Origin of the sequence: Candidatus Pelagibacter sp. HIMB1509 (genome assembly GCF_052047855.1) — a bacterium.
In the GTDB taxonomy this organism is placed as follows: Bacteria; Pseudomonadota; Alphaproteobacteria; order Pelagibacterales; family Pelagibacteraceae; genus Pelagibacter.
Genome location: NZ_JBNAIU010000001.1, coordinates 230,687 through 460,107 on the forward strand (window position 1 = coordinate 230,687; position 229,421 = coordinate 460,107).

Here is a 229,421-nt window from a genome sequence, read left to right on the forward strand (position 1 = left end):
ATTTGGTTTCAAATTAGTAAATTTTTTCTTATTGCTTGCATTTATAAAAACCTCTTAATATAATGATTGTGATATAAGCGGGCATAGCTCAGTGGTAGAGCGTCTCGTTGCCAACGAGAAGGTCGAGGGTTCGACCCCCTTTGTTTTATTCACTTTCTGATATTTATAAGTTGTTTTGACACACTGATGACACAGAAGGAGATAAACAATGGCTACATTAAGAAGAAGAAAGAATAATTGGCAAGCAATTATAAGACTAAAAAATTATCCAAATATATATAAAAGTTTCAAACATTTAAAGGATGCAAAACGATGGGCATCCGAAACTGAGATAAATATCCAGCGGGAAGATGCTGGTATTTTTTATCATCAATATCCCAGCTTTAAATTTATTTTGAATAAGTATTTGAATGAAGTTTCTGTAAAAAAAAAGACTTATAGAGATGAAAGATACACAATCATAAACTTATTAAAAGAACCTTGGATAAACTATTCAATTAATAGAATTAGTCCCAAGATAATAGCTGAGTATAGAGATTTTTCCCTTAGAAATGTTTCAGGAAATACAGTTAATAGAAGATTAGATGTTATATCTTCTATTTTTACTACTTGTAAAAAGGAGTGGGGTTATCCAGTTTTGAATCCATTAAGCTCTATAAAACGACCTAAACGTGGAGAACCAAGAAATCGAGTATTAAATAAGAATGAAATAGAAAAGATATTATCTGACAATACTCTGGATACAAATTTTAGAAATATCATTTTAATAGCCCTAGAGACAGGCATGAGAAAATCAGAAATACTATCAATTAAAGAAGAACATATGGATGGTGATTTATTAAAGATTCCAGTTGCCAAAGTCAGAGGCAGAATAATTCCACTAACAAAAAAAGCTAAGAGCGTATTACTAATGTCTGAACTTCCTTTTAAAATCAATAAATACACACTTGGTAATAAATGGAGGAAATTAATGAGAAAACATCAAATAAAAGGCGTATGTTTTCATGATTTAAGACACACAGCTCTTACTAATTTATTTTTGAACAAATCTTTGAGTGTGCCTGAGGTTATGCTTATCTCAGGTCATTCAGACCCTAGGATTTTATTAAGAACATACACTAATTTAAAAGCTCAAGATTTAGCAGATAAGATAGGATAGTTTTAATTACATAAAACTAAACATTAGGACACTTTAGATAAATAAGTGCCACTTTAGGGAAAGGTACCCATTTTATAAGAAAAAAAAAATTTATATTTATTCGTCTCATTATCTGTTTTTTTACTCTTGTTACTCGTTTCCGGTAATGGAGGAGAATTAAAAGAAAGAACTAGTGATATTTGCTCCAAGAGGACAAGTACTTCTCATGAATTGAATTACTTGTGTCAATTAGAAGTTCCCAAGTATCTTTACCAGCTATTATATTATGCTTTTTACTTTCACTTAAAACATCAATATTTTTATTAAAATGTTCAGGAAGTAGGGGGCCTGTAGCTTTTACATTAATATTTGCTTTTACAATCTTCTTAAATGAACTTTTCATTTGTGCTTTTAGACTTAGCTCATAACCATAGCGAACTATGAAGCTGTCATGAATAGGCAGTACAACAACACCTTCTCTTAATAAACTAAGCATAACATCTTCTGCTATAACAGAGTCTAAATACATAAGTTCTAAACCTATACCAGTTCCAAAATACTTTGATATTTTGCTGTGGGTTTTATTTACAGCCTCTGTAAGTTGTTGATGTGACATGTTTAAAACCTTTAAGTCATCTTTGGATAACCTGAACCTATTATTTTCATCATTAATAATAGCGTTGACATAGGTTTTAACTAAATCTCTTTGTTGTTTAGAATGCTGATGTCCTAAATTATAAAGGTCAACATCGTCATCAATAATTATATTTTCCTTAGCATACAACAACCTTAGAGACATTGTTGAATAATCACATTCAGAGGTTTTATAACCATCAATAGTTATGTGTGGTCTATACTTACCAGGTAAACTTTGCCACCATCCACCATAGAATCTTCCATGAAGTCTCAAGTTATTTTTAGAGAATATTCTTTTTAGAGTTACATGAGAAAAATTAAGAGAATGATGAACTTGTTCTTTCCAAAAATATTTAGATTTTTCTTTATAGTAACCCTTCTTTAATTCTTCCTCCAAAACTAATAAATCATTGTCTTTAATATCAATGCACACACAATGCTTAAGTAAGCTTTGATTAATCTTATTTAAATTGTCTTGATACTTTTTTACTAACGAATTGTTTGGTGTCTTAACTGTTATCTTTTTATATTTATTATTTATTTTAATTTTATCTCTTAAAATTATTCCATTCTGTTTATCATTTTCATACTTCCTCCACACTAAACCTATACTTTTAAATTTTATTATGAGTTTTTTAGAAGGAAAAATACGTGTTGATTTTCTTTTAATTTCAGTACCTAACTTGACTTTTATATAATCATTTAAATTTAAATAATCGAATATTCTCTTGAAAACTCTATAGCTACTCTTACCAGTGAATGATTTTGCTCTTAAAGAAAAATAAACCCATGATTTTGGTAAAGAATAATAACTTTGATAAAGTGAGTTTATAAGTTGTCCTAAAACCTTTTTTTCAGCTTTAATTGCTGATGGAGTTATTCCTTTTTTACTTTTTCTGTCACTATCAAAATTTTTATAAATTGAAAAAATAATTTCATCTAAAATATTATCTTTAGACTGAAGGAATAAACTTAGGTTTTTATCAAACATAGATTTAACAGAGTAATTTCTCCTCTGTTGTGACAGAGTTGTGACAAGCGAGGTTGTGTGAATGATTTCACAAAGTAAACCAAAGGGTTTCTGTAGGTTTAACACAGGCTCATAAGCCCGAGGTCAGTGGTTCGATTCCACTTCCCGCTACCAAAACCTTTGGTTCCTCAATAAAACAAACCTGTCAGTTCTGTCGGTTCGAACCTAAAGTAGAACATATCATTACTATCATCAATCTATTTGTGACCCTGGTGTGACACATATTTTCTATTTGAAGTGGTAAGGGGGAAATTATTTTGGGTGACTATATGATTGGCCTAAGAGATTTTTGTGTTAAGATGTTTTATGAAAAAAAATTTTTTTTTAATAATTACAATACTTTTAATAAATTTAGATTTTAGTTTTGCTAGCAATCATTATCCTATAACAACAGAGTCTAAAATGATGATTAAAAGAGGTAAAATTTTATATGAACAGAATTGTGCTTCATGTCATATGATTAACTTATCTGGAGCAAAGAATTGGAAAGGTGTAGATGAGGATGGTCACAGAAAAGCACCTCCTTTAAATGGAACTGGACACACATGGCATCATGATGACAAAACTCTACATGCTATTATAAAATATGGTCTTGCAAAATTAGTAAAAAATTATGAAGGAAAAATGATGGGCTTTGGTGACAAATTGTCTGATAAAGAAATTGATAGTGTTTTGGCTTATATCAAATCTTTTTGGTCAAAAGAGAACTATGAATACCAATTAAAACTGAATTAACATATTGAAGTTTTATATAAATTACCTATATCAAATACATGATTAAACACTTATTTATTACTACAATTTCTATAATTCTATCAATCTCAACTGCTTTTGCTGATAAGAGTATGATGATAGGTAAAAAAGGTAAACAAGAGGATGTTACAAGAGTTATCAAAGTATTGATGTATGATAATTACTTTGAACCAAGTTCTTTTCAAGTTCAATCAGGTGAAACTATAAAGTTCGAAGTAGAAAATGTTGGTGAACTAGTTCATGAATTTAACATTGCAAACCCAAAAATGCATATTCAACATCAATCTGAAATGCAAAAAATGGTTGAAATGGAAATTTTATTTGCTGATAGCATTGATAAAGATAAAATGAAAAAAATGTCAAAGATGGACAAATCAATGGCACATAGTCATGCCAATAGTGTTTTATTGGAACCTAAAGGTAGTAAAGATTTGATATGGAAATTTGAAAATGCTTCCAATGTAGAAATTGCCTGCAATGTACCGGGTCATTATGATGTCGGTATGATAGCTAAGGTAGCTATAAATTAAAATTTAAAGTTGGAAAAAACTATATCATTTAATTGGTCTTGTAATCACGCTTGGAAACGAAGCGCTAAGAACACCGCTTGGTGTTTGTTAGGTTGTGCAATTGGAGACTTTGGAACTATTTTATATTTTCAAATAACAGGTATTCCATGGCCAGTTTTAGCTATTATGACTTTAGCAATTATTAATGGTTTAATTACAAGTATTATTTTAGAAACTATAATTTTAATCAAACAAAATTTTAAATTTAAAGATGCTTTAAAAACTGCCTTAGGAATGAGTTTTATCTCAATGGTTAGTATGGAAGTTGCAATGAATTTGACAGATTATCTTTTAACAGGTGGCGCTATGTTAACTTGGTGGGTGGTACCAATAATGCTGACAGTGGGTTTTTTAACTCCATGGCCTTATAATTATTGGAGATTAAAAAAATTTGGAATTGCTTGTCATTAAATATAATAATGAAAAATACTTCAAAAGACAAAAAACCTGTAAGAAGAGATTTTCTATTCACTGCCTCTTACGCTGTTGGAGCAGTTGGAGTTGGAGCTGTAGTTTGGCCTTTAATTGACCAAATGAATCCAGACGCTTCAGTTAAAGCATTAGCGAGTACAGAAGTTGATGTAAGCGCTTTAAAACCTGGTAACACAATTACAGTTTTATGGAGAGGTAAACCAGTTTTTATCAGAAGAAGAACTAAAATAGATATTGAGAGCGCAAGAAAAGTAAATTTAAACGAGCTTAAACACCCAGAAAAAGATGAAGATAGAGTAAAAAAAGATGAATGGCTTGTAATGATTGGAATTTGCACTCACCTTGGTTGTGTTCCTTTAGGTGACAAAGGTGAATATGGAGGATGGTTTTGTCCATGCCATGGTTCACATTATGATACATCAGGAAGAATCAGAAAAGGGCCAGCTCCTACAAACTTAGAAATACCAAAATACGAATTTGTTGGAACTAATGTAATTAGAATTGGTTAAAAATAATTTAACACAAAAATCTCTCAAGGTAATTGTATAGTCATAATAAATATTTTCCCCCTAAGTCATATAATTAAAAATTTGAATGACACACTCTTGGCACAAGAAATAAATATTTTGATGGATTTTGTCTAAAAAGTATGGTTTTCTAATATTGTAAAAGTTAAATAACTTAATAATATCGAGTAAATTTAACAAGCGGGCATAGCTCAGTGGTAGAGCGTCTCGTTGCCAACGAGAAGGTCGAGGGTTCGACCCCCTTTGCCCGCTCCAAATTTTATGAGTGAAGATCTTTTAAGTAAAAAATGTTTACCTTGTGAAGGAGGAGCTATTCCTTTTGATGTATCTGATGTTCATAAATATCAAAAGAAAGTTGATGGCTGGGATATTACAGAAGACGAAAATAAAGTATTTTTTTTACAGAAAAAATTTAAATTTGAAAATTTTATAAAAAGTCAAAATTTTGTTAATGAAGTTGGTAAAATTTCTGAAAAAGAGGGTCATCATCCAGATATAAGTTTCGGTTGGGGTTATGCAGAGATTAAAATTACCACACATGCTATTAAAGGTCTTTCTGAAAATGATTTTATTTTAGCCGCTAAGATAGATAAAGTTACTAATGTCTGAAATGTCTTGTCTTAGAAAAGACCAGAACAGTATCTGTCTCATTTGCAAATTTAATTATTTCTTTATCTTTAATTGATCCAGAAGGCTGAATTACAGCCTGAACCCCTGCTTGAACTAATTTTTCAATTCCATCTACAAATGGAAAGAAAGCATCTGATGCTGCAACCAAATTATTTCCAAATAAATTAAATTTTCTCATTTTATTAATTGCTATCTCACAGCTATCTAATCTACTTGGTTGACCCGATCCAATACCAACAATGGAATCATCTTTTGCAAGAACAATTGCGTTTGATTTGACATATCTACAAACATTAAATGCAAAAATTAGATTTCTAAGTAGCTTAGGGTTTGGTTTTCTTTTGGATACAACTTTAAAATCTTTATTTTTGAATATTTTTAAGTCTTCAGATTGAACTAATATTGCTTCATTTGATGAATTGAACTTTGTAATTTCACTAAGTGAATAATTTGTTGCATCAATTACACGTAAATTTTTTTTAGTTTTAAGTATTTTCAAAGCATTACTATCAAAACCATTAGCAATAATTACCTCTAAAAAAAGTTTATTGAGCTCTACGGCAAGATTTTTTTTTATTTTAAAATTACAAGAGACAATTCCCCCAAAGGCGCTTATGGGATCACATGCTAATGCAGATTTATAGCTATCTATAGGATTTGAATTTATTGATACACCACAAGGGTTTGCGTGTTTTACAATTACAGTGCCTTTTTTTTTTGGTAATGATTTTGAAATAGTCAAGGCAGCAAATATATCGTTATAATTATTGTAGCTTAGTTGCTTTCCATGAATTTGTTTTAAATTAGTTTTTAAATTTTTTGAATAGTACCCGCTGAACTGATGTGGATTTTCTCCATACCTAAGTTTTTCAATTAAATTTGCAGAAAAAACTTTTTTATCTGGCAGGTGTATATTTGCCTTTTTATTGAAATAACTTGAAATTACTGAGTCATAGTAAGCAGTTTCAGTAAAAGCTATGCTTGATAGTTTTTCTCTGAAATTTAATGTTGTAGCTCCATTATTTTTATTCATCTCATTTATTAATTCTTGATATTGATCAGAAGAGGTAATCACCGTTACATCATTATAATTTTTTGCAGCAGACCTAACCATTGTGGGACCCCCCACATCTATATTTTCAATTATTTCTTTATGATTATTTGTAGTTTTTAAAGTTTTTTCAAAGGGATAAAAATTTACAATTACTAGATCAATATTCTCAAAATTATTTTTTTTTAAGTCATTTAAATGTATTTTATTATTTCTTTTATTAAGGATTCCTGCGTGTATTTTTGGATGTAAAGTTTTAACTCTTCCTTCTAAAATTTCAGGAGAATCTGTAAAATCAGATACTTCCAAACAATTAAATTTTAATTTTTTTATTTCTTTATAAGTTCCACCAGAACTAATAATTTTGATGTGATATTTTTTTAAAATTTCTAAAATTGGTTTTAAATTATTTTTATCTGATACAGAAATAAGAGCTGTTTTTATTTTTTTCATTATATTTTACTTATTTCCCATTTAATTATTTGTTCACTTTCATTATTTAGGCCTGAAATAAATATATTTTGGTTTTCTTGATATGAATTTTTATTACCGAAATATAAACCATTATCAATATTTATATCATAGTTATCACATTTAAATTGCCAACCTTCATCTTCTAATTGTATTAATATGAACTTATTATTTTGTGTTTTCATAACTTTAGAGTCGGGATGAAGATGAAACCTAATATCAAATTTAATTTGTTTATCGGGATCTTTTCTTAATATTTTATCATGACCAATAAATTTCAATTGTTCGGGATAAAATTCTATTTCTCTATGATGATCTAATTTAAACTTTTTGAAATAACCATTATGACTAGCTGAAATTTTCCAATAATTTTTTTGAAAAACCACATTTTTATTTTCAATTTTTAAATCTTTTTGTATGAAAAAATTATCACCAGCTTTAATAAAATCACATGAAGAATAATCTTCAATTGAAAGTGTACTTTGTAAAGCAGTACTTTTGGAAAATTTATTAAGTCTGTTTGTTACATCTGGATAATATCCAGAATTTGAAATTAATTTTTTATTATTAGAAAAAATTTCAAAAGACAAAGCACCTGCCTGATAATTTTTGGTGTATATTTTTTCAGGATTTGAACCAATGTCAGCTGCAAGGACAAACTTTTTATTTTGTAATATTGTGTATCCAGCTAATTCATTGATTTGATTTTTAAAAGTATATCCAAATCGTTTTAAATATTGGTCAAATTCATTATGATTAGATGAATAATTTCCATTAAAAAAAATATCTTGTTTTATGTTTTGCCATATAAAAGCATAACTGGATCCTAAATAATATATAGTTTCATCAATATATTCTGGAATTTGATTTTGCGATTCTTTAAACCATTCTCTAATAATGATTAGATATTTAAGATAAAAAACTAAATTTTGAATATTTCTTGATTTGGGAAAACCTTGTTTATCAAGAGAGTGTTTGATTAAATTTTTTAATATATTTAAACCACTGTCTAAATAATTTTTCTCATCTTTATACGCTAAACCTGTTAAAATTATTGCGGCACAGCCAATCAGTTTTTCTTCTGTTTCATCTAAATTTTTGATCTCATTTAATAAATGGTTAGTTTGTTTTTGAAGCATATGATTAAAAAATAATCTATATTCTTCATTACTATCTTCATAAGTTAACTGATGATTGGAAAGCCAAGCAATAATTCTTTTTGCAGTAATATTGAATTCCCAAATATTTTCATCAAATTTTTCATTTTTATTAATCCAATTGAGAATAATTGATTGTGTGGTTTCTTTAGATGATTTTAAATCCAAACTAAAAAACCAAAAAAAATTGTTTAGTTTTTTAAAGTCTTTAGAAGAAATATTGTTTGTCCAGATAGTTTCAGTTACAAAATCTTCAATTTTATATTTTTTTTTCTGATACTTTATAATTGAAGATAAAAGATGAGGGCTTGGTTTATATTCAAAATTGTTATTAAAGGTTTTTGAAATTCTTTTTTCATAAAAATTTGAACTTTTATATAATTTTTTAAATGAAGATTTTAACTTAAAAAATATTCTATTAGAAAGATTTAAGGAATTTTGAGATTGCATTAACTTATTTTGTTTTTAATAAATTAATATTCTTTTTAATATCTCCATCATTGCTTTTAAAAACCGTTGTACCAGATACAAGAATATTAGCACCAGCTTCAATTGCTATTTTACAATTATCAAAATTTATCCCACCGTCTATTTCAATATCAAAGTTAAGTTTTTCTATTTCTCTAATTTTTTTTAATTGTTTAATTTTTTCTAAAACTTCTGGCATGAATTTTTGCCCACCAAACCCAGGATTTACACTCATTATTAAAACTAAATCAATTTTATCTAAAAGATTTTTAATTAAATCTATACTTGTTTCAGGATTGAGAGAAACTCCTACCTTTTTTTTTAGATCTTTTATTTTATTTATTGAATCTTCTAAATTATCAGTTGCTTCTGGATGCACAGTAATTATATCTGCTCCCGCATCGGCATAAGCTTCTATATATTTATGCACTGGAGAAATCATTAAATGAACATCGAATTTTAATGAACAATGCTTTCTAAGAGCTTTAATTACTGGAGGACCGATTGTTAAGTTTGGAACAAAGTGTCCATCCATAACATCTACATGAATCATGTCAGCTCCACCTTCCTCAAGCCTTTTTATTTCAGTACCTAATTGGCTAAAATCAGCTGATAAGATTGATGGAGATATTTGTATATTTTTCATTGATATCTAGACTTACTAGTATCAATTTTTAAAATTTAATTGAATTAAAAAATTGATAAATCTGCCTAGAAATTTCACTTTCAAGAGGGAAGGATAACATTCCCATAACTGAATATCCCAAGATCCAAGGCATCAAATAAAATCTAATCATGAAAAAGAACCAAGCTACGTAAAGTGGTACCAACGGTTGTATAATAAATGATGGTGTGACAACTTTAAAAATTCTCAGTAAGGGATTTGTAAGTTTTACAAAAACTTTCATAAAGAAAAATTCAGAGTCTTCTCTTTGAAAGATATTCATTGCTACTCTTCCAACTAAAGTCCACATTATAATTCCAAGTATATAATCAATTATATAAACTAAAGGATGAAAGTTAGCAGACATTAAAAAATTTATATTTTATCTTAAAAAGAAATAAAAGGGGCGAAATTAATCGCCCCTTAAAAAGATTATTTATTTTTGGCCGCCGATTACAGATGCACCCGCAGGTACCCTAGAATCATCAACCATTTTTTGTGTAGCGGTATCAGGTGCTGAAGTCATTAAACTTACAACAACCATAGCCACTAAGCTAACAGTAGATCCGAAGATACCAAAGGTAGCTTGGGTAATACCTAGGAAGCCTGAACCTCCAGTTTCAACCCAAATTAAATAGCCTAAACCTGATAACAGACCTAAAGCCATACCAGCGCAAGCACCTTCTTTATTAGCTCTCTTCCACCATACACCAAGTACAAGTGGCCAGAACAATCCAGACATCGCAAAGTCAAAAGCCCAGATTACTGAACCTAAGATACCTTGGATCTCCATTGCTGCAATAGTTGCTCCTGCAAAACCAATTACTACAAGTAATACCCTTGCAACAACTAGTCTCTTAGCAGTCTCAGCTTTAGGGTCTACCATTTTGTAGTAAACGTCATGTGAGATTGCATTTGCTATCGCAAGAATCAAACCATCTGCAGTTGACATCGCAGCTGCCAAACCTCCAGCAGCAACTAGACCTGAGATTACATATGGTAATCCAGCAATTTCTGGTGTTGCTAATACAACGGCTTTACCACCCATGAAGAACTCGTTTAATTCAACAGTTCCATTTCCGTTAAAGTCGCTTACAAACATCAGATTTGCTTGGTTCCAGTTTTGATACCAATCGATTGCTTGAACTTCTGCAATTGATTTACCAATAATACCTGTTGGTAAGTTTGGATCAATCAAAGCAAGTTTAGATAGTGTCGCTAACATCGGTGCAGAAGAATATAATAGGAAGATAAAGAATACTGACCAACCTACTGATTTTCTAGCTGCTTTTACACTTGGAGTAGTAAAGAACCTCATCATCACGTGTGGTAATGAAGCTGTTCCCATCATCATTGCTAATGCTAATGAGATGAAAGCCCAAGGTGTTGCGTTTACTTCAGAATGAGCTTTAGTAATACCAGCTAACCCTTTAGGCACTGTAGCTAAATCAGCAGCAGAGTTTTTAACAAAACCAAACTGTTGTTCTAACTCACCAATTCTAGCAACTTCATCAGCTAACATGAAGTGTGGGAAGAAACCCGCACCAATGTTATTACTGATCCAGAATACTGGAAGTAGGTAAGCTATAATTAGTACAATGTATTGCGCAACCTGTGTCCAAGTTACCCCTCTCATACCACCAAGCATTGAACATAATAAAATACTTACTAGTCCAACGTATACCGCGTATTGGAATGGGATATCTAAAGCAACAGCTGCAATAGTACCTGTAGCGTTAATTTGTGCAGTCACATATGTAAATGAAGCAACCGTTAAAACGATTACTGCTAGTAGTCTAGCTGCATTACCACCGTATCTTGTACCTACGAAATCTGGAACTGTGTAACAGCCAAACTTTCTTAAGTATGGTGCTAATAAAGTTGCAACTAACACATAACCACCTGTCCAACCTACAAGCAAAGCCATATATCCGTAACCCCTGAAGTAAATACCACCTGCCATTGCAACGAATGAAGCACCAGACATCCAGTCTGCTGCCGTTGCCATTCCGTTGAACACAGTTGGAACCGTTCTTCCAGCTACGTAATAGTTACTTGCTTGGGCTGTTCGAGATAGCCAACCAATTGCTGCGTAGATGAAAATGGTAAAACCTACAAAGCAAATACCTATTGCTTTTGCAGACATACCCATCTGCTCACCAATCGCCATCAAGATTATGAAACCTATAAATCCACCAGTGTAGATTCCATAAACTTTAGGCAAGTTATCTATAAAATTACCCTTAATCATTAGTCGTCTCCTTTTTCACTAAAGCCGAACTCTTCGTCAATTTTTTCTTGTCTACCTGCAAACCAGAAAATAAGGATTACAAATATCGCAAGAGAACCTTGGCATGTGAACCAATAAGTTAATGGATACCCAAAAGGTCCAGTAACTTCGTTCATTTCAGCTCCGAAAAGGAATATACCCATTGAGAATACAGCCCAGATTGCTAATGTAACAAATAGCAAACCTCTGGTCTTTTCCCAATGCTGTTTAGCGTTTTTCGCCATGTATACCTCTCTTTTTTAGTTATAACTGCTAAAACCTTAACCATTATGAAAGAGAATAAAAGTGTAAAATTAGCCGTATTAGGTTAATTTTTTACTATATTTTCAATAAAATTAACTTTTTATGGATAAAAAAAAATTAAGTTGGAAAGATTTATCTTTGAGTGATTTCAAAGTTTATTTTTTTTCTTTGTTTAAAGCTTTTATTCCTAAAACAAAAATTAAAACTTTAGATGAGTTAGAAGAGTTTATTCAAACAAAATCTGCGTGGGTATCTCAAGTTACACTTTATAGCTATTTAAAAACCAGAATGGGAACAAGATATGTTCTTCATTTTGACAATGATGAATTTATGAAGTCTGTAAATGAAGCGAAATGGAATATTTATTCTGTTGCTCTTCAAGATTTAACTTTCTTCACTTTTTCATATTTAAAAGTTCATTCTAGTTTTAATGAAATAGTCAAAGCTAAAGAAATTTTTTTAAAAATTTTAGATGATGAGACAACAAATAACATGCCTTTAAATATTATCGAAGAAGCAAAAAAAGAATTTGATGAAAGACTAATTAAAATTGATTGGGAGAAGTATCACAATGATCGTCCTTTTAATCCAAGTGCTTTGGCGATGTACAAATGGGCACCAATAGCTGATGAGTTAAAAACTCTTGATCGAAAAATAGTTTTAAATTCTGTTATTTTAAAATGGGACGTTATTAAAAAAGAATTTAAAGATAGAATAAAGTTTTAAATATTTTTTCTGTTTTCAACCAAACTATCAACAACGCTAGGATCGGCTAATGTAGTCGTGTCTCCTAATTGACCATGTTCATTTGCAGCAATTTTTCTTAAAATTCTTCTCATAATTTTACCAGATCTTGTTTTGGGAAGTCCTGGAGTGAAATGAATTAAGTCAGGTGTAGCAAGTGGACCAATTTGTTTTCTAACCCAAAGTTTTAGATCTCTTTCGAGTTCACCAGTTTCTCTTTCACCGGCATTTAATGTTACATAACAATACAATCCATTACCTTTAATATCATGTGGGTAACCTACAACTGCTGCCTCTGCTACCTTTGGATGAGCCACAAATGCACTTTCAATTTCAGCAGTACCCAAGTTGTGTCCTGATACAATAATTACATCATCTACCCGACCTGTAATCCAATAATATCCATCTTTGTCTCTTCGGCATCCGTCACCAGTAAAATATTTACCTTCAAACTGAGAAAAATAAGTGTCTATAAATCTTTGATGATCACCGTATACTGTTCTCATTTGTCCAGGCCATGATTGTGCTATACAAAGCCTTCCTTCTCCAGGTCCTTTTATCTCTCTGCCTGATTTATCAACTAACATAGGCTTTATTCCATAAAATGGTTTTGTTGCAGAGCCAGGTTTTAGAGGAATAGCACCTGTTTGAGGAGCAATTAATATCCCTCCTGTTTCTGTCTGCCACCATGTATCTACAATTGGGCACTTAGAATTTCCAACTGTTTTGTAATACCACATCCAAGCTTCTGGATTTATCGGTTCACCAACAGTTCCAAGTAATTTTAAAGATTTTCTAGATGTTTTTTTGACAGGCTTATCACCTTCTCTCATTAGAGCTCTGATTGCAGTGGGTGCAGTATAAAAAGTATTTACTTTGTATTTGTCTACTATTTGCCACCACCTAGAACTGTCAGGATAGTTTGGTATTCCCTCAAACATTATAGTTGTTGCACCGTTCGAAAGAGGACCATAGATAATATAACTGTGACCTGTTACCCAACCAATATCAGCAGTACACCAATAAATATCTTTTGGTTTGTAATTAAAAATATACTGATGAGTCATTGATGCATACACCATGTATCCACCTGTTGTATGTAAAACTCCCTTTGGTTTTCCAGTTGAACCTGAAGTGTATAAAATAAATAAAGGATCTTCTGCGTTCATTTCTTCTGGCTCACACTGAGAAGGGACATCTTTAATTAAATCATGATACCAAACATCTCTATCATAATTCCAACTAATTGAATTACCTGTACGTTTAACAACGATACATTTTTTTACATTAGGACAGCTCTCTAATGCTTCATCAGTCGTTTCTTTTAATGGAATAGTTTTTCCACCTCTAACACCTTCATCTGCTGTAATTATATATTCTGACTCACAATCATTAACTCTTCCAGAAATAGAGTCTGCAGAAAAACCTCCAAAAATAATTGAGTGGACTGCACCAATTCTAACACATGCTAACATTAAAATAGCAAGCTCAGGTATCATTGTAAGATAAATTGTAACCCGATCTCCCTTTTTAATGCCTAATTTTTTTAAACCATTTGCCGCTTTAGAAACTTTTTGATGAAGCTGTTTGTAGGTAATTTTTTGACTATCTTTTGGATCATCACCAACCCAAATTATTGCTGTTTTATCTTTTTTATCTTTTAGATGTCTATCGATACAGTTTGCAGATGCATTTAGTGTTCCATCTTCAAACCATTTAATTTTTACTTCCTTAGAACTGTATTTAACGTCTTTAATTTTTTTATAAGGTTTAATCCAAGTAATTCTTTTTCCCTCTTTTTTCCAAAATTCGTCGTTATTTTTTATAGATTGAGAATATTTTTGCTCGTATTTACTTTTGTTAGCCAAACTACTTTTGATCCACTCAGGTTTAGTTTTTATAACTAATTCAGGAGCAGTTTTTTCATCTTGTTTTAAAATTTTTTTTGATTTTTTTCTTTTAACTTTAGTTTTTTTTTTAACTGCAGTTTTCTTTCTTACTTTAGTTTTTTTTTTAGATTTAGCTTTTTTCTTTTTTTTTGGCATGGATTATTTTTTTTTAAATTTTACTCATGTTATTTATAATTTTCCAGCTTTTATCATCAATTGGCATTACTGAAAGTCTACTTTGTTTAATGAGCGCTAAATCCCTTAAATCCTTATTTTTTTTGATATTTTCAAGGGTTACTGGTTTGGAGAATTTGCTTTTAAATTGGACTGTTACTGCAACAAATTTTCCATTCTTATCAGTTTTATCTAAATAGTGTTCTTTAATTACTTTTACTATCCCAACCACTTCTTTGCCAATATTAGAGTGATAAAAAAAACATAGATCACCCTTCTTCATACTTTTTAGATTGTTTGCTGCTTGATAATTTCTAACACCATCCCAAGGTGCTCCTTTTTTTCCAGCCTTAATTTGTTGATCAATTGACCAAACATCTGGTTCAGATTTTAATAACCAATAGTTCATTACAGTTGCACTCCTGCACCTTTTAAAAATGCAGCTTTCTCATCTAAAGGCCATCTTGGTTTAGCTGGATAATCCAAAGTATTAAATTCATTTAATTTGTATTTTTCTAGACCTACCATTGCAATCATTGCAGCATTATCTCCACAAAGTTCTATTGATGGAAATATACTTTTATAATTATTAGCTTCACATAAATTAATTAACATAGATCTAATTTTTTTGTTAGCAGCAACTCCCCCAGCAACTACAAAAACTTTTTCTTTTAATTTATTTTCTTTTTCAAATTCTTCAAATGCTATCTTTGTTTTTTTATTAAGAATTTCTTCAACAGTTTTTTGAAAAGAAGCCGCTAAATCAAATTTTTCTTGTTCTGTTTTTATAGATTTTGCAATTTTTAAAATTGCAGTTTTTAATCCTGCAAAAGATAAATTGCATCCACCTTTATTAAAAATTGGTTTGGGTAAATCATATTTCTCAGGATCTCCTTTTTTTGCCAAAACTTCGATTTGTGGTCCACCAGGAAATTCAATTCCCAAAAGTTTAGCTGTTTTATCAAATGCTTCACCTAATGCGTCATCAATAGTTGTTCCTAATCTTTTATATTTTCCAAGACCTTGAACACTTAAATATTGTGAGTGACCTCCTGAAATTAATAATAATAGATATGGATAATTTAAATGGGAATTTAACTTAGGACTTAATGCATGACCCTCAAGATGGTTAACTGCTATAAAAGGTTTATTAATTGCGCTTGCAAAAGCTTTTCCAAAACTTAAACCAACTGACAAACAAACAATTAAACCTGGTCCAGCAGTTGAAGCAACAGCATCAATTTCTTCAATTTTTTTTCCACTATCTGAAATTGCTTTTTCAACAATCCAGTCTATTTTTTCTATATGTGATCTTGCGGCTAGTTCGGGAACTACTCCCCCAAATTCTTTGTGAACATCAACCTGACTAGAAACAATATTGGATAAAACTGTTGGAATTCCTTTGTCATTTTCAGTTATAATAGACGCTGCAGTTTCATCACAGCTAGTCTCTATTCCAAGAATTAAGGGTTTTTTACTCATTCAAATAGTTTTTAATAATTGTACAATCTCAATACAAGTAAGAAATAAATTTTTAATGAATAGAAAAATTATAATAGGCTCAAGAGGAAGTAAATTGGCTTTGCTTTATGCACAAAAAGCTAAAGATAAAATTATTGAAGCTTTGGACTTACCAGATGATCAGATTGTCATTCAAACAATAACCACAAAAGGTGATCAAATTCAGGATCGAAGATTATCAGAGGTCGGTGGCAAGGGTTTATTTTCTAGTACGATTGAAAAAGAACTGAAAGAAAAAAAAATTGATATAGCCGCGCATGCATTGAAAGATATGCCAGCCATTGAAACTGAGGGACTTAGAACAAATTCATTTTTAGAAAGGACAGATCCAAGAGAAATTTTAATAACAAATGATAAGAAAAATATTAAGGAATTAAAACAAAATGCAATAGTAGGAACCTCATCTTATAGAAGGGAATTTCAAATTAAAAAAATAAGACCAGATGTTAACTGTAAATTAATAAGAGGAAATGTAGATACTAGAATCAAAAAGCTAAAGGAAGGTATTTATGATGCAATAGTTTTGTCTTATGCGGGTATAAAATATTTAAATTTAGATAATGAAATTTCTGAAATTTTTTCGACTGATCAAATTATTCCAAGTGCAGGCCAAGGTATTATTGCTTTACAGTGTAGAGATGATGATGATGAAATTATAAAAGTTTTGGAAAAAATAAATCACAAAGATACTTATATGAGAGCTCACATAGAGAGAAACATTTTAAAGGTATTGGAAGGTGACTGTGAAACTGCAATAGGTGCTCACTCAATTATAGAAGGGGATAAAATTACAGTTGAAGCTGAACTATTCTCATTAGATGGTTCCCAAATATTTTATGAAAAAAAATCTGGAAATATTGATATGTTTAAAGAAATTGGAACAGAAGTTGGTAAAACTTTAAAAATTAAATCAAATAATTCATATAAAAAGTAAAATGCATATTTTGTTAACCAGACCTATAGAAGATTGTTCAGAAATGATAGTTAAGTTTCAATCTTTAGATCATAAAGTATCTCACCTACCATTAATAAATATTGAAAAAGTTCAACATGAAGAAATTAACTCTGGTGATTATGGTGGTTTAATTTTTACAAGTTCTAATGCTGTAAAAAATTTAAATGTAGAAAATTTAAATAAAAAATTAATTTGTTTTTGTGTTGGTAGTGCTACAGAAAAAAAAGCTAGAAGTTTGGGATTTCAAAATACAATTGCTGCAGAAGGAAATGTTTCAAACCTTAAAGAATTAATTTTGCAAAATTATGAATTAAAAGAAACTCCACTTCTTTATGTGAGTGGTGAGATCATAACAACTGATTTAGACCAACAATTGTTAAAAGAAGGGTATGCTGTTAAACGTATTATCAATTATAAAGTAAATCATACGGAAAAATTTGATGAAAATTTTGTTAACGAATTAAAGCAGAATATACCAGATATTGTTTATGTTTATTCTCAAAATAGTGCCTCTAGTTTCTTAAATTTTATAAAAATCTATCAAACAGAAAACCTTTGGATGAATACAAACTTGATGTGTATAGGTGAAAAAACCTCGTCAATATTGAATGAAATCAAATGGAAAAAGATATTTCTTTTTAATCCTGGAGAAGAAGAGTTTTTGTTATATAAAATTTAGGTATGGAATTAATAAATAATTTTTCTGAAATATTTTTATCTGTTTGGAAAAAAGGAATACTTGGTGTTGATATTTTTCAAATATTAATCGGAATAGGGATATTCTTACTTTTTTTAGTCTTTAGAGGGTTAATTAGTAAATTAATTATAAAAAAATTAGAAATTATCTCAAAAAGAACAACAAATAAATTAGATGACACTTTTGTTCAGTCATTAATTGGTCCAGCTAGATTTTTACCAATTGTATTAGGTTTCTTTATTGCAAGTTACTACATGACCTTTTCAACAGAGGGTAGAGAAGTAGTTGATACAATTAATAGAACATTAATTACGATTTTAATTTTTTGGGTTATTCATCAAATCATAGAACCAATTTCATATATCTTAAGTGGACTAGATAAACTTTTAACTAGGGAACTTATTGGTTGGATAATTAAATCACTTAAGATTTTAATATTTATTTTAGGATTAGCTGCAGTACTAGAATTATGGGGTATTAAGATAGGACCAATTATTGCTGGTCTCGGTTTGTTCGGAGTTGCTGTTGCACTTGGAGCACAAGATTTATTTAAAAATTTAATTTCTGGAATTTTAGTATTAGTTGAAAAAAGATTTAAAATTGGAGATTGGATTGCAGTTGATGGGATTATTGAAGGTACAGTTGAAAAAATTGGGTTTAGATCAACAACAATAAGAAAGTTTGATAAATCTCTAGCGATTATTCCTAATTTTCAATTTGCAGAAAATGCTGTTGTTAATGTTAGCGAAACATCTAATTGGAGAATTAGATGGGTAATTACATTACAGTACGACTCTACAATTGATCAATTAAAAAAAATAAGAGAGGAAATTGAAAGTTATATAAACAACAGTGAAGACTTTAATCAATCAACTGGGGTTGCTGTTAGAATTGAGAAGTTTTCAGATAGTTCAATAGATTTATTGGTGAGATGTTTTACCAATTCAAATAGTTGGAGTAATTCACTAGAAGTTAAAGAGAGATTAGCAATTGAAATTAAGCAGATTGTAGAAAAAAATAAGGCCTCTTTTGCTTTCCCAAGTCAGTCAATTTATGTTGAGAAAAAATGATAGCAATTTTTTATTTAGTTTTACAGATTTTAAAACTGTATTCCTATGTTGTCATAGCAAATGTAGTTATAAGCTGGTTGATAGCATTTAATGTTTTAAATACTCAAAATAGATTTGTTTACTCAATTTTAGAGCTTACATACAAATTGACTGAGCCAATACTTAATAAAATTAGACGTTTTTTACCCAATTTAGGATCACTAGATATTTCACCAATCATTCTTCTTCTATTGATTTGGTTTATTGAAATGTGTATGAAGCTCTACATTGCACCAATTATATTTTAGAAAGTAAAATGATTTTAATTGACGGAAAAAAAGCTGCAGCTGAATTAAGAGAAGAATTAAAACAAGAAGTATCAGGACTTAAATCCAAATATAATAAAGTTCCTGGTTTAACTGTAATATTAATTGGAGATCTTACTCCAAGCCAAATTTATGTTCGTAATAAAGAAAAATCAGCAAATGAAGTAGGGTTAAAATCAGAAGTAATTAAATATCCAGATAGTGTCGAAGAAAAAACTGTTTTAGAGAAAATTGAAGAATTAAATAAAGATGAAGCAGTATCAGGAATTTTAGTTCAATTGCCATTACCAAAACATATAGATAAGCAAAAAGTTATTGAGGCCATTGATCCTTCTAAAGATGTAGATGGTTTTCATCCAATGAATGTAGGAAATCTTTCATCAGGTTATGAAAGTTCAGTTCCTTGTACACCTCTTGGCTGTTACTTGTTAATTAAAAAAATTGAACCAAATTTAAGTGGAAAAAAAGCAGTAGTAGTTGGTAGATCAAATTTAAATGGAAAACCAATGACGCAATTACTTTTGAAGGAAAATTGTACCGTAACAATTACCCATTCAAAAACTAAAGATCTAAAAGCTGAATGTTTAGAAGCTGATATAATTGTTGCAGCAGTTGGAATACCTGAGCTTGTAAAAGGAGATTGGGTAAAGAAAGATGCAATAGTAATTGATGTTGGTATCAATAAAACTGACAAAGGTATTGTTGGAGATGTTGATTTTGAAGATGTTTCAAAAAATGCAAAAGCTTTAACCCCTGTTCCAGGTGGAGTGGGGCCAATGACTATCGCTTGTTTATTAAAAAACACAATTGAGTGTTTTAAAAGATCACAAAAATAAACACTTTTTATATAAGTTTAATTGTCTCAAGGATATTTAAACTGATTTAATTACTGTTGTATTTGATAAGCTGGTTTTAATGAAAAAACCTAAATACGAATACAGAATTGCAATAATAATGATTTTATTAACTGCAGTTCCAATTGGAGCTACCCAATTAGGTTGGTATTTATATAACAAACAAGTTGGATTTGATTTTGGAATGATCGCTGGAGTTTTTTCTGTTATCTTAGCTGGATATTTGATGTATGAAAAAGGTTGGAGAGATGAGGATGAGGATTAATTAATGGAAAAAATTATTTTTTTTGCTTTAGCAGTGCCAATTTTAGGGTTTGTTTTTTACCTAGGTGGTTCTGCAATCATGAAAGGTTTTAAGGCTAAAGTTGATAATCGACCTATTAAACCTGAGGAAATAGAAACAGATTCTGAAACAGTAACTAGACCCTCAAATAGTAATGATTTAAGTTCTGAAATTTCAAAATTAAATGAGTTGTACAAAAATGGAGCTCTTACCCAAGAAGAGTTTGAAAAAGCTAAAAGTAAATTACTTAATAGCTAAACATAGATATGTTTAAAATTATTCCCAATAAAAAAAATATTGGGGCTGAGATTATTGGTAACGTTAAAAAAATCTCTAAAAAAGATTTTAAATTTTTTTTTAAAGCACTCGAGCTTTATGGTATGATTTTTTTTAGAAGACAAAAATTAAGTTCATCAGATTATATACAGTTTGCTAAACATTTTGGTAAACTAGCTAAATATCCAAGACTAAAAGGATTAAGTAAGAAATATAAACAAATTACTGTTGTTCAAAGGAAAGCAACAGATAAGGGACCTAGCTTTGGAGAACAGTTTCACACAGACTCAATTTACACAAAAAAACCACCTAGATTTACAATGCTTTATTCTAAACTAGTTCCTAAGAAGGGTAGAGCAAACACTGAATTTTCCTCTCAATACTTAGCTTATGATTATTTGCCTAAATCAATTAAAAATAAATTACTCAAAGTGAAGGGAAGGTACTCTTCTGAAGGACCAATTTCAGTTACTACAAGAGAAAGAGTAAAAGAGAAGGGTAGAAAGATTGAAGAATTAAAATCTATTCATAAAATTATAAAAAAGATAAACTCTAAAAATACGATTTATTGCAGTCCTGGACATCTTGTAGGATTTTCTCCAAATATAAAAAATTCTGAAAAAGTTAAAAGACAATTATTTAAGCACCAAGTTAAAAAAAAGTTTCAATACTCATTAGAATGGGAAAAAGATCAGTTAGCTATTTGGGACAATAGATCCATGCTCCACCAAGCTACCCCTTTTAAAGGCAATAGAATTATGCATAGAATAACTATATTATAGTTATAATAATTCGTTTAAGGATTTTACCTCACCAATATTAAATGTAATTGCATCTTCTCTTTTAAATCCATAATTTTCTGCATTATCTTTAAATCGAATTGGTGGTTCCATAATTGGCTCTAAAGATAAAACAAAAGTCCCCCAATGCATTCCTAATACTTTTTTGCTTTTAAGATCTTTTGCTACATTTAAAGCTTCTTCTGGAGTTGTGTGGTAAATAGTTTTGTCAAACATTGGTTTAAAATTATATGCTCCGATGTTGATCATAGTAAGATCAATTGGACCATATTTTTCCCCTAATTCTTTATAAATATTTCCATAACCAGTATCGCATGCAAATAAAATTTTCCTATTTTTATATTCAATTAAAAAATTTCCCCACAAAGTTTTATTTGTGTCTGTTAGGCTTCTTTTTGACCAATGAACTGCTGGTAGCAAGGTTACTTTTAAATCACTATTAATATTTTTATGATCATACCAATCCATTTCATTTACATCTTTGTAATTCTTAAAATATTTTCCAAGGTTAAGTGGAACCAATACTTTTGCATCCTTGTATGGAAAATTTCTGATAGTTGACATATCTTGATGATCATAATGATTATGAGTTAATAAAAATAAATCTGTTTTTGGAATTTCGTTTAGATCTAAAGCAGGTTTAGTAAATCTTTTTGGTCCAAATATTAACGGACCTGCATTTTTTGAAAAAACAGGATCAGTAATAATTGTTGTATTACCTAATTTAATTAAATAAGTAGCGTGCCCAATCCAGGCAATGTAATCATCATTTTTGTATTTTTCTAAATTAGACTTAACTTTTTCTTTTTCGACAACATGCTCTTTTGGAAAATTAAGACTAATATTTTTTCTTAATTTACTGAAAGTTCTATAAGAAAATTTACCTGATCTAGATATTACAACTGGTGAACCTTCAGGATTTCGAAAAGTTCCATCTGATAAGTGGTGGTAAGGTTTCTCTTTCACTTTATTAATTATTTTTTTCCATTAACCACAAATCATCTCCAGCTAAAAAGTAAATTTTCCCATCAACTGGGTGAACTTGTATGTCTCTAATTCTCCCAATTTTATCCTTAAAAATAATTTCCTCTTGGATTTCAGATGTGTTTGAAAATATTAATTTTCTTAAAGATTTATCTTTAAGAGAAGTAATTAATGCGTGACCATTCCATTCCTCAAACTCTTTACCTTTATAAATTGTAATAGCACTTGCAGCGATTGACGGAACCCAATATTGGATGGCTTTTGTAAATCCTGGTTTCCATTTTGGACCAATTTTAGTTCCAGAATAATTTGTTCCTCCCCAGCCTAAAATTTTCCAACCATAATTTTCTCCTTTTTTGGCCTCTCCAAACCAATCACCACCTCTTGCTCCATGATTGCTCATATAAATTTTTCCATCAAATTCTGAAAAAGTTAAACCCTGAGGATTTCTAACTCCTATCTGGTATATCTCTGGAAGCCAATCTGGCTTACCTTCAAATTTAGGGTTATCTTTTGGAATACTTCCATCTAAATTAATTCTAATAATACTGCCCGGATGTTGAGTTGGATCTTGAGCAATCATATTCAAGCCTCTTTCACCTGCAGAAGCAAATAAGTAATTTTCCTTGATAGCAAGTCTCGATCCAAAATGATATCCAGACTCAATTGGTGGATTTGCTTGAAATATATTTTTAAAATTTAAAGAATTTTTATTTAAATCAGCTTTTGCAATTGAGGTGCTAGTTTTCCAGTCTCCTCTATTTTCTGAATATGAAATCCATAATTTTTTATCTTTATAAATAATATCTAAAAGACCACCTTGACCATGAACAAAATAGTTTAAATTATGCTCAACTTCAGAAATATTTTTAGAAATAATATTTATTATTTTAATTTTGCCACCTTTTTCTGTAACAATTAATTCTTCATTATTAATGAAACTTGAACCCCATGGTTCACTAAAAGACCCTAATTTTTCAAAATTATAATTTTTAGAATTTGCTGTTGCAGAAATTAAAATAAAAAAAAATATAAAAATAAATTTTTTCACTTTATGAAAGTTTAGATCTACCGCCATCTACAGCTATAACTTGACCAGTGATCCAAGAACTATCTTCTGTAAGTAAAAATTTAGCAAGTGATGCTGAATCTTTTCCTTCCCCTAATCTTTTTAACGGATGAGCTTTTGCAATACCTTCTGCTAAAGCAGCATTTTTTAACATGGGTTCAGCAATTTTAGATTTTGTTAAGCTTGGTGCCACACAATTTACTCTTATGTTTGGAGCAAATTCTGCAGCCAAAGAAACAGTCAGACCTTCAACAGCTGCCTTTGCTGACGCGATAATTGCATGATTAGTGAAACCTCTTTGTGCGGCAACAGTTGAAAACATTACAATTGAACCTTTATTTTTTTTTAAAGTTTCTTGATATCCCTTGATAGCTTCAACAGCAGAATAAAGATTAAGTTTCATACATTTTTGAAAATCTTGTTCATTAATCATTCTAAGTGGCTTTAAGTCTATGGATCCTACACAGTAGGCCAATCCTTTGATTTCAGGAATATCTGATTTAACTTTTTCTACGAAACCTTCTTCAAGAACATCTGCAATCGTATATGAACACCCAAGCTTTTCTACAATTGGAGCAAGTTCACTTTCATTTCTTGCAACTAAATGAATATCATTTCCTGAATTTTTTAATTGTTCTGCTAAACTAGATCCAATCGAGCCAGTTGCACCAAAAATAAGATATTTTTCTGACATAAAAATTTTTATTAGTTATATTTAAATATGAAGTTATTTTTTATACTTGGCAACCAATTATTTCCAACAAAATACATAGACCGCTTCAAAAAAGACCATCTATTCTTTATGGCTGAAGACAAGGGTTTATGCACCTATGAAAAGCATCATAAACAAAAAATTTTATTATTTTTATCATCAATGCGATCTTATGCTGATGAGTTAAATAAAAATAAATTTAAATTAGACTATGTCAAAATTGAAGACAAAGAGTTTCATGATGATTATTTAAAAAAGTTAAAAAAAATTATTAATCAAAAAAAAATAAAAGAAATTTCTAGTTTCGAAGTAGAGGATAAATTTTTTGAAAAAAAAATTTCTCAATTTTTAAAAAAAGAAAAAATTAATTGGAATGTAATTCAAACACCAATGTTTCTAAATTCTAGAGAAGAATTTAAAAATTATTTATCAAAATCAAAAAAACCTTTTATGGCAATTTTCTATAAGGAGGTTAGAAAAAAATCTGAAATATTGATGGGATCAGATGGTAATCCAATCGGAGGTAAATGGAGTTTTGATGAAGATAACAGAAATAAATTACCAAAAAATATATCAATTCCTAAATTTCCAAAAATTAATGAAACTAGTCACACAAAAAAATTGAAGCCTATTATTGAGAAGGAATTTAAAAACCATCCAGGGAGTACAGAGAATTTTTGGTTTGCTACTGAATATGACGATGTGGTTAAACTTTTAAACTTTTTTATAAAAGAAAAATCTAATCTATTTGGTGATTATGAGGATGCTGTTGATCAAAAAGATAATATTCTTTTTCATAGTGCTTTAAGTCCTTATATAAATTTAGGTATAATAACACCTGAATTTATTATCCAAAAAATTTTAGATTTTCATAAAAAAAATAAAATTAGAATGAATTCTTTAGAGGGTTACATACGTCAGTTAATTGGTTGGAGAGAATTTATGCGTGGAATTTACCAATCTTACTCACAAGAAATGGAAACAGGAAATTTTTTTAAACAGAATAGAAAAATGAAAAGTTCATGGTATGAGGGTACTACTGGTCTTCCACCTTTAGATTATGCGATTAAAAATGCAGTTAATCATGCCTGGTCACATCATATTGAAAGATTAATGATCTTATCCAATATTATGAACCTTTGTGAGATAAAGCCTACAATTGTTTATAAGTGGTTTATGGAGATGTTTGTAGACTCATCAGATTGGGTAATGGTTCCCAATGTATATGGAATGGGATTGTTTAGTGATGGAGGGATTTTCGCAACTAAACCATATATTTGTGGATCTGCATATTTTATGAAAATGATGGACTTTAAGAAAGGTGATTGGTGTAACACCATGGATGGTCTTTATTGGAGATTCATAGATCGGAACAGAAAATTCTTTTTAAAAAATCCAAGACTATCAATGATGGTTAGAATTTTTGATAAAATGAAAGACGAGAGAAAAAAAATGATTTTATCAGAGGCTGATAAATTTATTAAACAAAATACTAACTAAACTATATGTATATTGCCATTACTGGTTTGAAGCCAAAAAATTTTTTTTCAAAACTAAGATTTTGGTTGTTAGCAATCCCATCTTTTAAAGCAGCTCAAAAAGCCGAAGGAAATACATTTTGTGAAACAAAGCCATTTAACGGATACCAACATACTTTAACAGCTTGGAAAGATAGAGAGTTAATGGTTAAATATTTAAATGGAACTGTGCATTCAAAAGCCATGAGAAACTTTAGAGCAATTACAACAGGCTCTACATATGGTTATGAAAGTGATTATATTCCAACTTGGGATGAAGCTTTAGATCTTTGGAATAAAAATTTTAAAGAATATTAAATTGAAAAAACAAAATTTACCTTCGAAGGTTTGTCCTGTATGTAAAAGACCATTTACTTGGCGCAAAAAATGGAAATTAAATTGGGATAAAGTTAAATATTGTTCAAAAAAGTGTTCTTCATCAAAATAGACCTCTTTAAAAATTTAATATTCCAACATAATAATATTGATAATGAATAATAAAATCTTTGAATGGGCAGGGGTTATTACAGCAATATTATATTCTTTATTTGTGGCCTTAAATATAGGTATAGAGTTTTTTGGTTTTTGTTTATTGCTTTTGTCAGCTATTCTAATTGGAATTTGGGCTTATAGGGGTGGACACAAAGGAATTCTCTTACTACAATTTTTTTATGCGACTGCTGGAATTATAGGTATGGTCCGATGGTTTTAATTGAAGGTTGAAACAATTTTGGGAATATAATTTTTAAAATTAAAAAAACCTTTATTACAATATTGCCAAGCTAACTGATCAAGGGTTCTGTACAAAAAATCTACATTTATATTATTTGAATTTAAGTAGTATAAGTTTTCACCGACTGTTGGATACAATCCATAACAATTTTCAATGTTTGTTATTTCACTGATATCAATTAACTGAAAATCAATAGATTGATTTTTTAATCTTAGTCCTTGGTCTTCTATTAATTGAGATTTAAATTTCACTAATTTTTCACTGAGTTTTATAGATCTATTTTCATTTTTGTTAGAAACTAAGTAAATTTTCTTAAAATTTTTTTCTTTAAAGTCAGTGATTTCAAATGAGAGATTATTATCAAAAATTAAAAGATTTTTTTCTTCAATATTTTGTGGATTAGTAAAATCTTGTTTTATTATTTGATAAGATTTTCCTGAGATCTTAGGAGGGGCATTTTCATTTAATTTTATGTTTTGAAATCTATTGTTTGTGAATTTTTTAATATTCCATTCACTAGCAAGATAGTGTTTGCCTTGAGTTTGAACACCTGCAACCCATCGCCATCCCAGAGTATTTGATGCAGCATCTCCATCAAAAAGATTTTGGATGAAAAATTCTGCGCCTAATTGCCAAGGTAGTTCTAAGGTAAAAATCCAAATGCTTGCAAACCACATTCTTGTATGATTGTGCAAGTAATTGTTTTCTTTTAGTTCATTAACCCACTCATTGAAGCATTCAATATCTGTTTTTCCTTCTATTGCTGAGAGGTAATTTTTATTATTTTGAAATTCATTTTTTATTTGATTTAATTCAATAAGATAATCTGTCCAAACATTTGGTCTTAGCTCTAACCAACCTTTCCAATAAGTTCTCCATAAAACTTCTTGAATAAATTTTTCATTTTTTGAAAAAGAAAATTTGCTTAGAGCTTTCTGGACGACCTCTTTTTCGTTTATAATTCCGTGTGTTATGTATGGAGATAAGCAAGATATGTTATTTCTTTTTTCAGGACCAAAATCAAAATTTCTTAATTTAGAGTATTCTGCAAGACTGTTATCGACAAAATTATTTAATTGATTTAAGGCCTTAGCCCTTGAAGGTTCAAACATCATTTTAAATTATTTTGATTTTTTTTTCTTGAGACCCAATTTATCACTATGTCTCAATCTTAAGACAACAATTGCTCCAGCAATTAATAAAATTGCGACCGCTTCATAAACAAGTGCAGTAGGATCCATTTCTTTTCCTTGTAAAATAATAAATCGTGCAAGAGCAGTAATTGCAATAAGCAGCGGAAGGGTAATACTAATTGATTGTTGGTTCCAAAAAACTCTAACCATCGCCAGGACCTCTAGATAAAGAAACATTAGTAGTAGATCAGCTAATGTTACAGATTGATTTAAGAACATATTTTTCATCTCAATTCCCACTGCAATAACTGTGCTGATTAAGATAATAACCATCAATGCTAGTTGTAAGTTTTTTGCTATCTTGTCCATTATTTATCTTTACTAAATGGAAGCCATTTTTCAAAAACTGATTTTGACGGCCCATCATAAGGAATTGAATAAGAACTTGGATTAGGACTAGTTAATACTTCAATACCTTTTGAAAAAACAAATATAAATACTATCACAAAAACAATTACCATAATCTTAAATGGGTCAAAATTTTTAGTTTCAAATACACTGCTAGATCTTTCCTCTGCTTTATGAAATTGTTTAAAAGTCATATACACAGCAAAAATTAATCCTACATGCGCCACATAAAGACCTGCCCAACCAAATGCAAATGTTGTGTATGAGAATACATATAAACTGAAAACCGTAGTCCAAATAAAACTTAGAACTAAAAGAATTTGAAGTCTAACTGTTTTGGGTAGTGCTCTCAGATCATTTTTACTATCATCAAACAAAATGTTTGCTGCATCTTTCATCCAGTTTTTAATTGTGCTCATAATTTTATTCTATAAGTGAAAATACTTATAGCAATTACTAATTTATCTCAAAAAGATAGTTTAATCTTAGCTATTTTATAAATATAAGTTATTTTGATGACTAAAATTTTACCTGATAGTATTTTTTATAAAATGTACCTGTATTACAATTTATATATAAGAAATAAGGCGTACAAAAAAAGAAAAAGTTATTCTCAGGATCAAGAAGATTTATTTATTAATAGTTATTTTAAAAATATTGATAACGGATTTTATCTAGATATTGGCTGTTATCACCCAATAAAATACAGCAATACTGCTTTATTATATAATAGAGGTTGGCGTGGAATTAACATTGATATGAATCAAACTTCTATCGATTTATTTAAAATTTTAAGAAAAAAAGATAAAAATATATGTGCCGCGATATCAAGTACAAATAAAGAAGTGACACAATTTATTGATCACCTATTTAGCCCCATAAATACTATAGATAAAAATTTTTCTCAAATAATCTCAAAGAAATTTAAAATTAAACCTTTTTCTGAAAAAAATATTTTTACAAATACCTTAAATGAGATTTTAGAAAAATATAAAATTCAAATTACAAAAATTGATTTTTTAAATATTGATGTTGAGGGACATGATTATGAGGTTCTTAGGGGCATAAATCTATGTAATTTTAAACCAAAAATTATTTGTATAGAAATTGATAATCATGAAAAAAATCTAAATAAAGAAAATATTCAAATTTATTTAAAAAAGTTAAATTATAAAATTATTAAACGAATTGGTTTTAATGCTTTTTTTGAAAGAAATTGATCTAATTTTTTATTCTTATTTTGTGAAAATTTATAAATCTTTCAACATTAGATTTATTAAATGTTTTGTTTTCTTCAAACGAAACTTTTTTCATAGAGTATGCTGAACTATTTGTAATTCGAGACTCGATTATTACATTTCCTTTATAAAGCTTAAGTTTTACTGAGCCATTAACTTTGTTTCTTTTTAGATCAACAATTTTTTGAAGTTTAAATCTTTCTTTTGAATACCAATAACCATTATAAATAAGTTCAGCATATCTTGGCATGATCCGATCTTTTTTATGCATTGTTTCTTTATCTAAAGTTACGGATTCGATTGCTCTATGCGCATGAATTAATAAAGTTCCACCAGGTGTTTCGTATACACCTCGAGACTTTATTCCAATAAATCTGTTTTCAACTAAATCGACTCTTCCTATTCCATTTTTTCCAGCAATGTTGTTCAATTTTTCTAATAGTTTTGAAGGAGACATTTTTTTTCCATTAATTGCAAAGGGATCTCCATTTTTAAAATTGATGGTAATAAATGAAGGTTTGTTTGGAGCTCTCTCAGGAGAAACTGTTCTTTGGAAAATAAATTCTGGCGCAGAATTTTTTGGATTTTCTAATACTTTCCCCTCAGTTGAAGTATGAAATAAATTGTCATCTACTGAAAAAGGTGGAGCACCTTTTTTATCTTTTGGTATTGGTATGCCGTGTTTTGTTGCATAGTTAATTAAATCAGTTCTTGATCTTAATTTCCAAATTCTCCATGGAGCAATAATTTTTATTTTTGGTCCAAAGTAATGATAGCCTAATTCAAATCTTACTTGGTCGTTTCCTTTTCCTGTAGCACCATGTGAAACTGCATTAGCCTTAAATTTTTTAGCAATTCTTATTTGGTCTTTTGCAATCAGTGGCCTAGCAATAGAAGTTCCTAAAAGATACACCCCTTCATAAATTGCATGTCCTCTGATCATTGGATAAACATAATCTTTTACAAAAACATCTTTTAAATCTTGTATAATAATATTTTTGACACCAAATTTTTTTGCATTCTTAAAAATTTTTTTTCTATCAATTTCTTGGCCAACATCAGCAGTATAACAAATTACTTCAGCGTTATAATTTTCTTGAAGCCATTTTAAAATTATGGATGTATCTAAACCGCCTGAGTAGGCAAGTACAATTTTATTTTTTGATTTCATTTAATTATGTGCAAGCTTTTTTTGATGCATTATAAGCTTTGGTAAATCCAAGCAAAGAATAATGATCAATTGTTTGGGATCCATTTTGATTGTAACCAGTAATCATTATTCTTGATCCCTTCTTCATTCTACTAATCATTTTTACTTCAATTTTGTTATCAGCAATCCATGCAAATCCTTGTTGCATTATATCAAACTTAAATTTGTTCTTTCCAGATGCGGCAATAACAGAATTCTTGTTATTAAATTCATATCCAGGAGTAACACTTACTTCATTTGAAATACTTTCTTCTGGTCTAAAAGTTACAAATAATTTTGCATCTCTTTTGTTTGATTTTGGTGCTTGAAGTACAGGCACTGATTGAGCAAAACATACTTTGCCATCAGGTTCATATGCCACCATTGCCTCCCAATCTTTAAATTTACCGATTTTTTTTACTTCCTGAGCAAATATATGATTTGAACTTAAGATAAATAAAGTTGATAAAAATATTATTTTTTTAATTAAGGACATGGATTTGAGTAAATGGTTTGAACTTGATCGATTTCTTTAATGACATCGCTTGATAGGTTTATATTTACACTCTCTATATTTGATTTCAACTGCTTGATTGTAGTTGCTCCAATTATAACACTTGTCATAAATTCTTGGATTTCACAGAATTTAATAGACATTTGTGTCATATTTAAATTGTGTTTCTCACAAATTTTAAAATAAAGTTCTACTGCGGCCTCCGTGTTTGGTTTTCTATATCTTGTCCAAAAATCAAAATCTCTTTCCATTCTTGATCCTTTGGGAAAATTCTTATTTCTATATTTACCGGTTAAATATCCACTTGCTAGAGGTGAATATGCAAGGCATCCAATTTTTTCTCTAATTGAAACTTCGGCTAATCCTACTTCATAAGATCTATTCAGTAAGCTGTATGGATTTTGAATAGACATCATTCTTGGTAAATTTTTATCTTTCGATAACTGTAGATAATTTAATGCTCCCCAAGGAGTTTCATTTGAAAGACCAACGTATCTAATTTTCCCTGCTTTAATATATTTATCTAATTCCTCAAGAACATCTTCAAATTTATTCCAATCATTTTCTTTATGAACGTAACCAAGTCTTCCAAAATTATTTACATTTCTTTCTGGCCAATGAAGTTGATATAAATCAATATAATCTGTTTTAAGTCTTTTGAGACTGTTGTTTAAAGCCGACTCCAAGTTTGGGCCTTTAAAACTATTTTCTCCATTTCTTAAATAATCTCTAGCTGGACCAGCAACTTTTGTAGCTAGAATAACTTCTTTTCTTTTTTTTGTTTTTTCAAACCAATTACCAATTATTTCTTCAGTATCCCCATAAGTTTCTTTACGAGGAGGAACTGCATACAATTCAGCTGTGTCCCAAAAATTTACTCCATTGCCTAGAGCAAAGTCCATTTGTTCAAATGCTTCTTCCTGAGTATTTTGTTCTCCCCAAGTCATTGTACCGAGACAAATTGTACTCACATCAAGATCGGTATTTCCCAATTTTTTGTAATTCATTAATGTTTTATGTTAACTTTTTATTATTATTTTAAGGTGTCTTGAATAATCATTAAAAGACTATTATATGTAACATATTATGGAATTTGATAAAAATGGAATATTAAATAGAGCTAAAGCAGCGCAACAAACTGCTGCTATAATGGATGAAGGCTTAAGAGCATACATGTTAAAAGTTTACAACTATATGGCAACAGGTGTGTTGCTAACAGGGATCATTGCATTAATAACATTTAAGATGTCGGTATTGACTGATCAATCAGGTGCAATTGTTGGATTAACACAAATGGGTAATGCAATTTATTTATCAGGTCTTAAATGGTTGGTAATGTTAGCTCCATTGGGTATCGTTTTTTATATGAGTTTTGGTATTAATAAGATGAGTGCTTCAAAAGCTCAAACAACATTCTGGGTGTTTGCAGCTTTAATGGGACTATCATTATCTTCAATCTTATTAGTTTATACTGGTTTAAGTGTTACTAGAGTGTTCTTCATAACTTCAGCAACTTTTGGAGCGATGAGTATTTATGGTTATACAACTAAAAGAGATTTAACTAAGTTTGGATCATTTTTAATGATGGGATTGATCGGTATAATTATTGCATCAATCGTTAATATTTTCCTAAAGTCTTCAATGATGTACTTTGTAATTTCAATTTTAGGTGTCTTAATTTTCGTAGGTTTAACTGCTTATGACACTCAAAAAATTAAAAACATGTATGTTGCAAGTGACTCTGGTGAAATCATTGGAAAAAAAGCAGTAATGGGTGCTTTAACATTATACTTAGACTTTATTAATCTGTTTATAATGTTGTTAAGACTTTTTGGTCAAAGACGATAATTTATTTTTGAAGTTTCTTCCAATTAGTATTTTTAAGTAAAGACTTAAGTTCGTAAGAATTTTTTAAAATCTTACCGCTTGTATCTGTGATTAAGTATTTTAAATTTTTATTTTTTGGCTTAAAATTTTTACAAATTTTATAGAGCGCATTCTCTGCCGCATTCCTAAATACACTAAAGCTAACTTGTTTACTTGATATGTTGAGACCATAATCTTTCCAAGAACCCTCGGAAACCATCTTTGCATAGAGATCTAAGATTATTTTAAGCTCATCTTTTTCAAAAAATTGTTTTTCTTCTATTTTATTATGTGGATTGTTTACTACTAATCTTAAGTTATTACGCATCTATTTTATGTTTATTTATCAAAGGTACCTGAAATCCAGTAAACACTATTGTTATTGGAAGCATTCCCCATACTTTAAAATTGACCCAAAATTCTTCAGTTTGTGTTCTCCAAACAAATTCATTTAATAATGCAAGACCAAAGAAAAAAAACATCCATCTTCGATTTAAAATTTCCCATCCGATATCTGACAAAGGTATTGACTTACCCATAACTTTTTTAAGCACTGGTTCTTTCGTAAAGTATTTTCCAAAATATAAAGCCAAAGCAAACATGATATTTATTATTGTTGGTTTTACATAAATAAATATTGGATCATTAAAGTAGATAGTGAGACCTCCAAAAAAAGTTATTAAAATTCCACTTAACAAAGGCATCGGTGGTATTTTTTTTTCAAAAAACCAAACAACTGCCAATGCAATAATAGTTGCAACTATTAAGGGAGGAATTGCTACTGATAAATTTTTTCCACTGTTGTAATAATAGAAAAAAAATATTGCTAGTGGCCCAAAATCAGTAACAAATTTTAAAAAAGATTTATTCACTTAAAAGATATTAACATATTTGCCACATCACAAAACATTAATATTTTTTACATTGATTTTTATTTTTAAATACCCATACTAACTATCATGGCAATCCAAAAAGCTAAATTCTCAATTGGAGATATTGTTAAACACAAGCACTTCGAATTTAGAGGTGTGATTTACGATGTAGATTTTGAGTTTAACAATTCAGAAGAATGGTATCAGTCTATTCCCAAAAACGTTAGACCAAGAAAAGATCAGCCTTTTTACCATTTACTTGCTGAAAATGATGAAATTACTTACGAAGCCTATGTTTCAGAGCAAAATCTTTTGATGGATGACTCAGACGAGCCTATAAAACATCCGTTAATTGAAGAAATTTTTTCAGGTAAAAAAGGCTCAAGTTATTTCAAGCTTTCTAATTAGCCATCATTATTCAAACACATTTATTTCCAATCTAGGCCACACTAATTTTTTATAAAATAGTCATATTCTGATCAAGAGTGTTAAAAGTTAATCTTTATTATCTCCCCCTCTTCATTCTTGATCAGATAAATATTCACAATAGTATTTTTAAAATAAATCTTTAAATTACGGATATGTTTAAATTTTTAGAGCCAAATAAAATTTTTCAAATTACTTCGAAAGCACCAAAATATGTTTTATTTTTATTTGTTGTTGTTCTGTCTGTTGGATTAGTTGAAGCACTTATATTGTCTCCAGAAGATTACAAGCAGAGTGACGCTGTTAGAATTATGTATGTTCATGTTCCTGCCGCATGGATTTCTCTTGGAATTTTCTCTTCGATAACTGTTTTGTCAATTTCAGGATTTATTTTTAAAAACAAAAATTTTTTTTTAATATCTAAAAGTCTAGCACCATCAGGTTTTGTTTTTAACATTATTGCTTTGGTTACGGGTTCTATTTGGGGAAAACCTACTTGGGGTACATGGTGGGCTTGGGATGCGAGGATTACTTCGATGTTAATTTTAGCTCTATTTTATGCTCTTTACCTAATCTCTTGGAGAATTTATGAAAATGATGAAAAAGTATTTAAAATCTCAACCTTTATTACCATTCTTGGAATTATTAATGTGCCAATAATTAAGTACTCTGTTGATTGGTGGAATACACTTCACCAACCTGCCTCAATAAATATCTTGTCTAAAAGCTCAATTCATTCATCAATGCTTTATCCATTATTGATAATGACTGCGGCATTTGCTCTATTTTCGTTGTTAATTTTCTTAATGAAATATAATACAGAACTGATAAAAATTAAAAATAAAGGTTTAGATAGACTATGATTAACGACTTATTATTTATGAATGGATATGCAGTGTATGTATTATCTGCATTTGGTTTTACTTTATTAAGTTTCCTAAGTTTATATTTAGTAACAAAAGTTCAATTTATTAGAGAACAAAATAAATTTGTTGCTAAATTTGGATCACTTAACACTGAACAAGCTAATTCTGCAAAATCACAAAGAATAAATAAAGAAATTTTAGCTGACGCAACAAACAACTAATTTTTGATCGATGTATGGTCGAAAAGTTAAGTTAAGATTTCTATTTGTTTCGACTATTTTATCAATTTTAATATTAACTGTTTTTTTAGTTCTAAAATCTTTAGAAGAAAACGTAGTTTATTTTCAATCTCCTTCAGAGATTAAGTCATTAACTGAGCTGACAAATAATAAAATCAGAGTAGGTGGAATGGTTAAAAAAAATTCTATTAGTATGAATTCTAATGAAGTGAATTTTATTATTACAGACTTTAAAAATGAGATTAATGTTACTTATTCAGGCGCTGTCCCAAATTTATTTGAAGAAGGAAAGGGAGTTGTAGCCGAAGGTGTTTTGAAAGACAGAAATTTCTTTTCAGCAACAAAAATTTTAGCAAAGCATGATGAAAATTATATGCCCCCAGAGGTTAAAGCTGCATTGGAGGAAAATTAATTGATTTATAGCGTTGTTGGATATTACGCACTAATTTTAGGATTAATTAGTGGTTCAATTTTGATTTATTTTTCAGTTCAAAATTTTAGAAATTCAGAAATTTTGGATACTAAAATATTATCATTATCATTTTTACAATTATTTTTTGTTGTTATTAGTTTTTTTGGTTTAGTTTTATCTTTTGTAGTTTCAGATTTTAGTAATGAAACTGTATTTAATAATTCTCATACTACTAAACCTTTATTTTACAAGATTACAGGAACTTGGGGAAACCATGAAGGTAGTTTGTTATTATGGTTGTTGGTTTTAACATTATTTATTTTTATTTTTTTATTAAGAACAAATAATCAATCAATAAAATACAAAACTCTAACAACAATATTTCAGCAGATTATAATTATTGGTTTTTTTATATTTTTATTAAAAACTTCTAATCCATTTAATTACTTGTTCCCAATTCCTGAAGAAGGTTTAGGTTTAAATCCAATCTTACAAGATCCCGCATTAGCAATTCATCCACCTGTTTTATATTTAGGCTATGTTGGTTCATCAATAATATTTTCCTCTGCACTAGCAGCCACAACTTTAAAAATGATTTCAGGAAGCTGGGCAACTCATATAAAAAAATGGACTTTAGTTTCTTGGATATTTTTGACATTGGGAATTTTACTAGGTTCTATTTGGGCTTATTATGAGCTTGGATGGGGAGGATTTTGGTTTTGGGATCCAGTGGAAAATGTATCTCTTATGCCTTGGTTAGCACTAACCACATTATTACATTGTATATTAGTTCTGGAGAAAAAATCGATTTTAACTTCTTGGGTTATAATTTTATCTATAGCTACATTTACACTCAGTATGTGTGGAACTTTCTTAGTTAGATCAGGTATCCTTAATTCAGTTCATACTTTCGCTAACGATCCTGAAAGAGGTTTATTTATATTAATATTTTTGTTTGTTCTAATTTTTATTTCTTTATTTATTTTTTTCTTTTTTCATAAAGAGGATCAAAAGAATTCAATAAATCTTTTTTGGTTAAGTAAAGAAAGTGCAATTATATTGAATAATTGGTTCATGATGTATTTTTTATCTGTGGTTTTAATAGGTACAGTGTATCCAATTTTTTTAGATGTAATTTCTTCTGAAAAAATATCAGTCGGCCCTCCATTTTATCATAAACTTATTATCCCTTTCCTAATTCCATTTTTAATCGCTATGGCAATCGGACCCCAATTGAAATGGATTAAATCTAACTTAGAAAGTAAAAAAATCCTTGTATTTTTATTATTTATATCGATTTTAATATCTTATTTAATTGTTAAGAATTTTGATAAGAATTTACTAGTAAACACTATTTTAATCTCAAGCGCATTCTATTTGTTCTTTATTACTGTAAGGGATTTTTTTACAAAAAAATTTAAAAACATTTCTCAAAATATTGCTCACTTTGGATTTAGTTTATTTATTTTAAGTATTTTATTTAATAATTTACTTTCTAGCGAAGTAATAACAAATCTTAAAATTGGTGAAAGTTATGAAAATTCAAAAATTAAAATTACACTTGAAAATGTAAACCAGAAAAGTAAAAAAAATTACATCTCAGTAGTAGCAAATTTTAAAATAATTTCTTCAGATGGAAAAATTAACAAAATGTCTCCAGAGTTAAGAATTTATAATCAGCCAAATATAGTAACTAGTGAAGCTGATATCAAAACTACTCTGATGAAAGATAAATTTATTGTCATAAACTTGGTACAAAATCAGGAATATTTTAATGTTAGATATCAAGACAAACCTTTCATGCTTTGGATATGGGTATCAGTTTTATTATTAAGTATGGGAGGAATATTAAGTTTGTTTAGAAAGAGAATATGAAAGATAAATTAATACCTTCAATAATAATAATTTTTTTTTTAATTATTTTTCTAATATTTTATAAAGGTTTACAGGAAACAAACATCTATACCCCTAAGTCAGAAATAAAAAAAGATATTCCAATTTTTTCTAGTATTTATTTTGATAGCAAAGAAAATGTTAACTCATCAGAAATATTTAATTCAAATAAATTTTATTTATTAAACATATGGGCCTCTTGGTGTGTACCCTGCAGACAAGAACATTCTTATTTAATGAGATTAAGTGAAAACAATAAAGTAACTTTAATTGGATTAAATTATAAAGATAATTTTAACAATGCTCGAAATTTTCTAACAAAATTGGGAAATCCATACGAAACAATATTATTAGATGAAGATGGTACAATTTCAATTGAGTGGGGAGCATATGGTGTGCCAGAAACTTTTTTAATTTATAAAAATAAAATAGTTGCAAAATACATTGGACCATTAAATGAAAAATTAATTAACGAAATTAACTCAATAATAAAATGAGAATTTTAAAAATTATTTTAGTTATTTTATTATTAATTCCAAATTTATCATTTGCTGATGATCTGATTGAAAGAAATAAAATTACCAAAAATTTAAGATGTCTAATTTGTCAGGGTCAATCTGTGTATGATTCAGATTCTGATTTTGCTAATAGTATGAAAATTTTAGTTGATAAAAAACTCGAGGAAGGATTGTCTGAAAACCAAATTTATGATTTTTTTAAAGAAAAATATGGTGAATGGATTTTTTATGATCCTGGTTTAAATAAAAATACTTATATTCTTTGGTTATTGCCAATATTGATATTTTTACTTGGAGGTGCAATAATCTTTAAAAAACTAAAATTTAAAAATTAATCCAAAATGTATTTAAAAAAAATTCTAACTTTGTTTACATTTATAGCATTTACATTTTCATCAAATGCAGAGGAGACTAAACAAAGAGATCTAAATACAGAATTTAATGTTTACACAGGAATGTTTGATTTTAGTGATGATGGAAAAAAATCAACTTTAATAGGTTTTCAGCATCAAAATGAAAACCTAAACAGAGATACTTTTCTGGGAAATTTATCGCCAATAACTGGCGCTCTTATTACAGCAGATAATGCAGCTTATGTTTATACAGGAGTAGAGGCACAATATAAAATAGGGTCTTTAAATTTTAACCCAAGTTTTGCTCCTGGGTTATATCATGAGGGCGATGGAAAAGATTTAGGCCATGTTTTAGAATTTAAATCTGAGTTACAAATTTCTTTAGATTTGTCCGAGAGTAGTCAATTTGGTTTTTCATACAACCACTTATCTAATGCTAGTCTAGGAAGTAAAAATCCTGGGGCAAATAGTTATATGTTTAATTTCTTTAAAAGCTTCTAATACACTTTTATGAATTTGAATGATTGCTATAATTTTGATGACTTTAGAAAATTAGCCAAGAAGAAACTACCAGCACCAATATTTCATTACATTGATGGAGGCGCTGATGATGAAATAACTTTAAACAGAAATACAGATTCGTTTAACGACTGTGATTTGGTTCCTAATATTTTAAATAGTGTTGGAGAGCCAGATTTATCCACGACAGTTTTTGGAAGAAAAATAGATATGCCACTATTTTTGTCTCCTACAGCAATGCAAAGCTTGTATGATCCGGAAGGTGATAAAGCTTCTGCAAGAGCAGCAGAAAAATTTAATACGATTTATAGCATGTCAACAATGGCATCATTTTCTATAGAAGAAGTTGCAAATATTTCTAGTGGTCCAAAACTTTTTCAGCTTTATATCCATAAGGATAAATCAATTACTGATGATTTAATTGATAGATGTAGCAGAGCAAATTTTGACGGTATGTGTATTACTGTTGATACTTTAGTTGCTGGTAACAGAGAAAGAGATCATAGAACTGGTTTTACTACTCCACCTAAATTTACATTAGATAGTTTATTAAGTTTTGCTATGAGACCTGGTTGGGTTTTTAAATATTTTACTAATAAAAAATTTGAATTAGCAAATATTAAAAACAAAACCGACAAAGGAACAAACATAGCCAAATCAGTAATGGATTATATTAATGAGCAATATGATCCTGCTATGAATTGGAAAGATGCAGAATACTGTATTAAAAAATGGAATAAGCCTATGGCTTTAAAAGGTGTGATGTCTGTTGAAGATGCAAAGAGAGCAATTGACATAGGTTGTACGGCGATAATGATTTCTAATCATGGTGGAAGACAATTGGATGGATCTAGGTCACCTTTTGATCAAGTTAAAGCAATTTCAGATGCAGTAGGTGACAAGTTAGAAATTATTCTTGATGGTGGAGTAAGAAGAGGAACACATGTTCTAAAAGCTCTTGCTGCTGGTGCAACTGCTTGTAGTTTTGGAAAAGCTTTTCTTTTTAGTTTAGGTGCTGGAGGACAAAAAGGTGTTGAAAGATTACTAGAGAACATGCAAAAAGAAATTAGAAGAAATATGATTTTGATGGGCTGTAAATCCGTAAAAGATCTTGATGCATCAAAAATAATCTACAGAAATTAAGATAAAATAAGGAAATTCAAATTTTATCTTAATAGACAATCAACTTAATTTATGTATATTTTCCAACTTTATTATGAAACTAGCAGCATCACTTAATAGACTTGGAACAGAGAGTGCTTTTTCAGTTTTAGCAGAAGCTAAAAAATTAGAGGCACAAGGAAACCCAATGATACATCTTGGGTTGGGTCAGCCAGATTTTAAAACACCCAAACATGTAGTTGAAGCTGCAAAGAAAGCTTTAGACGATGGTCATCATGGATACGTTCTTTCGAACGGAATTTTAGAGTGCAGACAAGCGGTTACTAGATGGATCAAAAAAAGATATAATACTGAAGTAGATCCAGAAAGAATTATTATAATGCCAGGTGGTAAACCTACAATGCATTATGCAATACAGTGTTTTGGTGAGCCAGGAGCTGAAATTATTCATCCAACACCAGCTTTTCCTATTTATGAGTCTATGATTAATTATACAGGCTCTACTGCTGTACCTTACGATTTAACAGAAGATAAAGATTTAAAATTTAGTGCAGATAAAATTTTATCTTTAATCACTGAAAAGACTAGATTGTTAATTTTAATTAACCCTAACAACCCAACTGGAAGTTTTGTTGAGAAGTCTGAAATTGATAAATTAGCAGAGGGTTTAAAAAAACATCCGCATGTTACAATCCTAAGTGATGAAATTTACAGTAGACAAATATTTGACAATAAAGAAATGCCAACATTCTTTAATTATCCAGAGTTAAGAGACAGACTAATTGTTTTAGAAGGTTGGAGTAAAGCTTACTCAATGACAGGATGGAGACTTGGTTGGAGTTTTTGGCCAGAGCAATTAATTGAACATATAAATAAACTATTAATCAATAGTGTATCTTGTGTTAATGCTGCAGCTCAATTTGCAGGAATAGCAGCACTTGATGGACCAGACGATTCAATTGATTTGATGATGGAAAAATTCACACAAAGAAGAAAACTAATTCATGAAGGATTAAATAGTTTACCTGGAGTAGAATGCAGTTTGCCAGGGGGAGCATTTTACGCATTTCCAAAAGTTATAGGAACTGGAATGGATGGTTCAGAGTTTTGTAAAAGAGCTATGCATGAAGCGGGTGTTGCTATTGTCCCAGGCACAGCATTTGGAAAAACATGCAAAGATTACGTAAGATTTAGCTTTGCTGCATCTCAGGATAACATTTCTAACGCATTGGAAAATATCAAAAAAATGCTAGGTTAAGCTATGTCTGAGATAGCTTTACCAAAAGTTGATAGGTCAATAGTAAGCAAAAAAAAAACTATTGTATCAAATCTAAAAAAATTCACTTTAAAAGAAAATGTTTTAAGTGAATTGGATGAGATTAAACCTTATGAAACAGACGCATTAGCAGCATATAAGAATCTGCCTTTAGCAGTAGTGCTTCCTGAAAACACAGAGGAAGTTAGTGAAATTTTAAAATATTGTCATCAAGAAAATATAAAAGTTATTCCAAGAGGAGCAGGCACTGGTCTTTCTGGTGGAGCCTTACCATTAAATGATGCCATTATATTAGGTTTAGGAAAATTTAATAAAATTTTAGATATCGATTTTGAAAATAAATGTGTTGTTACGCAACCGGGTGTCACTAACTTGTCTATAACTCATGCAGTTAAACATAAAGGATATTATTATGCACCAGACCCTTCAAGCCAGCTAGCTTGTTCTATAGGTGGGAATGTTGCTGAAAATTCAGGTGGTGTCCATTCACTTAAATATGGAACAACAACAAATAATATACTTGGTGTTGAAATGGTCATGATGGATGGGACCATTTGTAGATTAGGTGGAAAAACTTTAGATCAAGAAGGATATGATTTATTAGGATTAATATGTGGTTCAGAAGGATTGCTAGGGGTAATTACTGAAGTAACTGTAAAAATTTTGAAAAATCCACAAACTGTAAAAGCAGCTTTAATTGGTTTTCCAACAATTGAAGATGGAGGAAATTGCGTAACAGATATTATTTCTTACGGTATTGTGCCTGCTGGAATGGAAATTATGGACAAAGCATTAATAGATGCAACAGAAAAATTTGTTCATGCTGGATATCCAATGAATGCAGAAGTGCTAATGATTGTTGAGTTAGACGGAACAAAGTCTGAAGTAGATGAACTATTTAAAAAAATAAAAGAAATTGCTGAAAAAAATAAATCGAACAGTTTTAAATTAAGTAAATCAGAAAAAGAAAGATTAGGATTTTGGTCTGGAAGAAAAGCTGCATTCCCAGCTTGTGGTGCAATGGCACCAGATTACTATTGTATGGATGGAACAATTCCTAGAGGAAAGTTATCTGTCATACTTAAAGAAATAAGCAGATTATCAAAAAAATATAATTTAGGAGTTGCTAATGGTTTTCATGCAGGAGATGGGAATCTCCATCCATTAATTCTATTTGATGGAAGTGACAAAGAGCAATTGAGGAGAACAGAAGAATTTGGTGCTGAAATTTTAAAAGCTTGTGTAAGAATGGGAGGTGCACTCTCTGGTGAGCACGGAATTGGAATAGAAAAAAGAGAATTAATGTGTGAGGCTTTTAATGATATTGATATCCAGCAACAGCTCAATATTAAAAAATGTTTAGATGAAAAAAATCTTTTAAATCCTGGAAAAGTTTACCCAATTTTAAGAAAATGTGCTGAGGAGGGAAGGGTCCATGTTCACCGAGGTGAAGAAAAATTCCCAGATCTTCCAAGATTCTAATCACTTGTTACCAAAAAGTGAACTTGAAGTTTCAAATATAATTAAAGAAGCTTATAAAAAGAAATTTCCAATTGATATTCACGGATCAAATTCAAAAAAATTTATAGGTTACAATGTTCAGGCTGCTAAAAGTTTAGATCTATCAAGTTTAAATGGAATAATTGAGTATTTACCAGAAGAACTTTATATTAAAGTAAAACCAGGAACTTTACTGGAAGACGTTGAAAATGCTTTAGAAAAAAACAACCAAGAGCTTTCTTTTGAACCAACTGATTTTGGATATATAAAAAATGGAAAATCAAATAAAGGAACTGTAGGTGGTTGTGTTGCTTGTAATTTTGCAGGATCAAGAAGATTTAAATCAGGCAGTGTCAGAGATTTTGTTTTAGGATTTAGAGGTGTTAATGGAAAAGGAGATATTATAAAATCTGGTGGAACGGTTGTTAAAAATGTTACTGGTTATGATTTATCAAAATTAGTTAGTGGATCTTTTGGAACATTAGTTGCATTGACAGAAATAACTTTGAAGATTTCTGCAAAGAAACCTTCACAAAATACAATTGTTATCTATGAAAATAATCCAAAAGTTATTTCTAAATTATTTCAAAAAGTACTTAGTTCTAGTAATGAAATTTCAGGTGCTGTTTATATTCCAGATGAACCACAAAATAAAAAATTTGATTTAAATAAAAATAAAGCATTTAAGTTTAATGATTTAGATCAAGAGGGTTCATTTTTTGCTTTAAGAGTTGAAGGTGACAAAAATTCAATAAAAGAGAGAATAAAAGATATTACAAATGAATTAGATTTAAAAAATTATAAAACATCTAACTTAGACCCTCATCAATCCCCCCTTTTTTGGAAGAGTGTAAATAGTTTGCAATTATTTTCTGAAACAAAAAATAATTTACTAAGAGCAGTGGTACCTCCAGCAAATTGTGAACAAGTTATGAATAATTTAAAAAATAAATTTAAATATTTTATAGATTGGTCTGGTTCATTATTTTGGATAGAGGTTGCAACTAAAGAAGATGAGAAATTAAGAGAAATCAAAAAAATCATTCTTCAAAATAATGGTTATTTAACAATAATAAAGAAATCTGAGGATTTTGATTTTTCAGAAAAAATATTCACTATCGATGAAACTAAATTAATGATTTCCAAGAAAATTAAAGAAAGTTTTGATCCAAAAGGATTATTTAATCCTGGTAAAATGTATAAGGATTTTTAATGCAAACAAATTTTTCAGAAACACAGCTCAAAGATAAAGACAATCAGTCTTCAGAAAAAATATTTAAAAAATGTGTTCATTGCGGAATGTGCAATGCAACATGTCCGACTTATGGAATTTTAGGAGATGAATTAGATGGTCCAAGAGGAAGAATTTACCTTATTAAAGATATGTTGGAAAATAATAAGAAACCAACTGAAAAAGTGGTTAAACATATTGATAGATGTCTTTCTTGTTACAGCTGTATGACCACATGTCCAGCTGGTGTAAATTATATGCATTTAATTGACCATGGAAAAAAATATATTGAAAAAAATTATGAGAGATCTTTTTTTGATAAATCAATAAGATATTTTTTATCTATTACATTGCCAAATACAAAAGTATTTCGGCTTTCAAGTTTATTAGTTAAATTATCAAAACCATTTAAATTTTTAATGCCATCAAAATTGAAGGACATGATGGAATTAATGCCTGTCAGTTTTCCAAAAAAAACTTTACCTAATAAAGAAATTTATAAAGCTACAGGAAAGAAAAAAATCGCCAGAGTTGCGTTATTAACTGGATGTGTTCAAAAAGAAATTTCGCCACAAATTAATGAAGCCACAATAAGATTGCTAAATCGACATGGAGTTGAGGTTGTGGTGCCAAAAAAAATTCGTTGCTGTGGATCTTTAAACCATCATCTTGGAAAAGAGGAAGATGCCCACCAAGATTTCAAAAATAATATAAATACTTGGTATGAAGAACATCAAAAGGGAAATTTAGACGCAATTTTATCTAATACATCGGGTTGTGGTACTACCATGAAGGATTATGGTTTTATTTTTAGAAATGACAAAGAATTTAGTAAAAAAGCTAAAGTCATATCAGGTCTCACCAGAGATATTTCAGAATATATTTTTGAAAGTTTAAAACTAAATATAAAATCAAAAGGAAAGAAATATAAAGTTGCTTATCATTCTGCATGTTCAATGCAGCATGGTCAAAAAGTTCATTCACAACCAATTGAATTACTTGAAAAAACAAATAATGAAATAATGGAAATTCCTGAAGGACATATTTGTTGTGGATCAGCTGGAACTTATAATATTTTACAATCAAAAATTGCAAAACAACTATTAAAAAATAAGGTAAATAATATAGAAAGTTTAAATCCTGACTTTATTTCAACAGGAAATATTGGTTGTATTACCCAAATTTCTCATGGTACTAAAGTCCCAATTTTACATACAATTGAAGTTTTGGATTGGTACACAGGCGGTCCCAAACCTGAAATTTTAAAATAGGGGTTTTATGAAAAAAATTTTAATTACTAGAAGACTGATCCGAGAGAGCGAAGATAAAGCATCAAAATTATTTGAAGCTAAATTTAATTCAAATGATGAACTTTATTCACAATCAAAGATTATTGAAATGAGTGAAGGATGCGATGGAATTTTATCATCTTTAACTGAAAAATTAGATGCTGATACAATAAATAAACTTCCAGATAGTATTAAAATAATTTCAAATTTTGCAGTTGGATTTGGAAACATTGATTTAGATGCTGCTAAAAAAAGAGGTATTGCTGTCACTAATACACCAGAGGTTTTATCAGATGCTACAGCTGAAATAGGAATATTACTTATATTAGGAGCTTGTCGAAGAGCATCAGAAGGAATCGAGTCTGCTCGTGAGGGTGGATGGAAATGGTCTGCAGATTATTTAATTGGAAAACAGTTAACAGGAACCAGATTAGGAATTCTAGGTATGGGTCGTATCGGTCAAAAGATTGCGAATATTGCTAAATCTTTAGGCATGGTTATTCATTATCATAATCGTTCAAAGTTAAGTGAGGATAAAGAGCAGGGTGCAATTTATCATGATAGTATAAAAAGTCTTTTTTCAGTTTCAGATGTTTTATCTATCTGTTGTCCAGCTACAAAGGAAACAGAAAACCTAATAAATAAAGAGACAGTTGAGTATTTCCCTAAAGGTGCTGTGATAACAAATGTTGCTCGAGGTGATATAGTTGATGATGAAGCTTTGATTGATGCATTGAATAGAAGAAAAATTTATGCTGCAGGATTAGATGTTTATAAAAATGAACCAAACTTAAATCCTGGTTATTTAAAAATCCCGAGTGTTTTTGTTTTGCCTCATTTAGGAAGCGCTACAAAAGATACTAGAATTGCAATGGGAAATTTAGCAATAGACAATATAGAAGAATTTTTTAGAACTGGTAATTGCGTTAATAAAGTTAACTAAATTTTAATGAATAAACCTGTTCTAGCTAAATCGAAAGCTATTATAATTTTTTTAGTTTTTGCTTTAGGATATTTTATTTCTACTCTCTTAAGAGCAATAACTGCAACAATTTCACCTGAATTAGTAAATGAATTTAATCTTTCTGCAGGAGAGCTTGGATTATTAGGTGGCGGATATTTTCTAGGATTCGCAAGTGTACAAATCCCTTTAGGCTATATGCTAGACATGAGAGGTCCAAGAAAAATTGTTTCATACTTTTTGTCATTAACCATTGTTGGTTTATTAATATTTGCTTTCGCTCAGAATTTTTTAACTCTTTTAGTATCTAGAATAATTATAGGAGTTGGTGTTGGAGCTTGTTTAATGGGGCCTTTGACAGCTTATCGGATTTGGTATCAAGATGAAACCCAACAACGTGCAAACTCATGGATGTTAATGGTTGGTGCAATTGGTATGTTGTCATCAAGTTTACCAGTTCAATTTTTCTTACCTATAATTGGTTGGAGAAATATATTTTTGCTTTTAGCTTTCATAACTTTGGTTTGTATAATTTTGATAATTATTTTTATCCCTCAGTGGACTTCAAAAGGTAATCAGAAAAACGATGATGCAAAATTGAGTATAGTTTGGCAAAATCAATTCTTCAGAAGTGTTATTCCAATGGGTTTTTTTAGCACTGGAGGATTATTTGCTATCCAAACACTATGGGCTGGTCCTTGGATGGTAAAAGTATCTGGGTATACACCAGAGGAAAGTGCAAAAGGGTTATTTTTAATTTATTTTTTTATGCTGCTATCATTTTTAATATGGGGATATTTTGTTCCAAAATTTTCAAAGAACGTTAATGGTGCAATCAGATTGTTGAAATATGGTTCACCATTAAGTTTATTGGTATTGGGTGTAATTATTTATCTAGGTCCAAATACAGAGTCAATTCATTGGGCATTATTTATAGTTTCAGCTGTATTTTTGTCCTTAATCCAGCCAGCTGTTGGAATGGCTTTTTCTGTTTCTAATGCAGGTAAAGCTTTAACTTCTTATAATCTATTGATATTTACAGGTGCCTTCTTTCTGCAATGGATAATTGGGCTTATTATAGATTTAGGATTAAGTTTAAACTACTCTGAAATTGTTTCATTTCAATTAGCAATGACTTTTGTACTAATTACGTCATTAACTTCTTATTTATATTTTTTATTAAAAAATAATTAATTTAGATGTTTATAAATTGTAGTTCTAGATACACCCAATTTTCTTGATGCTGCAGAAATATTATTAGTCTCAGTAAAAGTTGATCTAATTAAGATACATTTTTCTCTTTTAATTTTTGTATCCTCACAATTTTTACAAGCGTAAGTTTTGTTTTGTTTGCCAGTTTCTATAAATTTACTTTCTTTAAAATTTTGACTTTTGACCACAAAAACAGATGAACCTAAATGATCTGTTATCTTTAGAGTTTTATTATTTAAGATATCTGATGCAATTGATGAAAATGAAGTTGTAAAAATTTTATTAAAATTTTCATTTTTCAAGTCAACTAGTCCGTTAAGCATAATTTTTGCATTGTTGTTTGCACCCACAATTAATCCATCCCCATTTATTGCCAGCATCCCAACACTAGTTGTAGTTAGATATTCTTGTCTTGGGTGAAAAGAAATAATTAATTCGTTTTCAAATTTTTTAATAAACAATTTGGTTTCGATACTTCTAGTTGCAAGTCTTACTAAAGCTAGCGTATGTTGTTCTCTGGACATCGAATCTGTTGAGGCATCAATAATACCAATAATTTTACCGTCATAATTTATTATTGGACTTGCAAAGCACGAAATATTTTCATGAGCAGTAAAAAAGTGTTCTTTACCTGAAACGATAGTTGGTTTTTTTAGTTCAACAGATAATCCAAGACCGTTTGTTCCACAAATTTTTTCTGCCCAAATTGAACCTGGTATTACTGTTTTACCAACGTCAGTTTGTAAACAAGATTTGTCATAAATTGTATCCAAGACTAATCCTTTCTCATCTGAGTAAGCCACCATAAAATTTGTTCCTGCTATTTGGGAATATAAAAGTTCTAGTTCAGGAATAATTATTCTTCTGATAGTTTCATTTTGCTCTTTTATTTCTTTTAGTTCTATTGATGAAATTACACTTTGTTTAGGATCATTAAACGGATCAAGGCCTTCACTGATACATCTCAACCAACTTTCATTAATATCTTTTCCCATTTCATAAGAGCTCATATTCCTTTTGCGTAGGATATTTCTAAGTTCGCTGTTTGAGTGACTTAAGTTTGACATTTTAAAAGTTTATTTGTTTTTCTAGATACAACAACCAACCACAGGTTGTAATTGTTAACTTTTTGTACACATAAAGATGCCGTTGACTCCATTCTATATCAGAATTTTAATAGTGTTACTTAAATATTAAAGGAGAGATAATAATGAAAGCACAGGTTTTGCATAAATATGACCCTGAAATGAAAGAAAAGGTCTGGGTCACAGGTGAGGAGATGCCAGATCCTAAAATTGAAAAGGCGTCAGACGTTATAGTTAAAATTGGTGCTGCGGGAGTTTGCAGAACTGATTTACATATTATTGAAGGAGTATGGAAACACATCCAAGATCCAGATGGAAAATTATTACCATGTGTAATGGGACATGAAAATGCTGGTTGGGTAGAGGATGTAGGTTCAGACGTTACTGAATTTAAAAAGGGTGATCCTGTAATATTACACCCACTTATTTCTGGAACAGGAGGAACTTGTTTAGATTGTAGAAGAGGTAATGATATGCATGCTGAAGCAGGCGCATTTCCTGGATTAAGTATTAAAGAAGGTGGCTACGCTGAACTATTAAAAACTAGCGTTAGAAATCTAATTAAACTTCCAAAAGTATTAGCGCCTAAAGATGTTGCACCTTTTTCAGATGCAGGTCTTACAGCTTATAGAGTGGTAAAAAAAGCAACAAGACATTTGCTACCTGGTCAGAGCTGTACAATTATTGGTGCAGGAGGTTTAGGTCACATCGCTATTCAATGTTTAAAAGCTATGTGTGCAGCAGATATTATTATTGTTGAAAAATCTGAAACAGCATTGAAACATGCAATGGAACTTGGTGGTGACCACGGAGTTTTAATTGATGGAAACGAAATTGAAAAAGTTCAAGAACTAACAAAAGGAAAAGGTTCTGAAGCTGTAATTGATTTCGTAGGTGAAAAAGGATCTACTGCCATGGGAATTCAAATGACTTCTAATGGTGGTTTTTACTACATAGTTGGATATGGAGAAGAAATTAAATCACTTGCAGTTGATTTAATTATTTCTGAGAAAACAATTGTAGGTAATTTAGTGGGAACGTGGTCTGAATTATATGAATTAATGGAGTTAGCTGACAGAGGTAAAGTTAAGCTCTCTATGCAGGAGTATAGTTTAGACGATGCTAATAAAGCGCTTCATGATCTTAACGACGGTAAGGTTAAGGGACGAGCTGTTTTAGTTCCGTAAAAAAAAAAGAGAGGTGATAATGAAAATAATAAAAACCTGCTTAACGGCTGTAATATCAAGCATGATGATATTTAGCCCTATGGCATATGCTGATAAGTGGAGTGATCAATTCCCACATATCAAGGCAACAGGAGATATTCCAGGTGATTGTTCTTATGAAGAGATGTCTAAGAAAAATTATAAAGGAAAAACTCTTAAAATAAATACTCACGCAATTCCAGTAATGGGAGAGCCAACAGCTCTTCATGCTGAACAGTTTGAAAAATTAACTGGAGCTAAAGTTGAAGTTACTCATACACCAGCAGGTGATTTGTATTCTAAAGCAATGGTTCCTTTTCAAGCTGGACAAGCACCTTACGATATTGTGTTTGGATTTTCTAACTTTATCAATGACTGGAAAAGATATTTAGCACCAGTTCCTAAGAAGTATATGAACTCAACAGAGATGAAAGACGTAACCAAATCTCATATGGGTGTATCATCTTGGGATGGAACTATGTACCAGTATCCAGTTGATGGTGATAGACACTATCTAAAATATAGAAAAGACGTCATTGACAATCCTGAAATGCAAAAAAAATATAAAGCAGAAACAGGAAAAGATCTAAAAGTTCCAACAACTTGGAAAGAATATGCTGAGATGGCAAAATTCTTTAATGGTTGGGACTGGGACGGAGATGGTGAGTTAGAATATGGTTCAGCAGAAGTTATGAAAAAAGATGACTTAATGTTCGCAGCTTTTTTCAGCAGATCAGTTGCATATGCTAAAAATCCAAGAACTCCAGGTGGTTTCTTTTTTGATTTAGAAACTATGAAACCAAACATTAATAATCCAGGTTTCGTTGAAGCTTTAACTGATTGGGTTGAAGCTACTAAATATGTTCCTCCAGGGGGAACTAACTTTGGTCTAGGTGACGAAATCGGATCATTTGGTGGTGGACAAACTTTATTTAGTTTTTCATGGGATGATGCATTTATTGCAGCGATGCAGGATGATAGCCCTATTAAAAACAAAGTAGGTGCAGCTCCTCTTCCAGGTGCTAACAAAGTTTGGAACAGAGTTTCAAATAGCTGGGAAAACCAATACAACCAAGCTCCATATATTGTTTGGGGTTGGGCAGTTGGTGTTGCTAAGAAAAGTAAAGTAAAAGATATGGCGTTTGATTATCTTTGCTTTTTCTCAAACGGAGCAAACCACCAAGCTGACTTAGCAATTGGTAGATTTGGTGTTAACCCTTTCAAAAACTCTGACTTTGACCCTAATATTTATATTAATAGTATGGGTTGGGATCCAGAGATCGCTAACAGTTACACTCAAACACTTTTAGATATGGAGAAAAGTCAAAATAGAGTTTTCCCTCTAAGAGTTCCAGGTGTATTTGAGTTTACAAGTGCTGTTGCTACAGGAACTTCTAAAGCTTTAGCAGGACAATTGTCTCCTCAAGAAGCATTAGACGAAGTTGCTAAAGAGTGGGAAGCAATTGTAAGCAGAGTAGGTAAAAAAGCAGTAAGAGATGCCTACGCTGTTGGTGTTAAAATGGAAGACAACCAACTATAATAATACTTAATTTATGTGGCCATTTATTAAAATGGCCACATATAAAAAAAATAATATAATCCAACTTTATAAATGAACTTTAAGCATAAATATTTCTTTCTGTTTCCAGGTCTATTTGTGCTTATTGGAATTTTAATTTTTCCAATAATTTTTGTAGTTCGATTAAGTTTATCTGGATGGAATAGTTATAATCCAGGTTTAGATTTTATAGGTATAGAAAACTATATACGACTTTTTACTGATGACCCAAGATTTTGGGAATCTTTTTTTAGATTAAGTTTTTTGTCTGTTACAACAGTAATTCTCCAGTATGTCATTGGATTTGCTCTTGCACATATGGTTTGGAAAGACATTAAATTTAAAAGATTTTTTAGAGTTTTATTTTTAGTACCAATGATGACAACTCCTGTTATCATGACTGTTATTTGGAGAACTTTTTTTCATGAATCTTTAGGACCAGTTAATGATATCTTATCTAATTTTGGTTTATCTCCGAAATGGTTAACAGATCCAGCCTTAGCTAAATTTACAGTAATTATAGTTGAGGTTTGGCAGTGGACACCGTTTATGTTTCTACTTTTATTAGCGGGTTTATTGTCATTACCTAAAGAACCATTTTTAGCTGCTGCAATTGATGGAGCTAGTCCAGTAAGAAAATTTATTTATGTAACTTTTCCACTAATGGCGCCTATATCAATTGGCGCAATAATTATTAGATTAATTGAGGCATCAAAAATTATGGATACTGTTTATGTCCTAACATCAGGAGGGCCAGGCACCTCTACAGAAACGTCAAGTTTTTATATTTTTATAAAAGGGTTAAGAGAGTTTCAAATGGGATATGCAGCCTCGATGTCTTTCACTTATCTAATTATTATGATCATAAGTTTAACAATTATTGCAAAGGTTTTAACTAAATTACTTTTAAAAGAATAAATTATGAGCAAGCTTTATACATTTTTAAAATATTTTTTTATTGTCTTTTGGGCAGTCTTTGTTGTTGCACCTTTTCTTTGGGCGTTAACTACATCGTTTAAAGATTTTCAATCTGTAAATGGGGGAGTTACTTATATACCATGGGTAGATTTTGAACCTAATTTAGAGGGTTGGAAAGTTTTGATAAAATCTCCAGCTAAAGGTGGAGTTGATATAGTAGAACCTTATTTCAATAGTTTATTTGTAACCTGTACTGCAAGTTTAATTAGTATAATTCTTGGCACATTGTCAGCTTATGCTTTATCCAGATACACCTTTAAAGCAGGTTTTGTAAAAAATAATGACATTACATTTTTCTTTATTTCTCAAAGAATTATGCCGCCAATTGTTTTATCAATTCCATTTTTCTTATTTCTAAGTTCAATTAATTTATTAGATAGCCTCGTAGGATTGATTGTAGTTTATATTGTTTTACTGATGCCTATTGCAGTTTGGATTATGGTTGATTTTTTTAATAAAGTTCCAAGAGAAATTGATGAAACAGCTTTGATTGATGGATGTAATCCTTATCAAGCTTTCTTAAAAGTGGTGCTACCTAACTCAATACCAGGATTAATTGTTGCTGGTATGTTTTGTATTATTTTTGGATGGATAGATTTTTTCTTTGCGTTCATTTTAACTTTCACTGAGGTACAGTTGTTACCAGTTAAAATTGTTGCTCTGAACTCATCCGTTACTCCATGGTGGAGTTTGTCAGCATCTGCTCTAGTTTCTGTTGCACCATTAATTATAGTGGCGTTTATAGTCGAGAGATATTTATCTAAAGGAAATCTATCAGGAGCAATTAAATAATGAACTTAATTGCTAATAACTTAACCTATAAACCAAGTGAAGAGTATCATCTAAACGAAGTGTCCTTTAATTTTAAAGAGGGGAATTTATACACAATTCTTGGAAGAACTTTATCAGGTAAAACAACTTTATTAAAAACTATAGCTGGACTTTTAACTCCAGATAGTGGTGCTATTCAATTTGATGGTAAGGATTTTTTAAAGGTTCCAGTTTGGCAAAGAAATGTAGCTATGGTGTATCAACAATTTATTAATTATCCTCATTTAAATGTATTTGAAAATATTGCTTTTCCACTGAGACAAAGAAAAATTGATAATGAAGAAATCAAAAATAAAGTCATGGAATCTCTAAAATCAGTTGGGTTAGTTGGCTATGAAAACAGAAAAATTCAGGAGCTATCTGGTGGTCAGCAACAACGTGTTTCTTTAGCAAGATCATTAGTTAAAAATGCAAAAATATTATTGTTAGATGAGCCTTTAGTTAATTTAGATTACAAATTGAGAGAACAGCTTAGAGAAGAATTTAAGAATTTATTTTCAAAGGGTTTAGCTGATGAAACTATTTTAATTTATTCTACTACAGATCCAAGAGAAACTATGGAATTAAATGGCGAGGTAATTGTTTTAGATGAAGGTAAAGTCTTACAAGTAGGCCCAGCAAAAGAAATATTTGAGAACCCAAGCTCATTAAAGGTTGCTGAAATTTCTAACGACCCACCTATGAATATAATAGAAGCAGAGATATCTAATGATCAAATAAGATTTGAAGGTATTGAAATTAATGCACCTAATCATTTATCAAAGTTAACTGAGAGTGGACTAAAAATTGGTTTAAGATCTTCGGATATTGAACTTAATGAAAATGGCCATGAATTTGAGGTTGAGCTAGCTGAAATTAGTGGTTCTGAAACTTTACTCCATTTAAAAAGAGGAAGTATAAAAATTATTATTTCTATAGAAGAAGTTTTGAACTTTAAAATTCATGACAAGATTAAAATAGATTTTAAAATAGATAGAGCTTATGCATTTGGTGCTGATGGCAAATTAGTATCCTCACCATTTGGAGGAAACAATGGCTAAGATTGATTTAAGTAATATCTCACATTCCTATAACCCTAATGATCCAAATCCAGTTTATGCATTAAATCCATTTTCGATGACTTGGGAGAATGGTAATAGATATGCAATCCTAGGTCCTTCTGGATGTGGAAAAACAACAATGTTAAATATTGTTTCTGGATTAGTAAGACCATCAGCTGGAAAGATATTGTTTGATGATAAGGATGTTACAGATTTAAAAACAGAAGAAAGAAATATTGCTCAAGTTTTTCAGTTTCCAGTAATTTATAACACCATGACAGTTTTTGAAAATCTTGCTTTTCCCCTAAAGTGTAGAGATTTTTCAAAAGCCAAAATAGATGAAAGAGTTAATTCTGTTGCAGAAACTTTAAATTTAAAATCTTTTTTAAACTCTCCTGCACGAAAATTAACAGCAGATCAAAAACAATTGATATCTTTAGGAAGAGGTTTGGTTAGAGAAGATGTTGCAGCGGTTTTAATGGACGAGCCTTTGACTGTTATTGATCCTGATTTAAAATTTAGATTGAGAAGAAATCTAAAAGAAATAAACGAACAATATAAAACTACTTTAGTTTATGTAACACATGATCAAAACGAAGCCATGACATTTGCAGATAATATAATTGTGATGAGTGAAGGAGAAGTTGTGCAAACAGGTTCGCCTAAAGAATTATTTGAAAGACCTAATACAACTTTTGTTGGTTACTTTATTGGTTCACCTGCTATGAATTTATTTGATAGTGAAGCAACTTCGGAAAATACTGTTAAAATAAATAACACGATTATTAAGACGAATACAAATTTGTCTAACTTAAAAAGTAAAAATATAAAATTAGGAATTAGATCTGAGTTTATTAAAATTGCAAAAAATCAAAGTGAAAATCTTGTTGATGTTAATATTCAAAAGGTTGAAGATTTTGGTAATTATAAATTGATTACTGCAAGAATGGATAATTTTGAAATTAAATCTAAAGTTAATAGAGAAACTGAAATTTCAGGTGAAAAAATTAAACTTCATATACCAGCAGAAAAATGCTGTATTTATGAAAACAACAAGTTGATTTAACTTATAGTTATATTTCCTAGTCATTTAATATTTATTAAAGAAATTAAAAAATTCTTTCAATAAACCAATACAATCCAATAAAAGCTATTATTAGTGATAGAGTTTTCGTTATTACTTTATTGTACCAATTTTGTTTTTTAAACGGTAACGCTAGGATTAAATAAGCAATTAAAATTACAGCAATTTGTCCCAATTCCACTCCAATATTAAAAGATATCAAACTTGTTAAAAAAAGATATTCGGGCACTCCTATTTCTGCCAGAACTCCCGCAAAACCTAAGCCATGTAGAAGACCAAATATAAAAATTACAAATGGTCTTGCTTTGTTAATCTTGTTAGTAAATAAATTTTCAAAAGCTACATATGATATTGAAATAGCAATTATCGGCTCAACAACACTTGGTGAAATATTTACGATACCCAGCACACCAAGAATTAATGTTATTGAGTGAGCTATTGTAAAAATTGTAACTTGAAGAATTAGTGGTTTAAATTTTGTGGATAATAAAAATAAAGCTAAAACAAAAAGTATATGGTCTAAGCCTTTAGGCAGAATATGTTCAAATCCAATAATAACATAGTCTGTAATAGTTTTAAAAACACTTGATTGATTTTTATTAATATTAAAGGTTGAAGAAAGATTGCTCTCAATTATTTCAGTATGTAGCTCACCCTGATCAATTGAATTAACACGAAGTATTAGTGACCCAAAGTTTTTATTCCAATGGATTTGATATTTTTCGTCTTGCAAATTCTTAAAATTTATTTCAATGATGCTATCTCTTATAACTTCCAAATCTCCAATGGGAGGAATTGTTATTTTTTCAACTGTTCCAAAATATTTGTTTAAGTCTTTAATTAAATAAATTTCGTTATTGAAATTATCAAATTTTTCATAAAATTTTTCTAATAATTTTTCAGGATTTAATTTTCGATATTCGTCGTATTTTTCAGATTGATTAGAGTCTTTTGTATTTGAATGTCCAGGGTCAATTCCTGCAATAATAGCTTCAAGATTAACTTTTAAATTAAGTATTGCGTAAGTTGTTTTTTCATTTTTTGTTATATCTAAATTTGCTATGTTGGGTCTAAGCTCATGTGCGAAAATAAAACTTATAAACGAAAAATAAATGATAATTCCTTTTAAAAATATATTTTTTAGAGAAGGCATAATATTTTTTTTTCTTATTATTTTTTTTATTTTATTATCAAATAAAGAACTACTAGCACATGAGTCATGGCTAGAAAAGAATTCAAATACAGGTGATAAAACTTTGATAGATATTATGGTGGGTCAAAATTTTAATGGAACACCTTTTGGGTTTTACAGTAAAGAAAAAGAAAAATTATATTTAGACAATAACAATATAATTAAAAATATTGAGCAAAGAGATGGTGATTTTCCAGCTATACAATTAAAACTTGATAACAATTTTTTTAACGTAATTAATTATGAGACAAAATATATTTTTTTAAAATATGATAATATTGAAAAGTTTGAAAACTTTGTTAAAGAACAAGATTTTCTTGATATTTTATCTAGCTACAATGCAAACAAGTTGCCAACAGAAAATTATAAAAGATTTTCAAAAATTTTAATCTCCAATTCTAATGATTTTTTTCAGCAAAGTTCAAAATTAGATTTTGAATTAATCGCACTAAACTCACCCTTTGATAAAAGAAATGAGTTTTTTAAATTTAAACTGCTAAATAATGGAAAACCTCTTGGAAATTTTCAGATAAAAATTTTTACAAAAAATAAGGAAATTTTTAATCAAGAAATTATAAAAACGAAGCCAAATGGCGAAGGACAAATAAGAATTGTGCGTGATAGAGTTTATTTGTTGAGTGCTGTTAATATTTTTAAATCAAACTTTATTCAAAATTTAAAGCTAAAGTCTGATTGGGTATCACATTGGGCAACTTTAGCTTTTTTCCCATCATACAATTATTAATTGAATTATTTATTTAATTATTTCTTTTTTTCGCGAGAATTCTAGGTTTTTTAATTTTAATAGGTTTAGACTCTTTAGAATGATTATGATTAGATGCGCGACGGTTAATTAACTAAAAATAAATAGGAGAAATAATGATTAAAGAAAAAAAATCATTGAAGAATAAAATTTCTTCAAGACGTAAGTTCTTTAAGGCCGCTGCTACAGCTGGTGCTGCAGCTGCAGCTACAGTTGCAATGCCGAATATCGCAACTGCAGGTGGTCACGCTACAGTATTAAAGATGCAAGCTGCATGGCCATCAGGTGCTAACATCTTTTTTGAAATGGCAACAGACTATGCGAAAATGGTTAGCGATATGTCAGGTGGCTCACTAAAAATTGATGTGCAACCAGTTGGAGCAGTTGTAAAAACTTCTGAAATTGGTCAAGCAGTTAGTTCTGGAGTAGTAGATATGGGTCACTGGGTGACTGCATACTGGTATGGAAAAAACCCTGCTGCATCACTTTTTGGAACAGGTCCTTCATACGGAATGTCATCTCAAGAAGTAATGGGATGGATGGAGTATGGTGGAGGTAGAGCATTATATGAAGAAGCTGTAAAAAGCGTAGGATTTGACTACACTGGTTTCTTCCATATGCCTATGCCTGCTCAGCCTTTTGGTTGGTTCAAAAAGAATGTAACTAAAGTATCTGATGTTAAAGGTATGAAGTATAGAACAGTTGGTCTTGCGACTAACGTTTTAACTGCTATGGGAATGGTTGTAAGACAGTTACCAGGTGGTGAAATCCAACCAGCGATGAAAACTGGTTTGATTGATGCTGCAGAGTTTAACAACCCTACATCAGACTCACAGTTTGGAATGCAAGATGTCTCTAAACACTATCACTTAGGAAGTTTCCATCAATCTCAGGAAATGTTCGAAGTGCCGATTAATACTAAGAGACTAAATAGCCTTTCACCTGAACATCAAGCTATCTTGAGAAATGCTGCATATGCTGCAAACTCAGATAACTACTTTAAAGCATTGGTTAGATATTCAAGTGACCTTGCTAAGTTGATGAATGAGCATAAGGTTAATGTTTACCAAACGTCTGATGCTATCCTAGCTGAACAATTAAAAGGTTGGGACAAAGTTGTTGGAGAGTTTTCTGCTAAAGATGCTTTCTTCAAAAAAGTAGTAGACTCACAAAAAGCATACGCTAAGAGAACAATGAAGTATCTGTTGATGAATCAACCGAACTACAAATTAGCTTATGAAAATGAGTTTGGTCCAATTGAAAAAGTTAAAATCTAATTAACTTTTAAATAAATTTAAAGGGGGTTGAAAAACCCCCTTTTTTTTACACGTATTTTAATATATTTCTTTTATATGAAGTCATTTATTCAATTTGCAGATACTCTTAGCACATCGATGGGAAAAGCTTTTTCTTGGTGCATCGTAGTTTTGATGGGGGGAACTGTTTATGAAGTAGTAATGGCTTATGTTTTTAATTCTCCCACACTTTGGAATTTTGATTTTAGTATGCAGATGTATGGTGCAATTCTAATGATGTCAGGAGCTTATTGTTTAGCAACTGAATCACATGTAAGAGGAGATGTTATTTATAGATTGTTTAGTCAAAGAACTCAGGCTTGGATTGATTTAGTTTTATACTTTATTTTCTTTTTCCCTGGAGTGATTGCGTTAGCCTTTTACGGATATGAGTATGCAGCGCTTGCTTGGAAAATAAAAGAGACTAGTTGGAGTAGTCCAGCTCAAATCCAAATTTATATGGTTAAATCGATGATACCTGCTGCAGGTATTTTATTAATTATTCAAGGTATTAGTGAAGTATTTAGATCTATTATTTGTATTCAAACAGGACAATGGCCAGCAAGAATGGTTGTTGCTGAAGAAACAGAACAAGTTTTAATGAGAACAGCTCAGGAAGAGGACGAAAAAAATGTTATTTAGTTTAACAAATCCAGAAATTGCAATTTTGATGATGGGTATGTTTTTATTTGCAGTTCTCTTAGGTTTCCCGATTGCTTTCACTCTAATGGCTATGGGAATTGGGTTTGGATATTTTGCTTATTACGATGCAACAATGATGGAGCACATTTTTGATAATCGTATATTCCAACTGTTTGTTCAAAACACTTACACAGTAATGGATAACAATGTTCTTACTGCTGTACCTTTATTTTTATTCATGGGCTACCTTGTTGAAAGAGCAGGAATTGTAGCAAAATTATTTTTTGCAATTAGATTGGCTGCACACAGGCTTCCGGCTTCAATGGCGGTAGCTGCATTAATTACTTGTACATTATTTTCTACAGCAACAGGAATTATTGGTGCCGTTGTAACTTTGATGGGTCTGTTAGCTTGGCCAGCTATGGTTAAGGCAGGATATGATAAAAAATTTGCATCAGGAATTATTTGTGCTGGTGGATGTTTAGGAATTTTAATTCCACCGAGTATTATGCTTATTGTTTATTCGGTAATAGCCCAACTATCGCCCTTAAGACTTTTTGCAGCAGCAATATTTCCAGGTTTACTTTTAGCAGGGCTTTATATTGCATATGCAGTATTTAGAGCATGGTTAAATCCATCAATTGCTCCTAGACCTCCTAAAGAAGATATTCCTCCAACTGGTGAAATTCTAAAAGAAGTTTTAGTTTCTTTCGTTCCACTTTTTGGTTTAATTATGCTTGTTTTAGGAACTATTTTAGCAGGTATTGCAACTCCAGCAGAAGCTGCAGCAGCAGGAGCTTTTGGAGCAATTCTTTTATCTTGGTTTTATAAAACACTTAAATGGCAAAACTTTAAAGAGTCTGTGTTTTTAACTGCTAAGACAACTGCAATGATCATGTGGTTGTTTATTGGTTCCTGGACTTTTTCATCAGTATTTTCTTATTTAGGCGGTCACGAAGTATTTGAACATTTCTTTACTTCTATAAATATTACTACATGGCAGTTTTTAATTATCACTCAAATAATTATTTTCCTTTTAGGATGGCCTTTAGAATGGACTGAAATTTTGATTATTTTTGTTCCAATATTCTTGCCATTGTTAGAGGTATTTGGTGTTAATCCATATTTCTTTGCAATGTTAATTGCTTTAAATTTGCAAACTTCTTTCTTAACTCCACCAATGGCGATGTCAGCCTATTATTTAAAAGGAGTTCAAAAATCTAATGTAGAACTCTTGGATATATTTAGAGGAATAATGCCTTTCTTAGCAATTGTAATTTTTGCAATGTTTTTAATGTATATGTTCCCAGGAATAGCACTTTGGTTACCTGAAACTTTATTTGCACAATAAAAAAAAATGACAGATGTTTTTTCATTAAAAGTTGAAGAACTTGCTGTAAAAATTAAAGATGCTCAAATTACTTCTGTAGAATTGTGCCAAATTTATATTGATAGAGTAAATAAATTTGAAAAAGATGTAAAAGCGTGGGCACACTTTGATAAAAAACTTTTATTAGAAAAAGCAGCTGAGGCTGACGAGTATAGAAAGTCAGGCAAACCTCTTGGACCACTTCATGGAATTCCTGTTGCAGTAAAAGATATTGTCGGAACTGTTGATATGCCAACAGAATGTGGGACATCAATTAGAAAAGGTAAATCATATTCTCAAAATGCTGAAATAGTTGATTTATTAATTTCTGCTGGTGCAATTGTGATGGGCAAAACAGCAACATCTGAGTTGGCATTTTTAGGTCCTTCAAAAACTACAAATCCACATGATTATTCTAGAACTCCAGGTGGCTCATCTAGTGGATCTGCTGCTGCTGTAGCTTCTTTTATGGCTCCACTTGCAATTGGATCTCAAACAGGTGGTTCAGTTATAAGACCAGCATCATATTGTGGGGTTGTTGGCTATAAACCTTCTTATGGATTGATTAGTAGAAATGGTGTTCTAAAAACTTCTGAAAAATTAGATCACATTGGTGTTTTTGGAAGATCAGTGGAAGATGTAGCTCTTCTTGCTAAAATTTTAATCAAAAAAGATAATTATGATAAAGCAACAATTCATTATTCTAGTGATGAAATGTTAGCAGAAACAAAAAAAGGACCTTTGTTTGATCCTAAATTTATTTTTTACAAAACTGATCATTGGAAACTTCTAGGAAAAAAATCAAGAGAAGCTTTTGAATATTTTATAAAATCATTCAAAAAAAATATTGAAGTTTTTGATACACCTTCTTATTTTAAAGATATCCATAAATACCATCAAATAATTCATGAGACAGATTTAGCTAATAATTTTTCCCTTTATTACAAAAAGTATAAGAAAAAATTATCTAAGTATATGCAAGATGCAATTTCAAAAGGTAATAAACATTCGGCAAAAGAATATGCAGAAGCTATAGATTTTATGAAAAGAAGTTATGAATCTTATAAGGAAGTTTTTGAGGATTATCATGGAGTTTTATCTCCATCTAGTCCCGGAGTAGCACTGAAAGGTTTAAAAAGCACAGGAACAGCAGAATTTAACAAGGTCTGGTCTTATTTAGGTACACCTTGTATATCATTACCTATACTTCAAGGTGAAAACAATTTACCTTTAGGTGTACAATTAATTGGTGCAAAATATGATGATCAAAGATTTTTAGGTGTTGCTAATTGGTTAGAAAAGGAATGTAATAATTAAATGCAAAAATTTACAACATTTTTAGGTTCTCTTCTTGCAATTGCTTTTTTAGTAGGACTTGCAACAACGTTGACTAGATCATCTATGATTGGATTTTTTGATGTTCTTCCTGTTTATATTTTGATGGGTGGAGCAATCTTTATGATGGTTTACGAAGCGTTTTTCGATAAAAAATAATTTTTCTTAATATACAATTGTCTAATCAAAATAAAAATTTATTAGCTTTATCTCTTTTATTTATTCAACCAATATTTATGGCATCTAATTTAATTGTTGCTAGAGGTGGTGTTGAGTTTGTGCCCCCAATTTCATTAGCTTTTTGGAGGTGGACGTTTGTATTTTTAATTCTCTTACCTTTCACATATTCATCATTAAAAAAAAATTTCAAAGTTATTAAAAATGAATACTCAAAATTATTTTTTCTAGGAGCAATGGGATGTGGAGTTTGTGGGGCTTTTCCTTTTTTAGCAGGTAAAACGACAACTGTTACAAATATGGGAATTATTTATACCTCATCTCCTATTTTTATAATTATGATTTCTGCAATATTTTTTAAAGAGAAAATTAATTTATTAAAAATTATTGGTTTGATTTCATGTTTAGTTGGAGTTTTAGCAATTATTATTAAAGGAGATTTAAATTTACTTTTAAATTTAAATTTCACCATTGGAGATTTATGGATGTTGGCAGCTGCGATTGGCTGGGCCTTGTATTCGATTTATTTATTTTACTGGAAATCTCAATTATCGATTTTTACTAGATTTTCCATGATATCTTTTTTTGGTGCAGTAAGTTTATTTCCATTTTATTTGGCAGAAGAAATTTATTTTGAACAAACTATATTTAATTCTGATTTTTTATTGTGGACTATATTTGCAGCGGTTTCACCAGGAATTATAGCATTTACTTTATATACTAAAGCTCAAGAAAGCTTAGGAGCTTCACTTACTGGTTTTACTTTGTATGTATTTACTATCTATGCTGCAATATACGGATTTATATTGTTTGATGAAAATTTAGAAACATTTCATTATATTGGTACTGCTCTTGTTTTTGTTGGAGTTTACTTAGCAAAGAAAAATTATGATACCAAAACCTAGGAAGTTAATTTTGCAAATTATAATTTGGATCTTCGTTATATATCTTATTTTACTAGCTTATCTTTTTATATTTCAAAGAAATCTAATGTATCATCCCCAGGAAAATAATTATTCAGGGGATAAAATAGAAGTAGAAATAGAAAAAGTTCAAATTCAAACAGCAGATAACATTAGCCTTTTAGGATGGTTTCATAAAAAAGATTTGAATAAATTTAAGACCATTGTTTATTTTCACGGAAATGCAGGAAGCCTAGAAAATAGAATTCATAAATTAAATCATTTTAAAAATATGGATGTAAATTTTTTAATTATCGCTTGGCGTGGATTTAGTGGAAATTTAGGAAAACCATCTGAAAATGCTTTATATGAGGATGGAAAAAGCGCAATTAACTGGCTTAAAAATAAAGGTTTGAGTGACAGTGATTTAATCATTTATGGAGAGTCACTTGGCACAGGAATTGCAACTGAGGTTTCTCAAAATAAAAAATATGCTGGTTTAATTTTAGAAACACCTTTCACTTCAATGATTGCTGCAGCTAAGAATTTTTATCCATACATTCCTGTCTCTCTAATATTGAAAGATAAATATAAAAATGATGAAAAAATAAAAAATATTAATATTCCAGTTTTAGTTATGCATGGCGAAAAAGATCAAATTGTTCCTTTTTCAATGGGAAAGAAGATGTTTGATTTAGCAAATGATCCAAAGTCCTCTTATTTTACCAAACATGACGATCATATGATGGAATTTGATAATAATATGGTTTTCCAACTAGGTTCATTTATAAAAAGTTTAAATTAAGCCACAATCAAAACAATTTTATTCCAAAAATTCTAATTAATTTCTAACCATGAAAAAATTATTCATTTATATTTTTTTGACTTTTCTTATTTCAGGAACTTCTTTTTCTAAAGAAAATTTGTCTTCAATTGAAAATTTATTTTTTATTGATCAAATGAACTCGCATGATGAAAATTTTGCTTTGTATTTTAAACCAAGAGAAAAGGCTATATTAGCAAAAGGGGAAGTAAGTAATTACATCAATGATTACCCTAAAGATCTCTATATATATGATTATAAAACAGAAGTATCATCACCATTGATTTCTTATGAATGGTTTCCAAGAAAAGCAAAAAATTTTTTAAAGGAATATAATTTTCCAGTTTTTCCAGATGATTTTGCTTATTATCTATTAAAGGATAACAAAACATTGGTCATGATTAGTGCTGTTAAAAGTTTAAAAGTAAATTTCAAATATGATATTGTTGAAAAGAAATTAGATTTATATCCAACTAATGGAAAATTTGATTTCATTATTTCCTCTATTGCAAAAGATTGTGGACACTACAAATTTAAAGATAATTATAGATGTAGTTTCTATAAACCTTTAATATCAAGTACTTTAATTAAGTAATTTGTGTAAACGCATCAGCAAATTTTTCAGCCTCAAAAATTTGCAGATCATCTTCTTTTTCCCCTAAACCAAGTGCAATAATTGGTATTTTATACTTTTTGGCTACAGCCAGAAGTATTCCTCCCTTAGCCGTTCCATCTAATTTTGTCATAACTAGACCTGTAATTGGGATAATTTTATTAAATTCTTCAACTTGATTTAAAACGTTTTGACCTGAAGTTGCATCTAAAACTAAAATCACATCATGAGGTGCACTTTCATCTATTTTTTTTGTAACGTTTGCTATTTTTTTATATTCTTCCATTAGGTTTTTTTTATTTTGTAGTCTTCCGGCAGTATCAATTAAAACTTGATTAAAATTGTTTGATATAGAAGTTTCTATTGCCTTATAGGCTACAGATGCAGGATCGGATCCTTGTGAAGATTTTGTAATTTCAACATTAATTTTTTTTGCCCAATTTTCTAATTGCTCTATAGCAGCAGCTCTAAATGTATCTGATGCTGCCAACATAACCTTATTTCCATTTTCTTTTAATATTTTACTAATTTTCCCAATAGTTGTTGTTTTACCAACACCGTTAACTCCAGATACTAAAATGGCATTAAGTTTTTCTTTATTTTTAAAAAATTCATTATTTTCTAAAGGTTTCATAACTGAGATAATGTAGTCTTTAAGAATATTATTTATCTCAGCAGTTAAATCTTTGTTTGGATCTATTTTTGTTTTTGAGATTATTTCTCTAATTTCTGAAGCAGAAGCCACTCCAACGTCTGACTGAATTAAATAATCTTCAATTCTGTCTAAAGTTTTGTCATCAATTTCTTTTTTGACAACTATATCTCTTAAGCCTGATGTAAAAGCTGAAGCACTTTTTTTAAATCCTGATTTAAATTTTTCAAAAATTCCCATTAAATTTCTATATCGATTTCTTTTATATCAGAAACAGGACCTTTCATGTGTATACTATTGTTTTTATCTATGGATATCGTTAATCTTCCAGTAGAAAATTCGATATTAACCTTATCGCTAACAAGTCCTGCTTTCTTAGCAGCATAGGCAGTAGCACAAGCTGCAGTTCCACATGCTTTTGTCAAACCAGCTCCTCTTTCCCAAACTTTTACTTTTATTAACTCTTTGTTTACTATTGTAGCTATTGTGACATTACATTTTTCTGGAAATAGTTTGTGGTTTTCTATTTCTGGGCCAATTTTTTCTATTTCGAATTGTTCGTTGTCTTCCACAAAAAAAATTATATGAGGATTTCCCACATTAACAGCCGTTCCTCCAAAAAATTCGTTATTATTTGAATCAACAATTTTAATATTTAAGTTTTTAGTTTCTAATTTTTCAGATAATGGAATTTCATTCCATTTAGTTCTGCCCAAACCAATTTCAGTAGATACTAATTTTTCTCCTAAAATTTGAGATTTTAAATGGCCAGATAAAGTCGTTAATATAATGGTGTCTTTATTTTTTTCTTTTCCTAATAGCTCAGCAACGCACCTTGTACCATTTCCACATGCACCAGAAACCCCACCATCAGAATTAAAAAATTCTATTGAAGCATCGAAATTTTGGTCTTTATTAATTAATATAAGTTGATCGCATCCTACAAAGTTTCTGTCACAAATTTTAATTATTTGGTCTTTGGTAAGATTTGTAATTTTTTCTCTATTATCAATAATTACAAAATCATTGCCTAAACCGTCCATTTTAAATGCTTTAATATTCATAATTAGATATTTAACTTATTTATTGACTTTTTGAACCTCTATTATAGGTTGTTGCCGTTTCCGCAAAAACATTAACTTTGCGGTGTCTTTGGAAACAAAGAGATCGACACTAGTCAGCGAGAGTTCGCCCACTAGTGCGTTACTGCTATGCGTAACAAAAAAATATATGTTTGAAAATTTAACAAATAAATTTGAAGAAATCTTTTCTTCTTTAAAAAAAGCACCCTCTCTGAATGAAGCTCAGGTAGATGAGGGTTTGAGAAGCATTAGGCAGGCATTGCTTGAGGCAGATGTTTCTTTAGATGTTGCAAAAGAATTTATTGAAAACGTAAAACCTAAAGCTTTAGGACAAGAAATCATAAGATCAACTTCTCCTGGAGATATGGTTGTAAAAATTGTCTACGATGAGCTAGTAAACCTACTAGGTTCTAGCAATGCAGACATAAATTTAAATGCTGTACCACCAGTTCCTATGATGATGGTTGGTTTGCAGGGTTCGGGTAAGACAACTTCTACTGCAAAATTAGCTAAATATTTAGAGGATAATAAAAAGAAAAAAGTGATGATGGTCAGTTTGGACATTTATAGGCCAGCAGCACAAGAACAGCTTAGATCTTTAGGTGAACAGAATAATATTTTGACACTTCCAATTATTGAAGGTCAGCAACCAACTGATATTTGCCAAAGAGCCATGAGTGCAGCAAATCTAAATGGAGCAGATATAATTTTGTTTGATACAGCTGGAAGAACTCAAATTGATTTACAAATGATGAGCGAGATTAAACAAATTGAGAGCATAATTAATCCAGCAGAAACTTTTCTAGTAGCAGACTCTCTTACAGGTCAAGTTGCTGCTTCAGTTGCAAAAGAGTTCAAAAACACAGTTAACTTATCTGGAATAATATTAACTAGAGCTGATGGTGATGCGAGAGGTGGAGCTGCCGTGAGTATGAAATATGTATCAAATGTTCCAATAAAATTTTTGGGTATAGGTGAAAAAATAGAAAATTTTGAGGTATTTCATCCAGATAGAATAGCTAATAGAATTTTAGGAATGGGAGACATTGTTTCTCTTGTAGAAAAAGCTGCTCAAGATTTAGGTGAAGAGAACATTAAAAAAGCTGAAGAAAATTTAAAAAAGGGTCAATTCTCTATGGAAGATTACCTTTCTCAATTAAGACAGATGAAAAAAATGGGAGGCATTGAGGGGATCATGTCTTTTATGCCAGGGGTATCTAAAATTAAATCTCAAATGGATTCAGCAGGGATTGACGAAAGTATTATAACAAAAAACGAAGCTATCATTTTATCAATGACAAAAAAAGAGAGAGAGAATCCAAAAGTAATTGATGGTTCAAGAAAAAAAAGAATTGCTAATGGCTCTGGCACAGATCCAGCCACTATCAATAAATTGCTTAAGCAATTTAAAATGATGTCTGAAATGATGAAAAAGATGTCAAAAGGAAATCTGAAAGGTATGTCTGATCAAGGGATACCACCAGAGCTATTTAATAAACTAAAATAATAAAATAAGGAGAACAAATGTTAAAACTTAGATTATCAAGGGGAGGCTCTAAAAAGAGACCAGTTTACAAAGTTGTTGTAGCTGACAGTCGTTTCCCAAGAGATGGAAGATTTATAGAAAAAGTTGGTTTTTTTAACCCATTACTTCCTAAAGATAAAAAAGAGAGAGTAGGTCTTGAAGCTGAAAGAATTAAATATTGGCTAGGTCAAGGCGCTAAACCAACAACAAGAGTTGCAAGAATTTTAGGTGAAAATGATTTAATCCCTATGCCAGCAGCTGGAAATAATCCAAATAAAGCTGTTCCTAAAAAAGAAAGAAATAAAAAAGAGGAAGATGGTGCAGAAGCACCTAAAGCAGAAGCAGCTCCAGCAGCAGAGGCTCCAAAGGAAGAAGCACCTAAAGCAGAAGCAGCTCCAGCAGCAGAGGCTCCAAAGGAAGAAGCACCTAAAGCAGAAGCAGCTCCAGCAGCAGAGGCTCCTAAAGAGGAAGCTCCAGCTGAGGAAAAAAAATAAATTAAGTATAATTTATGTGGCAAGCTCAAGTGTTTACACTTTATCCAGATATTTTTCCTGGTCCTTTGTCTAAAGGTCTATATGGAAAAGCAATGTCTAAAAATATTTGGAATTTAAAAGTAGTAAACATTAGAGATGCTGCTGATGATAAACACAAAACTGTAGATGATACTCCTTATGGAGGTGGTTCAGGTATGTTGATGAAAGCTGATGTATTAGCAAAATCATTAGATCAAAATAAAAATGAGGGAGAAAAAATATTATATTTATCTCCAAGAGGAAAAAAATTTGATCAAAATTATGCCAAAGAACTATCAAAGGAAAAATCGGTTTCGATAATTTGTGGACACTTCGAAGGAGTTGATGAAAGAGTGTTAAGCACGCGAAATATAGAAGAAGTTAGTATTGGAGACTTTATTTTATCAGGAGGAGAGTCAGCAGCATTTGTGGTGATTGATAGTATTTTGAGACTTTTACCCGGTGTTCTGGGAAATGAGAATTCTACGGTAAACGAAAGTTTTGAAAATGGATTATTAGAGTATCCTCAGTTCACAAAACCTCAAATTTGGGAGGAAAAAGCGGTTCCAGAAGTACTTTTGTCAGGAGATCACAGTAAAATTAAACACTGGCGTTTATCTCAATCTGAGGCTATAACACGCGTCCGAAGACCAGATTTATGGGAAAAATATAAGAAGAATTAATTTGATAAATATAACTATGAAAACAATTGAAGAGATAAATCAACATAACGTTAAAAAAATACTTTCAGAAAAAAAGATACCTGAATTCTACCCTGGAGATGTAGTTAAAGTAGGTGTTAGAATTACAGAGGGAAAAAAAGAGAGAATTCAATATTTTGAAGGCGTTTGTATTGCAAAAAAAAGCAGAGATTTAAACTCGTCTTTCACAGTTAGAAAAATTTCTTTTGGTGAAGGTGTTGAAAGAACATTTCCACTTTATGGAACTCTAATTGACTCAATTAAAGTTATTAGATCAGGAAAAGTAAGAAGAGCAAAATTATACTATCTAAGAGATAGAACAGGTAAATCAGCAAGGATTGCAGAAAAAATCAGAAAAAAAATTGGTATTGATGTTGATGCAAAACCTGAAACAGTTACTGAAGAAAATGTAGCACCACCAACAGAAGCTCCAAAGGAAGAGGCTCCTAAAGTAGAAGCAGCACCAGCTGCAGAAGCTCCAAAAGAAGAAGCCCCTAAGACAGAAGAAGCTACTGCCGAACAATCAACAGAAAGTACTTCAGAAAAAAAATAATTTTTTTTTCAATGTCCACTACTCTTTACGATAAAATTTGGAATGATCATTTAGTAGATCAGCAAGAAGATGGAACAGCTTTATTGTTTGTCGATAGACACTTAATTCATGAAGTTACTAGTCCACAAGCTTTTGAAGGTTTAAGAAATTCAAATAGAAAAGTTCGTCATCCTAATTTAACTTTAGCTGTTGCTGATCATAATGTTCCAACGACAGATAGAACCAAAGGGATAGCAGATCAGGAATCTAAAATACAAGTCGATACATTAGAATCAAATTGTAAGGAATTTGGTGTACAGCTTTTTGGTATGGATGATAAACGACAAGGAATTGTTCATATTATTGGACCAGAACAAGGTTTTACTCAACCAGGAACAGTTATTGTATGTGGAGATAGTCATACCGCAACTCATGGTGCTTTTGGATCATTAGCTTTTGGTATCGGAACATCTGAAGTTGAACATGTTTTAGCAACGCAAACACTCGTTCAAAAGAAAGCAAAAAATTTTAGAATTAATGTTAATGGAGCACTTCCTTTAGGAGTAACATCTAAAGATGTAATACTTCAAATCATTGGCAAGATTGGTACTGCAGGAGGAACAGGTTGTGTAGTTGAATATGCTGGAGATTTAATAAGATCTTTGAGTGTTGAACAGAGAATGACTATTTGCAATATGACCATTGAGGGTGGTGCAAGAGCTGGATTAATTGCTCCAGATGAAAAAATATTTGAATATTTAAAAGGTAAACCCATGTCTCCAAAAGGAGAAAATTGGGAAAAGGCATTGGAATATTGGAACAGTTTGAAAACAGATGCTGATGCAAGTTTTGATAAAGAAATAAATCTTAATGCAAATGATATTTTACCAATGATTACTTGGGGGACTTCACCTCAAGATGTAATTACAATCGATGGAAAAGTACCAAATCCTCAAAATGAAAAAGATGAGGATAAAAAGAACTCAATTGAAAGAGCACTAAAATATATGGGATTAACACCTGATATGGCAGCAACTGATATCAAGATAGATAAAGTATTTATTGGAAGCTGTACAAACGGAAGAATTGAAGATTTAAGGGAAGCTGCCAAAATCTTAAAGGACAAAAAAATATCATCTCATGTAAATGCTATTGTAGTTCCCGGGTCAGGATTAGTTAAAGAACAAGCTGAGCAAGAAGGTTTAGATAAAATATTTCTAAATTCAGGATTTGAATGGAGAGAGCCAGGCTGTTCTATGTGTTTAGCAATGAATGCAGATAAATTAAAACCAGAGGAAAGATGTGCATCTACTTCAAACAGAAACTTTGAAGGAAGACAGGGAAGAGGCGGCAGAACCCATCTAGTAAGCCCTGGGATGGCAGCTGCAGCTGCAATCTCTGGTAATTTAGATGATGTAAGAAAGTATCAAAATTAAATGCAAAAATTTAATACATTAAAAAGTATTCCAGCTTATTTACCAATCGTAAATATCGATACAGATATGATTATTCCTAAGCAATTTTTAAAAACAATAAAAAGAACTGGACTTGGAAAAAATTTGTTTTTTGAAATGAGATATGACGATAATGGAAAAGAAATTAATGATTTTGTATTAAATCAGGAACCATTTAATAACTCAAAAATTTTAATTGCAGGAAACAATTTTGGATGTGGTTCATCAAGAGAGCATGCTCCATGGGCATTGTTAGATTTTGGAATTACTTGTGTGATTAGTTCAAGTTATGCTGATATTTTTTATAGTAATTGTTTTAAAAATGGAATTTTACCAATAATTCTCGAAGAAGAAAAAATAAAAGAACTTTCTGAATACGCAAATAGAAAAGAGGAAATTTCTGTAGACTTAAATGATCAAAAAATTATTTATGGAAACAATGAAATTAAATTTGAAATCGATCCATTTAAGAAAAAATGTTTGTTAGAAGGATTAGATGACATTGCTCTTTCTTTAAAAAAATCTGACAAAATTCAAAATTTTGAAAATCAATTAAAAGATAAAAAACCTTGGATTTTTAATGATTAAAGTTAAAAAAAGAAAAATTCTATTATTACCAGGAGATGGTATTGGACCTGAAGTAATTGGAGAAGTTAAAAAAATAATTAACTGGTTCAATGATAAAAAATCCTTAGACTTTGAAATAGATGAAGATCTTGCTGGTGGATGTTCTTACGATAAACACGGTACTCCAATAACAGATGAAGTTTTTTATAAAGCTTTAGAGAGTGAAGTTGTTATGCTTGGTGCAGTGGGAGGACCCAAGTGGGATAATATTGAGTTTTCAAAAAAACCTGAGAGAGCTTTATTAAAATTAAGAAAAGAATTAAAATTATTTGCAAATTTGAGACCTGCAATATGTTTTGAACAATTAGTTGGCGCATCAACACTTAAACCAGAGGTGGTTTCTGGTTTAGATATAATGATTGTAAGAGAATTAACAGGTGGAATTTATTTTGGTGAACCAAGAGGTATTAAACCAATAGAAAATGGTGAAAGAAAAGGAATAAACACTCATACTTACACTACTAGTGAAATTACTAGAGTTGCAAGAGTTGCTTTTGATCTTGCTAGAAAAAGATCAAACAAAGTTACCTCTTGTGAGAAATCTAATGTAATGGAAGCTGGACAACTATGGAAAGAAGAAGTTCAGGAACTTCATGAAAAAGAATACAAAGATGTTGAGTTAAGCCATATGCTTGCAGATAACTGTGCAATGCAATTACTTAGAAATCCAAAACAATTTGACGTAATTGTTACTGATAATTTATTTGGTGATATGCTTTCAGATCAAGCTTCAATGTTAACAGGATCTTTAGGATTATTACCTTCTGCATCTTTAGGTGCAAAAAATAAAGATGGTGAAATGAGAGCAATGTATGAACCCATACATGGTTCAGCTCCTGATATTGCAGGAAAAGGGCTAGCAAATCCAATTGCAACAGTATTAAGTTTTGCAATGGCTTTAAGATATTCTTTAGATCTTGATAATGAAGCTGATGCTTTAGAAAATGCAGTACAAGCTGTGTTAAATGATGGTCTAAGAACGAAAGATATCCTTTCTGAGGGTATGAAAGAAGTATCTACTTCGCAAATGGGCGACGCGATAATTTCAAAATTGCAATAAACCTTTAAGTATTCTAAGCTTTTCAAATGCCAAGTTATTCTGCACCTGTTAAAGATATGATGTTTCTCTATGAAAAATTAAGAGATAATAAAAATTATAATGATCTTGAAAGATATAATGAAGTTAGCTCAGATTTGGTTAAAGATATTTTAGAAGAAGCAGCTAAAATCAATCAAAATTTAATTTTACCACTTGCTAAAGCAGGCGATGAAAATCCGGCAGTTTTAGAAAATGGTGTAGTTAGAACACCACCAGGATACAAAGAAGCTTATCAGAAATATATTGAGGATGGATGGACTTCATTGTCATGCGATCCAAAATATGGTGGTCAAGGAATGCCAAAAACAGTTAGTGCTTTTTTTGACGAAATGCTGTCTTCAGCTAGTTTATCTTTTAAACTTTATAGTGAATTAAGTATTGGAGCATACAATTGTATTAATCATCACGCTACTGATGAAATAAAAGATAAATATTTACCTAAAATTGTAGAAGGTAAATGGAGTGGCACGATGTGCTTAACAGAACCTGTTTGTGGTACCGATTTAGGTTTACTTAAAACAAAAGCAGTTAGTCAATCCGATGGAACTTATAAAATAACTGGCCAAAAAATTTTTATCACATCAGGTGATCATGACTTAACAGAAAACATTGTTCATTTAGTCTTAGCAAGATCTACCGACTCTCCTCCTGGAACAAAAGGAATAAGTTTATTTTTAGTACCCAAATTTTTAGTAAATCAAGATGGATCGGTTGGACAAAGAAATGGTATTTCAACAGGATCTATTGAAACAAAAATGGGAATTAAAGGTTCGGCAACTTGTGTCTTAAACTTTGATGATGCAACAGGATACATGATTGGTCCTAAGGACAAAGGTTTAAATGCAATGTTTACCATGATGAATCTTGAGAGAATTGTAGTCGGTATTCAGGGATTGGGTATTTCAGAAATTGCTTACCAAAATTCACTTGCTTATGCAAAAGAGAGAAAACAAGGAAAAACAAATAATTCTAAATCTACAAATGGTGCAGATTTTATTATTGACCATGCAGACATAAGAAGAACTTTATTAAACATGAAATCAATAATTGAGGGAGAAAGAGCTTTATGCTTTTGGCTGTCTCAACAAACTGAAGTTAGTCTTCATCATCCAGATGAAAAAATTAAACAGGAAGCTTCTGATTATGTTTCTTTGATGACACCTGTAGTTAAATCTTTATTTACTGATTTAGCCATGGAGATTACGAGCGATGCTATGCAGATTCATGGAGGGTACGGCTATACTAAAGACCAAGGTATTGAACAGTTATATAGAGATAATAGAATTACACCGATATATGAAGGAACCAATTCAGTTCAAGCTGCTGATTTAGTATTTAGAAAATTAATAAATAGAAATGGTGATGTAATTTCTAAATTTTTAGAAATGATAAAATCTGAATGTGAAAACAAACATGAAAAGGTAAAATCTTTTACAAAAGATCTTACATATTATCTTGATATTTTATCAAAGTTCACTGGTTGGATTGTAGACAAAAGTAAAATAGAAAAAGATGATGTTTCTGCAGCTGCAAATGACTATTTAAAAACACTTGGTTATATTTCGCTTGCTTTTTCATGGATAAAAATCTTAGAAATCAGTTTTAAAGATTATGAGGAAAATAAAGAGTTTTATTCAGATAAAATTAATACAGCCACATTCTACTTTGAAAAAGTTTTACCAAGAGCAGAATATCATTATAAATCTGCAGTTTCAGGTAGTTCAAATATAATGAAATTTAAATTTAATTAGTAATGAACCACTACGATATTAATCTTGATAAAAATAATGCAAATTATGTTCCATTAACACCACTAACATTTTTGCAAAGAGCTAAAGATGTTTATCCTGATTATGAGGCTATAGTATATGAAGATAGAAGTTATACTTGGAATGAAGTTTATAAAAGAGCAGTGAAATTTGCTAGCGCACTTTCTAAAATTGGTATTCAAAAAGGAGATACAGTATCTTTTTTAGCTTTTAATACTCCTGAAATTTTTGAGGCACACTACTCAGTTCCAATGATAGGAGCTGTTTTAAACACAATAAATATAAGATTAGATGCTAATACAATTAATTATATTTTAAATCACAGTGATGCGAAGGTATTGGTTGTAGATAGACAATTACATGTAGAAGTAAAAAAAGCTTTAAAAAATTTAAATAAAAAAATCACTGTTATAGATATTAACGACAAACATGCTGATCAATCGAAATTGGAAAAAATTGGAGATTTAGAATACGAAAGTTTTTTAAATACTGGAGATGAGAATTTTGATTGGAAAATGCCTGATGATGAATGGCAGGCAATATCTTTAAGTTATACTTCAGGTACAACTGGCAATCCTAAAGGTGTTGTTTACCATCATAGAGGTGCGTATTTAATGTCCACGGGAAGTACTGTTGCCTGGAACATGCCAAATCGTTTAAACTTTTTAACAGTTGTGCCTATGTTTCATTGTAATGGCTGGTGCTATCCATGGACAGTTCCAATGTTAAATGGAAGAACAATTTGCTTAAGAAATATTGATGTTAAGAAAATTTTTGAGCTTATTGATAAATATGACATTACTCATTTTGGAGGAGCACCAATAGTTTTAAATATGATAACTGGAGCTCCCGAAAGTGATAGAAAAAAATTAAAGCATAAAGTTTATGTCTTAACTGCTGGAGCACCTCCCCCAAGTATTATTTTTAAAAAAATGAAATCTCTTGGATTTGAAGTTATGCATGTTTACGGTCTTACAGAAACATATGGTCATGTTACACAATGTGCGTGGAATGATGGATGGAATGATTTAGATGAAGATAAACAAAATGAGATTAAAGCAAGACAAGGAGTAAGGTATCCTAATACAGAAGGAGTAACAGTTTTAGATCCAGAAACAATGAAAGAAGTTCCTAAAGATGGAAAAACTATCGGAGAGATCATGATTAGAGGAAACGTAGTAATGAAAGGTTACTTTAAAGACAAAGAAGCTACCGATAAAGCAATGAAAGATGGATGGTTTCATAGTGGCGACTTGGCAGTTATGTTTCCTGATGGATATGTAAAAATTCAAGATAGATCTAAGGATATTATTATCTCAGGGGGAGAAAATATTTCATCAATAGAAATTGAAAATACCTTATCTAAACATCCTTCAGTTTCAATAGCAGCAGTAGTTGCTAAACCAGATGAAAAATGGGGAGAAGTACCTTGTGCTTTCATCGAGATGGTTCAAGATAAGCCTGTTACTGAAAAAGAATTAATTGATTTTTGTAAAGAAACTTTGGCTGGATTTAAAGTTCCCAAAAAGGTCGTTTTTTGCGAACTACCTAAGACATCAACTGGAAAAATACAGAAGTTTGAACTGAGAAAAAAAGTTTAGGAATCTAATTGATATTTGAAATCGAAAATAAAAGTATTTTTGCTTCAGACAATGGCAGAGGTATAGATAAAAACAGAGATACCATTGTTTTTCTTCATGGAAGTGGCTTATCCCATATTGTTTGGTCATTAAGTGAGCAATTTTTTTCAAATAATAATTTCAATGTATTATCTATTGATTTACCAGGACATGGAAATTCTGAGGGGCCATGTTTAAAAACTATTGAGGAAATAGCAGAATGGTTGGAACTTGTATTTGATGCCTTAGATCTTCAAAATTTAATTTTAATTGGTCATTCACAAGGATGTTTAGAAATACTTGAGTATTCCCATAGATACAAAGATAGACTAAAAAAAATAGTCTTTGTAGGTGGATCTAACAAAATGCCTGTTCATCCTGATTTGATTGAACTTGCGGAAAATGGAGATTCTGATGCAGTAAAGTTAATGATGAAGTGGGGATATGAAGGCTCAAAAAAATTTATAGGTGGAAATCCAGTTGAAAGAATTATTCAATCTCCAAAAGATATTAGTGAAATACTTGCTGTAGATCTTATAGCTTGTAATAATTACAAAAATGGCTCAACCGCAGCTGGGTCAATTGAGGTTCCATCAATGTTTGTTTTTGGTTCTTTAGATAAAATGGTTAATTTAGAATCTGGAAAAAAATTCTCTCAATTGATTAAAAATTCAACTATTCATGTAATCGAAGGATGTGGGCATATGATTATGATTGAAAAAGCATTTGAAATGCGGGACAAGGTTTTAGAATTTTTAAATAAATGAAAAATTATTCAATAGCAAAATCTAGAAGACTTAGAAGTACACCATATACTTCAAGAATAGAAAAACAAGGTGTAACAGCTTATACAATCTATAATCATATGTTGCTTCCAGCAGCGTTTGGATCTGTAGAAGATTCTTATCATCACTTAAAAGAGCATGTTCAAATTTGGGATGTCGCAGCAGAGAGGCAAGTTGAAATTTCAGGAAAAGACTCAGCTAAATTAGTTCAATTAATGACTTGTAGAGACTTATCTAAATCTAAAGATGGTAGATGTTATTATTGTCCTATTATAGATGACCAGGGTGGATTAATTAATGATCCTGTTGTGCTGAGATTAAGTCAGGAGAAATGGTGGATATCTATTGCAGACTCTGATGTAATTTTATTTGCAAAAGGATTAGCAATTGGAAATAAATTTGATGTTAAAATCTTTGAACCAAATGTAGACATTATGGCTGTTCAAGGTCCAAAATCATTTAAGTTAATGGAAAAAGTATTTGGTGAAAAAATAACTAAATTGAAATTTTTTGGATTTGATTATTTTAATTTTGAAGGAGTTGACCATTTAATTGCACAATCAGGTTGGTCTAAGCAAGGTGGCTATGAAATTTATGTTCAGAATACTGAGTCTGGTCAAAAATTATATGATCATTTATTTGAAGCTGGTAAAGAATTTAATGTTAAGCCTGGATGCCCTAATTTAATAGAGAGAATTGAAAGTGCTCTTTTATCATTTGGAAACGATATGGATAACAATGATAACCCGTTTGAGTGTGGTTTTGATAAGTATGTTAACTTAGATAGTGATGCAAAGTTTTTGGCTAAGGAAAAATTAATAAAAATAAAAGAAGAAGGAATTACCAAAAAATTGATGGGTATAAAAATTGATATTAATGAAATCAGTGTAACAGGCTCTCTAGATTTGACAGATGAAAACAACAACCATATTGGAGAATTAAGATCTGCTTGCTATTCACCTCACTTCAAAAAAGTAATTGGTATAGCTATGATGCAAAAAGGATACTGGAATCCTGAGCAAAATGTAAAAGTTGTTGTAAATGGACATAATTGCGCTGGAAAAGTTTGCGATTTACCTTTCATTTAGTATAACAACTCCATCATGAATATAGCTATAGTCGGAGCCACGGGCAATGTTGGAAGAAAAGTACTAGAAGTGCTTGAAAGGAAAAATCTGCCTATTTCAGAAATTTTTTTAGTTGCATCTCAAAGAAGTGCTGGTTCAAAAATTAATTTTAAAGGTAAAGACATAGAAGTTGAAAATTTAAAGACTTTTGATTTTTCAAAAGCAAAAATTACTTTTTTTGCAGCAGGTGGAAAAATTTCAGAAGCTTATGCCTCAAAAGCAGCAAGCCATAGCATTGTAATAGATAATTCTAGTTTTTATAGAATGGACCCTGATGTTCCTTTAATTGTACCTCAAGTAAATGCGGATGACTTAAAAAATATAAAAAAAAATATTATTGCTAATCCTAATTGCTCAACTGCACAATTAGTCTTACCATTAAAACCAATCCATGATTTATTTAAAATAAAAAGAGTAGTTGTAGCTACGTATCAATCAGTATCTGGTGGTGGTAAAGCACCAATGGATGAATTAGTAGAACAGACTAAGCTAGCACTAGAAAACAAAGCAATTGAATCAAAAAATTTTACAAAACAAATTTCATTTAATTTAATTCCACATATCGATGTATTTGCTGATGACGGATATACAAAAGAGGAATTAAAAATGACCAATGAGACTAAAAAAATTCTAGATCAAAATATTGAATTATCAGCAACTTGTGTAAGAGTACCAGTTTTAGTTTCTCATTCTGAAGCAGTAAATTTAGAATTAGAAAAAGATTTTACAATTGATCAAATTAAAGAATGTCTTGAGAAAATGGAAGGCTGTAAAGTTATTGATGAGAGACAAGATGGTGGATATTCAACACCGCTTGAAGCTGCTGGAAAAGATGAGACATTCATTTCAAGAATTAGAGAAGATAAGACTAAAAAGAATTGCTTAAATATGTGGATTGTCTCAGATAATTTACTTAGAGGTGCAGCCTTAAATGCAGTTGAAATTGCTGAAACATTAATAAAAAATAATTTTTATGGAAAGTAAAAGACCTCTTTCTCCTCATATACAAATTTATAGATGGCACATATCATCATTAGTATCTATTTCTCACAGAATTACTGGAATAATAAATATCTTAGCAATAACTTTAGTTTGTGTCTGGGTTTCTTGGCTAATTTTAGGAGAACCAAAATATGATTTGATAAACTTTTTTTTTAATTCGTTTATTGGAAAATTTGTTGCAATAGGGTTAGCTTGGTCTTTTAGTTTTCAAATACTTAGTGAAATCAGACATTTAATAATGGATATGGGTTATGGCTATGAACTGAAGACTACTCGTATAACAGGTTTGATGGTGATCTTTGGTTCATTAATTTTAACTATTTTATTTTACTTAATTGGAAAAAACTTTTTTTAATATGAATTTAGCTACAAAAAAATGGGTGTTTTTAAAATTATCATCAATAATTTTAGTCCCTTTAATGTTTTGGTTTATAATTAATTTCATATCAGTTTATGATGGAGATTATTCTGAAGTGATTAGTTTTTTTTCAAACAAAACAAATAAGTTTTTATTTAGTATATTTTTAATTTTTGCTTATTTTTTTTCTGCCTTAAGTATTAGTGAGGTTTTTGAGGACTATATTTCTAATGAAAAAACCAAATATGTCGCAAACAGACTTCTCTATATTTCTGCTATAATCATTCCATTATTAACAATAATAATTTTACTTAATCTAAAATAATGAGCACTTATAATATTATAGATCATGAATATGATGTAGTTGTCTTAGGAGCTGGTGGATCTGGCTTGAGAGCTGCTGTTGGGTTAAGCGAAGCTGGATTGAAAACAGCTTGTATTTCAAAAGTATTTCCAACTAGAAGCCACACATCTGCTGCACAAGGAGGTATCTCAGCTGCACTTGGAAACATGGGAGAAGATGACTGGAGATGGCACATGTATGACACGGTTAAAGGTGCAGACTGGTTAGGAGATCAAGATAGTATTGAGTATTTATGTAAAGAAGCTCCAAAAGCTGTTTTAGAATTAGAAAAATATGGAGTTCCATTTAGTAGAACTGAAGAGGGAAAAATTTATCAAAGACCTTTTGGTGGAATGACAAAAAATTATGGAAATGGAATTGTACAAAGAACATGTGCTGCTGCAGATAGAACTGGTCATGCAATTCTTCATACGCTTTATGGACAAGCCTTAAAACATAACACTGAGTTTTTTATAGAATATTTTGCATTAGATCTTTTAATGAAAGATGGAGCATGCAAAGGGTTAATTGCATGGAATTTAAATGATGGAACAATCCATAGATTTAGAGCACACACTGTAATTATAGCTACAGGTGGATATGGGAAAGTCTATTATTCAGCTACCTCTGCACATACTTGTACTGGAGACGGAAATGCAATGGTATTAAGAGCTGGATTGCCTCTTCAAGATATGGAGTTTGTTCAATTTCATCCAACAGGAATTTATGGTCATGGAACCTTAATAACAGAAGGTGCTAGAGGTGAGGGTGGTTATCTAACTAACTCTAAGGGCGAAAGATTTATGGAAAGATATGCTCCAAATGCAAAAGATTTAGCGTCAAGAGATGTTGTTAGTAGATCAATGTCTATTGAAATAAATGAAGGAAGAGGAGTTGGAAAAGATCAAGATCATGTTCATTTAAACTTAAGTCATTTAGATAAAGATATTATTGAAAGTAGACTTCCAGGAATTACTGATGCTGCAAGATTATTTGCAAATGTAGATGTAACTAAAGAGCCCATACCTGTTGTCCCAACAGTTCATTATAATATGGGTGGTATTCCAACAAATTACAAAGCAGAAGTTTTAACTGTTAATGGTTCAGAAAAAACTGTTCCAGGTCTGATGGCTATAGGAGAAGCAGCATGTGTATCTGTTCATGGTGCGAATAGACTTGGCTCTAATTCATTAATTGATTTAGTAGTGTTCGGAAGAGCAGCAGCAAAAAGAGCAGCAGAATTAGTTAAACCCGGAACTCCTCATGAAGAGTTACCTGAGTCTGAGACACAAAAATGTTTAGATAGATTTGATAAGTTAAGAAATGCAGATGGTAATAATAGTACCGCAGAACTTAGACTTTCAATGCAAAAAACAATGCAATCTAAATGTGCAGTATTTAGAACAGAAAAAAATTTAAAAGAAGGCGTTGATGATATTAGAAAAACTTATGATGGAATGGACTCTATTTCTGTTAAAGATAGATCTTTAGTATTTAATACTGATTTAGTTGAAACTTTAGAATTTGATAATTTAATTAGACAAGCAGTAACAACAGTAGAATCTGCATATCACAGAAAAGAAAGCAGAGGAGCTCATGCAAGAGATGATTATCCAAAAAGAGATGATGATAAATTTATGCAACATACTCTTGCTTGGTGTGATGGAAAAAATACAAAAATTAGTTATAGACCAGTCCACAAGTCAACTTTGACTAATGAAGTTCAATATTTTCCACCACAAGAGCGGGTATACTAATGGTACAATTGAATTTACCAAAAAATTCTGAAGTCAAAAAAGGTAAATATTTTAAAGATAAAACAGGCTCTAAAAATCTTAGAAGAGTAAATGTTTATAGATGGGACCCTTCTACTGAAGAAAATCCAAGAATTGATACTTATGAAGTTGATATGGATAATTGTCCTTCAAAAGTTTTAGATATTTTAAATAAAATTAAAAACGAAATTGACCCAACATTAGCTTATAGAAGATCTTGTGCTCATGGAGTTTGTGGTTCTTGTGCTATGAACATGGGTGGCAAAAATGGTTTAGCGTGCACAACTCCGCATTCGGAAATTGATGGAGATATAGATATATATCCGCTACCGCACCTGAAAGTTAAAAGAGATTTAATTGGAGATTTGGATGGTTTGTATAAACAGTATCAATCTATTGAACCTTGGTTAAAAAATAATTCAAAAAAAGAAACAACAGAAATTTATCAATCTCAAGAAGATAGAGCAAAACTTGATGGCGCTTATGAATGTATTATGTGTGCATGTTGTTCAACATCTTGCCCAAGTTATTGGTGGAATGGAGATAAATACTTAGGTCCAGCAGTCCTTCTACAAGCTTACAGATGGATCGTTGATAGTAGAGATGAAGAAAGAAAAGCAAGATTAAAAAAAGTTGCTGATGAATTAAAACTTTACAGATGTCATACTATTTTAAATTGTACAAATGCTTGTCCCAAAGGCCTAAATCCAGCAAAAGCAATTGCAGAAATTAAAAAAATGTTAGCTACAGCCAATGTTTAAATAGACTATTAAGTTTTTTTGATTTAAAAGACCGTATTCATGAAATTAATAGAACACTTCGTTAATGGAAAAATAATTCCAGGTTCATCTGATAGAAAAGGAAAAGTATTTAATCCTGCAACAGGAGAACAAGAGTCTGAGGTAAGACTTGCAAGTAAATCTGATTTAGATCAAGCTGTAGAAGCAGCCAAAAAAGCATTTGAAACTTGGTCTGCAAAACCTCCTTTACAAAGAGCACGGATAATATTTAAATTTAAAGAATTAATAGAAAAAAACTCTGATGAGTTAACAAAGCTAATAGTATCAGAACATGGAAAAGTTTTTGAGGATGCTAGAGGATCTTTAACAAGAGGGCTTGAGGTAGTTGAGTTTGCTTGTGGAATTCCTCATTTGTTAAAAGGCGAATATTCAGAAAACGTAGGAACAAATGTTGATAGTTGGTCAATGAGACAACCTTTGGGGGTAGTAGCTGGAATTACTCCATTTAATTTTCCAGCAATGGTGCCAATGTGGATGTTTCCAATAGCAATTGCTTGTGGAAATACATTTATATTAAAACCTTCAGAAAAAGATCCTTCATGTCCACTTAGATTAGCAGAGTTACTTAGTGAAGCTGGATTGCCTGAGGGAGTATTTAACGTAGTTAATGGCGACAAAGAAGCTGTTGATGCAATTTTAGAAAATAAAGATATTAAAGCTGTAAGCTTTGTTGGATCCACTCCAATTGCAAAATATATCTACGAAAATTCAGCTAAAAATGAAAAAAGAGTACAAGCACTTGGAGGTGCAAAAAATCACTTAGTAGTCATGCCAGATTGTGATTTGGATGGTGCAGTAAATGGATTGATGGGTGCAGCTTACGGATCTGCAGGTGAGAGATGTATGGCTCAATCTGTTGCTGTTGCTGTTGGAGATATTGGTGATGAACTAGTTTCAAGACTTTCAAAAAAAGCAGAGGCCTTAAAAGTAGGACCTGGTATGGATAAAACTTCAGAGATGGGACCTCTGGTTACAAAAGAGCATTTAGAAAAAGTAAAAAGTTATGTTGATTTAGGAGTTGAAGAAGGTGCTAAATTAGTTGTCGATGGAAGAAATTTAAAACTTCAAGGTTATGAAAACGGATTTTATATAGGTGGTTGTTTATTTGATCACGTTAATAAAGACATGAGAATTTATAAAGAAGAAATTTTTGGTCCAGTTCTATCTGTAGTTAGAGTTAAAACTTTTGAAGAGGCTGCAAAACTAATCAATGATCATGAATACGGAAACGGAGTAAGTATTTATACTAGAGATGGTGATGCAGGCAGAACATTTGCTAGTAAAATTCAAGTAGGAATGGTTGGTATCAATGTTCCAATTCCAGTTCCTATGGCCTTTCATAGTTTTGGTGGTTGGAAAAGATCATTATTTGGAGATAGTGGCATGCATGGCATGGAAGGAATAAAATTCTATACTAAACTTAAAACTGTAACATCACGATGGCCTTCAAGTGTGCGTACAAACGCAGAATTTGTAATGCCAACAATGAAATAAGAGGAAATAAATGAAAAAAATATCTTTAATTGGCGCAGGCCAAATAGGTGGAACACTAGCACATTTAATTGGAATAAAGGAGCTTGTTGATGAAGTTGTTTTATTTGACGTTGCAAGTGGAATAGCTAAAGGAAAGGCTTTAGATATAGCTCAATCATCATCAGTTGATGGATTTAATGTAAAATTATCAGGTACAGATGATTATAAAGATATTAAAGATTCTGATGTTATTATAATTACAGCAGGAGTTCCTAGAAAGCCAGGAATGAGTAGAGATGACCTTCTTGGTATAAATTTAAAAATTATTAAACAGGTAGCTCAAGGCGTAAAAGAAAACGCACCGAACGCCTTCGTAATTTGTATCACCAACCCTTTAGATGTGATGGTTATGGCGTTTCAAAAGTTTTCAGGTTTGCCTGCAAATAAAGTTGTCGGCATGGCAGGAATTTTAGATAGCTCAAGATTTAAACTGTTTTTATCATTGGAGTTTGGTGTGCCTGTAAGAGAGATTGAAGCAATGGTTATGGGTGGTCATGGAGATACTATGGTTCCAATGCCAAGATTTACAAAAGTATCTGGCAAACCTTTATTGGATCTTGTGAAAGAGGGAAAGATTTCTCAAGAGAGAGTTGAAGAAATTAATCAAAGAACTAGAGACGGTGGAGCAGAAATCGTCAAGTATTTAGAAAAAGGTTCTGCTTTTTATGCACCTGCAGCATCGGGAGTTCAAATGGCTGAATCATATTTAAAAGATGAAAAAAAATTATTACCTTGCGCAGTGCAGTTAAATGGTGAGTACGGAGTAGAAAATGTTTATGCTGGAGTACCAGTTGTAATTGGTAAAGACGGAGTTGAGAAAATTGAAGTAGTGGATTTAGATGAAAAAGAAAATAAAGAGTTTATGCACTCTATTGATGCTGTAAAAGCTCTTTGGGAAGCTGCCTCTAAAATAGATCCAGATCTTTCAAAATAATAATGAACATTCACGAGCACCAAGCAAAAGAAATTTTAAAGAAATATGGAGCAATAGTTCCAGCAGGATTTTTTTCAACAAGTGTTGATGACTTGATTGAAAAAGCAAAAAATTTAAAAACTAAAAAGTATGTTTTAAAGGCTCAAATTCACGCTGGTGGTAGAGGTAAAGCTGGAGGAGTTAAAATTCTTAATACACTTGAGGAATTAAAAAATTCAGCAAATGAGTTGCTTGGAAAAACACTTGTAACTCATCAAACTGGACCAGAAGGAAGAGAAGTTAAGCGATTATATGTTGAAGAATCCTCTAATATAGAAAAAGAATTCTATTTATCATGTTTAGTTGATAGAGCGAGCTCAAAGATTGCATTTATTTCAAGTGATCAAGGTGGAATGGATATTGAAGAAGTAGCAAGCTCAAATCCAGAAAAAATTATTACAACTAAAGTTGATATAGCTGAAGAAATATCAGATGCAGATTGTGAGTCAGTAATTAAAATTTTTGATTTAAAGAGTGATGCAAAAGATCAAGCAATTTCATTAATCAAATCGATTTATAAAATGTTTATTAGTACAGATGCAAATATGGTTGAGGTAAATCCTTTAATTTTAACAAAAGAGGGAAAAATTGTTTGTTTAGATGCGAAAGTTAATTTCGACTCTAACGCATTATTTAGACACCCTGAAATACTAGAATTAAGAGATCTGAATGAAGAAGATCCAACTGAGATTGAAGCCAGCAAACATGATTTAGCTTATATTAAGTTAGATGGAAGTATTGGATGTATGGTTAATGGTGCAGGTCTAGCAATGGCAACTATGGATATCATCAAATTATATGGTAAAGAGCCAGCTAATTTCTTAGATGTAGGAGGTGGAGCCTCAAAAGAAAAAGTTTCTGCAGCATTTAAAATTATTCTTTCAGATAAAAATGTTAAGGGAATTTTGATAAATATTTTTGGGGGAATAATGAGATGTGATGTGCTTGCACAAGGAGTAGTGGACGCTGCAAAAGAAATTAATATTAGTGTACCTTTGGTAGTTCGACTCGCAGGGACAAATTTTAAAGAGGGAAAAGAAATTTTAGATAATTCGGGTTTAAAATTAATTTCAGCAGAGAATTTAGATGATGCTGCTAAGAAAATTGTTGAGGCTATTAAATAAATGTCAGTTTTAGTTAACAAAGAAACTAAAGTAATTTGTCAGGGTTTTACAGGTGCACATGGAACTTTCCATTCAGAGCAAGCAATAAAATATGGAACAAATTTAGTAGGAGGTGTTACTCCTAAAAAGGGAGGTCAAAAGCATTTAGATAGACCCGTATTTAATTCTGTAGCTGAAGCTAAAGATGCAGTTGGGGCAGATGCCACTATGATTTATGTGCCTGCAAAATTTGCTGCGGCAGCAATAATAGAAGCTATCGATGCATCTGTTGAATTAATTGTTTGCATTACTGAAGGTATTCCAATTCAAGATATGCTTAAGGTTAGAAAAAAATTAGATGGGTCTAATAGCAGACTTATAGGTCCAAATTGTCCAGGAATTATAACTCCTGATGAATGTAAAATTGGAATTATGCCTGGTAATATTCATAAAAGAGGTTCAGTTGGAATTGTATCTAGATCTGGAACTTTAACCTACGAAGCAGTTGCTCAAACAACTGAAAATGGATTAGGGCAATCAACATGTATTGGAATTGGAGGAGATCCTATAAATGGTACAAATTTTATAGATTGTTTAGATCTGTTTTTAAATGATGAAGAGACACAATCAATTTTAATGATTGGAGAGATAGGAGGTTCTGCTGAAGAGGAAGCTGCAGAATTTTTGAAAAACCATAAGATTAAAAAACCAACAGTTGGATTTATAGCTGGAATTACCGCGCCACCAGGGAGAAGAATGGGGCATGCAGGTGCAATTATTTCTGGAGGTAAAGGTGGTGCAGAGGATAAAATAAAAAAAATGGAAGAATGTGGAATTACAGTCGCAAAATCACCATCAATAATTGGTAAAACTTTATTTGATAAACTGTCTAATTGAAAAATATTTTTTAGAGGGATATATTAAATAAATAAGATGTCATCATCAAAAAATCTCGATTTCGAAAAAAATTCATTTTTACATAAATCAAATAGTGCATTCATTGAGCAAATGTACTTAAAATTTATTAACAAAGATAAAGATCTCCCTGAAAGTTGGTTAAATTATTTTGAAGGAATCGGTGATGAAATAAAAGTAATTGCTAATGAAATAAATGGACCGTCATGGGGACCAGAAAAGACCAAAATAAATATTGATGAGCTTCAAAAGAAAATAGATGAAAATGAAATTACTAATTTAAATAATGAAAAAATAGATACTTCAGAAAAATTTAATTTTCAATTACTTGCAGATTCTAACAAAGATTCAATAAGTGCAGTTGCGTTAATCAGAGCTTACAGATTAAGGGGGCATTTGTTAGCTGATCTTGATCCTTTGGGAATGAGAGAGTCCGAATATTTAGATGAACTTCATCCGGAGTTTTATGGTTTTAAGAAAGAAAACTATGAAAGAAAAATTTTCTTAAACGGCGTGATAAATAAAAAGTATGCCAATATTAAAGAAATTTTAAAATTTATGAAAAAAACCTATTGTGGAAAAATAGGTTATGAGTTTATGCACATTTCTAATCCTGATGAAAGAAAATGGTTTAGAGATAGAATTGAGCAAGATGATAAAGCTCTTCAGTTTACTAAAAATGGTAAGGAAGCAATTCTAAATAAATTAGTTCAAGCAGAAGGTTTTGAAAAATTTTTAGCAACTAAGTATGTTGGTACAAAAAGATTTGGATTAGATGGAGGAGAAAGTTTAATTCCTGCACTTGAGCAAATAATTAAAATTGGTGGTCAACAACAAATTAAAGAGGTTAAAATTGGAATGTCTCATAGAGGCAGACTAAATGTTTTGGCTAACGTTTTACAAAAATCTTATAAAAGAATATTTAATGAATTTGCTGGTGAATATAGTGATGACTCTGAGGATAGTGCTGGAGATGTAAAATATCATCTTGGTGCATCTTCTGACAGACAATTTGATGGAAATTCTGTTCATGTTAGTTTGACAGATAATCCATCTCACCTTGAAGCAGTAAATCCTGTCGTTTTAGGACAAACTAGAGCAAAACAATTTTTTCATAAAGACAAAGAGAGAAACAAAGTTATCCCAATACTAATTCATGGTGATGCTGCATTTGCTGGTCAGGGTGTGGTAGCAGAATGTTTTGCTATGTCAGGTCTACCAGGACATAACACTGGTGGAACTATTCATATAATTGTAAATAATCAAATTGGTTTTACAACGAGTCCTCGATTTGCAAGATCGTCACCTTATCCTTCTGATGTTGCAAAAATGGTTGAGGCTCCAATTTTACATGTTAATGGAGACGATCCAGAGGCAGTTGTTTATGCTACCAGAATAGCTACAGAATTCAGATTAAAATTTAATAGAGACGTTGTAGTAGATTTAATTTGTTACAGAAGGTTTGGTCATAATGAGGGAGATGAGCCATCATTTACTCAGCCATTGATGTATCAAAAAATTAAATCTCACCCAAGTGTATATAAAATTTATGGGAATAAACTGGTTAATGAAAAATCAATTACTCAAGAATTATTAAACCAAAATGTTAAATCATTTAAAGATTTATTAGATGATCAATATAAAAGTGCAAAAGACTACAAGCCTAAAATAGAATGGTTTGAGGGTACATGGTCAAGATATAAACCTGAGAAAGGAAAAGATAAAAGAGGAATATCAGGTTTTGATGAGGAGAAATTAAAAATAATTTCAAAAAAAATAAATACAGTACCATCAGAAAAAAATATTCATAAAACTATTAGTAAAATATTAAATGCGAGAAGAGACTCGATTGAAAAAGGAGTGGGAATTGATTGGTCTTCAGCAGAAGCTCTTGCGTTTGGATCTTTGTTAGTTGAAGGATATCCAGTTCGTTTAGTTGGACAAGACTCTGGTAGAGGAACTTTTAGTCAAAGACATTCTGTACTAAGAAATCAAATTGATAATTCGAGATATATTCCATTAAATAATATTGTCAAAGGTCAAAAACAATTTGAAGTAGTAGATAGTTTTTTATCTGAACTTGCAGTTTTAGGTTTCGAATATGGTTACAGTTTAGTTGAACCAAACACTCTAACAATTTGGGAAGCTCAATTTGGAGATTTTGCAAATGGAGCTCAAGTTGTGATTGATCAGTTTATAGCATCAGGTGAGAGAAAATGGAATAGAGCATCAGGCCTTGTAATGTTGTTACCTCATGGATACGAAGGTCAAGGTCCTGAACATTCATCTGCTAGATTAGAAAGATTTTTACAGTTATGTTCAAACGACAATATGCAAGTTATGAATTGTACAACTCCAGCCAATTATTATCATGCATTAAGACGTCAAATGCATAGAGATTTTAGAAAACCACTAATTATAATGACTCCAAAGTCATTACTCAGAAATAAATACTGTGTTTCTAACTTAGAGGATTTTAACAAACAAAATACTTTCCATAGAGTTTTGTGGGATCATGCGATCGATCCAAAATCAAATGGTTTTATTAAACTTAAAGAAAGCTCTGAGATTAAAAAAGTTATTTTGTGCTCAGGCAAAGTTTACTTTGACTTACTTGACGCTAGAGAAAAATTAAAAAGAGATGATGTAATTATGTTTAGAATAGAACAACTTTATCCTTTCCCAGCAAAAGCTTTAGTAAACGAACTTAAACCTTATGCCAAAAATGCTAAATTCTTTTGGTGTCAAGAAGAGCCAAAGAATATGGGAGCATGGTTTTCAGTGAGAGATTATATTCAATGGACATTAGATACTTTAAAGGCTAAATATAATGAAATTTCTTATATAGGAAGAAGCCCTGATGCAACTCCAGCAACTGGATATGCAAAGAGGCATAATTCTCAGCAACAAGAAATAATTAATAAGGTGTTTGATTAAATTATAATGAGTGAAAAAATAGTAGTTCCAGTACTTGGTGAGAGTATTACAGAAGCAACGGTTGCAAAATGGTTAAAAAAAACTGGAGATGCAGTTGAAGCTGATGAACCAATTGTAGAACTTGAAACTGACAAAGTTAATTTAGAAGTCCCATCACCAATAACTGGTGTTTTAACAGAAATTAATTCACAAGATGGCTCCACAGTGGAAGTTGGAGCTTTATTAGGTTCTGTTTCAGAAAATGGTTCAGCAAAAGTGATACCAACTGAAAAAAAAGAGGAACCCAAACAAGTTGAAGAAGCTCCTCCTGAAAACAATGTAATAAAATTAGATACAAATAAAAAAGAACCAGAAATTTTTGAAGATAAAAAAACAGAAATTCAAAAACCTAAGCCCTTAGTTTTGACTGAGGAAGTAGCACCAAAACCAGCGCCAGTAATAGATAATAAAAATGATACTTTGTCTCCTGCTGTCAGAAAAATTGTTACTGAAAATAATATTGATGTTAATTCAGTTCAAGGTTCAGGAAAAAATGGTCAGGTTTTAAAAGGAGATTTAATTGGTCTAATGGGAGCAAATCCAAAACCATCAGAGAGAAAAATTCAATATGGTCAAGAAGAACGAATTAAAATGACCAGACTAAGACAGACAATTGCTAAGAGATTAAAACAAGCTCAAGAAAATGCTGCATTACTTACAACTTTTAACGAAGTTGACATGACAAATATAATGGAAATGAGAAAAGAAAATCAACAAGACTTTCAAAGTAGATATGGAATTAAATTAGGCTTCATGTCATTCTTTGTTAAAGCATGTGTAGTGGCCTTGAAACATTTCCCTGCTGTTAATGCTGAAATTGATGGCGATGAAATTATATATAAAAACTATTATAATATTAGTTTTGCTGTAGGTACGGATAAAGGTTTAGTTGTTCCAGTTTTAAGAAATGCAGATGAGCTTTCATTTGCAGATATTGAAAAAAATATCAAAGATATTTCTGAAAAAGCTAGAGATGGAAAATTAACAATTGAAGATTTACAAGGAGGAACATTTACTATCAGTAATGGTGGTGTGTATGGATCAATGTTATCAACTCCAATTCTAAACTTACCTCAATCAGGTGTTCTAGGTATGCACAACATTGTAGAGCGCCCTGTGGTAGTAGAAGGTGAAATAAAAATAAGACCTATCATGTATTTAGCTCTTTCTTATGATCACAGAATTATTGATGGCAAAGAATCTGTTTCTTTCTTAAAAATGATTAAAGAAAATCTAGAAGATCCTAGAAGATTATTTTTGGATATTTAAATGTCGGAAAAATTTCAAGCTGTAGTTATTGGAGGAGGGCCTGGTGGTTATGTTTGTGCAATTAGGCTTGCACAATTAGGTTTGAAAACAGCATGCATAGAGTCTAGAGGTTCACTAGGTGGAACTTGCTTAAATGTTGGCTGTATACCATCAAAAAGTTTATTAAATCTCTCTGAAGAATTTCATAAAGTAAAAAATTTATCCAATAAGGGTATCGAGATAGGTGAGGTGAAACTTAATCTTGAAAAGATGATGAAAAGTAAAGATAAAGCTGTAACAATATTGACCAAAGGTGTTGAATTTCTTTTAAAAAAAAACAAAGTTACTTATTTTAAGGGTCACGGAAGCTTTAAATCAAAAAATCAAATCTTAATTAAAGATGATAAGAATAATGAGACAATTATTGAATCAGAAAAAACAGTAATAGCAACCGGATCTGTACCAGTTTCATTACCTGGAATTGATATTGATGAAAAAGTAATTGTTTCCTCTACAGGGGCCTTAAAATTAGAAAAAGTACCAAATAAAATGGTCGTGGTTGGAGGTGGCTACATTGGTTTAGAGATGGGTTCAGTTTGGTCAAGATTAGGTTCGGAAGTTCAGGTTGTAGAATTCTTAGATCATATTACACCTGGAATGGATAAAGAAATTTCGTCTGAGTTTATGAAAATTTTAAAAAAACAAGGTATTAAATTTAATATGCAAAACAAAGTTGAAACAATTCAGAAAAATAACAACGGAGCAGTTGTTTCAACAGTAGATAAAGATGGCAATAAAAATAATTTTGAATGTGATGTGGTATTAATTTCTGTTGGAAGAAAGCCAAATACGGATGGACTAAATTTAGATGCAGTAGGAATTGATTTAGATGAAAGAAAAAGAATAAAAACTGACAAAACTTTTAAAACAAATGTCGAAAATATTTTTGCTATTGGCGATGTAATAGTAGGACCAATGCTTGCTCATAAAGCTGAAGATGAAGGAATTGCAGTTGCAGAAAATATTGCAGGACAATCTGGACATGTTAATTATGATACAATACCTGGTGTTGTGTATACTACTCCAGAAGTTGCATCTATAGGAAAAACAGAAGAACAATTAAAAGAACTTAATCAAAAGTATAAAGTTGGTAAATTTTCATTTATGGCAAATTCTAGAGCTAAAGCAATTGATGATGCTGAGGGATTTGTAAAAATATTAGCAGATGAGCAAACAGACAAAGTATTAGGAGCTCATATTATAGGTCCTCATGCAGGAGAGTTAATCGCTGAAATAGGTGTAGCTATGGAATTTGGTGCAAGTTCAGAAGATATAGCAAGAACATGTCATGCCCACCCAACTTTTTCAGAAGCAGTTAAAGAAGCTGCATTATCAGTAGATAAAAGAGCAATACACTCTTAATTTTTTTTCATATTATAAAAATATGAAATTTCCGATTCTTTTACCTAATATTTTTGATCATCCATTTACTTATGAAAGTAGTATTGATCTCGAATTGGGAGACTATGTGGAAGTTCCTTTTGGTAAATCAAAAATTACAGGTGTAGTTTGGGATGAATTTGAAAAAAATAGCAACAAAACGTTTAAAATAAAAAAAGTTTTGAGGAAGTTAGATGTGACTCCTCTAAAAAAAAATACTATTAAATTTTTAAACTGGTTTTCAGAGTACAATATTATTCCAAAAGGAATGGCTCTAAAGCTTATTTTATTAAGTAGTCATGCAATAGAAAATAAGGAGCTAAGTTCTTATAATAATTTTAAAAGTGAGATTAAAAATACATCTATAAAATTAACCAAAGATCAAATCAAAGCATATGAGGAAATGGTAAGCACTAACCAAAATTTTAGAGTACATGTGTTACAAGGAACAACAGGATCAGGTAAAACTCTTGTGTATTTTGAAGCTTTAAAAAACCTTATAAAACAAGGATATCAGGGGTTAATTTTGTTACCTGAAATAGGTTTAACAGGTCAATTTGAAAAAAAATTTAATGAATATTTTGGTTTTAATGCGGCTGTGTGGCACTCAGGAGTTTCAAAAAAAAAGAAAGAATTAATTTGGAGTGGAATATCAAATGGAGAAGTTAAAGTAATTATAGGAGCAAGATCATCATTATTTTTACCTTTTAAAAATCTAGGTATGATAATTGTAGATGAAGAGCATGATCAATCATTTAAACAAGATGAAGGTGTAACTTATAACGCACGAGATATGGCAATTTCTAGAGCTTCATTTGAAAATATACCAGTTAATTTAGTAACAGCTGTTCCATCAATTGAAACTTTTGAAAATATTCAAAAAGGAAAATATTCTTTATCAAGACTTACAGAGAGGTATAAAAATGCTTCATTACCAAATTATGAAATTATAGATCTTAATAAAACTAAACTTGAAAAACAATCTTGGTTATCAGATAAAATAATTGAAAAAGTAAATTTTCACCTTGAGAGAAAAGATCAGGTTTTATTTTTTTTAAATAGAAGAGGTTTTTCACCTCATGCGTTGTGCAAAAATTGTTTAACTAGCTATTCTTGTCCAAATTGTACTATCAACCTTGTTTATCATAAAAATAAAAATAATTTATTATGTCACTATTGTGGTTTTAAAACTGATTTAAAAAGAGATTGCTCAAAAGAGGGTGAATGTAATTTTGTCTTTAGTGGACCTGGTGTAGAGAGGATATCTGAGGAAGTTAAAAAAAAATTTCCTAATAAGGAAGTTGAAATTTTTTCAAGTGATACAATGAATAAAAAAGACTCATCAAGCAAATTAGAAAGAATTATAAATAATCAAACCGAGATATTAGTTGGTACACAATTAATTTCTAAAGGATTTCACTTTCCAAGTTTAAATTGCATTGTTGTTGTTGATATTGATTTATCAGCTAACGGAAATGATTTAAGAGGAGCTGAAAAAAATTTGCAGTTATATCATCAGTTATCAGGAAGAGCTGGAAGAACAGGAAAACCTGCAACAGTATATTTTCAAACCTATAACAATAATAAAAATATGATTTTAGAAATTACAAATAAAAATCCTGATATATTTTTAAAAAGAGAACTGGAAATTAGAAAAAAAAATAAACTTCCACCTTATCAAAGATTTATTTCTCTGATTATGACTGGTGAAAATCAAAAAAAATTAGAAAAAGAGGCTTATGACTTTAAAAATTATTTAGAAAACAATATCGAGGGGAATATATTAGGTCCAGTTGAAGCTCCTATATTTAGACTAAAAAGAAATTTTAGAGTCAGATTTTTAATTAGAGGCTCAAAATCTATGAAACTGCAAAATGCTATTGCAAAATCAGTTCCAAAATACAAATTTCCAAAAGGAATAAAACTTTCAGTTGATGTTGATCCAATTAACTTCAATTAGGCCCAAAAAAGAGGACTTTTTCGTCAATCAGTCACTTGAAGACATAAAGGTCATATGCTAATTAGAGCGTGATTTTTAAATAATCTTCAACATTTTAGAGGTATCAAGTTGAGCAAAGACACAGGATTTTCAATTACTTCAGCAGAAAGGTATTCACTTGCGCTTTATGAATTATCTACTGAAAGCAATGTTACATCCCAGATAGAAGAGCAGTCACTCTCAGTTCTAAAATTGCTAGAACAAAGCCAAGATTTTTCAAATTTAATAAAAGATCCAACTACAAGCCAAGATGATTTATTAAAAGTAGTTAATACAATCTCAGAAAATTATAAATTTGATCAATTGTTAAAAAATTTTTTAAGTTTTTTAATTCAAAAGAGAAGGTTCTTTTTTGTAGAAAGAATTCTTAAAAGTTTCATCGAGATCTGTTCAGAAAAAAGGGGAGAACTAAAAGCCGAATTAAGATCTGCTAAACAATTATCTAATGAAGAAATTAAACAAATTACGGAAGAATTAACTAAAAACTTTAGTTCAAAAATAAAATTAAACTACAAACATGATGAAAGTTTAATAGGAGGTTTAGTAGTACAGGTAGGGAGTACTATGGTTGACACCTCAATTAAAAGTAAATTACAACAAATCGAAAATAGAATGATAGAGGCATAAATGGAAATAAATCCTTCAGAAGTTACAAAAATATTAAAAGAACAAATAAAAAATTTTGGAGATAAAGCAGAGGTTACTGAGGTAGGTCAGGTTTTATCAGTTGGTGATGGTATCGCTAGAATTTACGGTCTTGACAATGTTCAGGCTGGAGAGATGGTTGAATTTTCTGATGGCTCTAAAGGTATGGCCCTAAACTTAGAGAGCGAAAACGTTGGTGTTGTAATTTTTGGTGATGACAGAAATGTTAAAGAAGGTGATGTTGTAAAAAGAACTGGAAAAATTGTTGATACGCCAGTTGGAAAAGAGTTACTAGGTAGAGTAGTAGATGGTTTAGGAAATCCAATTGATGGCAAGGGTGCATTAGATAAAAGTGTACAAAAGAGCAGAGTAGAGGTTAAGGCTCCTGGAATTATCCCTAGACAATCAGTTAATGAACCAATGCAAACAGGTTTAAAATCAATTGATAGTTTGGTTCCAATCGGAAGAGGACAAAGGGAATTAATCATTGGTGATAGACAAACAGGAAAAACTGCTGTTGCAGTTGATGCAATCATAAACCAAAAAAAGATCAATGAATCAGGCGATGAAAAACAAAAATTATATTGTATTTATGTTGCTGTAGGTCAGAAAAGATCAACTGTTAGACAAATTCAAAAAACTTTAGAGGAAGCTGGTGCAATGGAATACACAACAATTGTTGCTGCAACAGCATCAGACTCGGCACCACTTCAGTTTTTAGCTCCATATACTGGTTGTGCTATGGGTGAATATTTCAGAGATAATGGAATGCACGCGTTGATTATTTATGATGATTTATCAAAACAAGCAGTTGCTTACAGACAAATGTCACTTTTACTTAGAAGACCTCCAGGACGTGAGGCTTATCCAGGAGATGTATTCTATTTACACAGTAGATTATTAGAAAGAGCTGCAAAATTGAGTGATGAACATGGCGGAGGATCTTTAACAGCACTTCCAATTATTGAAACTCAAGGTGGAGACGTATCTGCATTTATTCCAACAAATGTAATTTCAATTACGGATGGTCAGATTTTCTTAGAAACTGAATTATTCAACCAAGGAATAAGACCTGCAATTAACGTTGGTTTATCAGTTTCAAGGGTAGGCTCATCTGCACAAACTAAAGCGATGAAAAAAGTTTCAGGATCCATGAAACTTGAGCTTGCTCAATATAGAGAGATGGCAGCATTTGCTCAATTTGGTTCAGATTTAGATGCTTCTACTCAGCAGTTATTGAATAGAGGATCAAAATTAACTGAGCTTTTAAAACAAAAGCAATATTCTCCAATGACAGTTGCTGAACAAGTAATTTCAGTTTTCTGTGGTGTTAAAGGATATCTTGATGATATCGATTTAAAAGATGTTGCAGGTTTTGAAAGTAAGATCATTGAGAAATGTAAATCAGAAAAACCTGAGATTATTGAGTCGATACAAAGTTCAGGAAAACTTGAAGAGGATAAAGAAAAGTTATTAGTTGAACTGATTACTCAATTAAAGGAAACCCTTAAATCTTAATTTGATATGGCAAGTTTAGACGACCTAAAAAAAAGAATAGCTAGTGTAAAATCTACACAAAAGATTACTAAGGCTATGAAAATGGTTGCAGCTGCAAAATTAAGAAAAGCACAAGAAAGTGCTGAAAAAGGACGACCTTATTCAGAAAAAATGAACAATGTAATTTTAAACCTTTCTAGTGGAATTTCAGATAAAGAAAATGCACCAAAGTTATTAGCTGGTACAGGACAAGACAAAGTTCATCTTTGTGTTGTTATGACATCAGATAGAGGTCTATGTGGTGGGTTTAATTCCAACATAATTAAGAAAGCAAAAAGTTACTTTTCTAAAATTTTAGATGAGAATAAAGAGCTTAAAATTATCACTGTAGGTTCAAAAGGCAATGACCAGCTTAAGAGAATTTATGGTGATAAAATAATTGAAAATATTTCATTTAAAGAGTCGAAAAATGCAAATTATTTTGATGCAGATAAGGTAGGAAAAATTATTATTGAAAAATTTGAAGCAGGTGAATTTGATGTTTGTACAATTTTTTACAATAAATTTAAAAATGTAATTACACAAATCCCACAGGCTCAACAAATAATTCCTTTAAATGATGAGGAAAGTGAAAATAGTTCAGATGAAAGTTACGAATTTGAACCAGATGAAGATGAAATTTTAAGCAATTTGTTGCCAAAAAATATTTCAACGCAAATATTTAAGGCAATGTTAGAGAATTCAGCTAGCGAACAAGGATCCAGAATGAGTGCAATGGATAATGCAACCCGAAACGCAGGTGAAATGGTTGACAAACTTACTATCGAATATAATAGAAGTCGTCAGGCAGCAATTACTAAAGAACTAATAGAAATCATATCAGGAGCAGAAAGTTTATAATTATGAGCAAAGGAATAATCACACAAGTTATTGGAGCGGTAGTAGACGTAAAATTTGAGGGAGAATTACCGGAAATTTTAACAGCATTAGAATGTAAAAATGGTGACAATAGATTGGTTTTAGAGGTTGCTCAGCACTTAGGAGAAACTACTGTAAGAACTATCGCAATGGATGCTACTGAAGGATTGAAAAGAGGAGATGAAGTTGTAAATACGAATGCTCCTATCCAGGTACCTGTTGGACCAGAAACACTAGGTAGAATTATTAATGTAATTGGTGAGCCAATTGACGAAAGAGGTGAGGTTAAAACTAAAGAAAGCTGGCCTATTCACAGAGCTGCGCCTGAATTTAATGATCAATCAACTGAAACTGAAATATTAGTTACTGGTATTAAAGTTATCGACTTATTAGCGCCATATGCCAAAGGAGGAAAAATTGGACTATTCGGAGGTGCTGGTGTTGGTAAGACAGTTTTGATTATGGAATTGATTAACAATGTTGCAAAAGCACATGGTGGATTTTCAGTTTTTGCTGGAGTTGGAGAAAGAACTAGAGAAGGAAATGATCTTTACCATGAGATGATGGAATCTGGAGTAATTAAGCAAGATGGCCCTGGTTCTAAAGCTGCACTGGTTTATGGACAAATGAATGAACCCCCAGGAGCAAGAGCAAGAGTTGCTTTAACTGGATTAACAGTTGCAGAATATTTTAGAGATCAAGAAGGACAAGACGTTTTATTCTTCGTTGATAATATTTTTAGATTTACTCAAGCTGGTTCAGAGGTATCTGCTTTATTAGGTAGAATTCCTTCAGCTGTAGGATATCAGCCTACATTAGCCACTGATATGGGTAATCTTCAAGAAAGAATTACAACAACAAACAAAGGATCAATTACTTCTGTGCAAGCGATTTATGTTCCAGCTGATGACTTGACTGATCCAGCGCCTGCAACATCATTTGCTCACTTGGATGCTACTACTGTACTTTCAAGACAAATAGCTGAAATTGGTATTTATCCTGCAGTAGACCCATTAGATTCTACTTCAAGAATTTTAGATCCAAGAATAGTTGGTGATGAGCACTATAGAGTTGCGAGAGATGTACAAAGGATTTTACAATCTTATAAATCACTTCAGGATATTATTGCTATCCTTGGTATGGATGAATTATCTGAGGAAGATAAATTAGTTGTAGCAAGAGCAAGAAAGATTCAAAGATTTTTATCTCAACCATTCTTTGTTGCGGAAGTATTTACAGGTTCACCAGGAAAATTAGTTGATCTTGAATCTACAATCAAAGGATTTGATGCAATCTGTAAGGGTGAATATGATCACTTACCAGAAGCAGCTTTTTACATGGTCGGTACAATTGAAGAGGCTATTGAAAAAGCTCAAAAAATGGAAAAAGAAGCTGCAGCTTAATGAGCGAAGAATTTAAAATTGAGATAGTAAATCCTGAAAAATCTTTTTTGGTCAAAGAAGATGTATCGGAAGTAGTAGTACCTGCTTTTGAGGGAGAAATGGGGATATTAAAAGATCATATTTCAATTATCTCATTTTTAAAACCAGGTATTATCAAAGTAAGTTCAAAATCTGGTGATGAAAATTATTATGTTGAGGATGGTATAGTAGAGTTTAAAAATAATAATTTATCTATTCTAACTAGCTCAATTTATAATTTGTCTGATATGGATAAATCTGTTCAACAGGATTTACTGAAAAAAGCTGAACAAGAGGCTGGAAAGTCAGATATTAATGATCAAGCTAAATATTTAGTAGATCAAAAAATTGAAGTTTTAAAAACTCTTAATTAAGAATTTTTTTTACTTTATCTTTAACTTCTTTGTACACGTGTAGTTTAAAATCAACCACTAAATCTGTAATTTTATCTAGCTCTACCCATTTCCACTCTAAAAACTCAGGGTGTTTAGTTTTGATATTTATTTCACTATCTGACCCAACAAATCTCATTAAAAACCATTTTTGTTTTTGACCTCTGTACTTTCCTTTCCAAATCAAACCAAGCAATCTATCTGGAAGTTCATAAGTTATAGTCCCGTCTAATTCTTTAATCAATTCGACACTCTTAATACTAGTTTCCTCTTCTAATTCCCTGTAAGCAGCTTTTAAAAAATCCTCACCTTCATCCACACCGCCTTGGGGCATTTGCCAAAAATTTTTGGGGTTATCTATTCTTTTGGCAACAAATACTTTGTTATCATTATTTAACACAACAATTCCAACTCCACTTCTTAGTGGAAGATTATACAAATCTTTTTTCATTTTATCCGTTGAGTAATTTAATTGCGTAATTTAATTGATTATCAGTTTCAGTTCTTATTTTAAAATTATCACCTTCTTCATTCACTTCAATGTCTGGACGTACACCAACCTCAGATATAGATTTTCCAGATGGAAGATAATATTTTGCAACAGTTAATCGTATTGCGCCTCTATTTTTAAGAGGAATAATAGATTGAACTGAACCTTTGCCATAACTGTTTTCACCTACAACAATTGCTCTTTTGTGATCTTTTAAAGCTCCTGCAACAATTTCTGATGCTGAAGCTGATCCATAATTTATCAGTACTAATAATGTTTTTCCGTCAGTTATGTCTCCTTTTTTTGCAAACCATTTTCTATTATCAGATTTTTTTCTACTTTTAGTGGAGACAATTTCACCATTTTCTAAAAAGAAATCAGATATTCTTATTGCTTGGTTTAGTAATCCACCTGGATTATTTCTTAAATCCAAAATAAATGAATTAAGATTTTTATTTTTTTTTAATTTCTTTATTTGTTTTTCTATTTGATCACTACTGTTTTCATTAAATGAAGTTAATCTAATATAGCCGATATTTTCTTCTAATAACTCTGACTTAACTGATTGAATTTCAATTATCTCTCTAGTGATATTAAATGTTAGTGCTTTTTTTTCTCCTCTTCGTCTAACTGTTAATTCTATACTTGAACCTACTGGGCCTCGCATTAAATCAACAGCCTCACTTAGAGATTTCCCTTGAACTTGGGTATCATTAATTTTCACAATGTAATCACCAGCTTTTAATCCAGCTTTTGACGCTGGTGTGTCATCAATAGGTGAAATAACTTTAACAACTCCTGCTTCCATACTTACCTCAATTCCTAGGCCACCAAATTCACCGCTAGTTTCAGTTTGCATTTCCTCCAGAATTTCAGGAGACATATAAGAGGAATAAGGGTCTAAAGATTGAAGTAAGCCATTGATAGCAGAGTCCATGCTTTCAGATTGATTGATCTCATCAATATATTCTCTATTTATTTTTTCTAAAACCTCGCCAAATAAATCTATCTTTTTGTAAATATCTACTTCAGAAGAGTTTGCTGAACTTAAATAAAAAAATGATAAAAAAATAATTGAGCAATATTTGATTATTTTCATATCATTACTTTTTCTTTAGGAATAAATTCTGACCAGATTTTTTCTAATTCATAAAATTTTCTTTTCTCTGGATGAAAAATATGAACGATTAGATCTATACCGTCTACCAATTTCCATTCACCACTTTCTTTACCTTCAATTTTAGAGTCTTTAATTCCATTATCTTTAAGCTTTTCTAACACTTGTTCAGATAAAGACTGTATATGTCTAGATGATGTACCGCTTGCTATTATCATATAATCTGCCATCGAACTTTTATCTTTTAGATCAATAGTTACTATGTCTTCAGCTTTGTTAAGATCTAATGTGGTGATTACAATTTCTTTGAGATCTGAAATTTTATCCATTAATTAAATTTAGACTATCAAATTTTTCTTAATTGAGAAGATGAAATGTTGACTTTATTAAACTCTATGAATTTGAGGGTGGTATTACCGAGAGCCCTAAATGTCTTTGATTTTAATGAGTTTTTTTTATAGCCATGTCTATCGAAAACTAAAATATTACATTTTTGTGAAATAGATTTTGATTTATACCATTTGTGAAAATTTATTAAGTTATCTGCTCCCATTAAAAAATAGATTTCAATATTTTTATTTTTTTTCAAATGATTAATTAAATCGATTGTTTTATTTGAATTAATTTTATTTTCGTAAAATCTCACTTTTATAAATGAATTTTTACCAATAATTTTTTTACAGAATTTTATTCTTTCAGTAACTGAGGTTTTGCTCTCGTTTTTAAATGGATTTTTTTTTGTGATTGCCCAAATAATGTTTTTAAGCTCAAATCTTTTTTTTGCTTCTTTTGAAATTGCTAGATGACCTTTATGAGCAGGATCAAATGATCCTCCTAAAATTCCTATTTTTGTCTTATTTGATTTCAAATTAATTTCTTATTTTACCGTTACTTGTAATTTGATACTTGTATGAAACAAGTTGATTAAGTCCTACAGGCCCTCTCGGTGGTAGTACATTGGTAGAAATTCCAACTTCTCCTCCAAACCCAAATTCACCTCCATCTGCAAATTGAGTTGAAGTGTTATGCATAGCAATAGAGCTTTTGACCTCTTTTAGAAATTGATTAGCTGTTTTTTTGTTTTTTGTAATTATTGAGTCTGTATGCATTGTTCCATACTTATTAATATGATTTATAGCTTCACTGAGGTTGTTTACTATTTTAACGGAAACTGCTGAGCTTAAATATTCTGTAGACCAATCTTTTTCAGTAGCTTTAAAAATTTTACCTTTATAAAATTTAGCCAAAGTCTTTTCTCCATAAATTTTACAACCATTTTTTTCTAAATTACTCAGGATTGTATTGCTAAATTTTTTAACAATATTTTTATGTAGAATAATGGTTTCGGTCGCCCCACATATGCTGGTGTTTCTTAATTTTGCGTTAGTAACAACTCTATTTGCCATCTTTAATTCAGCATCTTTGTCGACATATGTATGACAAATACCCTCAAGATGACCAATTATAGGAACCTTAGAAAGTTCTTGAACTTTTCTTACAAGATTTTTTCCACCACGTGGGATTATAACATCAATATATTCTTTCATTTTGGAAAGCATTACATCAACCATCTTTCTGTTTTTAGATTCTATAAATTGTATAAAGTTTTCATCTACTTTATTTTTTTTGAGCGCTTTTCTAAATAGTTTTGATAAAATTTTATTTGAATTGATTGCCTCAGAACCTCCTCTTAAGATTACTGCATTACCTGATTTGAAACATAAACCCGCAACATCTGATGTAACATTTGGCCTACTTTCATAAATTACACCAATAACTCCTATTGGAATTGATACTCTACTAATATTTAATCCATTAGGTCTTTTCCACTTTTCTAGAACATGATTAATGGGATCTTTAAATTTAATAATACTAATAATAGAATTTCTGATGTCGTTTATTTTTTTCTCATTTAAATGAAGTCTATTAATTAAATTTTCTTTTAATCCTATTTTTTTTGCGTAATTAATATCTTTAGTATTTTCTTTAATTATTAAACCTTTGTTTTCGTTAAGCATTTTGGCATAGGAGGCTAAAACACTATTTTTAACTTTTGTGTCTATTTTATATTGACTTGCTTTTCTTGCTCTTTTACCGATTAAATTCATATAATTATTCATTTATACTTCTACCATATCATCTTTATGAATAACTTCAGATTTTGCAACATACCCAAGTAATTTTTGAATTTCATTCGAATGGTGTCCCATAATTTTTTTTACTTCATCAGAAGAAAAAGAACTTAAACCCCTAGCACATTCATTATTTTTTTTATCTAAAACCTTTATATGATCACCTTTGTTAAATCTTCCTGATACATTTTTAATACCTGCAGCTAGTAAACTTTTTCCAAGCTTTAACGCTTTTTTGGCTCCATCATCAATTACAATATTTCCTTTAGGTGCAATTGAGCTAATTATCCATTTTTTTCTAGCATGAAGTTTAGAGACCTTTGGGCTGAACCATGTACAATTATTTTTTTCAATAATTTTTGAAATAGGATTTGAATACAGTCCGTTTGCAATAATCATACTGCTGCCAGCTAATTGACAAATTTTAGCAGCTTCAATTTTTGTTTGCATTCCTCCACTTCCATATTCATTAATTCCTTTGATATTAATTTCTTTTAAGTCTTTGTTTATATCATTTACTATTTTTATTAGTTTAGCGTCTTTATTTACTTTTGGATTTTTTGTAAAAAGGCCATCTACATCTGAAAGTAAAATTAATGTATCAGCGTTTGTAATTTGAGCTACTCTAGATGCCAATCTATCATTATCTCCATATTTTATTTCAGTTGTTGCAATTGTATCATTCTCATTAACAACTGGGATAAATCCAAGTTCGAATAAATTTTCGAATGTTCTTTTGGCATTTAAGGATCTTCTTCGCTTCTCTGTATCTTCTAGAGTTAGCAAAATTTGTGAAATATTTAATTTGAATTTTGAGAAGGTCTGAGAGAATAAATTCATTAGTTCAATTTGGCCAATAGAGGCAATTGCTTGACTTTTATCTAACTTAATATTTTTTTTGTTAAAATTCATTTTTTTACATCCAAGAGCGATAGCACCTGAACTAACAATGACTATTTTTTGATTTTTATCTTTTAGTTTTTTGATGTCCCTCGCAAAGCTTGAAAGCCATTTTTTTCTAATTTTTTTATTTTCATCAACTAATAAAGATGAACCAATTTTAATAACAATAATTTTGGAGTTTTTAAGATACATAGGATAATAATTTTGCCTTAATTTTTGAAACCGACTCTTTATTTAAAGTTGTCATAGTCATTATCTCACAATTTTTATCTTTAGAGAAATCATCAATTACATCTTTAGCTGTGTCTTCATCAATTAAATCTATTTTGTTAAACACAATTAACTCTCTCTTTTCAAGCATTTTAGAACTGTAATTTTTAAGTTCATTTTTAACCTGATCATAAGATTCCTTAAGATCAAGATTGGTAATATCAATTAAATGTAATAAAGATTTGCATCTTTCTATATGTTTTAAAAATTGTATCCCAAGTCCAACACCTTCATGGGCACCTTCTACTAATCCTGGTATATCGGCTATTGTGATTTCTTTATCATCATAGCTAGCAACACCTAAGTTAGGATTAAGTGTTGTAAATTTATAATTAGCAATTTTAGGATTTGCGTTTGTAAGTGCTGCCAACAAACTTGATTTTCCTGCGTTAGGTAATCCAATAATTCCGATATCAGCTATTGTTTTAAGTTGTAACCAAATTGTAAACTCTTCTCCCAAAGTTCCTTTCGTAAATTTTCTTGGAGCTCTGTTTGTAGAACTTTTAAATCTAGTATTTCCCAAACCACCTTTGCCACCATTAGCTGCAATGTACTCTTCTCCTTTTTTGTTAAAATCAAATAATAGAGTTTTGTTATCTTCTTCAAATACCTGGGTTCCAAGAGGAACTTTTAAAACCAAATCATCACCACTTTTACCTGTTCGATTTTGACCAGAACCATTCTCTCCACGCTGAGCTTTATGATGTTGTTGATATCTGTAATCAATTAAAGTGTTTAAGTTTTCTTCTGATTTTAAAATGATAGAACCACCCCTGCCTCCATCACCTCCATCAGGTCCCCCAAACTCAACATACTTTTCTCTTCTAAAACTTGGTGAACCGTCACCGCCGTTTCCAGCCTTAATATAAATTTTAACTTGATCGAGAAATTTCATAATACAACATTTTCTTGGTTGTACTATTAATTGGGTTTTACTGAAACGTAAGTTCTATCTAATTTAGATTTTTTGAATACAACTTTACCTTTGATAACAGAAAAAATTGAATGATCTTTTCCCATTCCAACATTTTCGCCAGGAAAAATTTTTGTTCCTCTTTGTCTAACAATTATATTTCCAGGTATTACAGTTTCTCCACCGTATTTTTTAACACCAAGTCTTCGACCGGCACTATCTCGTCCGTTTCTCGATGATCCACCTGCTTTTTTTGTTGCCATAATTTACCTAATAACTATTTACTTGCAGCTTCCTTAACTTCTTCTTTTTTGGGAGCTGGTTTAATTTTTTCAGCTTCAGATAATACTTTACCATCTTTTGAAAAAATTTTGTTAATTCTTATCAAAGAAAATTGTTGTCTGTGTCCATTTTTTCTTCTTGAATTTTGTCTTCTTCTTTTTTTGAAAATTAGAATTGTTCTATTTTTACTATTTTTAATTAAATCTGCCTCTACCTTAGCACCTTCAACATTAGGAGTTCCAACCTCAATATTTTTATCATCCCCATATGCTAGGATTTCATTAAATTCTATCTTAGTCTCAGGCTTTGAATCTGGTAATTTTTCAATTTTTAATATCTCACCAGATTTAACTTTGTACTGTTTACCACCTGTTTTTATTACTGCGTATGACATAGTATGAATATTAAATTTAAGTAACCGCAATATAGTTACCGGAAGCTTATAGTCAAGCTGAATTAGTTAGAAATTATCCTTTAAATCCCTTAATTTTGAAAAGGATTTTAGGTCATTAGCTCTTAAAAAAATATTACAATCAATTTCATCTTGTAAGGTTGATGGAATAGTAGGTAAATTATTATTTCTTTGTTGTTTTATAAATTCTATTTTCTTTAACAAAGAAGAGTTTTCAGAATCATGTTTCAAGCAGAATTTTGAATTATTTAAAGTATATTCATGGCCACAATAGATTTTTGTTTCTTTAGGTAAAGATTTTAATTTACTTAAAGAGTTATACATTTGTTCATATGTACCCTCAAAAATTCTACCACATCCAAGTGAGAAGAGAGTATCTCCGGTGAATAGTAAGTTTTCTTCAAAAAAATAAAAACAAATATGTCCTGTTGTGTGTCCAGGGATATGAATAATTTTAGCTTTAAAATTTCCACTATTCCAAATTTCATTATCTTTTAACAAGATATCAATCTCTGGTATCCTTTTTGCATCTCCATTAAATCCTAAAACAACAGATCCAAATTTTTTTTTTAATTCAGTATTACCCCCAACATGATCATAATGATGATGAGTATTTAAGATATATTTTAATTTAATATTTTTATCTTTTAAGTAATTGATTATTGGTTTAGCTTCACTTGGATCAACAACACATGCTTCCTGTTTTTCATTATCAATAATTAAATAACTATAATTATCTTGTAGGCACGGTATAATTTCAACTTTCATTTATTTTTCTATTAAAAATATTCCAAGATCAGCAAATAAATTTTTAGTTCCTAAATTACTATTTGATATATTTGAAGTGTTGTTACTATTTAAAGCTAAAGTTTTTATCATTTTAATTTCTTTAAATTTTATAAAATTTACAAAATCTTTAATTGTGCACATATGTAAATTAGGTGTACTGTGCCATTGTTCCGGTAAAGATTTTGTTATTGGCATTGTGCCCTTAAATAATAGATGCAATCTAACTTGCCAATTACCAAAATTTGGTATCGTTACAATTGCTTTTTTTCCAACTCTTAAAAGTTCATCTAAAACAATTTCAGGGCTTAAAAATGCTTGGAGTGTTTGACTCAATACTACATAGTCAAACGATTTATCAGGAAATTGTTTTAAGTCTTTCTCTGCGTTACCTTCTATTACAGTTAATCCTTTTGCAATACATTCTTGTACTTTTTCCTTAGAAATTTCTAGCCCTCTTACATTTATATTTTTATGTTTTTTTAAAAATTGCATCAAAGTTCCATCTGCACAACCTACATCTAAAACTTTTTTATTATCCTCAATTAAATCTGATATTACTTTAAATTCATTTTTCATTTTTTAATTCTATATAAGATTTGTCTAAGAAATTCTTCAGAGCATTTAAAAAATCAGGTACATCTAATAAAAAAGAGTCGTGACCTTTATCAGATACAATTTCTACAAAACCAACATCTGCTCCAATAGAATTTAAAGCTATAACAATATCTTTATTTTCTTGGGTTGGATAAAGCCAATCAGAAGTAAAAGAAATAACAAAAAATTTAGCTTTTGTATTTTTAAATGCATCAGACAAATTTCCATTAAATTGTTTAACTAAATCAAAATAATCCATAGCCCTAGTTATGTAGAGGTAACTGTTTGCATCAAATCTATCTACAAACACAGATCCTTGGTATCTCAAATAACTCTCAATTTGAAAATCTGCATCAAAACCAAATTTCAAATCTTCTCTTTCTTGCAATTTTCTCCCAAACTTTTCCTGCAAACCTTTTTTTGAGAGATAAGTTATATGAGCTGCCATTCTTGCAACAGCAAGCCCTTTGCCTGGGTTGGTGTTATTAGCTTCATAATTTCCATCTTTCCAATCGCTGTCAGCAGTGATTGCTTGTCTTCCTAGTTCATTAAAAGCAATATTTTGTGCTGAATGACTTGAGGTTGTAGCAATGGGTATAACAGTTTTAGCTTTATCAGGAAAGTTGGTGATAAATTGAAGAACTTGCATACCTCCCATGGAACCTCCGGTAATTGCAAATAGTTTATCAATTCCAAAGTGTTCAAGTAAATTATATTGTGCATTCACCATGTCATTAATTGTAATAACTGGAAAATCAGTTCCAAAAGTTTTCTGTGTTTCAGGATCTTTATGGCTTGGTCCATAAGATCCCATACATCCACCAATTACATTTGAACAAATAACAAAATATTTATTGGTATCTATTGCTTTGTCTGGACCTACAGCAAAACTCCACCAACCGTCTTTTTTAGTAACAGGATTTAAACCAGTTACAAATTGATCTCCAGTTAGTGCATGAAATACTAATATAGCATTGTCTTTATTCTCATTTAAAGACCCATAAGTTTCGAATGCAATTGGAAAATTGTTTATAGTTTTACCACAATCCAATTTAAGAGGTTTCTTTATAATTAATGTCTTAATATTTTTTTCTGTATTCATTTTAAAGCCTTTAGATGAATTGTGAGAAAAAAAACTATTTTAGCGGTTTTTTTTAAGCGCTCGCAATTCAGTTAAATCAGCGCATAAATTTTGTACAAGAACTTGTAATTTATGTCAATTTTTTAAAATAAGATCATATTCTCTATAAATATTTGTTTTTTTATCTATAAAGAGCTCATAAAAATAAAAAAAATGAGTACACCTAAATTTAAAAAATTTAACATAGAAGCTTATAAGCCTGGCAAATCTAAAATTAACAAAATTAAAAAGGTCATTAAATTATCAGCTAACGAGTCTGCTCTAGGGATGAGCCCGTTAGCAAAGAAAGCAATATCTCAAAAAAATTTAGTATTAGATAAATATCCAGATGGAAAATCTACCAATCTTAAAATGGCAATATCCAAAGCATACAAGTGTAATTTTGATAAAATTGTATGTGGAGCAGGTTCTGACGAGGTAATTCAAATGTTATGTCAATTATATCTACATCCAAAGGATGAGGTGATTGTTCCTCAATATAGTTTTTTAATGTACAGGATTTATGCAAAAATTGTTGGTGCAAAAGTTGTATTTGCAAAAGAAAATAATTTTAAAGTTTCAATTGAAGAAATATTGAAAAAAGTATCTGAGAAAACCAAAATAGTTTTTATTGCAAATCCAAATAATCCAACAGGAACATATTTAACTAAAAAAGAGACATTAGAACTTAGAAGAAAGTTGAATAGAAATATTTTATTAGTAATTGATGATGCTTACTCAGAATATATGAAAAATGATGATTACAGCTCTGGTTTAGAATTATTTAAAAATAAAGACAATGTATTTATATTGAGAACATTTTCTAAAATGTTTGGTTTGGCATCATTAAGAATTGGTTGGGGATATGGATCGAAACAAATAATTAGAGCGTTAAATGTTATTAAACCACCTTTTAATGTAAATGGTTTGGCTCAAGTTGCGGCCGCAGAGTCTTTGAAGGATAAGCAATTCATTCAAAAATCTATTAGACATAATTTAAATTATGCAAATAAATTAAAAAAATTTCTCGAAAAATATAACATTTTTTCAAACGCTGTATCAGCAAATTTTTTACTATTAAATTTTGATGACTGTAAACATTCAGCAAATTTTCTTTACCAAAAATTAAAAAATAAAGGAATTATATTAAGATCTACTGAAGATGGTTATCATATTAAAAACAAATTGAGATTAACTATTGGCTCATCTAGAGAAAATTTAATATTCATGAATGCAGTGAGAAAGATTTTTAGTTAAATGAAAAATATTTTAATCATAGGGTGTGGTTTACTTGGATCTTCAGTTTTAAGATCTATACACAAAAATAAATTGGCAGATAAGGTATATATTTATGAAAAGTCAAAAAAGAATATATCAAGAATTAAAAATCTTAAATTACCTGGAAAAGTAGTTAGTTCATTAAAAGAAGCTGTAACAAAATCTAATTTTATTATTTTTTGTACACCTATGAGTGAATACAAAAATATTATTATGAAAATAAATAATTATATTTCTCCTAAAACATTAATTACTGATGTTGGTTCTTCAAAAGTTGAATCATCAAAAATAATAAAAAAATTTTTAAAAAAAGGAATTGCATGGACTTCCAGTCACCCAATTGCTGGTTCTGAAGTAAGTGGACCACAGCACGGAAAGAGTAACATGTTCGAAGACAGATGGTGTATTTTAATTAAAGAAAAAAATACAATTAAAAAAAATTTAAATTTTCTGAAAAAATTTTGGGAGAAGATTGGATCAAAAGTAACAATCATGTCACCAGAAAAACATGACAAAATTTTTTCAATAACTAGTCATTTGCCTCACTTAATTGCATATAATTTAGTTAAGTCAGCTCAAGATTTTGAGAAAAAACAAAGATATGATTTAATCAAATATAGTGCAGGAGGACTAAGAGATTTCTCAAGAATAGCAGCTTCTAATGAGATTATGTGGCGAGATATTTTTTTCAATAACAATAAAAATATTTCAAATGCTATTGATTTATTTATTAAAAATTTAAAATCATTTAAATCTGATATTAATTCAAAAAATAATAAATCTATTATTAACAAGCTTACTGAAACTAAAAAAGTCAGATCAAAAATAATCAAACTCAAACAAGATATTAATAAGCCAGATTTTGGAAGAAGCTAAATTTTAATTTTAGCTATTTTTTTAACTTTAAGTTTTGCTGTATTTTCAATTCTTCTAATTGTCTTAATTATAGGCATGATCAATACTTTCTTTTCAGGTCCATATGCATGTATTAATTGTTTGGAATTTAAACACATTGCGACATGCCCTTTCCAAAAAATGATATCTCCCTTTTGATAATTTCTTTTTATGTTTCCTTTAAAATATTTAATTTGATCTTTGGTATCTCGAGGAAAAAACTTATTATTATAATAGTAAAATATTTGTAATAGGGCTGAGCAATCTATTCCCGCGTAACTTTTTCCACCCCAGATGTATTTTATGTTCAAAAATTGTTTAAAGATTTTAATAAAATTGTTTTCTTTATAATTTATTTTTTTTATATCTTTTTTTTTAATCCATTTATTTTTATCAATTCTGGCAAAATTTTTGTTAGTTTCTTTAACTGACAACTTTGATCCAAAAGACAGAAAAGTATTAGTTTTTAAATTTGGTTTTTTATAAATATTTGCTTTTAAACTACTTACCTTATAATTAGCTTTAAATTCTTTTGAATAATTTTTATTTTGAATGTACCCAGTATAATTATCAAAACTAGATTTTATTTTGATCCAATTTTTAGTTTTAGATAAAATTTTAAATTTTTCTCCATACAATATTTGTGAGGTTACTTCTGAAAATTTAGAGGATTTCTTATAAATATTAGAAAAACTACCTGTAAAATAAAATTTATTTTGCACCAATTTTAATTTTATTTTTTATCATCCATAGGCATATTAGTGAAGGAATAACCATAATAGTTGTTAAGACAAAAAATGTTCCCCAATCTCCGTTTAACCAATCTACTAAAGCTCCTGATGATGATGCTAAAGTTGTCCTCCCAGCAGTCCCTATAGACGCAAGTAATGCGTATTGTGTTGCTGTATATGTTCGATCAACCAGTAAAGATATAAATGCTACAAATGCAACAGTTGCAAAAGCTGCAGTAATATCGTCAGCAATAACTGCTATTGCAAATAATAGTTCAGATTTACCAGTCCATGCTAAGACAGCAAATAACAGATTTGTAACCGCCATCAAACCTCCTGCAAAGAACATAGTTTTTATAGTTCCAGCCCTCATGGCCATTACGCCACCAATTAAAGTAAATACGACAGTTGTGATCCAACCCAATCCTTTTGAATAGATTGCTATTTGTCCTTTTGAAAAGCCTATTTCTTTATAAAATACAATCGACATTCTACCCATGAATGCTTCTCCAATTTTAAACAAAAAGACAAACCCTAAAATTCCTGCAGCTATGGCAAAACCATTTTTTTTAAAGAAGCTAATAATGGGCCCACCAATTGTTCCAGTTATATAAGCAACAAAAGTTGTGATAATATTGTTAGATCCTAGTTTACCTTTAATTAAATTATCAGTTTCCTTTTGCTTTGATTGTCTGTCAGTTTTTACTGGCTCATGAACAACCATCAGAGCAATATTCATTAAAATAATTAAAATACCTAATATTAAAAAAGTTGCTTGCCAGTAATCTTGGATACCAATATTTTCAAAAAACTCTGCAGTAAATAAAGCAACTACACCACCTAATTTGTAACCTGTCCACCAACCAACTACAGCCATTGCAGCACCTGCTGCCATTGATTTTCCCTCATTTTCATTAATTTGTTCAATTCTTAATGCATCTACAGTTATATCTTGAGTTGCTGATGCTATAGCGATGATTAATCCAACTGTAATTATCAACGCTAAATTTTCTGTAGGATTTATAATACTCCAAACTAGTAAACTTAATAGAATTACTAATTGCATTAAAACAATCCAACCTCTTCGGTGACCTAATTTTTTAGTTAGGAAAGGAATTTGAATTCTATCTATAATTGGTGCCCAAAGATAATTAAAAGCATAAACCCCAAAAATAAGTCCTGCCCATCCAATAGTAGATCTACTTAATCCTTCTTCTTTTAACCAAAGACTTAAACTACTAGCAATCAAGACCCATGGAAATCCACTGATTGCACCAAGTAATAAAATTCTTAACATCCGAATATCTTTGTAAACTGAAATCGATTCTAACCAGGATGTTTTATTTATTTCAGACATAATTAATTTTTCCAAAATGATGGTAAAAATAATACTAATATTGCAAATAGCTCAAGTCTACCCAAAATCATACCAACTGTTAAAATCCATTTAGAAAGATCTGGTAATGAAGAAAAATCTCCATTGGGGCCAATTATTGGACCAAGACCAGGTCCAACATTTGAAATAGATGTAGCGGCACCCGAGATAGCTGTAATAAAATCTAAACCAGTTAATGATAACAATGCAGTAAGAATAAAAAATATTACGATATAAAAATAAATAAATGAAATAATTGAAGCTATAAACTTTTCATCAACTGCACTTTGATCATACTTAATTACAAATATCCCTTTAGGATAAATTATTTTTTTTAATTGGTTTAGAATAAATAGATAAAGAATTTGAATTCTAAATATTTTTACACCACAAGCTGTAGAACCCGCGCATCCACCTATAAACATCAGTGCAAGAAACAGGGTTATAGGAAAACTGCCCCATTTATCAAATTCTGCGTTTACATAACCAGTACCACTCAGGATTGATATAGTATTAAAAAATATTGATCTTAAACCAAAGTTTTCTTGGTTAGAAAATAATAAGTAAATAGATAAAATTATAACAGTGAATATTATAATTTTTAAAAAGGTTTTGATTTGAATATCATTTAAAAAAATTTTTTTGTTTCCACTTATAAATTTAATATAAGCAATAAAAGGAATACTTCCCAATATAATAAAAAACATTGATGAAATCTCAATTGGTAAACTATTAAAGTATCCAATTGACTCGTTGTAGTTAGAAAAGCCTCCAGTAGCAATTGTAGTCATTGAGTGGGTTAAGCTGTCAAATTTACCCATACCAAATATCCAATAAGTGATTGCACAAAGGCCTGTTAATCCTGAGTAAATATAAATTAATCTAAGTGCTATTTCTTTTGACTTAGGGAGTATTTTTTCTGAAGAGTCGTTACTTGAAATTTTAAATAATTGCATACCTCCAACATTCATTATAGGCATTAAAGTAATCGCCATTACAATTATTCCAATTCCACCTAGCCATTGTAAAATAGCTCTCCATAAAAGAAGACCCTTTGGTGCGTTCTCTAAATCTGAGATTATTGTAGATCCAGTTGTAGTAATTCCTGACATACTTTCAAAAAAAGAGTCTGTAATTGAAAGTTCAATACTAGAGAATACAAACGGTAAAGATCCAAATACTGCAATACTAATCCAAGATAGGGCAGTTAATAAGAAAGCTTGTTGTAGATTAAGTTTTTTATCGTGATCTAAATTTGATAAAAAAAATAAAGTTCCAAAGATTATGGTTACAATAGATGAGCCAAAGAAAGATGAGTCTATCTCTGAGTAAAAGAATTGTACTATAATTGGGATGAACATTGATACACCCAATATTATTTGCAGAATTCCAAGCGTAAAAAAAACAGTTTTGTAATTAGACATTTTGAAAGAACAATATTTTATGGTAAATAAATTTCAACTCTATAAGAATTAATATAATCACTAGTTTAAGGTTAAAAAGAGCAATTCATGATTAAAAAAGATGTTCTAGAAAAGACAAGTGCTTGGCCTTTTGTTGAAGCTAAAAAAATGCTTCGTGAAAGAAAAGCTTTTATTGAAAAGAAAGGTAAGATTACTCTCCAAACAGGATATGGTCCAAGTGGATTACCTCATATAGGAACTTTCGGAGAAGTTGCACGAACTTCAATGATGGTTAATGCACTTAATCAACTCACAGATTTACCAACAGAAATTATTACATTTTCAGATGACATGGATGGCTTAAGAAAAGTTCCAGATAATGTTCCTAATCAAGAATTGTTGCAACAAAACCTTCACAAACCTTTAACGCAAGTACCTGATCCTTTCCAAAAATTTAATAGTTTTGGAGAACATAATAATGAAATGCTAAAGGATTTTTTAAACAGTTTTAATTTTAAATATAATTTTAAAAGCTCCACATCTTTGTACAAGGCAGGTTTTTTTAATCCTACTTTGAAAATAATTTTAGAAAATTATGAAGGAATAATGAATATTATTTTACCAACACTTGGGAAAGAAAGACAAAAAACATACAGTCCTTTTTTACCAGTATGTCCTGACACAGGTCATGTTTTGGAGATACCTGTTATAGAAATTGATCAGTCTAATTCTAAAATAATATTCGATAATAAAGGTAAAAAATTAGAGAGCAGTATTTTAGACGGGAATTGTAAATTACAGTGGAAAGTAGATTGGGCAATGAGATGGTTTGCTTTAGATATTGATTTTGAAATGTATGGCAAGGATTTGATTGAAAGTGCAATTTTATCTACAAAAATCATTAATTTGTTAGGTAAAAAGAATCCATCAGGATTTGCATATGAACTTTTTTTAGATGAAAAAGGTGAGAAAATTTCAAAATCTAAAGGTAATGGAATAACTATTGATCAATGGTTGAAGTATGCTTCACCAGAAAGTTTATCTCTATATATGTATCAAAATCCAAAAAGAGCTAAAAAACTTTATAAAGAAATAGTTCCGAAAGCAGTAGATGAATATTTGGATAACATTGAAAAATCTAAAAAACAGACTGAGCAGCAATTAGTAATGAATCCAGTGTGGCATGTTCACAATGGGAGCATTCCAAAAGAAGACATGATTATGAGTTTTTCAATGTTATTAAATTTAGTCGAAACAAGTAATGCAGATAGTAAAGATTTATTATGGAAATTTGTAAAAAAATACAAACCCAATATTCAAGAAACTAATTTTCCTATTTTTGATGGATTAGTAGGTTACGCAATTAAATATTTTAATGATGTAATTAAGTCTCAAAAAAAATACAAAACACCTTCTGAAGATGAAAAAAAAGCTCTTGAAGCTTTAATTTCAACTTTAGCAAAATGCAATGATCAGATGTCACCAGAGGAAATTCAAACTTTGATTTATTCTACTGGAAAAGAAAATGGTTATGCTGAAAATTTAAGAGATTGGTTTAAACTTATTTATGAGGTGGTTTTTGGTGATGAAAATGGACCAAGAATGGGATTTTTTATAAGTTTTTTTGGTGTTAATGAAACAAAAGACCTTATAATGAGTAAACTCAAATAATGTATTCAAATTTAAGATCTTTAATTTTCAAATTAGATCCAGAAAAAGCGCATACTCTAGCAATTCAATCTTTAAAATTTAATTTAGTATCAAATGTATTTGATGAAAATAAAAATGATCCTATTTTTAGAACACAAATATTTGGCAAAGATTTAAGCAATCCAATAGGAATAGCTGCTGGTTTTGACAAAAATGCAGAAGTTTACAATCCTTTGTTTAAATTAGGATTTGGTTTTGTTGAAGTTGGAACCATTACTCCTTTAAAACAATATGGTAACGAAAAGCCAAGAGTATTTAGATTAGTTGAAGATCAAGCGTTAATTAATAGATTGGGATTCAACAATCAAGGATCTGAAACTATTTTAAATAGAATAAAATCAAATAAAAAAAATGGAATACTAGGAGTAAATGTTGGACCAAATAAAGACTCTGATAATCGATTAAATGATTATTTAATTGGATTAGAAAAATTTCATGAAGTTGCTGATTATATTACAATTAATATTTCTTCTCCGAATACTGAAAATTTAAGAAATTTTCATGATGAAAATAAATTAAATGAATTACTAAAATCAATCAAAGATAAAAAAAATGAACTGAAAATAAATATTCCAATCGTAGTTAAAATTTCTCCAGATATTGATTTAAAGCAAATAGAATTAATATCAGAGATTCTTTTAGAAAATGATATATCTGCAATAATTATTTCAAATACATCAGAAAGTACTAGAGATGATTTAAAAAATATTCAACGACACCAAAAAGGAGGTTTGTCAGGAAAGCCAATTGAACAAAAATCAAATTTACTTATTAATCAATTCTTTAAATTGTTAAATGGTAGAATTAAAATAATTGGGGTGGGAGGTATTGACTCTGGGAAGTCTGCACATGATAAATTTTTGTCAGGGGCAGACTATATTCAGCTATATACCGGTATGGTATTTCAGGGACCCAACATTGCTGCAAACATTAAAAAAGAGCTAAAAGAATTACTTCTTAGAGATGGAGTGAAAAATATTTCAGAAATCGTTGGAAATAAAACTCTTTCTTAATTTTAATAAACTTGACGCCCTTAATATCTCCCCTTATATAGGCACTAAAATTATGTCAAAAAAATGCGAACTAACTGGTAAAATTCCTATGAAGGGTCATAATGTTAGTCATGCTAACAATAAGACTAAAAGAAGATTTTTACCCAATTTAAAAAAAGTAAAATTTACAAGTGAGCTTGCTGGAAGAAGTTTAAAACTAACAGTTAGTAATTCAGGAGTAAGATCAGTTGATAAAAAAGGAAGTTTTGACGAATTCTTAAAAACTGTAAAAAATAAAAATATATCACCAAGATTAAAAAAACTTAAAAAAGTTATTTTATTAAAATCACCATATAAAAAAAAGCCAGTAGCTAAATCTGCTTAATGAATAAATTTTTTATCAGCCTATCTTTAATGATGGGTGTGGTTGTTTTATCCTCAAACTATCTTGTTCAATTTCCAATAAATTATTATGGATTAAATGAAATTCTTACTTATGGAGCTTTTAGTTATCCAGTAGCTTTTTTGATAACTGATTTAGCAAATAGATCTTATGGAAAGATAATTGCGAGAAAAATAGTTTATTTTGGTTTTTTTATAGGAATTATTTTTACTTTATTTTTTTCAACAAACTTCGATGATTTAATATCCATTAGAATTGCAGTTGGATCTGGAGTTGCTTTCCTTATAGCCCAATTGCTAGATATTCAAATATTTGATCGTTTAAGAAAAAAACAGTGGTTTGTTGCACCTCTAACTTCATCATTAATTGGTTCAACTATTGATACTTTTTTATTTTTCTCAATATCATTTTATGGAACAGGAGTTCCTTGGGTAACTTTGTCTTTAGGTGATTTAGCTGTTAAGTTGCTAGTAGCACTAATAATGTTAATACCATTTAGAATGTTATTAAAAATATTTAAGCCAATTAAAGTCTAATATAAAAATTTATAAGATAAAATTTTATAAGCTAATTTAGCAACAAGAAAATTATAGGAGTTGAATCCTTTAATTGGAGAAAGTTCATTAATGTCAGCTCCAACTATATTTGAATTTTTTGCTGCAATTCTAATTATCTCTAATGTCTCGTCCCACAACAATCCACCTGGTTCAGGTGTTCCGGTAGCAGGCATAATACTTGAATCTAATCCGTCGACATCAAACGTTAAGTAAATAGTCTTATTTTTTATTAATTTTTTAAATTTATTTAAATTCCATTTCTTTTTATCTTTTGCCCAGAAGATATCTATTCTATTTGAATTTTTTTTTAAAAATGGAATCTCACTTTCTGATATATTTCTAATTCCAAAAGAAATTAAAGATACATTTTTATAATCTAAACATCTTCTTATTGCTGATGCATGTGAAAATTTTTCACCATTATAACTTTCACGTAAATCTGCGTGCGCATCGAAATGTAAAAGACAAATATTTTTATATTTTTTTGTAAAAGGAACAATGCATCCTGGTGTAATTGAATGTTCACCACCAAAAGTCATTGGAAATAGTTTTTTATCTAAAATTTCCCCATTGATTTTAGAAATTTTATTTAATGCTACTTTGATATTTTTATCAATTTTGAATGGTTTTAATGTCTTGATACCTATTTTTTTGTAAGGTTCACAATTTAGTTCCTCATCATATAGTTCAACTTGGTGAGAAGCTTTGATAATTTCTTTTGGTCCATTTTTTGTTCCACCGCCATAACTAACTGTTTTTTCAAGTCCAAATGGAACGACTACTACTTTTTCTTTGAAGTTGAATGTATTATCAATTCCTAAGAAACCATGTTTGTTTGATAAGTATTTCAATTTTATATAAATATTTTTGAGAAGTTTTTTCGTTCTCTATTTTTCCACTCACCTTTATGGTAAGCATCGCTAGCTATTAATGGCAATACACTTGTTGCTTCAGCAAATACCATTTGTTCTTTAGTGATATCCACTTTACCCCAAGAACTTGCTTCTTTTAAAGTAGAACTACTACACGCACCATCTCTACTATCAGCAACTGTAATTTGTACAGCATACTTATGCATATCTACATTTTTACCAAGAAGCTCAGCACAAATAACAGTGTCTTGAATAAAATTTTTAGGAACTCCTCCACCAATCATAAATAAACCAGAACCTTTTGATTTGATTTTAATTTCCGTTAGTTCTCTAAATTCTCTAACTGAGTCTATAGTCATATGTTTTTTAGGATTTTTTTCTTGATGCATTACAAGACCGAAACCTGCACTTGAGTCTGTGAAAGCTGGACAAAAAATTGGAACATTATTATCGTAAGCTGTTTCAATTAAAGAGTCTTTCTTTTTTGAATTTTTTTTTAAATATTTTCCCATTTCTAAAATAAACTCTCTCGAAGTATAACTTCTTGGTTCTAAAGTATCTGCAATTTCACAAATAATTTTATCACACATTTGAAGCTCTTCTTCGTCGATATACGTGTCGTAAATTCTATCAATATAGTTGTCTCTTAATTCTGTATCATCTTGAAATTGAGATCCCTGATAATGTTTAAATCCAAGAGCTTCAAAAAAATCCATATCTACAATTGATGCCCCTGTTGCTACAATTGCATCAACCATATTGTATTTAACAAGATCTTTATAAATATTCATACATCCTGCTGCAGATGTTGACCCTGCTAAAGTAAGAAAAATTGTACACTCCTTATCTTTAAGCATTTCGTTGTAAATGTTTGCTGCATTTGCAGTCTCTCTAGATACAAATGACATTTTCTCCATTGAAGAAATAATTGTTCTAGAGTCAAACGAAGTAATATCTATATGTTCGACAGGATTTTTTAAAAAATCTCTTTTACTATTATGTCCTGGATTTTTTTGGTCTGACATTAAGCAACCATATGAGCGCTGTTAACGTCTTTTTCATACATTGACATTATTGGTTTATCTTCAACTTCATAAATTTCATCTGAATAGTAACCATTGAATTGTGTTCTAAAAGTTAATCCATATGCTCCAAGTTGACCAAGCTCTATGTAATCATTTTCTTTAATATTATTTGGTAATAAAAAAGGCCCTTTCATATAATCCATGCTATCGCAAGTAGGACCAAAGAAATCAAAAGCAGTCAATTTTTTTGAAATTATTTTATTTGAATTTTCTTTAATCATTTTAGATGGATAAACTATGTTAGGTGTTCCTGCATCAAATAGGGTTCCATATGTTCCATCGTTTATATAAAGTTTTTGTTTTTTTCTTAAATTAACTTTAACAATTGTTGAACCACTTTCTGCAACCAATGCTCTTCCTGGTTCACAAATTATCTCTGGCAACTTCTCTAATTTTAAATTAGACAAACTTTTTTTAATTTCATTGAAGTATTCATCTAATGATTGCGGAATTAAATCTGGATAAATTGTTGGAAATCCTCCACCAACATTTATTGTATCAGGGATTATTTTTGTTTTTTTAATTATATTTCCAATCTCATTTATACCTTTAGCATATGAAATTGGATGCATACACTGCGATCCAACATGGAAACTTAATCCAATTTTTTTTGCATATTGTTTTACTAATCTTAGTAATCCTACAGCTTCAGATGTTAGTGCTCCAAATTTTTTAGATAAATCAATTTCAGCATGTTCATTTGAAACAGCAACTCTTACAAATAATTCTAAATCTTTTGCATTATTTGTACTTTCAATAATTTTGATTAACTCTTCTTTTGTGTCTAATGAGAAAGTTTTTACACCATAATTAAAATAGGCCTCTTTGATACTTTCTCTACTTTTTACAGTATGCATATAAGAACATTTTGCATTTTGAGTAAGTTTTCTTATAGCTTTAATTTCTTCAATTGAGGCAACATCAAATTGGTTTACACCTGTGTTTAAAATTGTTTGAATAACTTCGGGATGTGGGTTTGTTTTAACTGCATATAAAATTTTTCCAGGAAACCTATCTAAGAAAAATTTAACCGAAGTCTCTATGGATTTCTTCCTAATACAATAAACAGGCTTTTCAGGTTTCAGTTGATTTATAAGTTCTTCAACTGACTTAAATTTTTGCATTTCATATGCCTCCAAAAAAAATTTAATAAAAAAAAGTTTTTAAAAAACTTTAATAATTTGAGCCATATAATGTAAACACAGGCAATGTAAAGCAAATAATTCAAGGCTGATTTGCGCAATTTTCATATATTGTAATATTAGATTTTGACCCCATATATGGTTGATGAAAAACGAAGCCAAATTACAAAATCTAAGCGATTTCGAAAATAAGTCGCTTTTAATAGTAGATGATGACAATCCTTTTAGAGAAAGATTGGCAAGAGCTATGGAAAAAAAAGGTTTTGAAGTTTTTCAAGCTGAGAGTGTACAAAAGGGAGTTGAATCCGTTAAAAGTAAAAAACCAGGTTTCGCAGTTGTGGACTTAAGACTTGGAGACGGTAATGGCCTTGAGGTCGTTAAGGAGATTCAATCTTCTAATAATGATAGTAGAATTATAATGCTCACAGGTTATGGAAATATTCCCACTGCAGTTGCAGCTATTAAAGAAGGTGCAATTGATTACTTAGCAAAACCAGCAGATGCAGAAGATGTAGAAAAAGCATTGTTGGCAGATCCAGCTAAAAAGGCTGCACCACCAGAAAATCCAATGTCAGCAGATAGAGTTAAATGGGAACATATTCATAGAGTATTTGAATTATGTAATAGGAATGTTTCTGAAACAGCTCGAAGATTGAAGATGCACAGAAGAACTCTTCAAAGAATTCTATCTAAAAGATCCCCTAGATAATATTTCTTATTTTAATTATTTGTTTAGCGGCTAAAGCTAAAATAATAATTTTAAATAGTTCTGCTAATAAAAATGGTTTTGCACCAAGTGAAAATATCGGTTTATCCCAACCAATCAGAGTACCCAGCCATATTAAACCCAAGATATAGATTGTAGATGTTGCAATAACTAATTTAGTTAGAATAATTATAAAACTATCTTTAGTATTAATTTTTGAGGCTAAATAACAAGCAGTTAAAAAACCAATTAAATAGCCCATCGTTGGGCCAGTAAAATAGACTATACCAATTCCTTTTTCTGGAGAGTTTGAAAATACAGGTAATCCCGCAATCCCCTCTAATAAATATAAACCTACAGAAGCTAATCCAATTTTATAACCTAGGCTTACACCTAAGAATAAAACAACAAATGTCTGCATTGTCATTGGAACTGGATAAAATGGAATTTTAATTTTTGCAGAGATAGTTAAAGCAATTGAACCCAGAATCACAGCTAACAAAGATTTTATGATTTTTGTTTGTGTTAAGTTTTTTGTAAGTTCCATAGTAAAATAATACTCAAAATATAAAAAATAATCTAGCTATATTAGCTTAAAGGTTTAAATTTATTTTTTTATATACAGAAATTGTTAGCAATGTAATATTTGTTAATCTTCATGAATAAAATACAAAAAACAGATCATTTTTATTTAATTGATGGCTCTGGTTATATTTTTAGAGCTTATTATGCTTTACCACCATTGACTAGAAAAAGTGATGGACTACCCACAGGTGCTGTAAGTGGATTTTGTAGCATGTTGTTTAAATTATTAGAGGATTCAAAATCTGATCAAAATTTACAAAAACCAACACATTTTGCTGTAATTTTTGATTCTGCTAGAAAGACTTTCAGAAATGAAATTTATAGTGATTATAAAGCTAATCGATCAGAAGCCCCAGATGATCTAGCACCTCAGTTTGAGTATATTAGAAAATCAGTTTTAGCGTTTAATTTACCTTCTGTAGATTTGCCAAACTATGAAGCTGACGATCTCATAGCCACATATGTTGATCAAATACTCAAAAAAGGGGCTAAAGTTACAATCGTTTCATCAGATAAAGATTTAATGCAACTTTATAAAAAAGGTGTTCGAATTTTTGACCCTATGAAAAATAAATTTATTACAGAGGACGATGTGATTAAAAAGTTTGGTGTTGATGCTTCAAAAGTTATAGATGTTCAATCTTTAGCAGGCGATAGTAGTGACAACGTACCTGGTGTTCCAGGAATAGGAGTTAAAACAGCCGCAGAATTAATTAATAAATATGGTACTCTAGAAAAATTATTAGACTCTGCCCATGAAATTAAACAGAACAAAAGAAGAGAAACTTTAATAGAGAATAAAGATAAAGCTTTAATTAGTAAAAAACTTGTAACTCTAGATAATAAGTCTCCAGTAAATAAAAACTTAACAGAATTTAAACTCAAAGAGGTTGATAAAGATAAACTTTATAAATTTTTAAGAGAAATGGAATTTAATAGATTGTTAAGTTCTGCAATTTCAGCTTATGGGGAACCAAAGTTATCTGGATCTGAAAATAATTTAAAATCTACTGAAAAACAAAAACCAATAAGCAATAAAGATTATCATCTAATTACAGATATTAATGAAATTGATGAGTGGATAGAAGAAGCTGAGGAATCAGGGGAAGTTGCTGTCGATACAGAGACAAGTTCGTTGGACCCCCATCAGGCTGATTTAGTTGGAATTTCACTTTGTTCAAAAATTGGAAAAGCTTGTTACATCCCAGTTGGTCATAAATCTAAGGATTGTTTAAATAAAAATAGCGTTATCAATAAATTAAAAAATTTATTAGAGGACCCAAGTGTTAAAAAAATTGGTCAAAATATTAAATTTGATTTTATAGTTTTCTACAAACTTGGCATTTCACTTTCGTCAATGGAAGATACTATGCTTATGTCTTATGTATTAGATGCTGGAAAGAACAGACATAACATGGACACCCTTTCGGATATCCATCTTGGACATAAAACAATTTCATTTAAAGAAATTGTTGGTACTGGCAAAAAAGAAATAAATTTTAGTGAGGTAGAATTAGAAACAGCAAAAAATTACGCAGCAGAAGATGCAGACGTTACTTTCAGGTTATATAAAAAATTTATCAAAAGTTTAAAATCTGAAAAATTATTTAATATCTATGAGATTTTTGAAAAACCACTAATTAAAATACTTGCATTTATGGAAATCGAAGGTGTTGAAGTAGATAGTAAATTTTTAAATTCTCTTTCCTCTAAATTTGATAAAAAAATTAAAAAAATTGAAAAAGAAGTTTTCAAGATTTCTAAGAAAGAATTTAACATTGCTTCACCAAAACAATTAGGAGAAATTATTTATAATGATCTTAAGATTGCAGGGACAAAAAAAACAAAAAAGGGAAGTTTTGCAACAAGTGCAAGTGTTTTAGAAGATTTAGCCTTCAAAGGTCATGAATTTCCAAAATTAGTATTAGATTGGAGACAGGTTTCAAAATTAAAAAATACTTACTCCGACGCTTTGCCAGAGCATATTAATCCAAATACAAAGAGGGTTCACACATCTTTTTTATTGGCAGCAACAACAACAGGCAGATTAGCTTCAAGTGATCCAAATTTGCAAAATATTCCAATTAAATCTGAAGATGGAAAAGATATAAGAAAAGCTTTTAAGGCTAAAAAAGATCATCTATTAATATCCGCGGATTATAATCAAATTGAGATGAGAATTTTAGCAGATCTTGCAGATGTTAAAGAACTTAAAAAAGCTTTTAACAATAACGAGGATATTCACTCATTAACAGCTAGCCAAATATTTAATATTGATATCAAAAAGGTAAATCAAGACCACAGAAGGAAGGCTAAAGCAATAAACTTTGGAATAATTTATGGAATTTCTCAATATGGTTTAGCCAAACAAATAAATGTTTCTAATTATGAAGCAGAAGAATTTCTTAATGCTTATTTTGCTAAATTTCCTGAAATTAAAGTTTATATGGATAGCACAATTAAGTTTTGTAGAAAAAGTGGCTATGTAAATAACATATTCGGAAGAAGATCTCATTTTAATGGAATAAATGATAAAAATTTTAATGTAAGAAATTTTCAAGAGAGAGCAGCAATTAATGCTCCAATACAAGGGTCAGCATCTGAAGTTATGAGGTTAGCAATGATCAGATTATACAAAAAATTGAATGAAGAAAAAAATTTGAAATCAAAAATACTTCTTCAAATACACGACGAGCTTATTTTTGAAGTCCCAAAAAAAGAGGAAAAGGCAATGGTTAAGTTAATACAGAATGAGATGACCAGTGTTACTCAAAGTGATTATCATTCCTTTTCTACTCCTTTAACAGTTGATGTAAATGTTGGTGATAATTGGGGAATGCTTCACTAATTGTATTCAATTGCCTAATTTAGAACAATTTAATATTTTTAAATGTAAAAATAAAAATGCAAACACAAACTATAGCTCTAATTGATGATGACAGAAACATACTAACTAGTCTTAGTATTGCCTTAGAAAAAGAGGGTTTCAAAGTTCAAACATATATTGATGGAGAGAGTGCATTAATCGGTCTTACAAGAATGCCACCTGACTTAGCAGTTATTGATATTAAAATGCCTAAAATGGATGGCGAAGAATTGCTTAAAAAATTAAGAAAAAAAACTTCTCTTCCAGTAATATTTTTAACATCCAAAGATGATGAAATTGATGAGTTGCTAGGATTAAAATTAGGTGCAGATGATTTTGTAAAAAAATCTGGAGGATTCTCAATTAAAGTTTTGATTGAAAGAATAAGAGTTCAATTAAGAAAAAAAGACTCAAACAATACATTAGAAGAAAATAAAAACTTAATTTCACATGGTAGATTAAAACTTGACCCATCTCAGCTTGAATGTGAATGGAATGGCAAACAGTTACCAGATAAATTGACAACTACTGAGTTTTTGATTGTTAAAGAATTGGCAAAAAGACCTGGAATAATTAAAGAAAGAGCTCAACTAATGGATATTGCTTACAGAGAAGATACAGATATTGAAGACAGAACTATTGATAGTCACGTCAAAAGAATAAGAAAAAAATTCAAAAAAGTAGATCCTGATTTTTCAGCTATTGAAACTAGATATGGTAGTGGATATAGATGGAATGTTAGCTGATGTTTAGTAAATACTTAAAGACACTTTCTATTCTTAAAAAATTTCTATTTATAAACTTTGTAATATTTACAATTATTGGTTTATTTACACTTATTTATCTTACTAATATTGAACCAAGTTTATTAAAAAAAAAATCTGAAGATCACATTAATATTATTAATAATACGACTGATAATATTAAAAGATTGAATATAAAATTTCAGGAAAATGATATTAGAAAATTTTTATTTTCTACAAGATTTATTTTTCAAAATTTAGACAGAGTTATTTTCTTTGACAATAAATTAGAATTAATTGGTGATACTGATACTTTAGATCTTGATCCACGATCTTTTTCAGCACGATTAGATAGAATTGAATTTGAAAGTTTGAGTGAAGAAGTTAATGAAGATGAAAACAAAGAAAATAATTCTTCTCAAAATAATGAAAATAAGGCTTCATTTAAAGATTTATTAGAAAGGTATAATAATTCAGGTAGCTATGGAAATTATTATACTTTTACAGAAGATAATTTAAATCAATTTAAAGTTACAACAGTTAAAAATGTAAAAAGTGATGAAAATAATTTAGGCTTTATAGTTATCTCAGAGAACGCCAATGAGATTAAGACAGCCATAGATGAGAGAAGAGCATTTGTAATTAGAACAGCTATATCAGTTGGTTTTGTAATTTTAATTTTTTCTTTTGTACTTAGTAGGTATTTTATTAAACCAATTCAAAACTTAGTCGGATATACAATCAAAGTAAAAGAAAAAAATCCTGGCAAAACAGGAATTGAAAATTTGAAGAATAGAAATGATGAATTAGGATTATTATCAAATTCAATGGAGGATATGACCAATGAATTACAAAAACGAATTTCTCATGCAGAAAATTTCTCAACAGATTTAGTGCATGAAATAAGAAATCCACTAGCATCTTTAAAAAGTGCATCAGAAATTTTAAAAGATACAAAAGATATAAATCAACAGAATAAGCTTTTAGATATTCTTACCCACGATGTACAAAGAATTGAAAGATTAATCACAGATTATTCACAAATGTTGAAAGATGAAGTTGCTCTTAGTAAAGAGCAAATGAAAAAATTAGATATACAACCAATTATCCAATCTGTTGTTGATGATTATAACAACATTTATAAATTCAAGAAAAATATAAGTATAAACTATCAAAATGATGGAAAGTCAGAGTATCTAATTAATGGAATAGAAAATAGAATTGAACAAATCGTTGCTAATTTATTGGATAATTCTATTTCATTTAGTGAAGATGGTAGTGAGGTAATTGTGAATGTTTCAAATGGATTAGAAAAAAAAGTTATAGTTAAAATTTTAGATGAAGGACAAGGATTTAAAGAAAAAGATACTTCAAAAATTTTTAACCGTTTTTACAGTAATAGACCAGAAAATTTTGGTGAGCATTCAGGATTAGGTTTGAATATTGTAAAAAATCTAGTTGATCTTCATGATGGAAAAATTGAAGCATCCAATAGGCTAGATAAGCAAGGAGCATTGATAGAAATACAATTTCCTAGTTTATAATCTTTAGTTGATAAAATAGAACTTAACTGTATAAAGCTCGCTATGGATGATTTTAAAGTAAAAGATATTTCTCAAGCTGAATTTGGAAGAAAAGAAATTTCTATCGCAGAAAGCGAAATGCCAGGTTTAATGGCATTAAGAGAAGAGTATTCAACAGAAAAACCTTTAAAAGGTGCTAGAATTATTGGATGTCTTCATATGACTATTCAAACGGCAGTCCTAATTGAGACATTAGTGGATCTTGGAGCGGAAGTAAGATGGTCATCTTGTAATATATTTTCTACACAAGACCATGCAGCAGCAGCAATAGCAAAAGCTGGAATTCCTGTTTATGCATGGAAAGGTGAAACTGAAGAAGAGTACTTGTGGTGTATTAAACAAACAATAGTTGGAAAACCTGATTGGAAACCCAACATGTTATTAGATGATGGGGGAGATTTAACTGCCATCATGCACAATGAATACAAAGATTTAATGAAGGATATAAAAGGCGTTTCTGAGGAGACTACAACTGGAATTAAAGCATTAAATAAAATGGAGAAAGATAATTCTCTATTAGTTCCTGCAATAAACGTTAATGACTCTGTAACAAAATCTAAATTTGATAATCTATATGGATGTAGAGAAAGTTTAGTTGACGGTATCAGAAGAGCTACTGATGTTATGATGTCGGGTAAAATTGCAATAGTTGCGGGTTTTGGCGACGTTGGAAAAGGAAGTGCTGCATCTTTAAGACAAAGTGGTGCTAGAGTTCTTGTTACCGAAGCAGATCCTATATGTGCACTTCAGGCAGCTATGGAAGGTTATGAAGTAGTTTTAATGGAAGAAGCAATTAGTAGAGCGGACATAGTTGTTACAGCAACTGGAAATAAAGATATCGTTACAGCTGATCATATGAGAGATATGAAAGATAGAGCAATCTTATGTAATATTGGACACTTTGATAATGAAATTCAAGTTGAGGCTTTAAGAAATTATAAATGGACAGAAGTTAAGCCCCAAGTACACGAAATCGAATTACCAAGTGGAAAGAGAATTATCCTTTTAGCCGAGGGAAGATTAGTTAATTTAGGTTGTGCTACTGGACATCCAAGTTTCGTAATGAGCGCATCTTTTACCAATCAAGTAATTGCTCAAATAGAACTTTGGCATAACTATAAAAATTATGAAAACAAAGTTTATGTTTTACCAAAACATTTGGATGAAAAAGTAGCCACATTACATTTAAAAAAAGTTGGGGCTAAATTAACAAAATTATCAAAAGAACAAGCTGATTATATAAGTGTTGGAACAGAAGGCCCATTCAAACCAGATGCCTATCGCTATTAAAAATAGCAAGATCGATATAAGTTCAGAAGAAACAACAAAAGTTTTAGCAGAAAGTTTTAAAAATTTTTTACAAGGTGGAGAAATTATATTTTTATACGGTGAAATGGGTGTGGGTAAAACTACATTTATAAAATATTTGGTTAATGAATTTCAAAAAAGTTCAGATCTTCCTATTACAGAAGTTTCAAGTCCAACATTCAATTTATTAAATGAATATCAAGTAGGTTCTAAGAAGATAAAACATTACGATTTATTTAGGATTAAAAATAAAAGAGATACTAATGATCTAAACATATTTGAAAAAAATGATAATTTAATTACTTTTATTGAGTGGCCAGATTTAGTTAAAGATATTCAGGAAAAAGTTATTGTATTAAGATTTAACTATGAAAATGAGCTAAATAATAGAAGTGTTGAAATCACAGGCATCGATTAAGAATATAATAGAATGAAAAATTCAAAAGATTTGCAAAAAATTAAAGGAGATGCATCATTTAGAACTTTTTATAGAAGTAAAAAAAATAACTCTATAGTTGTTTATGCAAAAAAAGAAAAAAAGAAAAATTTATTAATTTATGATGCGGTCAACAAAATTTTAATAAAAAATAGAATTTCTGCACCAAATCTGATCAGCCATGATTATAAAAAAAACTTCATTGAAATTCAGGATTTTGGAAATGTTTCGTTATTTAAAATTTTAAAAAATAAAAAAAGAAATAAGTATTTATTTTTTAAAAATATTATTCACATACTTAATAAATTACAAAGTATAAAAACTAAAAAAATAAAAAACTTTTTAAATCAAAATTACAAACTTGAATTATATAAAAATAAAATTTTATATAATGAAGCAAAACTTTTTAGCGACTGGTATGTCGAAAAAAAATTAAATAAAAATAAATCTTTATTCAAAAAAAAATTTAAAAACGAGATAAATAAATTATTATCTAAACTTAACAATAAAAACGTTACTTTTGTACATAGGGATTTTCATGTTTCAAATTTAATGTATTTTAAAAATCAAATTAGCTTAATTGACAATCAAGACGCTCTTATTGGAAATAAAGCTTATGATTTAGCATCATTGATAGATGATGTTAGATTAAAAACTAATAATAAATTAAAAAAAAAGATTTTTGATTATTACATAAAAACCAATAAAAAAATTAATTTAATTAAATTTAAACAAGACTTTGAAATACTATCAGTTCTAAGAAATTTAAAAATCATTGGAATTTTCACAAGGCTTGCTTATAGAGATAATAAAAAAAAATATATTCAATTAATCCCTTATGCATGGGAAATGATAAATTACAGATTAAAACATAATAAGATTTTTAAGGATTTAAAACTATTATTAAAAAATAATTTTCCAGAATTTATTAATTAAATTATGAAAATAAATACAGCTTTAATATTATGTGCAGGATATGGAAAAAGATTAAACCCAATAACATTAGATACACCTAAACCTTTATTAGAGTTAAACAATGTAACAATGTTAGAAAAATGCATCCAATTGATTAAAAGTTTGGGAATTAAAAAAATTTTAATAAATTCATTTTATTTAAAAGATCATTTTCCAAAATTTTTTAAAGATAACAATTTTGATATTGATATCGAAATTATAGAGGATGGAAATGAAATTCTAGATACTGGGGGTGGTATTTTAAATTTAATCAAGCATTCTAATGAAGATGATTTTATCGTTTTTAATCCTGATACTGTTTGGACAAAAGAGTATTTTGATGAAATTAATAAAATGGAAGAGTTTTATTTTAGTGAAAAACTAAAAAATATTCTTCTATTAGTAAACAAAAATTTAAGTTTTGATAAAAATTTAAAGGGCGATTTCAATTTAGAAAATAATATTATCACTAAGGAATTAGATAAAAATTATATTTACATCGGCTGTCAGATATTAAGTAAAAAATTGTTTAAAAATGAAACTAATGAAAAGTTTTCAATTTCTAAAATTTGGAACAAATTGATTGATACCAAAGATTTAAATGGATATGAAAGCAAACAAAATTTTTATCATTTAACTAACTTGGAAATCTTCAAAAAACTAAAAGATCTTTAGCTCTACCAGAGTCTAAATATTTAGCGCTTAAAACTTTTCTATCTCCATTTACTTCAATGAGCAAAGGATTACCTGTTGGTATTTCTAATTTTGAAATTACATTATTATCCAAATTAAATAGGTACTTACAAAGAGCTCTAATTGAATTTCCATGTGCAGATATTAAAATATTTTTATCATTTATGATTTCAATTTTCTTTTTGTAAAAATCTATTACTCTCTCATAAGTGTCTTTTAGAGACTCTGTACTAGGTATTTTATTTTCAGGAATATTTTTATAGATTTCTATATTACATGGATGATATGGATTTTGTTTTTCTAGAGGATCAGGTCTTAAATCCCAAGACCTTCTAAACTGATGTACCTTATCTTCCCCCAATTTTATCTTCATTTCGTCTTTATTAAGACCAGTAAGTGCACCATAATGTCTTTCGTTTAGTTCCCATGCTTGAGTAGGATTTTTATCATCCTTTAATTCATTTTGGATAATTTTAAGCGTATTTTTGGCTCTTAATTGAACAGAAGAGAAATAAAGATCTATTTTTAGATTATTTTTATTAATTAATTCACCCGCTTTTTTTGCTTCTGATTTACCATTATCTGTTAAATCAACATCTACCCAACCAGTGAATTTTTTTTCCAGATTCCAAACACTTTGACCGTGTCTTACTAAGATTAAATAACTCATTTGTTTAACTTTTAGATTTATTTGATAATAAAACTTTTACATCAATGATTAATATATTTTCAAGATATAAGTTCATTTTTTATTTTTTTAACTTTGTAATAATTTTTCTGTATTTATTTCCTGGAAGTTTTTTAGGATGTTTTTTATATGATAATTGTCTAAAACAACCACAAATTACCCCAGATTTTTTGATTTCAACAAACCATTTGTATGCTTTTTTAATACTTTCTGTAGTGGGATTTTTTACTTTTAATAAAATAAAACAATTTAAAATAATAAGTATTTATTTGATTTTACTTTCTATAATTTTAGAATTTCTACATTTAGTAATTCCGGAAAGAAGTTTTCAATTTTCTGATTTATTTGGAAATTTAATTGGTGTTGTTATAGTTGTAATCATAAGCTTTTTTTTAAAAAAAAATGAAAAATATTAAAAGTATTTATATATTTATATTTATTTTATTTTTAAGTGGCTGTTCTTCTGTACCAAAAAATGTATCTGATGGTTGCTCAATATTTAATGAAAGATATTTGTGGTATAAGCACGCTAAAAAAACAGAAGCAAAGTGGGGTACACCAGTGTATTTACAACTAGCTATCATTAAGATGGAATCCAGCTTTGATTGGTTGGCAAAACCTCCAAGACAAAAAATATTTAAAGTTATCCCTTACAAAAGACCTTCCAGTTCTTTTGGATATTCGCAAGCAGTTAAAGGTACTTGGAAACAATATAAAGAAGAAACAGGAAATAAATTTGCAACAAGAACAAGATTTAAAGACAGTGTAGATTTTATTGGTTGGTATACAAACAAAACTGAGAAAATTTTAAAAGTTTCAAAGAAAGATGCTTTTAGACAATATGTTGCATACCATGAGGGGTGGGGGAATTACAAAAATTATAAAAAAAATAACAAGGTTATCAAATTAGCTAAAAGAGTTGAGAAACAGTCTGATATTTATAAAAAACAATTATCAGATTGTAAAAATAAATTAACTACAAGTAAGTATATTATTTTTTAATTTAATTGTTTTTTTAGCTCTATATCTACTGCATCAATACGCTTAGTATTTTTTGCTAATGCTAAATACATTGTAGGGGTAACATATAGAGTAAAGAATGTTGATATAATCATTCCACCTAAAATAGTTGCGCCAACCGCTAATCTCGATCCTTCTCCAGCACCAGGACCTATATTTCCGATAACCAAAGGTATCATAGCAATCATAGTACTTAGTGATGTCATTATAATAGGTCTAATTCTTAGCTTACAGGCTTTCAACACTGCTTCTTGAATTTTAACACCTGTTGTTCTTATTTGGTTTGCGTAATCAACAATTAAAATACTATTCTTCGTAGAAATACCAATAAGAATAATCAGGGCAATTTGTGAGAATATATTTACTGAACTATTTAAAAATAGAATAAATACTAAACCACCAAACACAGCCAAAGGAACTGTCAAAATAATTATGAAAGGGTGTACAAAAGAGTTAAATGTTGCTGCCATTACTAAATAAGCAGTTAACAAAGCTAAAGCAAAAATTAAATAAATTTCGTTTGTAGTTTCTTTCAATTCTTCTGATTTTCCTTTCCAAGTAATTTGGTTTTGAGGGGCAACTTTTATCATTACATCTTCTAGATATTTAACAGCTTCAGTTAGTGTGTAATTTTCTGATAGTGCAGCTGAAATTGTAACAGCTCTTTGTCGATTATATCTTGGTAATGCCTCTGCAGTTCCTTTTTCCTCAAATTCCACAAGACTAGCTACAGAAACTAATTTTCCAGTTGTTTCAGATCTTACAAATATTTTTGATAAACCGTCTTGGTCACGTCTATCTGCTAAATATTGTTGTAAGATAATTGGGTATTCTCTTCCTTCTTTACTAAAAGAAGTAACTCTTTTTCCTCCGTAAAGTGTTTCAAGAGTTCTTCCTATATTTTCTGTAGACACTCCCAAATCATTGGCTCGATTTTTGTTAGTGATTAATTTAACTTCAGGTTTGTTTTTTGTATAATCACTTTCAATTCTGAACATATTTCTATTTTTTCTTAATTCTCTTAGAACACTATTTTGAATATCCTCTAATTCCTCATAACTTGAACCATAAATAACCATCTGTACTGGTTTGTTGTAGCTTGAAACTCTTATTCCTTGTGGTGATATTGGAAAAGCAAAAGTTTCTGGAACCGAAACCACTTGTCCAATAGCTTCTCTTAATACAGTTTGACTATTTTTTTCTCTATTTTTCCATTCATCAAGTAAAGCAATTATTATAAAAGTGTTATAAGATGTTGCGGATCTTCCAAATCCAGGAACTCTCATGATTAGTCTTTCATATGGGCTATCTTCTGCTTGCAATAATCTTAATATTCTTCCTTCAATTATCTGAGCCTTTTCTTGAGTATATTCAAATGAACTACCTTCATCTGTCGAACCTATTATTAAATAAGAACCTCTATCCTCCGTAGGCAGTAATTCTTTTTTTGAGAAATTAAAAAGATAAGCAGATGCTGCAATAATAAAAATTATAAATATTGAAATAGTTTTCTGTCTGTTTATCCAGTACTTAAGTGAATCAATATAAAATTCAGTAAAAGATTTGAATTTATTATTAAATTTTTTAACTAAGAAATTAACTTTTTCTTTTTTATTTAAAAACTTACTTCCAAGCATTGGAGACAGAGTTAATGCAACAAAGGATGATACTACAATTGAAAAAGACAATGCTATTGCGGTTTCTTTAAACAATGTTCCAGATATTCCTTTAATAAATATAAGGGGTAAGAACACTGCAATTAAAATTAAAGTAGTTGCAATAATAGCAAAAGTAATTTGCTTAGAACCTTTATAAGCAGCAACTAGCGGTGTTTCACCGTTTTCTATTCTGGTATAAATAGCATCTGTCATAATTACAGAGTCATCAGTAATTATTCCTATTGCTAAAATAAAACTTAATAATACAAAAATATTTATAGAAAGATCAAAAATGTACAATCCAAGAAATGATCCAATTAAACTAACAGGAAGAGCTACAGCTGGTACAATTACTGCTTTAAGATTTCCAAGAAAAAGATAAATGATTAAAACAACTAGAACAAAAGCAATAATTAAACTTTTATAAACTTCTTCGATTGCAGCACCAATATATGTTGCTCTATTAAATGCTATCTCTAAACTTAGACCATCTGGAAGTGATTTATTTAGTTCTTTTATTTTAGCTTTAATTTGGTTTGATAACTCTACTGTTGAAGCGCCACTTTTAGCGTATATGCCAATTCCTACAGTTTTTAAGTTGAGTGCATTTTTACTTTGTGCTTTGAATAAAGTTTTCTCTGAAACAGGTCCAAATTCTATATTAGCAACATCAGAAAGTATTACTACTTTGTCTTTATTTTTTCTAAGAGGAAGTTGCTTTATAGTATCTATGTTTGAATAAGACTTATCTATATTTAAAGTTAAATCTTTATTATTTGCTTCTAATGTACCAGCAGGAATATTAAGATTTTCATTTCTTAAAGCTCTTTCAACCTCTTGAATTGTAAGGTTATTGGCTGCTAATTTGATAGGGTCTATCCAAACTCTTACACTGAGCTCTCTTAGTCCACCAACTAAAATCCTCCCAACATTTGGAACACTTGAAAAAGCATCTATCAGATATCTTTCAGCATAATCTCCAAGATCAAGATCATCCCATGTAGGAGATGTTAGTGCTACCCACATTGTAGTTGTGAAACCTGCTGCTTGTTTTAGAATTTGGGGCGGATTAGACTCGCTAGGTAAATTGTCAACAACACGAGCAACTCTTTCTCTAATATCATTCGCTGCATCGTCTAAATCAATATCTGTATTAAATTGTATATTAATTCTGCTTCGTCCATTTAAAGAACTAGAGTCGATGTTTTTAATACCTTCTGCACCACCTATAACATCTTCAAGTTTTTGAGTTATTTCTTCATCAACAATTTCTGCTGACGCTGATTTATAATCTGTTTGAACTTGAACTACTGGAGGCTGTATTCCATCTGGAAGTTCTCGGACTGGTAGCTCTGCAAAAACAAATATTCCAAAAATAATTAGAATTAAAGACATCACCCATGCAACAACAGGTCGTTTAATACTAACTTCGGTTATATACATTTAATTATTTTTTTCTTTTTCAGATTTTTTAAAAATATTTTTTAGCCAATCAAATTTACCTTTTTTTTCCTCGGCTTTTTTGGATTCCTTTTTTTTACCCCAACCAGAATTTCCTTGTTTTTTCTTTGCACCTTTTTCTATAGGTCTTATAGTTAAATTTGGTCTAACTTTTTTTGTACCTTCAGCAACAATTTTATCTCCTTTATTTAATCCATCTAAAATTTCTACAAATCCTAAATATCTATCACCTACAGTTACGTTTGTTTTCATTACTTTATTTTTCTCATCCACTTTATATATAAAAATATTTTCACCTTCGACTATTGTGCTTGTATCGGGTGCACTTAAACCATCTCTAACATTGTATTTAATTGAAATTTCCAAAAATGAACCTGGTAAAATTTCTCCAGATTTATTATCCATTTTTATTCTTGTGGCTAATGATCTAGTGTCTTGACTTATTCTGCTTGCAAAAGAGTCAACTTCACCTTTGTAAATTTTATTTTTGTATCCTGAAAACTTTATATCAACAGGTAAACCAACTTTTATAAATGGAACAAAAATTTCTGGTATATCCACATCACAATATAGTGAGCTAGTATCTTCTAAATTAATTAATAGAGAAGATTTTGATACCTCTAAATCTTCAGAAAATTCTCTTTTCCCAATAACCCCATCAAATTGAGCAATAATTTTTCTATTCTTAAGATTAGCAACAACATCGCCTTTTTTAACTTTTTTATTAAAATCTATTGGCTTTAATATCTCATACTTTTCAACCTTAAATGACTGGGTTTTAACTGGTGCTGCTGTTCCATATGTACTTATAACATTTTCAAAAGTTCTCTCTTGTGTTGTGGTTACTATTATTCCAGGAGGAGGTCTTTTACTAAATTTTTTCTTAAAATGATTTCCAATCATTGTTCTACCAATAATTACTATGGCAATAATTAAAAAGAAGATGACGATTATACTTGTGATTTTAGTTGATGTTTTCATAATTTAAATTTTTCCATATTCTGACCAAGATCCGTCATAAATGGTTGGGAGATATTTAGTATTAACTAAAGAATATGCAAGCGCTAAAACACATGCAGTAACACCAGATCCACACGAAAAAACTAAATTTTCCTCAAAATTCTTTGATATTTCTTGAAATAATTTATTTAAATCCTCTTTATTTTTAAAAGTCTTATTTTCATTTATTACCTCTACAAAAGGTAAACATACCGAATTTGGAATAGAACCACTTCTTACATTTTTTCTTGGATCTGGGGCTTTACCTTCAAATCTTTCTCTGCTTCGCGCATCTACTACTTTGAATTCTTTTTTAGAAATATTTTGATCAATTAGGACTTTATTTTTTACAAGTTTAGATAATTCATTACCCTCATAATTAGATTTATTTAAATTAGCTGAAATATTTGATGTCTTTTTATTTTCACTTTTCCATTTTTTAAAACCACCATCAAGAACATTAACCAATTTTGGATCATGACCAAAATAAATGAAATTATACCAACCTCTGCATGAACTTATGACATTTGAATTATCATAAATTACAATTTGATCATCATTTGAAATTCCTAAGTCTGAAATTATTTCATTCCAAGCCACTAAGTTTGGAAGCATATGAGGAAGGTCCGTGTCTTGTTTTGAATTTTTGTCTAAATCAAAAAAAATAGCATTTGGGATATGCTCTTTATCAAATTCATCTTGAGCATTTCTATTTTCTGCAGGCATATGCCAAGAACAATCAATTATCTTCACTTTGTCGAGATTTTTCTCTAGCCAATCTGTATCAACCAATGACATACTATCTTTTTTCTAGATACTTTTGGTGATACTCTTCTGCTGCACAATAGTTTTTAGTTGATGAAATTTTTGTTACTACTTTGCCAGATAGTTTAATATTTTCTTTTTCTACCATCTTTTCCGCAATAGTTTTTTGATTATCGTTTGTATAAAAAATTTCACTTCTATACTGAGTACCAAAGTCAGGTCCTTGAGAATTTAATGTAGTGGGGTCATGAAATTTAAAAAAATATTCAAGAATATTTTCGTAAGAAATTTTATTTGGATCAAATTCTAACTTAACTACTTCAGCGTGATTGGTTGTACCAGAGCATACTTCTTTATAATTTGTTTTGTCAGAGTTACCTCCACAATATCCAACTTCTGTTTTTATAATACCATCAAGTTTGCTAAACTTTATTTCCGGTCCCCAAAAACATCCTAAACCTAAAATTGCTATTTCCATTGATAAATACCTTAATTAATCTAAGTTAATCATATGTTGTCAAAAAATCAATTGGGCTTTTTTTATATGTTTATATCTGTATGCGCTTTCTCGCTAATGGATTTAATTGTTAAATGGTCTGATGATTATCCAGTAGGGCAAGTTTTGTTTTTTAGAGGCTTTTGTGGAATAATCCCAATTTTATTTCTTATCCCTAAAGATCGGTATTTTGATTTCTATAAAACAACGCGACCTGTGCTTCATTTTAAAAGATGCTTAGCGGGACTTATAGCTTTAGTTTCTATATTTGTTGCACTTAGAAATTTACCTTTGGCAACTGTTGTAAGTATTTCATTTGCTGCACCAATTTTTATTACAATTTTTTCAATTTTTTTATTAGATGAAAAAGTTGGTTTATATAGATGGATGGCAGTATTAGTTGGATTTTTAGGAATAATATTTATTACAGAGCCAGGATTTAGTGCTTTAAATTTGTATTATATTTACCCAATTATTTTTTGTTTAGGTCTTTCCTATGTAGCAATTGCTATTAGAAAATTATCTACAACTGAACCACCATGGTTAATAAGTTTTTTCTTTTCATTTTCAATTATGCTTTTAAGTTTTCTTTCGTTTTATCAGGGCTGGATACTACCTAGCTTAATCGACCTTTTTTTATTGTCCATGATTGGAATTCTTGGAGGCCTTGCTAATTTATGGTTATCACAATCTTATAAATATTCAGAGGTAAGTTTAGTTTCTCCATTAAAATATCTAGCTTTAGTCTTTGCCATTATTTTTGGGTATCTTATTTGGAACGAAATACCATCAGTTAAAACTTTATTAGGAGCTTTATTAGTAATTATCTCCTCAATTGTAATATTTAGAAGAGAAATGTATTTAAAAAAAAAATTATCTGTTTCACGGCATGAGTAAAACACCATTATATTGGAATAAGGCAAAAAAGTATTTATCAAAAAAAGATAAAACTATGTCTTCTTTAATTAAAAAATACAAGTCACCATCAGAAACTGTTCTTACATCAAGGCGTGATGTTTTTTTCTCTCTTTGTAAAAGTATAATTGGTCAACAAATTAGTGTAGCTGCTGCTAACTCGGTTTTTCTAAAGTTTAAAAAAAAATGTAATAACAAAATTAATGCAAAAACAGTGAATAAATTATCAAGCTCTCAATTAAAGAGCTGTGGATTAAGCAGACAAAAAGTTAAGGGTATAAAAAGTTTAGCAGAACAAGTATTAAACAAAACATTTAATCCTAAAGTTATTCCAGGCATGTCTGACGAAGAAGCAATTATTTATTTATCTAAACTAAGACAAATAGGAAGATGGTCAGCTGAAATGATTTTATTATTTACTTATAATCGCCCTAATATATGGCCTGTACAAGATATAGGACTTCTAAGAGCTATTTCAAAAAATTATAATAAAAAATATCTTCCACCAGAAAGCTATGTAAACTTATTGCATAAAAGATTTTCCCCATATTGTTCTGTAGCCACATGGTATCTTTGGAGAAGTATAGATCCTGAGCCTATTCAATATTAAAAGCCTCAACAATTTGTAGATTTCTTAATGTCGTATGTTTCGCTAAATTCCATCCATTTTGATATTCTTTTGAATCGTGACATTCTACTGCTTTCTCGAAACTAGGAAATTCCCAAATAACTGTTCTAGAATATTCTTCACCCTCTAGATTCAGAAATTTACCTCCCCTGACAATTGGTTTGCCACCAAATTTTTTGATTATTGGTGTTACTGTCTCAGAATATTTTTTTAAATGATTAATATTTCCAATTTTTTTGTAAACAGCTATCCAATATGCTTTCATAGATTAATCTAGCCAACCTTTGTATTTATTTAAATTATTAGTTATGTATTTAGGCAATTTATTTATATCAAAATTTTTTAATATAACCCCATTACCAACTTTATTTACTTTTTTATCCACTCTAAGATCGTAAATAGCCTGTTTTTTTAACATTAAGTTATTTATTTCCTCAACAGTAAGTGAAACAAGATCAAATTCTCTGTGATGTAAATATGACTTTAATTTATGCTCAATTAATTTAGGACTTTTCATGTTAGAAAAATGCCAACCACCATCATTAATTATTTTTATACTTGTATATTTTTTTTTTGAAAAAAATGTATCAAATCTATAAAAAGGATATTTCTTATCTTTGACATTACGTAGCCATTGAGGTGATATAAAATGCTTTTTTTTAACAGCTTTTGTTCCAGACCATTTAAAATTAGGTATATGTAAATTATATTTATAATAAAACATATCTTGCTTAAATATCAAAATTTCATTTTTAATATTATTTAACAATCGAATATTTAACTTAGGAATTTCATCTACATCAGAAATTAAAATTAAATCTTCACTACTAGCATTTTTTAAACCTTGATTGATAAAATTTCTTTGAGAATTTTCTCGGTAAAGAGCATTCATTATATATTTATTATCTTTGGTTTTTTTATCATCATCATCATTTACGAGCTGAACGTTGCTAGGAATCTGATCATAAATTAAATAAATTATTTTATCTTGAAACTTTTTAAATTTTGTTGAACTAAACAATAATTCTCTACTTTCTCCTTTATGATTATAAGTACTTTCAACTATTACAAAAAAGTCTACAAAATCATTGAGTATGTTTAATCTAAGATCTAATATCTGCTCTTCATCAAAATACATAAAGCAGTCGAAGATTTTCATAATTTTTTAATCTTTCTTAATTTTTTATATATGATAAGAAATTTAATGGCAGATAAATTAAATATCACATTTGATCAATATACTAAAATAGTTGAAAAATTAGCAATACAAATTCACAAAAATTATAGCCCGACAGTTTTAATTGGAATTATGAGGGGTGCAGCACCTATATTGGATATCCTTTCTAGAATTCTAAAGCTCCCAATTGCTTATATTGTTATTCAAAGCTACTCCGGCAAAGGTATGGAAGACAAGCAAGGAGAACTCATGTTTGCAAGAGAAATAAGCTCTTTAGCAAATAATAAAGATTTCAGAAAAGTATTGTTAATTGATGATCTTTCTGACACTGGCTTAACACTTAATAAAAGTATTGAATGGCTTAAAAATTATCCACAAACTAAAAATTATATTCAAGAAGTTAAAACAGCTTGTCTGTGGAAAAAAAAATCATCAACTTTCGAACCAGATTTCTGTCCTGTAAGACTAGATTCTGACCCTTGGATTGTTCAGCCAACCGAACATTATGAAGAATTATCTATTGAAGAATTAATTAAAAGAAATTAGTTAACAGGGCTAGTAAACTAGCCCTGTTAAAATCTTATTTAACTTACAGCAAAACTTACAACACTAAGTATTGCAACTACCCATATTGCTGGCGAAGTGCTTGAAAACTTTCCAGTAAATATTTTAATTAATGCGTAAGAAACAAATGCTAGGGCAATTCCATTACTAATACTGTAGGTCAATGGCATTGCTATCATTGCAAGTATTGCAGGAGCAGATTCAGAAATATCGTTCCACTCAATATCTGTAATATTTCTTACAAAAAGAACAGACACAAAAAGTAGAGCTGCACCATCAATTTGTTTAGGTAAACTAGTTGCTAAAGGAGCAAAAAAGATACATGCTAAAAACAAAATACCTATTACAAGAGATGTCATTCCTGTTTTACCACCTGCTTTTACACCAGCACCAGACTCAACATAACTTGTTACAGTAGTAGTTCCCATCATTGCACCTGCAACTGTTCCAACACTATCAGATAACATTGCTTTATTGATATCTTGAACTTTTCCGTCTTTACCGACTTTACCTGCAACGTTTGCAACAGAAGTTAAAGTTCCAGCCGTATCAAAGAAGTCTATAAACAATAAAGTAAAGATTACTGTAGACATACCAGCAGTCATTGCGGCAGACAGATCAAACTCAAAAAGATATGTCATTGGAGGAGGTGAGCTAGCTAATCCATTAAATTTAGCAAGGCCAGTAGCCCAAGCAATGATACTAAATACCAATATCCCTATGATGATGTTACCTTTTACATTCATTTTTTCTAAAACAATGATTGCTATAAAAGTTGCACATCCTAAAAGAACTAATGGATCTCCAAGATTACCTAATTTAACTAAGGTAACAGGATCATCTACAACTACTTCCATAATTTGTAATCCAATAATCGCTAAAAATAATCCAATACCTGCACCAATTCCTAACTTTAAACTTTTTGGAATTGAGTTAATTAGCCATGCTCTTATTGGCGTTAAAGATATTATTAAGAATAATACACCTGCTACCAATACAGCACCAAGTGCTTCTTGAGGCGTGTATCCCATTCCAGCACATACTCCAAATGCAACGAATGCGTTAATACCCATTCCGGGTGCAAGTCCTATTGGCCAAGTCTTTCCATAAAAAGCCATAATAAAACATGCTAAAGCTGTGGCTAAAATCGTAGCTGTATATACTGCACCGAAATCAAAGAAACCTTTTTCGGGTCCGGCGAATTCTCCCGATAAGATGAATGGATTTAAAAACATTATATAAGCCATTGTCAAGAACGTTGTAGTTCCCGCTATGACTTCTGTTTTAAAATCTGTTTTATGTTTTTTATAATTAAAATAATTATCAAGCATTTGTCCTCCTAATTTCAGATAATTATTTGATTCTTTTGAATAATACTTTGAATAAGTCACTTTTATTCACAAAATTCAACTCACAAGTTTATATTTATGCCATATTTGTAATGATAGTGTTGTTATATGAAAGATTTGAAAATTTTATTTATTACATTTGTTATCTTTTTATTTGTTTCTGGTTGTCAAACAGTTAAGCAAAAAACAGATGCTGCTATTGAAAAAGAAAATAAAAAGTTGAGTGAATTTATTGGTCAATCAGCTAGTAAACTACAAATGGAACTTGGAAGACCTGATGAAGATTTTGAAAATGAAAAAGGTAATTTTATCTTTGTCTACAACACTAAGAAGTATGGATTTCCATGTGAAAGAAGATTTGAAATTGATCCAGATAAAATTGTAATTGGATTTGCTTCTAATGGATGTTTTTAGGTTTTACCTGCGAGGATAAATCCTCGCAAGTAAGGGTAAACTTATTTAATTTCTATAAGTTTTTTCTTTTTATGTTCTGGGATAATTCTTTCACAAGATATTGTTAAAAGACCATCTTTAAGTTCAGCACCGTTAACTTTTACATCATCAGCTATAGTGAATGATCTTGCAAATTGTCTTTGAGAAATACCTTTGTGAATTATTTCTCCATTAAAATCACTCTTTTCTGATTTATCAACTTGTTTTGTTCTTACCGTTAATAAATTATCTTCAAACTCAACCTCAACATCATTTTTATTAAAACCAGCCAATGCAACTTCAATTGCATAATTATCCTTACCAGTTTTTCTGATGTTGTATGGCGGGTAGTTTGATTGCATTGTCAAACTTCCGTTACCCAACATGTTTTCAAATTGATCAAACATGTCGTCAAAACCAATTGAAAAAGGTCTTAGTGAGTTAAATATAGATAGATCCTTACTTGTCATAATATCCTCCTTTTTTTAAGCAAGTTTATTTTATGCAAGTCCCATAAGGCGACTTACATTGTATATTTAGGTATGATTAAAAAGATTTCAATATCTGAAAAATTAAATTTTTTCTGAAATTTTTAATGCAAATGCATAGTCGAGTGCAATTTCTTCTATTGCTCCGTCTCTTCCAGATTTACCTCCATGACCTGCATTCATTTCTGTTTTGAGAAGTAATAAATTATTATCAGTTTTATAGTCTCTAAGTTTAGCTGTAAATTTTGCAGGTTCATCAAACAAAACCCTGTTATCACTTAAACTAGTTGTTATTAGCATATGAGGATAATCCATTTTTTTTATATTATTATATGGAGCATATGAAAATATATAATCAAAGTGCTCTTTGTTTTCTTTAGCATTACCAAATTCATCAAATTCACCAACTGTGAGAGGTAAAGAATGATCAAGATTTGTAGTTAATGAATCAACAAAAGGAACAGCCATAATTATACCTAAAAATAATTCAGGAGCCTGATTAACAACAGCTCCCATTAATAAACCACCAGCAGATCCACCCATTCCGATTATTTTTCCTTTTGAGGTGTAGTTGTTTTCTATCAAATATTTTGCAGCATAAATATAATCTTCAAACGTATTTTTTTTATTAGTTAACTTTCCTTCTTTCCACCATTTCATTCCTTTTTCCATTCCACCTCTAATGTGTGCAGTAGCCCAAATAATATCTCTATTTATTAAGCTCAGTCTTGTTGAGGAAAAACCTGGACTCATCGAACTACCATAAGATCCGTAACCGTATAGTAACAAATTTGCTGTTCCGTCTATTTTTGTATTTTTGTGTCTTGTAATCGTAAGTGGAACCATTCTTCCATCATGGGATTTAAACTCTATTCTCTCAACTATGTAATCATCTGTATTATGGCCTGAGGGTATTTCTTGTTCTTTTACAAGTGTTTTAGATTTAGTTTTTAAATTGTATTTGTAAACTCTTGAAGGTGTTTTGGGTGAAGAGTATGAAACGTAAACCTCATCTGTGTCTCTATTTCTTTGTGTTAATGAAACACCAGGAACACATACTTTCTCGTCAGAAAAAATTAATTCCTCTTCGTTGTTTGTTAAAACGTCAATAACAAACAGTTTATCCAAGGCTTCTGATGTTTCGGATCTAATTATCCAGTCATTTAAAAATGTAAGTCCACCAATTAAAACTTCTTTTTTTGCAGGAATAAATGTCTCCCAATTCTGATTTTCTAAAGTTTCTGAAATATCAATTTTAAAATCCTCTGCATCTTTATTTGTATGATTATAAAATTTTCCATTCCATGAATTTACAGAGTAAAGGATTCCCTTTTCGCGTTTAATTATTAATTTTGGATTTGGTTTTACTTCATTCACATGAAAGTAATATTGCTCTGAAGTATTGTGATCTGAAGTATTTATGAAATAATATTTCTCATCAGAACTTAACCCAATACTAACAGTGAAAGCTTCACTTTTTTCATCGAAGATTAATTCATCTTCACTTTCAAAATCTCCAATTTTATGTCTAAAAATTTTTCTAGCTCTATGATTTTCATCTAACTTTGAATAAAAAAGATACTTATCATCTAAACTAAAAATTATACTTCCTGATGTTTCTTTTATTTCTTTTGAAATTATTTTGTTATTTTTAATATTTCTTACATAAATTGTATAATACTCTGAACCTTTGGTATCTAGTGAGTACCCAAGATATTCATCATTGTTACTAACTTCTAAATCTCCAACACCGAAATATTCAACATTTAATTTTTCTTTTTCTTTATCTCCATTCCAAATTTCTTCAATTTCTGATGAACCAATTTTTTTTCTTAATTTTATAGAGTAATTTCCTTTGGCAGTAGTCTTTGTCCAATACTCATATGAATGATCTTTAAAAGATAAGCTTTCATCATCTAATTTTATTCTACCTTTAATTTCATCAAATAATACTTTTTGAGCATTTTTAGTATTTTTTAGATGATACTCAGTATATTTATTTTCATCTTCTAAATATTCTTTTACCTCTGGAAGAAGCTTAGTCTTGTCTTGCAAGACTTCCAAAATATTTTCTTGATGGATCCAGCTATAGTTATCTTCCCACTCTATATTGTGACAAGATTTTAGCTCTGGTTTTTTTTTTAGATATGGTACTTTCATTTTAACTGGAAATATATGAATTTTATAATTTATACATTATTAATTGTAGTTGGTTTATATTTTTTATTAAGACTTTTTACTCAAGTTGCGTCAAAAAAAATATCAAAAGGTTTAAGAGTATTCTTATTCATAGTTTTAATCATCTTTGCAGTTTTGTTTGCAATCGGAGGTAAATTTTTACTTACTTTACCATTTACTCTCGCGAGTCTTGCTCTTTTAAAATTGAAAGGTATGTCAATTTTTCAGTTAATTTCGTTGTACAGATTAATACAAACTTTAAGAAATTCAGGGAGATTTTCATTTAATAACACTGCATCAAATTTAAATACAATGTCTACTGAAGAAGCGTATCGTATACTTAATTTAAATCCTTCAAAAAGTTTGACTAAAGAGGATGTAAATAAAGCTTACATTAAAATACAAAAAAAAATTCATCCAGATATTTCACCTGAGACTTCTAGGTTATCTACTTTAGTAAATGAAGCTAAAGAGATAGTGCTAAATGATATCAGTTAAGATACTATTGAATTTAATTTATAAAGTATTTTTTGTGGATTAATTTTATCTTTTCCTAAAGTTCCATGAGTTACTTCGTTAACATCATCAGGTAATACAGGGTGCATTTTAGAACTATAATTTCCATAAATTAGGGGGGTATCTGCCATTAAAGTTATCGTTTCTACTCCAAGCGCTGAAGAAAGATGACTGAAGCTTGAGTCATTACATATTGATACATTACAATTTTTAATAATCGGCAAACATTCTTTTATAGATAAATTATCTAAAGGATGGCAGTAATTTTTAAGATTTGAGTTTTTAATTTCATTTAAAATTTTTTGTTCTTCGTCATTTTTACCGGTTGCTAAAAAAAATTTACATTTTTTTTGCTTAGAAATTTCTTTCATTACTTTTAAAAAAGTTTTTGTTGGAATTCTTTTCGTAGGTCCTGACCCACCTATACCTAAAAGTATATTTAAATCTTTTTTAGAAAAATTATATTTTTTTTCAGCTTCTAAAACACTTGACTCATTAATATGAATATTTGGATTATTTTTTACTTGGATACCAATTGTATCATAAATTAATTTGTTCGAGGCTTTTATCATATTTTGTTCTTTTTTTTGAAATAAAGGAAATTGATGAATTTTGTTAATACCAGATAATTTTGCAATTAAATTGTATCGAAGTGAAGAGTTAAAAATGAAAACTTTATTAAATTTATATTTCCTTAATTCATTAGCTAATCTCAAACTTCCAAAAAATCTGTTATGTTCTGAGTTTTTAACTTTATTATTTCTCTTCAGAATGATTATTTCATCAATGTAGTTTGTTTGATTTAAATACTCCCTGCATTTTGAGCTTTCTTGAACAAGTAAACTTACAGGAGTATTAAATTTGTTAGATATCGCCTCTACAAAAGGTAAAAACATAATACTATCACCAATTCCCATTCTGTTTTGAATTGCTAAAATTTTCATATTTTTATTTATAAACTTTACTAATTATAATTTTTATATAAATTTTTAATATGAGTAAAATAAATGGAGTTTATGCTGCTACTTTGTCATTATTAAATGAAGATCTTACTCTTAATGTTGACAAAACGATAGCACATGTAGAATTGACTATTGATAATGGTTGTCATGGAGCTGCAATATTTGGTAGTACTGGGCAAGCCCAATTAATTTCTATTGCAGAAAAAATCAATTTTCTAAATAAATTATCAATTAATAAATATAAAGAAAAATGCATTATTGGAACTGGATTGAACTCTTTAGGTGAAACAATAAATTTAATGAGAGTTGCAATATCATTAAATTTTGAGAAATTTCTTATTATGCCGCCAGCATTTTACAAATATAATGATGAGGACGTATTTAATTTTTATTCTAAAATAGTAGAATCTGTGCCAAAAGCACAAATTATTTTATATAATTTTGAAAAACTTTCTGGATATAAATTCAGTGTTGAGTGTGTAGAAAAGCTTGTTAAAAATTTTCCAGACCAAATAGTTGGAGTTAAAGATAGTTCATACAATCTTTTTGAAAATTTAAAATTAGATAATTTTTCAGTTATGCCAGGTTCTGAAACTAAATTATTGAAGGGACTTGAGTTAGGTTGTTCAGGAATAATCACTGCTACATGCAACGCAACATCTCAAATGGCAAGAAAAGTATATGATGATTTTAAAAATGGGAAAGAACAAGAAATAAATTCTAAACTTTGCGATGTAAGAGGCACATTTGAAAAATATAATTTAATTTCTGGTTTGCATACTTTTTTTAAGAATAAAGATAGTATTTATGAAAATTTACTTCCTCCTCTAAGAATCCTTAATAAAGAGGAAGAAATTGATCTTTTAAATAATTTAGAGAAATTAGATTTTTCGTTTAAATCATCAATGGCAGCTTAATATGCAATTAGCAAGGTTCTTAAATGGTGTTTTTAAGAAAGATGGTTTTATTTTAGTCGACGCAAACTCAAAAAATTATATCATTGGAAATCCTGAAAGAGAAAATCCTATAAAAGTTAAAATACTTAATAAAAATCTTCATTATAAACTTTTACTTCATCCAGATCTTTATTTTGGAGAAGCTTACACAGATGGAGAAATAGTAATTGAAAATGGAAGCCTCACAGATTTTTTAGATTTATCTTTGATGAATTTTGGAAGAGGTGAATTAAATTTTTTTAGCTATTTAATTAATAGGTTAAGAGGATCATATAGATATCTAACAAATTTCAATTTTATCAAAAAATCCAAAATGAATGTCTCACATCACTATGATATCAAAGATGATCTTTATGATTTATTTTTAGACCCTAAAAGACAATACTCATGTGCTTATTTCAAAAATGAAAATGATACTTTAGAAGATGCCCAAAATAATAAAATTCAACATATAATTAAGAAATTAAATGTAAAACCAAATCAAAAAGTATTAGATATTGGATGTGGATGGGGTTCTTTAGCTATTGATATTGCAAAATCAGCGAACTGTGAAGTAACTGGAATCACATTATCAGAAAATCAATTAAAATATTGCAAACAAAAAGCCAAAGAACTTAATTTAGAAAATCAATTAACATTTAAATTAATGGATTACAGGGAACTTAATGAAAAATTTGACAGGGTTGTAAGTGTTGGTATGTTTGAACATGTGGGAAGAAAATTTTATAAAAAATTTTTCTCGCAAGTTGAAAAACTTCTTAAAAATGATGGAGTTTCATTAATTCATACTATTGGATCAGTAAATCCTCCAAGAGACCCTCATCCATGGATTACAAAATATATATTTCCAGGTGGCTATACTCCAAGTTTAAGTGAAGTAATCACTCCAATTGAAAAAGCTGGCTTAATTGTGGCTGATATTGAGGTACTAAGGATGCATTATTCTCACACGTTAAAGCATTGGAAGCAAAATTGTATAAATAATAAAGATAAAATTATTAACATGTTTGATGAGCGTTTTTTTAGAATGTGGGAATTTTATTTAGCAGGTTGTGAAATGGCATTTAAATGGGGAGACCAAGTTGTATATCAGTTTCAGCTTACTAAAAATTATACTTCCACACCAGTTACAAGAGACTATATTTATCAATAATTTATTGGTAAATAATAATTTCAGTTAAATGAAAAAAATAAAAAAAAAACAAATTAAATCTGTTAAAAAAAGTAAAAAAAAATCTCAGTTAAAATCTAAAAAATCTAAAAAAATTTCTAAAGTTAAAAAAACAAAATCTAAGATTAACAAAAGTAATAAAAGAAAAACTAAAAAAAAAAATAATTTAATAGTTAAAACAAAAAAAATAGTTATTAGAAAAACTAAAAAAAAAAGTTTTTTATTAAAAATAATTAATTTTCAAAATTCACTTAAACCTGAATTCAAATTTAAAATAAATATTAATATAGAAAAATATATCCAAGCATTTTTTGATAAAATTTCTGAAACAATCAGTAATTATAAGGATCTTAAAAAAGAAGAGCAGAGAAGAATAAAACTTGAAAAACTGGAAAAAGAAAGACAGGAAAAATTAGCCATACAGCAAGAGAAGCAAAAAGAGCAAGAATTAAAGCTAAAACTAAATGAACAAGTATTAAAAGAAGAAATTAGACTAGAGAAACAAAGAACAAAAGAAATTAAGTTATTTCTAAGAAAAGAACAGGCTTTATTAAGAATTGAACAAGCTGAAAAGCAGAAAAAATTTTTACAACAATTAAAATTAGAAAAACAGATTGAAAAATTTAGAGTAAGAGAAGTTAAAGAATTAGAAAAATTAGAAAAAATATCACTAAAAGAAAAAAGAGAAGATTATGCAGGACTTCAACAGAGAATTGAAAAGTTAAAAGAGAAATATCGAATAATCAGGGATCAAAAAATAAGAGAGAGAGTAGAGGCCTTAGGAGTTAAAATTCAAGGTGACGAAGATAGAGAAACATTATTAAGGAAAGAAAAAGAATATACTTTAGCAAGGCAAAAAATCGAGTTTGCTCTTGAAAGCTTTTATAGAAGTGCAAGCAGTTTAGTTTTCCAATTAAATAAAAGACACATCACAAGACACATGTCTATTTTTCGATGTATCGATAGAAGATTTGAAACAGGTGAAATATTTGTTAAATGGGATGAAGCCCCTGATGAGGAATGGTTATTATTAATTTATATTAAAAATAATTCTCCTGACGAAGGTATAGTCATTGAAGATAAAACTAATCCTGAGAAAAATATCTCTCATGAATTCAAAAATAATGAAATATTTAAAGCTTCAGATACGATGGTGGATTCTTTAACTCAATTAATTGCAAGAAAAAGAGCCAAAAATAACAATTAATTATTACGTTTAATTTAAGTATTATTAGTTATGTTTTATGGAATAATTGCGATGGCGATTTTATATACTCTGTTAAGTTATATCCTTGCTTGGATCAGATATTTTAATAGTCAAGATGAAAGGCTAGGACAATCAACTTGGAGATGGAGTTATGATTATGAAGTTGATGGAGAAAGGGACATATCAGATTTAGATGATAAAAATTTTGTAAGACTAAGAAGAAAAAGAAATAAAATTATTACTCTTATGTATTCTGTAGTTTTAGTTATGTTTATTCTCTCAATGTCTTTATTGAGTCAAATTTTGATATTTTTTCTTAATTAATTTTTTAATTGTTTTTTATTTTTCAAATATAAAAAATACGCAACTATTTCATATCCATATTTAAAAATAGTAAAAATGATAGGAAGTTTAAAAAAATTATATAAGAATTTATATTTTGGTATTCTCTTCCATACATAAAGAAAAGCTTCTGCACCTTCAATTACCCGGTCATTTTCTTTAATGTGCAATCTTCTTAAAAGCTCTTTGTCATTTTTGGAAGTTTCTTTTTCTGCATCTCTGTTATCGGTAATATCTATCCAATCAATATCTTTAATATTTTCTTTTTTATACATATTGATTTCTGATCTACAGATTTTGCAAGAGTTATTAAAATAAACTTTCATATAAAATTATATTAACTTTAAAATTAAGCATGTAAATGCGCCAAATGATTAGTTGAAAATTAACAATAAAGCACTATCTAAGGTATGTGAGTAATTTTTTTGACAAATCTGATTTAACAAAAAAAGATGCTGATGCAATAGTATCTGATACATTACAAAATTGTGATGATGGTGAGCTATATTTGGAGGATACAAAATCCGAATCCATATTACTAGATGATAATAAAATTAAAAGCTCAAGCTATAGTTCAGATTTAGGTTTTGGATTTAGAGCAATCACAGGAGAGGTTGTTGCATATTCTCACTCTAATGAAATATCAAAAGATTCATTAAAAAAATCTTCTGAAAATTTAAAATCTACACTTAAGTCTATGAAAGGTACCTACAATCAAGATATTTCAAGATCTAATAGAAAATTTTATCAGGATATTAATCCCATAGAGCAAAAAACATTAAATTCTAAATTAGAAGTATTAAATAAAGTAAATGAGTATCTAAGGAAAAAAGATCAATCAGTAAAACAAGTTACTACGAGTTTTGCAGGTGAACAAAAATCTATTGAGATTATAAGATTAGGTGGTGAAGTATTAACAGATGTCCGACCATTAATTAGATTTAATGTATCTGTGATGTTAGAAAAAAATGGAAGAAAAGAAACTGGCGTTTACGGAATAGGTGGAAGACAATCTTATGATGAATATCTAAAAGATGACAATTGGAAAACTGTATGTGAGGAAGCTTTTAGAATTGCCTCAGTAAATTTAGAGAGCAAACCTGCTCCAGCAGGAGAAATGAAGGTTGTTTTAGGACCAGGATGGCCAGCGATTTTAATCCATGAAGCTATTGGACATGGTTTGGAGGGAGACTTTAATAGAAAAAAAACTTCTGCATTTCATGATCTTATGGGCCAAAAAGTTGCCAGTGAGGGAGTTACGATTGTTGATGATGGAACAATTGATAATAGAAGAGGTAGCTTAACTATTGATGATGAAGGGACACCAACAGAAAAAACAGTATTGATTGAAAATGGGATATTAAAGAATTTTATGCAAGATAGATTAAATGCTAGATTGATGAATACCAAATCGACTGGGTCAGGAAGAAGAGAAAATTATAGACACGTTGTTTTGCCAAGAATGAGAAATACAATGATGTTGAGCGGAAACCAAACTCAAGAAGAAATGATTAAATCAGTAGACAAAGGAATTTTTGCAGTAAGTTTTGGAGGAGGACAGGTTGACATTACATCTGGAAAATTTGTATTCAATTGCACTGAGGCATATGAAATTAATAATGGAAAGATCGGTTCACCAATAAAAGGGGCAACATTAATTGGAGATGGTCCGTCAATTCTAAAAGAAGTTTCCATGGTTGGTAATGATATGATGTTGGATCCTGGTATCGGAACTTGTGGTAAAGCTGGACAAGGTGTACCTGTTGGAGTAGCTCAACCTTCAATCTTAATCGATAAGATGACAGTAGGTGGGACTAAACTTTAAATTATGGTTAAGGATCAAGAATATTTAAGATCAAAAGCATCATATTGCTTAGATTTAGCTAAAAAATTAGGTGCAACTGGATCAAGTGTAACAGTAGGTCATTCTATCTCTGAAACTGTAAATTTTAGAAATAATACTTTAGACGAGTCTAATAGATCTGATGGATTGGCAATAAGCATTGAGACTTATTTGGGAAAAAAAAGATCCTCAATTTCTTCATCAAACTTATTAGATGATAATATTAAAACATTAATAGAAAAATGTTTTGAAACAACCAAAAATACTCCTGAAGATGAATTTAATTCTTTACCAGATAAAGATCTTTTAGCTAAAGAAATTAAAAATTTAAATTTATATGATGAAACACACTTTGATAATGAAAAAAAAATTGAATATTTGAAAGAACTTGAGAGTGTTGCATCTTCAGAAGAAAAAATCATAAATACAGAATCTAGTTTTACTGAAAATAAATCTAATTTTATTTTAGCAAATACTGATGGATTTTGTGATGGATACAAATCATCTTCATTTAGTGCATCATGCGTTACTGTTGCTAAAGATGAAAATAGCATGGAAAGAGACTATGAATTTACAAGCAAACGCCACCTATCAGACATTAAGGGTGCAAAAGAACTTGGTCAAAAAGCTTCTGAGCAAACCATAAGAAAATTAAGCCCCAACAAAATTGGAAGTGAAAAAATAAGCATTATATTTGATAAAAGGATAGCTAAAGGAATGTTAGGAGCTTTTGCTGGAGCCATATCATCATCTGCGATTTCTAGAGGAACATCTTTTCTTAAAGATAAAATTAATGAACAAATATTTACAGAAACAATAAACGTAATTGATAAACCAGATATAAATAAAGGTGTTGGATCTCAAATTTTTGATTCAGAGGGGGTAAAATCAGATACTTTAAATCTTGTACAAAACGGTATCTTAAAAAATTATCTAGTCGATACGTACAATGGAAAAAAACTTAACTTAAAATCAAATGGAAGATCTGGTGGTACAACAAATTTGTATTTTGATAATGGGAATGTTAGTTTCGAAGACTTATTAAAAAGTAACTCAAAACACATTTATGTAACAGAAACAATTGGTCATGGAAGTAATTTGGTTACAGGAGATTATTCAGTAGGTGCAACAGGTTTTTTAATTGAAAATGGTGAATTTAAATTTCCAGTAAATGAGATAACAATTGCAGGAAATTTTAAAGATATGTTCAAAAATATAACTTTAGCTAGTGATTTAGATTTTGAATATTCTATCAACTCACCAACTATGATGATAGAGGGAATGACAGTTGCAGGTAAATGAGCACTTACTGCGTAATTGGGTCAGGAATATCTGGTGCTACAATTTCAAATTTATTAAATAAAAAACATTCTGTAGATCTCTATGATAAAGCAAGAGGTCCTGGTGGGAGATCATCATTTAAAAGGCTAGATAAAAAAATAGGCTTTGATCATGGCGTTCAATATATTTCCCCTAAGAGTACTGAGTTTAAAAAATTTACGACAAAACTCATAGCAAAAAAAATATTAAAAAATTGGAAGGGTCAGCATATTTTTCAAAATAAAAAAATAAAAGAAAATAAAAATCATCAAAAAATAATTGGTAGGCAAGGTAATAATGATATTAGCAAGTATTTATTAAAAAAAATTAATTGCAATTTTCAAAAAGAATTAAAAAAAATTGATTATAATAAAAACCAATGGAAACTTACCTTTGCTGATGGTGATATTAAATTTTATGACAATCTCATTTTAACGTGCCCACATCCTCAATTACTTAAATTAGCAAAAAAATTTATTAATCATTCATTTATTAAAAAAAAATTAAAAATGGATGCAAATATTACAGTCATGATAAAAATAAAAAAAACAAAAAAAAATATAAGTAGTTTTTTGTTTGATGATCAAATTTTAGGTTGGGCTGCTAGAGAAAATAGTAAATTAAGATTTAAAAGTATTAATGAATTTTGGACACTTCAAAGTACGGCAATGTGGGCAAATAAAAAAATTTTGAAAAATAAAGAAAATAAAGATTTGAATTCTAAAATATTAATTAATAAATTTTTTAATCTTACTGGTATTAAAAAAAGCAACATCCTTTTTTCTTTAAATCATGGATGGATGTATTCATCAAATTCAAAACCTTTAAAAATTAAAAGTTATTGGAACTCAAAAATTAATTTAGGAGTTTGTGCTGATTGGTTTGTTGGACCTAGGCTAGAAGCGGGATGGATAAGTGCCAATGATCTTTTCAAGAAAATAAGCAGATAAAATTACTCAATATTTTTAATTCTATACTCCCAACTTCCCATTCTTTCATAGGTAACTTTAACTATCACTGAAGTTTTTTTATCAAGCCATATATCAAAATTTAATCTTTTATCTTCTGGAAGTGTCATATCTTTAGAAGTGAGTTTAAAATGATCAGTATCAAATTCCTTCCCATTGATTGTGATTTTTTCTTTACCAATAAATGTAACCAGTTGTTCTTTTATACTTCCGGAAATAGGGCTAATTTGGCTTTCTGCCTGTAACAATTTATGGCTCCACCAATTTCCAATTGTATTTTTCAAAGAAGCTTCACCAGAAAAAGAAGATCCTTGAATATCAAATTTATTAGTTTGATTATTTAATATTAAATTTACAAATTTTTCTTTTTTATTCTGACGTGTTTTGGATTTAAAGGAAATTAAATTATCTCCTAAATATTTTTCTTCTCCAAAACCTTCTACTTCAAAAATAGTTGCTCCAAGTAGTTTTACTGTAAATTTATATTTATTATTTACGGTTGTTTTATTGTCTTTCCTAGAAAAAGAATAATTATTATATCCTATAACTTCATTATTTCTTAAGATTTCAAGTTCAATTTTTTTGAAGTTATTATAATGACCAACATGTGCGTTTGAGTTAAAAGTAAATAAAAAAAATATAATAATAGTATAAAATTTTTTCATGATAATAATATAAATAAAAATTAATCTAAAAGTATCAATATTTAATGTTCCTATCTATAAAAAATATTCCAAAAGTAAATTGGAGCTCAAACGAAAGTTTGAACTTCAAGCCAAAATTTTCAACATCATTTTTTTTAATTTTTGGTTTAACAATTTTTGGTTTTGGAGAAGGTTTATTAATTTTATCAACAACTGGAAACTCACCCTGGTCAGTATTAGCTGAAGGAATTTCACTTAACTCGAATTTATCAATTGGTGCAGCAACTTTTTTTGTAAGTGTAGGAGTACTTTTTTTATGGATTTTTTTAAAACAAAAACCAGGTCTTGGAACAATATTTAATATCATCGTGATTGCAGCCATGATTGATTTCACTCTAAATTATTTTCAACCACCTTCATCTCTTTTTACAAAATACTTATTAGCAGTTCTTTCAGTAATTTTAGTAGGACTTGGTAGTGGTATTTATTTAGTAGCTAATCTTGGTCCAGGTCCACGAGATGGTTTAATGACAGGACTAACAAAAACAACAAATTTACCTTTAGCCTTGGTAAGAGCTTTCTTAGAAATTACAGTTGTAATTATTGGTTGGTATTTAGGTGGGACCGTTGGAGTGGGCACACTTATATTTGCTTTTGGAATTGGCCCCTGTGTAGCTTTAGGATTATTTTTAGTTGGAAAAATATTTAACTAAGCAGCTGCGCTAGTTTTCTCACTTCTTTTTCTTTCATGAGGATCAAGAATTGCTTTTCTCAATCTACAAGACACAGGTGTAATCTCTAATGCTTCATCACTGTTAAGCATACTTAGTTGTTCAGCTATTGACATTTTTCTAACAGGAGTAAGAACGACGTTTTCGTCTGTTCCTTGTGTTCTCATATTTGTTAATTTTTTTCCTTTCATGACATTTATAATCATGTCGCCTGGTTTTGGTGATAATCCAACAATCATTCCTGGATAAACAGGATCATTATGAGTAACAAACATTTCTCCTCTCGCTTGAAGGTTAAAGATTGCAAAAGCTACTGCTTTTCCTTGTTCCATTGCAATTAATGCACCATTTCTTCTACCTTCCATTTCACCTTCAAAAGGACCGTAGTCATGGAAAATTCTATTAATTACACCTTCCCCTTTAGTAAGAGTTAGAAATCTACTTGTGTATCCCATCAAACCTCTCGTAGGTGCATGAAATATCAATCTTTTCTTATTTGTACCAGTATCTTTTAGTTCAATTAATTTACCTTTTCTTCTATTCATTGAGTCGATTACCTTTGAAGAGTGTTCTTCATCTAAATCCATAGTAATTTCTTCAATTGGTTCAAGTTTGTTTCCTTGATTATCAGTTTTATATAAAACTTTTGGTGGACTTACCGTCATTTCAAAACCTTCTCTTCTCATTTGAGTAAGAAGTATTTCTAACATTAATTCACCTCGTCCACTTACAACGAATGAATCTTTTCCATCATTTTCTGAAAAAGTAATTCCTACATTGTTTTGTGCTTCTTGAACTAATCTTTCTCTAATTTGAGTACTTGTAAGTTTTTTACCTTCTGTACCTGCCAAAGGAGAAGTATTAACAGTTATTGTAATCGACATTGTTGGGGGATCAATCGGAGTCGCTGGTATAGGATCATTAACTTCCAAATTACAAATTGTATCAGCAACATTTGCTTTTTCTAATCCTGCTACAACGACAATGTCTCCTGCTTCTCCAACATCAATTGGAACTTTTTTAGTTCCTTCATATCTAAATATCTTTGTTAATTTTCCTTCATCAACTTTTTCACCATTTAAATTAATAGCTTTGATTGGTTGATTTGCTTTTGCTGTCCCTTGTGTAATTCTACCTACTAGACTTCTACCTAAAAAACTGTCTGAATAAAGTAATGTTGATAACATTGCAAAAGGTTTGGTTTTATCTAATTCGGCTGGTTTAACGTGCTCCACAATTAAGTCTAATAAAGGATTTAAATTTTCTCTTGGCCCATCTACCTCATGATCAGCCCATCCAGATCTTCCACTTGCATATAAAACAGGAAAATCTAATTGTTCTTCATTTGCATCTAAACTTACAAATAAATCAAAAGTTTCATCTAAGACCTCATTAGCTCTTTGATCTGCTTTATCCAATTTATTAATAACTACAATTGGTTTTAAACCTTGTTTTAATGCTTTCGATAAAACAAATTTTGTTTGAGGCATAACTCCTTCTGCAGAGTCAATTAATAAAAGAGCTCCATCAGCCATGCTCAAAACTCTTTCAACTTCTGCTGCAAAATCTCTGTGGCCAGGCGTATCGATAATATTTATTCTTGAGTCATTCCAGTTAATAGATGCAGGTTTTGCAAGAATTGTAATTCCTCTTTCTTTTTCTAGTTCCCCAGAGTCCATTAATCTTTCATCAACAACTTCATTTTCTCTAAATGATCCACTTTGTTTCATTAAATTATCAATCAAAGTAGTTTTGCCATGGTCGACATGGGCTATGATTGTGATGTTTCTTATATTGTTGCTCATAAATTGTGGCTCTTATACATATTTAATTTGATATTAAAACTTAAAAAAACTCATTACTGGCTTGATTAATTTAAATAACTTGTGATTAATTAGGCTTTTTTTGTTTATCTTTTTTAAGTTTCCTTTTTTCTTTAAAACTTAATTTGGGTTTCTTTTTTACACTCGAATCCTTAAATGACTTTCCGCTGTATCTTTTTGACATAATTTAATTTTGCATAAAAAAAAGGCCATCATGTGATGGCCTTTTAAATTTTAGTTTTAGAGTAGTGGGATTACATTCCCATTCCACCCATTCCACCCATGCCGCCCATACCACCAGGCATACCACCAGGCATTCCACCACCAGCAGCATCTTTTTCCTCAGGTTTGTCAGCAATCATCGCTTCTGTAGTTACTAATAATCCAGATATTGAAGCAGCATCTTGTAGAGCAGTTCTTACAACTTTAACAGGATCTATAATTCCTTTAGCGAACATATCGCAATATTCTTCGCTTTGTGCATCATATCCATGTGTTTTTTTATTTTGCTCTAACAATTTACCAACAACTACTGAACCATCTACACCAGCATTTTTAGTAATTTGTCTGATTGGAGCTTCAAGTGCTTTTCTAACAAGCTCTACTCCAGCTTTTTGATCATCACCTTTTGCTTTAACCTTATTAAGGTCTTGAGCAGCGTAAAGTAATGCACAACCACCGCCAGTTACAATACCTTCTTCAACTGCGGCTCTTGTTGCGTTCAAAGCATCTTCAACTCTATCTTTTCTTTCTTTAACTTCAACTTCAGTTGCACCACCAACTTTTATTACAGCAACTCCGCCAGCTAGTTTTGCAAGTCTTTCTTGAAGCTTCTCTCTGTCATAGTCAGAAGTTGTTTCATCAATTTGTTGTTTAATTGAAGCACATCTTCCTTCGATATCAGATTTTTTACCACTTCCATTAACAATGGTACTGTTATCTTTATCTACTTTAACTTTCTTACATGAACCTAGGTCATCAAGTTTAACATTTTCAAGTTTAATTCCTAAATCTTCAGAAATAACCTGACCTCCTGTTAAAATAGCAATATCTTCAAGCATTGCTTTTCTTCTGTCACCAAAACCAGGTGCTTTTACAGCAACAACTTTTAGACCACCTCTTAACTTGTTTACAACTAAAGTTGCTAAAGCTTCTCCTTCAACATCTTCAGAAATAATCATTAATGGTCTACCTGCTTGAACAACAGCCTCTAAAAGAGGAACCATTGGTTGTAGGTTTGTTAATTTTTTTTCATGTAAAAGAATGAAAGGATTATCTAATTCAGTAGTCATTTTATCACTATTAGTAATAAAGTATGGTGATAAATAACCTCTGTCGAATTGCATACCTTCAACAACGTCTAGTTCAGTTTCAATTCCTTTATTTTCTTCAACTGTTATAACACCTTCGTTTCCAACTTTTTGCATTGCTTTTGCAATCATAGTTCCAATTTCTTTATCACCATTTGCAGAAATAGTTCCAACTTGTGCAATTTCATCACTGTCTTTTACTTTTTTAGCCGATGCTACTAAGTTTTCTTTTACAACTTCAACCGCTGCATCAATTCCTCTCTTAACATCCATAGGATTCATGCCAGCAGTTACGTATTTTACACCTTCTCTAACAATTGCTTGGGCAAGAATAGTTGCAGTTGTTGTACCATCACCAGCTTCATCATTTGTTTTGCTAGCAACTTCTTTAACCATCTGCGCACCCATGTTTTCAAACTTATCTTCAAGATCAATTTCTTTAGCAACAGAAACACCATCTTTAGTAATTCTAGGCGCACCATAAGATTTATCCATTACAACGTTTCTTCCTTTAGGACCCAAAGTTACTTTAACAGTATCAGCTAAGATATTTACTCCTCTAATCATAGCTGCTCTTGCTTCAGCATCAAATTTAACAACTTTTGCCATTTTGTTTTCTCCTTTAAATTAAATTACTTACTTGAAATACCCATAATGTCAGACTCTTTCATTATGCTATATTCTTTGCCATCTATTTTGACTTCAGTCCCTGACCATTTGCCAAATAAAACTTTGTCACCAACTTTAACATCCATTGGAATTGTTTTTCCATCTTCTGTTTTAGCTCCACCACCAACAGCAATAACTTTTCCCTCTTGAGGCTTTTCTTGAGCTGTATCTGGTATAATTATTCCGCCAGCAGTTTTTTCACTACTGTCTAAAACTTCGATTAGTACTCTGTCATGTAACGGTTTAAACTTCATAAATCTCCTTTATAATTCTATATAAATATGAGCCTCATATAGATATTTCGTAGCCTATTTCAAGATTAGAGAATCTTTTTAGAGTAATTATGCTAGGAAAATCTAAATATTATGGTTTATAGGTAAAATAATGACTAAAAATTTAGACCGAGACGGCCTTCAGTCAATTGTTGATAATTATGACTTATTTTATATTGATTTATGGGGGGTTATTCATAATGGTGTCAAATTACATAACTCAGCAATATCAACTCTAAATGAATTAAAGAAAAAAAATAAAAGTTTTGTTCTTTTAACTAATGCTCCAAGACCAAACACTACAGTGAATAAATTTTTAGAAAAAATGGGAATGAGTAAAGATTTGACAAAGCATGTTTATACGTCGGGCGAGGCAGCTTTAAATTTTTTAAAAACATCTTTCAAATCTAAGAATTTTTTTCATATAGGTCCCCCAAGAGATTTTGATTTGTTCAATGAATTTAAAAATAATAAATCAACTGAACTAAATGATAGTGAATATTTACTTTGTACAGGTTTATTCGATGACCATGAAGATGATTTAAGTTATTATAAAAACCTACTTGAAAAACACACAACAAAAAAAATGATTTGTACTAACCCTGATTTAATTGTTGATCGAGGAAATATTAGAGAATTGTGCGCAGGTTCAGTTGCTATGGTTTTTGAAAAAATGGGTGGAGAAGTAATTTATTTTGGTAAACCTCATGCGGAGGTTTATAACCAGTCCATAGACAATATTGGTAAGAAAGTTTTGGCAATTGGTGATAATTTAAATACAGATATAAAGGGTGCTAACTTATTAAATTATCATTCCTTGTTGGTTTGTAACGGAATTCATAAAGAAGAGATACAAAATAAAGGAGTTACTGAAGTTTCAAAGGAGTATGAAGCTATCGTTAATTTTACTCAAACAGAATTAAAATGGTAAAGTTATATAAAAATTTCAATATTAATAATCACCATAAAAATTCAATTATATTAATTGGAAATTTTGATGGTCTTCATTTAGGACATCAAAAATTATTTAAATTAGCTCTATCATATAAAAAAAAATATAATTCAAAAATTGGTGTGATTAATTTTGATCCAATGCCCAAGATGTATTTTAACAATTCATTGAAGAATTTTAAAATTTCGTCTGTAAATCAAAAATTAGAATTACTTAAAGAATTAAACGTAGATTTTATAATTACAAAAAAATTTGATAAAAATTTTTCTAAAATAAAATCAACTAAATTTATAAAGGAAATTTTATATAAAAAACTCAATTGTAAGTTTATATTTGTAAGTAATAATTTTAGATTTGGAAATAAAAGAGAAGGTGATGTTAAATTACTTATACAAAATGAAAAAAATTATAATTATAAAGTAATCAAACCAAAGCCACTTTTAAAAAGTAAAAAAATAGTATCTTCAACGATAATAAGAAATTTATTAGAAACAGGCAATTTAAATCAAGCTAATAAATTTTTAGGAAGAGAATGGACCATTGATGGAATGGTTCAAAAGGGAAGACAAGTTGGAAAAAAAATTGGTTTTCCAACATGTAATATAGATATTAAGGATTATGTCTTAGCACAGCCAGGAGTTTATGCAGTAAGAGTACTAAGGAAAAAAAATCAAAAAAAATTGAATGGCATAGCAAATCTTGGCTATAGACCCACATTTAATCAAAAAAAAATCTTACTTGAGGTGCATTTGTTTAATTTTTCTGGAAATCTTTATAATAAGCTTTTATCAGTGCAGTTTTTAAAGTTTATTAGAAAAGAAAAAAAATTTAAGAATGTTGTTCAACTTAAAAGACAAATTAAATCTGATTTAAATATTGCAAAAAAAACTAAATGAGTAAATCTAATATAAATTTACCTAAAACAGCTTTCTCTATGAAGGCCAATTTACCTATCAGAGAGCCTGAGATTCTGGATTATTGGCAAAAAATAAATCTTTATGATCAATTGAGAAAATCTAGTAAAGGCAAAGAAAAATTTATTTTACACGATGGCCCTCCCTATGCAAACGGCAATATTCATATGGGCACAGCATTAAATAAAATTTTAAAAGATATAATTGTAAAATTTCATCAAATGGATGGAAAAGACTCAATTTATGTCCCTGGATGGGATTGTCATGGTTTGCCCATTGAATGGAAAATAGAAGAAGAATACAAAAAAAATAAGAAAAATAAAAATGATGTTCCTATAGTTGAGTTCAGAAAAGAGTGTAGATCTTTTGCAGAAAAATGGATTGAGATTCACAAAGGTCAATTTAAAAGATTAGGCGTAGTTGGTGATTGGGAAAATTATTATTCTACAATGAGCTTTGATGCGGAGGCTCAAATAGTAAGAGAGCTAGGAAAATTTCTTAAAGAAGGAAGTTTATATCGAGGTTATAAACCAGTTTTATGGTCAACTGTTGAAAAAACTGCACTTGCTGATGCAGAAGTAGAATACCAAGATCATAAGTCAGATACTATATATACATCTTTTCCAGTAAGGTCGTCTAAGATCAAAGAATTAGAAAACAGTGAAATTGTAATTTGGACCACAACACCATGGACGATTCCTGCAAACAAAGCTTTAGCTTATAATGAAGCATTAGAATACGTTTTATTACAAGTTAATGATGAGGGAGATTTTCAAAACAGAAAAATAGTTGTCGCACAAGCTTTACTTGAGTCAGTCATAAATGAATGCGGCATTAAAAATTATAAAGAGATTAAAAAGTTTAAAGGAAAAGAGTTTAAAGATACTGTTTGTAACCATCCTTTTTTAAACTTAGGTTATGAAACTGAAATCCCAATGTTAGAAGCAAGATTCGTGACGACAGAGCAGGGTACAGGAATAGTTCATTGTGCGCCAAGTCATGGACCAGATGATTTTAATTTATGTTTAAATAATGGAATAAAAGCAATAGAGACAGTTGATGGTGATGGGAAATATACAAATAATGTAAAATTATTTGAAGGTATTCATATTTTTAAAGCTAACCCAATAGTAATTGAAAAACTTAAAGAGCAAAAAAATTTATTATCAAATGGTGAACTAGTTCATTCTTATCCTCATTCTTGGAGATCAAAAGCACCATTGGTTCATAGAGCAACACCACAGTGGTTCATCTCCATGGAAAGTCATAAATTAAGAGATAAAGCATTAAAAGCCATTGATGACACAACATTTTATCCAAGTAAGGGAAAAGAAAGATTAAAATCTATGATCGAAACTAGACCTGATTGGTGTGTTTCTAGACAAAGAGTATGGGGTGTGCCTTTACCAATTTTTATTAACAAAAAAACCAAAGAAATTTTAGTTGATGACGAAGTTAATGAAAATATTGCATCGATTTATGAAAAAGAGGGATCAGATTGTTGGTTTTCAGACGATCCACAAAGATTTTTAGGAGATAAGTATAAAGCTAAAGATTTTGATAAATTAACTGATATTGTTGAAGTTTGGTTTGATAGTGGCTCAACTCACTCATTTGTACTAGAGAAAAGAAATGACCTTAAATGGCCAGCATCAATGTATTTAGAAGGTTCAGATCAACATAGAGGATGGTTTCATTCATCATTATTAGAAGCATGTGGAACCAGAGGTAGAGCTCCATTCGAATCAATTCTATCTCATGGTTTTGTCGTGGATGGCAAAGGTCTAAAGATGTCTAAATCGCTTGGAAATGTGATTGCACCAGAAGATATCTTAAAAAAATATGGAGCAGATATTTTGAGAATTTGGGTAGCATCATCGAATTATGCAGAAGATTTAAGAATAGATTATTTAATTTTAGATCAACATGCAGACTCTTATAGAAAAATTAGAAATACATTTAGATATTTACTTGGAAATATAAACGATAACTTTGAAACAGTTGATTTTGATCAACTTAAAGTTGATGAGTTGCCTGAATTAGAGCAACTAATGTTACACAAAATTTTTGTTCTAAACGAAAAGTTTAAGCAATATTTTAATAATTATGATTTTCATAATTTATATAAAGAATTATTAAATTTTTGTACGATAGATTTATCTGCATTTTATTTTGATATTAGAAAAGATAATCTTTATTGTGATCCAAAAGATTCAAAAAATAGAAAATCAACAATAATACTACTAAATATTATAGTTAATTCTTTATTGAAGTGGTTTGCGCCAATTTTATCTTTTACAACAGAGGAAATTTTCAGGTTACTATTTAATGATAAAAAAAGTATTCATTTAGAAAAATTTTTAGAATTTCCTATAAAATTTAAGAATAATAAACTGAGTGAAAAATGGTTAGAATTAATTAAAATTAGAAATATCTGTAATATCAGTATAGAGGAAAAAAGAGCTAACAAAGAAATAGGTTCAAGTTTAGAAGCTGATTTGAAAATAATGCTTAATCAAAAACTTAAAAACATTGCAAATAATGTTGATTTCTCTGAAATTTGTATCACATCAAAAGCTGAAGTTGTTTATAAAGATGACGTAGATATAACCGTAACTACAACTAAAGCAAAGGGATCAAAGTGCTCAACTTGTTGGAAAATTAAAGATGAGCCGTGTCAAAGAACTAGTTGTTCTATGAATTTAAAATGATTTTAAAAAAATTAGGAAATTTTTTTTTTATTAATTTGTTTTTAGTTTCGTTAATTTTTTTAATTGATAGATTATCTAAAATTTATGTAATTTATTTAAACAATAAATCTTTTGAAAATGATATTTTTATTTCAAAATTTTTGAACATCACTTTAGTATGGAATCAAGGCATTGCATTTGGACTTTTTGCTTTAAGAGAAAATTTATATAATATTTTAACAAGTATAATTTTTCTTATAATTTTAATAATTGTATACATATTGTTTAAATCAAAAGGATTTAAAAGATATTCACTTATATTTATTTTAGGTGGAGCCACCGGTAATCTCTTTGATCGAATTTATTATAAAGCAGTTCCTGATTTTATTGATTTTCATGTTGGTGAATTTCATTGGTTTATTTTTAATGTTGCTGACATATTTATTACAGTAGGAATAATTTTTATGATATTTATAGAAATTATAGAAAATCAAAATTCAAAAATTTATGAAAAATAAAATTCTTTTACTATTAAGTTTAATCTTATTACTTTCATCTTGTGGAACTGCAAAAAAAGCATTTTCTAATCAAAAAAAAAATAGTAGTGATGAATTTTTAATTGAAAAAAAAGCACCACTTGTAATGCCACCAAATTACGGTGATTTGCCAATACCCGAAAATAGCGAAGTGACCAAAAAACAAAATATTAACGAAATACAAAAATTAATTAAAAGTGATGAAAAAGAAAAAATAGATAATTCAAATTCTTCGTTAGAGGAAAATCTATTAGATAAAATTAAAAAAAAATAATGTTTACAAGTAGAATTAATTTTGAAAACTTTAAATTAAAAAAAAATAAAACTTTAATAAATAAAAATTTAAAAATTCTGTTAAACGAAAATAATGAAATTTTGAGATCTTTAAGTATAAATTATAAAAATTCTTATAATAAAGAAATTTTAAAAAAATTTAAAAAAAATTCAAATTTTAGAATATTTGGAATGGGTGGTTCTATTCTAGGAACTCAAACTATTTATGAATTTTTAAAAAAAAAAATTAAAAAAAATTTTACATTTATTGATAATTTGCAAATAAATGAAAATAGATTTCAAAATAAAAAATTTACAAATATTGTTGTTTCTAAATCAGGTAATACAATCGAAACTATTGTTAATTCGAACGTTTATATAAAAAAAAAAGATAATAATATATTTATCACAGAAGATAAAAAAAATTATTTATCTTTGATAGCAAAAAAATTAAAAGCCGAAATTATTCATCATAATAATTTTATAGGAGGTCGTTATGCTGTTTTGTCAGAAGTAGGAATGTTACCTGCGGAACTAATGGGGTTAAATCCAAAATATTTTAAACAATTTAATTCGTTAATTAAAAATAAAAATTTTTTAAATGAACTTACTGCTAGTGTTGCATCAATTCTTCATTTTATAAAAAATAAAAAATATAATTCGGTTATCATAAACTATGATGAAAAATCTGAAAATTTATTTAAATGGTATCAACAATTAGTTGCTGAAAGTTTAGGAAAAGAAAAAAAGGGTATTTTACCAATAATTTCTAACATGCCTAAGGATAATCATAGTGTTATGCAACTTTATCTAGATGGATTTCAAAATAATTTTTTTACTTTTTTTTATGTAAATGAAAAGAAATCTCAAAAAATAAATAATAAGCAGCTATTAAAAAATTATGAATTTTTGAAAAATAAAAATATTTCTAATGTAATCTATGCTCAAAAGAAAGCCACAGAAAATGTTTTTAAAAAAAAAAAAATTCCTTTTAGAAGTTTTGAAATTATAAAACGAGATGAAAAATCCTTAGGTGAATTATTTTGCTTCTTTATGTTGGAAACAATTTTGCTTGGAAAGTGCCTAAATTTAAATCCATATAATCAACCTGCAGTAGAATTAATAAAAAAAGAGACAAAAAAAATTTTAATTTAATATTTTAAAAATATAATCTTTGAAATTCCGTATGTTTTTTCCTCAATAATTTTAAAATTTGAGGGAAACATATCATTTGAATTTTTATGTCTGTGCAAAATGATAATACCATTTTCGTTAAGTAATTTTTCAGTTTCAATATTTTTCAAAATTGTATCTATATTTTTATCTTTATATGGTGGGTCCAAAAAAATTACATCAAATCGATAATTAAGTTTGCCTATTGTTTTTCTATCATAAGCGTCTTTTTCTATAACAGAATAATTGTCAATTGATTTTAAATTAGATAAGTTTTTTTTTAATATTGATAAAACTTGCTTATAGTTCTCAATAAAAATAACTCGATCCGCACCTCTTGATAAACATTCTAAACCAAATGAACCAATTCCTGAAAATATATCTAAAATAATTGGTCTATTAGTCAAAATCTTAAATTTATTCGAATGGTTTAATATATTAAAAATAGACTCTTTTGTTAAATCTTTTAAAGGTCTTGTATTTAAATCTTTTGGCTCAAGTAATTTTTTTCCTTTAAATTCACCAGAAATAATTCGCATCAGTCTATTACTTTATAACCGATGTCTTTTCTAAAAAATCCGGAATTCCAATCTAGCTTATAAATGTTATCAATTATTTGGTTTTTAGCATCTGCAAAATTATTAGATAAGGAAACAAAATTAAATACTCTTCCACCAATTGCATATATTTTTTTATTTTCTATTTTGGTACCTGCATGAAATAAAAAATTATCACTATTTAATTTAATTTTATCTAAATTATTTATCTCAATATTCTTTTTATATGACTCAGGATATCCTTTCGAGCAAATAACTATACAGAGACTTTTTTTACTAAACCATTCTATATTAATTTCATTTAGCCTTTGTTTGCAGCAAGAAATAAAAATATCACAAATATCTGTTTTAAGTTTTGGTAGTATTGTTTGACATTCTGGGTCACCCATTCTTACATTGTATTCAATTAAATAAGGTTCATTATCAACTATCATAAGCCCTGAATATAAAAATCCTTTATATTCAGTTCCCATCTCAGATAAGCCTTTCAAAGTAGGTTGAATAATTTTGTCTATAATTTTTTTTTCTAAATTTTTATTTATAAGCCTTGATGGTGAATAAGCACCCATGCCACCAGTATTTTTACCCTTATCGCCCTCTAAAACTCTCTTGTGATCTTGAGCTGTATCAAAATTTTTAAATGTTTTACCATCATGTATTGTAAAAAAACTCATCTCCTCACCTTCTAAAAATTCTTCAATAAGTAAGTTGTCAGTAGCACCAAATTTTCCATCAAATATTTCTTTTACTGCTATAAAAGCTTGATCTATATTTTCACAGATATAAACCCCTTTACCAGAAGCTAAATTGTCTGCTTTTATTACTAATGGGTATTTTGCTTTTTCTAAAAATTTATTTGATTCATTTATATTTTTAAATATTCCAAATTTTGCTGTTGGAATATTATACTTCTCACATAATTGCTTTGTAAAAATTTTAGAGCCCTCTAATTGTGAAGCTTTTTTATTTGGTCCAAAGACTTTAATTTTAAATTCTTCCAGATAATCAACCAAACCTTCAACTAATGGTTTTTCAGGCCCAATGACTATTAAATCTATTTTATTATCTAATATGTATTCTTTAATTTCATGAAAATTTTCTAAGTCTATATTTATATTTTTTGCTAAAGAAGCAGTCCCTGCATTTCCGGGAAAACAAAATATCTCATCAACTTTGTATGATTTGCTTAAGCTTTGGCATAAAGCATGTTCTCTTCCACCACTTCCTATTATTCCAACTTTCATATAAAACTATATAAACTATAAATGATAAAAAAATTAGCAAAATTAAAATATTTGCCTAATAATTTCCATATTATAGAAAATGGAGATTATGTTATATGTGCAGTTTCTGGAAAAAAAATATATTTAGAAAAATTAACTTATTGGAATGTCGAATTGCAAGAACCTTATTTTTCTTATCATGAAGCTTTTCTAAAAAGAGAACAATTAAACAAAAAATAAATTTATTTCCATCGATTGTGCGACCAAATCCACTGCTCTGGTTTTTTTAATATCAATTTTTCAAGTTCAAGATTTAGCTCATCTGTAATATTTTCTATACTTTTTTCCTTGTGAAAGAAAATAGGATTTTTAATAGTTATTTTAAAAGTAATGTCTTTAATCCTCTCGATATAAACAGGAACAACGGGTGCATTAAATTTTTTAACAAGTTGAGCAGGTATTGTTGTTGTGAAAGCTTTTTGTTTAAAAAAAGGAGATAAAATTCCTTCCGAAACCCTTTGATCGATCATTAATGCTGTTGAAAAATTTTGTTTTTTATACTTTATTAAATCCCTTATTCCTCCAATACCTTTTTTGATTTGATACTTACAAATATATTTTCGTCTTATTTTTTCCATAATTGGATTTAGAAACAGATTATTTAATGGTCGATATATTGCTAATAAATTAATCCCATTTTTTTCTAGAAACATTGCCATTAATTCAAAATTACTTAAATGCCCAGATACAAAAACAACTTGTTGATTATTTTTTTTTATTTCTTCAAGAACTTCTTTTCCTTCAATTTCAACATTTGAGGAAAATTTGCCAATTCTAAAATCTCTTAAAAAAATATATTCTGCAAAAGTTCTTCCATAATTATTCCACATTAACTTAGTCATTGTTTCTAAATTTTCATAATTTAAATCAGGTAATGCTCTTTTTATATTTTTATGAATTATTTTTTTTGACCTAAATAGTGGACCAATTTTTTCAAATATTTTCCCTCCTATTAATGAAGACTTTTTCAATCCGCATATTTTAAAAAGAGTAAACGCAGTTATTACAAATATAAATTGGATAAAATAATTTAAATATTTCATTTTTATATTAAATATTTTATTAACTTTTCTTCATCAATAATTTTTAATTCTGACTTTAAAAATTTTAATTTATTTTTATTAGGATAATCTATTCTTATGAAATCTTTTTCAGTAGTTAATATTTCACAATTTAATTCATTAGCTTTATCTATGATTTTACTTATATCTTTTTCCGAATATTTGTAATGGTCAGGAAATTCTATATCTGTTTTAATATTTAATCCATAATTTTTAAGCATTTCAACAAAAGTTTTGTGATTTCCTATTCCAGAAAAAATCAAGTACTTATCATCTGATTTAAATTCATTTAAATTGGTAGGCTCATATTTTCCTAAATGAATATTAATGTTAGGGTTAATTTTATTTATCTCATAACTAATTTTTTCTATATTCTCGAGATTTCCATTTAAAAAAACATGTTCATACTTATTTAAATTATTCAACCTTTCTCTTAATGGTCCAGCTGGTAAAGTCAAACCGTTGCCTACCCAGTTTATTGTATTGAAACACACAAATTTTAAATCGTAATCTACAGATTTATCTTGAAGTCCATCATCACAAATAGCCACTTCAAAATTTTCTTTTTCAGCTTGAGAGATAGCGTTAATTCTCATTTTGTTTACGTAAAGTTTTCCTTCATTTTTAAGTATTTTTTGTTCATCTATTTGATCCTTATATTTTTTTTTTATAAAGCAGGTACGTATTTGTCTTTGTTTTAAAATTTTATTTATTTTTATACTTAGAGAAGTTTTTCCAGTCCCACCTAGATAAAAGTTTCCAACACAAACAGTCTTTATTTTTAAATTATTTTTTTTTGCAATTTTAGAATTAAAATAATTAAAAATTCTAATTAAATAAGAAATTGGTAATAATAAATATGCAAGTAGATTTGGTTTTTTGTAATCCCAAAATTTAGGTTTTTTTAAATTCATTGATAATTAGATTGTCCAATTCTTTTATAGTTTTTTTTAAAATTTTATCTCCAATTTTTTTTACTTTAAGACCTATTTTTTTTTTCTTTGTAAAAATTATAGAAGATGCTAACTGATCAGGTGTATTAATTAGTTTTGAAATATTCATAGTTTTTAGCAATTTATAAACATCTTTAAAATTATCTGTGTTTGATCCATGTAAAATTTTTGCACCATAACGAGCAGCTTCAAGTGGATTTTGACCCCCTCTATTTATTATTGAACCTCCTAAAAAAACAGTAGATGAAATTTTGTGAAATTTTTTAGTTTCCCCAAAAGTATCAACCAAATATATGTCAGTATTTTTTAAATCTTTTTTATTTGAGCTGTGTATTTTTACTTTAAGACCAAGATTTTCAATACTTTTTTTAATTTTCACACATCTATGTACATGTCGTGGAATAATTATTGTTATTAAATTCTTAATCCTTTTTTTTAACTTTATATGGGTTTTAGCACAAAAAATTTCTTCATTTTCATGTGTGCTTGAAGCAACCCAAATTTTTTTTTTTTTTAATTCAGAATTAAGTTGGGTATTAATTTTTTCTTTTACTTTTTCGTTGTTTTCTACAAATTTAATATTTCCTATGAATTTCGCTCTATTGAACTTTATTTTATTTAAAAATTTTTTTGTTTCAAGATTTTGTGGATAGACAATTTTAATATTATTTAAAACTAATTTAAAAAATCTCTTAATTTTCATCCATCTATAAAAAGTATTTTTTGTAAATCTAGCATTTAATAGAATTAATGGAATTTTTTTTGAATTTAAATTTTGAAACATACAAGGCCAAATTTCAGACTCTATAAAAATAGCCATGTCGGGTTTCCAATATTTTAAAAATTTATTTGTAAAAAATATATGATCAATTGGATAGAACTGATGAATTGTTTTTTTTAAGTTATATTTATCAAGAACTTTTGCAGAACTTAGTGTGCTTGATGTAATAAGTATTTGATCTATTAATCTATTTTTTTCATAATTCTTAATCAGTGGAATAACACTTAATATTTCTCCAATACTTGCGCCGTGAAACCAAATTAATTTTCCATTTCTCCGTCTTTTAGAAGAAAAGCTAAATTTTTCTATAAATCTTTTTTTATCTTCCTTGTTTTTAAGAATTCTTAAAAATATTATTACTGGAGATATAATTAGTCCAAATGTTAAAACAATCTGATAAGTTAAAAACATATTTATTTTTGTATTTGTTTCTCATAAAAGTTTTTGTATAAAGTTGATTTTAACAATAAGTCTTGATGTGTCCCACTATCAATAACTTTACCTGAATCAATCAAATATATATTATTAGAATTTAAAATTGTTGAGAGTCTGTGAGCTATAACTATAGTTGTTTTATTTTCAGTCAATATTTTAAGAGCATCTTGTATTTTTTTTTCTGTCTCCGAATCTAGTGATGATGTTGCTTCATCTAATAAGATAATTTTACTTTTTTTTATCATAGCCCTTGCTATAGATATTCGTTGTTTCTCACCACCTGATAATCTCACTCCATTTTCGCCAATCAGAGTTTTATACTTGTTTGGTAATTTTTCTATAAAATCATGAGCGTTTGATAATTTTGCAACCTCATATATTTCTTCATCAGATGCATTCTCATTTGCGTATCTTATGTTATTTATAATTGTATCATCAAACAAAGTTGTTTCTTGACTTACTAACGAAATATTAGTCCTTAATGAACTAATTTTCACATCATAAATTGATTGATTATCAATTAATAAATCACCAGATACTGGTTTATAAAATCTTGGAATCAGATTTAGTATAGTGGATTTACCTGATCCACTGTGACCAACTAGAGCAGTCATTTTTCCACCTGCAAAATTTAATGTTATATTTTTAAGGACTTCCTTTTCATTTACATCGTATCTAAAATTGATATTTTCTATCTTAATATTTCCCTCTTTTATTTCTAAATCTTTTGCATTTATTTTATCATAAATTAAATTTTCAGTATCAATTATCGGAAGTATTCTTGATGCTGCTGAAAAACCTTGATTAACTAACATGTTGAGAGTTGATAATGACCTTACTGGTTGATAAGCTAACATCATAGCAGCTAGAAAAGAGAAGAAATTATTAACTTCGATCTCATTTTTCATAATTAACTTACCTGAGTAATAGATTAATATAGCAATCATTATTCCTGTTAAAACTTCCATTATTGGAGACATCCTTACTAAAACAGTAGAAATTTTTTTACTTTTGTTTTTTAATTGGTCTAGATGATTGTCTGCTTTATCAGTTTCAAAATCTTCTTTTTGAAATATTTTTATTAGTTTATGATTTTTAAATAATTCAACTAAGTAAGTAGTTAAAAATCCTGATTTTTCTTGGGCTTCAGTAACAACTTTTCCCATTCTTTTACCCAAAGTTCTAGCCGCCACACTTGCCAGGGGTATCATAATAATTGAAATTAGTGATAATTTCCAATTTTGAACAAACATTACTATCAACAAACCAATTAAAGTTAGACTATCTTTAAACAAATTAAGTATTGCAACACTAAGTATATTAGTTATGTGAGTTACGTCATAAATCAAATTTGAAATAAATTTACCTGAATGTTTTTTATCAATAAATTGAGTATCTGCTCTTATTAAAGATCTCAACATATCATACTGTAGTTTTTTTTTTACTTCTTCACCAACATTTATCATCATTACTTTCGCGATATATAGAGAAATACCTTTAGTCGCGAATGCCACGATTATAAGTAAAGGAATGATAAAAATTAGTTTTTGATCTTTATCAATAAATATTTTTTTTATTGCGGGATCTAATAGCCAAGCAATCGAAGAAGTACTACCAGCTACAAGTATTGAAAACAAAGCAGATATAATTATTTTGTTTAAATGTTTCTTTGTATAATCTTTATACAACCTTTTAAAGGTATCTATTTTTCTCATATAAAATTTTTAGCAGCCAAAATATTAAAAAAAATTATTAATCCTAATAGGTTATTATTTTTAAATGCATTTAAGCAACTTGTAGAATCCCTCAAATTAATAGTTTTCAATTGATAAAAAAATAAATAAAAAAAAGTAATTAACATCAAGACAAAATAAATATAATTAAACTTCATATAATATCCTCCCATAAGAAAAAAAATAATTAAAAATGAGTAACATGAGAATATAAATTTTTTTGCATTTCCTTTAAATTTAATTGAAGTAGATTTTAAACCAATTATTTCATCATCTTTAATATCTTGAAATCCGTAGATGGTATCATAGCCCAGTGTCCAAAATATGGCTCCTAAGTAGAATAAAATAATAACGAAATTTAATTCATCTGTAATTGCGGTCCAACCAAGAATTAAACCATAATTAAAAGTAATTCCTAAAAATAATTGAGGCCAATATGTATACCTTTTCATAAGTGGGTAAGTGAATGCAAGAGGCATAGATGTCATCGCCAAAATAACAGTGAATAAATTAAAATTTATTAAAACTAATAATGCCAAGAAACACAAAACTGTTGCGTAAAAGATACCAAGCCAAATAGATACTTTTCCAGAGGCAATAGGACGATTTTTAGTTCGAAATACTTTTGCATCAAATTCTTTATCCAAAATATCATTAACAATGCATCCTGCTGATCTCATTAAAACAGATCCTAAGAAGAATAAAATTAAATAAAAAAAATAATTATTTAAATTTAAAGAAAAATCATAAGCTAAAGTTAAACCCCATGCACAAGGCCAAAATAACAACATAAAGCCGATTGGTTTTTGTAGCCTAGTTAAATCAATAAAAAGTTTTAATTGGTTCATAATATTTTACTTGTAAATAACAAAGGGTAGTTTCATAATCAAATTGATTCGTATGAACATAGACTACACAGTTACTGCTTTAATGTTTCCAGCTATTCCGTTACTTATGAGTGTTTATAGCAACAGATTTCACTCTCTAAGTATCTTAATTCGTCAGCTTCATGATGAGCATGTTTATGAAAAGCATATTCCTCCTGAATGGAAGAAGCAGTTTATTAATTTAAGTGGAAGGATAACACTTCTTAGATGGACAATTTTATTTGCTTCATTTGGCTTCCTATTTAATATGCTTACAGTATTTGCACTCTATTTAGATGAAGTATTTGCAGCTAGAGTAATTTTTGGCTCATGTTGTTTATCCATGATTATATCAATTATTTTTTTTATAAGAGAAATTCAAATTTCAACTAATGCACTTAAACTCCATATGTCTGATATGGATGTAGATGTGAACTAGGGAAGTATAACTGCTGGACCAGTAAGAACTCTAGATTCTAAATCTTTGTGCGCTTGTACAATATCTTTTAGAGAATATTTTTTTGAAATTTTTACTTTTACTTTTCCACTTGAGGCCATTTCAAAAACTTTATTCGCAGCTTCATCAAGCTCTTCTCTTGTTGTAGTGTACTGCATAATACTTGGTCTTGTTAAATATAGTCCTTTTGGTTGAATTGATTTTGCAACATTAACTGGATCTAGAGGACCCGATGCATTACCAAAAGAAACCAACATTCCTCTTAATTTTAAACATTCAATTGAACCATCAAAAGTATTTTTTCCAACTCCATCATATACAACAGACAATCCTTTGCCTTCAGTAATCTCTTTTACTCTTTCAGCAAAATTATCTTTGTTATAATTAATCACATGGTCGTAGCCATTTTGTTTTGCATTTTCTATTTTTTCATCTGAACCGACAGTACCAATAACATTGCATCCTAGACTTTTAGCCCATTGTCCAAATATTTGACCAACACCACCAGCTGCTGCATGGAATAAAATATCTTCACCTGATTTTACAGGATAAGTTTTATGTAAAAGATAAAAGGTAGTTATTCCTTTTGTCATCAAAGTTGCTGCTGTTTCTAAATCAACACTATCAGGAACTTTTACCAAGTTTTTAGTTGGGTAATTTCTATGAGTTGAATAGGCACCAAGAGGAGCTGCACAGTATGCAACTTTATCTCCAACTTTAAAATCTTTTACATCTGAGCCAACTTTAGTTATTTCTCCAGCTCCCTCTAGACCTATTGGAGAGGGTAGAGTTAATGGATAAAGTCCTGATCGATGATAAGTATCAATATAATTTAAACCAATTGCATGGTTTTTAATCGTTACTTCATCAGATTTTGGTTCCTCAAGCTTAAGTTCTTTGTATTCTAAAACTTCTGGTCCACCTGCTTTTGATATTATAACTGAATTCATAATTTATTTTACAAATGTACCATTATGATAATCTTGAACAGCTTGCAAGATTTCTGCTTTAGTATTCATCACAAAAGGACCACCTCTTGCAATTTCTTCATTTATCGGTTTTCCAGATATTACAAGAAATTTAGCATCTGTTTTTGCTTTAACTTTAAGCTCTTCACCTTTTGTTAATAATATTAAAGTACTATCTTTAACTTCATCATGCTTTTCATTGCCAATTTCAATTTCACCATTAATTAGATAAATAAATGTATTGTGAGTTGGTGGAATGCTAAAATTAAATTCTTTATCTTTTTTTAACTCTACATCAAAATAAACTGGTTCTACATTGTGACCTTTTACAGGTCCTTCAGCGTTTTCAAATTTACCTGCAATAACTTTTACTTGTTTCTCATTATCTTTATGAACACTCATTTTATCAGCATCTATATAAATGTATTCAGGCTTACTCATTTTCAATTTAGCAGGCATGTTAATCCATAGTTGAAAGCCATGAAGTCTTCCTTCTTTCATAGCTGGCATCTCTGAATGAATAATACCACTTCCTGTTTTCATCCACTGAACATCACCTGCGGTCATTCTTCCTTCACCACCAGTGCTATCTTTATGTTCAAAATCTCCAGCGAGCATATATGTAACGGTTTCAATGCCTCGATGTGGGTGAGGAGGAAAACCAGCAATATAATCTTCGCTATTTTCAGATCCAAATTCATCTAGCATTAAGAAAGGATCAAAGTAATTTGGTTCAACACCAATACTTCTTTTTAATTTTACTCCTGCACCATCTGACGCTGGAATAGGATCTATAATTTTACTTACTTCAATTTTTGACATTTATTTTGCTAATTTCCTTTCTAAACTAAACTCTTTTGTCTCATTTATCACCAAAAATAAAAATCCACCAGCTAATGCTATATTTTTCATAAATGATACAAATTGCATTTGATTACTAAAATCTGTGTGAAAAATAATTGCAGTTGCTATGCAAAATAAACTTAAGAGAGCAGCAGAAATTTTTACTTTATATCCAATTATTATTAATATTGGAGCACCTATCTCAAGAATTATTGCTGGAATTAAAAAAATACCTGGCATTCCCAAAGACTCCATCCAACCAATGGTTCCTTCATAATTTCCAATTTTATTAATTCCACTTAACAAAAACACTAAAGAGATAAATATTCTCCCAACTAAATCTAAAATATTTGTCATGGTCTATTTGTTGTGTGAACCATCACAAAATGGCTGATTGTTAGTTTGTTTACAATTACAGAAATAAATAGTTTTATTTTCTTCAGCTACAAATTTAACTGGTTTAAATTCTGTTCCTCTATGTGACATATCACAAAATGGTTGGCTCTTACTTTGTCCACAAGAACACCATAAGTAATTTTTTCCTTTTTCAACATCAATAGAAATAGGTTGATCTCCTGCTTTTATTCCTTTGCTCATAAATCTCCTTTGCTAATATTTAATCTAAATAATGATCTGGTTAAATTCTGCAAGAACGCAATATTTTCATACTAGTATGTATAATCATACCTTGAAAAATAAAACAAGGTATTTAAATAGGTATTATGAAAAACAATATTGAATGCCCAGCGGAAAGAGCAATTTATTTTCTTGGTGGAAAATGGAAAATCAGAATTTTATTTTATTTATTTAACAATAGAATAGTGAGATTTAATAAACTTAAAAAAGAGTTAAAAACAATCACACAACAAATGTTATCAAAACAACTCAAGGAATTAGAGATTGATGGAATTATAAATAGAAAAGTTCATCAAGTAGTGCCTCCTAAAGTTGAGTATTCTCTTACTGAATTTGGACTTTCTGTTATTCCAATTTTAAAGTCATTTTCTGATTGGAATAAAAAAAATACCAAAACAATATCCTTAAAACTCAACAAAAACTTTGAAGAAAGTAGAATTAGATAAGCCAAATTCTTTTGACTTTTTATTAATTGTATGGTGATATTGGTTAAGCGCTGATTTAAGTTAAATTGCGGGCGCTTTACAAATCCAGCTAAAGCGACGTCTCAACCACCGCTTCAGCTGGTGGTTTTTTTTTGAGCTCCTCAAAATTGAACCGGGTATTTGAACCGTATTGTGCACCCAGCATTTTGCTAAAGCACTAAAAAGGAGAAGAGAGTTTTTATTCTAACCCTCTTAGCTAGTTTAAGCTCTTTTCTCCGATTAATTTTGGAGAAAAAAATGACAAATATTTTAAAAGAAAGATTAGATAAAGGACCAGTAATTTGTGCTGAGGGTTTTTTGTTTGAAATAGAAAGAAGAGGCTATATGGCTTCAGGAGAATTTGTACCAATGGTATCTCTTGATCATCCTGAAGTTTTAGAAAATTTACACAGAGAATTTCAACATGCAGGATCTGATATTGTAGAAGCATTTACCTATAATGGTCATAGAGAAAAAATGAGAGTAATTGGTAAAGAGGAATTGCTTGAACCCTTAAATAGATCAGCTCTTAAAATTGCAAAAAAAGTTGCCTTAGATACACCAGAGGGATCACAACCAAATTTAATGGCCGGGAATATATCCAACTCCAATATTTGGAAAGAGGATGACAAGCAAGCTCAAAAAGAAGTTGAAGCTATGTTTACAGAAATGATTGGTTGGGCAGTAGATGAAGGGGCCGATATGTTGATTGGCGAAACTTTTTATTATGCTGAAGAGGCGTTTAAAGCGCTTGAGGTAATGAAAAAAGCTAACTTACCAACAGTGTTAACCATTTCTCCAATGGGTGAAAATATTATGAGGGATGGAAAATCTGTTGTTGATACATGTAAAGAGTTAGAACAAAGAGGAGCTGATGTAGTAGGATTAAATTGTTTTAGAGGGCCAGCAACAATGATGCCTTTTCTAAAGGAGATTAGAAAAGCTGTGAAATGTCATGTTGGAGCATTACCAATCCCATATAGAACTAATGAAAAATATCCAACTTTTTTTAACTTACCAGACAGAGATGATTGTTCTTGCCCATCACCACACGGAAGAACTTTTCCAACAGCACTAGATCCTCATTTTTGTAATAGATATGAAATAGGTCAATTTGCAAAATGGGCAAATATTTTAGGTGTACATTATCTTGGTGTCTGTTGTGGTGCTAACCCAATGTTAATCAGAGAAGTATGTGAGTCTGTTGGATTAAAGGTACCAGCAAGTAAGTATAGAGAAAACATGGAAAATCATTTCATGTATGGAAAAAATAAAAGAATTCCAAAACACATGACTGATTATGGAGATAAAGCTTAGTATTATTTAGTATCTATTTTGGGTAGCAGATCAATTAAGTTTTTGATTTCTAATTTTGGTTGGTAATCAAGTTTATCAAAAATATTATTGCTTCTGTTTACCCAAATAGAATTGTATCCATAGTTCCCTCCCCCAGATACATCCCAAGTATTCGCACTTAAAAAAGCAACTTCATTTTTTTCAATTTTGTATTTTTTTACTGGTATATCATAAACTTTAGAATCAGGCTTAAATACACCAACTTCTTCAATTGAAAAAATATCATCAAATAAATTATTTAAATTATTACTACTTACTAATTCATTTAATAAAGAAGGTGTCCCATTGGAAAGTATTGCTAGTTTAAAATTTTTTTCTTTTAAAGATTTTAATACTTTTGGAACTTCTTCAAAAGGTGAGAGAATTTTGTAAAGGTCTAATAATTCATCTCTCATTGAATTATCTATTTTAAATACACTCATTGATTTATCCAAACTGTCTTCAGTGATTTGCCAAAAATCTTTATGTCTTTTCATTAAACTTCTAAGCCAAGTGTATTCTAATTGTGTGGTTCTCCAATAATTTGCAAAAGTTTCCCACTTATTACCAATTTTATCTTTGCATTTTTCTGCTGCTGAATTTACATCGAATAAAGTGCCGTAAGCGTCAAAAATTATTGCTTTAATATTTTTCATAAACTAATTTAATAATATGAGTAACATTAGATTATATTTTTCTAAAAGTTTATCTAATAATTTAACTGATACGCTTGATAAATCTCAATCGCATTACGTAAACAAAGTAATGAGAGTTAAAGAAAATGAAATTTTTTCTTTATTTAACAGTAGTGGTGAGTGGGAAGCAAAAATTTTAAACATCTCAAAAGGTATTGTTAAATTTAATGTTACAAAACAATTAAGACAAAAAGAAAATTCTAAAGAATTATGGCTTGCGTTTTCTCCAATTAAATCAAATTACTTTAATTTTATGATTCAAAAAGCAACTGAGTTAGGAGTTACAAAATTTATTCCAATTATATTTGATAGAACGATTGTTCGTAAGATTAATAAAGAACGATTAGAGAAAGTAATTATTGAAGCATCAGAGCAATCGAATAGAATTAATGTTCCAGATATTGAGGACCCAAGATCATTAGATAGTTTTTTAAATAGTAATGAAATGGATTTAATTTTTACTGATCTAAATTCTGAAAATACCAAAATAGATTTAAAGAAGATTACAGATAAACCTACATGTGTAATTATAGGTCCAGAAGGAGATTTTTCTGAAGAGGAAAGGGCAAAGATTCTAAAATTTAGCCGAGTTCAACCACTGAAAATTAATGAGAATATATTGAGATCTGAAACAGCTGTAATTTCAGCTATATCGATCATAAAATACGCCATAAATTGATATTTTGTCGCGAAAACTAAAGTGTAATTTTTTTGAAGACGTTCTATATAGGGTTAAAAAAATGAAAAAAATTTTATTAACAATTCTTTCAATTTTAACTCCTGCAGTTGCGTTTGCTAACCAGCCGAAAGATTGGCAATTAGGTTTTCAAAAAGCAGCATCAGAGTCTATGAGAGATATCGTTAATTTTCATGATAAATTGTTATTACCAATCATAATTGCGATAAGTGTTTTCGTTTTATTTTTGATGGTATATGCATGTATCAGATTTAGAGCATCAGCAAATCCAGTTCCTTCTAAAAGAACTCACAATGTTGCAGTAGAAGTTTTATGGACATTAATTCCATGTTTAATTTTAATTGTGATGGCAGTTCCATCGTTTAAGATTTTATATAAACAAGACTCAATACCAAAAGCAGATGTAACAGTTAAGGCAATTGGTTATCAATGGTACTGGGGATATGAGTATCCAGATGAAAATATTATTTTCGACTCTTACATGATTGAAGATAAAGATTTAAAAGAAAATCAGCCTAGATTGTTAGCTGTAGATAATGAATTAGTTGTTCCAGTAAATAAAGTAGTTAAAGTTTTAATTACTGCAAATGATGTTTTACACGCTTGGGCTTTACCATCTTTTGGAGTTAAAAGAGATGCAGTTCCTGGAAGAATAAATGAAACATGGTTTAAAGCAGAAGAAGTTGGAACTTATTATGGACAGTGTTCTGAGCTTTGTGGAATTAAACATGCTTTTATGCCGATTACAGTAAGAGTAGTTCCTGAAGAAGAATATCAAGAATGGCTTACTGGAGCTAAAATAAAATTTGCAAAAGAAATTAATGAAGAAGATCAATTTAAAAAACTAGCGAGTAAATAATATGTATACACAAACTGCATCACACGACGATCATCATACACCAACTGGTTGGAAACGTTGGGCGTATTCAACTAATCACAAAGATATCGGTACAATGTACCTTATATTTGCAATTGTTGCAGGTGTAATCGGAACTGCATTCTCAGTTTTAATGAGAATGGAATTGATGCATCCAGGTGATGGAATTTTGGGTGGAAACTATCATTTATACAATGTTTTAGTAACAGGTCATGGTTTAATCATGATCTTCTTTATGGTTATGCCAGCAATGATTGGTGGTTTTGGAAATTGGTTTGTACCAATCATGATTGGTGCACCTGATATGGCATTCCCAAGAATGAATAATATTTCATTTTGGTTACTACCAACTTCATTCATTTTATTAATCATGTCTATATTTATGGATGGCCCCCCAGGTCAAACTGGAGTTGGTGGTGGATGGACAATCTATCCTCCTTTATCATCTACAGCAGGACAGCCTGGTCCAGCAATGGACTTTGCTATTTTAAGTTTACACTTAGCAGGAGCGTCTTCAATTTTAGGAGCAGTAAATTTTATAACTACAATTTTAAACATGAGAACTCCAGGTATGACATTGCATAAAATGCCTTTATTTGCTTGGTCAATTTTAGTTACAGCGTTCTTATTACTTTTATCACTTCCAGTGTTAGCAGGTGCAATCACAATGCTATTAACAGATAGAAATTTCGGAACTGCATTCTTTGATGCTCAAACAGGTGGAGATCCAGTATTATTCCAACACTTATTCTGGTTCTTTGGTCACCCTGAAGTTTACATTTTAATTTTACCAGGTTTTGGAATGATCAGTCATATTGTTTCAACATTCTCAAGAAAACCAGTATTTGGATATTTAGGTATGGCATATGCAATGGTAGCAATTGGAATAGTTGGTTTCGTTGTATGGGCTCACCATATGTATACAGTTGGTTTAAGCACAGATACTAAAGCTTATTTCTTAGCAGCGACGATGATCATTGCTGTTCCGACGGGAATTAAAATATTTTCTTGGATAGCAACTATGTGGGGTGGTTCAATATCATTTAAGACACCTATGGTTTGGGCTCTAGGATTTATATTTTTATTTACAGTCGGTGGAGTTACAGGTGTTGTTCTTGCAAATGCAGGTGTAGATACAGCAATGCATGATACTTACTATGTAGTAGCTCACTTCCATTATGTATTATCTTTAGGTGCGGTGTTTGCAATCTTTGCAGGCTTTTATTATTGGTTTGGAAAAATGAGTGGTTATGAGTATTCAGAATGGTTAGGTCAATTACACTTCTGGTTAACATTTATTGGTGTAAACTTAATTTTCTTCCCTCAACACTTCTTAGGTTTAGCGGGGATGCCTAGAAGATATGCAGATTATCCAGATGCATTTGCTGGTTGGAATTATATATCTTCAATTGGATCATATATTTCTGTAATTGGTTTAGGAGTATTTTTCGCAAATCTAATTTATGCATTTTATAAGAAAAAAGCTGCTGCTCAAAACCCTTGGGGTGAAGGAGCAACAACTTTAGAGTGGACAGTACCGTCTCCTCCAAATTTTCATACTTTTGATGAATTACCAAAGTTTGAAGATGAAGAGAGTGCAGAAAAATCTACTACTTAAAAAGTATTTAGATTTTTTGTCTAAAATTAAATGATTAAGTCTAAGTTAAAAAATAGAAATTTAAGTCAAGAAGACGTTTTCAATTTCTCAGAGTTGTTTAAACTTATGAAGCCAAGAGTAATGTCTCTTGTAATTTTTACTTGTGCAGTTGGATTGTTAATGGCGCCAAATATTATTCCAACAAAAGATGCAATAATTGGAATTATTTTAGTTTCTATAGGAGCTGGTGCCGCTGGAGCTTTAAACATGTGGTACGAGTCTGATTTAGATGCATTAATGACAAGGACTTGTTTAAGACCTATACCAACTGGGAAGGTAAATAAAAACCAAGCTTTGATTTTTGGTATTGCTTTATCAATATTTTCTGTTGTTGCTTTAGATTATTTTGCAAATACAGTTTCATCAGCTTTATTGTTATTTACAATTTTGTTTTATGTGTTGGTTTATACTGTTTGGCTTAAAAGAAAAACGCCTCAAAATATAGTAATTGGCGGCGCTGCGGGAGCATTACCTCCTGTAATTGGTTGGACTATAGCTGCCAACTCACTTTCACTTGAGCCATTAACTTTCTTTCTAATTATCTTTTTTTGGACACCATCACATTTCTGGGCACTAAGTTTATATAAATCTGATGATTATAAAAAAGCAAATATACCAATGCTTCCATTGACTAATGGTGTTGAAAGCACAAAATTAAATATATTTGTTTATTCGTTAATAATGTTGCCAGTTATTGTTTTCCCATATGCAATTAGTTTTGTTGGTCTAGTATTTTTAATTCCATCATTAATTTTGACAATTTATTATAATTACTTATGTTTTGAACTTTACAAATTTAAGAAGAACAAGTTTGATGCAAAAAAAGCAAAAACAATTTTTGGATACTCGATATTATATTTGTTTTTAGTTTTTGTATTTTTCTTAATAGATAAAATTTTATGATAACACCTGATAAAAAAACAAAGAAAAAAAATATTATTACTGCTTTAGCAATTTTAGCTTTTATGGTTTTTTTGTTTGTTTTTACATTATATAACGTTGGCGTATTTGATAGGCAGATATGATTAAGAGCAAAACATTAACTCCATTACTTCTAGCAGGTATTTTTTGTTTAATGTTAGGTTTATCTTTTGCAGCAGTGCCCTTATATGATCTTTTTTGTCGTGTAACTGGCTTTGGAGGAACAACCCAAGTATCTAAAGAAGCCCCGAAAATAGTTTTAGATAAAGTTGTAAGTGTAAGATTTGATACGAATGTAAACAATCTTACTTGGGATTTTAAGGCTAAATCAAATGTCATTGATGTTAAGGTTGGTCAGGTAAATAGAATTGAGTTTGAGGTTGAGAACTATGGAGACGAAACAACTTATGGAGTTGCTAGTTTCAATGTTTCGCCGGCAAGTTTTGGTAAATATTATAGTAAATTAGGCTGTTTTTGCTTCGAAAAACAAGAACTTAAGGCAGGTGAGAAGGCAACTTATATTATGACTTTTTATTTGGACCCAGAACTGGTAAATGATCCAACAGTTAAAAACTTACAGGATGTAACTATGTCGTATACTTTTTTCTCGACAGATTATTATAAACAATCATAATCAAAAAAATATGTCAGCTGAAAAAAAACATGATTATCACTTAGTAGACCCAAGTCCTTGGCCTATATTTACATCTTTCGCATGCTTAGTACTAGCTATTGGAGCAATTTTTTATATGCACAATGATGTATCTTGGGGAATGTATTTGGGATTAGCTCTTGTAATTTATGCAGCTTATATGTGGTTCAGAGATGTTGTGATTGAAGCTGAACATCAAGGTCATCATACTCCTGTTGTTCAAATTCATCATAGATATGGAATGACGTTATTTATTGCTTCTGAAGTTATGTTTTTCGTTGCATGGTTTTGGGCATATTTTGATATAAGTTTGTTCCCAAATGAGTTTGTTGGAAATGTTTGGCCTCCACAAGACATAGAAACTTTTGATCCATGGGACATTCCATTAATCAATACACTAGTTTTATTATTATCTGGTACTACAGTAACTTGGGCTCACCACTCTTTATTAGAAGATGATAGAAAGGGATTTATTCAAGGATTAACAGCAACTGTTGCACTAGGCTTCTTTTTTACTTTATTACAGGCTTACGAATATCATCATGCTACATTTGATTATTCAGGACATATTTATGGTGCAGTATTTTATATGGCAACAGGTTTTCACGGTTTCCACGTAATTGTTGGAACAATTTTTCTTGCTGTTTGTTTATGGAGAGGAAGATTGGGTCACTTTACTAAAGAACACCACTTTGGTTTTGAGGCAGCTGCTTGGTACTGGCACTTTGTTGATGTTGTTTGGTTATTCTTGTTTGCAGCTATCTACGTTTGGGGAAGTTAATATTTAATCCTTGAAGAATAAGCTTCTATTTTCAGTTTTCGTTTATTTTATAATTTTAGTTTTATTGTCATTAGGCTTTTGGCAATTGTATAGATTGAGTTGGAAATTAGATTTAATCAATCAAATTGAAAATTCTTTAAAGATTGATCCAGTTGAACTTCAAAATGTAGAAAAAAAAAATTATTTAAGAATAAAAACATCTGGACAAATTGATTTTGAAAAACAAATTTATCTCTATAATCTTAACGAAACTGGCAAACCTGGATTTGAAGTTATTAACCCAATTAAAGTTGGAAATGAAGATTATTTAATTAATAGAGGCTGGATATCTTTTGACCAAAAAAACAAACCAGAGATTAACGTGGTTGATCAAAAAAATATTATTGGTACTTTAATGCTTCAATCAAAATCAAGCTCATTCAAACCTAAGAATGAAGTAGATAAAAATTATTGGTTTACACTAGATAGAGAAGATATTTTAAAATTTACAGGAAAAAACTTTTCAAAATATATTATTTATTTAAACGGTAACTATGAAAACCCTAGGCCGAAAGTGATCACTGCTAAAATTTCAAACAATCACAAAAAGTACGCAATTACTTGGTTTTCGATGGCGATTTCAATCCTTTTAATATATCTATATTTTAGAAAAAAAAATTATTAAATGAGATACGTCAGCACTAGAGATACTTCAAAAACATATGAATTTAAGGATGTTTTTATCAAAGGTCTTGCTGATGATGGGGGATTGTTTATTCCTAGCTCACTTCCAGACTATAGTGAAAAAGAAATTCAAGAATTAAAATCACTTAATTATTCAGATTTAGCAAAAAAAATTATTTTTCCTTTTATAGGAAATTTTATGGATAAAGATGAATTGTCTAAAATAATTGATAAATCTTATTCTGTTTTTAGGAGAGAAAATGTAATTGATTTCATAAAAATAGGAGATCGATCAGTCTTAGAGTTATTTCATGGACCAACACTAGCCTTTAAGGATGTTGCTATGCAACTTCTTGGAAATTTTTATGAATTTTATTTAAGCAAGCAAAAAGAAAAAATTAATATTGTAGTTGCCACATCTGGAGATACAGGGGCAGCAGCTATAGATGCAATAAAAGGAAAAGAAAATTTAAATATTTTTGTATTACATCCTGATAATCGAGTTTCTTCTGTTCAGCGAAAAATCATGACTACTGGAAAACATGAAAATGTATTTAATATTGCTATTAAAGGAAATTTTGATGATTGCCAAAACTTAGTTAAATCAATGTTTTCTGATACAAAATTTTCAAAAGATATTAATATGTCAGCTGTAAATTCAATCAACTGGGCAAGAATTATTGCTCAGTGTGTTTATTATTTTTACAGCTATCATTTAATTGAAGATCACACTAAACCCACTAACTTTTCAGTTCCCACAGGGAATTTTGGAGATGTATACGCAGGTTATTTAGCCAAAAAAATGGGTTTACCCATTAATAAATTGATTGTTGCAACAAATCAAAATGACATTCTCCATAGAGCTATTTCAAACGGTAATTACGAGGCTGAAACTGTTTCCGAAACTATTTCTCCTAGTATGGATATACAGATTGCAAGTAACTTTGAGAGACTTATTTTTGATTTGAATGATAAGAATTCAGAACAAACATCAAAAGACATGATGAAAATTAAAGAAGAAGGAAAATATTCAATTGATAAAGAAAAGTTAAATTTAATTAATCAAGATTTCTTATCAGCAAGAATGAGCGAGACCGAAACACTTGATATTATTAAGTCTGTTTATCAAGAATTTAATATGGTTTTGGACCCTCATACTGCAATTGGTTATGGAGCTTTTGATAAACACAATCTCAATGGTAATAATATTGTGCTAGCGACAGCTCATCCATGTAAGTTTCCTGATGCAATTCAAAGTGCTATAAATATTAAAGCTGAGTTACCAAATGAACTTCAATTTATATTAAATGAGAAAGAAAATTATGATATTCTTGAAAATGATGTTGAAAAAGTAAAAGAACATATTAAAGATAGATCCAAATGAAAATAAAAGAAAACGATAGCCTACCAAATTCAGAAATTTTTGTTCTTCAAGATGGAGAGCCTGTAAAAAAAAATATAGAAGATTTTTTTAAAGACAAAAAAGTTATAATATTTGGACTACCTGGGGCATATACCTCTGTATGTTCTGCTAAACATTTGCCAGGATATATTAAGATGTATGATGAATACAAAGAAAAAGGTATTGATCATATAATTTGTATTTCAGTAAATGATCCCTTTGTGATGAATGCTTGGGGTAAACAAAATGATGTAGGTGAAAAAATTGTTATGATGGGTGACCCATTTCTTAATTTTACAAAAGAAATTGGAGCAGATGTTGATAAAAGTGGCAGAGGTTTAGGAATTAGATCTAATAGATACACGATGTTAGTTGATAACATGAAGGTTATTAAACTTCAGGAAGAAGCAGATACAGGATCTTGTGAGATCTCAGCAGCAGAAAATTTCTATAAATTAATCTAGACTTGCAGCTTTTTTAGCTAATAAATCAACTTCTTCATTTAGTGGATTTCCAGCATGAGCTTTAACCCAGTTCCACTTAATTTTAGAATTATTATTCAAATCATGCAATTGAACCCATAAATCTTTATTTTTAACATCTTCTTTATTAGATGTTTTCCAATTATTTTTAATCCAATTGTGGATCCAATCAGTAATTCCATTTTTAACATATTTAGAATCTGTGTAGATTTCTATCAAATCTTCAGAATTTACTTCTTTTAATGCATTGATTGTCGCCATTAATTCCATTCTATTATTTGTTGTATCTTTTTCACTTCCACTTATTTTTTTCACTTCATTATCAGTACATATTATTGCTGCCCATCCACCATTTCCTGGATTTTTTAAACATGAGCCATCAGTATAAATTTTAATCATTAAATCAGATAATCTTTAAAACTATTCAAATTGTTATGGGTAATAAGTTTTTGATAATATTCGTTTGGATCCTTAATTTTGATTAATGCTGTTTTTGGAGTATTTGTATAATCATATAGTCTAGTTAACAGATATCTAAGAGCAGCACCTCTACATAAAATATTTAAATTATTTTTTTCATTTAATTTAATTTTTTTAATGCTGTTGTATCCCTTGATCAATTTATCAACTTTCTTCTTATTAATTACAAATTTTTTATTTTTTTCATCAAAACATAGTGCATTAATACAGATTGCTATTTCATACATGTAGTAATCGTTAGCAGCAAAGTAAAAGTCTATAATTCCCGACAGCTTATTTTTATTAAAAAAAATATTATCTACGAATAAATCACCATGAATAATCCCAGAAGGAAGTTTTTTTGGCCAAATTTTTTTAATATCATTAAAATTATTAAATAAAAATTTTTTCAAATTTGATCCTTTATTTGATTTAAATTTAATACTCTGGAGTAAAGGTTTTAAATATTTTACACCCATTGAATTTTTTCTAGTAAATTGTATCTTCTTAGTAACCAGATGCATTTTAGCTATTGCTTTTCCAATAGCATAGCAGTCACTTTCGTTAACTTTCTTTTTATCTTTTCCATTCAAGAAAGTGACAATACAAGCTGTTTTATTTTTTAGTTTAATTAAATAATTTTTGTCTTTAGTTTTAAGTGGTCTTGGGCAAATAATTTTTGAATCATTTAAATGATCCATTAATTTCATAAAAAAAGGTATCTCTTTTTTAAGAACTCTCTTCTCAAAAATTGTGAGAATAAACTTTTTATTTTTGGATTTTAAAACGTAATTTGTATTTTCAATTCCTTTAGTAATTCCTTGGAAACTTAAAATTTTTTCAATATTAAACTTGTTGTTTATTATATCGATATCACTCTGATTTATTTTTGTATATACAGCCATTTAATTTAATTTGTTAGGAACTTTAAAGACCACATTTTCTTTTATAATTTCTACTTCCTCAACATTTATAGAAAATTTTTTTTTTAATTCATTAATAAAATCTTCTACAAGAATTTCAGGTGCTGATGCTCCTGATGATATACCAATAGTATTTGAATTCTGTATTTGATCAAAAGGGATTTCACTTTCAGAATGAAAAAGTTGTGAATTTTGACAACCTGATTTTTTTGCTACTTCAACAAGTCTAACTGAATTTGAAGAGTTTCTACTACCTATTACAAAAAATATATCACACTCTTTTGCAATATTTTTTACTGCCATTTGTCTATTAGTTGTTGCATAACAAATATCCTCTTTTGCTGGCTCTTTAATGTTTGTAAATCTATCTTTCAAAATCTTTATTATTTCTTTAGTGTCATCAACGGATAGTGTTGTTTGAGTTATATAAGCCAATTTTTCTTTATGAGTGGTTTTATACTCCATTGCTTCAGCTTCATTTTGAACCAAATCAATAGATCCTTTAGGTAATTGGCCCATAGTGCCTATTACTTCTGGATGGTTCTCATGTCCAATCAAAATAATATGATAACCAGCTTTATTTAAGTTTTCCGCTTCTCTATGAACTTTAGAAACTAGTGGACAAGTAGCATCTACATAAGTCATTTTATAATTTTCAGCATCTTCTGGTATTTTTTTTGGAACACCGTGCGCAGAAAAAATAACAGGTCTAGATTTGTCATTAATTTCCTCTAATTCTTCAACAAAGATAGCACCTTTGTTTTTTAAATTATCAACAACATGCTTGTTATGAACGATTTCGTGTCTAACATAAACTGGCGATCCATATTTTTGAATAGATTTTTCTACAATCTCTATAGCTCTCTCAACACCAGCACAAAAACCTCTTGGAGCAGAAAGTAAAATTTTAATTTGTTTGTTTTTCATTTTTCTCTAAAAAATATTCCAGCAATATATGTGGAAAGGTTAAAGACGCCAAACCAATAAAAATTAGTTTTAAGATTGCATCATCTATATAATTAACCTCATTTAATGATAATAATACAATTATTGAAACCAAGATTGTTAAAAGTGTAAGTGGTAAAGCCTTTAAAATAAATAATTTTAGTCCATTTTGGAGATTGTTTTCATCAAGGTCTATCGCAAGTGAAATAGAGTGCCTCACAGAATGTAAAAAACAAAAATAAATTGTAAAAGCTACTAAAGGAGTAAAGTAGTAATTTAAAATTATAATTGAGAAATAATCAAAAAAAATAGTGAATTTTTTTAATTCAAACTTATCAATAAATAAAAATATACTTGATAATGAACTCAAAATAATTGATATCTCGATTATCTTTTTTTCTTCTAAAAATTCTAAGAATAAATAAAAATTTTCATTAACAACAAGTAATGATTTGAATATTTTCACAGTATCATCAAAATGAAAAAAAAGTGGGGCAAGAATTATGAGTGATCCTTTTAAAAGGTATAATATTTGAATTAAGTAAGATTTTTTGTTTATTAAAAATTGTGTATCTTCTTTACCAAAATGAAATGATGCCACTATAAGAAAAACTAACAGTGTGGTTGCAGGTAAGAGTGACCAAATAATAATGACACAAACTGCTATAAAAATATAGAAAATATAGAAAATATATATTCTTTCAAAATTAAATAATTTAAGAAGTTTTTTACCTTTAATATTATCTAATGCACCGTGTGAAACTCCAATAGTTAAAATTAAAAATAAGCAAATTGATGATGAAATATCTAAATAATTTAATCTAAACATCACAACAGAAAATAGATTAATTAACAAAAAAAATATAAATGAATGATTAAGGTTAATTTTTTTAATTAATTGATTAGTCATTTAAAATAATTCTTTTAAAAATTTCCATTTAGGCATTTTTAAAATTATTTCTAAATCTTCAAAAAAATTACTTTTATTAGATAAGAAATTAATAGCAGCCTTAGGTGAACTATTGAACATTTTAAAGAAAATTTCCCCCATATCTGAAGAGTTATTTCTTAAAACTTTCAAAAAAATATTGTCCAAAAAATCATATTTTTTTTTAATTTTAAACAATTTAGCTTTAGAAATATTATCAATGTTTTCTGCTATATATTTGCTGTGTTCCTGAATATTTAAAAAAGTATAACCCGTGCTTAATCTTGTCATATCACCGGCTGATCCAATATATATTTCATTTAATTTTTTTAGATTTTTATTTCTAAATAAAGGTATAGAGCCTTCTTCTTTAAAATTTATTTTATAATTTCTGATATTTAAGTGGTTTTTTAAGTATTGATCTATTTGATTATCATAATCTTTTATATTTTCATTACTTAAATTTGATATCCAGGTAGTCTCCACAAGTGCACTTTTTTTTGAAAAAGGTAAAGTGTAAAAAAAATGAACCTCATTTTTTTGATCACATGCAAAATCCATTAAGTTAAATATTTGGTCATCAAAAAAATCTTTTTCAGTTTCAATTTCTACACCACAAAAATGTTGCCACAAATTATTTGGCTTATTTTCAAAATTTGGAACGCTGTTAAAAATTATTGAATTTGATAATTCAATATCATTAATATTCTTAAAAAATTTTATATTTTCATTTAATTTAAGTTTTGAAAGAATTTTGTCATAAAATTTTCCAGTATCTATAGATTGGTAAGGTGTTAGTTTACAATCAATAAACTTTGTATCATTAGGAATGTTTATAGAAAAATTATCCCAACTTTTTTTTACACAATCATCAAAATTATGTGGAAATACTTTCCAAAATGACCAAGTTTTATCTCTTTTGTATTCATCCCTAGGCTCAATCATAGCCAAAGATTTATTTTTTAATTTATCAGAAATTTCAAGTTCATAAGCCAAAGACAAACCTGCACAACCGCCACCGATAATTATGTAATCAAAATCTTTCATTTAAATTTATCTCTTCATTAATTAATGAATGATCATGTTCAATGCTATTATCATTTTTATTTGTAAATGTTAAAATTATTAAATCAAAAATTGATAAAAAAGTTTCAATAATTTTTTCAATTTTTGTTACATAAATTTTTCCAGAATTTTTATAATTTTCTAAATTATTTTTATTAATTATTTTGTGTCCAATTTTTCTGTAGATTCGTCTTGCAACTAAAATAGAGAATCTGAAACTTAAAGGTATTTCTTTAATTGAGTAAAAAGAATTTTCATAAAATTTTTCAGATAAAGAAATGGTAGATTTGATATCTTTGAAATTTTCATTGATATAAATTCTTTTATTATTTTTATCTTCAATTACGTCTCTTGAAATATTGGTAAGCTGCATTGCTATTCCAAGATCGATTGCTGATTTCAAGGAATTTGTCTTATTAACTTTTAAAACTTTTGCCATCATTAAACCAACTGTGCCTGCTACTCTATAAGAGTAAATTAATAACTCCTTTTTTGATTTTAATTCCACTCTTTCTTTAATATCTGAATTAATCCCATCAAATAAATCATTAATTACTTTTGTTGAAATACTAAATTCATCTATAAGTGCCCAAATATTTTTAATAACAATGTTTTGAAAGTTTTTATTTAAAAAATCTTTCTTAAATTTTTCAAATTTAATTATTTTGTCTTCTAATTTTCCTGGATCATCTGCAATATTATCTACTTCTCTACAAAAATCATAAAGCGCAGAACATTTATCATAAGTTTTTTTTGGTAAAAAAAAACCAGCCCAATTAAATGATTTTGCATATGTTGCTAAATAATTTTTAGTTAACATTTTAGATCAATTTATCTAATACTTTTGCTGATGAAAGTACTCCTGGTACTCCCGCACCTGGGTGAGTTCCAGCACCAACAAAATATAAACCATCATAAATCTCTGATTTATTATGAAATCTAAAATAAGCTGATTGAGTGAATTTAGGCTGAATTGAAAAACCTGATCCATATTTTGTATTTAGTTCTTTCTCAAAGTAATCAGGTGTAAGATAAAAGTCTGATACGATATTATCTCTAAGATTTGGCATTAAATCATTTTCCATTTTATCAACCACAAGATTTTTCATTTTTTCACCTTCTATTTGCCAATCTATATTTGATTGATTATTTGGAACTGGCACCAATACATAAAAACAATCACTACCCTCGGGAGCCATGCTCTTATCTGTTGCAGAAGGTCTATGTAGATAATAGCTAATATCGTTATTTAATTTTTTATAATCAAAAATATCATCCAGATGTTCTTTATATTTGTTCCCAAATTTAATTGTATGATGCTCAACGTTTTCATAGACTTTTTTGGTTCCAAAATAATAAACAAATAAACCCATTGAGTAATCCATCCTCTTTTGTTTCCAATCAAACAGCATTGAATTTTTTAGGTTTTTACTAGTCATCTTTTCATAAAAAGCAGGAGGGTCTGCATTACAAATAACATTATCAGCTTCGATAATCTCTTCATTGTCAACTACAACACCAGTAATTTTATTATTCTTAGTAATAATTTCTTTTACCTCAGTATTTTTTATTATTTCGATTTCTATTTCCTCCATTAACTTTTCAAATCCTTTAATTATATTTCCCGTACCACCCATTGAATAATGAATACCCCATTTTTTTTCTAAATAAAGAATTAGCCCATAAATTGATGTAGTTGTGAACGGATTACCACCAACCAAAAGTGGATGCATACTAAACATCCTTCTTAATTTTTCATTTTTTACATAAGACGATACTAATGAATAAACTGATTTATAACTCTTAAGTTTTAATAATGCTGGCAGCTGTTTCATCATAAAAATAGGTTTATCAAATGGAACATCTGCAAGCTCTAAAAATCCCTTCTCAAAAATTTTTTTGGTAAAATTTACTAAATCTTCATACCCCTTAACATCTTCTTGATTTAAATTTTCAATTTGTTTTTTCATTTCTATTTCATCACCTGAGTAATTAAATTTAGTTTGGTCCTCAAAAACAAATTGATACCAAATTTTAAGTGGGGTTAGTTTTATGTAGTCCTCAGGATTTTTATTAAACAAACTGAATAGTTCGTTAATTAAATATGGAGCTGTTATTACTGTTGGCCCAGCATCATAGGTAAAACCATCTTTTTTGAAAACTCTAGCTCTTCCACCTAGGTCTGAATGTTTTTCTATTAATTTTACTTTGTGTCCTTTGGCTCTTAGTCTTATTGCTGCAGCAATACCACCAAATCCAGATCCAATAACTATAGAATTCATTGCTGTAATTTATAGCTTTTTCAGGAAATTGTAACCGTATTATGAGTTTATTTTTTTTAGCTGTTCTTTAGTTTCTTCTAAATTTTTTTGAAATACAGCATCCAGTTTAGATTTATCAACTGAAGTAGTTATGATTTTTTTTACTGAGTCTACCGCTATTTTGATGGAAGCATCTTTTATTTCTTTCAATGCAGCCTCTTTCATTTGGCTAATTTTATTTTCAGCCAAACTTTTTTTAATTTCTGATGATTTATGAAATTTATCATTTAAATCTATTATTAACTTATCCGACTCTTTTTTTGCATTTTCCAAAATTTCATTACTTACAGAACTAGCTGTATCTAATTTTTTTTGAGCATTATCGAGTAAAGTTTTTGCTTCTGTTCTCAATTTTTCACTTTCATCTATCTCATTTTTGATGTCAGAAATCATACCATCAAGCATTTGAGAAACTTTTTGTGGAATTTTAAAGTAAACTAAAACCCCGATGAAGATTACAAATGAAATTGCTACCCAGAAAGTTGCATCAATTGCCATAGTATTTATCTCCGTTTCTTCTAGATAGATCGTCAACAATTGCTGATATACTGCTATTATTTACATCAGCACCAATCAGTTTCTGAAGTAACTCAGATGACGTTTCGATAGCAATTTTATTTATTTTGTCAGGCGCATTATCTCTTAAAGCTTGGATTTCTTTTTCCACTTTAGCTATTTCGTCATCTATTTGTTTATCAAGAACGTCTCTTTTAGCGTTTATATCTTTAACTGCCTTTTCTCTTGCTTGATTAAACATAGCATTAGCTTCAGTTTTGCTTTTTAAAATTATTTGATCATATTCTTTAAGTTTGGTCTCACTATCTTCTCTTTGTTTTTCAGCTGCCTCAATATTTTCTAGAATTTGAGATTTTCTAGACTCTAAGTTGTTACTAATTTTTGGAAGAATTAATTTAGATAAAACCAAATACATTATCCCAAAAGTAAGTACTAACCAGAAAATCTGAGAAACCCAAAACTCTGGATTTAATTGAGGCATACCTCCACTTTCAGCGGCAAAAGCTTCTTTAATAAAAAAGAAGCTTAAAAATATTAGATGAAGATATATTTTTTTGACCATTAACTTAAAATGCAAATAAAATAATCAATGCAACAACTAATCCAAATAATCCTGTTGCTTCTGCAAGTGCAAAACCTAAAAGTAGGTTAGGAAATTGTTTCTGAGCTGCTGATGGGTTTCTCATAGCACCTGATAAATAATTTCCAAAAATTATTCCAATACCAACACCGGCACCAGCTAAAGCTATTGCTGCTAAACCTGCTCCGATCATTTTTGCTGCTTCTAATTCCATTATATCCTCCTCTGTTATTAATGGTGTAAATTTAATGCATCATTTAAATAGATGCAGGTTAAAATTGCAAAAACATATGCTTGAAGAAAAGCAACTAATATCTCCAAACCAGTTAATGCAACCGAAAAACTTAGTGGAAGCCATCCACCAACTATTCCAAGACTAATTACAAAGCCTCCGAAAACTTTCATCATTGTATGACCAGCCATCATATTTGCAAATAATCTAACTGATAGACTTATTGGTCTACTTAAATAAGAAATAATTTCAATAACTACTATTAAAGGAAGTAATACCGCTGGTACTCCACTTGGTACAAACAATTTTAAATATCCAAAACCATGTTTAATAAATCCAATTACCGTTACGCCAATAAAGATAAATGCAGCAAGAACAAATGTAACGATAATATGACTAGTTACAGTGAATGTGTACGGTATCATTCCAAACATGTTGCAAAATAAAACAAACATGAACAATGAAAAAATAAATGCAAAATATGGTTTTGCTTTAGAACCAGCTGTATCACTAATCATTTTAGCAACAAAGGTGTAGCTAAGTTCTGCTAATAATTGAATTTTATTTGGTAAGATTGAATTTTTCTTAGATCCTAAATTAAAAATTAATAAAATAGAAACTGTACTTATAATCATAAACAAACTTGCGTTTGTAAAAGATATATCAAATACTCCAACTTTTATTTCAGGTCCAATTCTATAAACATCGAATTGGGACATCGGGTTTGCTGCCATAGTACTAACTTATTTTTGCATCTTTTTTGCTGATCTAATCACGTTTGTTATTCCAGCGATCACCCCAACAAAAAAAAATATTAATATAAACCAGGGTTTAGTACCAAAGGTCTTGTCAAAAATAAACCCAATAATTGTCCCGACAGCCACTGCAGAAACAAGTTCTGTGCTCAATTTGAATGCAGTTCCAATAGGCGAGGGATTATCCTTCTTGTTATAAAGATTTTTCTTGGAAATCTTGCTTTTTGCAATCTCTAAGCGAGTTTTAAAAGGGTCTTTTGCCATTTATTTTGGTTAAGCAACCATACTTTCTGCTTTTTGAAGGTCTACAGCTACCAGTTGGCTTATCCCTTTTTGTGGCATAGTTACTCCATATAGCCTGTTCATTTTAGACATTGTTAAGGCGTGGTGAGTAACAATTATAAATTTAGTGTTAGTAATTTTAATTAACTCCTCAAGCAAGCTACAAAATCTTGTAACGTTAGCATCATCAAGAGGAGCATCCACCTCATCTAAAACACAAATTGGAGAAGGGTTAGTTAAAAATACTGCAAATATTAAAGATAGGGCAGTTAGTGCTTGCTCACCACCAGATAATAAAGTTATAGATTGAAGCCTTTTTCCTGGTGGACTGACCAACATTTCTAAACCGGCTTCTAATGGATCATCAGAGTCTACTAATTCAAGCTTGGCATTTCCTCCATTAAAAAGTTTTGTATAAACCTCATTAAATTTTCTGTTAACTTTTTCAAATGCCTCAACAAGTCTTTCCCTTCCTTTTTGATTTAGCTCATCAATACTATCTTTTAATTTAACAATTGCGGTAACTAGGTCACTACGATCTTGTTCCATTTTTTTTATTTCTTCTTCATACTTACTAGTTTCCTCATCTGCTTTTAAATTTACAGAGCCTAATTGATCTCTTTGTTGTTTTTTTTTATCTAATGCATCTTCTTGATCAACATGGTTTGGAAGTTCTTCAACTCCAAATAAATTTGAATTTTCTAAAATATTTTCTTCTGTTAAATTTAATTCTGTATTAACTCTATCAAGCAAATCGTTTTTTCTTTTTTGTAAACCTTCTATGGTTGCACCTGAGCTAGCTTTTCGCTCTCTAATTTGAATTGATTGCTCTTGTATTTCATTTAGTTGAGCTCTTAAAGTTTCAATTTTTTTATCAGTTTCTTCTATAATTTTTTCGTTCTCTATTTTTTCTTCATCAGAAATTCTTAAATTTTCTGTAATTTGACCTTTTCTTTCTGCTTGCACTCTTGGCTGATTTTCTAAATCATTTAATTGTTTAGATAATTTATTTTTTCTTTCAGTTAATTCATTTACCATCTTTTCTGAATTAGATAAAAGATTTTTCCAGCTTTCTATTTCAGTCTCTATTGTTTTTATTCTTTCATTTCTTTTTACTGATTCATTCTTTATTGACTGATTTTTACTATATGCATCAGCATATTTTTCTTGAAGTATTTTTATATTTTGAGATTTCTCATTTACACTTAATAGCTCTGTTCTTGATTTTTCATTTTTTAAATCATTAATAAAATTGTCTAATTCCATATTACATCTATCTAGTAATGTAACTGCTTGATTTATCTCATTACTATCAATTAATTCTTTTGCTCTAGTAATTGAATTTTTTACATTCTTTATAGGACCAATGCTTATTTTAATTGTATCATCAGCTAAATTATTAACAACTTCGTCAACTTCTTTTTGCTCTCTTTCAAGTTCATTTTTTGCATTTTCTAGATCTTCGTTTGATAACTTTTCTGTTTCAAAATATTTTGAATCTACTTCAATTAAGTCTGACTTTTCTTCCTTTAATCTTTTTTCATTAGAGTTAGCATCAATAATAATTCCATTTTCTCTTGATATGTCTTCGTCTAAAGTCTTTATTGATTTCTTAATTATTTCAATTTCATCTTGAATTCTAGTATTTTCCTCATCTAGGTTCTGTAGTTCCAAATTAAGTCTCTGTATTCTTGATAAATTCTCAATATTTTTTTCTCTAAGTGGAGCAACTTTATCGGTTGAAGTTTTTATTAAGTTTTCAAGTTCAGATATCTGATTGTTGAAACTTTCAACTTCACCTCCTGCCTCTGTATTAATTTCATTTTCTATTCTAATCTCCTTATCGATATCCAATAATCTTAGATAATATAGACCAGCCTCTATTTTTTTTATTTCTTCTGAAATTAATTTGTATTTTGTAGCTTCCTCAGCTTGTTTTTGAAGATTTGCTAGTTGTTTTTCTTGTTGCCTTCGTAATTCATCAGCTCTTTTTAAATTATTTTCAGCCGCACCGAGTCTAAGTTCAGCTTCATGTCTTCTTACATGTAAACCAGAAATTCCAGCTGCCTCCTCAAGTATTGCTCTTCTGTCAGTAGGTTTTGCTGTCACTAAAGCTCCAATTCTTCCTTGGCTAATCATAGAAGGGGAATGTGCGCCCGTTGAAAGATCTGCAAAAAACATTTGAGCATCTCTTGCTCTTACTTCTTTGTCATTAATATAAAATTTAGAACCCTTATCTTTTTCAATTTTTCGTCTAACTTGAATGTTTTCTAATTCACGATACTGAATGGGACCTTCTTTTTCTTTGTTCTCTACTTCTATGGAAACTTCAGCAATATTTTTTGATGCTTTATTAGATGTGCCTGAAAAAATTACATCTTCCATTCCTGAACCTCTCATACTTTTTGCAGAGGTCTCTCCCATTACCCATCTCAAAGATTCAACTATGTTAGACTTTCCACAGCCGTTAGGACCAACTATTCCAGTAAGGCCTTCCTCTATTAAGAAATTTGTTTTTTCAGCAAATGATTTAAATCCATTTAATTGGATTTTTTTAAACTCCATGCACTAACTTATATCATTTTTTCTAGTGCTTTTTTCAAATTTTTATAATTAAGTTTTTTTTCGAATTTTTCGTTGTTTATTATTATCGTAGGGGTTGCGTTTACTTTGAAATTTTTTGCACCCTCTATTCGGTCATTTAACACAAAATCCTCAATATTTTTGTTATTCACACAAGATTCAAAATCGATAGAGAAACCTTCATTTTTTAAAAATATTTGAAGATTTTTATTTGCTTCTTCAATAGAGCTTCCCTTTACCCATTTTTGTTGGTTAGCATATAAACTTTCCAAAATATCAGCATTACCATCATTTTTACATTGAGCAACTTTTGAAGCGTTGAAGGCGGCAATATCTAAAGGAAAATGTCTAAATTCTATTTTAGCAAGACCTGTGTCCAGATATTCTTTTTTAAGTTCTGGATAAACGTTTTTATGAAAATTAGCACAATGGCTGCAAGTTAGTGACTCAAACGCAATTATAGTTATTTTTGCGTCTTTATTTCCAACAATAATTCTTTTTATTTCTTCAGCATTTAAATTTGAAAAGCTTCCCAAAACAATTATGGCAATTAAAATAATTTTTCTCATTTTTCTTTATAAACTTTTGTTAATTCTGTTAATGATTTTTTAATTTTTTCGTTTTTAACATCTTTGATTTTATCTCGATATTTACTAATTGCCACATTATTAGAATTAATTTCATTCAAACTGCTAGTTTTTTGTTCGTCATCAAAGCTAATAAATTTAAGCTTTTCAACAACATCGTAGCCGAAAAAATTATTCATTTTATCTAAAATATTTTTTTTTGAATATTCTACATCTACCTCATGGCCTCTTTTAACCATTACAACTAAAGTACTCACACCATATCGATTTGAGTTTTTGAATGTTTTTGGGAAACAGACTTTAAACAATTCATTTCCAACTAAATATTTCCAATTACTCAGTGTTTCTGAATATATATGACCTTTTTTATTAATAATTTTTTTTAGATTTTTTGGCAAAGTGTCTTTGAAAGATCTTAACCCTTGAATGCTATTATTTCTCTGCTTAGTATTATTTTTAAATTGCATATGAAAGATCTAATAATAACAAATAAAATTCTCAATTGGTACGATATAAATAAGAGGTCTTTACCTTGGAGAAATAAGGTTTCACAAGAAAAGAAACAATACTTTACATTGGTAAGCGAGTTCATGTTGCAACAAACTCAGGTTGCTACTGTGATTCCTTATTTTAATAGATTTATTAAAAATATCCCTAATATTGAAAAGTTATCAAAATATAATGATAGAAAATTAACCAAACTTTGGGAAGGTCTTGGATATTATTCAAGAGTAAGAAATTTAAAAAAAACTGCTCAAATAATTGTTAAAAAATTCAATAAAAAAATACCTAGAGATTTTTATGAATTAAAATCATTACCAGGTATTGGCGATTATACAGCGAGTGCAATTTCAGCAATCGCATTTAACAAACCAATAATTCCTTTGGATGGAAACATTGAAAGAGTATTAAAAAGATACTTATATTTAAAGAAACAAAGTCAAATTAAAAAAGAATTTTTACAAGATCAAAAAAAAATTTTTGGCACATCAACAAAAAGATCAAGCGATTATGCGCAAGCTTTGATGGAACTCGGTGCATTAATTTGTAAACCTACAAACCCTTCATGCGATAAATGTCCATTATCTTATAATTGCAAAGCATTTAAAAATAAAAATTTTGATTTAGTGAAATTTAAGAAAATTAACAAGGAAACATATTATAAATTAAATGTTTATAAAAAAAATAATCAATATTTATTAATCAAAAATAATAAATTTAATTTTTTGAAAAATTTAAATATTTTTCCAATGGATCAATTAAATAATCCTAAAAATTTTGATAAAGATTTAAATTTTAAAATATCTAATATGAATATGAATATTAAAATTGAATATAAAAAGAAGCATAACTTTGACAAAAATATTAATTGGATAAATCCTGCAAAGCTTGAAAATTATGTGCTTCCAGCATTTACGAAAAAGATAATAAAATTTTTAGAAAGTCAAAAATGAAAAAAATAGCAATTATTGGCGCAGGTATTTCCGGTCTGTTTATAGCTAATTTATTTAAAGGAAATAAAGATTATCAGGTCACAATTTATGAAAAAAAAACTTCATTAGAAATAGAAGAAGGTTATGGTATTCAATTATCTGTTAATAGCGTAAAGTTATTAAACAAATTAGGCTTCTCTTCCTTGTCGGACAAAGAGAAATTTAATCCAAAAAAAATTGATTTTTATGAAATTAAAAATTCAAAGAAAATTTGCGATTTAGATATTTCAGAATTTAATTCTGATGATTATAAGTACACAACATTAAAAAGATCAAAATTACTTCAGTTTCTAATAAATGGACTGGATAAAAATATAATCCAGTTTAACTGCAGTTTAGACAAGATAGAATCCAGTAATGATTCAATAAATTTAACTTTTGATAAAGAAAAAATAACTTGTGATCATTTAATTATTTCAGATGGTGTATTTTCAAAAGGAAAGTCATTAATTTCAAATAATAATTCAGAACCAATTTACAATAACACTATCGCTGTTAGAGCCAGTGTATCCAAAGAAAGTCTTGATAATATAAACGAGGAGAATGTTTCTTTATTTTTAGGATCAGATTTTCACTATGTATTATATCCACTTAATAATGATAAAAATTTTAATTTTATTGGGATATTGAAGAATAAGTTAAATTCTGATCAGCAAAAAAACCATAATCTTTGCAATGAAAGTACATTTATTGAAGGCATTAAACAAAAATTATCTGAAAAAATTTCATCAAAAGTATTTCAGAGTCTTGAAGATATTAAATTGTTTCCAGTATTTGTAAGTAAAAATCCATTTATTCCTCCCAAAAATATTTATTTAGTTGGAGATGCTTTTTTTGCATTCTCTCCTTCTTTTGCTCAGGGAGCCTCACAATCAATAGAAGGAGCCGATCAATTACATGAAATTATAATTAATCAAAAAAATGATTTTTATAATTCTAGATTAGAGCGAGTAAAAATGATTAATAGAAGATCTGATTTTAATCAATTTGCTTTTCATTTATCAAATCCGATTATGATCTTTTTTAGAAATATTTTTTTAAAGCTTTTGACAAAAAATAAAAAATTTCTGCAAAGTTATTTAGGTAAAATTTATAAAGATTAATTTTTAGAAATTAATCTTTGTCTCAAGTAATCGATTGGGTAGGTTCGTCCATTAATATCACAATGCCAAAATGTCCAACCATTACAGCTTTCAGCTCCTAATATAGTAGCTGCAACTTTATGAATAGAACCTTCCGCTTGGTTGTGCTTTATGCTACCATCAGCCATTATTCTTGCTGTTATTTTTTTCTTATTATCAAAAATATTTGTTCCAGGCTTAATTATTCCAAGCTCTACCAACGATCCAAATGGAATTCTTGGTTTTGATCTATTATTTTTAAGTGTATCTAATAAATCATCTTCAATTGGTTTGGTAGCCTTTAAACGTTCCTCAGCAGCTTTAAAATAATTCTTTTCTTTTTCTATACCAAAATAATTTCTCCCTAGTTTTTTTGCAACTGCAGCAGAAGTTCCAGAACCTAAAAAAGGATCAAGAACTAGATCATTTTTATTTGATGTAGCTAGTAAAATTCTATGTAAAAGTGATTCTGGTTTTTGAGTAGAGTGAATTTTTTTTCCATTTTTTTTAAGTCGTTCAGAACCACTACAAATAGGAAGACTCCAATTAGATCTCATCTGAAGATCATCATTTAAACATTTCAAAGATTGATAATTGAATGTGTATTTTGATTTTTCACTCTTCGAAGCCCAAATTAAAGTCTCATGAGCATTTGTAAATCTTGTGCCTCTAAAGTTAGGCATTGGATTATTTTTATTCCAGATGACATCATTTAGTATCCAGAAACCTAAATTTTGTATTGCGGTTCCTACTCTAAAAATATTATGGTAACTACCTATAACCCAAATAGCTCCATCTTTTTTCAAAATCCTTTTGCATTCATTAAGCCATTCATACGTGAATTCATCGTATTTTTTAAAATTTTCAAATTGATCCCACTTATCGTTTACAGCGCTGACTTTAGATCTATCTGGTCTAGTCAATTCACCTTTCAATTGTAAATTATATGGAGGGTCAGCAAAAATTAAATCAAAGGTTTCACTTGGAATTTTTTTTAATTCTTCGAGACTGTCTCCGTTAATTATTTTATTTTTAAAATCAGATTTCATTTGTAAAAATTAATTAGACTCTAAATGGATTCTTCGGTCAACCTGTGATTGAAAAAATTGGATTCGATTTGTGTATCGAATTTTAATGACAACTAGATGTAGTATTAAGTTAATCTAGATATAGGAGAGAAAGTTTTTCTATGATGTTTGGTTATGCCTAGTTTTTTTAATGATTGTAAGTGTTGTTTGGTGCCATAACCAAAATTTTTATCCCAATGATAACCTTTATTTTTTTTTGATAGTGTAGTAACAAATCTATCTCTAGATACCTTTGCTATTATAGAGGCTGCTGAAATTGAAGGAATTTTTCTATCACCCTTTATGATCGATTTTAATTTATAATTTTTTAAATTTGGAATTTTGTTTCCATCTATCAATACAAGAGTTGGTTTTTTTGTTAATTTTAATATAGCTCTTTTCATAGCAAGTAAACTTGCATTTAGTATATTGAGTTTTTCAATCTCGTTAACAGAAGCTTTGCCTAATGACCAAATTGAATTTTTTTTAATATAATTAAAAAGGTATTCTCTCTTTTTTTTACTCAACACTTTCGAGTCTTTTAAAATTTTTGGATCCACAGATTTTTTTAGAATGACAGCAGCAGCATAAACAGGACCTATTAAACTACCTCTACCGACCTCATCAACACCAGCTATTAATTTCATTAAATTGTTAATTTTAACTCTTTAACTTTTTCTCTTATTTTTTTTAAATCTTCCCAAGAATATTTTTTGTTATCTGGATATCTAATTAAATAAGAAGGGTTAAAAGTTATCATTAAAGGATAAGTATTATTATTTAAAATTATTTCCTTCCATTTACCTCTCTCTGAAGATATTTTTTCATTAATCCCAGTAACAGCTTCCATAGCTGTGCTACCCATTAAAATTATAATTTTGGGATCAATAATAGATATATGTTCTTTTAAAAAGTTTGAGTAACGTTTAATTTCTTGTGAAGTTGGTTTTCTATCCTCTGGTGGTCTAAAATTTATTGCATAACTTGTATAAATATTTTCTCTTTTAATATTTATTGCTATTAACATTTTGTCTAAAAGCTCTCCACTTTCTCCTTTAAAAGGGTTTCCAACTTTGTCTTCAATTTCACCTGGAGCTTCTCCGATTAACATTATAGGACTATCAATATTTCCTTGTCCAAGAACAATATTTTTGGAATAATTTCTTAGTTTACAATTTTCAATTGAATTTAATTGTTTCTTTAGATTTTCTAATAAATCTTGTTTATTTCTTTGATTGATATCACTTTCTTTTTTGACTTCAGAAAACCTATTAATAGGTTTTTTATCAAATACAAAATTGGCTTCTATTGTATTTATTAATTCTTTGTTTAATTTGTCGTTTTGATTTATCAATTTTTTCACCTTACAAGGATTAAATGATATCTAAAATATTTAAAATCATATTATTATTAGTGTTACTCTATCAGACGCCCGTTTATTCTAAAAGTACAAGTTTTAATGATTTCAACTCAAGAGATTTATCTAATTATTTTTCAGGTATTATAGCTTATGAAAATAGAGATAATTCAGAAGCTCTAAAATATTTCAATTTAAGTAAAGTTTTACTAAACAGCCATGACAATTATTTAAAAAGATACGTTAATTCTCTTGTATTGGAAAACAAAGTAGCGCAAGCAATAAATGTTATAAAAAATAACTCAAAAAAAAGTAACTCTGATTTTTTTGATGCATATGTTTTATTAATAATTGATAGTTTGAAAAAAAATGATTTTGATAAAGCTGATATTTACTTAGATCAAAGTTTAAGATTTCAGGAAGAAAATAGAATTAATCTAGTAATTTTTGAGACTTTAAAGCAGTACATTTACACTTTTAAAAATAAAAAACTTTTACCTAATAAGAAAAATTTTGGAAACTTATCATTAATAGCTGAGGCATTTCAAAGATGTCATTATAATGATCAAAGAACCAGCTCTTTCTTTTTAAATTTAATCAACAGTCAACAAGGTGATTATTCAAGATATATATTTTTTTATATAAATTATCTTATTCAGAATAAGAAGTTTGATCAGGCAAAGTCAGTAATTGATCAAATTGATTATATTGGCTCAACACTTTTGTTAACTCAAACCAAAAGCTGGATAGATAATAATAAATTTAAAAGTTTTGAAAAAATTTTCTCATGTGGAAACCACAATGATATAATTAGTGAATTTTTATTTTTGATATCAAATCTTTATTCATCACAAGATAATTTTGAAAAATCAAATTTTTATTTAAATTTATCAATATACTTAAATCCTAAATTTGAATTTAATTTATCCCTTGTTGCAGAAAATTTCTTTGCAGATGGTGAATACAACAAGGTAAAAAAAATAGTAAGAAAATTTAAAGAGACTGATGAGTTTTATTATTGGTTTAGAGTTAAAAAAGAAGCGCAAATAATAGTGAAAGAACAAAATTATGAAAAGGGCACAAGCTATATCGAGTCTAAATTTAAAAATATTGAAAAACCTAATCCAAAGATGATTTTTGATTTAGCGAATTTTTACAAAAACTCTAAAAATTATGAACTTGCAATTGATAATTATTCAAGATTAATCTCCTCACTAGAGGATACATCTGTAATTAAATCAGATATTTTATATCGAAGAGGTGGGAGTTACGAAAGATTAGGTAATTATGAGAAGTCAGATGAAGATTTACTTCATGCATTAAGAATAAGACCTAATGATGCATATGTCCTAAATTATCTTGCTTATTCTTGGTTAGAACGTGATTACAAAATAGATGAAGCGATGGAAATGTTAAAAATAGCATATGATTTAAAAAGTAATGATCCCTATATTATTGACTCAATTGGTTGGGCATATTTCTTGATAGAAGAATATAAAGAAGCAGAAAAATATTTAAAAAGAGCTGTAGAATTAATGCCTGATGACCCAATAGTAAATGACCATTACGGAGATATATTGTGGAAGCTAGATCAAAAAATTCAGGCAAGATATTTTTGGAATAGTGTGTTGAGCTTTGATGATACTGAAGATGATATGAGAGAAAATATAAACAAAAAATTGATTACTGGCTTAAAATCTATTCAATGAAATTAAATTTAAAGTCTCATGCTAAAATCAACTTAGCTCTCAATGTAACAGGAAAAAATAAATCATTACATAAAATTGAAAGTATCATTAGTTTTATCGATTTGTATGATGTTATTTCAATAAAAAAAACAGGAGGTGAAAAACATAATATTTCTTTTCAAGGGAAATTTGCGAAAGGTATTGGAAAAAAAAATACTGTTCAAAAACTCTTTAAAATATTAGGTCGAGAAAAGTTATTACTAAATCAAAAATTTAGAGTTTCTATAACAAAAAATATTCCTCAAAAAGCAGGACTTGGTGGCGGTTCTGTAAATGCTGCGAGTATTTTAAATTTTTTAAATCAAAAAAAGGTAATTAAAATTAATGAAAAGAAAATTTTGGAGGTTTGCTCTGAAATAGGGTCTGATGTTATTTTAGGTATAAACCCGTCTAGTTCAGTTTTACTTTCAAACGATAAAATTAAAAAATTTTTTAATTGTCCGACTTTAAATATGCTTTTAATAAAGCCCAATTTTGGTTGTGCGACAAAAAAAATTTATTCTAACGTTAAAAATTTTACAAAACCAAAATTTAATAATCCAAAAAAAAATATGTTTGGTTATAAATTTTTAAAAAATCAAAGTAATACTTTAGAAGATGTTGCAATTTCAAAATACCCACTAATAAAAAAGATTAAGTTATTTTTAGAAAAGACTAATAATCCTGAGTTTGTAAGAATGACTGGGTCTGGATCTACAGTAATTGCATACTATAAATCAGTCAAAGACTGCAATTCAGCAAAAGTTCAATTTAAGAGGAAATTTAAAAATTGTTGGTTGTATGTATCAAAAACTATATAAATTTATTTTTTTTGTGTTATAGGAACTATAATATTGGGGCGTAGCCAAGCGGTAAGGCACGGGTTTTTGGTACCTGCATCCTAGGTTCGAATCCTAGCGCCCCAGCCATATATATGGATAAATTTTTAGATAAAATTTTTTTTAGGTCCAAAAATCTTAGTTATATAAGCAAAAATATAAAAAACATATCCCAGAACACTCCTGCAAAAAAAATTTTTGAAGCAATTAACAATTATTCTGAAAATAGTGAATTAAGATTTGTTGGAGGTTGTATTAGAAAAATTATAAATCGAGAAGAAGTAGATGACATTGATTTAGCAACCAACATTAATCCAGATGAAGTTTGTGATGCACTAAATAAACACCAAATTAAATTTTTTGAGTCAGGTAAAGAACACGGCACGATAACTGCAGTAATAAATGAAAAAAACTATGAAATTACTTCACTTAGAAAAGACGTTGCTACAGATGGAAGACATGCAAAAGTTGAATTTACTTCTGATTGGAAAGAAGATTCAAAAAGAAGAGATTTTACAATTAATGCTATTTATTCTGATAGTTTAGGAAATTTATTTGATCCACAAAATGGTAAGCTAGATTTAAATAAAGGTGTTTTAAAATTTATTGGAGATCCAGAAAAAAGAATTCAAGAGGATTATTTAAGAATATTAAGATATTTCCGTTTTCATATTAATTACTCAACTGAAAATCATAAAACAGAGTTAATTAAAATATTTAAAAAAAATATCAAAGGTATTTCGAACTTATCTGCTGAGAGATTATTAGATGAATTTAAAAAGACAGTTAAATCAAAAAATTTTCTTAAATTATTTGAAGATCAACAAAGTTTAGAAATATTAGAAATAATATTTCCACAATTTAAAAATATTAATCATTTTAAGAAGCTGAATTCATTTAGTTCCAAAGTTATTAGCAACTTTGACTTTATTTTTGTAATTGCATTGTTGATTATTGATGAAACAGACAATACTGACTATTTCATTTATAAATTTAAAATCTCAAAAAAAGATCAAAAGAGGCTTAAATTAATTCATTATTTTTTTAAAGAAAAGGTGAGTATTAAAAGTTTTACAGAAAAAAACTTTAATAAAATATTTTACTATAACGGTAGACAAACTGTAATTGATATAATTAATTTTAAATTGTTCTATTCAAGTAAGGTGGAGAATAAATTATTAAAACTACTTAAAATTTACGAAAATAAAATATTGCCTGAATTAAAAATTGGAGCAAATATTTTAATGTCTAAGTATAAAATTCCTGAGGGTAAAATTTTAGGTAATAAGTTAAAACTTATAGAAGAAACCTGGGTTCAAAATGGATTTCAAATTTCAGATAAACAGGTTGAAAAAATTGCAAAGAGTTAAATATATTTAACGTCTTTAATTTCAAAATTCTTTATCCCAGAAGGGGTACTTATTTCTACAAGATCACTTTTATTTTTACCTATTAATCCTTTTCCAATTGGGGACTGAAAGAAAATTAATTTTTGTTTTAAGTCAGCTTCATCTTTTCCAACAATTTTATAATTTATTTTTTCCCCACTATCTAAGTCTTCTAGATATACAGTTGATCCAAAAATTACTTTACCCTCATTATTTAATTTAGTTACATCAATTACGTTAGCTCTGGCTATTATGTCGTTTATTTCAGTAATCCTACCTTCATTATGAGATTGTTCTTCCTTTGCAGCATGATATTCGGCATTTTCTTTTAGATCTCCATGCGATCTTGCTTCAGCAATTGCGGCAACTATCTCAGGTCTTTTCTTTTCTTTTAAAAAAATAAGTTCTTCCTCTAATTTTTTTAAACCATTTAAAGTAATAGGTTCCTTTTCCATTTTTTTATTTCCACTTAGCTAAAGGAGGTAACGACATTAAAATTCCTTCTACATTACCACCAGTTTGTAATCCAAATTTAGTTCCTCTGTCATACAGTAAATTAAATTCTACGTAACGACCTCTTTTAATATACTGCTTCTCTTTTTCTTTTAAAGACCATTTTTTCTTAATTTTTTTTCTAATAATTTCATTAAAAATCATTTGAAAAGTAATACCAACATCTCTTACAAATTTAAAATCTTTTTCGAAATTATCATCTTTATAATCAAAAAAAATTCCCCCAATTCCTCTAGCTTCTTTTCTGTGGGGTAAATAAAAATATTCATCGCACCATTTTTTATATTTTTTATAATAATTTTTATTATGTTGATCACACATTAACTTTAAAGTTTTATGAAATTTATTTTTTTCATTATCATCTTTGATGGCCGGGGTTACATCCATTCCCCCTCCAAACCAATTTTTTTGAGTGCTGATATATCTTGTATTAAAATGCATAGCTGGAATGTGTGGATTTTGCATATGCATAACTATTGAAATTCCCGAAGCCCAAAATCTAGGATCTTTCTCAGCTCCTGGTATATTTTTTTGAAATTTTTTAGGAAATTTTCCATATACCTTTGAGAAATTTACTCCTACTTTTTCAAAAATTTTTCCATTTTTTAAAATTCTATATTCACCACCTCCTTCATCTTTTTTAGAGTTTCTTTTCCAAGAAGTTGATACAAATTTTATTTTGTTGCTTTCTAATTCAAGTATGTCATTACAAATTGCATTTTGTAATAATTTGAACCAATTGCTAGCTAGGTCTTTTTTAATCGAATTGTCCATATTACATTAAATCATTTTGCCTTAAACTTTCAGCCAAAACTATTGCAACTGAGGATGCTATATTTAGAGATCTCACATTTTCATTCATTGGAATTTTTAGACGATCACCAATCAGCTTATGAACCTTATCTGGAACACCAGCGCTCTCTCTTCCAAATAATATTGTATCATCAGCTTTAAAATTAAATTTAGTATAATTTATAGAACCCTTTGTTGTCATTAAAACAATTCTTTGATTCTTTTTTTCTTCAAAAAAATGTTCTGCACTTTGGTAGAATTTAATTTTACTATAGTCCATGTAGTCCATGACAACTCTTTTAAACCTTTTGTCAGATAATAAAAATCCACAAGGCTCAATAATTTCTAATTCCGCCCCTAAACAGGCACACGTTCGTATAATTGCAGCTGTATTCTGTGGAATATCTGGCTCGTATAGTGAAATTTTAGGTCTAGGTTTCATCCGTAATGTGTCATTCTTTCAGTAGAAAAATTACTGTTATCTTATAAGAAATCGTATATTAAATTAATTTTTTAACAAAAAACTATTTAAAATGTCAGATAAAAAGCCAAAAAAAAGAAGAGATTTTTTATTTACAGCGACCACAGCTGTAGGTGCAGTTGGAGCTGCAGCAGTAGTGTGGCCCATGGTAGATCAAATGAACCCAGATGCTTCAGTTAAAGCATTAGCAAGTACCGAGGTAGATGTAAGTTCAGTCAAACCTGGAAACACAATTACAGTTCTATGGAGAGGAAAACCAGTTTTCATCAGAAGAAGAACACAAGAAGAGATCGACGAAGCAAGATCTGTTAAAATGGAAGAATTAATTCATCCAGAAAAAGATGAGGATAGAGCAAAAAATCCTGAATGGTTAGTCATGCTTGGAGTTTGTACTCATTTAGGATGCGTTCCTTTGAATGACAAAGGTGATTATAATGGATGGTTTTGTCCTTGTCACGGTTCTCACTATGATACGTCTGGAAGAATTAGAAAAGGACCAGCTCCTTGGAATATGGAAGTTCCAAAATATGAATTCGTAAACGCAAACACAATTAAAATAGGATAGTACAGTTGTTATGAGTAATCACGATTATCAACCTAAATCAAAAGTTGGTCAATGGTTTAATGATAGATTACCGTTACTAACTCTTGCAAATCATTTAACGGATTATCCTACTCCAAAAAATTTAAATTACTGGTGGACATTTGGAGGAATCTTAACTTTTTGCTTAATCACACAAATTATAACAGGATTAACTTTGGCAATGCATTACATTGCTCATGCTGACATGGCATTCGAAAGTGTTGAGCATATAATGAGAGATGTTAACTACGGATGGTTAATTAGATACATACATGCAAATGGTGCATCGATGTTTTTTCTTGCTGTGTATATTCATATCTTTAGATCGTTATTTTATGGTTCTTACAAAGCACCAAGAGAAATAATTTGGATTATTGGTATAGTAATTTACTTGTTAATGATGGCAGCTGCATTCATGGGCTACGTCTTACCTTGGGGACAAATGAGTTTCTGGGGAGCAACTGTTATTACAAATTTATTTAGTGCAATCCCGTTAGTAGGTGAGGGAATTGTAACATGGTTATGGGGTGGATACTCAGTTGATAATCCAACTTTAACAAGATTTTTTACTCTACATTATTTAATCCCGTTCTTAATAGCAGGACTTGTAATTTTACATATATGGGCTCTGCATGTACCTGGAAATAATAATCCAGTTGGTATTGATATCAAAAAACCATCTAAGGATACTGTCCCATTCCATCCATACATTGTTATTAAAGATGGTTTTGCATTATTAATGTTTATGATTGTTTTTGCATTTTTTGTTTTTTATACGCCTAATATTTTGGGTCACGCAGATAATTACATAGAGGCAAATCCTATGGTAACTCCAGCTCATATAGTTCCAGAATGGTATTTGTTACCCTTTTACGCAATACTAAGATCGGTACCGGATAAACTACTTGGAGTAATTGCAATGCTATCTGCTATTTTAATACTTGCAGCTTTACCTTGGCTAGATACTTCAAAAATTAGATCAGCAGTATTTAGACCTTTGTATAAACAGTTTTACTGGATTTTAGTAGCAGACGTTTTAATTCTTGGTTATATGGGAGCAATGCCTGCAGAAGGTCTTTATTTATTAATTGCAAGAGTAGCCACTGCCTATTATTTCTTACATTTCTTGGTTATTCTCCCCGTGCTTGGATTTAAAGAGAGAACATTACCTGTTCCACTAAGTATAACAGAGCCTATTTTAGGTGGATCACCAAACTTAGCAGCTGCAAAACACAGAGAAAGTAAAATAAAATAAAGTGAAAAAGTTATTTAAACTAATTTTAATACTTTCGTTTTTTTCTCTAAATAGTGTCCAAACATTTGCTGCAGAAAAAGTAGATTATCTTAAAACAGATTGGAGTTTTAAAGGTCTTTTTGGAAAATTTGATAGAGCAGCTCTTCAAAGAGGATATCAAGTTTATACGGAAGTTTGTGCTTCTTGCCATTCAATGAAATACTTGAGCTATAGAAATTTATCAGAAGAGGGTGGACCAGAGTTTTCAGAGGCAGCCGCAAAAGCAATCGCTGCTTCTTTTGAAGTTACAGATGGACCAAACGCTGATGGTGAAATGTTTATTAGACCTGGAAAACTTTCAGATAAATTTGTGATGCCATACGACAATGTAAAAGCCGCTCAAGCAGCTAACGGAGGAGCTTATCCACCAGATATGTCTGTTTTAGTTAAGGCTAGAGGTGGTGGAGTTGATTATATTTATTCTTTACTTCAAGGTTATGAAGATCCACCAAGTGGAGTAACTTTGGATGATGGAGTTTATTATAACAAATATATGTATGGTAATAAGATCAGAATGGCAGCGCCATTATCAGATGGAATAGTAGAGTACGGTGATGGCACTAATGCATCAGTTGAACAGATGTCAAAAGATGTAACAACATTTTTAATGTGGGCTGCGGAGCCTCACTTGGAAGCAAGACACCAAATGGGATTTAAAGCTATAGTATATTTAATTATTTTAACTATTTTAGTTTACTTTAGTATGAAGAAAATCTGGTCACGTGTTGAATCTGAAGTTTAACACATCTCCATCTTTAACAATATAATCTTTTCCTTCTAATCTCATTTTCCCATTTGCTTTAGAATTTACCCAGCCATCATTTGCTATAAAATCTTCATAAGAAATAGTTTCAGCTCGTATAAAGCCTTTTTCAAAATCAGTATGTATTTCGCCTGCTGCTTTAGGAGCTGTACAATTTTTTTTAATTGTCCATGCTCTTGTTTCTTCAGGACCAGATGTAAAATAAGTGTCTAGTTCTAGTATATTGTAACCTTTTTGAATTAACATATTTAATCCAGTTTCTTTTAAACCTATCATTTCCATATAATTTTTTTTCTCTTCAGCAGGTAATTCATTAATTTGATTTTCAATATCAGCGGATACAATTAGTGTATTTTCATTCCCAAATTTTTCTATGAAATCATTCGTATATTTATTACCGTTCTGAACACTTTGTTCATCAACATTACAGACATATATTTTTGGTTTAATTGATAATAAACCGCTTTGATTTAATTGCTTGGTATCAAATTGTGTTTTTAGAACCGAAATATCTTTGTCATTATTTATGCAATCAAGAGCAATTTCTAAAATTTTAAGTTGTTCCTCATCTACACTTTTCTTGTTATTTTTTTCCAATCTTTTTTGAATACTTTCAAGATCTGCAAGCATCATTTCAGTTTCAATAATTTCCAAATCTCTCACTGGGTTTACATCAGGATTAACATTTTGGATATCATCTGAATCAAAACATCTAATCATATGAATTACAGCATCAACTTCTCTGATATGAGAAAGAAATTTATTTCCTAATCCTTCTCCTTTTGAAGCTCCTTTTACAAGACCAGCAATATCAACGAATGAAATTGTGGTATTAATTACCTTTTTAGAGTTAGAGACTTTTGATAATTTAGACAATCTTTCATCTGGTACGGGAACTACACCAACATTTGGATCAATTGTACAAAATGGAAAGTTAGCTGCTTGTGCTTTACTAGAATTTGTTAGTGCATTAAAAAGCGTAGACTTACCAACATTTGGTAAACCAACAATTCCACATTTAAAACTCATTATTTATTATTAACTGTACTTGAAAATAGATCTAATTTTTTTTCAATTAATATTGAAATTGACTCAGTAATATTATTTGTAATTTTTTCTAATCCAGCCATTTCATCTTCATCAAAGTTTTGAAGTACAAAATCACTTACTTCCATATTGTCTTTTGGTTTTCCAATACCAATTCTTACTCTAGAATAATCTTTACCAATAAATTTATCTATTGAAGCTATACCATTATGACCTGCACTAGATCCACCAAACTTAGCTTTTATTTTTCCAAATTCCACATCCAAATCATCATGAAAAACTATGACATCCTCGGCATCAATTTTAAAATATTCTATTAATTCTCTTATACAAATTCCTGAATTATTCATGAAAGTTAAAGGTTTAATTGCATATATTTTTTTGTCTCCAACATTTCCTGTTGTAAGCAAACCTTTAAATTTTGGTTTCTGTTTTGATAGACCAAATTTTTTATTTATTGAGTCTATAATTTTAAAACCAACATTATGTCTATTATTTTCACTATCGGGCGTTGGGTTACCTAGTCCTACAAATAAAAGCATAAAAATTTTTTAATGGAAAACAAACTTCAGTCTAAATAATTTATTTTTTTTCTTCAGCAGGCTTCTCTTCGCCTTCAGCAGCTGGTTTATCGCCTTCAGCTGGTGCAGCAGCCTCGGCACCCGCTTCACCCTCTGCAGCTTCAGCTTCAGCTGGTTTTTCTGGCTCTTTCATTACAGTTGGAGCCGCAAGTGTTGCAATAACGAAATCCCTACCCTGAATAGTTGGTACAACTTCAGGGTCTAGATTAATTGATGAAATTTTAAAACTTTCTCCAATATCAATACCATCTAAATCAATTAAAAGATTGTCAGGTATTTTTTCACTTGGACATTTTAATTCAACTTTTCTTCTTACAATATTTAATACTCCACCTTTTTTTAATCCAGGTGATTTTTCATGATTAATAAATTTAACTGGAACCTCAATTCTAATTTTTAGACCAGGCACAACTCTTAAAAAATCAACATGTATAGGTTCGTCTGACAAAATGTGATATTTTACTTCTCTTGGAAGTACATTTTGTGGTTTACCGTTTACATTTAATGTAAGAATTGTAGATAAAAAATTTGAGTCTTCTAACATCGACTTTAGCAGTTTCTTAGATATAGAAACTTTTTCGTTTTGAGCTTCACCGCCGTAAATTATTGCCGGAACTTCTCCATTATCTCTTAGTGAGTTCAGCTCGCCTTTTGTTTTAGTATCTCTGATGTTAGCTTCTAAAGTATTCATAAAAACAAGGGTTTTTAGCTCAAGATCCTTAATAACACAAGGTAATTATTTAAATAAATCAGATACAGAAGTAGAATTTGATATTCTTTTAATTGCTTCACCCATTAGCCCTGAAATAGATAAAACTTCAATGTTTTTTGCACCTTTTATTTTGTCACTATTATCAATTGTGTCTGTAATTACTAAATTTTTGATAACAGAATTTTTAATTTTTTTGACCGCCTCGCCACTAAGTACACCGTGAGTAATATAAACGTAAACTTCTTTTGCGCCTCTATCTTTTAGAGCTTTAGCTGCATTTACAATTGTTCCACCAGAGTCGATGATATCGTCTACAATTATACATGTCTTACCTTTTACATCCCCAATTACATTCATAACCTGAGATTGTCCTGGCTTAGGTCTTCTTTTATCTACTATAGCTAGACCAATATTTAAAAGTTTTCCAAGAGATCTTGCTCGCTCAGTACCACCCACATCTGGAGCAACACAAATCATATTTTTACTTTTAATTTTTTTCTTAACGTGTCTTGCAAAAATAGGAGTAGCAAACAAGTTATCTACTGGAATATCAAAAAATCCTTGAATTTGTCCTGCGTGCAAATCTACTGTTACAACACGATCTGCTCCTGCTTTTGTAATCAGGTTAGATACTAGTTTTGCTGAAATTGAAGTTCTTGGGACAACTTTTCTATCTTGTCTTGCATAACCAAAATATGGAATTACAGCAGTTATATTTTTGGCAGATGATCTTTTTAAAGCATCTATGCATAATAAAAGTTCCATTAAATTATCATTAGCTGGTGAAGAAACAGATTGAATAATAAAAATACTATTTCCTCTTATGTTTTCATTAATCTCAACATAAATCTCACCATCAGAAAAATTTCTAATACTTGAATTGACTAATTTAGATTTTAAATATTTAGCAATATTCTTACTAAGAGGTTTATTGCTATTTCCTGATAATAATTTCATGAAAAAACCTAATTAAGCATAATTATTGAAATATTTCTACCATAATCAGCATGATTTAAACTTTTTGATCTTCTAGCACTAAAAAATTTATTTTTAGCATCGAATGTATCAACGTCAATTTTTTCTATTTTTTTCACACTAGACTGAAGAATTAATGATTTAACATAACTAGATAAGTTAAAATATAACTTTTCTTTACCCATTTTAAAAAATTTATGATTAGCTTTGTCTTTTCTTATAAATTTTTTATAAAAATCTTTTTGAACTTCATAATTTTTGACTGATATTGATGGACCTATAACTGCTGTAATATTTTTTGTTTTAGACCCTCTCTTAACCATAAATTTAATCACTTTTGATATAATTCCCTTAAAGGCACCTTTCCATCCTGAATGAATTGCAGCTATCATTTTTCTCTGATTGTCAAAAATAAGTATTGGTACACAATCTGCAGTCAAAACTGCAATAGGTAAATTTACTTGGTCAGTAATAATTGCATCAGCCTTAGGTTTTGTTTTTGATTTATACTTTTTGTCAATAAACACCAATTTATTACTATGAATTTGATTAAGTAAAAAAATATTTTTTGAGTTCTTAGAAATTTTTTTCCTTACAATATTTAAATTTTTTTTTACACTTGCACTATTGTCATTTGAACCTGGACCACAATTTAAACTTTTATAAATATTTTTTGATACACCACCGATGCTATTAAAAAAACCATGTTTAATAGCTTTATTTTTTGAAAGCTTTTTAGATTTAATCAATTTGAAAACCTGTTTTAAATTTATTGTTTTTAATTTTAATCAACATTACCTTAAATAACTCTCCCATTTGTTTCTCATCAATTAAACGTCTAATTCTATAAAATAGATCTGTTTTTTGTGAGAAGGCTATATTATTACTTACAATCTCTGCTCTCTGCAAAATTCCCATACTTGTTAAGAATTTTTTTTGATTAGTAATTAGATTATCTAGTTTTTCAAATTGATTAATATAATTAGCATATAAATTAAAATTTAAATTGTATGTAATATCAGAGTCGCCAATATCTTCTAATATGTTTGAAAATTTATGATCTTTTATTGCTTGAATAGTATTTTTTATTTTCAGATCTAAATATCCATAATCAATTATTAAAAGTCCACCATCTCTGTTCTCAATAATTTTACAAATTTTCTCTAGATATTTAAACGCTTCGGGAGAGTATTCAATAACATCTTGGTCCTTTGATATTTCAAATTTAAGTTCTTGCTCTATTGTTTTAATATCAACTTCTTTATCATTGAACTCAGCCTTTTTGTAAGTTTTTAAATTAACATACCTTTCAAACCAATTATTCTTCTTTTTAAAAAATTGCTTTATTGGAAGTGCATCAAAAAATTCGTTTGCAAGATAAATGCAAGGAAATGTGTTATCGATTTCAACTTTATTTACCCAGATTATTTTTTCAGAATTTAAATTTTTTTTTTGTTCATCAATTAAATATGAGCTTTTTTCATGAATCATTAAATTACAGGAGTTAAAACAATCTGGAAAATTCTTTAATGTTTCAGATACAACTTTCATCATCTCTCCATTACCAGCGCCAAGTTCAATTAAGTTAAATTTTTTAGGTGAACCGATGCTTTTCCAAAAAGTTATTACCCATATTGCAATTATTTCTGAAAATAGTCTTGTGATGTTGGGAGACGTAATAAAATCACCTTCTTTTCCAAAGGGATTTTTTTTCATATAATAACCATTTTCTTTATCGTAAAGAGCGTGATTGATAAATTGATCTAGAGGTAAATTAGTCGACTTGTTCATTTTTTTTCAAAAAGAAAATAATTAATCCAATTATCAAAAAGATAAAACTTATTAACTGACCCATAGTTAAATTGAATATTAGGTATCCCAATTGATCATCTGGAACTCTAAAAAATTCAACAATAAATCTAAAGATTGAATAGAAAATTAAAAATAATCCAGAAATTAATCCAGCTTTTTCAAAATTTCCTCTACTTCTAAAATAAACTAAAATTAAAAATAAAATTAAACCTTCTAATAATGCCTCATAAATTTGTGAGGGATGTCGTGGTTGATTATCTATTTGTATGAAAGTAACTGCCCAAGGTAAATTAGTTATAGTTCCATAAAGTTCAGAATTTATAAAATTTGCAATTCTTCCAAAAAATATTCCAATAGGTGCAACTAGAGCAACGACGTCTAAATATAAAAACGGATTTTGATTATTTTTTTTGGCAAACAATATAGTTGCTATAACAATACCAACTACTCCTCCGTGAAAAGACATGCCGCCTTCCCATACTTTTAAAATATTTAATAGATTATTGACATAGAATTCAAAATTATAAAATAATACATATCCAATTCTTCCACCTAAAATAATTCCGATGATTAAGTACGTTATATAATCATCAAAGTTTTTATTTATTTCAGAATTCTTTAAAAATAGTTTTTTTGCTATTAACCATCCAAATAAAATACCAGCAATATAAGCTAGCGAATACCATCTAATTTCTAAAGAAAATATTTCGATTGCAACTGGGTCAAAATTATTGATGAACATTTTAAATTATAACTATATTGTATATCTCAAATATGAAAAATTCTAAATTTATAATTGATAAATTTGCAAAACTACTAGAGCAGGGATTAATAACTTCAAAAGATTTATCATCTGAAATCTTAAATATATTTAAATCAAAGAGAGATGAATTTGTTTTTAAAATGAAACTTACTAGCAAGGATGAGTTTGATATTCTTTCAAAGAGAGTAGAAAATTTAGAAAATAAAATTTCAAAATTAGAAACAAAAAAAAAGAAGAAAACTAGACCGGCAAAAAGATCTTAACTCTTAGTCCATTAAATTTTGATTTTTCCAGCATAATGTTTCCACCATGGGATTTGATAATATCAGAAGCAATTGACAGTCCTAGACCAACACTTGATTTTGAGTCATTTCTGCTTTTGTCCATCTTATAAAAAGGTTTAAATACGTTTTCATACTCTTTTTTGGGTATCCCAGGGCCGTCATCATCAATAATTATAAATAGATTTGTATTTTTTTTGTTTAGGTTTATTTCAACTTTGTTTGCATATTTTAATCCGTTATCAATCAAGTTATTTAAAGATCTATTGATAAGGTTCTTTCTGCCATTAATGTAAATTCTAGGAATTAAATTATGAGAAATGTTTTTATTATTATATTTTTTTATAATTTCCTCTATTAGTTCTGAAAGATTAAACATTTCGTCTTTTTCAACATATGACAAGCTTGTAAATTGCAGATATTCATTAAGCATTTTTTCCATTTCGTTAATATCATCTGTTAACTTATCAACTGCATCTTTATCTTTAAGAAAAGCTAATTGTAGCTTCATTCTTGTTAAAGGAGTTCTTAAATCATGACTAATGCCTGATAACATTTCAGTTCTCTGATTAAGATGTCTTTCAATTCTCTTTCTCATTTTGTCAAATTCATGACCTGCTTGACGTATCTCAAGTGCTCCTGAGGGTTTAAATTCTTCTATGTCTTCTCCTTTTCCAAATCTCTCAGCAGCGCGTGCTAAATTTGTAATTGGTCTTGTTTGGTTTTTTAAAAATATTACTGAAATAATAACCATTATAATTGCAGGAACTGTAATCCACAGTGCAAATATTCTTGCGGAGGTACTAGTGACTCGATCTTTTGGAACTAAAAATTTAAAATATCCATCTTCATATTTTATTCTTAAATCAACTAGTTCTTTATAGTTTGTAGTATTAAACCAGAAGATCTCAGGAGAAAATTTAGATTTCAATTCTCTTCTTAAAGTTCGATCAATTGGACTAAACCATCTTTCTTTATTTTGATCACTTAATTTTTCATTAACAACTAATTCAATATTTAAATCTAGAAATAATGAAAATAAGTTTGTCACTTCTTGTTTATCATTTTCCTCATTTCGATAAGCTTCTACAAAAGCACTAATTTCATTTACCAGAGTTCTGGTCATACCTTTATTTGTTTTAATCCATAAACTATCAAAAAAAACAATAGTGATTATTAATTGGATAGTAATTACAGGGACAGCAACAATTAAAAGTGCTCTATAAAATAATCTTTTTGGTAAAACTTTTTTTAAATAATTACTCAATCCAGAGAACATATCCTGCACCTCTAATTGTTTGCAAAAACTTAGGACTTTTTTGATCTATTTCAATTTTTTTTCTCAATCTAGTAATAATAACATCGATAGATCTTTCTTTATCTAGATTAATCAATTTTCCTATATCTTCTCTTGAAAATGTTTTTCCAGGACTATTAATCATTTTTTCTAAAATTGTCTTTTCAGTATTATTAATTTTAAATTCTTTTTCATCTCTAATAATTAAAAGTTTATTTAAGTCGATTTTGACATTTTCAAATTCAATAATTCTTTTTTGCTCAGTTTTTTGTGTTTTATCTAAGATGTTTTTTATTCTTAGAATTAATTCTTTAGGTTCAAATGGTTTGGGTAAATAATCATCTGCACCAACTTCAAGACCTTCTATTCTTTCCTTAGCCTCTCCTTTAGCGGTAAGAAGTATTATCGGAGTATCTAGATTTTTTTTGTTTTCTTCTATAAATTCTAATCCATTCTTTCCAGGCATCATTATATCGAGCACAATTAAATCAAACTTTATTATTTTTATTTTCTCTGAGGCATCTTCAGCACTGTCAGCTGTAGTTACTAAATAATTATTTTCGTTTAAAAATTTTTTGACCAACGATCTAATACCATCGTCGTCATCAACTACTAAAATATGAGCTAAAAAATTATCCATTAATTATTTTATTTAATACATTGTCAAAATTAACAACTTCTTCTGAAGTTGAATTTAAAAGAGCAGAATAAATTCTTTTTTTTTGTAAATTAAAAATTTCTTCAAATATTTTCTTTCCTTTTTCGTTTAAAAACACATGTTTAACCCTTGTATCCTGATCATTCTTCTTAAATATGACGATGTCTAACTTTATTAAATCTTTTAAAACTCTGTTAAGGCTCTGCTTAGTTACTTTTAATTTTTTAAGAAGATCTGAGATAGAGATACCTTCGTAAGATGAAATTAGGTGAATAACCTTATGGTGGGCCACACCAATTGAATATTTATCTAAAATTTTTTTAGAGTCAGAAAATGTCTCTCTGTAACTAACAAATAATTTTTCAATTAAACCCTTAAGTTGATCGTCTTTAAGATATAAAAGTTCTTTCATAATGGGTAAGTTATATTGACATATCAAAGATACAAAGATATTTTTCACTGATATTTTAAAATATTTTCACTAATGATACCGTACGATAAAAGATCTGGAAAAATTTGGTACAACGATGAAATTGTTGATTGGGGAGATGTAAAACTCCATGTGTTAAGTCATGGTTTACATTATGCGAGTTGTGTTTTTGAAGGTGAAAGAGTTTATGATGGTTCTATTTTTAAATTAGAGGAACATACCTCAAGATTTTTTCATTCCGCTAGAAGAATGGGTTTTGAAATTCCTTATACTGAAGAGCAAATAAATACCGCTTCAAATAAAATTATTGCAACTCAAAATATAGAAAACGGATATGTAAGACCGGTAGCTTGGCGAGGCACTGAAATGATGGCTATCTCAGCACAACAAACAAAAATTCATGTTGCGATTGCAACTTGGGAGTGGGGATCTTACTTTGATCCAAAACTAAAAGTTGAAGGTATTAAATTAAATATTTCAAACTGGAGAAGACCAGCTCCTAATACTATACCTTGGGATACTAAAGCATCAGGTTTGTATATGATTTGCACATTATCAAAACATGAAGCTGAAAAACAAGGTTACACAGATTCTTTAATGTTGGATCACGAAGGAAATATTGCTGAAGCAACAGGGGCCAATGTATTTTTTAAAGATAATAATGGAGAAATTCACACACCAATCCCAGATTCATTCTTAGATGGAATTACAAGAAGAACTGTAATTGGAATTGCAAAATCAAAAAATATAAAAGTACATGAAAGAAAAATTAGTCCAACAGAACTTCCTAACTTTGTAGGGTGCTTTTTAACAGGAACTGCTGCTGAAGTTACACCTGTATCTTGTATAGCAGAAAATCAATTCAAAGTTTGCGAAACTATTATTGATCTTAATGAAAGCTATCAAGCACTGGTAAGAAAGAAAAAAGCAGCTTAATCTTTGTTATCTTCTGATATTGCGTGATCAATACCCTTTCGTAAATAATCATAACCTGTAAATAAAGTAAGCGCAGCTGATAACCATAAAAGAATAATCCCAATAGTTTGAGCATTATAATTTTCAAAGTTGATTATTTTATTTCCAGTATCTCCTGAAAGCAGTAGACCAATAGCAACCATTTGTAACACTGTTTTGAGTTTAGCAAGATTTGAAACTGGAAGTTTAATCTGACCTTTTGCTAAAAATTCTCGTAATCCTGAAATTAAAATTTCTCTAGTTAAGATTATTATGGCTGCAATAACTTCGTAATTTCTGATTGTTCCATCCATCACCAATAAAATTAGAGCTGTAGCGACTATAATTTTATCTGCAATAGGATCTAGTAGTTCTCCCAATTTAGATTCTTGGCCTAACATTCTAGCTAACATGCCATCTAAGAAATCTGTAAATGAAGCAATTATAAATAAAATTAAAGCAGTTAAATCACCATAAAAACCTGGAAGATAAAATGCTAAAACAAAGAAGGGTACAATTATTATTCTCCCTATTGTCAGAATATTTGGAATTTTTTTTAACATAATTATTCGTGAAAGAAGTTATATATCTTTTTTGCTACTTTTTCTTCAACACCTTCAACAGATTTAATTTCATCCAAACTAGCAGACTCAACAGATCTCGCTGACCCAAAATGGTTTAGTAGCGCTCTTTTTCTAATTGCTCCAATACCTTCAATTTGGTCCAATAAAGATTTACTAATTCCTTTTTTTCTCTTTGCTCTGTGGGCACTGATTGCAAATCTGTGTGATTCATCTCTTATCCTTTGAAGGAAGAATAGAGTAGGATCATTTTTTGAGAATTTATATTCTTTTCCATTGTGAAAAAATGTTTCATTTCCACTATTACGAAATTTACCCTTTGCTATTGCAATAATTGGAATGTCGTGAAGCCCCAATTCATTTAAACTTTCTCTAGCTACTGAATATTGTCCTTTTCCTCCATCTACTAATACTAAATCAGGAAAAGTGAGATAATTATCTTTTTCTTGAACAGCACGTTTAAATCTTCTGTTTAATACTTCTCTCATCATCCCATAATCATCTTGCTCATTTTTTTTGTGCTTGATATTGAACTTTCGATATCTTTTTTTAATAAATCCCTCATCACCATAAGCAATTAATGCGCCAACACTATTGGTACCTTGGATATGGCTGTTATCATAAACCTCAATTAAATTTATATTTGTTTCAAGATTGAATTTTTTTGCAACTTCATCAAAAAGTTCTCGATTATTCTGACTTTCATAAAGTTTTCTATTCAAACTGTCTTTTGCATTTTTTATTGCTTGATTAATTACTTTTAGTTTTGAACCTTTTTTAGCAACACTAATGTTAATTTGTTTTCCCTCTTTTTGAGTTAAAGTTTTTTCAATTAAGACTTTTTCTTTTATTTCCTCAGACAAAATTATTGCAGAAGGCACACTTTTATTTTCATAAAATTGTGAAACAAATGAATTTAAAATATCTCCTAATTTTTCATCTGGGTCATGTTTTGGAAAAAAAGCTTGGTTACCCCAATTTTGCTTTGAACGATAAAAAAATACTTGAATACAAGTTTTTCCAGACTCTTTGTATCCAGCTATAACATCTGCCTCTACTAAGTTTGCCTCATTAATTCTTTGAGAAGATTGAATAATATTTAAAGCTTTAATTCTATCTCTTAAAATTACTGCTTTTTCAAAATCTAATTCTTCACTTGCTCTTTCCATTTGACTGGAGAGATTTTTTTGAATTTTCCTTGATTTCCCTGACACAAACTCAATGGCATCATCAACTGTTTGTTGATAATCATTTTTTTCAACATAACCAACACATGGTCCAGAACATCTTTTTATTTGATAAAGGATACAAGGTCTTTCTCTATTTTTAAAAACAGTATCGTCACAAACTCTTAGATGAAAAATTTTTTGGATCATCTTAATTGTCCAGTTAGCTGAACCAGCTGACGCAAAAGGTCCGAAATAAAATCCTTCTTTTGTCTTTTTTCCCCTATGTCTTTTGATTTGTGGCCATTTATCCTTGTTACCAATAAAGATGAATGGAAAAGACTTATCATCCCTTAATAAAATATTGAACTTTGGTTTAAATTTTTTAATTAGGTTTGCTTCTAGAAGTAGTGCTTCACTTTCATTTGAAGTAGTTGTTATCTCTAATTTTCTAGTTTGAGACAACATTCTCTCTGTTCTTATTATATGATTTTTTTCAGATACATAACTTTTAAGTCTATTAGGAAGATTTTTTGCTTTTCCCACATAAAGGATTTCATTTTTTTCATTTAGCATCCTGTAGACACCAGGAAGTTTTGGGACCAGTGAGAGCTCTTTTTTAATTACCTCTTTTCCTATTTCAGAGCTTATCATGACTTCTTTTTTTGGTAATTTGAATACCAACAGATGAACATTGTTTAAGAATTTCTAATTTTTCAATTTTCAACATTATTTTAGCAATCCTTTTATCTTTGAATAATTCATCAAATACAGCTTCAGCTAATGTTTCAAGAAAATTGTAATGTTTTTTTTTAACAAGTTTTGTGATCAATTTTACAATTGTTCCATAATTAACAATCGATTTTATATCTTTGTCACTTGATGGCTTTTTATCCTCGTAATCAATTTCTAGGCTAAATTTAACTTTTTGAGGCTTTTTCTTTTCAAAGTCATAATAGCCAAGTTTTAAATTTAAAATTAGTTCATTAATTAGAATTTTCTTTTCGTAATTAAAAAGACTTTTGTTTTTATCTATTTTTACAATCTTAAAATTACTTCTTTTCATTCTTTGCCCATTATATCTGGTGTTTGCCAATTTAAATTTTGCCCACTATCTATTGCTAAAACTTGACCTGTAATAGATATATTTTTTATAAAAAAGTCAACAGCATTACATATTTGTTCAACATCAACTTGTCTTTTTAGCGGGGTTGCTAAATACTGTTTTCTAAAATGTTTTTCAGATTGTCTTTGATTTTTAATAGTTGGGCCAGGTGCAATACCGTTTACTCTAATCTTTGGAGCTAAACTCATAGCGCTAGTTTTAGTTAAAGTATAAAGTCCAGTTTTACTAATTGTGTACGAAAAAAAATATGGAGTTAGCTTAAATACTCTTTGATCAATTATATTAATTATATTGTTATTTGTTCCTTTAACATTTTTTGCAAATTCTTTTGATAGTAATGCAGGTGTTCTTAAATTCGTCCTTAAATGTTGCCCCCAACTATCTGTTGTAAAGTTTTCTAATTTATCATTTTCAAATAAAGAGGCATTATTAATGAGACAATCAAAGTATTTAAGTTTTGATTTTGCATATTTTACAATTTTATTTACATCATTTTCTTTACTCAAATCACCTTTAACCAAGTAAACTTTAGTACCATTATTTGATAGTTCTTTTTTTAACTTCTCAGCTTTTAATTTTGATTTATTGAAATGAATTAAAATTTCTTTATTGGGACCAGATAATTTTTTTGCAATTGCAGCACCAATTCTTGTTGCACCACCAGTTATAATTATTTTCCGTGCTTCCATTTTTTATCTCTTTTTTTTGTAACTTTTGTTCCAGGCATCCCCATTGTTGATCGACCTTTTGGATAAAGTTTATTTTTTACATCATACTGCCTTATTTTTGGATTTAATGTAATTTCTAATTCACTGCTTTCTAATTTTCTTATTTCATCTCTAATTTTAGCAGCTTCTTCAAATTCAAGATTAGATGCAGCTTCTTTCATCTTTTTATCTAGTGCTTTAAGATGTTTCTTTAAGTTGCCACCAACATTAGAACCTTCACTTATTTTTACATAATCTTTTTCATAAACACTCTCTAAAATGTCACTTATTTCTTTTTTAACTGATGTAGCGCTAATTTTATGTTTTTTATTGTACGCTAATTGAATATTTCTTCTTCTATCTGTTTCAGCAATTGCCTTTTTTATACTTTTAGTTTCTTTATCAGCATACAAAATAACTTTTCCATCTACGTTTCTTGCAGCTCTTCCTATTGTTTGAATAAGTGATGTTTCTGATCTTAAAAATCCTTCTTTATCTGCGTCTAAAATTCCAACTAATGCGCATTCAGGTATATCAAGACCTTCTCTTAGTAAGTTAATACCAACTAAAACATCGAATACACCCATCCGCAAATCTCTCATTATTTCAATTCTCTCCAAAGTATCGATATCTGAATGAAGATATCTAACTTTAATTCCATTTTCATGTAGATATTCAGTTAAGTCTTCTGCCATTTTCTTGGTTAGAGTTGTGACTAAAACACGATGATTGTTTTCAATCACTCTTTTGCATTCATGCATCAAATCATCTACCTGATTTTTTGCAGGTCTAATTTCAACTACAGGATCAATTAGTCCAGTTGGTCTGATAACTTGATCAATAAATTTACCTTTTGTTTGCTCTAGTTCCCATGGTCCTGGTGTTGCAGATACAAATACAGTTTGAGTTCTCATTAAATCCCACTCTTCAAACTTTAATGGTCTATTATCCATACACGATGGTAGTCTAAATCCATATTCTGCAAGAGTACTTTTTCTTGATCTATCTCCTTTGTACATTCCATTTAGTTGTGGAACAGTTACATGGCATTCATCAACAAATATTAAAGTGTTATCAGGGAAATATTCAAATAGGGTAGGAGGGGGTTCTCCTGGTTTTCTTCCAGATAAAAATCTTGAATAGTTTTCAATCCCCGCACAAGAACCAGTTGCTTCAATCATTTCTAAATCAAACTTCGTTCTTTCTTCTAACCTTTGAGCCTCTAATAATTTATTTTCAGCTCGATGTTTTTTTAAAGTTATTTCTAATTCTTTTTTAATATTAATAACTGCCTGTTCGATTGTAGGTTTAGGAGTTATGTAATGACTATTCGCATAGACTTTTACTAAACTTAGTTCTCTAACTTTATCTCCAGTTAAAGGATCAAACTCTTCAATTTGCTCTAATTTATCTCCAAATAGACAAAGCCTCCAAGCTCTATCTTCTAGGTGGGAAGGAAATATTTCTAAATATTCTCCTCTTGCTCTAAATGTTCCTCTATAAAAATTTTGATCATTTCTTTTGTATTGTAAAGCAACTAAAGATTTAATTATTTCTTCTCTGTTGTAATCATAATTTTTTTGAAGAGTTAGTGTCATTTTACTGTACGCTTCAACAGAACCTAATCCATAAATACATGAAACACTTGCTACAATTAAAACATCATCTCTTTCTAAAAGAGATCTGGTTGCTGAGTGTCTCATTCGATCAATTTGTTCATTAATTGATGCCTCTTTTTCTATGTAAGTGTCAGATCTTGGCACGTACGCTTCTGGAGTGTAATAGTCATAATAAGAAACAAAGTATTCAACTGCATTATCTGGGAAAAATGTTTTCATTTCTCCATAGAGTTGTGCTGCTAGCGTTTTATTTGGAGCAAGTATCAATGCAGGTCTATTAGTGGCCTCGATAACTTTTGCCATTGTAAAAGTTTTTCCAGATCCTGTAACTCCAAGTAATACTTGATTAAATTGATCTTTATTTGCACCATTTACTAATTTTTTAATAGCTTCTGGTTGATCACCTGCAGGTTTAAAATCAGATTTAATTTTGAATTTTTTTCCACCTTCGAGTTTTCCACCAATTTTTGGATTTTTACTCTGAATATCTGTAATTAAATCTTGATAAGTATTTTCCATATATTAAACAGCGTATTAGAATTTATTTATATTTCAATGAGCATAATATCAGACAGTTTAAAACGAATTAAACCATCACCAACTATTGCAGTTACTCAAAAAGCAAGAGAACTTAGAGCTGCAGGAAAAGATGTAATTGGACTTGGGGCTGGAGAACCAGATTTCGATACACCAGATAATATTAAAAATGCTGCAATTAAAGCTATCAAAAGTGGAGACACAAAATATACAGCAGTAGATGGAACACCTGCTTTAAAAAAAGCAATCGTAGATAAGTTTAAAAGAGAAAATAAAATTAATTACACCACAGATCAAATCACTGTTGGAACTGGTGGAAAACAAGTTCTTTATAATGCTTTCATGGCAACTTTGAATAAAGGTGATGAAGTAATTATTCCTGCACCTTTCTGGGTTTCTTATCCTGATATGGTTTTATTAGCGGGCGGTAAACCAAAGATAGTAAAGTGTACAGAAGAAGAAGGATTTAAACTAACGCCAAGTAAATTAAAAAAAGCTATTACTAAAAAAACAAAATGGGTGATTTTAAATTCACCTTCAAATCCAACTGGAGCAGGTTAT

At 29.4% G+C, this 229,421-nt stretch carries 248 protein-coding genes, 3 tRNA genes and 1 riboswitch (1 of these 252 cut by a window edge); of the genes, 143 read left to right on the top strand and 108 right to left on the bottom strand.

Annotated elements, in window-relative coordinates:
* The first annotated feature begins 79 nt into the window (after positions 1-79).
* A tRNA-Gly gene (locus tag ACTTBO_RS01165) sits at positions 80-152 on the top strand.
* A 56-nt stretch (positions 153-208) separates the two neighbouring features.
* Positions 209-1,159: a tyrosine-type recombinase/integrase gene (locus tag ACTTBO_RS01170; protein WP_438304772.1), complete on the top strand. Its 951-nt coding sequence runs from the start codon at positions 209-211 to the stop codon at positions 1,157-1,159.
* A 169-nt stretch (positions 1,160-1,328) separates the two neighbouring features.
* On the opposite strand, the gene ACTTBO_RS01175 is transcribed toward ACTTBO_RS01170, so the two are convergent.
* Positions 1,329-2,765: a hypothetical protein gene (locus ACTTBO_RS01175; protein ID WP_438304774.1), complete on the bottom strand. Its 1,437-nt coding sequence runs from the start codon at positions 2,763-2,765 to the stop codon at positions 1,329-1,331.
* A gap of 345 nt (positions 2,766-3,110) precedes the next feature.
* Between ACTTBO_RS01175 and ACTTBO_RS01180 the strand changes: the two genes are divergently transcribed.
* From ACTTBO_RS01180 to ACTTBO_RS01205, 6 genes are all read left to right on the top strand, one after another.
* The gene (locus ACTTBO_RS01180) at positions 3,111-3,539 is read left to right on the top strand and encodes a c-type cytochrome (protein ID WP_438304776.1); all 429 of its coding nucleotides are present in this window, start codon (positions 3,111-3,113) and stop codon (positions 3,537-3,539) included.
* Between the two features lie 38 nt (positions 3,540-3,577).
* The gene (locus tag ACTTBO_RS01185; RefSeq protein WP_438304777.1) at positions 3,578-4,087 is read left to right on the top strand and encodes a cupredoxin domain-containing protein; all 510 of its coding nucleotides are present in this window, start codon (positions 3,578-3,580) and stop codon (positions 4,085-4,087) included.
* A 21-nt stretch (positions 4,088-4,108) separates the two neighbouring features.
* On the top strand, positions 4,109-4,537 hold the full coding sequence (locus tag ACTTBO_RS01190) for a DUF4396 domain-containing protein (protein ID WP_438306242.1): 429 nt from the start codon (positions 4,109-4,111) through the stop codon (positions 4,535-4,537).
* A gap of 8 nt (positions 4,538-4,545) precedes the next feature.
* Positions 4,546-5,067, top strand: coding sequence for a ubiquinol-cytochrome c reductase iron-sulfur subunit (gene petA, locus ACTTBO_RS01195; RefSeq protein ID WP_440632908.1), 522 nt, complete (start codon positions 4,546-4,548; stop codon positions 5,065-5,067).
* Between the two features lie 198 nt (positions 5,068-5,265).
* A tRNA-Gly gene (locus ACTTBO_RS01200) sits at positions 5,266-5,340 on the top strand.
* Positions 5,341-5,346: 6 nt separating this feature from the next.
* Positions 5,347-5,694, top strand: a complete 348-nt coding sequence (locus ACTTBO_RS01205; RefSeq protein ID WP_440655848.1) for a 4a-hydroxytetrahydrobiopterin dehydratase — start codon at positions 5,347-5,349, stop codon at positions 5,692-5,694.
* Here ACTTBO_RS01205 and purH read toward each other — a convergent pair.
* The 6 genes from purH to ACTTBO_RS01235 form a co-directional block, all read right to left on the bottom strand.
* Positions 5,684-7,219 carry a bifunctional phosphoribosylaminoimidazolecarboxamide formyltransferase/IMP cyclohydrolase gene (gene purH / locus ACTTBO_RS01210; RefSeq protein WP_440655849.1) on the bottom strand — a complete coding sequence of 512 codons (1,536 nt, stop codon included), beginning with the start codon at positions 7,217-7,219 and terminating at the stop codon, positions 5,684-5,686. The two genes, ACTTBO_RS01205 and purH, sit on opposite strands and share 11 nt — an antisense overlap.
* A complete protein-coding gene (locus tag ACTTBO_RS01215; protein WP_440655850.1) occupies positions 7,219-8,844 on the bottom strand; it encodes a heparinase II/III domain-containing protein in 1,626 nt (541 codons plus the stop codon). Before ACTTBO_RS01215 ends, purH begins: the two co-directional genes overlap by 1 nt.
* Positions 8,845-8,848: 4 nt before the next feature.
* Positions 8,849-9,508, bottom strand: a complete 660-nt coding sequence (gene rpe / locus ACTTBO_RS01220) for a ribulose-phosphate 3-epimerase (protein ID WP_440655851.1) — start codon at positions 9,506-9,508, stop codon at positions 8,849-8,851.
* A 28-nt stretch (positions 9,509-9,536) separates the two neighbouring features.
* On the bottom strand, positions 9,537-9,893 hold the full coding sequence (locus ACTTBO_RS01225) for a hypothetical protein (protein WP_440655852.1): 357 nt from the start codon (positions 9,891-9,893) through the stop codon (positions 9,537-9,539).
* A 69-nt stretch (positions 9,894-9,962) separates the two neighbouring features.
* Complete coding sequence (locus tag ACTTBO_RS01230; protein ID WP_440655853.1) at positions 9,963-11,777, bottom strand: sodium:solute symporter family protein; 1,815 nt, start codon at positions 11,775-11,777, stop codon at positions 9,963-9,965.
* Positions 11,777-12,040, bottom strand: coding sequence for a DUF4212 domain-containing protein (locus tag ACTTBO_RS01235; RefSeq protein WP_440655855.1), 264 nt, complete (start codon positions 12,038-12,040; stop codon positions 11,777-11,779). Before ACTTBO_RS01235 ends, ACTTBO_RS01230 begins: the two co-directional genes overlap by 1 nt.
* Positions 12,041-12,161: 121 nt before the next feature.
* Between ACTTBO_RS01235 and ACTTBO_RS01240 the strand changes: the two genes are divergently transcribed.
* On the top strand, positions 12,162-12,785 hold the full coding sequence (locus ACTTBO_RS01240; RefSeq protein WP_440655856.1) for an esterase: 624 nt from the start codon (positions 12,162-12,164) through the stop codon (positions 12,783-12,785).
* Here the strand turns inward: ACTTBO_RS01240 and acs are convergent.
* From acs to tsaD, 3 genes are read right to left on the bottom strand one after another with little or no spacing between them, the layout of a single operon-like run.
* A complete protein-coding gene (gene acs, locus ACTTBO_RS01245) occupies positions 12,782-14,848 on the bottom strand; it encodes an acetate--CoA ligase (protein WP_440655857.1) in 2,067 nt (688 codons plus the stop codon). The genes ACTTBO_RS01240 and acs overlap by 4 nt on opposite strands.
* Before the next feature lie 13 nt (positions 14,849-14,861).
* Positions 14,862-15,275: an EVE domain-containing protein gene (locus ACTTBO_RS01250; protein WP_440655859.1), complete on the bottom strand. Its 414-nt coding sequence runs from the start codon at positions 15,273-15,275 to the stop codon at positions 14,862-14,864.
* Positions 15,275-16,348 (bottom strand): tRNA (adenosine(37)-N6)-threonylcarbamoyltransferase complex transferase subunit TsaD, encoded by a 1,074-nt coding sequence (gene tsaD / locus ACTTBO_RS01255; RefSeq protein WP_440655860.1) that lies wholly within the window; start codon positions 16,346-16,348, stop codon positions 15,275-15,277. The genes ACTTBO_RS01250 and tsaD overlap by 1 nt, the downstream gene beginning before the upstream one ends.
* A 55-nt stretch (positions 16,349-16,403) precedes the next feature.
* Between tsaD and hemC the strand changes: the two genes are divergently transcribed.
* From hemC to ACTTBO_RS01295, 8 genes are all read left to right on the top strand, one after another.
* The gene (gene hemC / locus ACTTBO_RS01260; protein ID WP_440655861.1) at positions 16,404-17,321 is read left to right on the top strand and encodes a hydroxymethylbilane synthase; all 918 of its coding nucleotides are present in this window, start codon (positions 16,404-16,406) and stop codon (positions 17,319-17,321) included.
* A 1-nt stretch (position 17,322) separates the two neighbouring features.
* Positions 17,323-18,021: a uroporphyrinogen-III synthase gene (locus tag ACTTBO_RS01265; protein ID WP_440655863.1), complete on the top strand. Its 699-nt coding sequence runs from the start codon at positions 17,323-17,325 to the stop codon at positions 18,019-18,021.
* 2 nt (positions 18,022-18,023) lie between these two features.
* Positions 18,024-19,109 carry a mechanosensitive ion channel family protein gene (locus ACTTBO_RS01270; RefSeq protein ID WP_440655864.1) on the top strand — a complete coding sequence of 362 codons (1,086 nt, stop codon included), beginning with the start codon at positions 18,024-18,026 and terminating at the stop codon, positions 19,107-19,109.
* Positions 19,106-19,396 carry a YggT family protein gene (locus tag ACTTBO_RS01275; RefSeq protein ID WP_262589968.1) on the top strand — a complete coding sequence of 97 codons (291 nt, stop codon included), beginning with the start codon at positions 19,106-19,108 and terminating at the stop codon, positions 19,394-19,396. The genes ACTTBO_RS01270 and ACTTBO_RS01275 overlap by 4 nt, the downstream gene beginning before the upstream one ends.
* 8 nt (positions 19,397-19,404) lie before the next feature.
* Positions 19,405-20,250, top strand: a complete 846-nt coding sequence (locus tag ACTTBO_RS01280) for a bifunctional 5,10-methylenetetrahydrofolate dehydrogenase/5,10-methenyltetrahydrofolate cyclohydrolase (protein WP_440655866.1) — start codon at positions 19,405-19,407, stop codon at positions 20,248-20,250.
* Positions 20,251-20,329: 79 nt separating this feature from the next.
* Positions 20,330-20,533, top strand: coding sequence for a hypothetical protein (locus ACTTBO_RS01285; RefSeq protein WP_262589965.1), 204 nt, complete (start codon positions 20,330-20,332; stop codon positions 20,531-20,533).
* A gap of 3 nt (positions 20,534-20,536) precedes the next feature.
* Positions 20,537-20,809, top strand: a complete 273-nt coding sequence (locus tag ACTTBO_RS01290) for an SHOCT domain-containing protein (RefSeq protein ID WP_440655037.1) — start codon at positions 20,537-20,539, stop codon at positions 20,807-20,809.
* An 8-nt stretch (positions 20,810-20,817) separates the two neighbouring features.
* Positions 20,818-21,609 (top strand): TauD/TfdA dioxygenase family protein, encoded by a 792-nt coding sequence (locus tag ACTTBO_RS01295; RefSeq protein ID WP_440655867.1) that lies wholly within the window; start codon positions 20,818-20,820, stop codon positions 21,607-21,609.
* On the opposite strand, the gene ACTTBO_RS01300 is transcribed toward ACTTBO_RS01295, so the two are convergent.
* From ACTTBO_RS01300 to ACTTBO_RS01310, 3 genes are read right to left on the bottom strand one after another with little or no spacing between them, the layout of a single operon-like run.
* On the bottom strand, positions 21,610-22,593 hold the full coding sequence (locus ACTTBO_RS01300) for an MBL fold metallo-hydrolase (RefSeq protein ID WP_440655869.1): 984 nt from the start codon (positions 22,591-22,593) through the stop codon (positions 21,610-21,612).
* Between the two features lie 4 nt (positions 22,594-22,597).
* Positions 22,598-23,689: a PQQ-dependent sugar dehydrogenase gene (locus ACTTBO_RS01305; protein WP_440655871.1), complete on the bottom strand. Its 1,092-nt coding sequence runs from the start codon at positions 23,687-23,689 to the stop codon at positions 22,598-22,600.
* On the bottom strand, positions 23,664-24,374 hold the full coding sequence (locus tag ACTTBO_RS01310) for an SDR family NAD(P)-dependent oxidoreductase (RefSeq protein WP_440655873.1): 711 nt from the start codon (positions 24,372-24,374) through the stop codon (positions 23,664-23,666). The genes ACTTBO_RS01305 and ACTTBO_RS01310 overlap by 26 nt, the downstream gene beginning before the upstream one ends.
* Before the next feature lie 27 nt (positions 24,375-24,401).
* Here ACTTBO_RS01310 and ACTTBO_RS01315 point away from each other — a divergent pair, with 27 nt between their 5' ends.
* From ACTTBO_RS01315 to ACTTBO_RS01330, 4 genes are read left to right on the top strand one after another with little or no spacing between them, the layout of a single operon-like run.
* On the top strand, positions 24,402-25,892 hold the full coding sequence (locus ACTTBO_RS01315; RefSeq protein WP_440655875.1) for a cryptochrome/photolyase family protein: 1,491 nt from the start codon (positions 24,402-24,404) through the stop codon (positions 25,890-25,892).
* Positions 25,893-25,897: 5 nt separating this feature from the next.
* Complete coding sequence (locus tag ACTTBO_RS01320) at positions 25,898-26,227, top strand: hypothetical protein (RefSeq protein ID WP_440655877.1); 330 nt, start codon at positions 25,898-25,900, stop codon at positions 26,225-26,227.
* 1 nt (position 26,228) lies between these two features.
* A complete protein-coding gene (locus ACTTBO_RS01325; RefSeq protein WP_075506097.1) occupies positions 26,229-26,357 on the top strand; it encodes a DUF2256 domain-containing protein in 129 nt (42 codons plus the stop codon).
* A gap of 42 nt (positions 26,358-26,399) precedes the next feature.
* Positions 26,400-26,621 (top strand): hypothetical protein, encoded by a 222-nt coding sequence (locus tag ACTTBO_RS01330; RefSeq protein WP_023854586.1) that lies wholly within the window; start codon positions 26,400-26,402, stop codon positions 26,619-26,621.
* Here ACTTBO_RS01330 and ACTTBO_RS01335 read toward each other — a convergent pair.
* From ACTTBO_RS01335 to ACTTBO_RS01345, 3 genes are read right to left on the bottom strand one after another with little or no spacing between them, the layout of a single operon-like run.
* On the bottom strand, positions 26,618-27,757 hold the full coding sequence (locus ACTTBO_RS01335; protein ID WP_440655879.1) for an FAD-binding domain-containing protein: 1,140 nt from the start codon (positions 27,755-27,757) through the stop codon (positions 26,618-26,620). The two genes, ACTTBO_RS01330 and ACTTBO_RS01335, sit on opposite strands and share 4 nt — an antisense overlap.
* 6 nt (positions 27,758-27,763) lie before the next feature.
* Entirely contained in the window at positions 27,764-28,144 is a 381-nt protein-coding gene (locus tag ACTTBO_RS01340; protein WP_075504930.1) for a phosphate-starvation-inducible PsiE family protein, read from the bottom strand.
* Entirely contained in the window at positions 28,144-28,602 is a 459-nt protein-coding gene (locus ACTTBO_RS01345) for a hypothetical protein (protein WP_440655881.1), read from the bottom strand. Before ACTTBO_RS01345 ends, ACTTBO_RS01340 begins: the two co-directional genes overlap by 1 nt.
* A gap of 96 nt (positions 28,603-28,698) precedes the next feature.
* On the opposite strand from ACTTBO_RS01345, the gene ACTTBO_RS01350 reads away from it, so the two are divergent.
* On the top strand, positions 28,699-29,403 hold the full coding sequence (locus ACTTBO_RS01350) for an FkbM family methyltransferase (protein ID WP_440655884.1): 705 nt from the start codon (positions 28,699-28,701) through the stop codon (positions 29,401-29,403).
* 1 nt (position 29,404) lies between these two features.
* Here ACTTBO_RS01350 and ACTTBO_RS01355 read toward each other — a convergent pair whose 3' ends face one another.
* The 3 genes from ACTTBO_RS01355 to ACTTBO_RS01365 are packed head-to-tail and all read right to left on the bottom strand — an operon-like array spanning position 29,405 to position 32,131.
* The gene (locus ACTTBO_RS01355; protein WP_440655886.1) at positions 29,405-30,592 is read right to left on the bottom strand and encodes an argininosuccinate synthase; all 1,188 of its coding nucleotides are present in this window, start codon (positions 30,590-30,592) and stop codon (positions 29,405-29,407) included.
* Positions 30,593-30,596: 4 nt separating this feature from the next.
* Positions 30,597-31,106, bottom strand: a complete 510-nt coding sequence (locus tag ACTTBO_RS01360; RefSeq protein WP_440655888.1) for an invasion associated locus B family protein — start codon at positions 31,104-31,106, stop codon at positions 30,597-30,599.
* Positions 31,097-32,131 (bottom strand): aldo/keto reductase, encoded by a 1,035-nt coding sequence (locus ACTTBO_RS01365; RefSeq protein ID WP_440655890.1) that lies wholly within the window; start codon positions 32,129-32,131, stop codon positions 31,097-31,099. The genes ACTTBO_RS01360 and ACTTBO_RS01365 overlap by 10 nt, the downstream gene beginning before the upstream one ends.
* 79 nt (positions 32,132-32,210) lie before the next feature.
* Between ACTTBO_RS01365 and ACTTBO_RS01370 the strand changes: the two genes are divergently transcribed.
* Positions 32,211-32,972 (top strand): Bax inhibitor-1/YccA family protein, encoded by a 762-nt coding sequence (locus ACTTBO_RS01370; RefSeq protein ID WP_440655892.1) that lies wholly within the window; start codon positions 32,211-32,213, stop codon positions 32,970-32,972.
* 1 nt (position 32,973) lies between these two features.
* On the opposite strand, the gene ACTTBO_RS01375 is transcribed toward ACTTBO_RS01370, so the two are convergent.
* Together ACTTBO_RS01375 and ACTTBO_RS01380 are read right to left on the bottom strand one after the other, a co-directional pair.
* Complete coding sequence (locus ACTTBO_RS01375) at positions 32,974-33,318, bottom strand: DUF2794 domain-containing protein (protein WP_440613652.1); 345 nt, start codon at positions 33,316-33,318, stop codon at positions 32,974-32,976.
* On the bottom strand, positions 33,311-33,862 hold the full coding sequence (locus ACTTBO_RS01380; RefSeq protein WP_440619109.1) for a septation protein A: 552 nt from the start codon (positions 33,860-33,862) through the stop codon (positions 33,311-33,313). Before ACTTBO_RS01380 ends, ACTTBO_RS01375 begins: the two co-directional genes overlap by 8 nt.
* 87 nt (positions 33,863-33,949) lie before the next feature.
* On the opposite strand from ACTTBO_RS01380, the gene hspQ reads away from it, so the two are divergent.
* From hspQ to ACTTBO_RS01455, 15 genes are all read left to right on the top strand, one after another.
* Positions 33,950-34,270, top strand: a complete 321-nt coding sequence (hspQ, locus tag ACTTBO_RS01385) for a heat shock protein HspQ (RefSeq protein ID WP_262589942.1) — start codon at positions 33,950-33,952, stop codon at positions 34,268-34,270.
* Positions 34,271-34,443: 173 nt separating this feature from the next.
* Positions 34,444-35,151, top strand: a complete 708-nt coding sequence (gene ccmC / locus ACTTBO_RS01390; RefSeq protein ID WP_440655894.1) for a heme ABC transporter permease CcmC — start codon at positions 34,444-34,446, stop codon at positions 35,149-35,151.
* Complete coding sequence (locus ACTTBO_RS01395) at positions 35,148-35,375, top strand: heme exporter protein CcmD (RefSeq protein WP_440650833.1); 228 nt, start codon at positions 35,148-35,150, stop codon at positions 35,373-35,375. Before ccmC ends, ACTTBO_RS01395 begins: the two co-directional genes overlap by 4 nt.
* 10 nt (positions 35,376-35,385) lie before the next feature.
* Complete coding sequence (gene ccmE / locus ACTTBO_RS01400) at positions 35,386-35,805, top strand: cytochrome c maturation protein CcmE (RefSeq protein ID WP_440655896.1); 420 nt, start codon at positions 35,386-35,388, stop codon at positions 35,803-35,805.
* Positions 35,806-37,680 carry a heme lyase CcmF/NrfE family subunit gene (locus ACTTBO_RS01405; protein ID WP_440655898.1) on the top strand — a complete coding sequence of 625 codons (1,875 nt, stop codon included), beginning with the start codon at positions 35,806-35,808 and terminating at the stop codon, positions 37,678-37,680.
* Positions 37,677-38,195: a DsbE family thiol:disulfide interchange protein gene (locus ACTTBO_RS01410; RefSeq protein ID WP_440655900.1), complete on the top strand. Its 519-nt coding sequence runs from the start codon at positions 37,677-37,679 to the stop codon at positions 38,193-38,195. Before ACTTBO_RS01405 ends, ACTTBO_RS01410 begins: the two co-directional genes overlap by 4 nt.
* Positions 38,192-38,551: a cytochrome c-type biogenesis protein gene (locus tag ACTTBO_RS01415; protein ID WP_440655902.1), complete on the top strand. Its 360-nt coding sequence runs from the start codon at positions 38,192-38,194 to the stop codon at positions 38,549-38,551. The genes ACTTBO_RS01410 and ACTTBO_RS01415 overlap by 4 nt, the downstream gene beginning before the upstream one ends.
* A gap of 6 nt (positions 38,552-38,557) precedes the next feature.
* Complete coding sequence (locus ACTTBO_RS01420; protein WP_440655904.1) at positions 38,558-39,070, top strand: acyloxyacyl hydrolase; 513 nt, start codon at positions 38,558-38,560, stop codon at positions 39,068-39,070.
* A gap of 9 nt (positions 39,071-39,079) precedes the next feature.
* The gene (locus ACTTBO_RS01425; protein ID WP_440655906.1) at positions 39,080-40,231 is read left to right on the top strand and encodes an alpha-hydroxy acid oxidase; all 1,152 of its coding nucleotides are present in this window, start codon (positions 39,080-39,082) and stop codon (positions 40,229-40,231) included.
* Positions 40,232-40,304: 73 nt separating this feature from the next.
* Positions 40,305-41,468 (top strand): pyridoxal phosphate-dependent aminotransferase, encoded by a 1,164-nt coding sequence (locus ACTTBO_RS01430; RefSeq protein ID WP_440655908.1) that lies wholly within the window; start codon positions 40,305-40,307, stop codon positions 41,466-41,468.
* 3 nt (positions 41,469-41,471) lie between these two features.
* On the top strand, positions 41,472-42,968 hold the full coding sequence (locus ACTTBO_RS01435) for an FAD-linked oxidase C-terminal domain-containing protein (protein WP_440655910.1): 1,497 nt from the start codon (positions 41,472-41,474) through the stop codon (positions 42,966-42,968).
* Complete coding sequence (locus tag ACTTBO_RS01440) at positions 42,934-44,199, top strand: FAD-binding protein (protein ID WP_440655912.1); 1,266 nt, start codon at positions 42,934-42,936, stop codon at positions 44,197-44,199. The genes ACTTBO_RS01435 and ACTTBO_RS01440 overlap by 35 nt, the downstream gene beginning before the upstream one ends.
* Positions 44,199-45,488 carry a glycolate oxidase subunit GlcF gene (glcF, locus tag ACTTBO_RS01445; protein ID WP_440655914.1) on the top strand — a complete coding sequence of 430 codons (1,290 nt, stop codon included), beginning with the start codon at positions 44,199-44,201 and terminating at the stop codon, positions 45,486-45,488. The genes ACTTBO_RS01440 and glcF overlap by 1 nt, the downstream gene beginning before the upstream one ends.
* A gap of 7 nt (positions 45,489-45,495) precedes the next feature.
* A complete protein-coding gene (locus ACTTBO_RS01450) occupies positions 45,496-46,449 on the top strand; it encodes a 2-hydroxyacid dehydrogenase (RefSeq protein WP_075505843.1) in 954 nt (317 codons plus the stop codon).
* Positions 46,450-46,455: 6 nt separating this feature from the next.
* Positions 46,456-47,661: an MFS transporter gene (locus tag ACTTBO_RS01455; RefSeq protein ID WP_440655916.1), complete on the top strand. Its 1,206-nt coding sequence runs from the start codon at positions 46,456-46,458 to the stop codon at positions 47,659-47,661.
* Here the strand turns inward: ACTTBO_RS01455 and ACTTBO_RS01460 are convergent.
* A complete protein-coding gene (locus ACTTBO_RS01460) occupies positions 47,658-48,689 on the bottom strand; it encodes a GAF domain-containing protein (protein WP_440655918.1) in 1,032 nt (343 codons plus the stop codon). The genes ACTTBO_RS01455 and ACTTBO_RS01460 overlap by 4 nt on opposite strands.
* Before the next feature lie 200 nt (positions 48,690-48,889).
* Here ACTTBO_RS01460 and ACTTBO_RS01465 point away from each other — a divergent pair, with 200 nt between their 5' ends.
* The 6 genes from ACTTBO_RS01465 to ACTTBO_RS01490 all read left to right on the top strand — a co-directional run bounded on the left by ACTTBO_RS01465 (position 48,890) and on the right by ACTTBO_RS01490 (position 55,442).
* Positions 48,890-49,951, top strand: a complete 1,062-nt coding sequence (locus ACTTBO_RS01465) for an NAD(P)-dependent alcohol dehydrogenase (protein ID WP_440655920.1) — start codon at positions 48,890-48,892, stop codon at positions 49,949-49,951.
* 19 nt (positions 49,952-49,970) lie between these two features.
* Positions 49,971-51,509, top strand: a complete 1,539-nt coding sequence (locus tag ACTTBO_RS01470; protein WP_440635396.1) for an extracellular solute-binding protein — start codon at positions 49,971-49,973, stop codon at positions 51,507-51,509.
* A 72-nt stretch (positions 51,510-51,581) separates the two neighbouring features.
* Positions 51,582-52,445, top strand: coding sequence for a carbohydrate ABC transporter permease (locus ACTTBO_RS01475; RefSeq protein ID WP_075505839.1), 864 nt, complete (start codon positions 51,582-51,584; stop codon positions 52,443-52,445).
* 3 nt (positions 52,446-52,448) lie between these two features.
* Positions 52,449-53,297, top strand: coding sequence for a carbohydrate ABC transporter permease (locus tag ACTTBO_RS01480; protein ID WP_075505838.1), 849 nt, complete (start codon positions 52,449-52,451; stop codon positions 53,295-53,297).
* On the top strand, positions 53,297-54,376 hold the full coding sequence (locus ACTTBO_RS01485) for an ABC transporter ATP-binding protein (protein WP_440655922.1): 1,080 nt from the start codon (positions 53,297-53,299) through the stop codon (positions 54,374-54,376). The genes ACTTBO_RS01480 and ACTTBO_RS01485 overlap by 1 nt, the downstream gene beginning before the upstream one ends.
* A complete protein-coding gene (locus tag ACTTBO_RS01490; RefSeq protein WP_440655924.1) occupies positions 54,369-55,442 on the top strand; it encodes an ABC transporter ATP-binding protein in 1,074 nt (357 codons plus the stop codon). The genes ACTTBO_RS01485 and ACTTBO_RS01490 overlap by 8 nt, the downstream gene beginning before the upstream one ends.
* Positions 55,443-55,485: 43 nt before the next feature.
* On the opposite strand, the gene ACTTBO_RS01495 is transcribed toward ACTTBO_RS01490, so the two are convergent.
* On the bottom strand, positions 55,486-56,613 hold the full coding sequence (locus tag ACTTBO_RS01495; RefSeq protein WP_440655926.1) for a HupE/UreJ family protein: 1,128 nt from the start codon (positions 56,611-56,613) through the stop codon (positions 55,486-55,488).
* On the opposite strand from ACTTBO_RS01495, the gene ACTTBO_RS01500 reads away from it, so the two are divergent.
* From ACTTBO_RS01500 to ACTTBO_RS01540, 9 genes are all read left to right on the top strand, one after another.
* Complete coding sequence (locus ACTTBO_RS01500) at positions 56,573-57,397, top strand: DUF4198 domain-containing protein (protein WP_440655928.1); 825 nt, start codon at positions 56,573-56,575, stop codon at positions 57,395-57,397. The genes ACTTBO_RS01495 and ACTTBO_RS01500 overlap by 41 nt on opposite strands.
* Before the next feature lie 134 nt (positions 57,398-57,531).
* The gene (locus tag ACTTBO_RS01505) at positions 57,532-58,692 is read left to right on the top strand and encodes a TRAP transporter substrate-binding protein (RefSeq protein WP_440655930.1); all 1,161 of its coding nucleotides are present in this window, start codon (positions 57,532-57,534) and stop codon (positions 58,690-58,692) included.
* 75 nt (positions 58,693-58,767) lie between these two features.
* Complete coding sequence (locus ACTTBO_RS01510) at positions 58,768-59,352, top strand: TRAP transporter small permease subunit (protein ID WP_440655932.1); 585 nt, start codon at positions 58,768-58,770, stop codon at positions 59,350-59,352.
* On the top strand, positions 59,342-60,703 hold the full coding sequence (locus ACTTBO_RS01515; protein WP_440633104.1) for a TRAP transporter large permease: 1,362 nt from the start codon (positions 59,342-59,344) through the stop codon (positions 60,701-60,703). The genes ACTTBO_RS01510 and ACTTBO_RS01515 overlap by 11 nt, the downstream gene beginning before the upstream one ends.
* 6 nt (positions 60,704-60,709) lie before the next feature.
* Positions 60,710-62,038, top strand: coding sequence for an amidase (locus tag ACTTBO_RS01520; protein WP_440655934.1), 1,329 nt, complete (start codon positions 60,710-60,712; stop codon positions 62,036-62,038).
* Positions 62,039-62,215, top strand: a complete 177-nt coding sequence (locus ACTTBO_RS01525) for a hypothetical protein (protein ID WP_179850415.1) — start codon at positions 62,039-62,041, stop codon at positions 62,213-62,215.
* Between the two features lie 17 nt (positions 62,216-62,232).
* The gene (locus ACTTBO_RS01530; RefSeq protein ID WP_440655936.1) at positions 62,233-63,138 is read left to right on the top strand and encodes a DMT family transporter; all 906 of its coding nucleotides are present in this window, start codon (positions 62,233-62,235) and stop codon (positions 63,136-63,138) included.
* A gap of 85 nt (positions 63,139-63,223) precedes the next feature.
* The gene (locus tag ACTTBO_RS01535; protein WP_440655938.1) at positions 63,224-63,940 is read left to right on the top strand and encodes an alpha/beta hydrolase; all 717 of its coding nucleotides are present in this window, start codon (positions 63,224-63,226) and stop codon (positions 63,938-63,940) included.
* Positions 63,941-63,989: 49 nt separating this feature from the next.
* Entirely contained in the window at positions 63,990-64,553 is a 564-nt protein-coding gene (locus tag ACTTBO_RS01540) for a hypothetical protein (protein WP_440655940.1), read from the top strand.
* Here the strand turns inward: ACTTBO_RS01540 and ftsY are convergent.
* Together ftsY and dapF are read right to left on the bottom strand one after the other, a co-directional pair.
* Complete coding sequence (ftsY, locus tag ACTTBO_RS01545) at positions 64,546-65,463, bottom strand: signal recognition particle-docking protein FtsY (RefSeq protein WP_428078914.1); 918 nt, start codon at positions 65,461-65,463, stop codon at positions 64,546-64,548. The genes ACTTBO_RS01540 and ftsY overlap by 8 nt on opposite strands.
* The gene (gene dapF / locus ACTTBO_RS01550; RefSeq protein ID WP_440655942.1) at positions 65,463-66,287 is read right to left on the bottom strand and encodes a diaminopimelate epimerase; all 825 of its coding nucleotides are present in this window, start codon (positions 66,285-66,287) and stop codon (positions 65,463-65,465) included. Before dapF ends, ftsY begins: the two co-directional genes overlap by 1 nt.
* 166 nt (positions 66,288-66,453) lie before the next feature.
* On the opposite strand from dapF, the gene ffh reads away from it, so the two are divergent.
* The 29 genes from ffh to atpC all read left to right on the top strand — a co-directional run bounded on the left by ffh (position 66,454) and on the right by atpC (position 99,375).
* The gene (gene ffh / locus ACTTBO_RS01555) at positions 66,454-67,812 is read left to right on the top strand and encodes a signal recognition particle protein (protein WP_440655944.1); all 1,359 of its coding nucleotides are present in this window, start codon (positions 66,454-66,456) and stop codon (positions 67,810-67,812) included.
* 17 nt (positions 67,813-67,829) lie between these two features.
* Positions 67,830-68,324, top strand: coding sequence for a 30S ribosomal protein S16 (gene rpsP, locus ACTTBO_RS01560; RefSeq protein ID WP_440655946.1), 495 nt, complete (start codon positions 67,830-67,832; stop codon positions 68,322-68,324).
* A 14-nt stretch (positions 68,325-68,338) separates the two neighbouring features.
* Positions 68,339-69,025 carry a tRNA (guanosine(37)-N1)-methyltransferase TrmD gene (gene trmD / locus ACTTBO_RS01565; protein WP_440619077.1) on the top strand — a complete coding sequence of 229 codons (687 nt, stop codon included), beginning with the start codon at positions 68,339-68,341 and terminating at the stop codon, positions 69,023-69,025.
* A 16-nt stretch (positions 69,026-69,041) separates the two neighbouring features.
* Complete coding sequence (rplS, locus tag ACTTBO_RS01570) at positions 69,042-69,596, top strand: 50S ribosomal protein L19 (protein ID WP_262589909.1); 555 nt, start codon at positions 69,042-69,044, stop codon at positions 69,594-69,596.
* Positions 69,597-69,607: 11 nt separating this feature from the next.
* On the top strand, positions 69,608-71,011 hold the full coding sequence (gene leuC / locus ACTTBO_RS01575; RefSeq protein ID WP_440655948.1) for a 3-isopropylmalate dehydratase large subunit: 1,404 nt from the start codon (positions 69,608-69,610) through the stop codon (positions 71,009-71,011).
* The gene (leuD, locus tag ACTTBO_RS01580; protein ID WP_440655950.1) at positions 71,012-71,617 is read left to right on the top strand and encodes a 3-isopropylmalate dehydratase small subunit; all 606 of its coding nucleotides are present in this window, start codon (positions 71,012-71,014) and stop codon (positions 71,615-71,617) included.
* The gene (leuB, locus tag ACTTBO_RS01585) at positions 71,610-72,716 is read left to right on the top strand and encodes a 3-isopropylmalate dehydrogenase (protein ID WP_440613683.1); all 1,107 of its coding nucleotides are present in this window, start codon (positions 71,610-71,612) and stop codon (positions 72,714-72,716) included. The genes leuD and leuB overlap by 8 nt, the downstream gene beginning before the upstream one ends.
* A gap of 26 nt (positions 72,717-72,742) precedes the next feature.
* Positions 72,743-74,506 carry an acyl-CoA dehydrogenase family protein gene (locus ACTTBO_RS01590; RefSeq protein ID WP_440655952.1) on the top strand — a complete coding sequence of 588 codons (1,764 nt, stop codon included), beginning with the start codon at positions 72,743-72,745 and terminating at the stop codon, positions 74,504-74,506.
* Positions 74,507-74,508: 2 nt separating this feature from the next.
* Complete coding sequence (locus ACTTBO_RS01595; protein ID WP_440655954.1) at positions 74,509-76,125, top strand: acyl-CoA synthetase; 1,617 nt, start codon at positions 74,509-74,511, stop codon at positions 76,123-76,125.
* 8 nt (positions 76,126-76,133) lie between these two features.
* Positions 76,134-76,910 carry an alpha/beta fold hydrolase gene (locus ACTTBO_RS01600; RefSeq protein ID WP_440655956.1) on the top strand — a complete coding sequence of 259 codons (777 nt, stop codon included), beginning with the start codon at positions 76,134-76,136 and terminating at the stop codon, positions 76,908-76,910.
* A complete protein-coding gene (locus ACTTBO_RS01605; RefSeq protein ID WP_440655958.1) occupies positions 76,907-78,016 on the top strand; it encodes a dimethylsulfoniopropionate demethylase in 1,110 nt (369 codons plus the stop codon). Before ACTTBO_RS01600 ends, ACTTBO_RS01605 begins: the two co-directional genes overlap by 4 nt.
* A 15-nt stretch (positions 78,017-78,031) precedes the next feature.
* On the top strand, positions 78,032-79,039 hold the full coding sequence (locus tag ACTTBO_RS01610) for an aspartate-semialdehyde dehydrogenase (protein WP_440655960.1): 1,008 nt from the start codon (positions 78,032-78,034) through the stop codon (positions 79,037-79,039).
* The gene (sdhC, locus tag ACTTBO_RS01615) at positions 79,029-79,412 is read left to right on the top strand and encodes a succinate dehydrogenase, cytochrome b556 subunit (RefSeq protein ID WP_440613689.1); all 384 of its coding nucleotides are present in this window, start codon (positions 79,029-79,031) and stop codon (positions 79,410-79,412) included. Before ACTTBO_RS01610 ends, sdhC begins: the two co-directional genes overlap by 11 nt.
* Before the next feature lies 1 nt (position 79,413).
* Positions 79,414-79,740: a succinate dehydrogenase, hydrophobic membrane anchor protein gene (sdhD, locus tag ACTTBO_RS01620; RefSeq protein ID WP_440655962.1), complete on the top strand. Its 327-nt coding sequence runs from the start codon at positions 79,414-79,416 to the stop codon at positions 79,738-79,740.
* Entirely contained in the window at positions 79,740-81,515 is a 1,776-nt protein-coding gene (gene sdhA / locus ACTTBO_RS01625; protein ID WP_440655964.1) for a succinate dehydrogenase flavoprotein subunit, read from the top strand. Before sdhD ends, sdhA begins: the two co-directional genes overlap by 1 nt.
* Positions 81,515-82,294: a succinate dehydrogenase iron-sulfur subunit gene (locus ACTTBO_RS01630; protein ID WP_262589896.1), complete on the top strand. Its 780-nt coding sequence runs from the start codon at positions 81,515-81,517 to the stop codon at positions 82,292-82,294. The genes sdhA and ACTTBO_RS01630 overlap by 1 nt, the downstream gene beginning before the upstream one ends.
* A 39-nt stretch (positions 82,295-82,333) precedes the next feature.
* Positions 82,334-83,827 carry a CoA-acylating methylmalonate-semialdehyde dehydrogenase gene (locus ACTTBO_RS01635; protein ID WP_440655966.1) on the top strand — a complete coding sequence of 498 codons (1,494 nt, stop codon included), beginning with the start codon at positions 82,334-82,336 and terminating at the stop codon, positions 83,825-83,827.
* 10 nt (positions 83,828-83,837) lie between these two features.
* Complete coding sequence (mdh, locus tag ACTTBO_RS01640) at positions 83,838-84,800, top strand: malate dehydrogenase (protein WP_440635423.1); 963 nt, start codon at positions 83,838-83,840, stop codon at positions 84,798-84,800.
* Between the two features lie 2 nt (positions 84,801-84,802).
* Positions 84,803-85,963: an ADP-forming succinate--CoA ligase subunit beta gene (gene sucC, locus ACTTBO_RS01645; RefSeq protein ID WP_440655968.1), complete on the top strand. Its 1,161-nt coding sequence runs from the start codon at positions 84,803-84,805 to the stop codon at positions 85,961-85,963.
* Positions 85,964-86,839, top strand: coding sequence for a succinate--CoA ligase subunit alpha (gene sucD, locus ACTTBO_RS01650; RefSeq protein ID WP_075506079.1), 876 nt, complete (start codon positions 85,964-85,966; stop codon positions 86,837-86,839). It begins immediately after the preceding gene.
* A 36-nt stretch (positions 86,840-86,875) separates the two neighbouring features.
* Positions 86,876-89,794, top strand: a complete 2,919-nt coding sequence (locus ACTTBO_RS01655; RefSeq protein ID WP_075506078.1) for a 2-oxoglutarate dehydrogenase E1 component — start codon at positions 86,876-86,878, stop codon at positions 89,792-89,794.
* 6 nt (positions 89,795-89,800) lie between these two features.
* Entirely contained in the window at positions 89,801-91,102 is a 1,302-nt protein-coding gene (gene odhB / locus ACTTBO_RS01660) for a 2-oxoglutarate dehydrogenase complex dihydrolipoyllysine-residue succinyltransferase (RefSeq protein WP_262589891.1), read from the top strand.
* Positions 91,103-92,503: a dihydrolipoyl dehydrogenase gene (gene lpdA / locus ACTTBO_RS01665; protein ID WP_262589889.1), complete on the top strand. Its 1,401-nt coding sequence runs from the start codon at positions 91,103-91,105 to the stop codon at positions 92,501-92,503.
* Between the two features lie 22 nt (positions 92,504-92,525).
* Positions 92,526-94,481 (top strand): replication restart helicase PriA, encoded by a 1,956-nt coding sequence (priA, locus tag ACTTBO_RS01670; RefSeq protein ID WP_440655970.1) that lies wholly within the window; start codon positions 92,526-92,528, stop codon positions 94,479-94,481.
* 108 nt (positions 94,482-94,589) lie between these two features.
* A complete protein-coding gene (atpH, locus tag ACTTBO_RS01675) occupies positions 94,590-95,147 on the top strand; it encodes an ATP synthase F1 subunit delta (RefSeq protein WP_075506074.1) in 558 nt (185 codons plus the stop codon).
* Positions 95,148-96,683, top strand: coding sequence for a F0F1 ATP synthase subunit alpha (gene atpA, locus ACTTBO_RS01680; protein ID WP_262589886.1), 1,536 nt, complete (start codon positions 95,148-95,150; stop codon positions 96,681-96,683).
* Between the two features lie 6 nt (positions 96,684-96,689).
* Complete coding sequence (locus tag ACTTBO_RS01685; protein WP_440655971.1) at positions 96,690-97,562, top strand: F0F1 ATP synthase subunit gamma; 873 nt, start codon at positions 96,690-96,692, stop codon at positions 97,560-97,562.
* 2 nt (positions 97,563-97,564) lie between these two features.
* Complete coding sequence (gene atpD, locus ACTTBO_RS01690) at positions 97,565-98,983, top strand: F0F1 ATP synthase subunit beta (RefSeq protein WP_262589885.1); 1,419 nt, start codon at positions 97,565-97,567, stop codon at positions 98,981-98,983.
* Positions 98,983-99,375, top strand: a complete 393-nt coding sequence (gene atpC / locus ACTTBO_RS01695; RefSeq protein ID WP_440655972.1) for an ATP synthase F1 subunit epsilon — start codon at positions 98,983-98,985, stop codon at positions 99,373-99,375. Before atpD ends, atpC begins: the two co-directional genes overlap by 1 nt.
* Here atpC and ACTTBO_RS01700 read toward each other — a convergent pair.
* From ACTTBO_RS01700 to metX, 12 genes are all read right to left on the bottom strand, one after another.
* A complete protein-coding gene (locus tag ACTTBO_RS01700) occupies positions 99,368-99,844 on the bottom strand; it encodes an RNA pyrophosphohydrolase (protein WP_440655973.1) in 477 nt (158 codons plus the stop codon). The two genes, atpC and ACTTBO_RS01700, sit on opposite strands and share 8 nt — an antisense overlap.
* Before the next feature lies 1 nt (position 99,845).
* Complete coding sequence (locus ACTTBO_RS01705) at positions 99,846-100,982, bottom strand: S41 family peptidase (RefSeq protein WP_440655975.1); 1,137 nt, start codon at positions 100,980-100,982, stop codon at positions 99,846-99,848.
* Positions 100,979-101,329, bottom strand: a complete 351-nt coding sequence (gene rsfS / locus ACTTBO_RS01710; protein WP_075506496.1) for a ribosome silencing factor — start codon at positions 101,327-101,329, stop codon at positions 100,979-100,981. The genes ACTTBO_RS01705 and rsfS overlap by 4 nt, the downstream gene beginning before the upstream one ends.
* Positions 101,330-101,346: 17 nt before the next feature.
* A complete protein-coding gene (gene nadD / locus ACTTBO_RS01715) occupies positions 101,347-101,874 on the bottom strand; it encodes a nicotinate (nicotinamide) nucleotide adenylyltransferase (RefSeq protein ID WP_440657124.1) in 528 nt (175 codons plus the stop codon).
* The gene (locus tag ACTTBO_RS01720) at positions 101,870-103,120 is read right to left on the bottom strand and encodes a glutamate-5-semialdehyde dehydrogenase (RefSeq protein WP_440655977.1); all 1,251 of its coding nucleotides are present in this window, start codon (positions 103,118-103,120) and stop codon (positions 101,870-101,872) included. The genes nadD and ACTTBO_RS01720 overlap by 5 nt, the downstream gene beginning before the upstream one ends.
* On the bottom strand, positions 103,121-104,227 hold the full coding sequence (gene proB, locus ACTTBO_RS01725; RefSeq protein WP_440655979.1) for a glutamate 5-kinase: 1,107 nt from the start codon (positions 104,225-104,227) through the stop codon (positions 103,121-103,123).
* Positions 104,217-105,200 (bottom strand): Obg family GTPase CgtA, encoded by a 984-nt coding sequence (gene cgtA, locus ACTTBO_RS01730; protein ID WP_262589877.1) that lies wholly within the window; start codon positions 105,198-105,200, stop codon positions 104,217-104,219. The genes proB and cgtA overlap by 11 nt, the downstream gene beginning before the upstream one ends.
* A gap of 26 nt (positions 105,201-105,226) precedes the next feature.
* Positions 105,227-105,481 carry a 50S ribosomal protein L27 gene (rpmA, locus tag ACTTBO_RS01735; protein WP_075506491.1) on the bottom strand — a complete coding sequence of 85 codons (255 nt, stop codon included), beginning with the start codon at positions 105,479-105,481 and terminating at the stop codon, positions 105,227-105,229.
* A 14-nt stretch (positions 105,482-105,495) separates the two neighbouring features.
* Positions 105,496-105,894, bottom strand: coding sequence for a 50S ribosomal protein L21 (gene rplU, locus ACTTBO_RS01740; protein ID WP_440633072.1), 399 nt, complete (start codon positions 105,892-105,894; stop codon positions 105,496-105,498).
* A gap of 66 nt (positions 105,895-105,960) precedes the next feature.
* Positions 105,961-106,680 carry a hydroxyacylglutathione hydrolase gene (gene gloB, locus ACTTBO_RS01745; RefSeq protein WP_440655981.1) on the bottom strand — a complete coding sequence of 240 codons (720 nt, stop codon included), beginning with the start codon at positions 106,678-106,680 and terminating at the stop codon, positions 105,961-105,963.
* Positions 106,681-107,277, bottom strand: coding sequence for a methionine biosynthesis protein MetW (gene metW / locus ACTTBO_RS01750; protein ID WP_440655982.1), 597 nt, complete (start codon positions 107,275-107,277; stop codon positions 106,681-106,683).
* A complete protein-coding gene (gene metX / locus ACTTBO_RS01755) occupies positions 107,267-108,397 on the bottom strand; it encodes a homoserine O-acetyltransferase MetX (protein WP_440655984.1) in 1,131 nt (376 codons plus the stop codon). The genes metW and metX overlap by 11 nt, the downstream gene beginning before the upstream one ends.
* A gap of 192 nt (positions 108,398-108,589) precedes the next feature.
* On the opposite strand from metX, the gene hisC reads away from it, so the two are divergent.
* Together hisC and ACTTBO_RS01765 are read left to right on the top strand one after the other, a co-directional pair.
* A complete protein-coding gene (gene hisC, locus ACTTBO_RS01760; protein WP_440655986.1) occupies positions 108,590-109,672 on the top strand; it encodes a histidinol-phosphate transaminase in 1,083 nt (360 codons plus the stop codon).
* Positions 109,673-110,569, top strand: coding sequence for a prephenate dehydrogenase (locus ACTTBO_RS01765; RefSeq protein ID WP_440655988.1), 897 nt, complete (start codon positions 109,673-109,675; stop codon positions 110,567-110,569).
* Here the strand turns inward: ACTTBO_RS01765 and ACTTBO_RS01770 are convergent.
* From ACTTBO_RS01770 to ACTTBO_RS01780, 3 genes are read right to left on the bottom strand one after another with little or no spacing between them, the layout of a single operon-like run.
* On the bottom strand, positions 110,566-111,309 hold the full coding sequence (locus ACTTBO_RS01770; protein ID WP_440655990.1) for a C40 family peptidase: 744 nt from the start codon (positions 111,307-111,309) through the stop codon (positions 110,566-110,568). The two genes, ACTTBO_RS01765 and ACTTBO_RS01770, sit on opposite strands and share 4 nt — an antisense overlap.
* Positions 111,299-112,675 carry an AmpG family muropeptide MFS transporter gene (locus ACTTBO_RS01775; RefSeq protein ID WP_440655991.1) on the bottom strand — a complete coding sequence of 459 codons (1,377 nt, stop codon included), beginning with the start codon at positions 112,673-112,675 and terminating at the stop codon, positions 111,299-111,301. The genes ACTTBO_RS01770 and ACTTBO_RS01775 overlap by 11 nt, the downstream gene beginning before the upstream one ends.
* A 2-nt stretch (positions 112,676-112,677) precedes the next feature.
* The gene (locus ACTTBO_RS01780) at positions 112,678-114,117 is read right to left on the bottom strand and encodes a TrkH family potassium uptake protein (RefSeq protein ID WP_440655992.1); all 1,440 of its coding nucleotides are present in this window, start codon (positions 114,115-114,117) and stop codon (positions 112,678-112,680) included.
* A gap of 87 nt (positions 114,118-114,204) precedes the next feature.
* Here ACTTBO_RS01780 and ACTTBO_RS01785 point away from each other — a divergent pair, with 87 nt between their 5' ends.
* The 4 genes from ACTTBO_RS01785 to ACTTBO_RS01800 are packed head-to-tail and all read left to right on the top strand — an operon-like array spanning position 114,205 to position 117,737.
* Positions 114,205-115,767: a lysine--tRNA ligase gene (locus ACTTBO_RS01785; protein WP_440655994.1), complete on the top strand. Its 1,563-nt coding sequence runs from the start codon at positions 114,205-114,207 to the stop codon at positions 115,765-115,767.
* Entirely contained in the window at positions 115,767-116,819 is a 1,053-nt protein-coding gene (locus ACTTBO_RS01790; RefSeq protein ID WP_440653117.1) for a quinone-dependent dihydroorotate dehydrogenase, read from the top strand. The genes ACTTBO_RS01785 and ACTTBO_RS01790 overlap by 1 nt, the downstream gene beginning before the upstream one ends.
* Positions 116,820-116,871: 52 nt before the next feature.
* Positions 116,872-117,183 (top strand): 50S ribosomal protein L28, encoded by a 312-nt coding sequence (gene rpmB / locus ACTTBO_RS01795; RefSeq protein ID WP_075506505.1) that lies wholly within the window; start codon positions 116,872-116,874, stop codon positions 117,181-117,183.
* Positions 117,183-117,737 carry a queuosine precursor transporter gene (locus ACTTBO_RS01800; protein WP_440655996.1) on the top strand — a complete coding sequence of 185 codons (555 nt, stop codon included), beginning with the start codon at positions 117,183-117,185 and terminating at the stop codon, positions 117,735-117,737. The genes rpmB and ACTTBO_RS01800 overlap by 1 nt, the downstream gene beginning before the upstream one ends.
* Here the strand turns inward: ACTTBO_RS01800 and speB are convergent.
* Genes speB through ACTTBO_RS01815 form a run of 3 tightly spaced genes read right to left on the bottom strand, consistent with a single transcriptional unit; the run spans position 117,734 to position 120,839 of the window.
* Complete coding sequence (gene speB, locus ACTTBO_RS01805; protein ID WP_440655998.1) at positions 117,734-118,609, bottom strand: agmatinase; 876 nt, start codon at positions 118,607-118,609, stop codon at positions 117,734-117,736. The genes ACTTBO_RS01800 and speB overlap by 4 nt on opposite strands.
* 2 nt (positions 118,610-118,611) lie before the next feature.
* Positions 118,612-119,655 (bottom strand): 1,9-bis(guanidino)-5-aza-nonane synthase, encoded by a 1,044-nt coding sequence (locus ACTTBO_RS01810; protein ID WP_440648278.1) that lies wholly within the window; start codon positions 119,653-119,655, stop codon positions 118,612-118,614.
* Positions 119,655-120,839 carry a type III PLP-dependent enzyme gene (locus tag ACTTBO_RS01815; protein ID WP_440656000.1) on the bottom strand — a complete coding sequence of 395 codons (1,185 nt, stop codon included), beginning with the start codon at positions 120,837-120,839 and terminating at the stop codon, positions 119,655-119,657. Before ACTTBO_RS01815 ends, ACTTBO_RS01810 begins: the two co-directional genes overlap by 1 nt.
* Before the next feature lie 163 nt (positions 120,840-121,002).
* Here ACTTBO_RS01815 and ACTTBO_RS01820 point away from each other — a divergent pair, with 163 nt between their 5' ends.
* The gene (locus ACTTBO_RS01820; RefSeq protein WP_440613721.1) at positions 121,003-121,566 is read left to right on the top strand and encodes an ActR/PrrA/RegA family redox response regulator transcription factor; all 564 of its coding nucleotides are present in this window, start codon (positions 121,003-121,005) and stop codon (positions 121,564-121,566) included.
* Here ACTTBO_RS01820 and ACTTBO_RS01825 read toward each other — a convergent pair.
* Positions 121,559-122,110, bottom strand: coding sequence for a biotin transporter BioY (locus ACTTBO_RS01825; protein ID WP_440613722.1), 552 nt, complete (start codon positions 122,108-122,110; stop codon positions 121,559-121,561). The genes ACTTBO_RS01820 and ACTTBO_RS01825 overlap by 8 nt on opposite strands.
* A 111-nt stretch (positions 122,111-122,221) precedes the next feature.
* Between ACTTBO_RS01825 and polA the strand changes: the two genes are divergently transcribed.
* Genes polA through ACTTBO_RS01860 form a run of 7 tightly spaced genes read left to right on the top strand, consistent with a single transcriptional unit; the run spans position 122,222 to position 130,713 of the window.
* Positions 122,222-124,996, top strand: a complete 2,775-nt coding sequence (polA, locus tag ACTTBO_RS01830) for a DNA polymerase I (protein ID WP_440656002.1) — start codon at positions 122,222-122,224, stop codon at positions 124,994-124,996.
* Between the two features lie 56 nt (positions 124,997-125,052).
* The gene (locus ACTTBO_RS01835) at positions 125,053-125,760 is read left to right on the top strand and encodes a response regulator transcription factor (RefSeq protein WP_440656004.1); all 708 of its coding nucleotides are present in this window, start codon (positions 125,053-125,055) and stop codon (positions 125,758-125,760) included.
* Complete coding sequence (locus ACTTBO_RS01840) at positions 125,760-127,301, top strand: sensor histidine kinase (RefSeq protein WP_440656006.1); 1,542 nt, start codon at positions 125,760-125,762, stop codon at positions 127,299-127,301. The genes ACTTBO_RS01835 and ACTTBO_RS01840 overlap by 1 nt, the downstream gene beginning before the upstream one ends.
* A 42-nt stretch (positions 127,302-127,343) precedes the next feature.
* The gene (ahcY, locus tag ACTTBO_RS01845; protein ID WP_440656008.1) at positions 127,344-128,630 is read left to right on the top strand and encodes an adenosylhomocysteinase; all 1,287 of its coding nucleotides are present in this window, start codon (positions 127,344-127,346) and stop codon (positions 128,628-128,630) included.
* Positions 128,614-129,066 carry a tRNA (adenosine(37)-N6)-threonylcarbamoyltransferase complex ATPase subunit type 1 TsaE gene (gene tsaE, locus ACTTBO_RS01850; RefSeq protein WP_440656010.1) on the top strand — a complete coding sequence of 151 codons (453 nt, stop codon included), beginning with the start codon at positions 128,614-128,616 and terminating at the stop codon, positions 129,064-129,066. The genes ahcY and tsaE overlap by 17 nt, the downstream gene beginning before the upstream one ends.
* A gap of 12 nt (positions 129,067-129,078) precedes the next feature.
* Complete coding sequence (locus tag ACTTBO_RS01855; protein WP_440656012.1) at positions 129,079-130,020, top strand: phosphotransferase; 942 nt, start codon at positions 129,079-129,081, stop codon at positions 130,018-130,020.
* Between the two features lie 3 nt (positions 130,021-130,023).
* A complete protein-coding gene (locus tag ACTTBO_RS01860) occupies positions 130,024-130,713 on the top strand; it encodes a sugar phosphate nucleotidyltransferase (protein WP_440656014.1) in 690 nt (229 codons plus the stop codon).
* Here ACTTBO_RS01860 and ACTTBO_RS01865 read toward each other — a convergent pair.
* Positions 130,691-131,401: a 2,3-bisphosphoglycerate-dependent phosphoglycerate mutase gene (locus ACTTBO_RS01865; protein ID WP_440656016.1), complete on the bottom strand. Its 711-nt coding sequence runs from the start codon at positions 131,399-131,401 to the stop codon at positions 130,691-130,693. The genes ACTTBO_RS01860 and ACTTBO_RS01865 overlap by 23 nt on opposite strands.
* A 44-nt stretch (positions 131,402-131,445) precedes the next feature.
* Here ACTTBO_RS01865 and ACTTBO_RS01870 point away from each other — a divergent pair, with 44 nt between their 5' ends.
* Positions 131,446-131,835 (top strand): hypothetical protein, encoded by a 390-nt coding sequence (locus ACTTBO_RS01870; protein WP_440646900.1) that lies wholly within the window; start codon positions 131,446-131,448, stop codon positions 131,833-131,835.
* Entirely contained in the window at positions 131,822-132,421 is a 600-nt protein-coding gene (locus tag ACTTBO_RS01875) for a transglycosylase SLT domain-containing protein (RefSeq protein ID WP_440656018.1), read from the top strand. Before ACTTBO_RS01870 ends, ACTTBO_RS01875 begins: the two co-directional genes overlap by 14 nt.
* Here the strand turns inward: ACTTBO_RS01875 and ACTTBO_RS01880 are convergent.
* Genes ACTTBO_RS01880 through msrA form a run of 4 tightly spaced genes read right to left on the bottom strand, consistent with a single transcriptional unit; the run spans position 132,418 to position 137,800 of the window.
* The gene (locus tag ACTTBO_RS01880; RefSeq protein WP_440656020.1) at positions 132,418-135,540 is read right to left on the bottom strand and encodes an efflux RND transporter permease subunit; all 3,123 of its coding nucleotides are present in this window, start codon (positions 135,538-135,540) and stop codon (positions 132,418-132,420) included. The genes ACTTBO_RS01875 and ACTTBO_RS01880 overlap by 4 nt on opposite strands.
* Complete coding sequence (locus ACTTBO_RS01885; RefSeq protein ID WP_440656021.1) at positions 135,541-136,539, bottom strand: efflux RND transporter periplasmic adaptor subunit; 999 nt, start codon at positions 136,537-136,539, stop codon at positions 135,541-135,543.
* A 3-nt stretch (positions 136,540-136,542) separates the two neighbouring features.
* Entirely contained in the window at positions 136,543-137,355 is an 813-nt protein-coding gene (locus ACTTBO_RS01890) for a rhodanese-like domain-containing protein (RefSeq protein ID WP_440656023.1), read from the bottom strand.
* A 1-nt stretch (position 137,356) separates the two neighbouring features.
* Positions 137,357-137,800: a peptide-methionine (S)-S-oxide reductase MsrA gene (msrA, locus tag ACTTBO_RS01895; RefSeq protein WP_440656025.1), complete on the bottom strand. Its 444-nt coding sequence runs from the start codon at positions 137,798-137,800 to the stop codon at positions 137,357-137,359.
* A gap of 33 nt (positions 137,801-137,833) precedes the next feature.
* Between msrA and ACTTBO_RS01900 the strand changes: the two genes are divergently transcribed.
* Together ACTTBO_RS01900 and ACTTBO_RS01905 are read left to right on the top strand one after the other, a co-directional pair.
* On the top strand, positions 137,834-138,715 hold the full coding sequence (locus tag ACTTBO_RS01900; protein ID WP_440656026.1) for a DMT family transporter: 882 nt from the start codon (positions 137,834-137,836) through the stop codon (positions 138,713-138,715).
* Positions 138,708-139,343, top strand: coding sequence for a DNA-3-methyladenine glycosylase family protein (locus ACTTBO_RS01905; protein ID WP_440656028.1), 636 nt, complete (start codon positions 138,708-138,710; stop codon positions 139,341-139,343). The genes ACTTBO_RS01900 and ACTTBO_RS01905 overlap by 8 nt, the downstream gene beginning before the upstream one ends.
* On the opposite strand, the gene ACTTBO_RS01910 is transcribed toward ACTTBO_RS01905, so the two are convergent.
* Both ACTTBO_RS01910 and ACTTBO_RS01915 read right to left on the bottom strand, forming a co-directional pair.
* Positions 139,330-139,626 carry a DUF1330 domain-containing protein gene (locus ACTTBO_RS01910; protein ID WP_440656030.1) on the bottom strand — a complete coding sequence of 99 codons (297 nt, stop codon included), beginning with the start codon at positions 139,624-139,626 and terminating at the stop codon, positions 139,330-139,332. The genes ACTTBO_RS01905 and ACTTBO_RS01910 overlap by 14 nt on opposite strands.
* 3 nt (positions 139,627-139,629) lie before the next feature.
* Positions 139,630-140,520 carry a hypothetical protein gene (locus ACTTBO_RS01915; RefSeq protein ID WP_440656032.1) on the bottom strand — a complete coding sequence of 297 codons (891 nt, stop codon included), beginning with the start codon at positions 140,518-140,520 and terminating at the stop codon, positions 139,630-139,632.
* A gap of 30 nt (positions 140,521-140,550) precedes the next feature.
* Between ACTTBO_RS01915 and ACTTBO_RS01920 the strand changes: the two genes are divergently transcribed.
* A complete protein-coding gene (locus ACTTBO_RS01920; protein ID WP_440656034.1) occupies positions 140,551-141,084 on the top strand; it encodes a phosphoribosyltransferase in 534 nt (177 codons plus the stop codon).
* Positions 141,085-141,122: 38 nt separating this feature from the next.
* Here the strand turns inward: ACTTBO_RS01920 and ACTTBO_RS01925 are convergent, their stop codons facing one another.
* A complete protein-coding gene (locus tag ACTTBO_RS01925) occupies positions 141,123-142,433 on the bottom strand; it encodes an NCS2 family permease (RefSeq protein ID WP_440656036.1) in 1,311 nt (436 codons plus the stop codon).
* A 126-nt stretch (positions 142,434-142,559) separates the two neighbouring features.
* On the opposite strand from ACTTBO_RS01925, the gene ACTTBO_RS01930 reads away from it, so the two are divergent.
* Positions 142,560-142,865 (top strand): hypothetical protein, encoded by a 306-nt coding sequence (locus ACTTBO_RS01930; protein WP_440656038.1) that lies wholly within the window; start codon positions 142,560-142,562, stop codon positions 142,863-142,865.
* Between the two features lie 41 nt (positions 142,866-142,906).
* On the opposite strand, the gene ACTTBO_RS01935 is transcribed toward ACTTBO_RS01930, so the two are convergent.
* Together ACTTBO_RS01935 and ACTTBO_RS01940 are read right to left on the bottom strand one after the other, a co-directional pair.
* Positions 142,907-143,353 carry an Hsp20 family protein gene (locus ACTTBO_RS01935; protein WP_440656039.1) on the bottom strand — a complete coding sequence of 149 codons (447 nt, stop codon included), beginning with the start codon at positions 143,351-143,353 and terminating at the stop codon, positions 142,907-142,909.
* Between the two features lie 102 nt (positions 143,354-143,455).
* Positions 143,456-145,531, bottom strand: coding sequence for a S9 family peptidase (locus ACTTBO_RS01940; RefSeq protein ID WP_440656041.1), 2,076 nt, complete (start codon positions 145,529-145,531; stop codon positions 143,456-143,458).
* 15 nt (positions 145,532-145,546) lie between these two features.
* Here ACTTBO_RS01940 and ACTTBO_RS01945 point away from each other — a divergent pair, with 15 nt between their 5' ends.
* Complete coding sequence (locus ACTTBO_RS01945; RefSeq protein WP_440656042.1) at positions 145,547-146,047, top strand: J domain-containing protein; 501 nt, start codon at positions 145,547-145,549, stop codon at positions 146,045-146,047.
* Here the strand turns inward: ACTTBO_RS01945 and ACTTBO_RS01950 are convergent.
* A complete protein-coding gene (locus ACTTBO_RS01950) occupies positions 146,044-147,009 on the bottom strand; it encodes a glycosyltransferase family 9 protein (RefSeq protein WP_440656044.1) in 966 nt (321 codons plus the stop codon). The genes ACTTBO_RS01945 and ACTTBO_RS01950 overlap by 4 nt on opposite strands.
* A gap of 50 nt (positions 147,010-147,059) precedes the next feature.
* On the opposite strand from ACTTBO_RS01950, the gene ACTTBO_RS01955 reads away from it, so the two are divergent.
* The 4 genes from ACTTBO_RS01955 to ACTTBO_RS01970 are packed head-to-tail and all read left to right on the top strand — an operon-like array spanning position 147,060 to position 150,685.
* Positions 147,060-147,944, top strand: coding sequence for a dihydrodipicolinate synthase family protein (locus ACTTBO_RS01955; RefSeq protein WP_440656046.1), 885 nt, complete (start codon positions 147,060-147,062; stop codon positions 147,942-147,944).
* A gap of 1 nt (position 147,945) precedes the next feature.
* A complete protein-coding gene (locus ACTTBO_RS01960; protein ID WP_440656048.1) occupies positions 147,946-149,136 on the top strand; it encodes a class I SAM-dependent methyltransferase in 1,191 nt (396 codons plus the stop codon).
* Positions 149,137-149,164: 28 nt separating this feature from the next.
* Positions 149,165-150,361: a hypothetical protein gene (locus ACTTBO_RS01965; protein ID WP_440656049.1), complete on the top strand. Its 1,197-nt coding sequence runs from the start codon at positions 149,165-149,167 to the stop codon at positions 150,359-150,361.
* Positions 150,362-150,391: 30 nt separating this feature from the next.
* Positions 150,392-150,685 (top strand): hypothetical protein, encoded by a 294-nt coding sequence (locus ACTTBO_RS01970; RefSeq protein ID WP_440656050.1) that lies wholly within the window; start codon positions 150,392-150,394, stop codon positions 150,683-150,685.
* Here ACTTBO_RS01970 and ACTTBO_RS01975 read toward each other — a convergent pair.
* Positions 150,682-151,029, bottom strand: a complete 348-nt coding sequence (locus tag ACTTBO_RS01975) for a DCC1-like thiol-disulfide oxidoreductase family protein (protein WP_440656052.1) — start codon at positions 151,027-151,029, stop codon at positions 150,682-150,684. The genes ACTTBO_RS01970 and ACTTBO_RS01975 overlap by 4 nt on opposite strands.
* Before the next feature lie 86 nt (positions 151,030-151,115).
* Between ACTTBO_RS01975 and tldD the strand changes: the two genes are divergently transcribed.
* Genes tldD through ACTTBO_RS01990 form a run of 3 tightly spaced genes read left to right on the top strand, consistent with a single transcriptional unit; the run spans position 151,116 to position 154,816 of the window.
* Complete coding sequence (tldD, locus tag ACTTBO_RS01980; protein WP_440656053.1) at positions 151,116-152,528, top strand: metalloprotease TldD; 1,413 nt, start codon at positions 151,116-151,118, stop codon at positions 152,526-152,528.
* Positions 152,529-152,531: 3 nt separating this feature from the next.
* Positions 152,532-153,848 carry a TldD/PmbA family protein gene (locus tag ACTTBO_RS01985; RefSeq protein ID WP_440656055.1) on the top strand — a complete coding sequence of 439 codons (1,317 nt, stop codon included), beginning with the start codon at positions 152,532-152,534 and terminating at the stop codon, positions 153,846-153,848.
* The gene (locus ACTTBO_RS01990) at positions 153,845-154,816 is read left to right on the top strand and encodes an NAD(P)-binding protein (RefSeq protein WP_440656057.1); all 972 of its coding nucleotides are present in this window, start codon (positions 153,845-153,847) and stop codon (positions 154,814-154,816) included. The genes ACTTBO_RS01985 and ACTTBO_RS01990 overlap by 4 nt, the downstream gene beginning before the upstream one ends.
* Before the next feature lie 2 nt (positions 154,817-154,818).
* Here ACTTBO_RS01990 and ACTTBO_RS01995 read toward each other — a convergent pair whose 3' ends face one another.
* A complete protein-coding gene (locus tag ACTTBO_RS01995; RefSeq protein WP_440656059.1) occupies positions 154,819-155,499 on the bottom strand; it encodes a DUF6134 family protein in 681 nt (226 codons plus the stop codon).
* 44 nt (positions 155,500-155,543) lie between these two features.
* On the opposite strand from ACTTBO_RS01995, the gene yczE reads away from it, so the two are divergent.
* A complete protein-coding gene (gene yczE, locus ACTTBO_RS02000; RefSeq protein WP_440656061.1) occupies positions 155,544-156,191 on the top strand; it encodes a membrane protein YczE in 648 nt (215 codons plus the stop codon).
* On the opposite strand, the gene typA is transcribed toward yczE, so the two are convergent.
* The 3 genes from typA to groES form a co-directional block, all read right to left on the bottom strand.
* Positions 156,188-158,014: a translational GTPase TypA gene (typA, locus tag ACTTBO_RS02005; protein ID WP_440656063.1), complete on the bottom strand. Its 1,827-nt coding sequence runs from the start codon at positions 158,012-158,014 to the stop codon at positions 156,188-156,190. The genes yczE and typA overlap by 4 nt on opposite strands.
* A 272-nt stretch (positions 158,015-158,286) precedes the next feature.
* Positions 158,287-159,951 (bottom strand): chaperonin GroEL, encoded by a 1,665-nt coding sequence (gene groL / locus ACTTBO_RS02010; protein WP_075506444.1) that lies wholly within the window; start codon positions 159,949-159,951, stop codon positions 158,287-158,289.
* A 23-nt stretch (positions 159,952-159,974) separates the two neighbouring features.
* Positions 159,975-160,265, bottom strand: a complete 291-nt coding sequence (gene groES / locus ACTTBO_RS02015) for a co-chaperone GroES (RefSeq protein ID WP_440633030.1) — start codon at positions 160,263-160,265, stop codon at positions 159,975-159,977.
* A 130-nt stretch (positions 160,266-160,395) separates the two neighbouring features.
* Between groES and ACTTBO_RS02020 the strand changes: the two genes are divergently transcribed.
* Genes ACTTBO_RS02020 through ACTTBO_RS02045 form a run of 6 tightly spaced genes read left to right on the top strand, consistent with a single transcriptional unit; the run spans position 160,396 to position 166,803 of the window.
* Positions 160,396-161,214, top strand: a complete 819-nt coding sequence (locus ACTTBO_RS02020; RefSeq protein ID WP_440656064.1) for a TIGR01459 family HAD-type hydrolase — start codon at positions 160,396-160,398, stop codon at positions 161,212-161,214.
* Complete coding sequence (locus ACTTBO_RS02025) at positions 161,208-162,131, top strand: bifunctional riboflavin kinase/FAD synthetase (RefSeq protein ID WP_440656066.1); 924 nt, start codon at positions 161,208-161,210, stop codon at positions 162,129-162,131. Before ACTTBO_RS02020 ends, ACTTBO_RS02025 begins: the two co-directional genes overlap by 7 nt.
* The gene (gene ileS / locus ACTTBO_RS02030) at positions 162,128-164,860 is read left to right on the top strand and encodes an isoleucine--tRNA ligase (protein WP_440656068.1); all 2,733 of its coding nucleotides are present in this window, start codon (positions 162,128-162,130) and stop codon (positions 164,858-164,860) included. The genes ACTTBO_RS02025 and ileS overlap by 4 nt, the downstream gene beginning before the upstream one ends.
* Entirely contained in the window at positions 164,857-165,357 is a 501-nt protein-coding gene (gene lspA, locus ACTTBO_RS02035; protein WP_440656070.1) for a signal peptidase II, read from the top strand. Before ileS ends, lspA begins: the two co-directional genes overlap by 4 nt.
* Positions 165,347-165,649, top strand: coding sequence for a DUF3035 domain-containing protein (locus ACTTBO_RS02040; RefSeq protein ID WP_440656072.1), 303 nt, complete (start codon positions 165,347-165,349; stop codon positions 165,647-165,649). Before lspA ends, ACTTBO_RS02040 begins: the two co-directional genes overlap by 11 nt.
* Entirely contained in the window at positions 165,649-166,803 is a 1,155-nt protein-coding gene (locus tag ACTTBO_RS02045) for a glucose-6-phosphate isomerase (protein ID WP_440656073.1), read from the top strand. The genes ACTTBO_RS02040 and ACTTBO_RS02045 overlap by 1 nt, the downstream gene beginning before the upstream one ends.
* Here ACTTBO_RS02045 and rsmD read toward each other — a convergent pair.
* Both rsmD and purD read right to left on the bottom strand, forming a co-directional pair.
* Positions 166,800-167,360: a 16S rRNA (guanine(966)-N(2))-methyltransferase RsmD gene (rsmD, locus tag ACTTBO_RS02050; RefSeq protein WP_440656075.1), complete on the bottom strand. Its 561-nt coding sequence runs from the start codon at positions 167,358-167,360 to the stop codon at positions 166,800-166,802. The two genes, ACTTBO_RS02045 and rsmD, sit on opposite strands and share 4 nt — an antisense overlap.
* Entirely contained in the window at positions 167,360-168,622 is a 1,263-nt protein-coding gene (purD, locus tag ACTTBO_RS02055) for a phosphoribosylamine--glycine ligase (RefSeq protein ID WP_440656077.1), read from the bottom strand. Before purD ends, rsmD begins: the two co-directional genes overlap by 1 nt.
* Positions 168,623-168,643: 21 nt before the next feature.
* On the opposite strand from purD, the gene ACTTBO_RS02060 reads away from it, so the two are divergent.
* The gene (locus ACTTBO_RS02060) at positions 168,644-168,841 is read left to right on the top strand and encodes a DUF2093 domain-containing protein (RefSeq protein ID WP_440656079.1); all 198 of its coding nucleotides are present in this window, start codon (positions 168,644-168,646) and stop codon (positions 168,839-168,841) included.
* Positions 168,842-168,843: 2 nt separating this feature from the next.
* Here ACTTBO_RS02060 and ACTTBO_RS02065 read toward each other — a convergent pair whose 3' ends face one another.
* The 5 genes from ACTTBO_RS02065 to ubiA are packed head-to-tail and all read right to left on the bottom strand — an operon-like array spanning position 168,844 to position 174,472.
* Positions 168,844-169,704: a lysophospholipid acyltransferase family protein gene (locus ACTTBO_RS02065; RefSeq protein ID WP_440656081.1), complete on the bottom strand. Its 861-nt coding sequence runs from the start codon at positions 169,702-169,704 to the stop codon at positions 168,844-168,846.
* Between the two features lie 2 nt (positions 169,705-169,706).
* On the bottom strand, positions 169,707-170,636 hold the full coding sequence (gene lpxK, locus ACTTBO_RS02070) for a tetraacyldisaccharide 4'-kinase (protein ID WP_440656083.1): 930 nt from the start codon (positions 170,634-170,636) through the stop codon (positions 169,707-169,709).
* Positions 170,617-171,867, bottom strand: coding sequence for a 3-deoxy-D-manno-octulosonic acid transferase (locus tag ACTTBO_RS02075; RefSeq protein WP_440656085.1), 1,251 nt, complete (start codon positions 171,865-171,867; stop codon positions 170,617-170,619). Before ACTTBO_RS02075 ends, lpxK begins: the two co-directional genes overlap by 20 nt.
* Positions 171,868-171,869: 2 nt before the next feature.
* Positions 171,870-173,606 (bottom strand): ABC transporter ATP-binding protein, encoded by a 1,737-nt coding sequence (locus ACTTBO_RS02080; RefSeq protein WP_440656087.1) that lies wholly within the window; start codon positions 173,604-173,606, stop codon positions 171,870-171,872.
* Positions 173,603-174,472 (bottom strand): 4-hydroxybenzoate octaprenyltransferase, encoded by an 870-nt coding sequence (gene ubiA / locus ACTTBO_RS02085; protein WP_440656089.1) that lies wholly within the window; start codon positions 174,470-174,472, stop codon positions 173,603-173,605. The genes ACTTBO_RS02080 and ubiA overlap by 4 nt, the downstream gene beginning before the upstream one ends.
* 52 nt (positions 174,473-174,524) lie before the next feature.
* On the opposite strand from ubiA, the gene ACTTBO_RS02090 reads away from it, so the two are divergent.
* Positions 174,525-174,929, top strand: coding sequence for a DUF2721 domain-containing protein (locus ACTTBO_RS02090; RefSeq protein WP_075506429.1), 405 nt, complete (start codon positions 174,525-174,527; stop codon positions 174,927-174,929).
* Here ACTTBO_RS02090 and ACTTBO_RS02095 read toward each other — a convergent pair.
* Genes ACTTBO_RS02095 through ACTTBO_RS02110 form a run of 4 tightly spaced genes read right to left on the bottom strand, consistent with a single transcriptional unit; the run spans position 174,926 to position 177,355 of the window.
* Entirely contained in the window at positions 174,926-175,897 is a 972-nt protein-coding gene (locus tag ACTTBO_RS02095; protein WP_440656091.1) for a quinone oxidoreductase family protein, read from the bottom strand. The genes ACTTBO_RS02090 and ACTTBO_RS02095 overlap by 4 nt on opposite strands.
* Before the next feature lie 3 nt (positions 175,898-175,900).
* Positions 175,901-176,737 (bottom strand): pirin family protein, encoded by an 837-nt coding sequence (locus ACTTBO_RS02100; protein WP_440656093.1) that lies wholly within the window; start codon positions 176,735-176,737, stop codon positions 175,901-175,903.
* Positions 176,738-177,115 carry a DoxX family protein gene (locus ACTTBO_RS02105; RefSeq protein ID WP_440656095.1) on the bottom strand — a complete coding sequence of 126 codons (378 nt, stop codon included), beginning with the start codon at positions 177,113-177,115 and terminating at the stop codon, positions 176,738-176,740.
* 3 nt (positions 177,116-177,118) lie between these two features.
* Complete coding sequence (locus ACTTBO_RS02110) at positions 177,119-177,355, bottom strand: CDGSH iron-sulfur domain-containing protein (protein ID WP_440656097.1); 237 nt, start codon at positions 177,353-177,355, stop codon at positions 177,119-177,121.
* 125 nt (positions 177,356-177,480) lie between these two features.
* Here ACTTBO_RS02110 and ACTTBO_RS02115 point away from each other — a divergent pair, with 125 nt between their 5' ends.
* A complete protein-coding gene (locus ACTTBO_RS02115; RefSeq protein WP_440656099.1) occupies positions 177,481-177,840 on the top strand; it encodes a winged helix-turn-helix transcriptional regulator in 360 nt (119 codons plus the stop codon).
* Between the two features lie 144 nt (positions 177,841-177,984).
* Positions 177,985-178,050: riboswitch (SAM riboswitch) on the top strand.
* Positions 178,051-178,116: 66 nt separating this feature from the next.
* The gene (locus ACTTBO_RS02120) at positions 178,117-179,175 is read left to right on the top strand and encodes a homocysteine S-methyltransferase family protein (protein ID WP_440656101.1); all 1,059 of its coding nucleotides are present in this window, start codon (positions 178,117-178,119) and stop codon (positions 179,173-179,175) included.
* Positions 179,176-179,177: 2 nt separating this feature from the next.
* On the opposite strand, the gene ACTTBO_RS02125 is transcribed toward ACTTBO_RS02120, so the two are convergent.
* Positions 179,178-179,849, bottom strand: coding sequence for a haloacid dehalogenase type II (locus tag ACTTBO_RS02125; RefSeq protein WP_440656103.1), 672 nt, complete (start codon positions 179,847-179,849; stop codon positions 179,178-179,180).
* Between the two features lie 16 nt (positions 179,850-179,865).
* On the opposite strand from ACTTBO_RS02125, the gene ACTTBO_RS02130 reads away from it, so the two are divergent.
* The 10 genes from ACTTBO_RS02130 (at position 179,866) to ACTTBO_RS02175 (ending at position 188,002) form a co-directional block, all read left to right on the top strand.
* Positions 179,866-180,567, top strand: a complete 702-nt coding sequence (locus tag ACTTBO_RS02130; protein ID WP_440656105.1) for an RsmE family RNA methyltransferase — start codon at positions 179,866-179,868, stop codon at positions 180,565-180,567.
* Positions 180,568-180,628: 61 nt separating this feature from the next.
* Positions 180,629-181,444 carry a cytochrome c oxidase subunit II gene (coxB, locus tag ACTTBO_RS02135; RefSeq protein ID WP_440656107.1) on the top strand — a complete coding sequence of 272 codons (816 nt, stop codon included), beginning with the start codon at positions 180,629-180,631 and terminating at the stop codon, positions 181,442-181,444.
* Position 181,445: 1 nt separating this feature from the next.
* Positions 181,446-183,080: a cytochrome c oxidase subunit I gene (gene ctaD, locus ACTTBO_RS02140; protein ID WP_075506423.1), complete on the top strand. Its 1,635-nt coding sequence runs from the start codon at positions 181,446-181,448 to the stop codon at positions 183,078-183,080.
* Positions 183,081-183,110: 30 nt separating this feature from the next.
* Positions 183,111-184,022: a heme o synthase gene (cyoE, locus tag ACTTBO_RS02145; RefSeq protein ID WP_440656109.1), complete on the top strand. Its 912-nt coding sequence runs from the start codon at positions 183,111-183,113 to the stop codon at positions 184,020-184,022.
* A complete protein-coding gene (locus tag ACTTBO_RS02150; RefSeq protein WP_075506421.1) occupies positions 184,019-184,144 on the top strand; it encodes a serine protease in 126 nt (41 codons plus the stop codon). The genes cyoE and ACTTBO_RS02150 overlap by 4 nt, the downstream gene beginning before the upstream one ends.
* Complete coding sequence (locus ACTTBO_RS02155; protein ID WP_256998103.1) at positions 184,141-184,674, top strand: cytochrome c oxidase assembly protein; 534 nt, start codon at positions 184,141-184,143, stop codon at positions 184,672-184,674. Before ACTTBO_RS02150 ends, ACTTBO_RS02155 begins: the two co-directional genes overlap by 4 nt.
* 10 nt (positions 184,675-184,684) lie before the next feature.
* Positions 184,685-185,473 carry a cytochrome c oxidase subunit 3 gene (locus tag ACTTBO_RS02160; protein ID WP_075506420.1) on the top strand — a complete coding sequence of 263 codons (789 nt, stop codon included), beginning with the start codon at positions 184,685-184,687 and terminating at the stop codon, positions 185,471-185,473.
* Positions 185,474-185,483: 10 nt separating this feature from the next.
* A complete protein-coding gene (locus ACTTBO_RS02165) occupies positions 185,484-186,137 on the top strand; it encodes an SURF1 family protein (RefSeq protein ID WP_440656111.1) in 654 nt (217 codons plus the stop codon).
* A complete protein-coding gene (thrC, locus tag ACTTBO_RS02170) occupies positions 186,138-187,520 on the top strand; it encodes a threonine synthase (protein ID WP_440656113.1) in 1,383 nt (460 codons plus the stop codon).
* The gene (locus tag ACTTBO_RS02175) at positions 187,517-188,002 is read left to right on the top strand and encodes a peroxiredoxin (RefSeq protein ID WP_440656115.1); all 486 of its coding nucleotides are present in this window, start codon (positions 187,517-187,519) and stop codon (positions 188,000-188,002) included. The genes thrC and ACTTBO_RS02175 overlap by 4 nt, the downstream gene beginning before the upstream one ends.
* Here the strand turns inward: ACTTBO_RS02175 and rnhA are convergent.
* The 15 genes from rnhA to ACTTBO_RS02250 are packed head-to-tail and all read right to left on the bottom strand — an operon-like array spanning position 187,994 to position 200,663.
* Positions 187,994-188,419, bottom strand: a complete 426-nt coding sequence (gene rnhA, locus ACTTBO_RS02180) for a ribonuclease HI (RefSeq protein ID WP_440633004.1) — start codon at positions 188,417-188,419, stop codon at positions 187,994-187,996. The two genes, ACTTBO_RS02175 and rnhA, sit on opposite strands and share 9 nt — an antisense overlap.
* Complete coding sequence (locus ACTTBO_RS02185; RefSeq protein ID WP_440656117.1) at positions 188,419-189,384, bottom strand: homoserine kinase; 966 nt, start codon at positions 189,382-189,384, stop codon at positions 188,419-188,421. The genes rnhA and ACTTBO_RS02185 overlap by 1 nt, the downstream gene beginning before the upstream one ends.
* On the bottom strand, positions 189,385-190,329 hold the full coding sequence (gene ispH / locus ACTTBO_RS02190; protein WP_440656119.1) for a 4-hydroxy-3-methylbut-2-enyl diphosphate reductase: 945 nt from the start codon (positions 190,327-190,329) through the stop codon (positions 189,385-189,387).
* Positions 190,310-191,257 carry a Brp/Blh family beta-carotene 15,15'-dioxygenase gene (locus ACTTBO_RS02195; protein WP_440656121.1) on the bottom strand — a complete coding sequence of 316 codons (948 nt, stop codon included), beginning with the start codon at positions 191,255-191,257 and terminating at the stop codon, positions 190,310-190,312. Before ACTTBO_RS02195 ends, ispH begins: the two co-directional genes overlap by 20 nt.
* Positions 191,258-192,322: a lycopene cyclase family protein gene (locus ACTTBO_RS02200; protein WP_440656123.1), complete on the bottom strand. Its 1,065-nt coding sequence runs from the start codon at positions 192,320-192,322 to the stop codon at positions 191,258-191,260. It abuts the gene before it with no gap.
* On the bottom strand, positions 192,309-193,160 hold the full coding sequence (locus ACTTBO_RS02205; protein WP_440656125.1) for a phytoene/squalene synthase family protein: 852 nt from the start codon (positions 193,158-193,160) through the stop codon (positions 192,309-192,311). Before ACTTBO_RS02205 ends, ACTTBO_RS02200 begins: the two co-directional genes overlap by 14 nt.
* A 1-nt stretch (position 193,161) precedes the next feature.
* Positions 193,162-194,622: a phytoene desaturase family protein gene (gene crtI, locus ACTTBO_RS02210; protein ID WP_440656127.1), complete on the bottom strand. Its 1,461-nt coding sequence runs from the start codon at positions 194,620-194,622 to the stop codon at positions 193,162-193,164.
* A 39-nt stretch (positions 194,623-194,661) separates the two neighbouring features.
* Positions 194,662-195,159: a F0F1 ATP synthase subunit B family protein gene (locus tag ACTTBO_RS02215; RefSeq protein ID WP_179850435.1), complete on the bottom strand. Its 498-nt coding sequence runs from the start codon at positions 195,157-195,159 to the stop codon at positions 194,662-194,664.
* The gene (locus ACTTBO_RS02220; RefSeq protein WP_440656128.1) at positions 195,149-195,739 is read right to left on the bottom strand and encodes a F0F1 ATP synthase subunit B family protein; all 591 of its coding nucleotides are present in this window, start codon (positions 195,737-195,739) and stop codon (positions 195,149-195,151) included. Before ACTTBO_RS02220 ends, ACTTBO_RS02215 begins: the two co-directional genes overlap by 11 nt.
* Before the next feature lie 4 nt (positions 195,740-195,743).
* On the bottom strand, positions 195,744-195,971 hold the full coding sequence (locus ACTTBO_RS02225; RefSeq protein WP_006997791.1) for a F0F1 ATP synthase subunit C: 228 nt from the start codon (positions 195,969-195,971) through the stop codon (positions 195,744-195,746).
* 17 nt (positions 195,972-195,988) lie between these two features.
* Positions 195,989-196,723 carry a F0F1 ATP synthase subunit A gene (locus ACTTBO_RS02230; RefSeq protein WP_440656130.1) on the bottom strand — a complete coding sequence of 245 codons (735 nt, stop codon included), beginning with the start codon at positions 196,721-196,723 and terminating at the stop codon, positions 195,989-195,991.
* A 9-nt stretch (positions 196,724-196,732) separates the two neighbouring features.
* Positions 196,733-197,008 carry an AtpZ/AtpI family protein gene (locus ACTTBO_RS02235; protein ID WP_075506407.1) on the bottom strand — a complete coding sequence of 92 codons (276 nt, stop codon included), beginning with the start codon at positions 197,006-197,008 and terminating at the stop codon, positions 196,733-196,735.
* 9 nt (positions 197,009-197,017) lie between these two features.
* Positions 197,018-199,591 carry a chromosome segregation SMC family protein gene (locus ACTTBO_RS02240; RefSeq protein WP_440656132.1) on the bottom strand — a complete coding sequence of 858 codons (2,574 nt, stop codon included), beginning with the start codon at positions 199,589-199,591 and terminating at the stop codon, positions 197,018-197,020.
* Positions 199,592-199,599: 8 nt separating this feature from the next.
* Positions 199,600-200,178 (bottom strand): thioredoxin domain-containing protein, encoded by a 579-nt coding sequence (locus ACTTBO_RS02245; protein ID WP_440656134.1) that lies wholly within the window; start codon positions 200,176-200,178, stop codon positions 199,600-199,602.
* Positions 200,175-200,663 carry a DUF721 domain-containing protein gene (locus ACTTBO_RS02250; protein ID WP_440656135.1) on the bottom strand — a complete coding sequence of 163 codons (489 nt, stop codon included), beginning with the start codon at positions 200,661-200,663 and terminating at the stop codon, positions 200,175-200,177. The genes ACTTBO_RS02245 and ACTTBO_RS02250 overlap by 4 nt, the downstream gene beginning before the upstream one ends.
* On the opposite strand from ACTTBO_RS02250, the gene ACTTBO_RS02255 reads away from it, so the two are divergent.
* Together ACTTBO_RS02255 and ACTTBO_RS02260 are read left to right on the top strand one after the other, a co-directional pair.
* Positions 200,664-201,650 (top strand): A/G-specific adenine glycosylase, encoded by a 987-nt coding sequence (locus ACTTBO_RS02255; protein ID WP_440656136.1) that lies wholly within the window; start codon positions 200,664-200,666, stop codon positions 201,648-201,650.
* Positions 201,647-202,792, top strand: a complete 1,146-nt coding sequence (locus ACTTBO_RS02260; protein WP_440656138.1) for a salicylate 1-monooxygenase — start codon at positions 201,647-201,649, stop codon at positions 202,790-202,792. Before ACTTBO_RS02255 ends, ACTTBO_RS02260 begins: the two co-directional genes overlap by 4 nt.
* On the opposite strand, the gene ACTTBO_RS02265 is transcribed toward ACTTBO_RS02260, so the two are convergent.
* The 3 genes from ACTTBO_RS02265 to ACTTBO_RS02275 all read right to left on the bottom strand — a co-directional run bounded on the left by ACTTBO_RS02265 (position 202,789) and on the right by ACTTBO_RS02275 (position 205,240).
* Positions 202,789-203,859 (bottom strand): site-specific DNA-methyltransferase, encoded by a 1,071-nt coding sequence (locus ACTTBO_RS02265; protein ID WP_440656140.1) that lies wholly within the window; start codon positions 203,857-203,859, stop codon positions 202,789-202,791. The two genes, ACTTBO_RS02260 and ACTTBO_RS02265, sit on opposite strands and share 4 nt — an antisense overlap.
* Before the next feature lie 104 nt (positions 203,860-203,963).
* Positions 203,964-204,524 carry a ribonuclease HII gene (locus ACTTBO_RS02270; RefSeq protein WP_440656142.1) on the bottom strand — a complete coding sequence of 187 codons (561 nt, stop codon included), beginning with the start codon at positions 204,522-204,524 and terminating at the stop codon, positions 203,964-203,966.
* Positions 204,524-205,240, bottom strand: coding sequence for a uracil-DNA glycosylase (locus ACTTBO_RS02275; RefSeq protein ID WP_440656143.1), 717 nt, complete (start codon positions 205,238-205,240; stop codon positions 204,524-204,526). Before ACTTBO_RS02275 ends, ACTTBO_RS02270 begins: the two co-directional genes overlap by 1 nt.
* Positions 205,241-205,254: 14 nt before the next feature.
* Between ACTTBO_RS02275 and ACTTBO_RS02280 the strand changes: the two genes are divergently transcribed.
* The 4 genes from ACTTBO_RS02280 to ACTTBO_RS02295 all read left to right on the top strand — a co-directional run bounded on the left by ACTTBO_RS02280 (position 205,255) and on the right by ACTTBO_RS02295 (position 209,170).
* On the top strand, positions 205,255-206,943 hold the full coding sequence (locus tag ACTTBO_RS02280; RefSeq protein ID WP_440656145.1) for a tetratricopeptide repeat protein: 1,689 nt from the start codon (positions 205,255-205,257) through the stop codon (positions 206,941-206,943).
* Positions 206,940-207,782 (top strand): 4-(cytidine 5'-diphospho)-2-C-methyl-D-erythritol kinase, encoded by an 843-nt coding sequence (locus ACTTBO_RS02285; RefSeq protein ID WP_440656147.1) that lies wholly within the window; start codon positions 206,940-206,942, stop codon positions 207,780-207,782. The genes ACTTBO_RS02280 and ACTTBO_RS02285 overlap by 4 nt, the downstream gene beginning before the upstream one ends.
* Before the next feature lie 34 nt (positions 207,783-207,816).
* Positions 207,817-207,890: transfer RNA gene (locus ACTTBO_RS02290), tRNA-Gln, on the top strand.
* Between the two features lie 5 nt (positions 207,891-207,895).
* A complete protein-coding gene (locus tag ACTTBO_RS02295) occupies positions 207,896-209,170 on the top strand; it encodes a CCA tRNA nucleotidyltransferase (protein ID WP_440656148.1) in 1,275 nt (424 codons plus the stop codon).
* On the opposite strand, the gene greA is transcribed toward ACTTBO_RS02295, so the two are convergent.
* From greA to ACTTBO_RS02310, 3 genes are read right to left on the bottom strand one after another with little or no spacing between them, the layout of a single operon-like run.
* Positions 209,167-209,643 carry a transcription elongation factor GreA gene (gene greA, locus ACTTBO_RS02300; protein WP_075506396.1) on the bottom strand — a complete coding sequence of 159 codons (477 nt, stop codon included), beginning with the start codon at positions 209,641-209,643 and terminating at the stop codon, positions 209,167-209,169. The genes ACTTBO_RS02295 and greA overlap by 4 nt on opposite strands.
* 4 nt (positions 209,644-209,647) lie before the next feature.
* Entirely contained in the window at positions 209,648-210,475 is an 828-nt protein-coding gene (gene hemF, locus ACTTBO_RS02305) for an oxygen-dependent coproporphyrinogen oxidase (protein WP_440656149.1), read from the bottom strand.
* 1 nt (position 210,476) lies between these two features.
* Positions 210,477-210,935, bottom strand: coding sequence for a tRNA (cytidine(34)-2'-O)-methyltransferase (locus ACTTBO_RS02310; protein WP_440656151.1), 459 nt, complete (start codon positions 210,933-210,935; stop codon positions 210,477-210,479).
* Between the two features lie 91 nt (positions 210,936-211,026).
* Between ACTTBO_RS02310 and petA (ACTTBO_RS02315) the strand changes: the two genes are divergently transcribed.
* From petA (ACTTBO_RS02315) to ACTTBO_RS02325, 3 genes are read left to right on the top strand one after another with little or no spacing between them, the layout of a single operon-like run.
* Positions 211,027-211,539, top strand: coding sequence for a ubiquinol-cytochrome c reductase iron-sulfur subunit (petA, locus tag ACTTBO_RS02315; RefSeq protein WP_075506393.1), 513 nt, complete (start codon positions 211,027-211,029; stop codon positions 211,537-211,539).
* A 10-nt stretch (positions 211,540-211,549) separates the two neighbouring features.
* Positions 211,550-212,812 (top strand): cytochrome b, encoded by a 1,263-nt coding sequence (locus tag ACTTBO_RS02320; protein ID WP_440656153.1) that lies wholly within the window; start codon positions 211,550-211,552, stop codon positions 212,810-212,812.
* A gap of 22 nt (positions 212,813-212,834) precedes the next feature.
* Positions 212,835-213,593: a cytochrome c1 gene (locus tag ACTTBO_RS02325; protein ID WP_440634814.1), complete on the top strand. Its 759-nt coding sequence runs from the start codon at positions 212,835-212,837 to the stop codon at positions 213,591-213,593.
* Here the strand turns inward: ACTTBO_RS02325 and ychF are convergent.
* From ychF to lgt, 7 genes are read right to left on the bottom strand one after another with little or no spacing between them, the layout of a single operon-like run.
* Positions 213,570-214,643 (bottom strand): redox-regulated ATPase YchF, encoded by a 1,074-nt coding sequence (gene ychF, locus ACTTBO_RS02330; protein WP_440656155.1) that lies wholly within the window; start codon positions 214,641-214,643, stop codon positions 213,570-213,572. The two genes, ACTTBO_RS02325 and ychF, sit on opposite strands and share 24 nt — an antisense overlap.
* Positions 214,643-215,203 (bottom strand): aminoacyl-tRNA hydrolase, encoded by a 561-nt coding sequence (gene pth / locus ACTTBO_RS02335; RefSeq protein ID WP_075506389.1) that lies wholly within the window; start codon positions 215,201-215,203, stop codon positions 214,643-214,645. Before pth ends, ychF begins: the two co-directional genes overlap by 1 nt.
* A gap of 40 nt (positions 215,204-215,243) precedes the next feature.
* A complete protein-coding gene (locus ACTTBO_RS02340) occupies positions 215,244-215,933 on the bottom strand; it encodes a 50S ribosomal protein L25/general stress protein Ctc (protein WP_440656157.1) in 690 nt (229 codons plus the stop codon).
* A gap of 45 nt (positions 215,934-215,978) precedes the next feature.
* Positions 215,979-216,911, bottom strand: coding sequence for a ribose-phosphate pyrophosphokinase (locus ACTTBO_RS02345; protein ID WP_440656159.1), 933 nt, complete (start codon positions 216,909-216,911; stop codon positions 215,979-215,981).
* 8 nt (positions 216,912-216,919) lie between these two features.
* Positions 216,920-217,678 carry a peptidoglycan editing factor PgeF gene (pgeF, locus tag ACTTBO_RS02350; RefSeq protein ID WP_440656160.1) on the bottom strand — a complete coding sequence of 253 codons (759 nt, stop codon included), beginning with the start codon at positions 217,676-217,678 and terminating at the stop codon, positions 216,920-216,922.
* A complete protein-coding gene (locus ACTTBO_RS02355; protein WP_440656162.1) occupies positions 217,671-218,720 on the bottom strand; it encodes an SAM-dependent methyltransferase in 1,050 nt (349 codons plus the stop codon). The genes pgeF and ACTTBO_RS02355 overlap by 8 nt, the downstream gene beginning before the upstream one ends.
* Complete coding sequence (gene lgt / locus ACTTBO_RS02360; RefSeq protein WP_440656163.1) at positions 218,704-219,483, bottom strand: prolipoprotein diacylglyceryl transferase; 780 nt, start codon at positions 219,481-219,483, stop codon at positions 218,704-218,706. The genes ACTTBO_RS02355 and lgt overlap by 17 nt, the downstream gene beginning before the upstream one ends.
* A 32-nt stretch (positions 219,484-219,515) precedes the next feature.
* Between lgt and ACTTBO_RS02365 the strand changes: the two genes are divergently transcribed.
* Positions 219,516-219,767 carry a hypothetical protein gene (locus tag ACTTBO_RS02365; RefSeq protein ID WP_440656164.1) on the top strand — a complete coding sequence of 84 codons (252 nt, stop codon included), beginning with the start codon at positions 219,516-219,518 and terminating at the stop codon, positions 219,765-219,767.
* Here the strand turns inward: ACTTBO_RS02365 and ACTTBO_RS02370 are convergent.
* From ACTTBO_RS02370 to ACTTBO_RS02380, 3 genes are read right to left on the bottom strand one after another with little or no spacing between them, the layout of a single operon-like run.
* A complete protein-coding gene (locus ACTTBO_RS02370; RefSeq protein ID WP_440656166.1) occupies positions 219,745-221,064 on the bottom strand; it encodes an ATP-binding protein in 1,320 nt (439 codons plus the stop codon). The two genes, ACTTBO_RS02365 and ACTTBO_RS02370, sit on opposite strands and share 23 nt — an antisense overlap.
* On the bottom strand, positions 221,045-221,722 hold the full coding sequence (locus tag ACTTBO_RS02375) for a response regulator (RefSeq protein ID WP_440656167.1): 678 nt from the start codon (positions 221,720-221,722) through the stop codon (positions 221,045-221,047). The genes ACTTBO_RS02370 and ACTTBO_RS02375 overlap by 20 nt, the downstream gene beginning before the upstream one ends.
* Complete coding sequence (locus ACTTBO_RS02380; RefSeq protein WP_428080895.1) at positions 221,715-222,152, bottom strand: MarR family winged helix-turn-helix transcriptional regulator; 438 nt, start codon at positions 222,150-222,152, stop codon at positions 221,715-221,717. Before ACTTBO_RS02380 ends, ACTTBO_RS02375 begins: the two co-directional genes overlap by 8 nt.
* 72 nt (positions 222,153-222,224) lie before the next feature.
* On the opposite strand from ACTTBO_RS02380, the gene ACTTBO_RS02385 reads away from it, so the two are divergent.
* Positions 222,225-223,106, top strand: coding sequence for a branched-chain amino acid aminotransferase (locus ACTTBO_RS02385; protein ID WP_440656169.1), 882 nt, complete (start codon positions 222,225-222,227; stop codon positions 223,104-223,106).
* On the opposite strand, the gene pgsA is transcribed toward ACTTBO_RS02385, so the two are convergent.
* Genes pgsA through uvrB form a run of 5 tightly spaced genes read right to left on the bottom strand, consistent with a single transcriptional unit; the run spans position 223,103 to position 228,842 of the window.
* Positions 223,103-223,687, bottom strand: a complete 585-nt coding sequence (pgsA, locus tag ACTTBO_RS02390; RefSeq protein ID WP_440613807.1) for a CDP-diacylglycerol--glycerol-3-phosphate 3-phosphatidyltransferase — start codon at positions 223,685-223,687, stop codon at positions 223,103-223,105. The genes ACTTBO_RS02385 and pgsA overlap by 4 nt on opposite strands.
* Positions 223,688-223,689: 2 nt before the next feature.
* Positions 223,690-225,525, bottom strand: coding sequence for an excinuclease ABC subunit UvrC (gene uvrC, locus ACTTBO_RS02395; protein ID WP_440654788.1), 1,836 nt, complete (start codon positions 225,523-225,525; stop codon positions 223,690-223,692).
* Entirely contained in the window at positions 225,512-225,937 is a 426-nt protein-coding gene (locus tag ACTTBO_RS02400) for a dihydroneopterin aldolase (RefSeq protein WP_440656171.1), read from the bottom strand. Before ACTTBO_RS02400 ends, uvrC begins: the two co-directional genes overlap by 14 nt.
* Positions 225,934-226,686, bottom strand: coding sequence for an SDR family oxidoreductase (locus ACTTBO_RS02405; RefSeq protein WP_440647058.1), 753 nt, complete (start codon positions 226,684-226,686; stop codon positions 225,934-225,936). The genes ACTTBO_RS02400 and ACTTBO_RS02405 overlap by 4 nt, the downstream gene beginning before the upstream one ends.
* Entirely contained in the window at positions 226,668-228,842 is a 2,175-nt protein-coding gene (gene uvrB, locus ACTTBO_RS02410; RefSeq protein ID WP_440656172.1) for an excinuclease ABC subunit UvrB, read from the bottom strand. Before uvrB ends, ACTTBO_RS02405 begins: the two co-directional genes overlap by 19 nt.
* Positions 228,843-228,878: 36 nt before the next feature.
* Here uvrB and ACTTBO_RS02415 point away from each other — a divergent pair, with 36 nt between their 5' ends.
* Positions 228,879-229,421, top strand: partial view of a pyridoxal phosphate-dependent aminotransferase gene (locus tag ACTTBO_RS02415; protein WP_440647062.1) — the 5' portion only. 645 nt of this gene lie beyond the right edge of the window; 543 of the gene's 1,188 nt are visible here — the first part of the coding sequence; it begins with the start codon at positions 228,879-228,881; its stop codon lies beyond the right edge, outside the window.

Bases quoted from the DNA above. Each gene is read 5' to 3' on its own strand.
- ACTTBO_RS01170 (WP_438304772.1), top strand. From the start codon at position 209: ATGGCTACATTAAGAAGAAGAAAGAATAATTGGCAAGCAATTATAAGA.
- ACTTBO_RS01175 (WP_438304774.1), bottom strand. From the start codon at position 2,765: ATGTTTGATAAAAACCTAAGTTTATTCCTTCAGTCTAAAGATAATATT.
- ACTTBO_RS01180 (WP_438304776.1), top strand. From the start codon at position 3,111: ATGAAAAAAAATTTTTTTTTAATAATTACAATACTTTTAATAAATTTA.
- ACTTBO_RS01185 (WP_438304777.1), top strand. From the start codon at position 3,578: ATGATTAAACACTTATTTATTACTACAATTTCTATAATTCTATCAATC.
- petA (WP_440632908.1), top strand. From the start codon at position 4,546: ATGAAAAATACTTCAAAAGACAAAAAACCTGTAAGAAGAGATTTTCTA.
- ACTTBO_RS01205 (WP_440655848.1), top strand. From the start codon at position 5,347: ATGAGTGAAGATCTTTTAAGTAAAAAATGTTTACCTTGTGAAGGAGGA.
- purH (WP_440655849.1), bottom strand. From the start codon at position 7,219: ATGAAAAAAATAAAAACAGCTCTTATTTCTGTATCAGATAAAAATAAT.
- ACTTBO_RS01215 (WP_440655850.1), bottom strand. From the start codon at position 8,844: ATGCAATCTCAAAATTCCTTAAATCTTTCTAATAGAATATTTTTTAAG.
- rpe (WP_440655851.1), bottom strand. From the start codon at position 9,508: ATGAAAAATATACAAATATCTCCATCAATCTTATCAGCTGATTTTAGC.
- ACTTBO_RS01225 (WP_440655852.1), bottom strand. From the start codon at position 9,893: ATGTCTGCTAACTTTCATCCTTTAGTTTATATAATTGATTATATACTT.
- ACTTBO_RS01230 (WP_440655853.1), bottom strand. From the start codon at position 11,777: ATGATTAAGGGTAATTTTATAGATAACTTGCCTAAAGTTTATGGAATC.
- ACTTBO_RS01235 (WP_440655855.1), bottom strand. From the start codon at position 12,040: ATGGCGAAAAACGCTAAACAGCATTGGGAAAAGACCAGAGGTTTGCTA.
- ACTTBO_RS01240 (WP_440655856.1), top strand. From the start codon at position 12,162: ATGGATAAAAAAAAATTAAGTTGGAAAGATTTATCTTTGAGTGATTTC.
- acs (WP_440655857.1), bottom strand. From the start codon at position 14,848: ATGCCAAAAAAAAAGAAAAAAGCTAAATCTAAAAAAAAAACTAAAGTA.
- ACTTBO_RS01250 (WP_440655859.1), bottom strand. From the start codon at position 15,275: ATGAACTATTGGTTATTAAAATCTGAACCAGATGTTTGGTCAATTGAT.
- tsaD (WP_440655860.1), bottom strand. From the start codon at position 16,348: ATGAGTAAAAAACCCTTAATTCTTGGAATAGAGACTAGCTGTGATGAA.
- hemC (WP_440655861.1), top strand. From the start codon at position 16,404: ATGAATAGAAAAATTATAATAGGCTCAAGAGGAAGTAAATTGGCTTTG.
- ACTTBO_RS01265 (WP_440655863.1), top strand. From the start codon at position 17,323: ATGCATATTTTGTTAACCAGACCTATAGAAGATTGTTCAGAAATGATA.
- ACTTBO_RS01270 (WP_440655864.1), top strand. From the start codon at position 18,024: ATGGAATTAATAAATAATTTTTCTGAAATATTTTTATCTGTTTGGAAA.
- ACTTBO_RS01275 (WP_262589968.1), top strand. From the start codon at position 19,106: ATGATAGCAATTTTTTATTTAGTTTTACAGATTTTAAAACTGTATTCC.
- ACTTBO_RS01280 (WP_440655866.1), top strand. From the start codon at position 19,405: ATGATTTTAATTGACGGAAAAAAAGCTGCAGCTGAATTAAGAGAAGAA.
- ACTTBO_RS01285 (WP_262589965.1), top strand. From the start codon at position 20,330: ATGAAAAAACCTAAATACGAATACAGAATTGCAATAATAATGATTTTA.
- ACTTBO_RS01290 (WP_440655037.1), top strand. From the start codon at position 20,537: ATGGAAAAAATTATTTTTTTTGCTTTAGCAGTGCCAATTTTAGGGTTT.
- ACTTBO_RS01295 (WP_440655867.1), top strand. From the start codon at position 20,818: ATGTTTAAAATTATTCCCAATAAAAAAAATATTGGGGCTGAGATTATT.
- ACTTBO_RS01305 (WP_440655871.1), bottom strand. From the start codon at position 23,689: ATGGCGGTAGATCTAAACTTTCATAAAGTGAAAAAATTTATTTTTATA.
- ACTTBO_RS01310 (WP_440655873.1), bottom strand. From the start codon at position 24,374: ATGTCAGAAAAATATCTTATTTTTGGTGCAACTGGCTCGATTGGATCT.
- ACTTBO_RS01315 (WP_440655875.1), top strand. From the start codon at position 24,402: ATGAAGTTATTTTTTATACTTGGCAACCAATTATTTCCAACAAAATAC.
- ACTTBO_RS01320 (WP_440655877.1), top strand. From the start codon at position 25,898: ATGTATATTGCCATTACTGGTTTGAAGCCAAAAAATTTTTTTTCAAAA.
- ACTTBO_RS01330 (WP_023854586.1), top strand. From the start codon at position 26,400: ATGAATAATAAAATCTTTGAATGGGCAGGGGTTATTACAGCAATATTA.
- ACTTBO_RS01335 (WP_440655879.1), bottom strand. From the start codon at position 27,757: ATGATGTTTGAACCTTCAAGGGCTAAGGCCTTAAATCAATTAAATAAT.
- ACTTBO_RS01340 (WP_075504930.1), bottom strand. From the start codon at position 28,144: ATGGACAAGATAGCAAAAAACTTACAACTAGCATTGATGGTTATTATC.
- ACTTBO_RS01345 (WP_440655881.1), bottom strand. From the start codon at position 28,602: ATGAGCACAATTAAAAACTGGATGAAAGATGCAGCAAACATTTTGTTT.
- ACTTBO_RS01350 (WP_440655884.1), top strand. From the start codon at position 28,699: ATGACTAAAATTTTACCTGATAGTATTTTTTATAAAATGTACCTGTAT.
- ACTTBO_RS01355 (WP_440655886.1), bottom strand. From the start codon at position 30,592: ATGAAATCAAAAAATAAAATTGTACTTGCCTACTCAGGCGGTTTAGAT.
- ACTTBO_RS01360 (WP_440655888.1), bottom strand. From the start codon at position 31,106: ATGTCCTTAATTAAAAAAATAATATTTTTATCAACTTTATTTATCTTA.
- ACTTBO_RS01365 (WP_440655890.1), bottom strand. From the start codon at position 32,131: ATGAATTACAAAAAATTGGGAAATACCGATCTTGATGTGAGTACAATT.
- ACTTBO_RS01370 (WP_440655892.1), top strand. From the start codon at position 32,211: ATGGAATTTGATAAAAATGGAATATTAAATAGAGCTAAAGCAGCGCAA.
- ACTTBO_RS01375 (WP_440613652.1), bottom strand. From the start codon at position 33,318: ATGCGTAATAACTTAAGATTAGTAGTAAACAATCCACATAATAAAATA.
- hspQ (WP_262589942.1), top strand. From the start codon at position 33,950: ATGGCAATCCAAAAAGCTAAATTCTCAATTGGAGATATTGTTAAACAC.
- ccmC (WP_440655894.1), top strand. From the start codon at position 34,444: ATGTTTAAATTTTTAGAGCCAAATAAAATTTTTCAAATTACTTCGAAA.
- ACTTBO_RS01395 (WP_440650833.1), top strand. From the start codon at position 35,148: ATGATTAACGACTTATTATTTATGAATGGATATGCAGTGTATGTATTA.
- ccmE (WP_440655896.1), top strand. From the start codon at position 35,386: ATGTATGGTCGAAAAGTTAAGTTAAGATTTCTATTTGTTTCGACTATT.
- ACTTBO_RS01410 (WP_440655900.1), top strand. From the start codon at position 37,677: ATGAAAGATAAATTAATACCTTCAATAATAATAATTTTTTTTTTAATT.
- ACTTBO_RS01415 (WP_440655902.1), top strand. From the start codon at position 38,192: ATGAGAATTTTAAAAATTATTTTAGTTATTTTATTATTAATTCCAAAT.
- ACTTBO_RS01420 (WP_440655904.1), top strand. From the start codon at position 38,558: ATGTATTTAAAAAAAATTCTAACTTTGTTTACATTTATAGCATTTACA.
- ACTTBO_RS01425 (WP_440655906.1), top strand. From the start codon at position 39,080: ATGAATTTGAATGATTGCTATAATTTTGATGACTTTAGAAAATTAGCC.
- ACTTBO_RS01430 (WP_440655908.1), top strand. From the start codon at position 40,305: ATGAAACTAGCAGCATCACTTAATAGACTTGGAACAGAGAGTGCTTTT.
- ACTTBO_RS01435 (WP_440655910.1), top strand. From the start codon at position 41,472: ATGTCTGAGATAGCTTTACCAAAAGTTGATAGGTCAATAGTAAGCAAA.
- glcF (WP_440655914.1), top strand. From the start codon at position 44,199: ATGCAAACAAATTTTTCAGAAACACAGCTCAAAGATAAAGACAATCAG.
- ACTTBO_RS01450 (WP_075505843.1), top strand. From the start codon at position 45,496: ATGAAAAAAATTTTAATTACTAGAAGACTGATCCGAGAGAGCGAAGAT.
- ACTTBO_RS01455 (WP_440655916.1), top strand. From the start codon at position 46,456: ATGAATAAACCTGTTCTAGCTAAATCGAAAGCTATTATAATTTTTTTA.
- ACTTBO_RS01460 (WP_440655918.1), bottom strand. From the start codon at position 48,689: ATGAGCTCTTATGAAATGGGAAAAGATATTAATGAAAGTTGGTTGAGA.
- ACTTBO_RS01465 (WP_440655920.1), top strand. From the start codon at position 48,890: ATGAAAGCACAGGTTTTGCATAAATATGACCCTGAAATGAAAGAAAAG.
- ACTTBO_RS01470 (WP_440635396.1), top strand. From the start codon at position 49,971: ATGAAAATAATAAAAACCTGCTTAACGGCTGTAATATCAAGCATGATG.
- ACTTBO_RS01475 (WP_075505839.1), top strand. From the start codon at position 51,582: ATGAACTTTAAGCATAAATATTTCTTTCTGTTTCCAGGTCTATTTGTG.
- ACTTBO_RS01480 (WP_075505838.1), top strand. From the start codon at position 52,449: ATGAGCAAGCTTTATACATTTTTAAAATATTTTTTTATTGTCTTTTGG.
- ACTTBO_RS01485 (WP_440655922.1), top strand. From the start codon at position 53,297: ATGAACTTAATTGCTAATAACTTAACCTATAAACCAAGTGAAGAGTAT.
- ACTTBO_RS01490 (WP_440655924.1), top strand. From the start codon at position 54,369: ATGGCTAAGATTGATTTAAGTAATATCTCACATTCCTATAACCCTAAT.
- ACTTBO_RS01500 (WP_440655928.1), top strand. From the start codon at position 56,573: ATGATAATTCCTTTTAAAAATATATTTTTTAGAGAAGGCATAATATTT.
- ACTTBO_RS01495 (WP_440655926.1), bottom strand. From the start codon at position 56,613: ATGCCTTCTCTAAAAAATATATTTTTAAAAGGAATTATCATTTATTTT.
- ACTTBO_RS01505 (WP_440655930.1), top strand. From the start codon at position 57,532: ATGATTAAAGAAAAAAAATCATTGAAGAATAAAATTTCTTCAAGACGT.
- ACTTBO_RS01510 (WP_440655932.1), top strand. From the start codon at position 58,768: ATGAAGTCATTTATTCAATTTGCAGATACTCTTAGCACATCGATGGGA.
- ACTTBO_RS01515 (WP_440633104.1), top strand. From the start codon at position 59,342: ATGTTATTTAGTTTAACAAATCCAGAAATTGCAATTTTGATGATGGGT.
- ACTTBO_RS01520 (WP_440655934.1), top strand. From the start codon at position 60,710: ATGACAGATGTTTTTTCATTAAAAGTTGAAGAACTTGCTGTAAAAATT.
- ACTTBO_RS01525 (WP_179850415.1), top strand. From the start codon at position 62,039: ATGCAAAAATTTACAACATTTTTAGGTTCTCTTCTTGCAATTGCTTTT.
- ACTTBO_RS01535 (WP_440655938.1), top strand. From the start codon at position 63,224: ATGTATCATCCCCAGGAAAATAATTATTCAGGGGATAAAATAGAAGTA.
- ACTTBO_RS01540 (WP_440655940.1), top strand. From the start codon at position 63,990: ATGAAAAAATTATTCATTTATATTTTTTTGACTTTTCTTATTTCAGGA.
- ftsY (WP_428078914.1), bottom strand. From the start codon at position 65,463: ATGGGAATTTTTGAAAAATTTAAATCAGGATTTAAAAAAAGTGCTTCA.
- dapF (WP_440655942.1), bottom strand. From the start codon at position 66,287: ATGAATATTAAAGCATTTAAAATGGACGGTTTAGGCAATGATTTTGTA.
- ffh (WP_440655944.1), top strand. From the start codon at position 66,454: ATGTTTGAAAATTTAACAAATAAATTTGAAGAAATCTTTTCTTCTTTA.
- rpsP (WP_440655946.1), top strand. From the start codon at position 67,830: ATGTTAAAACTTAGATTATCAAGGGGAGGCTCTAAAAAGAGACCAGTT.
- trmD (WP_440619077.1), top strand. From the start codon at position 68,339: ATGTGGCAAGCTCAAGTGTTTACACTTTATCCAGATATTTTTCCTGGT.
- rplS (WP_262589909.1), top strand. From the start codon at position 69,042: ATGAAAACAATTGAAGAGATAAATCAACATAACGTTAAAAAAATACTT.
- leuC (WP_440655948.1), top strand. From the start codon at position 69,608: ATGTCCACTACTCTTTACGATAAAATTTGGAATGATCATTTAGTAGAT.
- leuD (WP_440655950.1), top strand. From the start codon at position 71,012: ATGCAAAAATTTAATACATTAAAAAGTATTCCAGCTTATTTACCAATC.
- leuB (WP_440613683.1), top strand. From the start codon at position 71,610: ATGATTAAAGTTAAAAAAAGAAAAATTCTATTATTACCAGGAGATGGT.
- ACTTBO_RS01590 (WP_440655952.1), top strand. From the start codon at position 72,743: ATGCCAAGTTATTCTGCACCTGTTAAAGATATGATGTTTCTCTATGAA.
- ACTTBO_RS01595 (WP_440655954.1), top strand. From the start codon at position 74,509: ATGAACCACTACGATATTAATCTTGATAAAAATAATGCAAATTATGTT.
- ACTTBO_RS01605 (WP_440655958.1), top strand. From the start codon at position 76,907: ATGAAAAATTATTCAATAGCAAAATCTAGAAGACTTAGAAGTACACCA.
- ACTTBO_RS01610 (WP_440655960.1), top strand. From the start codon at position 78,032: ATGAATATAGCTATAGTCGGAGCCACGGGCAATGTTGGAAGAAAAGTA.
- sdhC (WP_440613689.1), top strand. From the start codon at position 79,029: ATGGAAAGTAAAAGACCTCTTTCTCCTCATATACAAATTTATAGATGG.
- sdhD (WP_440655962.1), top strand. From the start codon at position 79,414: ATGAATTTAGCTACAAAAAAATGGGTGTTTTTAAAATTATCATCAATA.
- sdhA (WP_440655964.1), top strand. From the start codon at position 79,740: ATGAGCACTTATAATATTATAGATCATGAATATGATGTAGTTGTCTTA.
- ACTTBO_RS01630 (WP_262589896.1), top strand. From the start codon at position 81,515: ATGGTACAATTGAATTTACCAAAAAATTCTGAAGTCAAAAAAGGTAAA.
- ACTTBO_RS01635 (WP_440655966.1), top strand. From the start codon at position 82,334: ATGAAATTAATAGAACACTTCGTTAATGGAAAAATAATTCCAGGTTCA.
- mdh (WP_440635423.1), top strand. From the start codon at position 83,838: ATGAAAAAAATATCTTTAATTGGCGCAGGCCAAATAGGTGGAACACTA.
- sucC (WP_440655968.1), top strand. From the start codon at position 84,803: ATGAACATTCACGAGCACCAAGCAAAAGAAATTTTAAAGAAATATGGA.
- sucD (WP_075506079.1), top strand. From the start codon at position 85,964: ATGTCAGTTTTAGTTAACAAAGAAACTAAAGTAATTTGTCAGGGTTTT.
- ACTTBO_RS01655 (WP_075506078.1), top strand. From the start codon at position 86,876: ATGTCATCATCAAAAAATCTCGATTTCGAAAAAAATTCATTTTTACAT.
- odhB (WP_262589891.1), top strand. From the start codon at position 89,801: ATGAGTGAAAAAATAGTAGTTCCAGTACTTGGTGAGAGTATTACAGAA.
- lpdA (WP_262589889.1), top strand. From the start codon at position 91,103: ATGTCGGAAAAATTTCAAGCTGTAGTTATTGGAGGAGGGCCTGGTGGT.
- priA (WP_440655970.1), top strand. From the start codon at position 92,526: ATGAAATTTCCGATTCTTTTACCTAATATTTTTGATCATCCATTTACT.
- atpA (WP_262589886.1), top strand. From the start codon at position 95,148: ATGGAAATAAATCCTTCAGAAGTTACAAAAATATTAAAAGAACAAATA.
- ACTTBO_RS01685 (WP_440655971.1), top strand. From the start codon at position 96,690: ATGGCAAGTTTAGACGACCTAAAAAAAAGAATAGCTAGTGTAAAATCT.
- atpD (WP_262589885.1), top strand. From the start codon at position 97,565: ATGAGCAAAGGAATAATCACACAAGTTATTGGAGCGGTAGTAGACGTA.
- atpC (WP_440655972.1), top strand. From the start codon at position 98,983: ATGAGCGAAGAATTTAAAATTGAGATAGTAAATCCTGAAAAATCTTTT.
- ACTTBO_RS01700 (WP_440655973.1), bottom strand. From the start codon at position 99,844: ATGAAAAAAGATTTGTATAATCTTCCACTAAGAAGTGGAGTTGGAATT.
- ACTTBO_RS01705 (WP_440655975.1), bottom strand. From the start codon at position 100,982: ATGAAAATAATCAAATATTGCTCAATTATTTTTTTATCATTTTTTTAT.
- rsfS (WP_075506496.1), bottom strand. From the start codon at position 101,329: ATGGATAAAATTTCAGATCTCAAAGAAATTGTAATCACCACATTAGAT.
- ACTTBO_RS01720 (WP_440655977.1), bottom strand. From the start codon at position 103,120: ATGAATAATTATATGAATTTAATCGGTAAAAGAGCAAGAAAAGCAAGT.
- proB (WP_440655979.1), bottom strand. From the start codon at position 104,227: ATGTATCTTAAAAACTCCAAAATTATTGTTATTAAAATTGGTTCATCT.
- cgtA (WP_262589877.1), bottom strand. From the start codon at position 105,200: ATGAAATTTCTCGATCAAGTTAAAATTTATATTAAGGCTGGAAACGGC.
- rpmA (WP_075506491.1), bottom strand. From the start codon at position 105,481: ATGGCAACAAAAAAAGCAGGTGGATCATCGAGAAACGGACGAGATAGT.
- rplU (WP_440633072.1), bottom strand. From the start codon at position 105,894: ATGTCATACGCAGTAATAAAAACAGGTGGTAAACAGTACAAAGTTAAA.
- gloB (WP_440655981.1), bottom strand. From the start codon at position 106,680: ATGAAAGTTGAAATTATACCGTGCCTACAAGATAATTATAGTTATTTA.
- metW (WP_440655982.1), bottom strand. From the start codon at position 107,277: ATGAAAAATGAATTTAAAGTAATATCAGATTTAATTGAGGATAATAAA.
- metX (WP_440655984.1), bottom strand. From the start codon at position 108,397: ATGAATACAGAAAAAAATATTAAGACATTAATTATAAAGAAACCTCTT.
- hisC (WP_440655986.1), top strand. From the start codon at position 108,590: ATGAGTACACCTAAATTTAAAAAATTTAACATAGAAGCTTATAAGCCT.
- ACTTBO_RS01765 (WP_440655988.1), top strand. From the start codon at position 109,673: ATGAAAAATATTTTAATCATAGGGTGTGGTTTACTTGGATCTTCAGTT.
- ACTTBO_RS01775 (WP_440655991.1), bottom strand. From the start codon at position 112,675: ATGTCTGAAATAAATAAAACATCCTGGTTAGAATCGATTTCAGTTTAC.
- ACTTBO_RS01780 (WP_440655992.1), bottom strand. From the start codon at position 114,117: ATGTCTAATTACAAAACTGTTTTTTTTACGCTTGGAATTCTGCAAATA.
- ACTTBO_RS01785 (WP_440655994.1), top strand. From the start codon at position 114,205: ATGATTAAAAAAGATGTTCTAGAAAAGACAAGTGCTTGGCCTTTTGTT.
- ACTTBO_RS01790 (WP_440653117.1), top strand. From the start codon at position 115,767: ATGTATTCAAATTTAAGATCTTTAATTTTCAAATTAGATCCAGAAAAA.
- rpmB (WP_075506505.1), top strand. From the start codon at position 116,872: ATGTCAAAAAAATGCGAACTAACTGGTAAAATTCCTATGAAGGGTCAT.
- ACTTBO_RS01800 (WP_440655996.1), top strand. From the start codon at position 117,183: ATGAATAAATTTTTTATCAGCCTATCTTTAATGATGGGTGTGGTTGTT.
- ACTTBO_RS01810 (WP_440648278.1), bottom strand. From the start codon at position 119,655: ATGTCAGACCAAAAAAATCCAGGACATAATAGTAAAAGAGATTTTTTA.
- ACTTBO_RS01815 (WP_440656000.1), bottom strand. From the start codon at position 120,839: ATGCAAAAATTTAAGTCAGTTGAAGAACTTATAAATCAACTGAAACCT.
- ACTTBO_RS01820 (WP_440613721.1), top strand. From the start codon at position 121,003: ATGAAAAACGAAGCCAAATTACAAAATCTAAGCGATTTCGAAAATAAG.
- ACTTBO_RS01825 (WP_440613722.1), bottom strand. From the start codon at position 122,110: ATGGAACTTACAAAAAACTTAACACAAACAAAAATCATAAAATCTTTG.
- polA (WP_440656002.1), top strand. From the start codon at position 122,222: ATGAATAAAATACAAAAAACAGATCATTTTTATTTAATTGATGGCTCT.
- ACTTBO_RS01835 (WP_440656004.1), top strand. From the start codon at position 125,053: ATGCAAACACAAACTATAGCTCTAATTGATGATGACAGAAACATACTA.
- ACTTBO_RS01840 (WP_440656006.1), top strand. From the start codon at position 125,760: ATGTTTAGTAAATACTTAAAGACACTTTCTATTCTTAAAAAATTTCTA.
- ahcY (WP_440656008.1), top strand. From the start codon at position 127,344: ATGGATGATTTTAAAGTAAAAGATATTTCTCAAGCTGAATTTGGAAGA.
- tsaE (WP_440656010.1), top strand. From the start codon at position 128,614: ATGCCTATCGCTATTAAAAATAGCAAGATCGATATAAGTTCAGAAGAA.
- ACTTBO_RS01855 (WP_440656012.1), top strand. From the start codon at position 129,079: ATGAAAAATTCAAAAGATTTGCAAAAAATTAAAGGAGATGCATCATTT.
- ACTTBO_RS01860 (WP_440656014.1), top strand. From the start codon at position 130,024: ATGAAAATAAATACAGCTTTAATATTATGTGCAGGATATGGAAAAAGA.
- ACTTBO_RS01865 (WP_440656016.1), bottom strand. From the start codon at position 131,401: ATGAGTTATTTAATCTTAGTAAGACACGGTCAAAGTGTTTGGAATCTG.
- ACTTBO_RS01870 (WP_440646900.1), top strand. From the start codon at position 131,446: ATGATTAATATATTTTCAAGATATAAGTTCATTTTTTATTTTTTTAAC.
- ACTTBO_RS01875 (WP_440656018.1), top strand. From the start codon at position 131,822: ATGAAAAATATTAAAAGTATTTATATATTTATATTTATTTTATTTTTA.
- ACTTBO_RS01880 (WP_440656020.1), bottom strand. From the start codon at position 135,540: ATGTATATAACCGAAGTTAGTATTAAACGACCTGTTGTTGCATGGGTG.
- ACTTBO_RS01885 (WP_440656021.1), bottom strand. From the start codon at position 136,539: ATGAAAACATCAACTAAAATCACAAGTATAATCGTCATCTTCTTTTTA.
- ACTTBO_RS01890 (WP_440656023.1), bottom strand. From the start codon at position 137,355: ATGTCATTGGTTGATACAGATTGGCTAGAGAAAAATCTCGACAAAGTG.
- msrA (WP_440656025.1), bottom strand. From the start codon at position 137,800: ATGGAAATAGCAATTTTAGGTTTAGGATGTTTTTGGGGACCGGAAATA.
- ACTTBO_RS01900 (WP_440656026.1), top strand. From the start codon at position 137,834: ATGTTGTCAAAAAATCAATTGGGCTTTTTTTATATGTTTATATCTGTA.
- ACTTBO_RS01905 (WP_440656028.1), top strand. From the start codon at position 138,708: ATGAGTAAAACACCATTATATTGGAATAAGGCAAAAAAGTATTTATCA.
- ACTTBO_RS01910 (WP_440656030.1), bottom strand. From the start codon at position 139,626: ATGAAAGCATATTGGATAGCTGTTTACAAAAAAATTGGAAATATTAAT.
- ACTTBO_RS01915 (WP_440656032.1), bottom strand. From the start codon at position 140,520: ATGAAAATCTTCGACTGCTTTATGTATTTTGATGAAGAGCAGATATTA.
- ACTTBO_RS01920 (WP_440656034.1), top strand. From the start codon at position 140,551: ATGATAAGAAATTTAATGGCAGATAAATTAAATATCACATTTGATCAA.
- ACTTBO_RS01925 (WP_440656036.1), bottom strand. From the start codon at position 142,433: ATGCTTGATAATTATTTTAATTATAAAAAACATAAAACAGATTTTAAA.
- ACTTBO_RS01930 (WP_440656038.1), top strand. From the start codon at position 142,560: ATGAAAGATTTGAAAATTTTATTTATTACATTTGTTATCTTTTTATTT.
- ACTTBO_RS01935 (WP_440656039.1), bottom strand. From the start codon at position 143,353: ATGACAAGTAAGGATCTATCTATATTTAACTCACTAAGACCTTTTTCA.
- ACTTBO_RS01940 (WP_440656041.1), bottom strand. From the start codon at position 145,531: ATGAAAGTACCATATCTAAAAAAAAAACCAGAGCTAAAATCTTGTCAC.
- ACTTBO_RS01945 (WP_440656042.1), top strand. From the start codon at position 145,547: ATGAATTTTATAATTTATACATTATTAATTGTAGTTGGTTTATATTTT.
- ACTTBO_RS01950 (WP_440656044.1), bottom strand. From the start codon at position 147,009: ATGAAAATTTTAGCAATTCAAAACAGAATGGGAATTGGTGATAGTATT.
- ACTTBO_RS01955 (WP_440656046.1), top strand. From the start codon at position 147,060: ATGAGTAAAATAAATGGAGTTTATGCTGCTACTTTGTCATTATTAAAT.
- ACTTBO_RS01960 (WP_440656048.1), top strand. From the start codon at position 147,946: ATGCAATTAGCAAGGTTCTTAAATGGTGTTTTTAAGAAAGATGGTTTT.
- ACTTBO_RS01965 (WP_440656049.1), top strand. From the start codon at position 149,165: ATGAAAAAAATAAAAAAAAAACAAATTAAATCTGTTAAAAAAAGTAAA.
- ACTTBO_RS01970 (WP_440656050.1), top strand. From the start codon at position 150,392: ATGTTTTATGGAATAATTGCGATGGCGATTTTATATACTCTGTTAAGT.
- ACTTBO_RS01975 (WP_440656052.1), bottom strand. From the start codon at position 151,029: ATGAAAGTTTATTTTAATAACTCTTGCAAAATCTGTAGATCAGAAATC.
- ACTTBO_RS01985 (WP_440656055.1), top strand. From the start codon at position 152,532: ATGGTTAAGGATCAAGAATATTTAAGATCAAAAGCATCATATTGCTTA.
- ACTTBO_RS01990 (WP_440656057.1), top strand. From the start codon at position 153,845: ATGAGCACTTACTGCGTAATTGGGTCAGGAATATCTGGTGCTACAATT.
- ACTTBO_RS01995 (WP_440656059.1), bottom strand. From the start codon at position 155,499: ATGAAAAAATTTTATACTATTATTATATTTTTTTTATTTACTTTTAAC.
- yczE (WP_440656061.1), top strand. From the start codon at position 155,544: ATGTTCCTATCTATAAAAAATATTCCAAAAGTAAATTGGAGCTCAAAC.
- typA (WP_440656063.1), bottom strand. From the start codon at position 158,014: ATGAGCAACAATATAAGAAACATCACAATCATAGCCCATGTCGACCAT.
- groL (WP_075506444.1), bottom strand. From the start codon at position 159,951: ATGGCAAAAGTTGTTAAATTTGATGCTGAAGCAAGAGCAGCTATGATT.
- groES (WP_440633030.1), bottom strand. From the start codon at position 160,265: ATGAAGTTTAAACCGTTACATGACAGAGTACTAATCGAAGTTTTAGAC.
- ACTTBO_RS02020 (WP_440656064.1), top strand. From the start codon at position 160,396: ATGACTAAAAATTTAGACCGAGACGGCCTTCAGTCAATTGTTGATAAT.
- ACTTBO_RS02025 (WP_440656066.1), top strand. From the start codon at position 161,208: ATGGTAAAGTTATATAAAAATTTCAATATTAATAATCACCATAAAAAT.
- ileS (WP_440656068.1), top strand. From the start codon at position 162,128: ATGAGTAAATCTAATATAAATTTACCTAAAACAGCTTTCTCTATGAAG.
- lspA (WP_440656070.1), top strand. From the start codon at position 164,857: ATGATTTTAAAAAAATTAGGAAATTTTTTTTTTATTAATTTGTTTTTA.
- ACTTBO_RS02040 (WP_440656072.1), top strand. From the start codon at position 165,347: ATGAAAAATAAAATTCTTTTACTATTAAGTTTAATCTTATTACTTTCA.
- ACTTBO_RS02045 (WP_440656073.1), top strand. From the start codon at position 165,649: ATGTTTACAAGTAGAATTAATTTTGAAAACTTTAAATTAAAAAAAAAT.
- rsmD (WP_440656075.1), bottom strand. From the start codon at position 167,360: ATGCGAATTATTTCTGGTGAATTTAAAGGAAAAAAATTACTTGAGCCA.
- purD (WP_440656077.1), bottom strand. From the start codon at position 168,622: ATGAAAGTTGGAATAATAGGAAGTGGTGGAAGAGAACATGCTTTATGC.
- ACTTBO_RS02060 (WP_440656079.1), top strand. From the start codon at position 168,644: ATGATAAAAAAATTAGCAAAATTAAAATATTTGCCTAATAATTTCCAT.
- ACTTBO_RS02065 (WP_440656081.1), bottom strand. From the start codon at position 169,704: ATGAAATATTTAAATTATTTTATCCAATTTATATTTGTAATAACTGCG.
- lpxK (WP_440656083.1), bottom strand. From the start codon at position 170,636: ATGAATTTAAAAAAACCTAAATTTTGGGATTACAAAAAACCAAATCTA.
- ACTTBO_RS02075 (WP_440656085.1), bottom strand. From the start codon at position 171,867: ATGTTTTTAACTTATCAGATTGTTTTAACATTTGGACTAATTATATCT.
- ACTTBO_RS02080 (WP_440656087.1), bottom strand. From the start codon at position 173,606: ATGAGAAAAATAGATACCTTTAAAAGGTTGTATAAAGATTATACAAAG.
- ubiA (WP_440656089.1), bottom strand. From the start codon at position 174,472: ATGAACCAATTAAAACTTTTTATTGATTTAACTAGGCTACAAAAACCA.
- ACTTBO_RS02090 (WP_075506429.1), top strand. From the start codon at position 174,525: ATGAACATAGACTACACAGTTACTGCTTTAATGTTTCCAGCTATTCCG.
- ACTTBO_RS02095 (WP_440656091.1), bottom strand. From the start codon at position 175,897: ATGAATTCAGTTATAATATCAAAAGCAGGTGGACCAGAAGTTTTAGAA.
- ACTTBO_RS02100 (WP_440656093.1), bottom strand. From the start codon at position 176,737: ATGTCAAAAATTGAAGTAAGTAAAATTATAGATCCTATTCCAGCGTCA.
- ACTTBO_RS02105 (WP_440656095.1), bottom strand. From the start codon at position 177,115: ATGACAAATATTTTAGATTTAGTTGGGAGAATATTTATCTCTTTAGTG.
- ACTTBO_RS02110 (WP_440656097.1), bottom strand. From the start codon at position 177,355: ATGAGCAAAGGAATAAAAGCAGGAGATCAACCTATTTCTATTGATGTT.
- ACTTBO_RS02115 (WP_440656099.1), top strand. From the start codon at position 177,481: ATGAAAAACAATATTGAATGCCCAGCGGAAAGAGCAATTTATTTTCTT.
- ACTTBO_RS02120 (WP_440656101.1), top strand. From the start codon at position 178,117: ATGACAAATATTTTAAAAGAAAGATTAGATAAAGGACCAGTAATTTGT.
- ACTTBO_RS02125 (WP_440656103.1), bottom strand. From the start codon at position 179,849: ATGAAAAATATTAAAGCAATAATTTTTGACGCTTACGGCACTTTATTC.
- ACTTBO_RS02130 (WP_440656105.1), top strand. From the start codon at position 179,866: ATGAGTAACATTAGATTATATTTTTCTAAAAGTTTATCTAATAATTTA.
- coxB (WP_440656107.1), top strand. From the start codon at position 180,629: ATGAAAAAAATTTTATTAACAATTCTTTCAATTTTAACTCCTGCAGTT.
- ctaD (WP_075506423.1), top strand. From the start codon at position 181,446: ATGTATACACAAACTGCATCACACGACGATCATCATACACCAACTGGT.
- cyoE (WP_440656109.1), top strand. From the start codon at position 183,111: ATGATTAAGTCTAAGTTAAAAAATAGAAATTTAAGTCAAGAAGACGTT.
- ACTTBO_RS02150 (WP_075506421.1), top strand. From the start codon at position 184,019: ATGATAACACCTGATAAAAAAACAAAGAAAAAAAATATTATTACTGCT.
- ACTTBO_RS02155 (WP_256998103.1), top strand. From the start codon at position 184,141: ATGATTAAGAGCAAAACATTAACTCCATTACTTCTAGCAGGTATTTTT.
- ACTTBO_RS02160 (WP_075506420.1), top strand. From the start codon at position 184,685: ATGTCAGCTGAAAAAAAACATGATTATCACTTAGTAGACCCAAGTCCT.
- thrC (WP_440656113.1), top strand. From the start codon at position 186,138: ATGAGATACGTCAGCACTAGAGATACTTCAAAAACATATGAATTTAAG.
- ACTTBO_RS02175 (WP_440656115.1), top strand. From the start codon at position 187,517: ATGAAAATAAAAGAAAACGATAGCCTACCAAATTCAGAAATTTTTGTT.
- rnhA (WP_440633004.1), bottom strand. From the start codon at position 188,419: ATGATTAAAATTTATACTGATGGCTCATGTTTAAAAAATCCAGGAAAT.
- ACTTBO_RS02185 (WP_440656117.1), bottom strand. From the start codon at position 189,384: ATGGCTGTATATACAAAAATAAATCAGAGTGATATCGATATAATAAAC.
- ispH (WP_440656119.1), bottom strand. From the start codon at position 190,329: ATGAAAAACAAACAAATTAAAATTTTACTTTCTGCTCCAAGAGGTTTT.
- ACTTBO_RS02195 (WP_440656121.1), bottom strand. From the start codon at position 191,257: ATGACTAATCAATTAATTAAAAAAATTAACCTTAATCATTCATTTATA.
- ACTTBO_RS02200 (WP_440656123.1), bottom strand. From the start codon at position 192,322: ATGAAAGATTTTGATTACATAATTATCGGTGGCGGTTGTGCAGGTTTG.
- ACTTBO_RS02205 (WP_440656125.1), bottom strand. From the start codon at position 193,160: ATGTTAACTAAAAATTATTTAGCAACATATGCAAAATCATTTAATTGG.
- crtI (WP_440656127.1), bottom strand. From the start codon at position 194,622: ATGAATTCTATAGTTATTGGATCTGGATTTGGTGGTATTGCTGCAGCA.
- ACTTBO_RS02215 (WP_179850435.1), bottom strand. From the start codon at position 195,159: ATGGCAATTGATGCAACTTTCTGGGTAGCAATTTCATTTGTAATCTTC.
- ACTTBO_RS02220 (WP_440656128.1), bottom strand. From the start codon at position 195,739: ATGGTCAAAAAAATATATCTTCATCTAATATTTTTAAGCTTCTTTTTT.
- ACTTBO_RS02225 (WP_006997791.1), bottom strand. From the start codon at position 195,971: ATGGAATTAGAAGCAGCAAAAATGATCGGAGCAGGTTTAGCAGCAATA.
- ACTTBO_RS02230 (WP_440656130.1), bottom strand. From the start codon at position 196,723: ATGGCAGCAAACCCGATGTCCCAATTCGATGTTTATAGAATTGGACCT.
- ACTTBO_RS02235 (WP_075506407.1), bottom strand. From the start codon at position 197,008: ATGGCAAAAGACCCTTTTAAAACTCGCTTAGAGATTGCAAAAAGCAAG.
- ACTTBO_RS02240 (WP_440656132.1), bottom strand. From the start codon at position 199,591: ATGGAGTTTAAAAAAATCCAATTAAATGGATTTAAATCATTTGCTGAA.
- ACTTBO_RS02245 (WP_440656134.1), bottom strand. From the start codon at position 200,178: ATGAGAAAAATTATTTTAATTGCCATAATTGTTTTGGGAAGCTTTTCA.
- ACTTBO_RS02250 (WP_440656135.1), bottom strand. From the start codon at position 200,663: ATGCAATTTAAAAATAATACTAAGCAGAGAAATAATAGCATTCAAGGG.
- ACTTBO_RS02255 (WP_440656136.1), top strand. From the start codon at position 200,664: ATGAAAGATCTAATAATAACAAATAAAATTCTCAATTGGTACGATATA.
- ACTTBO_RS02260 (WP_440656138.1), top strand. From the start codon at position 201,647: ATGAAAAAAATAGCAATTATTGGCGCAGGTATTTCCGGTCTGTTTATA.
- ACTTBO_RS02265 (WP_440656140.1), bottom strand. From the start codon at position 203,859: ATGAAATCTGATTTTAAAAATAAAATAATTAACGGAGACAGTCTCGAA.
- ACTTBO_RS02270 (WP_440656142.1), bottom strand. From the start codon at position 204,524: ATGAAATTAATAGCTGGTGTTGATGAGGTCGGTAGAGGTAGTTTAATA.
- ACTTBO_RS02280 (WP_440656145.1), top strand. From the start codon at position 205,255: ATGATATCTAAAATATTTAAAATCATATTATTATTAGTGTTACTCTAT.
- ACTTBO_RS02285 (WP_440656147.1), top strand. From the start codon at position 206,940: ATGAAATTAAATTTAAAGTCTCATGCTAAAATCAACTTAGCTCTCAAT.
- ACTTBO_RS02295 (WP_440656148.1), top strand. From the start codon at position 207,896: ATGGATAAATTTTTAGATAAAATTTTTTTTAGGTCCAAAAATCTTAGT.
- greA (WP_075506396.1), bottom strand. From the start codon at position 209,643: ATGGAAAAGGAACCTATTACTTTAAATGGTTTAAAAAAATTAGAGGAA.
- hemF (WP_440656149.1), bottom strand. From the start codon at position 210,475: ATGGACAATTCGATTAAAAAAGACCTAGCTAGCAATTGGTTCAAATTA.
- ACTTBO_RS02310 (WP_440656151.1), bottom strand. From the start codon at position 210,935: ATGAAACCTAGACCTAAAATTTCACTATACGAGCCAGATATTCCACAG.
- petA (WP_075506393.1), top strand. From the start codon at position 211,027: ATGTCAGATAAAAAGCCAAAAAAAAGAAGAGATTTTTTATTTACAGCG.
- ACTTBO_RS02320 (WP_440656153.1), top strand. From the start codon at position 211,550: ATGAGTAATCACGATTATCAACCTAAATCAAAAGTTGGTCAATGGTTT.
- ychF (WP_440656155.1), bottom strand. From the start codon at position 214,643: ATGAGTTTTAAATGTGGAATTGTTGGTTTACCAAATGTTGGTAAGTCT.
- pth (WP_075506389.1), bottom strand. From the start codon at position 215,203: ATGCTTTTATTTGTAGGACTAGGTAACCCAACGCCCGATAGTGAAAAT.
- ACTTBO_RS02340 (WP_440656157.1), bottom strand. From the start codon at position 215,933: ATGAATACTTTAGAAGCTAACATCAGAGATACTAAAACAAAAGGCGAG.
- ACTTBO_RS02345 (WP_440656159.1), bottom strand. From the start codon at position 216,911: ATGAAATTATTATCAGGAAATAGCAATAAACCTCTTAGTAAGAATATT.
- ACTTBO_RS02355 (WP_440656162.1), bottom strand. From the start codon at position 218,720: ATGAACAAGTCGACTAATTTACCTCTAGATCAATTTATCAATCACGCT.
- lgt (WP_440656163.1), bottom strand. From the start codon at position 219,483: ATGTTCATCAATAATTTTGACCCAGTTGCAATCGAAATATTTTCTTTA.
- ACTTBO_RS02365 (WP_440656164.1), top strand. From the start codon at position 219,516: ATGAAAAATTCTAAATTTATAATTGATAAATTTGCAAAACTACTAGAG.
- ACTTBO_RS02370 (WP_440656166.1), bottom strand. From the start codon at position 221,064: ATGTTCTCTGGATTGAGTAATTATTTAAAAAAAGTTTTACCAAAAAGA.
- ACTTBO_RS02375 (WP_440656167.1), bottom strand. From the start codon at position 221,722: ATGGATAATTTTTTAGCTCATATTTTAGTAGTTGATGACGACGATGGT.
- ACTTBO_RS02380 (WP_428080895.1), bottom strand. From the start codon at position 222,152: ATGAAAGAACTTTTATATCTTAAAGACGATCAACTTAAGGGTTTAATT.
- ACTTBO_RS02385 (WP_440656169.1), top strand. From the start codon at position 222,225: ATGATACCGTACGATAAAAGATCTGGAAAAATTTGGTACAACGATGAA.
- pgsA (WP_440613807.1), bottom strand. From the start codon at position 223,687: ATGTTAAAAAAAATTCCAAATATTCTGACAATAGGGAGAATAATAATT.
- uvrC (WP_440654788.1), bottom strand. From the start codon at position 225,525: ATGATAAGCTCTGAAATAGGAAAAGAGGTAATTAAAAAAGAGCTCTCA.
- ACTTBO_RS02400 (WP_440656171.1), bottom strand. From the start codon at position 225,937: ATGAAAAGAAGTAATTTTAAGATTGTAAAAATAGATAAAAACAAAAGT.
- ACTTBO_RS02405 (WP_440647058.1), bottom strand. From the start codon at position 226,686: ATGGAAGCACGGAAAATAATTATAACTGGTGGTGCAACAAGAATTGGT.
- uvrB (WP_440656172.1), bottom strand. From the start codon at position 228,842: ATGGAAAATACTTATCAAGATTTAATTACAGATATTCAGAGTAAAAAT.